The 230,686-nt window shown below is 41.3% G+C and carries 190 protein-coding genes and 7 tRNA genes (1 of these 197 cut by a window edge); 114 read left to right on the top strand and 83 right to left on the bottom strand.

Going from position 1 to position 230,686, the window contains the following annotated elements; all coding sequences use genetic code 11:
• Nucleotides 1-204: 204 nt before the first annotated feature.
• The 8 genes from K9E37_RS03090 to tgt all read right to left on the bottom strand — a co-directional run bounded on the left by K9E37_RS03090 (nucleotide 205) and on the right by tgt (nucleotide 8,626).
• Nucleotides 205-1,143 (bottom strand): D-ribose ABC transporter substrate-binding protein, encoded by a 939-nt coding sequence (locus K9E37_RS03090; protein ID WP_410310432.1) that lies wholly within the window; start codon nucleotides 1,141-1,143, stop codon nucleotides 205-207.
• A gap of 263 nt (nucleotides 1,144-1,406) precedes the next feature.
• The gene (locus tag K9E37_RS03095; RefSeq protein WP_004109423.1) at nucleotides 1,407-2,408 is read right to left on the bottom strand and encodes an ABC transporter permease; all 1,002 of its coding nucleotides are present in this window, start codon (nucleotides 2,406-2,408) and stop codon (nucleotides 1,407-1,409) included.
• A gap of 171 nt (nucleotides 2,409-2,579) precedes the next feature.
• Entirely contained in the window at nucleotides 2,580-4,073 is a 1,494-nt protein-coding gene (locus K9E37_RS03100; protein WP_033888531.1) for a sugar ABC transporter ATP-binding protein, read from the bottom strand.
• A 216-nt stretch (nucleotides 4,074-4,289) separates the two neighbouring features.
• On the bottom strand, nucleotides 4,290-5,300 hold the full coding sequence (locus tag K9E37_RS03105; protein ID WP_004109425.1) for a LacI family DNA-binding transcriptional regulator: 1,011 nt from the start codon (nucleotides 5,298-5,300) through the stop codon (nucleotides 4,290-4,292).
• A 389-nt stretch (nucleotides 5,301-5,689) separates the two neighbouring features.
• Nucleotides 5,690-6,151, bottom strand: a complete 462-nt coding sequence (locus K9E37_RS03110; RefSeq protein WP_064622043.1) for a nucleoside deaminase — start codon at nucleotides 6,149-6,151, stop codon at nucleotides 5,690-5,692.
• Nucleotides 6,152-6,225: 74 nt separating this feature from the next.
• Nucleotides 6,226-6,996, bottom strand: coding sequence for an alpha/beta hydrolase (locus tag K9E37_RS03115; RefSeq protein ID WP_004109429.1), 771 nt, complete (start codon nucleotides 6,994-6,996; stop codon nucleotides 6,226-6,228).
• A gap of 146 nt (nucleotides 6,997-7,142) precedes the next feature.
• Nucleotides 7,143-7,225: transfer RNA gene (locus tag K9E37_RS03120), tRNA-Leu, on the bottom strand.
• Nucleotides 7,226-7,300: 75 nt separating this feature from the next.
• Nucleotides 7,301-8,626 (bottom strand): tRNA guanosine(34) transglycosylase Tgt, encoded by a 1,326-nt coding sequence (tgt, locus tag K9E37_RS03125; RefSeq protein ID WP_004109431.1) that lies wholly within the window; start codon nucleotides 8,624-8,626, stop codon nucleotides 7,301-7,303.
• Between the two features lie 185 nt (nucleotides 8,627-8,811).
• Here tgt and K9E37_RS03130 point away from each other — a divergent pair, with 185 nt between their 5' ends.
• Nucleotides 8,812-10,605, top strand: a complete 1,794-nt coding sequence (locus K9E37_RS03130) for a S1C family serine protease (protein ID WP_004109433.1) — start codon at nucleotides 8,812-8,814, stop codon at nucleotides 10,603-10,605.
• Nucleotides 10,606-10,740: 135 nt separating this feature from the next.
• Here K9E37_RS03130 and K9E37_RS03135 read toward each other — a convergent pair whose 3' ends face one another.
• Both K9E37_RS03135 and rlmB read right to left on the bottom strand, forming a co-directional pair.
• Nucleotides 10,741-12,546 carry a hypothetical protein gene (locus K9E37_RS03135; RefSeq protein WP_102704531.1) on the bottom strand — a complete coding sequence of 602 codons (1,806 nt, stop codon included), beginning with the start codon at nucleotides 12,544-12,546 and terminating at the stop codon, nucleotides 10,741-10,743.
• Nucleotides 12,547-12,676: 130 nt separating this feature from the next.
• On the bottom strand, nucleotides 12,677-13,672 hold the full coding sequence (gene rlmB / locus K9E37_RS03140; protein WP_064621762.1) for a 23S rRNA (guanosine(2251)-2'-O)-methyltransferase RlmB: 996 nt from the start codon (nucleotides 13,670-13,672) through the stop codon (nucleotides 12,677-12,679).
• 226 nt (nucleotides 13,673-13,898) lie between these two features.
• Here rlmB and K9E37_RS03145 point away from each other — a divergent pair, with 226 nt between their 5' ends.
• The 3 genes from K9E37_RS03145 to trpB all read left to right on the top strand — a co-directional run bounded on the left by K9E37_RS03145 (nucleotide 13,899) and on the right by trpB (nucleotide 19,482).
• Nucleotides 13,899-16,889, top strand: a complete 2,991-nt coding sequence (locus K9E37_RS03145; RefSeq protein ID WP_248893026.1) for a cation-translocating P-type ATPase — start codon at nucleotides 13,899-13,901, stop codon at nucleotides 16,887-16,889.
• 242 nt (nucleotides 16,890-17,131) lie between these two features.
• Nucleotides 17,132-17,713, top strand: coding sequence for a dCTP deaminase (dcd, locus tag K9E37_RS03150; RefSeq protein ID WP_004109442.1), 582 nt, complete (start codon nucleotides 17,132-17,134; stop codon nucleotides 17,711-17,713).
• Between the two features lie 575 nt (nucleotides 17,714-18,288).
• On the top strand, nucleotides 18,289-19,482 hold the full coding sequence (gene trpB, locus K9E37_RS03155; protein WP_064621760.1) for a tryptophan synthase subunit beta: 1,194 nt from the start codon (nucleotides 18,289-18,291) through the stop codon (nucleotides 19,480-19,482).
• Between the two features lie 172 nt (nucleotides 19,483-19,654).
• On the opposite strand, the gene K9E37_RS03160 is transcribed toward trpB, so the two are convergent.
• The 3 genes from K9E37_RS03160 to ahpC all read right to left on the bottom strand — a co-directional run bounded on the left by K9E37_RS03160 (nucleotide 19,655) and on the right by ahpC (nucleotide 22,962).
• Complete coding sequence (locus K9E37_RS03160) at nucleotides 19,655-20,557, bottom strand: LysR substrate-binding domain-containing protein (RefSeq protein WP_004109449.1); 903 nt, start codon at nucleotides 20,555-20,557, stop codon at nucleotides 19,655-19,657.
• Between the two features lie 40 nt (nucleotides 20,558-20,597).
• Complete coding sequence (gene ahpF, locus K9E37_RS03165; protein ID WP_248893028.1) at nucleotides 20,598-22,271, bottom strand: alkyl hydroperoxide reductase subunit F; 1,674 nt, start codon at nucleotides 22,269-22,271, stop codon at nucleotides 20,598-20,600.
• Between the two features lie 127 nt (nucleotides 22,272-22,398).
• A complete protein-coding gene (gene ahpC / locus K9E37_RS03170; RefSeq protein ID WP_248893030.1) occupies nucleotides 22,399-22,962 on the bottom strand; it encodes an alkyl hydroperoxide reductase subunit C in 564 nt (187 codons plus the stop codon).
• A 353-nt stretch (nucleotides 22,963-23,315) separates the two neighbouring features.
• Between ahpC and K9E37_RS03175 the strand changes: the two genes are divergently transcribed.
• Both K9E37_RS03175 and K9E37_RS03180 read left to right on the top strand, forming a co-directional pair.
• On the top strand, nucleotides 23,316-24,494 hold the full coding sequence (locus K9E37_RS03175; RefSeq protein ID WP_248893031.1) for a lipase family protein: 1,179 nt from the start codon (nucleotides 23,316-23,318) through the stop codon (nucleotides 24,492-24,494).
• 346 nt (nucleotides 24,495-24,840) lie between these two features.
• Nucleotides 24,841-27,510 (top strand): Rib/alpha-like domain-containing protein, encoded by a 2,670-nt coding sequence (locus tag K9E37_RS03180; protein ID WP_004109457.1) that lies wholly within the window; start codon nucleotides 24,841-24,843, stop codon nucleotides 27,508-27,510.
• Between the two features lie 68 nt (nucleotides 27,511-27,578).
• On the opposite strand, the gene K9E37_RS03185 is transcribed toward K9E37_RS03180, so the two are convergent.
• The 13 genes from K9E37_RS03185 to K9E37_RS03245 form a co-directional block, all read right to left on the bottom strand.
• Nucleotides 27,579-27,652 (bottom strand) — tRNA-Gly (locus K9E37_RS03185).
• Between the two features lie 131 nt (nucleotides 27,653-27,783).
• The gene (locus K9E37_RS03190) at nucleotides 27,784-28,662 is read right to left on the bottom strand and encodes a M48 family metalloprotease (protein ID WP_174182708.1); all 879 of its coding nucleotides are present in this window, start codon (nucleotides 28,660-28,662) and stop codon (nucleotides 27,784-27,786) included.
• Nucleotides 28,663-28,767: 105 nt separating this feature from the next.
• Nucleotides 28,768-30,246, bottom strand: a complete 1,479-nt coding sequence (locus K9E37_RS03195; RefSeq protein ID WP_174182707.1) for an FAD-dependent oxidoreductase — start codon at nucleotides 30,244-30,246, stop codon at nucleotides 28,768-28,770.
• Nucleotides 30,247-30,554: 308 nt separating this feature from the next.
• Nucleotides 30,555-32,822 carry a heavy metal translocating P-type ATPase gene (locus tag K9E37_RS03200; RefSeq protein WP_248893033.1) on the bottom strand — a complete coding sequence of 756 codons (2,268 nt, stop codon included), beginning with the start codon at nucleotides 32,820-32,822 and terminating at the stop codon, nucleotides 30,555-30,557.
• A gap of 341 nt (nucleotides 32,823-33,163) precedes the next feature.
• Entirely contained in the window at nucleotides 33,164-33,367 is a 204-nt protein-coding gene (locus K9E37_RS03205; protein WP_012913681.1) for a hypothetical protein, read from the bottom strand.
• A 309-nt stretch (nucleotides 33,368-33,676) separates the two neighbouring features.
• A tRNA-Ala gene (locus tag K9E37_RS03210) sits at nucleotides 33,677-33,749 on the bottom strand.
• Between the two features lie 27 nt (nucleotides 33,750-33,776).
• A tRNA-Ile gene (locus K9E37_RS03215) sits at nucleotides 33,777-33,850 on the bottom strand.
• Between the two features lie 126 nt (nucleotides 33,851-33,976).
• The gene (locus K9E37_RS03220; RefSeq protein ID WP_012913682.1) at nucleotides 33,977-34,456 is read right to left on the bottom strand and encodes a Dps family protein; all 480 of its coding nucleotides are present in this window, start codon (nucleotides 34,454-34,456) and stop codon (nucleotides 33,977-33,979) included.
• Nucleotides 34,457-34,513: 57 nt separating this feature from the next.
• Entirely contained in the window at nucleotides 34,514-35,809 is a 1,296-nt protein-coding gene (locus K9E37_RS03225) for a hemolysin family protein (protein ID WP_012913683.1), read from the bottom strand.
• A 76-nt stretch (nucleotides 35,810-35,885) separates the two neighbouring features.
• On the bottom strand, nucleotides 35,886-36,656 hold the full coding sequence (locus K9E37_RS03230; protein ID WP_004109484.1) for a TIGR03943 family putative permease subunit: 771 nt from the start codon (nucleotides 36,654-36,656) through the stop codon (nucleotides 35,886-35,888).
• A complete protein-coding gene (locus K9E37_RS03235; protein WP_174182705.1) occupies nucleotides 36,653-37,765 on the bottom strand; it encodes a permease in 1,113 nt (370 codons plus the stop codon). Before K9E37_RS03235 ends, K9E37_RS03230 begins: the two co-directional genes overlap by 4 nt.
• Before the next feature lie 55 nt (nucleotides 37,766-37,820).
• Nucleotides 37,821-38,480, bottom strand: coding sequence for a carbonic anhydrase (locus K9E37_RS03240; RefSeq protein WP_174182704.1), 660 nt, complete (start codon nucleotides 38,478-38,480; stop codon nucleotides 37,821-37,823).
• Nucleotides 38,481-38,708: 228 nt separating this feature from the next.
• Nucleotides 38,709-41,465 carry a phosphoenolpyruvate carboxylase gene (locus K9E37_RS03245; protein WP_102703284.1) on the bottom strand — a complete coding sequence of 919 codons (2,757 nt, stop codon included), beginning with the start codon at nucleotides 41,463-41,465 and terminating at the stop codon, nucleotides 38,709-38,711.
• Nucleotides 41,466-41,671: 206 nt separating this feature from the next.
• Between K9E37_RS03245 and K9E37_RS03250 the strand changes: the two genes are divergently transcribed.
• A complete protein-coding gene (locus tag K9E37_RS03250) occupies nucleotides 41,672-43,393 on the top strand; it encodes a threonine/serine exporter family protein (protein ID WP_076002508.1) in 1,722 nt (573 codons plus the stop codon).
• A gap of 98 nt (nucleotides 43,394-43,491) precedes the next feature.
• On the opposite strand, the gene trpS is transcribed toward K9E37_RS03250, so the two are convergent.
• A complete protein-coding gene (trpS, locus tag K9E37_RS03255) occupies nucleotides 43,492-44,583 on the bottom strand; it encodes a tryptophan--tRNA ligase (protein ID WP_004109506.1) in 1,092 nt (363 codons plus the stop codon).
• Nucleotides 44,584-44,728: 145 nt separating this feature from the next.
• Between trpS and K9E37_RS03260 the strand changes: the two genes are divergently transcribed.
• Nucleotides 44,729-45,109 (top strand): DUF3073 domain-containing protein, encoded by a 381-nt coding sequence (locus tag K9E37_RS03260; RefSeq protein WP_004109509.1) that lies wholly within the window; start codon nucleotides 44,729-44,731, stop codon nucleotides 45,107-45,109.
• Between the two features lie 117 nt (nucleotides 45,110-45,226).
• Here K9E37_RS03260 and K9E37_RS03265 read toward each other — a convergent pair whose 3' ends face one another.
• The gene (locus tag K9E37_RS03265) at nucleotides 45,227-45,643 is read right to left on the bottom strand and encodes a sterol carrier family protein (protein ID WP_076002509.1); all 417 of its coding nucleotides are present in this window, start codon (nucleotides 45,641-45,643) and stop codon (nucleotides 45,227-45,229) included.
• 236 nt (nucleotides 45,644-45,879) lie between these two features.
• On the opposite strand from K9E37_RS03265, the gene K9E37_RS03270 reads away from it, so the two are divergent.
• Nucleotides 45,880-48,369, top strand: coding sequence for a glycogen/starch/alpha-glucan phosphorylase (locus K9E37_RS03270; RefSeq protein ID WP_076002510.1), 2,490 nt, complete (start codon nucleotides 45,880-45,882; stop codon nucleotides 48,367-48,369).
• Between the two features lie 200 nt (nucleotides 48,370-48,569).
• Here K9E37_RS03270 and K9E37_RS03275 read toward each other — a convergent pair whose 3' ends face one another.
• Nucleotides 48,570-48,779, bottom strand: a complete 210-nt coding sequence (locus tag K9E37_RS03275) for a hypothetical protein (RefSeq protein ID WP_004106126.1) — start codon at nucleotides 48,777-48,779, stop codon at nucleotides 48,570-48,572.
• Between the two features lie 161 nt (nucleotides 48,780-48,940).
• Between K9E37_RS03275 and K9E37_RS03280 the strand changes: the two genes are divergently transcribed.
• Nucleotides 48,941-49,645: a rhomboid family intramembrane serine protease gene (locus tag K9E37_RS03280; RefSeq protein ID WP_174182702.1), complete on the top strand. Its 705-nt coding sequence runs from the start codon at nucleotides 48,941-48,943 to the stop codon at nucleotides 49,643-49,645.
• 256 nt (nucleotides 49,646-49,901) lie between these two features.
• Nucleotides 49,902-51,215, top strand: a complete 1,314-nt coding sequence (locus tag K9E37_RS03285) for a THUMP-like domain-containing protein (protein ID WP_076002511.1) — start codon at nucleotides 49,902-49,904, stop codon at nucleotides 51,213-51,215.
• A gap of 63 nt (nucleotides 51,216-51,278) precedes the next feature.
• Here K9E37_RS03285 and crgA read toward each other — a convergent pair whose 3' ends face one another.
• Nucleotides 51,279-51,671, bottom strand: a complete 393-nt coding sequence (gene crgA / locus K9E37_RS03290; RefSeq protein WP_004109527.1) for a cell division protein CrgA — start codon at nucleotides 51,669-51,671, stop codon at nucleotides 51,279-51,281.
• 77 nt (nucleotides 51,672-51,748) lie between these two features.
• On the opposite strand from crgA, the gene K9E37_RS03295 reads away from it, so the two are divergent.
• Nucleotides 51,749-52,504 (top strand): DUF881 domain-containing protein, encoded by a 756-nt coding sequence (locus tag K9E37_RS03295; protein WP_004109529.1) that lies wholly within the window; start codon nucleotides 51,749-51,751, stop codon nucleotides 52,502-52,504.
• Nucleotides 52,505-52,549: 45 nt separating this feature from the next.
• Nucleotides 52,550-53,656 carry a class E sortase gene (locus tag K9E37_RS03300; RefSeq protein WP_004109532.1) on the top strand — a complete coding sequence of 369 codons (1,107 nt, stop codon included), beginning with the start codon at nucleotides 52,550-52,552 and terminating at the stop codon, nucleotides 53,654-53,656.
• 402 nt (nucleotides 53,657-54,058) lie between these two features.
• On the opposite strand, the gene pknB is transcribed toward K9E37_RS03300, so the two are convergent.
• Genes pknB through K9E37_RS03335 form a run of 7 tightly spaced genes read right to left on the bottom strand, consistent with a single transcriptional unit; the run spans nucleotide 54,059 to nucleotide 62,894 of the window.
• Nucleotides 54,059-56,062: a Stk1 family PASTA domain-containing Ser/Thr kinase gene (gene pknB, locus K9E37_RS03305; RefSeq protein WP_064621835.1), complete on the bottom strand. Its 2,004-nt coding sequence runs from the start codon at nucleotides 56,060-56,062 to the stop codon at nucleotides 54,059-54,061.
• Nucleotides 56,059-57,021 carry a serine/threonine-protein kinase gene (locus K9E37_RS03310; RefSeq protein ID WP_004109538.1) on the bottom strand — a complete coding sequence of 321 codons (963 nt, stop codon included), beginning with the start codon at nucleotides 57,019-57,021 and terminating at the stop codon, nucleotides 56,059-56,061. Before K9E37_RS03310 ends, pknB begins: the two co-directional genes overlap by 4 nt.
• The gene (locus tag K9E37_RS03315) at nucleotides 57,018-58,484 is read right to left on the bottom strand and encodes a peptidoglycan D,D-transpeptidase FtsI family protein (RefSeq protein WP_004109541.1); all 1,467 of its coding nucleotides are present in this window, start codon (nucleotides 58,482-58,484) and stop codon (nucleotides 57,018-57,020) included. Before K9E37_RS03315 ends, K9E37_RS03310 begins: the two co-directional genes overlap by 4 nt.
• A complete protein-coding gene (locus K9E37_RS03320; protein ID WP_076002515.1) occupies nucleotides 58,477-59,958 on the bottom strand; it encodes an FtsW/RodA/SpoVE family cell cycle protein in 1,482 nt (493 codons plus the stop codon). The genes K9E37_RS03315 and K9E37_RS03320 overlap by 8 nt, the downstream gene beginning before the upstream one ends.
• Nucleotides 59,955-61,619 (bottom strand): PP2C family protein-serine/threonine phosphatase, encoded by a 1,665-nt coding sequence (locus K9E37_RS03325; RefSeq protein ID WP_248893035.1) that lies wholly within the window; start codon nucleotides 61,617-61,619, stop codon nucleotides 59,955-59,957. The genes K9E37_RS03320 and K9E37_RS03325 overlap by 4 nt, the downstream gene beginning before the upstream one ends.
• A gap of 3 nt (nucleotides 61,620-61,622) precedes the next feature.
• Nucleotides 61,623-62,159, bottom strand: coding sequence for an FHA domain-containing protein FhaB/FipA (locus K9E37_RS03330; RefSeq protein ID WP_004109549.1), 537 nt, complete (start codon nucleotides 62,157-62,159; stop codon nucleotides 61,623-61,625).
• Between the two features lie 39 nt (nucleotides 62,160-62,198).
• Nucleotides 62,199-62,894 carry an FhaA domain-containing protein gene (locus K9E37_RS03335; RefSeq protein ID WP_248893037.1) on the bottom strand — a complete coding sequence of 232 codons (696 nt, stop codon included), beginning with the start codon at nucleotides 62,892-62,894 and terminating at the stop codon, nucleotides 62,199-62,201.
• A gap of 155 nt (nucleotides 62,895-63,049) precedes the next feature.
• On the opposite strand from K9E37_RS03335, the gene K9E37_RS03340 reads away from it, so the two are divergent.
• Both K9E37_RS03340 and mscL read left to right on the top strand, forming a co-directional pair.
• A complete protein-coding gene (locus K9E37_RS03340; RefSeq protein ID WP_103013748.1) occupies nucleotides 63,050-63,787 on the top strand; it encodes a phosphatase PAP2 family protein in 738 nt (245 codons plus the stop codon).
• A gap of 23 nt (nucleotides 63,788-63,810) precedes the next feature.
• Nucleotides 63,811-64,221 (top strand): large conductance mechanosensitive channel protein MscL, encoded by a 411-nt coding sequence (mscL, locus tag K9E37_RS03345; protein WP_012913695.1) that lies wholly within the window; start codon nucleotides 63,811-63,813, stop codon nucleotides 64,219-64,221.
• An 85-nt stretch (nucleotides 64,222-64,306) separates the two neighbouring features.
• Here the strand turns inward: mscL and K9E37_RS03350 are convergent, their stop codons facing one another.
• The 7 genes from K9E37_RS03350 to dnaA form a co-directional block, all read right to left on the bottom strand.
• Nucleotides 64,307-64,876 (bottom strand): DUF3566 domain-containing protein, encoded by a 570-nt coding sequence (locus tag K9E37_RS03350; protein WP_369827461.1) that lies wholly within the window; start codon nucleotides 64,874-64,876, stop codon nucleotides 64,307-64,309.
• 245 nt (nucleotides 64,877-65,121) lie between these two features.
• Nucleotides 65,122-67,752, bottom strand: coding sequence for a DNA gyrase subunit A (gyrA, locus tag K9E37_RS03355; protein ID WP_248893039.1), 2,631 nt, complete (start codon nucleotides 67,750-67,752; stop codon nucleotides 65,122-65,124).
• A gap of 69 nt (nucleotides 67,753-67,821) precedes the next feature.
• Nucleotides 67,822-69,897, bottom strand: coding sequence for a DNA topoisomerase (ATP-hydrolyzing) subunit B (gyrB, locus tag K9E37_RS03360; protein ID WP_004106076.1), 2,076 nt, complete (start codon nucleotides 69,895-69,897; stop codon nucleotides 67,822-67,824).
• Nucleotides 69,898-70,077: 180 nt separating this feature from the next.
• Nucleotides 70,078-70,545, bottom strand: a complete 468-nt coding sequence (locus K9E37_RS03365) for a DciA family protein (RefSeq protein WP_004109579.1) — start codon at nucleotides 70,543-70,545, stop codon at nucleotides 70,078-70,080.
• The gene (gene recF / locus K9E37_RS03370; RefSeq protein WP_103013750.1) at nucleotides 70,545-71,846 is read right to left on the bottom strand and encodes a DNA replication/repair protein RecF; all 1,302 of its coding nucleotides are present in this window, start codon (nucleotides 71,844-71,846) and stop codon (nucleotides 70,545-70,547) included. The genes K9E37_RS03365 and recF overlap by 1 nt, the downstream gene beginning before the upstream one ends.
• 97 nt (nucleotides 71,847-71,943) lie before the next feature.
• Nucleotides 71,944-73,068 (bottom strand): DNA polymerase III subunit beta, encoded by a 1,125-nt coding sequence (gene dnaN, locus K9E37_RS03375; protein WP_012913699.1) that lies wholly within the window; start codon nucleotides 73,066-73,068, stop codon nucleotides 71,944-71,946.
• A gap of 429 nt (nucleotides 73,069-73,497) precedes the next feature.
• Entirely contained in the window at nucleotides 73,498-75,117 is a 1,620-nt protein-coding gene (dnaA, locus tag K9E37_RS03380) for a chromosomal replication initiator protein DnaA (RefSeq protein ID WP_004109588.1), read from the bottom strand.
• A gap of 389 nt (nucleotides 75,118-75,506) precedes the next feature.
• On the opposite strand from dnaA, the gene rpmH reads away from it, so the two are divergent.
• From rpmH to K9E37_RS03420, 8 genes are all read left to right on the top strand, one after another.
• Nucleotides 75,507-75,641, top strand: coding sequence for a 50S ribosomal protein L34 (gene rpmH, locus K9E37_RS03385; protein WP_004106067.1), 135 nt, complete (start codon nucleotides 75,507-75,509; stop codon nucleotides 75,639-75,641).
• 21 nt (nucleotides 75,642-75,662) lie between these two features.
• Nucleotides 75,663-76,160 carry a ribonuclease P protein component gene (gene rnpA, locus K9E37_RS03390; RefSeq protein WP_033888537.1) on the top strand — a complete coding sequence of 166 codons (498 nt, stop codon included), beginning with the start codon at nucleotides 75,663-75,665 and terminating at the stop codon, nucleotides 76,158-76,160.
• A gap of 38 nt (nucleotides 76,161-76,198) precedes the next feature.
• Nucleotides 76,199-76,519, top strand: coding sequence for a membrane protein insertion efficiency factor YidD (gene yidD / locus K9E37_RS03395; protein ID WP_076003119.1), 321 nt, complete (start codon nucleotides 76,199-76,201; stop codon nucleotides 76,517-76,519).
• Nucleotides 76,519-77,532 carry a membrane protein insertase YidC gene (gene yidC, locus K9E37_RS03400; RefSeq protein ID WP_064621826.1) on the top strand — a complete coding sequence of 338 codons (1,014 nt, stop codon included), beginning with the start codon at nucleotides 76,519-76,521 and terminating at the stop codon, nucleotides 77,530-77,532. Before yidD ends, yidC begins: the two co-directional genes overlap by 1 nt.
• Before the next feature lie 136 nt (nucleotides 77,533-77,668).
• Nucleotides 77,669-78,223 carry a Jag family protein gene (locus K9E37_RS03405; RefSeq protein WP_004109601.1) on the top strand — a complete coding sequence of 185 codons (555 nt, stop codon included), beginning with the start codon at nucleotides 77,669-77,671 and terminating at the stop codon, nucleotides 78,221-78,223.
• A gap of 136 nt (nucleotides 78,224-78,359) precedes the next feature.
• A complete protein-coding gene (gene rsmG, locus K9E37_RS03410) occupies nucleotides 78,360-79,070 on the top strand; it encodes a 16S rRNA (guanine(527)-N(7))-methyltransferase RsmG (RefSeq protein WP_004109604.1) in 711 nt (236 codons plus the stop codon).
• 907 nt (nucleotides 79,071-79,977) lie between these two features.
• Nucleotides 79,978-80,946, top strand: a complete 969-nt coding sequence (locus tag K9E37_RS03415; protein WP_248893041.1) for a ParA family protein — start codon at nucleotides 79,978-79,980, stop codon at nucleotides 80,944-80,946.
• The gene (locus K9E37_RS03420) at nucleotides 80,946-82,298 is read left to right on the top strand and encodes a ParB/RepB/Spo0J family partition protein (protein WP_248893595.1); all 1,353 of its coding nucleotides are present in this window, start codon (nucleotides 80,946-80,948) and stop codon (nucleotides 82,296-82,298) included. The genes K9E37_RS03415 and K9E37_RS03420 overlap by 1 nt, the downstream gene beginning before the upstream one ends.
• A gap of 123 nt (nucleotides 82,299-82,421) precedes the next feature.
• Here K9E37_RS03420 and trxB read toward each other — a convergent pair whose 3' ends face one another.
• From trxB to K9E37_RS03445, 5 genes are all read right to left on the bottom strand, one after another.
• Nucleotides 82,422-83,363, bottom strand: a complete 942-nt coding sequence (gene trxB, locus K9E37_RS03425; protein ID WP_064621503.1) for a thioredoxin-disulfide reductase — start codon at nucleotides 83,361-83,363, stop codon at nucleotides 82,422-82,424.
• Nucleotides 83,364-83,397: 34 nt separating this feature from the next.
• Complete coding sequence (locus K9E37_RS03430; protein WP_116431995.1) at nucleotides 83,398-85,617, bottom strand: protein kinase family protein; 2,220 nt, start codon at nucleotides 85,615-85,617, stop codon at nucleotides 83,398-83,400.
• Nucleotides 85,618-85,783: 166 nt separating this feature from the next.
• Complete coding sequence (gene murJ / locus K9E37_RS03435) at nucleotides 85,784-87,580, bottom strand: murein biosynthesis integral membrane protein MurJ (RefSeq protein ID WP_064621505.1); 1,797 nt, start codon at nucleotides 87,578-87,580, stop codon at nucleotides 85,784-85,786.
• Nucleotides 87,577-90,000 (bottom strand): DUF6049 family protein, encoded by a 2,424-nt coding sequence (locus K9E37_RS03440; RefSeq protein WP_420842989.1) that lies wholly within the window; start codon nucleotides 89,998-90,000, stop codon nucleotides 87,577-87,579. The genes murJ and K9E37_RS03440 overlap by 4 nt, the downstream gene beginning before the upstream one ends.
• Nucleotides 89,951-90,727, bottom strand: a complete 777-nt coding sequence (locus K9E37_RS03445; protein ID WP_004110180.1) for an NUDIX hydrolase — start codon at nucleotides 90,725-90,727, stop codon at nucleotides 89,951-89,953. Before K9E37_RS03445 ends, K9E37_RS03440 begins: the two co-directional genes overlap by 50 nt.
• Before the next feature lie 42 nt (nucleotides 90,728-90,769).
• On the opposite strand from K9E37_RS03445, the gene K9E37_RS03450 reads away from it, so the two are divergent.
• Complete coding sequence (locus tag K9E37_RS03450) at nucleotides 90,770-92,242, top strand: CCA tRNA nucleotidyltransferase (protein ID WP_049762339.1); 1,473 nt, start codon at nucleotides 90,770-90,772, stop codon at nucleotides 92,240-92,242.
• A 57-nt stretch (nucleotides 92,243-92,299) separates the two neighbouring features.
• On the opposite strand, the gene K9E37_RS03455 is transcribed toward K9E37_RS03450, so the two are convergent.
• From K9E37_RS03455 to K9E37_RS03470, 4 genes are all read right to left on the bottom strand, one after another.
• Nucleotides 92,300-92,926: a LytR C-terminal domain-containing protein gene (locus K9E37_RS03455; RefSeq protein WP_004110176.1), complete on the bottom strand. Its 627-nt coding sequence runs from the start codon at nucleotides 92,924-92,926 to the stop codon at nucleotides 92,300-92,302.
• 129 nt (nucleotides 92,927-93,055) lie between these two features.
• Nucleotides 93,056-93,952, bottom strand: a complete 897-nt coding sequence (gene rsmA / locus K9E37_RS03460) for a 16S rRNA (adenine(1518)-N(6)/adenine(1519)-N(6))-dimethyltransferase RsmA (protein WP_248893598.1) — start codon at nucleotides 93,950-93,952, stop codon at nucleotides 93,056-93,058.
• Between the two features lie 55 nt (nucleotides 93,953-94,007).
• The gene (locus K9E37_RS03465; RefSeq protein WP_076002520.1) at nucleotides 94,008-95,390 is read right to left on the bottom strand and encodes an aggregation-promoting factor C-terminal-like domain-containing protein; all 1,383 of its coding nucleotides are present in this window, start codon (nucleotides 95,388-95,390) and stop codon (nucleotides 94,008-94,010) included.
• 448 nt (nucleotides 95,391-95,838) lie between these two features.
• A tRNA-Thr gene (locus tag K9E37_RS03470) sits at nucleotides 95,839-95,915 on the bottom strand.
• Nucleotides 95,916-96,079: 164 nt separating this feature from the next.
• Here K9E37_RS03470 and K9E37_RS03475 point away from each other — a divergent pair.
• Entirely contained in the window at nucleotides 96,080-97,921 is a 1,842-nt protein-coding gene (locus K9E37_RS03475) for a serine/threonine-protein kinase (RefSeq protein WP_103013754.1), read from the top strand.
• A 132-nt stretch (nucleotides 97,922-98,053) separates the two neighbouring features.
• Nucleotides 98,054-99,025 (top strand): DsbA family protein, encoded by a 972-nt coding sequence (locus K9E37_RS03480; RefSeq protein WP_004110161.1) that lies wholly within the window; start codon nucleotides 98,054-98,056, stop codon nucleotides 99,023-99,025.
• 95 nt (nucleotides 99,026-99,120) lie between these two features.
• Here K9E37_RS03480 and K9E37_RS03485 read toward each other — a convergent pair whose 3' ends face one another.
• The gene (locus K9E37_RS03485; RefSeq protein ID WP_103013756.1) at nucleotides 99,121-100,080 is read right to left on the bottom strand and encodes a DsbA family protein; all 960 of its coding nucleotides are present in this window, start codon (nucleotides 100,078-100,080) and stop codon (nucleotides 99,121-99,123) included.
• 240 nt (nucleotides 100,081-100,320) lie between these two features.
• Here K9E37_RS03485 and K9E37_RS03490 point away from each other — a divergent pair, with 240 nt between their 5' ends.
• Nucleotides 100,321-101,448 (top strand): ABC transporter ATP-binding protein, encoded by a 1,128-nt coding sequence (locus K9E37_RS03490; protein ID WP_004110155.1) that lies wholly within the window; start codon nucleotides 100,321-100,323, stop codon nucleotides 101,446-101,448.
• Between the two features lie 249 nt (nucleotides 101,449-101,697).
• Nucleotides 101,698-103,113: a DUF4032 domain-containing protein gene (locus K9E37_RS03495; protein WP_004110152.1), complete on the top strand. Its 1,416-nt coding sequence runs from the start codon at nucleotides 101,698-101,700 to the stop codon at nucleotides 103,111-103,113.
• Between the two features lie 153 nt (nucleotides 103,114-103,266).
• On the opposite strand, the gene K9E37_RS03500 is transcribed toward K9E37_RS03495, so the two are convergent.
• A tRNA-Lys gene (locus tag K9E37_RS03500) sits at nucleotides 103,267-103,339 on the bottom strand.
• A 71-nt stretch (nucleotides 103,340-103,410) separates the two neighbouring features.
• Nucleotides 103,411-103,671: a glutaredoxin domain-containing protein gene (locus K9E37_RS03505; RefSeq protein ID WP_004110149.1), complete on the bottom strand. Its 261-nt coding sequence runs from the start codon at nucleotides 103,669-103,671 to the stop codon at nucleotides 103,411-103,413.
• Between the two features lie 188 nt (nucleotides 103,672-103,859).
• Between K9E37_RS03505 and ftsY the strand changes: the two genes are divergently transcribed.
• The 6 genes from ftsY (at nucleotide 103,860) to K9E37_RS03535 (ending at nucleotide 112,523) form a co-directional block, all read left to right on the top strand.
• Complete coding sequence (ftsY, locus tag K9E37_RS03510; protein WP_102155559.1) at nucleotides 103,860-105,041, top strand: signal recognition particle-docking protein FtsY; 1,182 nt, start codon at nucleotides 103,860-103,862, stop codon at nucleotides 105,039-105,041.
• 162 nt (nucleotides 105,042-105,203) lie between these two features.
• Nucleotides 105,204-106,982: an ammonium transporter gene (locus K9E37_RS03515; protein ID WP_012913714.1), complete on the top strand. Its 1,779-nt coding sequence runs from the start codon at nucleotides 105,204-105,206 to the stop codon at nucleotides 106,980-106,982.
• Between the two features lie 419 nt (nucleotides 106,983-107,401).
• Nucleotides 107,402-108,763 carry an MATE family efflux transporter gene (locus K9E37_RS03520; RefSeq protein ID WP_102155557.1) on the top strand — a complete coding sequence of 454 codons (1,362 nt, stop codon included), beginning with the start codon at nucleotides 107,402-107,404 and terminating at the stop codon, nucleotides 108,761-108,763.
• A 65-nt stretch (nucleotides 108,764-108,828) separates the two neighbouring features.
• The gene (gene dnaB / locus K9E37_RS03525) at nucleotides 108,829-110,289 is read left to right on the top strand and encodes a replicative DNA helicase (RefSeq protein ID WP_032835455.1); all 1,461 of its coding nucleotides are present in this window, start codon (nucleotides 108,829-108,831) and stop codon (nucleotides 110,287-110,289) included.
• Between the two features lie 15 nt (nucleotides 110,290-110,304).
• On the top strand, nucleotides 110,305-111,723 hold the full coding sequence (locus K9E37_RS03530; protein WP_102155556.1) for a Mur ligase family protein: 1,419 nt from the start codon (nucleotides 110,305-110,307) through the stop codon (nucleotides 111,721-111,723).
• A gap of 5 nt (nucleotides 111,724-111,728) precedes the next feature.
• The gene (locus K9E37_RS03535) at nucleotides 111,729-112,523 is read left to right on the top strand and encodes a type 1 glutamine amidotransferase (RefSeq protein ID WP_102155554.1); all 795 of its coding nucleotides are present in this window, start codon (nucleotides 111,729-111,731) and stop codon (nucleotides 112,521-112,523) included.
• Nucleotides 112,524-112,661: 138 nt separating this feature from the next.
• Here the strand turns inward: K9E37_RS03535 and upp are convergent, their stop codons facing one another.
• The 4 genes from upp to K9E37_RS03555 form a co-directional block, all read right to left on the bottom strand.
• Nucleotides 112,662-113,300 (bottom strand): uracil phosphoribosyltransferase, encoded by a 639-nt coding sequence (upp, locus tag K9E37_RS03540; protein WP_102155552.1) that lies wholly within the window; start codon nucleotides 113,298-113,300, stop codon nucleotides 112,662-112,664.
• A 311-nt stretch (nucleotides 113,301-113,611) separates the two neighbouring features.
• Nucleotides 113,612-114,265 carry a thymidine phosphorylase gene (locus tag K9E37_RS03545; protein WP_102155550.1) on the bottom strand — a complete coding sequence of 218 codons (654 nt, stop codon included), beginning with the start codon at nucleotides 114,263-114,265 and terminating at the stop codon, nucleotides 113,612-113,614.
• A gap of 46 nt (nucleotides 114,266-114,311) precedes the next feature.
• Entirely contained in the window at nucleotides 114,312-115,526 is a 1,215-nt protein-coding gene (locus tag K9E37_RS03550) for an NUDIX hydrolase (protein ID WP_174182789.1), read from the bottom strand.
• Between the two features lie 570 nt (nucleotides 115,527-116,096).
• Complete coding sequence (locus tag K9E37_RS03555; RefSeq protein ID WP_004110091.1) at nucleotides 116,097-118,334, bottom strand: RNA degradosome polyphosphate kinase; 2,238 nt, start codon at nucleotides 118,332-118,334, stop codon at nucleotides 116,097-116,099.
• Nucleotides 118,335-118,996: 662 nt separating this feature from the next.
• On the opposite strand from K9E37_RS03555, the gene K9E37_RS03560 reads away from it, so the two are divergent.
• From K9E37_RS03560 to K9E37_RS03575, 4 genes are all read left to right on the top strand, one after another.
• Entirely contained in the window at nucleotides 118,997-119,728 is a 732-nt protein-coding gene (locus K9E37_RS03560) for an MIP/aquaporin family protein (protein ID WP_012913721.1), read from the top strand.
• A gap of 211 nt (nucleotides 119,729-119,939) precedes the next feature.
• The gene (locus K9E37_RS03565) at nucleotides 119,940-120,989 is read left to right on the top strand and encodes a glutamyl-Q tRNA(Asp) synthetase (RefSeq protein ID WP_248893600.1); all 1,050 of its coding nucleotides are present in this window, start codon (nucleotides 119,940-119,942) and stop codon (nucleotides 120,987-120,989) included.
• Between the two features lie 34 nt (nucleotides 120,990-121,023).
• Entirely contained in the window at nucleotides 121,024-121,824 is an 801-nt protein-coding gene (locus K9E37_RS03570; protein ID WP_004110083.1) for a YggS family pyridoxal phosphate-dependent enzyme, read from the top strand.
• Nucleotides 121,825-121,845: 21 nt separating this feature from the next.
• Complete coding sequence (locus tag K9E37_RS03575) at nucleotides 121,846-122,661, top strand: fumarylacetoacetate hydrolase family protein (protein ID WP_004110082.1); 816 nt, start codon at nucleotides 121,846-121,848, stop codon at nucleotides 122,659-122,661.
• A gap of 73 nt (nucleotides 122,662-122,734) precedes the next feature.
• Here K9E37_RS03575 and K9E37_RS03580 read toward each other — a convergent pair whose 3' ends face one another.
• Nucleotides 122,735-124,084 carry a hypothetical protein gene (locus K9E37_RS03580; protein ID WP_248893045.1) on the bottom strand — a complete coding sequence of 450 codons (1,350 nt, stop codon included), beginning with the start codon at nucleotides 124,082-124,084 and terminating at the stop codon, nucleotides 122,735-122,737.
• A gap of 243 nt (nucleotides 124,085-124,327) precedes the next feature.
• The gene (locus K9E37_RS03585; RefSeq protein ID WP_248893047.1) at nucleotides 124,328-124,717 is read right to left on the bottom strand and encodes a hypothetical protein; all 390 of its coding nucleotides are present in this window, start codon (nucleotides 124,715-124,717) and stop codon (nucleotides 124,328-124,330) included.
• 391 nt (nucleotides 124,718-125,108) lie between these two features.
• On the opposite strand from K9E37_RS03585, the gene clpB reads away from it, so the two are divergent.
• The 10 genes from clpB to K9E37_RS03635 all read left to right on the top strand — a co-directional run bounded on the left by clpB (nucleotide 125,109) and on the right by K9E37_RS03635 (nucleotide 136,573).
• Nucleotides 125,109-127,703 (top strand): ATP-dependent chaperone ClpB, encoded by a 2,595-nt coding sequence (gene clpB / locus K9E37_RS03590; protein WP_116994957.1) that lies wholly within the window; start codon nucleotides 125,109-125,111, stop codon nucleotides 127,701-127,703.
• A gap of 294 nt (nucleotides 127,704-127,997) precedes the next feature.
• Nucleotides 127,998-128,159 (top strand): hypothetical protein, encoded by a 162-nt coding sequence (locus K9E37_RS03595; RefSeq protein ID WP_004136515.1) that lies wholly within the window; start codon nucleotides 127,998-128,000, stop codon nucleotides 128,157-128,159.
• A gap of 26 nt (nucleotides 128,160-128,185) precedes the next feature.
• A complete protein-coding gene (locus K9E37_RS03600; RefSeq protein WP_004136514.1) occupies nucleotides 128,186-128,953 on the top strand; it encodes an ABC transporter ATP-binding protein in 768 nt (255 codons plus the stop codon).
• Nucleotides 128,954-129,611: 658 nt separating this feature from the next.
• Nucleotides 129,612-130,577, top strand: a complete 966-nt coding sequence (locus tag K9E37_RS03605; RefSeq protein WP_248893049.1) for a hypothetical protein — start codon at nucleotides 129,612-129,614, stop codon at nucleotides 130,575-130,577.
• Nucleotides 130,567-131,298 (top strand): hypothetical protein, encoded by a 732-nt coding sequence (locus K9E37_RS03610; protein ID WP_248893051.1) that lies wholly within the window; start codon nucleotides 130,567-130,569, stop codon nucleotides 131,296-131,298. Before K9E37_RS03605 ends, K9E37_RS03610 begins: the two co-directional genes overlap by 11 nt.
• Before the next feature lie 54 nt (nucleotides 131,299-131,352).
• Nucleotides 131,353-132,693, top strand: a complete 1,341-nt coding sequence (locus tag K9E37_RS03615; RefSeq protein WP_004105862.1) for a DNA recombination protein RmuC — start codon at nucleotides 131,353-131,355, stop codon at nucleotides 132,691-132,693.
• Between the two features lie 57 nt (nucleotides 132,694-132,750).
• Nucleotides 132,751-133,599, top strand: coding sequence for a type I phosphoribosyltransferase (locus K9E37_RS03620; protein ID WP_248893053.1), 849 nt, complete (start codon nucleotides 132,751-132,753; stop codon nucleotides 133,597-133,599).
• A gap of 43 nt (nucleotides 133,600-133,642) precedes the next feature.
• Nucleotides 133,643-134,449, top strand: a complete 807-nt coding sequence (locus tag K9E37_RS03625; protein WP_076002563.1) for a TrmH family RNA methyltransferase — start codon at nucleotides 133,643-133,645, stop codon at nucleotides 134,447-134,449.
• A 145-nt stretch (nucleotides 134,450-134,594) separates the two neighbouring features.
• On the top strand, nucleotides 134,595-135,587 hold the full coding sequence (locus K9E37_RS03630) for an ATP-binding cassette domain-containing protein (RefSeq protein WP_004110073.1): 993 nt from the start codon (nucleotides 134,595-134,597) through the stop codon (nucleotides 135,585-135,587).
• Complete coding sequence (locus tag K9E37_RS03635) at nucleotides 135,584-136,573, top strand: ABC transporter permease subunit (RefSeq protein WP_076002565.1); 990 nt, start codon at nucleotides 135,584-135,586, stop codon at nucleotides 136,571-136,573. Before K9E37_RS03630 ends, K9E37_RS03635 begins: the two co-directional genes overlap by 4 nt.
• An 848-nt stretch (nucleotides 136,574-137,421) precedes the next feature.
• On the opposite strand, the gene vly is transcribed toward K9E37_RS03635, so the two are convergent.
• Nucleotides 137,422-138,972 (bottom strand): cholesterol-dependent cytolysin vaginolysin, encoded by a 1,551-nt coding sequence (gene vly, locus K9E37_RS03640; protein ID WP_248893054.1) that lies wholly within the window; start codon nucleotides 138,970-138,972, stop codon nucleotides 137,422-137,424.
• Between the two features lie 498 nt (nucleotides 138,973-139,470).
• On the opposite strand from vly, the gene gatC reads away from it, so the two are divergent.
• The 7 genes from gatC (at nucleotide 139,471) to rho (ending at nucleotide 148,334) form a co-directional block, all read left to right on the top strand.
• A complete protein-coding gene (gatC, locus tag K9E37_RS03645) occupies nucleotides 139,471-139,767 on the top strand; it encodes an Asp-tRNA(Asn)/Glu-tRNA(Gln) amidotransferase subunit GatC (RefSeq protein WP_004105888.1) in 297 nt (98 codons plus the stop codon).
• A gap of 4 nt (nucleotides 139,768-139,771) precedes the next feature.
• Nucleotides 139,772-141,313, top strand: a complete 1,542-nt coding sequence (gene gatA, locus K9E37_RS03650) for an Asp-tRNA(Asn)/Glu-tRNA(Gln) amidotransferase subunit GatA (RefSeq protein ID WP_004110065.1) — start codon at nucleotides 139,772-139,774, stop codon at nucleotides 141,311-141,313.
• Nucleotides 141,314-141,345: 32 nt separating this feature from the next.
• Nucleotides 141,346-142,845 (top strand): Asp-tRNA(Asn)/Glu-tRNA(Gln) amidotransferase subunit GatB, encoded by a 1,500-nt coding sequence (gatB, locus tag K9E37_RS03655; RefSeq protein WP_076002567.1) that lies wholly within the window; start codon nucleotides 141,346-141,348, stop codon nucleotides 142,843-142,845.
• Between the two features lie 256 nt (nucleotides 142,846-143,101).
• Nucleotides 143,102-144,010 carry a GNAT family N-acetyltransferase gene (locus K9E37_RS03660; protein ID WP_076002568.1) on the top strand — a complete coding sequence of 303 codons (909 nt, stop codon included), beginning with the start codon at nucleotides 143,102-143,104 and terminating at the stop codon, nucleotides 144,008-144,010.
• Nucleotides 144,010-144,324 carry a DUF2469 domain-containing protein gene (locus K9E37_RS03665; protein ID WP_004105898.1) on the top strand — a complete coding sequence of 105 codons (315 nt, stop codon included), beginning with the start codon at nucleotides 144,010-144,012 and terminating at the stop codon, nucleotides 144,322-144,324. The genes K9E37_RS03660 and K9E37_RS03665 overlap by 1 nt, the downstream gene beginning before the upstream one ends.
• Nucleotides 144,325-144,415: 91 nt before the next feature.
• Nucleotides 144,416-146,035: an NAD(P)/FAD-dependent oxidoreductase gene (locus K9E37_RS03670; protein WP_012913735.1), complete on the top strand. Its 1,620-nt coding sequence runs from the start codon at nucleotides 144,416-144,418 to the stop codon at nucleotides 146,033-146,035.
• A gap of 337 nt (nucleotides 146,036-146,372) precedes the next feature.
• On the top strand, nucleotides 146,373-148,334 hold the full coding sequence (gene rho, locus K9E37_RS03675) for a transcription termination factor Rho (RefSeq protein ID WP_004110057.1): 1,962 nt from the start codon (nucleotides 146,373-146,375) through the stop codon (nucleotides 148,332-148,334).
• Nucleotides 148,335-148,430: 96 nt separating this feature from the next.
• On the opposite strand, the gene K9E37_RS03680 is transcribed toward rho, so the two are convergent.
• Nucleotides 148,431-149,636, bottom strand: coding sequence for a pyridoxal phosphate-dependent aminotransferase (locus tag K9E37_RS03680; RefSeq protein WP_004110055.1), 1,206 nt, complete (start codon nucleotides 149,634-149,636; stop codon nucleotides 148,431-148,433).
• A 282-nt stretch (nucleotides 149,637-149,918) separates the two neighbouring features.
• Between K9E37_RS03680 and K9E37_RS03685 the strand changes: the two genes are divergently transcribed.
• The 24 genes from K9E37_RS03685 to nucS all read left to right on the top strand — a co-directional run bounded on the left by K9E37_RS03685 (nucleotide 149,919) and on the right by nucS (nucleotide 173,078).
• Nucleotides 149,919-150,380: an Lrp/AsnC family transcriptional regulator gene (locus K9E37_RS03685; RefSeq protein ID WP_004105907.1), complete on the top strand. Its 462-nt coding sequence runs from the start codon at nucleotides 149,919-149,921 to the stop codon at nucleotides 150,378-150,380.
• Nucleotides 150,381-150,385: 5 nt separating this feature from the next.
• Entirely contained in the window at nucleotides 150,386-150,727 is a 342-nt protein-coding gene (locus K9E37_RS03690; protein WP_004110050.1) for a chorismate mutase, read from the top strand.
• 146 nt (nucleotides 150,728-150,873) lie between these two features.
• Nucleotides 150,874-151,929: a class II fructose-bisphosphate aldolase gene (fbaA, locus tag K9E37_RS03695; protein WP_004110047.1), complete on the top strand. Its 1,056-nt coding sequence runs from the start codon at nucleotides 150,874-150,876 to the stop codon at nucleotides 151,927-151,929.
• A 115-nt stretch (nucleotides 151,930-152,044) separates the two neighbouring features.
• The gene (locus K9E37_RS03700) at nucleotides 152,045-153,346 is read left to right on the top strand and encodes an adenylosuccinate synthase (protein ID WP_248893056.1); all 1,302 of its coding nucleotides are present in this window, start codon (nucleotides 152,045-152,047) and stop codon (nucleotides 153,344-153,346) included.
• 95 nt (nucleotides 153,347-153,441) lie between these two features.
• Nucleotides 153,442-153,945: a fluoride efflux transporter FluC gene (locus K9E37_RS03705; RefSeq protein WP_033888544.1), complete on the top strand. Its 504-nt coding sequence runs from the start codon at nucleotides 153,442-153,444 to the stop codon at nucleotides 153,943-153,945.
• A complete protein-coding gene (locus K9E37_RS03710; protein WP_004110041.1) occupies nucleotides 153,945-154,355 on the top strand; it encodes a fluoride efflux transporter FluC in 411 nt (136 codons plus the stop codon). The genes K9E37_RS03705 and K9E37_RS03710 overlap by 1 nt, the downstream gene beginning before the upstream one ends.
• Nucleotides 154,356-154,394: 39 nt before the next feature.
• Entirely contained in the window at nucleotides 154,395-155,762 is a 1,368-nt protein-coding gene (locus K9E37_RS03715; RefSeq protein WP_004110037.1) for a ClC family H(+)/Cl(-) exchange transporter, read from the top strand.
• Between the two features lie 123 nt (nucleotides 155,763-155,885).
• Nucleotides 155,886-157,061, top strand: a complete 1,176-nt coding sequence (locus tag K9E37_RS03720; RefSeq protein WP_102703308.1) for a CpaE/TadZ family protein — start codon at nucleotides 155,886-155,888, stop codon at nucleotides 157,059-157,061.
• Nucleotides 157,048-158,124 (top strand): TadA family conjugal transfer-associated ATPase, encoded by a 1,077-nt coding sequence (locus K9E37_RS03725; protein WP_004110032.1) that lies wholly within the window; start codon nucleotides 157,048-157,050, stop codon nucleotides 158,122-158,124. Before K9E37_RS03720 ends, K9E37_RS03725 begins: the two co-directional genes overlap by 14 nt.
• A 29-nt stretch (nucleotides 158,125-158,153) precedes the next feature.
• A complete protein-coding gene (locus K9E37_RS03730; RefSeq protein WP_004110029.1) occupies nucleotides 158,154-158,729 on the top strand; it encodes a type II secretion system F family protein in 576 nt (191 codons plus the stop codon).
• A gap of 3 nt (nucleotides 158,730-158,732) precedes the next feature.
• Nucleotides 158,733-159,380 (top strand): type II secretion system F family protein, encoded by a 648-nt coding sequence (locus K9E37_RS03735; protein WP_004110027.1) that lies wholly within the window; start codon nucleotides 158,733-158,735, stop codon nucleotides 159,378-159,380.
• Nucleotides 159,381-159,518: 138 nt separating this feature from the next.
• Nucleotides 159,519-159,794, top strand: a complete 276-nt coding sequence (locus K9E37_RS03740; RefSeq protein ID WP_033888546.1) for a DUF4244 domain-containing protein — start codon at nucleotides 159,519-159,521, stop codon at nucleotides 159,792-159,794.
• A 29-nt stretch (nucleotides 159,795-159,823) separates the two neighbouring features.
• Complete coding sequence (locus K9E37_RS03745) at nucleotides 159,824-160,204, top strand: TadE/TadG family type IV pilus assembly protein (RefSeq protein ID WP_102703309.1); 381 nt, start codon at nucleotides 159,824-159,826, stop codon at nucleotides 160,202-160,204.
• Nucleotides 160,201-160,605 (top strand): Rv3654c family TadE-like protein, encoded by a 405-nt coding sequence (locus K9E37_RS03750; RefSeq protein WP_116440311.1) that lies wholly within the window; start codon nucleotides 160,201-160,203, stop codon nucleotides 160,603-160,605. Before K9E37_RS03745 ends, K9E37_RS03750 begins: the two co-directional genes overlap by 4 nt.
• A gap of 105 nt (nucleotides 160,606-160,710) precedes the next feature.
• Entirely contained in the window at nucleotides 160,711-163,101 is a 2,391-nt protein-coding gene (locus K9E37_RS03755; protein WP_248893060.1) for a DNA polymerase III subunit gamma and tau, read from the top strand.
• A gap of 6 nt (nucleotides 163,102-163,107) precedes the next feature.
• Nucleotides 163,108-163,716, top strand: coding sequence for a recombination mediator RecR (recR, locus tag K9E37_RS03760; RefSeq protein WP_004105782.1), 609 nt, complete (start codon nucleotides 163,108-163,110; stop codon nucleotides 163,714-163,716).
• Between the two features lie 129 nt (nucleotides 163,717-163,845).
• The gene (locus K9E37_RS03765) at nucleotides 163,846-164,610 is read left to right on the top strand and encodes an aspartate kinase (protein ID WP_004109991.1); all 765 of its coding nucleotides are present in this window, start codon (nucleotides 163,846-163,848) and stop codon (nucleotides 164,608-164,610) included.
• A 63-nt stretch (nucleotides 164,611-164,673) separates the two neighbouring features.
• A complete protein-coding gene (locus tag K9E37_RS03770; protein ID WP_004105778.1) occupies nucleotides 164,674-165,243 on the top strand; it encodes an ACT domain-containing protein in 570 nt (189 codons plus the stop codon).
• A gap of 101 nt (nucleotides 165,244-165,344) precedes the next feature.
• The gene (locus K9E37_RS03775; RefSeq protein WP_004109990.1) at nucleotides 165,345-166,412 is read left to right on the top strand and encodes an aspartate-semialdehyde dehydrogenase; all 1,068 of its coding nucleotides are present in this window, start codon (nucleotides 165,345-165,347) and stop codon (nucleotides 166,410-166,412) included.
• Between the two features lie 52 nt (nucleotides 166,413-166,464).
• Complete coding sequence (locus K9E37_RS03780; protein ID WP_004109989.1) at nucleotides 166,465-167,085, top strand: DUF5701 family protein; 621 nt, start codon at nucleotides 166,465-166,467, stop codon at nucleotides 167,083-167,085.
• A 109-nt stretch (nucleotides 167,086-167,194) separates the two neighbouring features.
• Complete coding sequence (locus K9E37_RS03785; protein ID WP_004105770.1) at nucleotides 167,195-167,896, top strand: ABC transporter ATP-binding protein; 702 nt, start codon at nucleotides 167,195-167,197, stop codon at nucleotides 167,894-167,896.
• Between the two features lie 13 nt (nucleotides 167,897-167,909).
• Entirely contained in the window at nucleotides 167,910-170,663 is a 2,754-nt protein-coding gene (locus K9E37_RS03790) for an ABC transporter permease (RefSeq protein ID WP_410309354.1), read from the top strand.
• A 237-nt stretch (nucleotides 170,664-170,900) separates the two neighbouring features.
• The gene (locus K9E37_RS03795; RefSeq protein ID WP_100066729.1) at nucleotides 170,901-172,334 is read left to right on the top strand and encodes an amino acid permease; all 1,434 of its coding nucleotides are present in this window, start codon (nucleotides 170,901-170,903) and stop codon (nucleotides 172,332-172,334) included.
• A 36-nt stretch (nucleotides 172,335-172,370) separates the two neighbouring features.
• Nucleotides 172,371-173,078 (top strand): endonuclease NucS, encoded by a 708-nt coding sequence (gene nucS, locus K9E37_RS03800; protein WP_064621458.1) that lies wholly within the window; start codon nucleotides 172,371-172,373, stop codon nucleotides 173,076-173,078.
• Nucleotides 173,079-173,175: 97 nt separating this feature from the next.
• On the opposite strand, the gene K9E37_RS03805 is transcribed toward nucS, so the two are convergent.
• Complete coding sequence (locus K9E37_RS03805) at nucleotides 173,176-174,165, bottom strand: FKBP-type peptidyl-prolyl cis-trans isomerase (protein WP_248893062.1); 990 nt, start codon at nucleotides 174,163-174,165, stop codon at nucleotides 173,176-173,178.
• A 79-nt stretch (nucleotides 174,166-174,244) separates the two neighbouring features.
• Between K9E37_RS03805 and K9E37_RS03810 the strand changes: the two genes are divergently transcribed.
• From K9E37_RS03810 to K9E37_RS03825, 4 genes are all read left to right on the top strand, one after another.
• Nucleotides 174,245-176,041, top strand: a complete 1,797-nt coding sequence (locus tag K9E37_RS03810) for a hypothetical protein (RefSeq protein WP_004109974.1) — start codon at nucleotides 174,245-174,247, stop codon at nucleotides 176,039-176,041.
• Nucleotides 176,034-177,098, top strand: a complete 1,065-nt coding sequence (locus K9E37_RS03815) for a DUF8094 domain-containing protein (protein WP_004109972.1) — start codon at nucleotides 176,034-176,036, stop codon at nucleotides 177,096-177,098. Before K9E37_RS03810 ends, K9E37_RS03815 begins: the two co-directional genes overlap by 8 nt.
• Nucleotides 177,099-177,139: 41 nt before the next feature.
• The gene (locus K9E37_RS03820; RefSeq protein WP_102703311.1) at nucleotides 177,140-178,165 is read left to right on the top strand and encodes a tetratricopeptide repeat protein; all 1,026 of its coding nucleotides are present in this window, start codon (nucleotides 177,140-177,142) and stop codon (nucleotides 178,163-178,165) included.
• Between the two features lie 283 nt (nucleotides 178,166-178,448).
• Nucleotides 178,449-178,787, top strand: coding sequence for a hypothetical protein (locus K9E37_RS03825; protein ID WP_004109968.1), 339 nt, complete (start codon nucleotides 178,449-178,451; stop codon nucleotides 178,785-178,787).
• Between the two features lie 735 nt (nucleotides 178,788-179,522).
• Here the strand turns inward: K9E37_RS03825 and K9E37_RS03830 are convergent.
• The gene (locus tag K9E37_RS03830) at nucleotides 179,523-180,071 is read right to left on the bottom strand and encodes a hypothetical protein (protein WP_231130963.1); all 549 of its coding nucleotides are present in this window, start codon (nucleotides 180,069-180,071) and stop codon (nucleotides 179,523-179,525) included.
• A gap of 78 nt (nucleotides 180,072-180,149) precedes the next feature.
• Between K9E37_RS03830 and K9E37_RS06450 the strand changes: the two genes are divergently transcribed.
• Complete coding sequence (locus tag K9E37_RS06450) at nucleotides 180,150-180,272, top strand: hypothetical protein (protein ID WP_255358933.1); 123 nt, start codon at nucleotides 180,150-180,152, stop codon at nucleotides 180,270-180,272.
• A 408-nt stretch (nucleotides 180,273-180,680) separates the two neighbouring features.
• On the opposite strand, the gene K9E37_RS03835 is transcribed toward K9E37_RS06450, so the two are convergent.
• Both K9E37_RS03835 and K9E37_RS03840 read right to left on the bottom strand, forming a co-directional pair.
• Nucleotides 180,681-181,973 (bottom strand): MFS transporter, encoded by a 1,293-nt coding sequence (locus K9E37_RS03835; protein ID WP_076002578.1) that lies wholly within the window; start codon nucleotides 181,971-181,973, stop codon nucleotides 180,681-180,683.
• On the bottom strand, nucleotides 181,957-182,445 hold the full coding sequence (locus tag K9E37_RS03840) for a hypothetical protein (RefSeq protein ID WP_226988337.1): 489 nt from the start codon (nucleotides 182,443-182,445) through the stop codon (nucleotides 181,957-181,959). Before K9E37_RS03840 ends, K9E37_RS03835 begins: the two co-directional genes overlap by 17 nt.
• A 384-nt stretch (nucleotides 182,446-182,829) precedes the next feature.
• On the opposite strand from K9E37_RS03840, the gene K9E37_RS03845 reads away from it, so the two are divergent.
• Entirely contained in the window at nucleotides 182,830-183,195 is a 366-nt protein-coding gene (locus tag K9E37_RS03845) for a hypothetical protein (RefSeq protein WP_162861110.1), read from the top strand.
• 115 nt (nucleotides 183,196-183,310) lie between these two features.
• On the opposite strand, the gene K9E37_RS03850 is transcribed toward K9E37_RS03845, so the two are convergent.
• The 3 genes from K9E37_RS03850 to K9E37_RS03860 form a co-directional block, all read right to left on the bottom strand.
• Complete coding sequence (locus tag K9E37_RS03850; RefSeq protein WP_009993957.1) at nucleotides 183,311-186,712, bottom strand: LPXTG cell wall anchor domain-containing protein; 3,402 nt, start codon at nucleotides 186,710-186,712, stop codon at nucleotides 183,311-183,313.
• Between the two features lie 185 nt (nucleotides 186,713-186,897).
• On the bottom strand, nucleotides 186,898-187,956 hold the full coding sequence (locus tag K9E37_RS03855; protein WP_004109958.1) for a GumC domain-containing protein: 1,059 nt from the start codon (nucleotides 187,954-187,956) through the stop codon (nucleotides 186,898-186,900).
• A gap of 198 nt (nucleotides 187,957-188,154) precedes the next feature.
• Nucleotides 188,155-188,988: a tyrosine-type recombinase/integrase gene (locus K9E37_RS03860; RefSeq protein ID WP_033888551.1), complete on the bottom strand. Its 834-nt coding sequence runs from the start codon at nucleotides 188,986-188,988 to the stop codon at nucleotides 188,155-188,157.
• 166 nt (nucleotides 188,989-189,154) lie between these two features.
• On the opposite strand from K9E37_RS03860, the gene K9E37_RS06470 reads away from it, so the two are divergent.
• Nucleotides 189,155-189,400, top strand: coding sequence for a helix-turn-helix domain-containing protein (locus K9E37_RS06470; RefSeq protein ID WP_226988350.1), 246 nt, complete (start codon nucleotides 189,155-189,157; stop codon nucleotides 189,398-189,400).
• On the opposite strand, the gene K9E37_RS03865 is transcribed toward K9E37_RS06470, so the two are convergent.
• Nucleotides 189,360-189,433, bottom strand: a tRNA-Met gene (locus K9E37_RS03865). The genes K9E37_RS06470 and K9E37_RS03865 overlap by 41 nt on opposite strands.
• Nucleotides 189,434-189,588: 155 nt before the next feature.
• Here K9E37_RS03865 and K9E37_RS03870 point away from each other — a divergent pair.
• The 23 genes from K9E37_RS03870 to K9E37_RS03980 all read left to right on the top strand — a co-directional run bounded on the left by K9E37_RS03870 (nucleotide 189,589) and on the right by K9E37_RS03980 (nucleotide 216,798).
• Nucleotides 189,589-190,620, top strand: a complete 1,032-nt coding sequence (locus K9E37_RS03870) for a homoserine O-succinyltransferase (RefSeq protein ID WP_076002579.1) — start codon at nucleotides 189,589-189,591, stop codon at nucleotides 190,618-190,620.
• A 202-nt stretch (nucleotides 190,621-190,822) separates the two neighbouring features.
• A complete protein-coding gene (gene atpB / locus K9E37_RS03875) occupies nucleotides 190,823-191,677 on the top strand; it encodes a F0F1 ATP synthase subunit A (protein ID WP_102703312.1) in 855 nt (284 codons plus the stop codon).
• A 77-nt stretch (nucleotides 191,678-191,754) separates the two neighbouring features.
• A complete protein-coding gene (gene atpE, locus K9E37_RS03880) occupies nucleotides 191,755-191,988 on the top strand; it encodes an ATP synthase F0 subunit C (protein WP_004109950.1) in 234 nt (77 codons plus the stop codon).
• Between the two features lie 55 nt (nucleotides 191,989-192,043).
• Nucleotides 192,044-192,586, top strand: a complete 543-nt coding sequence (locus K9E37_RS03885) for a F0F1 ATP synthase subunit B (protein ID WP_004109948.1) — start codon at nucleotides 192,044-192,046, stop codon at nucleotides 192,584-192,586.
• Nucleotides 192,587-192,685: 99 nt separating this feature from the next.
• Entirely contained in the window at nucleotides 192,686-193,267 is a 582-nt protein-coding gene (locus tag K9E37_RS03890) for a F0F1 ATP synthase subunit delta (protein ID WP_248893065.1), read from the top strand.
• A gap of 16 nt (nucleotides 193,268-193,283) precedes the next feature.
• Nucleotides 193,284-194,945 (top strand): F0F1 ATP synthase subunit alpha, encoded by a 1,662-nt coding sequence (gene atpA, locus K9E37_RS03895; RefSeq protein ID WP_012913755.1) that lies wholly within the window; start codon nucleotides 193,284-193,286, stop codon nucleotides 194,943-194,945.
• Between the two features lie 3 nt (nucleotides 194,946-194,948).
• Nucleotides 194,949-195,953 (top strand): F0F1 ATP synthase subunit gamma, encoded by a 1,005-nt coding sequence (locus tag K9E37_RS03900; protein ID WP_004574170.1) that lies wholly within the window; start codon nucleotides 194,949-194,951, stop codon nucleotides 195,951-195,953.
• Between the two features lie 6 nt (nucleotides 195,954-195,959).
• Nucleotides 195,960-197,447, top strand: coding sequence for a F0F1 ATP synthase subunit beta (gene atpD / locus K9E37_RS03905; RefSeq protein ID WP_004109936.1), 1,488 nt, complete (start codon nucleotides 195,960-195,962; stop codon nucleotides 197,445-197,447).
• A 2-nt stretch (nucleotides 197,448-197,449) separates the two neighbouring features.
• The gene (locus K9E37_RS03910) at nucleotides 197,450-197,764 is read left to right on the top strand and encodes a F0F1 ATP synthase subunit epsilon (RefSeq protein ID WP_033888552.1); all 315 of its coding nucleotides are present in this window, start codon (nucleotides 197,450-197,452) and stop codon (nucleotides 197,762-197,764) included.
• A 739-nt stretch (nucleotides 197,765-198,503) separates the two neighbouring features.
• Nucleotides 198,504-198,689: an antitoxin VbhA family protein gene (locus K9E37_RS03915; RefSeq protein ID WP_012913757.1), complete on the top strand. Its 186-nt coding sequence runs from the start codon at nucleotides 198,504-198,506 to the stop codon at nucleotides 198,687-198,689.
• 18 nt (nucleotides 198,690-198,707) lie between these two features.
• Nucleotides 198,708-199,427, top strand: coding sequence for a Fic/DOC family protein (locus K9E37_RS03920; RefSeq protein WP_116994916.1), 720 nt, complete (start codon nucleotides 198,708-198,710; stop codon nucleotides 199,425-199,427).
• Nucleotides 199,428-199,786: 359 nt separating this feature from the next.
• Complete coding sequence (locus tag K9E37_RS03925) at nucleotides 199,787-201,097, top strand: Fic family protein (RefSeq protein ID WP_248893066.1); 1,311 nt, start codon at nucleotides 199,787-199,789, stop codon at nucleotides 201,095-201,097.
• Between the two features lie 45 nt (nucleotides 201,098-201,142).
• Nucleotides 201,143-202,171: an FAD:protein FMN transferase gene (locus tag K9E37_RS03930; RefSeq protein WP_248893605.1), complete on the top strand. Its 1,029-nt coding sequence runs from the start codon at nucleotides 201,143-201,145 to the stop codon at nucleotides 202,169-202,171.
• 208 nt (nucleotides 202,172-202,379) lie between these two features.
• Complete coding sequence (locus tag K9E37_RS03935; protein ID WP_248893068.1) at nucleotides 202,380-203,984, top strand: type I restriction-modification system subunit M; 1,605 nt, start codon at nucleotides 202,380-202,382, stop codon at nucleotides 203,982-203,984.
• Nucleotides 203,981-205,222, top strand: a complete 1,242-nt coding sequence (locus K9E37_RS03940; RefSeq protein WP_248893070.1) for a restriction endonuclease subunit S — start codon at nucleotides 203,981-203,983, stop codon at nucleotides 205,220-205,222. The genes K9E37_RS03935 and K9E37_RS03940 overlap by 4 nt, the downstream gene beginning before the upstream one ends.
• Nucleotides 205,223-205,261: 39 nt before the next feature.
• Entirely contained in the window at nucleotides 205,262-208,561 is a 3,300-nt protein-coding gene (locus K9E37_RS03945; RefSeq protein WP_248893071.1) for a type I restriction endonuclease subunit R, read from the top strand.
• A gap of 188 nt (nucleotides 208,562-208,749) precedes the next feature.
• The gene (locus K9E37_RS03950; protein ID WP_248893073.1) at nucleotides 208,750-210,480 is read left to right on the top strand and encodes an FTR1 family iron permease; all 1,731 of its coding nucleotides are present in this window, start codon (nucleotides 208,750-208,752) and stop codon (nucleotides 210,478-210,480) included.
• Between the two features lie 95 nt (nucleotides 210,481-210,575).
• The gene (locus K9E37_RS03955; protein WP_004109905.1) at nucleotides 210,576-211,220 is read left to right on the top strand and encodes an iron transporter; all 645 of its coding nucleotides are present in this window, start codon (nucleotides 210,576-210,578) and stop codon (nucleotides 211,218-211,220) included.
• Nucleotides 211,221-211,292: 72 nt separating this feature from the next.
• Nucleotides 211,293-212,564 carry a DUF2318 domain-containing protein gene (locus tag K9E37_RS03960; protein ID WP_012913769.1) on the top strand — a complete coding sequence of 424 codons (1,272 nt, stop codon included), beginning with the start codon at nucleotides 211,293-211,295 and terminating at the stop codon, nucleotides 212,562-212,564.
• Nucleotides 212,565-212,576: 12 nt separating this feature from the next.
• On the top strand, nucleotides 212,577-213,911 hold the full coding sequence (locus K9E37_RS03965) for an ABC transporter permease (RefSeq protein WP_102155493.1): 1,335 nt from the start codon (nucleotides 212,577-212,579) through the stop codon (nucleotides 213,909-213,911).
• Entirely contained in the window at nucleotides 213,901-215,268 is a 1,368-nt protein-coding gene (locus K9E37_RS03970; protein ID WP_012913771.1) for an ABC transporter permease, read from the top strand. Before K9E37_RS03965 ends, K9E37_RS03970 begins: the two co-directional genes overlap by 11 nt.
• Nucleotides 215,269-215,308: 40 nt before the next feature.
• Nucleotides 215,309-216,154: an ABC transporter ATP-binding protein gene (locus K9E37_RS03975; RefSeq protein ID WP_248893075.1), complete on the top strand. Its 846-nt coding sequence runs from the start codon at nucleotides 215,309-215,311 to the stop codon at nucleotides 216,152-216,154.
• A 44-nt stretch (nucleotides 216,155-216,198) separates the two neighbouring features.
• Entirely contained in the window at nucleotides 216,199-216,798 is a 600-nt protein-coding gene (locus K9E37_RS03980) for an FMN-binding protein (protein ID WP_103013773.1), read from the top strand.
• A gap of 12 nt (nucleotides 216,799-216,810) precedes the next feature.
• On the opposite strand, the gene K9E37_RS03985 is transcribed toward K9E37_RS03980, so the two are convergent.
• Both K9E37_RS03985 and K9E37_RS03990 read right to left on the bottom strand, forming a co-directional pair.
• A complete protein-coding gene (locus K9E37_RS03985; protein ID WP_162861111.1) occupies nucleotides 216,811-217,047 on the bottom strand; it encodes a hypothetical protein in 237 nt (78 codons plus the stop codon).
• Between the two features lie 182 nt (nucleotides 217,048-217,229).
• Nucleotides 217,230-217,733, bottom strand: a complete 504-nt coding sequence (locus K9E37_RS03990) for a hypothetical protein (RefSeq protein WP_248893077.1) — start codon at nucleotides 217,731-217,733, stop codon at nucleotides 217,230-217,232.
• 194 nt (nucleotides 217,734-217,927) lie between these two features.
• On the opposite strand from K9E37_RS03990, the gene K9E37_RS03995 reads away from it, so the two are divergent.
• Both K9E37_RS03995 and K9E37_RS04000 read left to right on the top strand, forming a co-directional pair.
• A complete protein-coding gene (locus K9E37_RS03995) occupies nucleotides 217,928-218,668 on the top strand; it encodes a response regulator transcription factor (RefSeq protein WP_248893079.1) in 741 nt (246 codons plus the stop codon).
• A complete protein-coding gene (locus K9E37_RS04000; protein ID WP_248893081.1) occupies nucleotides 218,662-219,879 on the top strand; it encodes a histidine kinase dimerization/phosphoacceptor domain-containing protein in 1,218 nt (405 codons plus the stop codon). Before K9E37_RS03995 ends, K9E37_RS04000 begins: the two co-directional genes overlap by 7 nt.
• A 38-nt stretch (nucleotides 219,880-219,917) precedes the next feature.
• Here the strand turns inward: K9E37_RS04000 and K9E37_RS04005 are convergent, their stop codons facing one another.
• Both K9E37_RS04005 and K9E37_RS04010 read right to left on the bottom strand, forming a co-directional pair.
• Nucleotides 219,918-220,178 carry a hypothetical protein gene (locus K9E37_RS04005; RefSeq protein ID WP_012913776.1) on the bottom strand — a complete coding sequence of 87 codons (261 nt, stop codon included), beginning with the start codon at nucleotides 220,176-220,178 and terminating at the stop codon, nucleotides 219,918-219,920.
• A gap of 189 nt (nucleotides 220,179-220,367) precedes the next feature.
• Entirely contained in the window at nucleotides 220,368-220,580 is a 213-nt protein-coding gene (locus K9E37_RS04010; protein WP_004109881.1) for a hypothetical protein, read from the bottom strand.
• 477 nt (nucleotides 220,581-221,057) lie between these two features.
• Between K9E37_RS04010 and K9E37_RS04015 the strand changes: the two genes are divergently transcribed.
• Complete coding sequence (locus K9E37_RS04015; RefSeq protein WP_240613512.1) at nucleotides 221,058-221,270, top strand: type II toxin-antitoxin system RelE/ParE family toxin; 213 nt, start codon at nucleotides 221,058-221,060, stop codon at nucleotides 221,268-221,270.
• The gene (locus tag K9E37_RS04020) at nucleotides 221,264-221,551 is read left to right on the top strand and encodes an addiction module antidote protein (protein ID WP_012913778.1); all 288 of its coding nucleotides are present in this window, start codon (nucleotides 221,264-221,266) and stop codon (nucleotides 221,549-221,551) included. The genes K9E37_RS04015 and K9E37_RS04020 overlap by 7 nt, the downstream gene beginning before the upstream one ends.
• Before the next feature lie 211 nt (nucleotides 221,552-221,762).
• Here K9E37_RS04020 and K9E37_RS04025 read toward each other — a convergent pair whose 3' ends face one another.
• The 5 genes from K9E37_RS04025 to nrdH all read right to left on the bottom strand — a co-directional run bounded on the left by K9E37_RS04025 (nucleotide 221,763) and on the right by nrdH (nucleotide 226,961).
• Nucleotides 221,763-222,356 (bottom strand): hypothetical protein, encoded by a 594-nt coding sequence (locus K9E37_RS04025; RefSeq protein ID WP_041160459.1) that lies wholly within the window; start codon nucleotides 222,354-222,356, stop codon nucleotides 221,763-221,765.
• 367 nt (nucleotides 222,357-222,723) lie between these two features.
• Nucleotides 222,724-223,803, bottom strand: a complete 1,080-nt coding sequence (nrdF, locus tag K9E37_RS04030; protein WP_012913780.1) for a class 1b ribonucleoside-diphosphate reductase subunit beta — start codon at nucleotides 223,801-223,803, stop codon at nucleotides 222,724-222,726.
• An 82-nt stretch (nucleotides 223,804-223,885) separates the two neighbouring features.
• On the bottom strand, nucleotides 223,886-226,111 hold the full coding sequence (gene nrdE / locus K9E37_RS04035; RefSeq protein ID WP_103013777.1) for a class 1b ribonucleoside-diphosphate reductase subunit alpha: 2,226 nt from the start codon (nucleotides 226,109-226,111) through the stop codon (nucleotides 223,886-223,888).
• Nucleotides 226,112-226,196: 85 nt separating this feature from the next.
• Nucleotides 226,197-226,697, bottom strand: a complete 501-nt coding sequence (gene nrdI / locus K9E37_RS04040) for a class Ib ribonucleoside-diphosphate reductase assembly flavoprotein NrdI (protein WP_004109846.1) — start codon at nucleotides 226,695-226,697, stop codon at nucleotides 226,197-226,199.
• 3 nt (nucleotides 226,698-226,700) lie between these two features.
• A complete protein-coding gene (gene nrdH / locus K9E37_RS04045; RefSeq protein ID WP_012913782.1) occupies nucleotides 226,701-226,961 on the bottom strand; it encodes a glutaredoxin-like protein NrdH in 261 nt (86 codons plus the stop codon).
• A gap of 425 nt (nucleotides 226,962-227,386) precedes the next feature.
• On the opposite strand from nrdH, the gene gndA reads away from it, so the two are divergent.
• Nucleotides 227,387-228,841, top strand: coding sequence for an NADP-dependent phosphogluconate dehydrogenase (gene gndA / locus K9E37_RS04050; RefSeq protein WP_248893083.1), 1,455 nt, complete (start codon nucleotides 227,387-227,389; stop codon nucleotides 228,839-228,841).
• 89 nt (nucleotides 228,842-228,930) lie between these two features.
• Here the strand turns inward: gndA and K9E37_RS04055 are convergent, their stop codons facing one another.
• The gene (locus K9E37_RS04055) at nucleotides 228,931-230,268 is read right to left on the bottom strand and encodes an ATP-binding protein (protein ID WP_248893085.1); all 1,338 of its coding nucleotides are present in this window, start codon (nucleotides 230,266-230,268) and stop codon (nucleotides 228,931-228,933) included.
• 280 nt (nucleotides 230,269-230,548) lie between these two features.
• Nucleotides 230,549-230,686 carry the 3' portion of a 6-phosphogluconolactonase gene (pgl, locus tag K9E37_RS04060; RefSeq protein ID WP_248893087.1) on the bottom strand. The gene runs 687 nt beyond the window's last position, so only the last 138 of its 825 coding nucleotides appear in the window; the start codon falls outside the window, past its right edge; its stop codon occupies nucleotides 230,549-230,551.

Consider the following 230,686-nt stretch of genomic DNA (forward strand, 5'->3'; position numbering starts at 1 on the left):
AAATCTTATTAAGAAAACAATGGCGTTGAGAACACTAAAGCATACGGTATTAATAAATTTTACTGTTGCGATTATTTTCACGAAAGCATCATGAATGCTCTCAACACCATATAAATTTTGCATTAGCTATATTAATCCATAAAACTACTCAACATAAACTTTAATGTTTATATACAGAATTACATAGTTTTATGCAAATATGTATTACTCAAAATCACCCACATTCTTTATTGTCACTGTTTTCACAGTAATTGGTTCAGTCTTTGGAACACTTTGCCCTTTAATAGCTTTTACAGCAGCAGCAACGGCGGAACGACCAAGTTCCTTTGGCTGCTGAGCAATTGTTCCAGCCATTGCGCCGGCCTTAATAGCTTTCATACCGTCAACAGTGCCATCGAAACCGACTACTTTAATTTCTTTACCAGCTTTAGCTCCTAATGCTTGAATGGCACCTAATGCCATCTCGTCATTTTCGGCGTAAATGCCGGTTGCATTCGGGTGCGATTGCAACAAATTAGTAGCCACATTTAATGCTTCAGCACGGTCAAAGTTAGCAGTTTGTTCTGCTACAACTTTAATATTTGAATATTTCTTAATACGATCTTTGAATCCTTTGCCACGGTCACGAGTAGAAGCCGCTCCAGGAATACCTTGCAAAATCAAAACTTCACCCTTTTCGCCCATACTATTAGCTAGCGTGTCAGCAGCCTGAGCACCACCAGCAACGTTATCGGAAGCAATATGCGAAGTAACTTTTTCACCAGTTACAGAACGGTCAACAGAAATCACAGGCAAGTTCGCGCTTAGCAACGGGGCAACTGCAGGACCAGCAGCATCAGAATCTACAGGGTTAATAATAACAGCTTTTGCACCTTGTGATTGAGCATTCTGCGCTTGATCCTGCTGCTTTGCAGAATCATTCTGAGCGTCGGAAACTTGCAAATCAACACCAAGTTTCTTTGCTTCAGCTTGAGCACCATCACGCAAATCCACAAAGAACGGATTGTTCAAAGTAGAAACTAGCAATGCGACTTTATCGCCACTATTAGTACTACCACATGCACTCATGCTGACAATAAGTGCAGATGCTGCTACAACCGCGCAAGCAATCTTTACGCCTCGACGCATAATTGGATAATTCATCATATCTCCTTTGATTATTGCCCTGTGCTACCGCAAGTTTTAGTTCGATAAATCCACAATGTTGCAGTGACATAAGGCTGATGTTTCACCATCTCTTTACCTTATTGTTACGTAGTTTTGAGTTATAAAGTTCAGTTATAATATTCCAAATCGTCTCAATTCTTGCTGAAAATATTGATTACTCGCCACTTACGAATCAACATTTGCAAGATTCACCTCCTTCCTACGAGAAGATCAAGTTTATAAAAAGTATTAATTTGCTGTCAGTGCGTATCTTCCTTGCGGCGCAAAGTGTCAAGGCTCACAGCAAAGGCAATAACCAAACCAATAACTACTTGCTGCCAGAAGGAGGAAACATTCAAAATATTCAAGCCATTACGAATTACAGCCAGCAAAATTGCTCCTACGAAAGTGCCAGAAATCTTACCTTTACCGCCCGAAAGCGAAGCACCACCGATAACAACAGAAGCAATAGCATCCATTTCATAGCCAGCGGCAGCCTGAGGCTGAGCGGAATGTAAACGACCGGCAATAACTAAACCAGCGATGGCAGCGAAAATACCGGAAAAAACAAACACCATAATTTGCGTTTTATGAATATTGATACCAGAAAGGCGAGAAGCCTCCATATTTCCACCAACAGCATACATAGAACGACCAGTAGTGGTGAAGTTCAGTATTACTGCAGCAATAACACCCATGATAATCATCATCACAATTGGCATTGGAATACCTAATATCTTGGCACCAAAGAAATTCACCATGCCAGAAGTGGAAATAGGACGACCGTCTGAAACAACAAGGGTAAGTCCACGCGCAACAGACATCATTGCCAATGTAGCAATAAACGACGGTAACTTAAGAAAAGCGTTTGCAACACCTGAAATAAGACCAAAAAGCGCACCGGTTACTATGCCTACAACAACAGTTAACACTGGTGGCAAACCCATAGAAACGCCTGTATACGCAACCAACATACTAGAAATTGCAGCCACCGCACCTACTGACAAATCAATACCAGCGGACACGATAACAAAGGTTTGACCGAATGCCAAAATAGCAACTGTCGCAGCTTGAATACCCACATTGAGAATATTCACACTTGTCAAAAATGCTGGCGTGGCGCACGAAAGCGCAGCACACAAGATAATCAAGCCGATAAGAGCGCCATTGCGTGATGCAAACTTTTTCGCTGCAGGCAAAAATCCTTTATCAACTGCACCGTATCCCAAATGCTCAGATTTTGCACTACTCGTAGCAGCCATAATTTATACTCCTTTAACAAATTTTGCTATAACTCACTGCACTGCTGTGTGCAATAAATTGTTGTATGCAAGTTTTACGTTTGATTGGTAACTTTAATTTTTAAGATTTCAATATGGCTCATGTATCAGTTTCATATTGAAAGCAGTAAGGTTTTACTCATTCCTGTATGCTCAAATACCAGATGTATTAAGGTGAGTCACTGCAAGTTCCATCACACTTTCCTGCGTAGCCTCGCTTGCAGCTAATTCACCGCTGATTCTGCCGTTCGACATCACCAATACGCGATCTGACATGCCAAGCACTTCAGGCAAATCTGAGGATGCCATCAGCACAGCACCTCCATTTTCTACGATACTGTTAATCAACTCGTAAATTTCTACACGAGCACCAACATCAACACCACGAGTAGGCTCATCCAGCAATAGCACTTTCACGTTCGCCATAGACCATTTGCCGAACACGATTTTTTGTTGATTACCGCCAGATAGCGAACCAGCGAGTTGATCAATGTTTGCCATACGAATACGCAATTTTTTTGCAGTTTCTTCCTCGCGAGTACGCTGCCCTTTCAAATCCGCAAATCCTGCATGTGCTGTAGGAACTAATGTAGAAATTCCCAAATTTTCTGCAACAGATGCTTCAAGAATCAACCCTTGTACTCGACGATCTTCTGGGACTAAACCAAGACCAGCTGCGATGCTTCCTGCAATATTCGCTTTTGCAATAGATTTACCATCAACAGTTATTGAACCTGAATCATAACTATCTGCACCAAATATTGCACGAAGAACTTCGGTACGACCAGCACCTACCAAACCTGCAAGACCCACAACTTCGCCAGCATGAACGCTGAAGGATACATTTTCTAACGTACCTTTTCGCGTTAAGCCTTCTACTTTTAGCAGCTCTTTGCCTTGACTACGTTTGCCATGAGGGAATTGATTTGTAATATCACGACCTACCATGAGTTTTACAAGTTCCTTCTCAGGAACTTGCGCATCAACAGTATCGACGTATTTGCCATCGCGAAGTACGGTTACAACATCACCAATACGCGCAATTTCATCTAAATGATGAGAAATAAACACCATTCCAACATTTTTGGATTTTAAATCTTCCATAATGTTAAATAACTGTTCACATTCTGGTTTTGTTAGAGCAGCTGTTGGTTCATCAAGAATAAGGATAGATGCATGCTGCATAAGTGCTTTGGCTATTTCTACCATCTGTTGACGAGCTACACCAAGTTGTCCCATTGGCTTATTGACATCTTCATCTAAACCGATAACTTGCAATGCAGATTCCGCACGAGCACGCATCGTCGCGCGACTAACAAAACCAGCTTTCGTAGGAAGCATACCAAGGAACAAATTTTCCATAATAGAAAGTTCTGGCACCAAATTTAACTCTTGGTGAATCACAGCAATGCCCAATTTGCGAGCAGTATCCACATTAGGAATTCGCGCTGTTTCACCATTGATCTCAATATGACCTTTATCTGGCTGATAAATGCCGCTCATCATCTTAATAACTGTTGACTTGCCCGCACCATTTTCACCAAGGAGAACATGCACTTCACCTGGTTTTACTGTTACAGACACATTGTCAACTACCGTAGAATTACCGAATATTTTCGATACTCCTACTAGCGATAGTTCCGTCATGTCTTACCTCTTTCTTCGCTACAGCACCACTGCTGCCACGAAAATGCAATAAATTACGCTACATTACGCTTGTACTTTGGATGAGAATTATGCCGCAATGTGCATGCAAAAACGTAACAACAACGGTACGCTCAGGTGATTGCTGCACACGCTTACAAAGTCACGGTACAAAAATCAATAACAATAGTGTCAAGCTATAGAATAACAGCCTTACAGCTACGCATTTCCTAACGATTCACGCGGAATATACATAGTTTCTACTCGCTGCGATTGAACATCAACATTATGTTCTAACATATCCAAAAAAAGTGCAGCACTAGTACGACCAATGCGCTGAACTTGTTGCGAAATAGTAGAAATACGCGGCGTTGCTAAGCGGAATATTTCAACATCATCAAACGAGATAAGTGAAATGTCACTGCCTATCACTAATCCTTCACGAGCCATTACATCCATCACTCGCAGCGCATCTGGCGAATAACCGACAATAAGTGCTTTTACACCAACGCTAATCATGCGATGCAACACGCTAGCGCATGAGGATTGTTCAAATCCCGTAGATTCTACAAATACATGTTCTTCGCCAAATATCTCCGAAGCCACTGTACGAAATACTTGTTCACGTTCTTGCAGTGACGGTGAAGCGATAATTGGACCCGACACGTAGCCAACTGAGCAAAAACCATGTTGTTTAACATCCAATAATGCTTCACGAATACCTTGCTCTGGATCCGAATCCACAACTGGCACATGCGTCAAATCGCCAGTCCGAGACTCCACATGTCGATCCATAAACATAAGTGGAAGATGCTGCTCCATCAACATTCTCATAGCATCAGTTTCCTCACCTTGAGGCACAATAATCGCACCATCAATGCGTTGAGAAAGAATACTTGTAATGAATGAATCTTGACGAGCTGCACTCTCAGAAGATGTTCCAATAAACGCACAATAGCCGGCATCAAACAACGAGTCTTGCACAGTATACGCAAGCTCAGCAAAATACGCATTGCGTATATCTGGCACAAGTAGCCCCACTGTCTTAGTACGAGATGACCGCATCGCCTGAGCGCGAGAATCTGGTATATAACCTAGTTCCGCAACTGCACGCTCAACTTTCGCCTTAGTGTTTGCCGATATACGACCCGTATTATTCAATGCGCGAGAAACAGTTGATACTGATATACCAGCACGTTGCGCAACATCGCGAATCGTAATGTACGACATGACACCTCCAGCTCATCTCTTATGCTCAACCAGTGTTAACAATTTTGCACTGTTATCGATATGTTTTGATTTTAGCTTGTACTCCATGTTTTATACTACGTTTTTCCATATACTCCTCTCGTTGGAGAAAAACAGCACTATGCAACCATGCATAAGAGCCTCTGTGCAATCTTATTCTCAATGAGCAGCTTCATCAGCGCTGAATAGAATCCGCAATTGAGATAACGTTCCCACAATTGTCGGTTTCTTCAACTTACCTCATGCGGTAACGTTACCGCAACTATAACATTTTGCTAGAATGAACACAAGGGGAACACGCTAAAAATTACTTTTCATGCACTGCGTTATCTTGAATTAAACGCAACATTAAAAAATAATGCAACACTTATCTAACGTTGATGCGCAAAAAAGTTTCGCAAGGGTTGAGCACACTCAGATTCGCATACTGAACCAATGACTTCCGGACGTGAGCCAACATGAGGATCTCGCAAAATATCCCATACAGAACCACACGCACCAAGTTTGGCATCCCACGCCCCGAAAATCACGCGTTTAAGGCGCGTTTGCAGCACAGCTCCAGCACACATAGGGCAAGGTTCAAGAGTTACTACCAGAGTACAGTCAGATAGATTCCAAGATTTACGCGAGGTAGCAGCATCTTTCATAGCAAGCACTTCAGCATGAGCCAAAGGATCAGCGCTCTGCTCTCGCATATTTGCGCCTTTGCCAATAATATTACCGCTACCATCAAGCACAACTGCTCCAACTGGGACTTCGCCTGCAGAAGCAGACTCTCGAGCCAAATTCAAGGCTTGATTCATTGCAAATACTATCTCATCGCGCATATTCATGAAATCACTTTACAAATTAATTTACAGATTAAGAAAAAACAAAATCGAATAAATTTACATAAATCTAAGTAAATTTACATAAGCCCAGAAGAAATATCGTGAGTTACGAACCACTTGCGAATATCGCCAATTTCGTTCATATCAACAGCGTGATCCAACCCGCGATAACGACGTTCTTCAAGCCAAGTGTGCTCCTCAAGCCACGCTGCAGCAGCCGAGAATTCGTAAGGAGGAATCACGCCATCCTCTAATCCGTAGCCGAAAAATACAGGAGTATTACGCTCAGCTAAATCGTTATCTTGTAATGCGATTTCTTCCGAGGAAGCAGGAACACTAGGCGCTATGAACCCGGAAAGCGAAACGGCCGCACGGTAGCGCGAAGGATTCAAACGCAAAACGTGCACCGCGAGCGCAGCGCCTTGCGAAAAACCAAATGGCACAATGTCGCGATTCGCTGGAATATTTTCATGCACCCATTCGTCAATTGCTACAGCAGCAGCATACATATCGTAATCTAAATCTTCTCGCTGCGGCACAGCATCGTGGAACCAACTGTAAGCGCCTTCTGCCAGCTTAAGTGGAGCACGTAAAGCGATTGCATCATTATATGGTGCAACTACTCGCAACAAATCCAATAAATCTTCCTCGTTAGAACCCCAACCGTGAAGGAGCAAAAGCAGCGGATGCGTTGGATGAGCTGAAGCATTCCCTTGCGAATACTGTGCATTCATAACTTTTAAAGGCTCACCAAAACGACCCGGCACAACGTGAGATTCGCGACCAATATGTGGATCGTAAGAATTGTCACCTACATTATTGATATTTAGTTCATCGTTAGTGTTCATTACATCACCGTCGCTTGTAATAAATAAAAGTTTGTACAATACTCGCACTTTTTTGCATTGCAGTTGCAATATAGTTGCCTTATATTTGCACAAAAGGCCAGAATAGTAAGAGGCAAAGCCCTTGCAATTCCAGCCTTTTTAACTAGTGCGAACGGCGGGACTTGAACCCGCACGAGCATACGCTCACTGCCACCTGAAGACAGCGCGTCTACCATTCCGCCACGTTCGCATACAAAGTGCAAGGCTATCATATTTAACATAAATTCGCAATATTTAACCTAGCATTTTGCGCTCAAAACTACTCTCAGCCTTTAGAACCGTTTTCGTAATAGTGTGCAAGAGTCTCATCGCGGAACTCTTCAAAATATCCGCCGTCAATAGAAGCTCGAATATCGTCGAGCAGCTTCACAAAGAAACGCTCATTATGAATGGTTGCAAGCGTAAATCCATTCATTTCACTAGCGCGCAACAAATGATCCACATACATTCTGGAATAATGCGTGCAAGTGTAGCAATCGCAGCCTTCTTCAAGCGGACGCTGATCATGCTTAAACTCTGCACGTTTTACGTTGTAGCGACCATGACGAGTAAAAATTGCTCCGTTTCTTCCGCAGCGAGCTGGAGCCACGCAGTCGAAAGTATCTCCGCCGTTTTCAACGCAAGCAAAAATATCATCCACGGCTGCAATACCAAGCACGTGGCGTGGGCGATTTTCCGGCATAGCATCGCAAATCCAAGCGCAAGTATCACCAATAATTCGCTTCTCAATAGCGCCACCAATGCCTACGCCATCAAAATCTAAAGAAGCAATCTGCTCGGCCGCATGCCTACGCAAATCCTCATAATTAGCACCCTGCACAACGCCATACAATGCTTGATACGGCTTGCCTACACGCTCCTCGGTTAAACGCTGATGCTCTGCAACACAACGCTTTGCCCAGCGGAAAGTGCGCTCTACAGATTCCTCTTGATATCGGCGAGTATTCATCAAAGTAGTAAGCTCGTCGAAAGAAAACATAATATCCGCGCCCAGCTTATGCTGGATTCCCATAGAAATTTCAGCACTAAAACGGTGCTTAGCTCCGTTAAGAGGAGACTTAAAAGTTACGCCATCCTCGTCAACAAAAGCCATACGCTCCTTACCGGCTGCAATAACATCATCCGACTTCATGCCAGTAACGTCCATTGCAAGGGTCTTCTTAAAACCAGCACCCAAAGAAAGAACCTGAAAACCGCCAGAATCCGTAAAGGTTGGCTTATCCCAGTTCATAAACTTTCCCAATCCGCCAGCTTCGTCAAGAACATCCGCGCCAGGACGTTCGTACAAATGAAAAGCGTTTGAAAGCATGCACTGAGCGCCCAAATCCTTAATGCTTTCTGGCAACACTGCCTTCATTGCAGCTTGCGTTGCAACAGGTACAAATGCTGGGGTCTGAATATCTCCGTGAGGCGTGTGAATTACGCCGGTGCGCCCATAGCGAGCACCGTCACGACCTTTACCTTCAGCAGTATTGGAAAGTCGCGTTTTAGTTGTAAACGAAAATTCTTTGCGGTCACCAGGCTTCCCAGGCTCAGCTCCGCGTGGATGTTCAAGAAGACTTGTCATAGCATTTACTTTATTAGAAGGCATGACGAGTATAAATAAAAAACACACACAATTTATATTTTTCTGTGACAATATCCAAATTAATTTGCAAAATTTATGAAATTTACAAGGCAAATTATTTAAAAAATTATAAAAAAACATACTATCTCTTACATAGATAATGGCATGGTTTATTATGGTGTGTTAAGAGTCTTTTGTAAGGAGGATGAATGGCTGACGATATGTATGGTGCAAATCAGCAGGAATCCAATGAAACTGCAAATAATGGATATTACGAGCAGCAGGAACAACCGACGCAACCAGCACAACCAACGCAAACAACGCAACCAGCACAAACATATAGCCCAGCTCCTGAATTCGGAGCTTACGGCCCAACAAATAACGAAAATGAAGTTGGTACAAACACTACACAGTATCCAGCTAACAATTACGCCGTAAACCAAAATAACGATGCGGATAATACAAATATCAACAATGCTCCTACGCAATACATTGGATCACAAAATTACTACGGAAATAATAATTTTAACGGCTTCGGAAATCCGTATAATTACGGCACAGACAATAATTCTTACCCAAATAATGAAGTTGGCAATCAAACACCAGCGCAACAGAATTTTAACAATAATGCAAGTAACGAAGAAAATGAAAATATAGCAAAAACAAGCATTATTAGCACAAATGCAGCAAATACAAACGACACAAACAAAAAAGGTAACAAAAGAAAAACAAAAAGCTCTTCGTCAACTGCTTTTGTTGCCATTTTATCCTCCGCAATTTCTGCAATAGTTTGCGTAGTTGTAGTTCTATTTGTAATCTCGCAAGGTCTTATTTCAATTCCACAAAGCGGCTCTTTCGCAAACATCGGCTCTCATTCTTCTGGCCCTGGTACCGCAGTAGTTAAAGGCGGACAATCTCCGGATTGGCAAGGAGTTGCAAAAAATGTTTCCGGAGCCGTTGTTTCTATACAAACTCGTTTAGAGAAAGGCATGGGGAAGGGTTCTGGAGCAATTATTGATTCAAAAGGTTATGTTGTAACAAACAATCACGTAATTGCTAATGCAAAAGAAATTCAAGTAACCCTTTCTAATGGTCAAATTTATTCAGCTACATTAGTCGGAGCAGATAAAACTACTGATTTGGCAGTACTTAAATTAGACAATTCACCAAATAATTTAAAGACAGTCCAATTTGCAGATTCTAATCTGCTTTCCGTTGGCGAACCGGTTATGGCAATCGGAAATCCGCTTGGATATGACGATACAGCTACCACAGGCATTGTTTCGGCTTTAAATCGTCCAGTATCAGTTATGGACGACCAAAGCCGCTCTGAAATTGTAACTAATGCAGTACAAATTGATGCAGCTATTAATCCAGGAAATTCAGGCGGCCCAACTTTTAACGCTGCCGGAAAGGTCATAGGTATTAATTCTTCTATTGCAGCGACATCAGCTCAAGGGGAGACTACAGGATCTATCGGCATCGGCTTTGCAATTCCAGCAAATCTGGTGAAACGAGTAGTTACAGAAATTATTAAGAATGGTTCTGTAAAGCACGTAGCACTAGGGATCATGATTAAAAGCACAGCAGTTGAGTCCGAAGGAATTACTCGCGGAGGAGCTCAAATTGTTTCTGTCAATCAAGGAAGCCCTGCTGAAAAAGCCGGACTCAAAGCCAATGACACTATTGTTGCCTTTGACGATAAGCCTGTATCCAATAATTACGCACTCCTCGGGTATGTGAGAGCAACAGCGTTCAATCAAAAAGCTACGCTCACAATAGTTCGTAACGGCAACACACTTAAGTTGCAAGTTACATTCAACCAAGAAGAAACTGCTGTTAATGGCACAAATAAGCAAGAAAAGAAATTAAAGAAAAACCAAAAGAAGCCTGGTAAAAAACGCGGAAGTAACTCGTACGATGGTGACGATGACGATTTACAACAACGTGGAGATGACGATGGTGACGATGGTGGAATATTTGATCCATTCGGTTTCTGGTAAATAAAACCGCATGTTCTACTATTAAAAAGTAAGACACTGTAATAAAAATGCCCCTAAATAAGTTAGTTAACTTACGCAGGGGCATTTTCATAATGTAATTAAATATATTTAAATATAATTATATAAATGCGCTAATTATTTTTTGCGCTCATATACAATAATTCTTCCTTCTGAGACTCCTGCTTTCCAAGATGATTTTGTTTTAGCAATAGTATGCTCAGTATAATGGTCGATATTGTAGTTTAAATACACAAAATAATACCAAGGCTTATCTGATTCTGTGACAAAGAATTTAGGTTCTTTCTTTGCTTTGCAAGCACCCATTTCATTTGATGCCTGTTCTTGAGATGGCTGCTCATTTGTAATAAACGAGCTATTCTTATAACTGCAATCAATAAGATTCTTCGAGAAATAAGGATTTGCTGTAATAAGCTGCCACGAATATTGATGAATATCTTCAAATTCAGGAACAATAACATTACCTTGTTTATCCGTTTTTTCATCTTGATGTAGCCAAGACGTTACGAATCGCATGTTTTCAGCATGATTTTGCTTAATAAATTGCGCAAGTGCGCGCGAACCTGAATAGTCGAATCGAATATCGTTAACGCAAGAATACCCGTTCCAAATCAAGCTTGGGGATAATAAAACAACAATAATAATGCCAGCAATAACTTTGCTTCCGGCAGATTTACTTGCAGATTTACTATTGCTATTTTCAGCTTTATTTGCAGCTTTGAACAACCTAAAAATAATCGCCGGAATATCTTTAGATTCCAGTGGCTTACGCGCAATACACATCCAAAGTTGAGATACGAAGAATGCAAAAACGATTCCTGCGTGATGCAAAGTGAAATATTGCGTGGCAATTGCCGCAAAAGTCAAGTAAGGAAGTATCAAAGAAACAAGCATGCCTCTTCGATAAGCGATTCTTACAGCGAAAGACCATATTAAAATCGAAATAATAACGCAAATAATCGCGGAAGGTACGCTTAGCATAAGTCTACGTAAAGAAACATCGCCAGCAAATTGAGTGAACATACTTTCTGATGGCATAACGAAAATAAATGACAAGAATTGTATAAGAGGAGAATTTCCGTCGAATGTTTCACGCGATGCGAAAGCGTTAGCAGCAGGCCAAATGCAAATAATGCTTGCAATTCCAACTAAAGCAAGGATTATCCAGCTTACTAATCTGTTAGTGTTAGAGACTATTTCAGCGAAAGCTTTTTTAATTCCTGCAGATTTTACAACTCTCCAAATCCACGCAAAAGCAAAACCTGCTGCTAAAGCAATGCCATAAGCACTGATTGCACATAAAAGTACAAGACTCAAAGCGAGTTTCCAAGTATCAGAAGGCTTAGAATCAGATCGTTTCCAATAATGTGCAACCATAAACAAAGCCGCGCAAAGAAGAGCATACGGGCGTGAAGTAACGCCATATTGGAAGCACAAAAAATACGTAAACGGAAGCAAAAACACAGCCAATTTACTAAAAGGCGCGCGGAAAATAAGCCAGCCACCCAAAAGCGCAGTGCATAGAAGTTGCACGCCTTTAAGACCAATTTCGTATGGAACTCCTGTTTTTGCAGGTATGGAAAGAAGCAAAGTCCAAAGCGGCGGATGGCCTTCATAATGTGGTCGAAGAGTTAACAAATCAGCAAACGAAGAATCGCGTGCAATAAGCCAACTTTGAGCTTCATCAAACCAAGGCTCGTGGAAGCACATAACTGCTACGACGACAGATAGGTATGCAATAAAAATAAGCGAACGAGCATTCTTTACGAACCATAATTTATTTGTTGTTTTTAAAGTTTTTGTCACATTTAAAGTTTTTTTTGTTTTTGACGTACTTGTGTTCGTATTTGTACCTGTATTTGTAACAGTATTTTCGTTCATAAGTGTTTTATTTTCTTCTATAGTATTTTCGCTAATATGCATATTTCTATTTAATTATTTCTTTCAAAATTGCGTAAGTACTAAACTTCAGCAAATCCAAAGCCCCAACCAAATAAAATCACGCTAACACCGTAACAATACAGTGCAAGCGTGATTTTAAAGTTTGAAAATTTCAGTTTTGATTCAATGCAGCCAAACGACGAGCGTTAGCAACAGCGTACAAACTGATGCCTGCTGCAACAGAAGCGTTAAGAGATTCAACCGCGCTAGAAATTGGGATTCCAGCAATAGCATCGCACGCTTCTCTCGTAAGGCGACTCATGCCCTTACCTTCAGAGCCGAGCACAACAACTAACGGATCAGTTTCAAAGCCAGTTTCTCCAACAAGCTTATCGCCGCCGCCATCAAGACCAATTGCATACCATCCGCGCTCTCGCAAACCTTGAATTGCCTTATTTAAATTAACAACTCTAGCAACTGGCAAATGAGCTGCAGCACCAGCAGAAACCTTCCAAGCAGCAGCAGTTACGGAAGCACTTCTGCGCTCAGGCAAAATCACACCATTAGCACCGAAAGCTGCTGCAGAACGAATAACAGCACCCAAATTTTGAGGATCCGTAACGCCATCCAAAGCAATAAACAATGGTCGAGCATTAATGCGAGCAGAATCTGAATCAGCAGCTTCCATTGCGCGCGCCTTCTTTTCCGCTCGTTCAACCAATTCTTGCAAAGAGTGATACTGGTAAGGCTGAACTTTCAAAATAATGCCCTGATGATTCGTACTATGCGCAATACGATCCATTTCAAGGCGATCCGCTTCAAGCAAACGCAAACCCTGCATGCCTGCTAACTTCACGATTTCGCGCGTGCGATCGTCATGCTCAATGCGATTAGCCACATACAATTGAGTGCTTGGAACTCCAACTCTTAACGCCTCTAAAGCAGCATTGCGACCAATTACCAACTCATCTGAATCGCTACCAAGCTTATCCACTCTGCGGCGCGCAGCCAAACGCGGATCTGCAAATGTGCGCTTAATAGCAGCTTTCTTAGCAAAATAAGCTTTGTGATACACGCGATCTTCAGCCTTCGGAGTAGGACCTTTTCCGCGCAAAGCATTGCGATGTTTTCCACCCGACCCCTTGGTCGGCCCTTTTTTCGTAGTCATACTCCTATTCTCACATGCCCCCAAGGCATTGTTTAATAGCTTTCTGAAGCTGGCAAAGTCTGCTGATTCTAAGCTCGGCGCGTTGTATGGCATAATAGAACGGTACTTAATTGTTGCAAACTATTGCAATATTCCACAACCGCGCAATAGTTACAATACGAAGCGCTAAAAATAGCGTTAGCATTGCGATTATTGACTACTCCGCGGCACTCCCAAGGGGGAAGATATGGTTGATCACGCTCTTGATCAATCCAATAAAACAGCTGACTCTTCAGCTAATAGCAAAGATCCATCATTGTGCGATGTTCAGCAAGTAGCTAAATCACTTAACGTAGATATTACATGCGGTTTAAGCTCTGAGGAAGCTGCAAAAAGACTTAATCAATTCGGCCCAAATGCACTTGCTGCTGCTCCTAAAATTCCAGCATGGAAACGGTTCCTTGATCAATTTAAAGATCCGCTCGTTTACTTGCTTATTGCAGCAACTATTATTTCTGCAATTGCGTGGTTTGTTGAGCGCGCACAACATAAAGGAAACAGCGGTGGAGAGATTCTGCCGTTTGATTCAATCGTAATTATCATTATTTTGATTGCAAACGCAGTGCTTGGCTACATTCAAGAGTCGCGAGCAGAAGAAGCAGTCGAAGCTTTAGCTAGAATGAGTGCTCCGCAAACTTCAGTTTTGCGCGATGGTAGCGTGGTGCGCATTAATACTGCAGAAGTTGTGCCAGGCGATATCTTAGTGCTTGGCGAAGGAGATGCCGTGTCTGCAGACGGTCGACTTATAGCAGCGGCTTCATTACGCGTAGCTGAGGCAAGTCTTACAGGCGAATCTGTTGCAGTAAGCAAACGTCCGAATACGCTTTCGTCTGCAAAAGCTTTAGGCGATCGCACAAATATGGTTTTCAACGGAACTGCTGTTACGCAAGGAACCGGTCGCGCTGTAGTCACCTCTACAGGTATGCGCACACAAGTTGGCAAAATCGCGGATATGCTTTCAAAATCAGATGACGAAGCAACACCTCTCGAGAAAGAAATGGTACACGTTTCTAAAGTTCTTGGAATTGCGGTGTGCATTATTGCAGCTGTTGTTCTTGCTTCCATGTGGCTGATTGAAGGCTTCCACAGTATTCAAGATATTATTGATTCTCTGCTGCTTTCTGTTTCCCTAGCTGTTGCTGCTGTTCCAGAAGGTTTAGCTGCGATTTTGACAGTAGTTCTTGCGCTTGGCGTGCAACGAATGGTGAAGCATCATGCTGTTGTAAAAAAGCTTTCATCCGTGGAAACACTTGGTTCTGCTTCTGTTATTTGCTCCGATAAAACAGGCACCTTAACTCGAAACGAGATGACTGTTGAACGCGTAGTAACACCTAGCGGCGAAGTTCAGCTTACAGGAAGCGGTTACAAGCCTGAAGGACGCATGATATTAATTGGTTCTGCGGACGCAGATTTAGCAGTACCGCAAAATCTTGCTACAGAAGTATTAGGCGCGTTAGGCTCCGGATGTTTGGCTAACGACGGCGATTTGCATTATGACGAAACTACTAAAAGTTGGCAGCCCGTGGGAGACCCTACAGAAGTTTCGCTAGTAGTAGCAGCTCGTAAAACAAAAGCGGACAAACGTTACGCTCATTTGACTCGAGTTGCGGAAGTACCTTTTACTTCTGAACGCAAACGTATGTCTGTTGTTGTTAAAGATGGTTCGGATTCTGGAAATCTGATTGTTTGCGCTAAGGGTGCTCCGGACGTGCTGCTTTCTTATTGCACGCGTATTGCAGTAGCTGGTGCCGTGCGTCCGCTTACTGACGGCGATCGCGAAGATATTTTAGCAACTGTTGAACGTCTTTCTGGAGAAGTCTACCGCACGCTTGGAATGGCTTATAGGCCGCTTGGAGTCGATAGTCTTTCAAAAGTTGATGGCATGGTTTCTAACGCTGCAGGTCAAATCGCGGACGTTGCGGAACAAAGTGACGTACTAGAATCTGATTTGATTTGGAATGGTATGGTTGGAATTATTGATCCTCCGCGAATTGAAGTTCGAGATAGTGTAGCTCAAGCTCATCGCGCTGGAATCCGCACTGTTATGATTACAGGCGACCATCCTCTTACGGCTACGCGTATTGCTCGAGATCTTGGAATTATTGGAAAAGATGAGCATGCACTTACAGGCGACGAACTTGACGAATTGCTTTCACGCAACGACGATAATATTGCTTTTGATGAAGCTATCAGTAAAACTAGCGTGTATGCGCGAGTAGCTCCTGAGCACAAGTTAGCTATCGTTTCTTCGCTTCAACGTCAAGGCAACATTGTTGCTATGACTGGTGACGGCGTGAACGATGCTCCTGCAGTAAAATCTGCCGATATTGGCGTTGCTATGGGCATTACTGGTACAGAAGTAACTAAAGAGTCTGCCAAGATGATTTTGGCTGACGATAATTTCTCGACAATTGTTGCAGCAGTGCGCGAAGGTCGCGGAATTTTCGACAATATTCGTAAATTCTTGCGATACTTGCTCAGTTCTAACGTTGGCGAAGTCTGTACTGTTTTCGGTGGCGTTGTTTTCGCTGGCGCGCTTGGAATTACGCAGCCAAACTCTGTTGGTGTAACTTTGCCTTTGCTTGCAACTCAGCTTTTGTGGATTAACTTGCTTACGGATGCAGCTCCTGCACTCGCGATGGGCGTTGATCCGCAAACTGACGACGTAATGGATAGGAAGCCTCGAAAGCTTACCGATAGCGTTATTGACCGACGAATGTGGGGAGATATTGTATTTATCGGCATAATCATGGCTGCTATTACGTTAATCGGTATGGATATGCATTTGGCAGGTGGATTCTTTACAGACCGTTCTGTTGGAATTATGGATCACGCTGCTCAGCTTACTCACGCTCGCACAATGGGCTTTACAATTCTTGTGTTTGCGCAAATGCTGAATGCGTTAGCATCTCGTTCAGACTCACAAAGCGTATTTGTAGGCTTATTTGCAAATCGTTGGCTTTGGGGTGCTATAGCAGTTTCTATTGTGCTTCAGTTGGCTGTAATTTACATACCGTTCTTGAATGAGCCATTTGGCACTGTTCCTTTGAGTGTAACGGAATGGTTCGAGTGCCTTGGTCTTTCAATGGTCGTGTTAATTGCTTCCGAATTGCGTAAATGCGTGCTTCGTTTCATTGCAAAACGTAAAGCAGCAAACGCCTTAACTATTGCCGCTTAATAAATACATTATTAAGCTATCTTGCAAATACGCGGTACAGTACGTAGTTTTCTTACATAACCTACGTTTCTGTGCCGCGTTTTGTGTTTTTATTTTCTATAAAATTTTTTGCAGTCAATCACAGACCGCGGCACGCGCTACAATTGTGCGTATTGTATTTTTCGCGCAAAATAGCAATAAATATTTCGTGCGAACAATGAAGTTACTGATGTATAAGCTTTATTGCAAGGAGATTTGACGTCATGCTGTTGTCTGATCACGACATTCTCAAAGCTCATGATGAGGGTCATATTGATTTGACCCCATGGACCCCGGAAATGGTACAGCCTGCGTCGATTGACGTGCGCCTCGACCGTTTTTTCCGCTTATTTAACAACCATGCTTACACGTATGTTGATCCTGCAGAAAATCAGGGTGAACTTACAGAACAGTTCGAGGTAGCTCCTGACGAGCCATGGATTCTTCATCCTGGAGAGTTCGCACTCGGCGCTACGTGGGAGTATGTAAAACTTGACGCTACTATTGCTGCACGTTTGGAAGGCAAAAGCTCGCTTGGTCGTCTTGGTATTTTGACACATTCCACAGCTGGCTTCATTGATCCAGGTTTTGAAGGTCATATTACTTTGGAGCTTTCAAACGTTAGCACTTTGCCAGTTAAACTTTGGCCTGGCATGAAGATTGGTCAAATGTGTTTCTTCCAGTTAAGCTCACCATGTGAAAACCCATACGGTTCAGCCGTTAACGGATCGCACTATCAAGGTCAGCGCGGTCCAACTCCGTCACGTTCGTATGAGCATTTCTATCGCGCTGATTTAAGCGAATAATATTTTTAGAAAAATGATTCCGTTTTTAGAAAAGTAATTCCTAAAATAGCAAGATTTAGAAGAAAAGTAGATAATTCTCAGGTAATTATCAGTTAGCGTTACTGTTCTGCTCAGAATAGTGTGATTATATAATATTGTCGACAAAAAGACAGGTGCAGAGCACCTAAAACTTATTCTTTTCTTCTCTCCTTTATTTCCCCGGCGCATAGACGCCGGGGTTAAATTTTTTCTGCACGAAACGCCGAATTAACACTAAAAGGTTGACATTGTCACAGCTAAGGCTAAACTTGTGCAACAAGATTGGAGGTTGATGAACATGAATACTCGTTTCTGGCGCAGCTGGCGTAGTTAAAAGCGAGTTCACATATCGGTGTGGGCTTGCTGATTTTAAACAATCAACGGGGCTATGCCGGATTCATCATCAACATTATTTGAGCTGAATGGCATATAAGCTGCCATCCAGCTTTTTTGTTATCTGAGCACACGCCCTTCAAATTTACAAAATAATCGACATAAAAATAATAAAGAACAAACTTAATGCCGATTTCCTCGGCACGCACAAGAAGGGCAAAATTATGGTAAACGCAGTTGAACAAAATATGTATTACGGTGAATTTGGCGGACAGTACGTACCAGATATGATTCGTCCAGCACTCGACGCAGTAGCAGCAGCTTACTTACAATACAAAGACGATTCAGAGTTCCGCAATGAATTAGCTGGATTATTAAAAGATTACGACGGTCGCGAAACACCTTTATACTATGCTGAATCTTTCACAAAATATTTAGGCGGCGCAAAAGTATATTTAAAGCGCGAAGATTTAAACCATCTCGGCGCTCACAAAATGAATAATGTTCTCGGACAAATTTTACTCGCTCAGCGCATGGGTAAAAAGCGCATTATCGCTGAAACCGGAGCCGGTCAGCATGGCGTTGCCACTGCTGCTGCAGCAGCACGATTCGGCATGGAATGCGAAATTTTTATGGGCGCACTTGATTGCGAACGCCAAAAACTTAACGTTTTTAGAATGACTTTGCTCGGTGCAAAAGTTCATGCTGTTCAAGAAGGCACAAAAACTTTAAAAGATGCTGTAACTGCAGCATTTATGGATTATGCACAGCACTTGGATGATACCTTCTACATCGTTGGTTCCGCAGTGGGACCTTACCCTTATCCACAAATGGTTCGCGATTTTCAAAGCGTTATTAGCAAAGAGTCGAGAAGGCAAATCCTAGAAAAGGAAGGCAGATTGCCGAATGCTGTAATTGCTTGCATTGGTGGCGGTTCTAATGCAATTGGTTCTTTTGCAGCATATATTGATGATCTGTCTGTACGATTGATTGGTGCTGAAGGCGCAGGTAAAGGCGCTGATACTCCTCAAAATGCTGCTACTATGACGAATGGAAAAGTTGGCATTACGGATGGCATGAAAACTTATGTTCTTATGGATGATGACGGTAACGAGCTTCCAGCCTACTCTATTTCTGCGGGATTGGATTACCCTGGAGTCGGCCCAGAACACTCATATTTAAAGGATTCTGGTCGCGCAGAATACTACGCAATCACTGATGATGAAGCAGTTCAAGCTTTTCGCGCACTTTCTAGAGTTGAAGGAATCATCCCAGCTTTGGAAAGCTCACATGCAATAGCACAAGCTATGAAGATGGTTCCAAAGATGAGTAAGGATGACATTGTTTTAGTAACAGTTTCCGGCCGTGGAGATAAGGATGTGAATCAAGTAGCACGCTATCTTGGAATTGAATTATAAATCATTAATTTAGCAACAAATAAAACACAGCAAATAAAACGAGGCAGATAATTCTCAAAATAAAGTGAGAATAAAAAGTAAGAGAAGAAGAACATGGCACTTCTGTAGCTAACATAGCATACAGAAGTGCCTATTTTTATTTTTATTTTTATTTTTAAGCAGAATATCCCACTTATTTTTTATGCAAATCAGAGCATGCTGAACTAATTATTGTGCACAATCCTTCCATAATTTTGTCTACTGGAGAAGCTGCGCGCCAATTCAAATATAACGATCGATAAGGTTTAGGATTCTTAAACTCACGCAACATCAAACCAACTGGTTGCACAATTGGAGGTACAGTTGCAAGACGCGGCAATAATGTCACATCTTTGCTACCTACAACCATATATCGCAAAGTTTCTAACGACGTTGCCCTAAATTCTGATTGCTTCGCCCCCACTTTTTGGCATACATCGAGCATGCTTCTACGCATACAATGCCCATCTTCTAGTAAAAGCACTTTCTGAGTAGACAAATCTGAAAGTTCAATTGGTTTACTCTCGTGTCCTAGCAAAGAATTTGTAGAAGTCGCAAGAAGAAAATCTTCGTCAAAAACATGACACACTTTTATTGAAGGCGCATTCAAACTTTCGCTTAATATAACTGCGTCGACTTGACCACTATCTAGCAAATCAATAAGTTTCGCTGATTTTTCTTCTATAAAACGAATAGTAAGTTTTGGTTTTAAACGCCTGAGTGCAGGCATAATTCTTGGAAGTAAGTATGGTCCTAACGTTGGGAACACACCCAAAACTACTGTAGATGACCATGGATCTTCTGAGCGTCTTGCAGCTTGTCGAATACGTGACATATCTGCCTGAATACGTTTAGCGTAATAAACCACTTCCCTCCCAGCAGGAGTTAAGATTTGTTTCCCGGGAGTGCGCTCAATAAGTTCTACGTCTAAAGTCTCTTCAAGTTTTTTAATTTGCGTTGAAAGAGTAGGCTGAGAGACGCGCATACGAACAGCCGCCTTGGTAAAGCTTCCTTCTTGTGCAAAAGCTATTAGATATTCTAACGCTCTAATATTCATAAGACGCCCCCATTGTTTATTGCATAATAAATTTTATAAATTATTTATTTTGCGGGCTGCGGATAAGATAGTCAAATGCAGATAACGCAGCATTGGCTCCAGAACCATACGCTGTAACAATCTGCTTATACGGTTCGTCTGAACAATCTCCAGCAGCAAAAACACCCGGAGTATCAGTGCATCCAGCGCGATTCGTAATAATTTCTCCTCGATTATTGAGAGAAATATTATTTACAAGCCAACGAGTATTCGGAGCTAAACCAATTTGCACAAAAACCCCATCAGTTTCAACAATATGTTCTCTGTTTTCATCATCGTCTGCTTTATTGCGATCTATGTAACGTATTGCAGTAACTTTACTACCATTACCTTCAATACTACTTACGGCAGCACTTGTAATAACTTCAGTGTTAGGTAATTTATGCAAAGCATTAAGCAATACTTGATCCGCTTTAAGTACATCCATGAACTCAACCACCGTCACATGTTTTGCAACTCCTGCTAAATCGATAGCAGCTTCAACGCCAGAATTTCCGCCGCCAACAACGACAACATTCTTATCTTTGAAAAGTGGACCGTCGCAATGAGGGCAGAATGATACGCCTCTATTCCTATACTCATCTTCTCCTGGAATACCCAACGTACGCCAAGTCGCACCAGTTGCAATAATCACTGCACGCGCTTTCAAAGATCCACCAGAACGCGCATGAATAGTATGCAACCCATATGGTTCCTTAGATAAATCGAGCGAGTCTGCCCAATCAGGAGTAAATACGTCAATATCGTATTGCGAAATATGCTTAGTTAAATCTGCTGCTAGTTGAGAACCAGTCGTATGCGTTTGGGAAATATGATTTTCAATACTTTCAGTTTCTACAACCTGTCCGCCACGATGATCCATAATCATAGCTGTACGCAAACCCTTACGAGCAGTGTAAATTGCGGCAGCAGAAGCAGCAGGACCGCCGCCAGCAATAACAATATCGTATGGATTTTGCGAATTCATTTTTTCTGCGAGCGCAACATTTGCCGAAGAAACGCTATTACCATTATTGCCATTCTCATTTTGCTCAACAGATTTTTCTTGTTCTGCGAGCACAGATACAAGTTCGTCAATTCCTGTCCGCCCGGAGGAAATAAGTTTGCCATTTTCAAAAACTGCTGGCACGCTCATTACACCGAGTTTATCTACTTCTTCACGGAAAGCGCTACCTTCAACTACAGTATGCTGAATTTTAGGGTTAATAATAGAAATGGTATTAAGCGATTGCACAACTTCTGGGCAATTTAGGCAAGTTACCGACATGTATGTTGTCACATTGTGTGAACCAAGCTTTAGTATTGCATTGCGTTGCTCATCACTAATTTTTGGCGCATAGCCACTTACTTGTAGAAGTGCTAGTACTAAAGAGCTGAATTCGTGCCCTAAAGGCAATCCCGCAAAACTAATCGATACAGTGGATTCTCCATTTACTGGATTATCTAGTTTTCTACGCAATTCAAAGCTTGGCTTACGTTTTACATTGCTAATTTCATTATTATTTACTTCAGAAATACTGATTTTGTCACTTTGCTGAGATACTTCTTCCAGTAAGGATTTAACTTTTTGAGATGTTTCAGAATTATCAACGTAAGAAATGATTTCTATTTTAGATACCATCTTTTTTAGTAATTCTGAAAGCTGAGCAGTTAATGATGCATTCAACAAAGACATAGTTTACTTCCTTCGGTAATTTTAGTCACAAGTAAAAATAAGCGAATGCGTAGGAAACTATGAACGTAGCTCCCTACGCATTGAGAATATTCTTTAAAAAAGATTCTTTAATATTTAATTGCAAAAATCAGATTTTGCCGACTAAATCGATAGAAGGTTCCAAGGTTTCTTCGCCCTGCTCCCATTTTGCTGGGCAAACTTCGCCTGGGTGCGCTGCAATATACTGTGCTGCTTTAACTTTACGAAGGAGCTCGTCGGCGTTACGACCAATTCCGTCTGCGGTCATCTCAAAGAACTGAATCATACCTTGCGGATCTACGAGGAACGTAGCACGGTGAGCTAAACCGGATTCTTGATTCCAAGCGTCAAAATTACGCGAAAGAGCTCCAGAAGGATCACCCAACATAGTGTACTTTACTTTTGCAATTGCTTCAGAATCGTCATGCCATGCTTTGTGTACAAAATGTGTATCCGTAGAAACTGAGTAAACTTCGACGCCTAGCTTTTGCAATTCCTCATAGTGGTTTGCAAGATCTTCCAATTCAGTTGGGCATACGAATGAAAAATCAGCTGGATAGAAGAAGAAAATTGCCCATTTGTCAAGAACATCAGTATCGCTTACTTCAACAAATTCGCCATTCTTATAACCATTTACTTTGAATGGAAGAATATGTGTGTTCATTAAACTCATATCATTCTCCTAAATAGGTCATTTGCGCCTTCGTTGCGCTTTTATTTTCATTATTAAGAATAGATTATGGCTATTGATAATTCTAGTTATATAGATGTTTTCTATGGCTCTTATACACATCGTCAATGATTTTAGTAAACAAAAAGGAGCAACAACATTTATTTAGAAGTATGGACTTTTGTTTATGTAGACTATACAATTGACGAATTGTGTAGAATAGCAATTGTGGCGGCAAAATAAATTTCGATTAATTTATATAACGCACGTAGTTAACAAAGAGGTGCTACAAATCGTAAACAGTCGTCCTATACATTTGTTGACTACAAAACTAAACAAAAATATAGGAGGATACTATGAAACGCAATGCAGTAACAGGGTTCTTAACTAGTCTATGCATGCTCTTGAGCCTATCTGCTTTCGCAACGCCAGCAATGGCAACAACCGCAGATAATTATGCAAAAACTCCACTTACTGCTGAAACAGCTAAACAAATCGCAAATGGAACTATAGGCTTAGATTTACCTGGGGCTTTGGATATGTCTTTATATCACAAGAAGCCTCTTGATCCGCAAGCTGATTTAGATGGTGACGGCTTAACTAATAGCCAGGAAATTTACACTTACACTAAAGACGGTAAGACTTATTATGGGTACAATTCTCACCCTATGATGAACGATGCCGATGGCGATGGTATTCCAGATAATCAAGACAGCAATCCTCGCAGGTGGGATATTAGTCCCCGAGACATGGCTTTATTCTCTGAACTTTCTTATCGAGATGATAATTACATAAATAAGGTACTCGATTACACTAAACCGCTTCACAACATTTACAAAAATCGCAATGAGTACCGCCTTATGCACAACGAGCTCGCGCCATTCTGGAAAGTCAAGGAAACATACCACAAAAGGGGAGGATTTGATGCTATTTTGTTTGAAAATGTAAGTCCATACCCATTCTTAGAACAAGGCACTGTTCAAGTACTAGCAATTCGTGGAACTTCCCAATTTAATGATTACGATGATGATTTTGCAATAGCTGTAGGTCATAACCCAGATCAAGCTAAAGATGTTGAGCAGTTGATTGAGCGTTATGGTCGCGAAAATACTGTTAGCAATTTGTATATTACCGGACATTCCCTCGGAGGATATCTTGCACAGCGTGCTTTAATTCGCGCTAAAGGCAAAGGCTACAACTGGATTAAGAAAATTTACACATTCAATTCACCACAAATTTGGGGAAATATTTTCAACCGTTGGTTACGTACCGCCGCCAATACTGGCAATAAGCTCACTCGAGAAGGTTACGCTGTTCATTACAAAGTAGACAACGACAAGGTTATTCGTTCTGTTGGCAATTTTGCTGGAGCTATAAGCGTCGGCAATTCTGCGCAAGGACATAGCTCTCGAAGCTATCTTGAGGCTCGTATGAACAATTTCCCAGGTTTCACCGTAGGTACTAGAGGAGATATTTCTGGCACTGGACGTTGGATGGAAGAACTTAACAACTTCTACGATGTTCGCACGTTCTAATTATTGCTAATTAATGATTATTAATTAGCACCAGCAATAGATAGCTATCTCGTGTAATTTATTAACAATAAGCTAAGCGCTGATTTACCAATGATTCATTAATATCACAAGTAGCTCAGCGCTTTTTCTATATCAATTAATCTAATGAAATTCTTTTCTATTACACCGCATAAGCTTAAGTATTAACTTTTGGTACTTATTAAAATTATCTGATTCAACTAGATACAATTTTATAAAGTTGTTAAAACTGATAGAATCAACAAGTTGAGCTAAATCTGTTGCGCTGCTCGCAAAAATATTTTCAAAATAAAGTAGAAGTCTGTACAAAAAAGTAAGGAATAGCAGTATGAGAAAAGTAAGTACCATTCACACAATTAGTGGAATTGTATTAACTTTTGGTTTGATCATTTCATCGCTGGTTTACATACCTTCGTTAGCAACAACCGCAGCGGCAGAAGAAACGTCACCAGTGCACATACCTCTTACCGCACAAACCGCTCACGACATTTCTACTGGTCGAATTCGTTTGGAAAATAATCAGATTGACTCATTGCTATATCACAAGCCCGAGCTAGATCCAAATGCAGATAGCGACGGCGACGGTCTGAAGAACAGCGAAGAACTTTACACTTACGTGAAAGACGGAAGAACATATTACGGATATAATTCACATCCGCTTATTAAGGACACCGACGGCGATGGCTTAGACGACAAAAACGATAACAATCCTCGCAGGTGGGATATTAGTCCCCGAGACATGGCGCTGTTTATGGAACTTGTGTACAGGGATGACGATTATGTCAAAAAAGTACTTGACTATTCAAAACCACTCACTGACATTTACAAAAATCGCAATGAGTACCGCCTTATGCACAACGAGCTCGCGCCATTCTGGAAAGTCAAGGAAACATACCATTATAGGGGTGGATTTGATGCCATATTGTTTGAAAATGTAAATCCTGCGTATCCATTTATTGAGCAAAACGGCGTGCAAGTTCTCGGAATCCGCGGAACTGAAGGCAGCGCTGACGTATGGAATGACGTATTGCTTGGAACTGGCTCAAACCCAGGCCAAGCTGCTGATATAGATAAATTAATTGATGAATATAAACAAAAGAACACTGTAAGCAATTTATATGTTACAGGTCACTCTTTAGGCGGATACTTAGCACAAAGAGCCTTAATTCGAGCTAAAAGCAGCGGTGCCATTTTTAACATTAAAGCTTATACTTTTAACGCCCCAAGGATTAAAGGAAATATATTCAACAAATGGCTTTGGGAAACATCTAATTTTGGCGATAAACTAACTAAAGAAGGTTATGCCGTTCACTACAAAGTGGATAACGATAAAGTAATAGGACCAATAGGAAACCTTAACGGCGCAATAAGCATAGGAAAATCTGGAGAAGGTCACGGATCTCGTAGTTACTTTGAGCCTAGAATGGATAGTTTCAAAGGATTCACAGTTGGCGAACGCAATAAAATTGAAGGAACCGGTCGCAAAATTGATGCACTCGACGGATTAGTTAACGAACCAGTTATTAAAACTGACGAACAAGCTTTCGAACCTAAAATTACGAATATTGACATTATGGAAAATGATCCATTGCCAAAAGGCACAACAATAAAGCATCTTCTTAATCCTAACGATATACCGCAAGGCTCTACCATTACAGACATTACAGAATACGACAAAATTGACACTTCTCAATGCGGCAACTACGAAGGAAAAATACTACTCGTACTATCTGGTAGAATATTAGAAACTATTATAGTTCCAATAACTATTCATAAACGATTGGCTAATATCGAGGAACTTCCAAATGTTACTGCTGAATCCGGCAAGAAAATAGAAGTCAAAAAAGACAATAAAATCCCCGATAATTTCGACTTCAAACCATATTTAAAAAACTTACCAGAAAACAGCACAGTACAAGTTGTAAAACAACCAAACACAACAAACACTGGAGAAACAACATTTATTGTAGAAATAACCTTTGCAAACAAAGCAAAACAGAAAGTAACTCTTAAAGCTCACGTTGTAGAAATCATTCCAGCAACACCACTAAACCCAGCTAAAAAGAGTATTACGTGGTTCGAGTTAATTCCTGCAAAGAAATCAACACCATGGGTCGAGCTAACACCAGCGACGCCAGTGACACCAACTCCAACACCAACTCCCGTACCTCCGACACCTGTACCACCAACACCGGAACCAACGCCTGCGCCTAAACCAGAGTCACAACCTGTTCCACCAACACCAGAATCTCATTCTGACAACAGTGAACACTCTAGCAATGGCGAACCTGATAAGTCTGCAAATAGCACAACCCCACAGACTAATAAGTTCGATCAAGACCATAAGGAAATTCCAAGCATGGGATTTCCCGAACCAACACATCCTTCCAAAACTCTACAAACTCCTGCAGTTAGTAACGATTCTATGCGCGAAAACCACATAGAGCTTAACGCAAACTCAGAATCACACACATTACAGCAACAGATTCCATCAGCACCAAAGAGTATTGCAGATTTACTTCCAGCGTTGTGCAACACTCTCACCGTCGGGAATAATAACATTGCTTATGCGGGAAAAAATAACCATATCACTGTTACAGTAAATGCAACATCAGAATTCATGCGCAGATTACAACTAGAAAAAGCAGTAAAAGCTTATGCCTACATATATTCCAACCCTAAACTTCTTTATAGCGCAAATGGAATGAAATATGTAACAGTTCACATTAATGAATATGGCAGAATTGTATTCGACGTAGTTATCCCAGAAGAATATAAAGGCAATCATACGATTGTCCTTATTGACGAAAACGGTAAACAAGTTGCGTGGACGAATACTTTAGTAAAGAAAGACCCTCATTTACACAAACAATCCACAATAGCCAATAATGCACTCCCTCGTACTGGAATACAAATAATTCCAATTGTACTTAGCGTTGCATTAATGCTGTTTGTTAGCACAATCGTGACAATTGCAAGAAAAAGAAAGTTTAACTAACGCGTAAGTTGTAGTTTTTATACATCCAATGTACAAAAACTACAACTTATACAATTTTACAATCTGAATGGAGCGGATGACGGGAGTCGAACCCGCCTCTGAAGCTTGGGAAGCTTCCATTCTACCGATGAACTACATCCGCATGCTGTAACTTAAAAGCAAACTAGTTTCAACAACCATCTAAGGGTATCATGCACAGCTTACCGCTTCAATATTTAGGAATCAGTTTATGAACTCAATAAACAAGACAAGCAAGTTCAACAAACAAAATATTCATGCAGCAATGCTCATTAAACGCCCAATCCTATCCTGAACAGTAGGACGCGCAGTACACAAACGCACAAGCGCAGGAGCGTTATTATCCCATGGACAAATAATCATCAAAGAAGCAACAGCCTGCAATCCAGCAGTAGATTTCATCTCGTGAAGCTGCATGCCGTAAGTAATTTTATTAAGTGCGGAAGCAAGCGCAGCAAAATCTCCAGTAATTTCACTACTTCCCTTATCTGCGTCAAATTCACGCGAACCAGGAATAATTGCATTGATAATAACAGAAGCAATAGGAGCGAATAAAATATTCAAAAACTTACCAATAAATTTGCAATACTTGCGAATATCACGACGATATGTATCACCGACATAAACAAGCCAAGAACCAACGTACGTTAATACTGTTGCTGTAGCAGTAGCCAGCGAAGAAGCGAGAATATCATGATTATAAATATGAGTTAATTCATGACCAATAACACTACGTAACTCGCGCTCGTTAAGAATATTAATCAAACCACGAGTACAACATATACTCGCATGACGCTCACTTCTACCAGTTGCAAAAGCATTAGGACTTTCGTAGGGAGAAACCATTACTCGCGGCATAGGTTTACCAATTCGAGCAGATAAATCTCTAACCATTGCGTAAAGCACAGGCTCTTCTTCTTCACTAACCTCTGTAGCATGCATAGCAATAATCGCAAGCTTACTTGAGCCCCAATAAGCAAAAACACTAAATGCAATACCAGGAATAATGAACCATATTAGTGAAGACAGATGCGAGCCAGTAAGAACCCAACATAAGGCAAGAAAAAGCCACACAACAACAAAAAATAGTGCGGCTTTTAAGCTGCCATAGTGTATTCTCAAGCCTTTCAACATATGAGCTATCTTAATAATGCGAACTTAAATTTTTCTGAATATATACTGCGTATTTACTAACTACAAACTTAAATACTAAGTAATATTTTCAGTTTATTTAGGGCATTATTTGCTACCTAAAGCAATATTTACAAGTTCAGAAGCTGAAACAACTTTCTTTCGAGTTCTCTGCTCATTGGCTCCAAGTTCACGCTCATAAGAGTCAACTCGCTTCCAACCGGCGTAATCAATTGGTTTAATGCCCTTTTCTGCCAATAATTTATCTATAGAATTTTCATCGCGATCAGGTGCGATTCGCCCAGCATTGCCAGCTTTAGATAAATCTTCAAGCATATTATTAACAATCAAAAGAGCATCAGATTTTGTAGAGCCGATTAATCCTACCGGCCCACGCTTAGCCCAGCCAGTTGCATACAATCGCTCACGAACTTCGCCATTTTCTACAGACTCCACTAAGCGCCCATCAATATTTGCAAGCAAAGTACGCTTTTCGTCGTAAGCAATACCTGCAACTTCTGCAGGATGGTAGCCAATGGCATGGTATACAGCTTGAACGGCGTATTCCTCGAACTCTCCAGTACGAGTCATTTTGCCATCGGCGCTTGTAGTCGTGCGCTCAACTCGTATTGCCTTCACATGTCCATCTTCACCAAGAATTTCTACCGGCGCACAGTTGAAGTGGATAATATAGCGTTTGTTGGCTGGCTTCCCCTCAAAATCAACGTTTCCGCCATCTTCCATATCTTCAGCCATATCGCGAATAGCGAAAAGCTCCTCAACCATTTGACGCGTGAGCTTATCGTTACCGGCTACTTCAATAGTCTCATCGTCAAGTTCAAAATCATCTTCGTTAATAATTATTTGCACACCCTGTAACTTTTCCATTTCACGCAATTCTTGCACTGAGAATTTCGCTTGAGCTACACCTCGTCGAATAAATAGATGTAAAGTTTGAGTGCGATTTTGTTTCAATCCTTCATACACATCGTCTGGAATATCCGTATGAGCGCGCAAATAATCAGGATCTCGTAAAAGCTCACGAGCAACATCCATTGCCACATTTCCGCCACCAATAACAGCTACTTCCTTGGCTTCAAGCGGCCATTCTCGATTGCTAGTTGGGTATCCATCGTACCATTCTACGAATTTTGCAGCTCCGTACACTCCGTCTAAATCGGCACCTGGAACTCCTCGAAGAGGCCTATCTTTCACAGCACCCGTTGCAAATAACACAGCATCATATCTATGAAGTAAATCTTCTAATGCAATATCTTTACCAAATTCAACATTTGCATAAAGATGAATATTTGGATTATCAAGCGTCTTTTCAAGCGCATCCGCAATAAATTTGATACTTGGATGGTCAGGAGCTACTCCGTAACGCACTAAGCCGAAAGGCACTGGCAATTTTTCAAAAAGATCAATGCGAGCGCTAGAGCCTAATCCCAATTCTTCTCCACGCTTTGCAATCTGACGTAAGAAGATATCGGAAGAGTACACTCCTGCAGGGCCTGCTCCTATTACAGCAATACGCAGTTGAGATGTTTCTCGTGAAATATTTTCGCTTAAATTATTTTTTTTCATTATTATCCCCATATTGAGCTGTATTATACGGCACTTTTCGCCGTTTTCGCGCTATTTAGCGCGGCCTACAAGCATAGGTTGCCTCAATCACTCAGCAGCGTAACTGTAAAGCGTTTATATGTAATTCTTCGCCAGAAATAAGTTACGTACAAGCTTGAGCCGTTACCGTTTGCAGCTAACTCGTATGCTTTCATAATTAGACTAGCGCATTACTTCGTCTTACAACATGCTCAAACGATAAAATACTCAAACGAATATTATTAAAGGTGTCGTAATGAATATCGTAAAAATATTGCCAAAAAATATTTTTATTTTCGTTCGCGCAATGCTGTTAAAGCCCACATAATAGCAACAACATCAATTGCTTCTTGCATCATTGCGCCAATAACTGCTGGAATAAAACCGAAAGCCGCAAAAATCATACTTATAATTGCTAATCCAATGCCCATCAATACTGACTGAACCATAACGCGTTTAGTATGTTTTGCTACTCTTATTGCGCTTGCAGCAGAAGAAATATCGTTGTTCATAATAACTACCTGTGCGCATTCAGATGCTGCCGTATCTGTGCCATCCGTTACTGCTACGCCAATATCGGCAGCTGCAAGCACTGGAGCATCGTTTACGCCATCTCCAACCATCATTGTTACAGTTGAATTTTGCTTATTTTTATACACATTGTAATTATGTTTTTTTACATGCGCTAATTTATCTTGCGGAAGTAAATCTGCATATATTGTTTCAATTCCAACACTTTTACCAATTGTTGTTGCAGCTTGCAAACTATCGCCAGTAAGAATAGATATTGAGCGCGCACCAAGTGTACGCAATGTGTCAATAGTTGATTTCGCATTATCGCGCGGCACGTCTTTTAATACGATTCTTCCTACCAGCACGCCGTCAAAAGACACGTAGGTTGCCATTTCGTCTGCTGCGAGAGATTTGCCTATAGTTTGATTTGTGTTTTGCTCTGTAACATACTTGTGTCTGCCTACACGTACTAAAATACCGTCTACAACGCCCTGAATACCCTGGCCTGCAGCTTCTTTAACACTGTGTACTACAGGGTATTCTCGCACGCTAGGAAGCTGCGGAACCGACGATGGGTGAGCATTTTCCCACAAGCTTGCTCCCGCTTTAGCAATACCACCTGCAAGTATGTGCTGAGAATACGTCTCTAGAACACCTGCGAGCATTACAATACGATCAGCCTTCTGCGTAGTATCGATTACGTCTACGTTTACAACTTGCGGCTGTTTTACAGTCAACGTGCCAGTTTTGTCAAAAAATACATCTGTTACACGACTTAATTGCTCAAGCACATCCTGACTTTTAACAACAATTCCAAGTTTCGCTAAACGCCCAGTACCAGCCATGCAAGCAACTGGAACTGCAATAAGCAGAGGACATGGGGTTGCTAAAACCAATACTTGCGCAAATCGCAATGCGTCGCCAGAAAAGCTCCAAGCAAAGCCAGCAATCGCAAAAGATAATACTGTAAACGGCACAGATAGCATGTCTGCAAATCTAACTACTGCAGCTTTAGAAGACCTAGCAGACTCAACAAGCTGCATGATTTTCTGATACTGCGAGTTTTTAGACAGCTTGGTTACGCGCATAATAAGCACAACGCCGCCGTTTACGCAGCCAGAAAGCACCGAAGCTCCCGCATAGACTTCTCTAGGAACAGATTCTCCGTTAATAGCACTTGTGTCTAAAATTGCAGAACCGCTTAGCAGCTCACCATCGACCGGCACAGTTTCGCCAGGAAGCACAATAATTACGTTTCCAATCTTTAATTCATCAACTGCAACTGTAGCGTAACGCTGCAAATTTGAGGTGATTTCGCCGTCTGCAGATGCTTGTAAAAATGGGCAATTATTTCGTTTACAGTTGCAATTTTGCAAGTTATTATTTTCGCAATTACTTTCGCAATTTTGCTCGCTACTATTAGATTGCTTAGAATTAGTGGCATCTACTTTTCTAAATTCAGCATGCTGGCACAGAACACACGAGCTAGGCTTGCACTGATTTTCACTCAAACATGGCAGTTCGCAGGATTCATCATTTGCTTGATTATTATTCATTCCATGCTCAATACCTGGCAAAGTCATAAGATGAGCAGTTTTTGGAGCTGCACTTACTAAAAGAGATAGATTGCGCTGAGCTTTCATATGCGCAAAATCTTCAATTGCCTCTCCCGTCCAAACCATTACAACAATCAAATAACTTGCCCAGAACTCACCAATAAAAAGCGTTGCAAGCAATGCAACAAAAGCTAGCAAATCAATACCTAAAGTTCCGCGCAATAAATTTTTAATCATGTTACGCAAAGAAACAAGGCTGGTATATAAAACGAGAATAACGATAATAGTTTTGCCAACACTAAGACTTATTGAAATATCGAAATCAAGATTTAAAAAATCAAAGATTTGTTGCGAAAAATTATAAATTTGCTCATTGAAAGTAGCCAATATAGGCAAATTGCATGAGTAAAAAGCCACAATAAAAGGAAAAGCGAGAATTACGACTGTTAATTGTGGTGCACGACGGCAATATGCTAAAAGTTTACGCATACACTTTCCTTACGCTGATCAGGTTAACTACGCTTAAAACGCTGCTAACACACGATTTCACGCCTTGTTAACCCATTGAGAGCAGATTTGATTTAGCTGCACTCAATACACGGCGTAAAGATATTCATGTTTATTTATATGTGATTAGTATACCAATAGGCCTTGATGAGAAGCATTCTCATGTAAATATTATGCTTCCAAAAAAGCACCATAATGAGTTCCAACAATTACTAATTGTACTATTTGAATTATTAAATTAATAAGTTTATGCTTCATATCTTTTTAAAATTTAGGTTATAGGCAAATTTATTTGCCATAGATTCGGCCTATAACCCTAAAATTTACTGTTCTTTAGTGAAAAGAGTTCTTACAATTTTGAAAAGCATAAATAATAGACGTAGTGTGATATATGTTGCTACGAATGTTGCAAGCCAAATCATAATATTTTGAATATTCCAACCTTGACCTTTAACAAATGAAGCTACTAATAAAGAAACTACGCCAGCAGAAATATCAGCAATATTTTGTTTTATCTTATAAATCATTTTTTACATCCTTCCGTCTAAAATGAAAACCTTTATGGTTTTCATCTCTCTTTAATACCTTTCAAGTTAACAATATATTGTGTATAGTTCCACAGCAAAATATATGCCGCAATCTCTGGGAAGAGATTCAACCATTTAAACATTTTTATATTTTTTACAACACTGACAAATATCAGGGTGTCACCCTAATTTTATTAGGGGTAATCAGTAAAAAATTGGGTTATTCCCCAAAAATTGAATGGGCACGCGACAAGAAATAAATTAATAAACAAAAAGTTCTGATTGAAAAATCAATCAGAACCCTGTTCGTGGAGCTAAGGAGACTCGAACTCCTGACCCTCTGCTTGCAAAGCAGATGCGCTACCAGCTGCGCCATAGCCCCATTTGAAAGAATGATGTCATTCTATCGTGGGCCCGGGAGGACTTGAACCTCCGACCTCATCCTTATCAGGGATGCGCTCTAACCACCTGAGCTACGGGCCCAACTCGTATGCCTAAAACATACAAGTAGTTACATTAGCACAGACACAGAAAATGTCAAACCGCAACACGCCATAAAAAGAAAACAGCGTGTTGCGGTTTGAATCAAAAAAATTAAACAGAGAATAATTAATCAAGATGGCTACGCATGAACCACTGGAACTTTTCCAACTGTTGAACATGATCTTGAATAATATTTGAGCTAACTAAATCAAGCTCATCAAGTTCCGCGATAGCCTTGCGATCGTCTGCAATCATATCGTTATAGTACTCAATAAGTGCTTGCAAATACTCCTTTGTAGACTTGCGACCAGTCAAAGCAAAACGCTTCCATGTGCGAGCTGCAACAACATCGTCTGCGCGGCCAAGTGGAGAGCCACCCAAAGTTGCAATTCGCTCAGCAGTTTCATCCGCCTGCGCCAAAACTTCAGCAACCTGTGGATCAAGCATTTCGTGCACTGCAATAAAATCTGGACCAGTAACATTCCAATGCGCATGCTTGAGCACCAAAGCAGCTTCCTGCTCGTGGCTTAAACGATTCTGTAAAATGGCAACAGCCTTTTCACTGGCCGCTTCGTCGAGACCTGGCAAAATATGCAACAAAGCCATGTTCTATCCTTCCTTAGGTTTGTTAATACCGTTATTATTCTACTGCTATGGCTTAAACTACGCGCGGCGACGCACTTCAATCGTCGCAATACGCCTACCATCAACCGCAGTCACAGTCATATCGTAACCATCCGCATCATGCAAAACAGCTCCAACACTTCCCATTGAACCAGTATGCGCTAAAAAGTAGCCTGCAACAGTCTCATACGGACCGTCCTCAAGCTCAATGCCGGTAATGTCAGCAAAATCTTCAATGGTCATACCGCCATCAATTTTTGCAACACCATTTACAAAAGCAGTTGTTTTATTCACATTATTTTGCTCAGTTTCACCAGGCAAATCATATTCATCGCGAATATCTCCAACTAGCTCTTCTGTCATGTCCTCAAGCGTAACAATACCGTCAGTTCCACCATATTCATCGATGACAACAGCCAAATGAATACCACGTTTACGAAGAAGTTCCAGGCTCGGCAATAGTTTGGAAGTTCCAGGAAGACTAATTCCTTCGCGAGTTACATCTGCAACAGTTTTTGCATTTGGATCACGCACATCTAGCAAATCACGAACATGCACAAAACCTATAACATCATCAAAATCTTTGCCAATAACAGGGTAGCGAGAATACGGAAGCTCACGAATTTTCGCGGCAGCTTCTTCAAGGCTCAATGAACCATCCAAAAACTCAACATCAGCACGAGGACGCATTACTTCAGCAACAATAGTTTCAGACGCATCAAACACATCATCCAAAATAGTACGCTCATCCTGACTTAAACGTTTATTGCTATTGACAAGAACACGCAATTCTTCGTCAGAAACTTCGCTTTCCTTCTCATTAGGATCAAAGCCAAGAATGCGCACAAAACCGTTAGTATTCTTTCCAATAAGCCAAATTAAAGGCTTGCAAATCTTTGAGAAAACATCAACCGCCGGCACAACCGCTCGCGCAATCTGCTCAGCACGCTGCATAGCAATACGTTTTGGAACTAATTCAGAAATAACAATAGAACAGTAAGAAATAACAAGAGTTAGAAAGATTGTTGTAAGTGGACCAGCAACGTGCGAAGAAACACCCCATGAACATACAACCGGCACAACATACGGAGCTAAAGCAGACTCACCAAACGATGCAGAAAGAAAGCCAGAAAGAGTTACTCCAATTTGTAGAGCAGATAGAAAAGTGTTAGGATCGCGGGCAATTTTTGCAACTCTAGCACCACGCGCATCCTGCAATTCCATGCGATCAATTTGCGAACTTCTCAAGCTCACTAAAGCTAATTCGGTTGCCGCAAATACGGAACCAAATAGCAAAAAAATCATAATGAGTAGAATATTAAAACCAATCGCCATACTTGTTATCTTAGTTTACTTCTATGCGATATCAACAATTCTAAAATAATTATCACCATTAACGAAGATAAATTATTTATGGGCGATAAAAATATCCAGTTGGAGCTTGAGCTGTTTGCATTGATATAACGTGCAGCACAACTCCAGGATGCTGATATCCAGGAATGCCAATATTGCCTCTAGAAACGCGTGCACGAACACGCACCCATTCATGATCTTGAATTTCGCCAATATTTGATTTTTCGGCAACTAATCCAAACGGAGACATGTCGAGAATACAGCATGACATAAGCTGACGAGATACCCTAAATTGATTTGCATTCAACGTAGAATCTCTGCTGACAAAACCTGTAAGAGTAATCGCGTATCCATCATATTTTGCAGCATTATGATCGATTTCGTCATACCAGGAGCCGAAATCATCATCATCAACTGTTATCTCATGAGATTTTTCATACAATCCTGGCAAAGGATAATTTTGGCTACGAATAGCAATAGCACGACCGCCAGCATACTGGTCGAATCCATCTACACTAATATTTTGAGCGTAACGCAAAGGAACAATAATAAGTAGCGCAGGAACAACGAAAGCTACAAACATACGCCAAACATCGCGCGAAGAAACAGAAAACCATCCAATCGCAGCACATATAGACAAAATAAATAGCAAAATAGCAGTAATTAACAAATAATAATATGCTCTAGGCGTAGTAAAAAGCGTATATCTACCGCTTAAAGTAACTTCCGCAATTATGACTGCAAAAAATAGCAATAAAATAGCTTCTACCAATTGAGCTAAAGTGATTTTTTTACAAGCATTATGCTCAACACATTTTTGCTTTTTCATGCGATGAACCCCCAAGCCCAGTGAGCTAATAATGACGCTAGGAAGCACGCAAAAGCAATAGTTAATGTTAAGCGCCACACAAATTTACCACGGCAATCCTCAACGAGCATAAGCGTATTCTTTAAATCAAGCATAGGACCAAACAGCAGAAATACTAGCACCGACGACATAGGCAATGATGTTGCTAAACTTCTTGCAATTACAGCATCTGAGCTGGAGCATAGAGAGCTTGCGTACGCAATAGCCATCATTACAGGAATAGCAATGAAAACATTACTCACTTGCACGCGAGAAGCAGGATCAGCTCCGAGCCATGCGCGAATTACAGAAGCAACTATAGTTCCACATACAATAATTGGAATTAATTTTATTAAATCCTGATGTATATGCTGCACATATTTGCGAATTTGCGCAGAAATACTATGCTTTTCAATATTACTTTTTGTGAGATCACTTTCGTTATTCAATTCGCAAGAACAATGTAAAGAAGATTCGCTTTCTACTAAAATTTTCTTACGCAAAATATTGGTTTTCGAAGGGAATATAACAAAACTTAATCCAACTAATAATGCAATACCAACACCTAGAGCAATACGCATAATAGCAACAGCTGGAGCGTCAGAAAACGCATAAAATGTTGCCAATACAGATACTGGATTTACAACAGGAACTGCACATAGAAAAGTTATGGCGCACGGCAATGGTAGTTTTCTTGCAACTAAACGAGAAAACGTTGGAACGACTACACAATCACAAACCGGCATACAGACGCCGGCTAATATGGCAGCCAAGAAACCATTTGCTGTAGATTTTGGAACATGTTTCTCAATAAAATCAGCAGTTACCCAAGTTTCTACTGCAGCAGAAACAAGCACACCTATGAGCGTAAAAGGTATAGCTTGTAGCAACAATCCGGAAACACCTCGAATTGTTGTATCAACGAGAAACCAAGGATGTTGCCCTTGTAAAGCAGGAGCAGCTGCAATAATAAAAGCTACTAAAGGAGCTCCGACAAGCAAGAAAAGATAGTTCGCAGAATTAGCGGAATTTGCAGAATTTGCAGAATTTGCAGAATTTGCATCAAGCGTATCTTTAGATGATTGATTCATATCTGTAACCTAACAACGTATTAATAATTCTGTTAAAAATGCGACTACATGCTACTTAGCATGAAAGAACCTCTACTAAACCATCACTCATTCTATACCTAGCGCCAACTAGCATAAGGTTATCGTTAAAAGCGGCTTCACGAATAATTTGAGATTTATCGCAAATTTCAGCCAACATATTAGACACGTGAATGCGCTCAATATCGTCCGTGCTCAAGTCTTCTTCAATACCTGCGAGCGCAGCCGGCCCTAAAGAACGAAGCAATATTGACCCGCTAGACTCAATTATTTCGCTTGTTTCATCTTCGCCGTATTTAGAAACCAGCTTTTGCACATTCGGCAAAACGGCTTGTACAGCACCGCAATGCTCGTGTCCAAGAACAACAAGCACTTTTACTCCCAAATCGCTTACAGCGTATTCTAAAGATGCAATTACAGCATCATCAAGCACTTCGCCTGCAGTGCGGACAGAAAAAATATCACCTAAACCAGCACCAAACACAAATTCTGGAGCCACGCGCGAGTCAGCACAGGAAAGAACAACAGCTCCAGGATGCTGACCTTCAATAAGAGATAATCTCGTTTCTTCACTAAGTCCATGGCAATTTAATGAGCCTTCTGCAAACTTACGATTACCAGCTAGCATCGCGCTCCACACAGCTGTAGCCAAAAGTGAATCTTCTTTTAAAAAATCTTCTTTGACTGTCTCGTGCATTATTACCTCCTTGTATTGATGCGCTTGCGCAAAGATGACAAATACAAGCTATCAACAAATTTTGAAAAACACTTCGACTTATAAAACATATTCTATCGTTACTGTGTTAAATAGAAAATATGCTATAAAAGCTAACAAAATTTATAAAATATGATTATAAAAAGAAAAGCCAACGCACAGCTAATAAAGCAGTACGAAGGCTTTTCTTAATCACATAAACTTATAAAATCATCCAGTATTCTGCAAGCCTGCAGCAACACCAGAAACAGTGCAAAGAATAAGGTAGATGAACTCTGCCTGTTGGCTTTCGCTAAGCTCTTCTTTGTCTACCTTGTTGCGAAGCTTGTGCAATGCAAGCGACTGGATTACAGACAGCGCGTCAACATAAGGCGAGCGCACGCGGATTGCCTGACCGAGCACGTGACGATGTTGCAAAGGCCACTTGTCGTCAACAATTTGCAAAACCCACTTGCGAGTAAGCTGCATTTCTGAAAGTACTTTATCACTCAAATCTTCGCGATCTCCAAGGCTTAAGTACATGCGAGCAATACGCTCATCCGTTTTAGCCAAAGACATCTCAATATTGTCAATAAAAGTACTAAACAGCGGCCACTCTTCGTAAGCGCGACGCAAAGTTTCCAAATCGCCAAACTTTTCGCAAGCAGTACCCAATCCGTACCATGCTGCTAAGTTAATGCGAGCCTGAGCCCAGGAGAACACCCACGGGATTGTGCGCAAATCATCCAACGACTTCGCACCCAAACCGCGCTTAGCTGGGCGAGAACCGATTGGAAGCAAACCAATCTCACTAAGCGGCGTAACCGTAGAGAACCATGGAGTAAAGTCATCCGTTTGCAGCAAATCAAGGAAACGCTCATGAGCTGCAACATCAAGTTTTGCAGCCATATCCGCATACTTCTTCGTCATATCAGTGTTAGTTTTCTCAACACTTGGCGAAGACTGAAGCAAAGTTGCAGAAGCAACGGATTCAACGTGACGAATAGCAAGAATTGGATTGCCATATCGTGCGAAAATAACTTCGCCCTGCTCAGTAAGCTTGAAGCGGCAGTTGACGGAACCAACTGGCTGAGCAAGCACTGCACGGTTTGCAGGACCGCCACCGCGACCAACAGCACCGCCGCGGCCGTGGAACAGTGTCAAATCAATATCGTGCTTCTTAGCCCACTTAGCAATGCGCTCCTGAGCAGAATGCAAAGCAAGCGTTGCGGAAGTAGGACCAGCATCCTTGGAAGAATCCGAGTAGCCAAGCATAACTTCCATCTTGCGGCCAGTAGCCTTAAGACGAGCTTGCACTTCAGGAATTTTAATAATCTCCTCAAGCACATTTACAGAGTTTTGCAAATCTTCCAACTGCTCAAACAGCGGAATGACGTCGATTGTTGGCGCATCCTGTGGGTGAGCGAAAGCAAGACGATTTAGCTCAAATACGTCACGTACATGCTGAGCAGATTTTGCGAAGGAAATAATATAACGTCGAGCAGCGCGCATACCGTTGCGCTTTTGAATTGCTCCTAAAGCGCGGAACGTATCGAGTACTTCACGAGTCATTGGCTGAAGCGGACCGCGTTCGCCATGCAATCCATGTTCGCGAATATCTTCCAAAGCGCGAGAATGCACGAGAGAATGCTGACGGAATTCCATTTCAACCATGTGGAATCCAAAGGTTTGCGCTTGCCAAATCAAATCCTGCAAAGGACCATATGCAGCACGAGGATCTCCGCCTTCTGCCAAAGAGCGTTGCACAATTTGCAAATCCTCAATGAAATCTTCGCAAGAATGATACATCAAATCCGTATCGCGGCTAATAGTGCGATGCAAACGGTCAGCCATTACCAACATTACTGCACGATGTGGCTCACTATTAGAAACGTCTGAAGCGTTTTCTGTAAGCTGTTCGCTCATTTCGCGCTGACGATTCCATAATTCAAGCAACTCCACGCTTGGAGGAGTTGTGCGAGTTTCCATAGTTAAGCACTTGCCAACTTCGCGCGTGCGATTCTCCAAAGCTGCAAGCACGTGATCGCTAAACTTTCGAGCGACTTGACGGCTCACTTTAGCTGTCACATTAGGATTGCCATCTCGATCTGAACCAATCCAGCTTCCTGGATGGAAGAATGCAGGGCAACGCGGAGGAACTAATCCAGCCTTCTTACCAAGCAGCCAATCGTCAAATCGACGATACACGACTGGAATCGTGTCAAACAAAGTGGCGTCAAAAATGTCAAGAATAGTATCCGCTTCTTCAACCGGAGTCGGCTTCTTTAAAGCAATCGGAGAAGTACGAAGAAGCGCATCAATTTCGTTATAGAGACGACGATAATTTTCGCGCTTATCAGATCCACCTAAACGATGATGTTCGCTTAATAATTGCGAAATTCTGCGAATCTTACCTGCAACGGCTTTACGACGAGCTTCGGTTGGGTGCGCGGTAAATACAGGATGAAACTCAAGCTTTGCAAGCAATTCTTTCGCTTCAGCAGGGCTCATTTCAGTGAGCAACTTGTGATAAGCACAAGTTAGTTCGTTAACTGGATCAACAGGCAATGAATCTTCAACTTCACATTCACGCTGATGAAGTACAGAAACACGATAATTTTCCTCGCACAAATTTGCCAAGTGGAAATATGTTGCGAAAGCACGAGCTAAAAGCTGCGTATCGTGCAAATTCATTCCGTTGAGCCTGCTAACAGCTTTACTTAAGCCATCATCTGCAGTTACTTTTGCGTCTACCATTTGCGCAAAATGAGCCGCACTAGCTTCTACAGCATTCAAACGCACATCGTCGAATACTGCTAATAATTTTTCATCGAATTCGCCAAGAACATCGCGAAGAATATGCAAGCACAAATCCATGTCTTGCTTAAGTGATGCTGGAAGGTCACGCTCCTCTGGGCCTTTTCGCCCTAAACCAGACGTAACAATAGTTGCGTCTGCCGGAGTAACCTGCTGATTTTCTGTTGCCATCAGACCTCCTTACGCCAGACTAAGGTTGCTTGGTCGTCTGACTTCCGCAGCTCCTCCGCGGTTATGTAGGTCAGAAGTTGCAAGCCCACAGCCTTGTTTCCAGCGAGATACCAAGTTAATTGTGAAACTACCACCGGACGTAGTAAAGAATGCTGATTTATCAACAAAATATAACTCGGCAACGGGGTTGCGTATACTAAAAAATTGTGAGTACAGCAGAGAATAATATTGAGAATAATGAATACGACAACAGCATCAACAACTGCGATTGCGATAAGCCTGAAATTCTTTCGACTGGTCATATAGTCGGAAAACCTTCTGGGCGTTTTCATACTCATGCTATTCCACTCGATATGGACGATGTTGAGCGAGATTGGGATAAGCCAGTTACACAAGCAGGAATTGCTGCAAAATCGAGTATTATTATTCGCGTCGGTGCGCTCGGCTTAGGAGCAGGCACAGGAAGCTACCGAGTTCGCGAGCTTATGCACAGAATCGGCGAACCAATGGGTGTACATGTGCGCGCGGACGTGAATCTCACAGATATTGAAGCAACTTGTACTGATAAGCATGAGCGAATTACTGAAGTTGTAGATCTTCCAACCACAGGTGTTAACACTGAGCGCATTTGGCTTCTAGAACATTTTGCAGATTGGTTTAACGTCAAGCTTGGAAACGATTCTTTATATCACTCTAAAGCTGCTGTTTCTAAGGAATTAGTTGACACATTGCAAGCGAGCGACGACGAACATACCATTGTACAAACAGCTAAGCAGTCTGAAGAAAATGCTACTAAAATTGCAAAAAAGAAAGCGTTGCAAGAAGCTATAAAAAAAGAAAAACCACGCGGCATTTTTGCATTACAGCCAGAAAGTGCTTATGCTGAACATTTTTCACACGTAAACACATCCAGTAGTAATGGCGAGCCTAAAAATAATCATCCTCTTACGGTTAGAGAAGTACATGACCGTCTTGATTTGATTAAAAATAGGAAACCGCTATACAAACCGTGGTTTGCTGGTCTTGCTTCGGCAGTTGCTTGCGCATCCTTTGCGTTCTTGCTTGGCGGCGGCATTTACGACATGATTGGTGCTTTTATTGGAGCAGGAATCGGTCACTATATTCGTCGCAGAATGTTTATGAAGCATCTAAACCAGTTTGTAGTTACATTCGTAGCTGTTGCAATAGGTGCACTATCATGCATTGGGGCTTTACGTCTTATTGGCTTCTTTGACCCTAGCGCGCTCAATCATACAACTGCATATATTGGCTCAGTGTTGTTTGTTATTCCTGGATTCCCTCTTATTACAGGCGGTTTAGATATTGCAAAAATTGATTTCCCTTCAGGAATTCAACGACTTTGTTACACAATGGCTATTATTTTGATGGGAACTCTTGCGGGATGGACAGTTGCAAGCCTTGTACATCTCAATCCTCAAGGCTTCCCTCCTCTCGGATTAAATCCTTGGCTTAACGCAGTTCTTCGACTTATTACAGCTTTTGCCGGAGTATGGGGCTTCTCAGTTCTATTTAATTCTCCACAACGAATGTGCTTAGTTGCTGGCGTTATTGGCGCTATTACTGACACATTGCGTTTAACTATGACAGATTTTGGAGTTGCTGCCGAAATTGCAGCTTTCAGCGGTGCTTTATTGGCAGGTTTGCTAGCTTCTGCTTGGAGAACTATCGTTCGTCACGGATTAGCGCCTCAATATTTGGGTTATCCACGAATAGGTCTTACGGTTCCATCTATCGTAATTATGGTTCCTGGACTTTATATGTATCGCGCAATGTTTTATCTTGGTCAATTTCACACGCTTCCAGCGTTAGACTGGACTTTCCGCGCTTTCATGGTAATTATTTGCTTACCTATTGGTCTTGCTGTAGCACGCGTTATTACAGATAAAAGCTGGCGTTACGACGTGTGATGTTCTAAGTTTCAGTTCGTTAATTTTTAACAAAAAGCCGCTTACAAGTTTTCTTGCGAGCGGCTTTATTTTTTATTAATTTACTTATTGAAATTTAATTAATACTTCATTCCCATAGCATCTCGCACTTGGGAAAGCGTTTCTTCTGCAATAGCATTTGCACGCTTATTGCCATCATGCAAAATGTCTCGAACAGTATCCATATCTTTTGCAAGTTCTGCACGACGCTCACGGTGAGGTGCCAAGAAATTATTTACATTTTCAATTACGTAAGCTTTCAACGCGCCAGCACCAGCGTTACCAATTTCTTCAGCAATCTCTTTAGGATCCCTACCTGTAACTAAACCTGCAGTAGTAAGAAGTGCAGAAACTTGCGGACGAGTTACTGGATCAAAAGTAATCATCCTCTCAGAATCAGTTGGACTCTTCTTAATTAATTTGGCAGTTTCTTCGGCAGTAGCCCCGAGCATAATCGAGTTACCGTAAGATTTGCTCATCTTTCGTCCGTCCAATCCTGGAATTTCAGGAGCATCAGACAAAATTGCTGCTGGCTCTGGGAACACTGGATTCTTTTTTGCGTATCTCTCATTAAAACGACGCGCAATTGTACGAGTGATTTCAACGTGCGGCAAATTATCTTTACCAATCGGCACAACATTAGCTTTGCAGAACAAAATATCGCAAGCTTGGTGCACTGGGTACGTAAGAAGCAATCCGGTTAAAGCATGTCCAGATGATTCCATTTCCGACTTTACAGTAGGATTCCTGTGTAATTCTGCTTCTGTAACAAGCGAAAGGAAAGGCAACATAAGCTGATTTGCTGCAGGAACTGCGGAATGAGTAAATATCATTGTTTTTTCAGGATCAATTCCGGCAGCCATATAATCCAGCACTAAATTCAAAACATTATCTTCAATATGCTCAGTGGTGTCACGATCAGTAATTACTTGATAATCTGCAATAATAATATTGGTTTTTACTCCGCGCTGCTGCATTGCAACACGCTCACGAATAGATCCAAAATAATGTCCTAAATGCAAACGACCAGTTGGGCGATCTCCAGTAAGCATAGTAAAAGACGAAGGGCTAGCTTGTAACTTTTCAAGCGTTGCATCTGAACGTTTACGCGCTGCAAGGAAGCTTGCGCTCATCTCATTACCAGCAGCTGTAACCTGTGCTTCTTCCGGCATTTTAGGCTCCTTAATTGTGCGTATTTTTACGCTGAAAATATGGCTTTTATGGTAAAAGTTTACACAGACAATATACTCGGTTGCGGTTAAGTGGTACGCTCTTGTGTGATGAACTGATTGTTACTTAATTTTTAGAGGGGGTCAGATGGGCCGCGGACGACAGAAGGCAAAGCAACAGAAAATTGCCCGTAAGCTCAAATACCTGACGACCGATACGGATTATGACGAGCTTGCTAAGGAACTTAATTCCAGCGAACCCGGACAAGGATCCTTCGATCCATTTGCGTCGAGCGAAAGCTATGAGGAAGATACATATCTTCCAGAAGAGAATGACACAGATCAAGAAAATGATGTCGTTGATGCTTCAAACGAAGATGATTTAGACGAGTATGCCAAGTGGGCTGCGGAAGCAGCTGCAAAAGCCGTTAGCAGCGAAAACTCTTCTACAAACTCGGGAGCGCACACGCCAGCGCATCATCATATCCCTATGCCAATTCCAAACTTCATACACAAACACGACAATTAAAAATTAAATTTATTAAAATTATTTTATTTACGTATCCTGGGCATTCGAAATACTGTTTGCCCAGGATATTTGTAAATACACGCTGTAAATACGCAATTAAGCTACAATAAAGTCAACTTACAGCGGCAAAATATCGCTTAAATCATCACGCTCGCCAATTGCACTTATGTTGCCAAAGTCCTGTTCCTGATGCCATTTAGTAACACCACTCGCTAATCTAAGCCATACTTTAGGCTCAAGTTCAATAACATCTGGCGGTGTGAGATTATGCGGATCCGAAGCTGGTCCTTCCAAAATTTTTACTGCACCAAAAGGCGCAACCCTTACTTCTACTGCGCACCCAGGCACTTTATTCTCAAGAAGATATAGCGAATATCTAACCGCTAAAGCTTCGTCGTTTAAAGAGATATTTAAAATATTACTATTTATTTGCATGGCTTCTATGCCATTGCCAAGTGCTTTAATAGCAGATTCACACCAGAATTGCCAAGCACATTGTCCTCGTTTTATATCTCGTTCAAGTATTACTGACATATTTTTATTATCTTCTAAACAACCTACTTTCAGCAATATATTTGTATTAAGACGTTATATACAAATATTTAAAGGGATTAGGTTGTGGTATTCTTGGGGTTATTGTGTGCATTCACATGCCTCTTGTAGTTATCTTCAAAAGTTATCTGCAAAATGGTGATGGTTTAATTGCCTAAACACAAAGTTTTAGGCTGCACACTTTTAGGAAATATATCAAACGGCACAAGGAGTCAAATATGACTAAACACGTCGCGCCGAAAGCCAAAACTACTGCGACGGCATTTGCCAAAGAACTTCAAGAGCACCTCAAGTACACCCAGGGTGTAACGCCAGAGCAGGCCACTACGGCAGATGTGTATGTTGCCGCTGCTACCGCAGTTCGTCGTCACTTGATGGACTCTTGGATGCAGACTCAGCATGACATGGTTAATGGCAACACCAAGGCTGTGGGCTATTTGAGCGCAGAGTTCTTGATGGGTAAGCAGCTTGAGAACGCTTTGTTGAACGCTGGTCTTACTGACCAATTCAATAAGGCTGTTACTAAGCTTGGCTTCGATCCAAAAGCTGTTATCGATGCCGAGTATGAACCAGGTTTAGGTAACGGCGGTTTGGGTCGTCTCGCAGCCTGCTTCATCGATTCACTCGCCTCTATTGGCGTTCCAGCATTTGGCTACGGCATCCAGTATCGTTACGGCATCTTCAAGCAGCGCTTTGATGAAGAAGGTAAGCAGGTTGAAACCCCTGATTACTGGCTTAGCAACGAAGAGCCATGGGGTCACATTGATTATGGTCGTGACCAGCGCGTCAACTTCGGTGGTGAAGTTGTAGAGGAAAACGGCAAGCGCGTTTGGAAGCCAGCTTGGTCTGTTCGCGCAGTACCAGTTGACTACATGGTTCCAGGTTATAATTCTGGTCGCGTAAATACTCTTCGTTTGTGGACCGCTAAGTCTTACGATGAGTTTGATTTGCTCACCTTCAACAAGTCCGAGTACTTGGATGCTGTAAAGCCACAGGTTGCAGCAGAAAACATTTCTAAGATTCTTTACCCAGAAGATTCCACTCCAGAAGGTAAGGCTTTGCGTCTTGAGCAGCAGTACTTCTTCGTAGCTGCTTCTATTCATGATGCAATCCGCGTATTCTACCCAGGTCAGGATAAGCCGGATCTCACTACCTTCCCAAGCAAGATTAACTTCCAGTTGAACGACACTCACCCAGTTATCGGCATTCCAGAGCTTATGCGCGTTCTTATGGACGAGTACGGCTACGATTGGAACACCGCTTGGGGTATCACCACCAAGACCTTCAACTACACTTGCCACACCTTGCTTCCAGAAGCTTTGGAAGTTTGGCCAGCCAAGCTTATTGGCGAACTGTTGCCACGCCACCTTGAAATCATTCAGGGCATTAGCGAGCAGTTCCGCAACGAGCTTCGCGGTAAGGGCGTTGCTGAGGATCAGGTTGAGCGCATGCGCATCGCTACCGACGCTGACGAAAATGGCGAAGGTGCTGTAGTTCGCATGGCTTACTTGGCTACCTACGGCGGTTCTTACGTTAACGGTGTTGCTGAACTTCACTCTGAGTTGTTGAAGGATGTCACTTTGAAGGACTTCTCCAGCGTTTACCCAGATAAGTTCAAGAACGTTACTAACGGCGTAACTCCTCGTCGTTTCGTGCGCTTGAGCAACCCACGCATGTCTGCTCTTATTACTGAGGGCTTGGGCACAGACGCATGGCAGGGTAATTTGGAGCTTCTCGAAGGCTTGAAGCCATTGGCTGACGACAAGGCGTTCGTTAAGAAGTTTGCTGAAGTTAAGAAGCAGAACAAGCTTGCCTTCGTTGATTTCGCAAAGCAGAAGTATGGCTTTGAGATCAACCCAGACACAATGTTCAACACCATTGTTAAGCGTTTGCACGAGTACAAGCGCCAGTCCATGAAGATCCTCCAGGTTATCTCCACATACGCTGGAATCAAGAATGGCACAATCGACGTAGACAAGATGCTTCCACGCACCGTGTTCTTCGGCGCTAAGTCTGCTCCAGGCTATGCTATGGCAAAGCTTACGATTCAGCTCATCAACAATGTTGCTCGCGTTGTGAACAACGACCCAGCTTGCAAGGGCAAGCTCGCAGTGTTCTTCCCACCAAACTACAACATTGAACTTGCTATGAACTTGATTCCTGCAACCGATTTGGATGAGCAGATTTCTCAAGCTGGTAAGGAAGCTTCTGGCACTGGTAACATGAAGTTCGCTTTGAACGGTGCTTTGACTGTTGGTACTCTCGATGGTGCAAATGTTGAGATTCGCGAGCGCGTTGGTGCTGAGAACTTCTTCCTCTTCGGCATGACCGTTGACGAGGTTGAGAAGCTCTACGCTGAAGGCTATGATCACGGCGGCTCCCGTAAGTACTATGAATCTGATCCTCGCTTGAAGACTGCTGTGGATATGGTTGCTGACGGCACCTTCTCCAACAGCGACAAGAGCGTGTATGAGCCACTCGTTAACGATTGGCTTACCCATGATTACTTCATGGCAATGGCTGACTTCAGCTCTTATATGGATATTCAGGCTCAGATTGAGGAAACTTACCGCGATCCAATGAAGTGGGCTCGCATGGCAGTCTTGAACGTAGCCAACTCTGGTTACTTCTCTTCTGACCGCTCTATCGAAGATTACCTCGATCGCATTTGGCACACTGGTGCTCTTCCAACACCTGTTGCTGAGTAATTGAGTATTCTCCAATAGCAATACATAGAAAATAAAAGGCGGAGGCTGTTAATCAGTTTCCGCCTTTTTGTGTAGATTTTAGTTAAATTGCATGTAAGACAAACGCTTTTGTTTGCAACAATTCTTTAGTAATTACAAATAAAGGCGACTACGAATATACGCAATCGCCTTTATTTTGGACTGTATAAAGCAAATGTCACTTATGCCTCAGCGGCAGGAGTATCGTTAGCTTCTTTCTCTTCTTTTTCTAACCCTAGGTCAATTGGCGAAGAACTGTTCTCCCATGGTTCCTCCCAAGGGTCATAATCAGGATTATGCTGCTTGTACACATACAACGCAGCAATACCTGCGAGCAGTGCTCCGAAGAGCAGTGCAAAGAACTTCCAACCGCCAGAGGATCTGTTCTCCATGATGGCTCCTTTCCGGTTAAGCTGACCTGCTCGTCCAAGTCAACAATCTATACCGCTTTTTGTCGCGTAATAACTATCATAGTTGCTTTTCTTCAGAGTTGCATCTTTTTTAAATAATGTTATTGATTAAATTTGTGAAGTAAAACCGATATCATAAGCATATGCACAACTTTGATATTAAAAATATTTTAAATAATATAAGACTTCGTTTTAACACAACCACAGCCATTTTAGTATATTCATGCATTTTTATTTGGATATTGGAAATGGTACTAAACTTTGCATATCCAAATTATTATTCGACTCTAATAAGCTATACTGCGTTTCTTCCAATTACTGCGTTACAAACACCTTGGACTTGGTTCACATCAATGTTTGTTCACGCACCAAATTTAACCCATATTTTCTTCAATATGCTATGTCTTTGGTCGCTCGGAGTTGAATTAGAACGATTCTTCGGTAAATGGAAGTTTTTTGGATTATATTTAATATCCGGCTTTGGTGGAAGCGTAGCTGATATTGTATGGTGCAAACTCACTAATAATTGGTTCGTCGCTTCATACGGTGCTTCGGGAGCTATTATGGGGCTTATAGGCGCACTTCTCGTAGCGCAATGGCGACTAGGAGAAAACATGCGAGGAACAATTATTTGGATTGCTATTACTCTCGCTATGCCAGTCATTGTGCCTAATATCGCTTGGCAAGCACACGTTGGAGGCTTAGTTTCTGGTACCGCAATTGCAGCATTGCTCGGCGTACAAAATCCGCTACTTAAAAAAGCTTCGTTTAATACGCGTTTCTTAGTATATTTTGTATCACTATTTGCTATTCTCACTGCTTGTGCAATGTTTTGTTTGAAGGCATAATTTGTTAAATTACACGTGTGTAGTTTTCCACCAATGTGCACAGGATTGTGTATAAGTTGTGCCTAAATTGGTGACAACTATATAAGTTATCCACATAGTTAATCACAAACGTTGATAACTTGCCTTTTTTGAACCTGTGCACAAGTGTATAAGAGTTATCCACAATTTAAGTTTTTTGTGGACTAAACTATCGACTACATAATTCTAACCTTTACTTGCTCTAAAATTTTCTACACCTCAACAAGGAATGAGATTCATGCCTACACTTCAAGTTCCAAAAACAATCGAACCAGCAAACGCTTCTACACTCACTTTTATTAAAGAAAACGCACAATTGTCACCAAGCAAAGCTGCTCTTAAAGCACCACGCAACGCAAATATCGACATACCTTTTGCAATTAACCAAATAGCAGGTAGGCAGATCGCGCAACAAAAACTGCCAAAATGGGCTTCATGCAACGAAGTTATATACCCTGCGCACATTTCTATGGAACAGTGTTCTTCTCAATCAACAGCACAATACAAGGCAAATGTTGCAAAAGAATTACTCAACAAATTAAATTCAGAAAATTTTAGTAGCACACTTGTGGATCTTACTGGCGGCTTTGGCGTTGATTGCACAATAATGTCTGAAGTTTTCGATTCTGCTATTTGCATTGAACAGCAAAACGAACTTTCTAGCATTGCACATCACAATATGAATGCACTTGGTATTACAAACGTAAAATGCTACAACAACAATAGTCTTGATGCACTCAAAAATATTCCTAAGTCAACGATAATATACGTCGATCCAGCTCGTCGTAACAAACAAGGATCTCGCACATACGCTATTGAAGATTGCACTCCAAACGTATTAGATCTTAAAAATCAATTGCTCACTAAAGCAGAAATAGTGATTATTAAACTTTCTCCAATGCTTGATTGGCACAAAACAGTTAGCGATTTTAGTGGCAATGTAGAAGCCGTACATATAGTCGCACATAGTAACGAGTGCAAGGAACTATTGATAATACTCAGCAACTCTCAGCACACAAAAGTACCAGTATATTGCGCAAACGATGATCAGATAACTGTTGTACAAGCAACTTACAATACTTCAACAAATCAGGTATCAATACAGCCTGAATCAAATGTTTTAAATAATAAAGAAGAAAATAATAAAAAATATGAAAATTTAGATATAAATAACTGGCAAGAATGGTCGCAATACGTTTATGAGCCAAATGCAGCAATCATGAAAGCTGGCTGTTTTTCATTGTTAGAAACTCAATACAATATACAACAAATCAGTGCGAATAGTCATGTTTACGTATCGGAAGAATACTACTCAGAATTTCCAGGAAAAATATGGAAAATTGAAAATATATGCAGCATGAATAAACGCGAAATAAAACAAACTTTTGATGATATCACTCATGCAAATATTGTTACTCGTAACTTTCCAATACCTGTAGAAGCATTACGCAAAAAATTAAACCTACAAGATGGCGGAAATACAAGAATTATTGCAACAACTGATAGCAATAAAAATCATATACTTATTCGAGCAGTAGCAGCACCAAAATAAAAAGTAGCTACGCAACATTTGCATAGCTACTTTTAAAACATATTAAGCAGTTTGTTTTACAGACTAACGCCACCACATTGTCATAATGAATCCAGTCATTACTATTACTAATGCAATAACTAAATTCCATGCACCAATTCCAGGAATTGGAAGCACAGGGTTCAAATAATAAACAACAGCCCAAATTAATCCAACGACCATTAATGTGCAGAACAGCGGCACAAACCATGCAGCATTAGCTTTTGTGCCTTTAATGCTTTCTTCGACACGTCGCCTATTTTCAGCTTGTCTCTGCATCATTTGCTGAATCTGTGGAGAAAGCGCTGCTTTATCCGCAGTAGCATTCAACACTGCTTCAACTTCGTCCATAGGAACGCCATAAGTATTCTCATTTGACGTATCGCTCTTCTTTGCAGCGTCGTCAGCTGCAGTCGTGTGCAATTCTTCATCAGCCATAACTGTAACTCTCCAATCAATCGGCTACACGCTATAATAGTGGTTACACTCGAACGCGTGAAGGATGAAGATAAAATATGGCTAAGAGAACTGGGAAACATCGTGCTCAACACTCGCTGTTAAGCAGTTTTGCTGTTGCCGTTGCAGTATTTCTTACCGGCTATTTATTCGTTCTTAACTTGCGCGTAAACCGCTCTGCTTTTGTGACTTCTAATACGAGTCAAATGGTTGAAAGAAATTCACAGCGCACAAAAAATTTACGAGAAGATATAAAATCTTTAGATTCTAAAATTAATTTACTTAATAAAACGCTTGGTAGCAGCACTAGTGAAGGAAAAGAATCTTCTGATACTGGAAGTAGTACCGTACTTCCAAAACTTGAAGGACCTGGAATTGTTGTAACTCTCAACGACTCTCCTCTATGGAAAGGCGCAGTTAATGGTTCCGGAACATCCGGAACCATTAATGATTACGTAATCCACCAGCAAGATATTGAAGCTGTAGTAAATGCTTTGTGGCGCGGCGGAGCAGAAGCAATAACTATTCAGGATCAGCGAGTATTATTTAACTCCGCAGTTGTTTGTATTGGTAACGTTCTTATGTTGCAAGGTCATCAGTACTCGCCACCGTATAAAATATCTGCTATTGGTCCAATGGATAGCATGGTTGATGCTCTAAACAATTCACCAGCCATACACACCTACAAGGAGTATGTAAGTTCGTTTGGATTAGGATGGAAAGTGGAGAAAAAGAATAATCTGCGATTCCCTGAAGCATCGGCTTTGTTGCAACCATTAAGGTACGCAACAGTTCCTAAAGTGCTAAACAAATAAAATATGTTGCAAAGTCTTCATACATCAATAAAGGAGTAGCACACTATGCAATCTGCTAATATGCAGGAAGGAAAAACGAAGCGTAGCAGCTCGAATTTCTGGTGGCAAGCCGCTGGAATTATTGGCGAACTGTTGATAGCTTTTGCAGTTATTTGCGCATTGTACATTGCATGGCAAATGTGGTGGACTGGAGAGCAGGCTGAGCACACTCAAGTAGAGGCACGTCAAGCAATATCTTGGCAAAACCCAAAAACTGGTGATAAAACGAAGATTGCTTTACCACAGAATACTGACCCACCTGCTTTAAGCAAACCAAAGTCTGAAGACCTTGTAGCTCGTTTATACATACCACGTTTTGGAAATCAGTGGGAACGAAATGTTGTAGAAGGCATTACGCCAGACATCTTAAGCAAGCGTGGTTTAGGTCATTATCCAACCACACAAATGCCTGGTGCAATAGGTAATTTTGCAGTAGCAGGTCACCGAAATGGTTATGGTCAGCCATTGGGAGATGTAGACTTACTGAAGCCTGGCGACGCAATAGTAGTTCGTACAAAGGATTATTGGTTCGTCTATAAGTACACTTCTTACAAGATTGTTACACCAGATCACGGTGAAGTTATTGATGCAAATCCTGATCATCCTGGTGAGAAACCAACAAAACGTATGCTTACTCTTACAACGTGCGAACCTAAGTATACTGCTGCAACTCATCGCTGGATTAGCTACGCAAAATTCGCTTATTGGGCAAAGATTAGCGATGGCATTCCAAAAGAACTTTCTACTATTGATGAGCAAGGAAAAGTGAAGTTTATTAACAATGAGCAACAATCTCTAGTTTCTCGTCTTTCTTCACTAGTGCCAGTTATGGTGGTTGTTTTATTAGTGTATATGATGATTTTCGTAGCAGGAGCAATTGCTTGGCAATGGCCAGAACTTCGCGCTATTCATTCTGGATTAAAGAAAAAGCCTGATGCAAGCATTTTTGGCGGTCTTTTGCGCATACAACCAGGTATTACAGCGATTCGTTGGATTCTTTCGATTCTGATTTATTTCTTCATTGTATTAGCATTATTCCAGTGGATTTTCCCTTGGGGCGCATCTACAATTCCATTCCTTCAGCAGATGTCTAATTACTCAACAACTGTATGATAACGGGTTAAGTAGTAAGTTTTAAATATTCTTACGATTGCTTTAAAACTTACAAAATAAAAACATTTAAGGCGATTGCGTATGAAGCGCAGTCGCCTTTTGTTTATATTAATAAAATAAAAGCCTATAGAAACACATAAAATAACGCATTGCTGTAAAACTATGTCTAAATAAACAAACATATCTTAAACAGCTATTTTTTCGTTTTATCACATACTTTGCAACCTAATATAAGTCTATTTATGCAGATCTATTTTCACGCATCAATTTTTATAAGTAATATACGAATTTTATTAGAGATACAAACATTAGAGATACAAAAATGCTGCTTGTTCTACTTTTCTTGTAGAACAAGCAGCATATACATTATTTTTTACAGACTTAATCTAATACAAATCTAAATCAGTCTGAATCAGATGAAGAACCAAGGCTTGGACGTGTAACTAATGTAATCGCTTTGCCCTTCTCAACCTTGCTTCCTGCTTCCTCAGACATGCTCATGACTATATCGTCATCTTTTGCCATTGAATCAGATACTACTCTCAAACCTTTTGCTTCAAGTATTTTCTTCGCTTGTTTGAAGGTAACAGTACCAAGATCTATACTAGGAACTTCAACTTTCGAAGCACCTTGAGAAACATACACAGTAATAGAGCTGTGTGGTTTAACAGAGGAACCAGACGACGGATTTAGTCGAGTTACAGAACCTTCAGGCACATTATCTGAATCTTCCTTAACTACATCCGTAGTAAAACCAAAATTCTCTAATTGGCTAACCACAATGTCTTTGCTTTGACCAACAAGACCGTCAGGAATTTTAGTTAAACCGGATGCAATATATAAAGTAATTAACGTACCCTTATCAGCAAACGAATCTGCGTCAGGATCTGTGCGAGTTACATGATCTTTCTTAATATCTGCACTATCTTCTACTCGAACATTAGCAATCTTAAACCCAGCACGCTCAAGCATTTTACGAGCAGCTTCTTGCGTTTTACCACTTACATCTGGCACGCGAGTTGATTGTGGTCCAACCGAGAACCATACAGTCACCTTGGATCCAGAAGCAACATGCTCACCTCCACGCGGTGATTGCTTAGTAAAAGTTCCCTCAGGTTGAGAAGAATGATCATCTTCACGAATATCTGGAACCAAACCAAGTGCACGCAACTTTTCACGAGCAGCATCCTGCGTTGTTGTCTCCATAAATGTTGGAACTACAACATCTCCAGTAGCACGACTTCGATTGAGCATAAACAGCACACCCAGAAGAACTAATACTGTTACTAATACTCCAACTATAGATCCGATTACTACTCGTTTACGACGTTGCGCTTGCATTGTTGCTCTTTGTGACGCGCGCGTGCTAGGAGAAAATGCAATATTTGCAGATTCAACTTGACCAGTAATAGGATTGAACGATTGAGTTGCAGCACCATCTGTCATGCCCATAGCCATAGTTGCAGCATTCTGTTCAGCCTGTTTACGCGCCTTCATATTAGCTAAATCAGTCAATGGGTTAAACGCTGCTGCAACAGGCACTCCACCGTTCATAAACGCTAGAATGTCATTCTTAAACTCTGATGCTGTGGCATATCTATTTTGTCTATCTTTTGCCATTGCTTTAGCACAAATCTTGTCCCACATAGCAGGCATGCCTGGAACAAGTGTGCTAAGAGGTGTCGCCACTTCTGAAACATGCTGATATGCGATGGCAACAGCTGAATCTCCAATAAAAGGAGGACGTCCAGTTAGCATTTCATACAGCACACATCCTGCAGAATACAAATCAGAGCGCATATCTACTTGTTCACCACGAGCCTGCTCTGGAGACAAATATTGTGCTGTTCCAACAACACCTTGAGACTGTGTCATAGTTGTTGCAGAATCGTCAAGAGCACGAGCAATGCCGAAGTCCATTACCTTCACCATGCCCTGCTCGGAAATCATAATATTTCCAGGCTTAATATCGCGGTGAATAATACCCATTCTGTGTGAGTACTCTAAAGCATTGAGCACGCCAAGCATAACTTGTTCAGCGTCTCTCTGACTTAAAGCTCCATTCATTTTTAGAATATCGCGTAATGTTTTACCTTTAATGTATTCCATTACAAGATACGGTAAACGCTCTTCTAAGCCATTTTCTGCTATAACAGATTCTTCTCCAGAATCATAAATATTCACAATATTAGGATTGTTCATCTGCGCAATGGCATGCGCTTCCCTGCGGAATCGCGAAAGGAAAATCTCATCGTTCGCTAAATCGGAACGCATGATTTTCACAGCAACTGTACGACCTAAGCGCTTATCAACAGCAACACGCACTTCCGCCATGCCGCCGCGGCCAATAAGCTCCCCTAATTCGTATCGACCATTCGCTAATGAGGTGGGCATTGTGGTATTCATTGCTGCTCCTTGCGATCATTGGTATTAAAAATATTAATAATATTTACTTGGTTTTGCGGCATACTTTTAATACATCTTCGTTGTCGCAAATTTGTAGAAAGTACTCCTGTTGTATTGTTGAAGGCTGTTTCTTGATCTAGCAGTCTGCGCTCAATACGAGATAATACTTTCGACACAACTAATGCATCTTTTGGACGATCTTTTGGATTCTTTGCAAGCATAGACATAATAAACTGTTGTAATTGCAAATCAACATTTTCTGGCAAAGGTGGTACAGGATCATTAACATGTGCAGCAGCAATATCTACCGGCGTTGCTCCAGTAAACGGACGATGTCCGCACAAACCTTCATATGCCACAACACCTAACGAATAAATATCAGATTGTGCAGTAGCTTGTTCACCTTGTGCTTGTTCTGGAGAAATATATTGAGCTGTTCCAACTACCATGCCATCTTGAGTGATCTGTTCTTGGTCACTGGAATATGACACACCAAAATCTGTGATTTTCACATTGCCAGTATCAGAAACCATAATATTTGCAGGTTTTACATCGCGATGAATTACGCCATGAGAATGAGCTACAAAAAGTCCTCGAGCTGTTTGAATAAGAATAGGAAGTAACTTGGTAGGATCAATTATTTTTTCTTTATGATACAAATCTGCCAATGATTTACTTGGCACATATTCCATAATTAGGAATCCAATACCATCGTGCTCATAATAGTCAAATAATGCTGCAATATTAGGATGCGCTAAATTTGCTGAATTATGCGCTTCAGCACGAAGACGACGTAATTTTGCTTCAACGTTTACGGTATCTGTACGTAACGCCTTAATGGCAACAATTCGCCCAAGTTGAATATCAAAGCCTTTCCAAACTTCTCCCATACCGCCTTGAGCAAGGCGGCGATCAAGTCTATAACGATGATGAACTAACTGTCCTTCAACGAGTTTCATTGTTTAAGCGCCTCCTCCATCACTTGTCGCATAATAGGTCCTGCCGCGTAACTACCAAATGTACTTGTGTTATGTACTATAACCGCTATAGCTATTCTAGGATTTTCAGCAGGAGCAAATCCAATAACCCAACCATTAGCAGCTTGATTATACATTCCAATCTGTGCAGTACCTGTTTTAGCCGCAACATGAATATTAGGTAAAGCAAGATTAGGATTTTCTTTTGTAACAACAGCCTGCATCATAGAAGTTAATTTAGATGCACTGTCACTACTCATTACTTGGTTCATAACGGTTGGTCTAGTTTGTGACAATACTGACAAATCGCTAGATCTTACACAATCAACAAGAGTAGGCTTCATCAATGTTCCATTATTTGCAATAGCTGCCGCAATCATAGCGTTTTGCAAAGGTGTAACCTTAGCATCACCTTGACCTATTGATTCCAGAGCTAGTCTATCTGGAGTTGGCTTAATAGAAAAAGTAGATTTCACGGATCGTATTGGGAATCCAGTAGAATCAGAACCATCAATAGGCAGCGAATCGAAGAATCCAAACTTTCTTGCCTGCTTTACAATTACGTCAGATCCTAAAGAATTACCCAATTGAGCAAAAGCAGTATTAGACGAATATGCTAAAGCATCCTCAAAAGATATTTTTCCATCAACGCCATTCGCTTGGTAAGTGACATTTGTAAGAGACGTCTTGGTTCCAGGCAAAACATAGCTCGCACCAGCAGGTATTTTCGTATCAGGCTTGTATTTTCCAGATTCTAATGCTGCTGCTGCAACAACAGTTTTGAACGTAGAGCCAGGAGCATAAAGCTCAGAAACAGCACGATTCAGCATAGGATTTGACACATCTGATGTTATTCTCTCATACGATTTATTTACTTCATTAATATTGTGAAGAGCAAGATCATTCGGATCATAACTTGGAGTGCTTACCATGGCGCGAATTCTTCCGGTTTTTGGCTCAATTGCAACTAAAGCTGCGTCTTTGCCTTTAAGAAGATTGTAAGCAAGATTTTGCAAACGTGAATCAATTGATGTTTCTATAGAAGCTCCGCGATTAGTTGCTCCAGTAAATAATGAACGGAATCTTTGCCAGAACAGAGCATCTGATTCTCCACTTAATAAACTATTACGAGAAGCTTCAATTCCTCTATCTGCACGCTGGCTAATAGAAAAATATCCAGTAACTGGAGCATATACTAATCCGTTAGAATACTGACGTTGATACACAAAAGCATCTTTAGATGGTTCAGATTTCACTATAACTGTGCCATCTGATGTAAGTATTGCTCCACGTGGAGCGCCAAACTCATGGTATAAAGCTCTGCGATTTCGAGGATCAGAATTTAGAGCATTCGCTTTAATAGAAGTAATAATTGTACTTGAAATACCAAGTATTACAAAAAGTACCAATACTGCAGTAAAAAGTTCTCTAAGACTTTTATTCATTGTTATCACCTCTTTCTGAAGAGGAAATAACAGCAGAAGCATCTATATTATTTTCATAATCTGTATTGTTATATTCACTATTATTTGTATTCGTATTAGCTCGCTCTTGCAATTCACGCTCGCGCAACGCTGCTAAGGCAGCGTATTGGAAAGTATCGGAAACAGGAGCAGGTTCAGGTTTATTTGCAGCGTGAGAAATAACAATAAGCAAAGATGCAAGCAAATAATTTGCTACTAAAGAAGAACCTCCAGCTGCCATATACGGCAAAGTTAAACCGGTTAATGGAATAACCAAAGTAATTCCACCAACAACAGTAAACACTTGGAAAGCCATAGTAAAAACAAGCCCTGAAGCTAATAATTTTCCAAAGCCATCTTTAATTTTCATTGCAGTAATCATTCCGGATGCAATAATAATTAAATACAAAACCAATACGGCTAGAAGCCCAGTAAGACCAAGCTCTTCACCAACAGAAGCATAAATAAAATCAGAATTAGCTAGCGGTGTTATAGAAGGATGACCTTGTCCTAAACCTGTTCCGGTTGTTCCTCCAGCAGCCAAACCAAACAATCCAGATACAATTTGCGCTGAGCCACCAGGAAAACGATTATAAACCGCATTATCAAATGGATGAAGCCACGAATCCACACGATATTGCACATGTGCGAATAACTTTACTGCCATCAAGCATCCAGCTACAAAAGCAATACCCCCAACAGCAATCCATCCTCTGCGACCTGTTGCCACATACAACATTGACACAAACATTGCGAAGAACATCAATGACGTTCCAAGATCATGCTGGATAACAAGCACACCCATTGATGCTGCCCATACTAAAGCAATAGGTCCCATGTCTTGTAAGCGAGGAAGGTGAACTCCCAAAACCTTATTTCCACCTACAGCAAGTCGATCACGATGATTAAACAGGTACGCAGCAAAGAAGAATGACAGGAAAAGCTTAGCAAACTCTCCTGGTTGCACTGTGTGATCTCCAAAACCTATCCAAATTCTCGCTCCACCAATTTCTTTACCTAATCCAGGAACCATAGGTGAAAGCAAAAGAATCAAGCCTATAACCATATTCACATAAGAAAAACGCCTTAAAATGCGATAATCTTTCAAAAAAATAACGAAAATAATTGATAATACTAATGCTGCACAAATCCACACCATTTGTTTTATTGCAACATTTGTATTATTTTGCCTATCGATTCTAGCTATAAGAACTGTTCCAATTGCAGTTAAAAGCATAATACAAGGTAAAATAGCTTGACTTGCATATGGCTGTTTAACAAGAAGAACACCCCAAAATACGAAAAACAGTGCCATAACGAGAATCAACATTGCTGCATAATTAGCAGAAATATAACCGTCAATACGGAAAAACATCTGTAAAAATGCCATGCCAGAAAGCAATGTTGCAAAAAGCAACAATGCTATCTGTCTGATACGCGTAGCAATCATATTCATGAGGTTTTACCCCCTTGCTTCGCGTTATCTTTATTTTTATTTATTTTATTTTCTAATTTCTTTTGATTCTGTTCATTAAGTTTTTCTTGTTCTCGCGCACGCATTTCTCGACGAATTAACGAAGCATGACCACGAGCCTCAACTAAGCTGCCAAAACTAATACCTTCTTTTAATTGATCCTGCCAAGATTTATCTAGTTTATTAACAGGGATGTCAGTAGATTCCACTTTGTGAGATAATGCAATACCAAAAATATTTGTTGGCACTCCTTGATAAATAACAACTTTGTTACTGTCTTTCCCAATATAATATTGCGTTTGAGTCCACGCATATACTCCGTAGCCTACTCCAGAAATAACAAATAATACTAGTAATATTCCCAAAGATATGCCTATGCGAGTCCATCTACGCCTCAAGGAATGAGCACGATGTGCCTCATCCTGCTCATGTTTAACAGCACGAGCAACATCTGGATCATGAGGATCTGTTGAAACTTTACCATTCTTTTTTTTGACTATAGGAATCTCATTAGTGTCAGGTGTATGTAATTCTCCAACTTCTTCACGAATGTGTGAAGGTTGCACAATTCTTGTAATAGATATTGTTCCTTCATCTGGATTTTTAGAATTATCATCATCTTGAGCTAGCGCGGCTGCTCTTTGAGCTGGTGAATTCTTATCTTCGCGCAATGCCGGTGCTGAAGCTACTGCTTTATTTACGATATCTGCAATTGACTCGAGATCCTTACTTGCAGCTCCTCCAATAAGTGGAGTTTGATGCGGAAGATCAAATGCATCAGCATCAAGTGCAAGCGTTGCATCTGCAATAACGGCTGTAACATTATCTGTACTACCAGCACGAAGTGCCATAGATACTAATTTTTGAGCGCATTCTTCTTGATTAGAAATACTACTCATCACATCTTGAATAGTTGAATCTTCAAGAACTCCACACAATCCATCAGAGCAAAGAAGCCAACGATCAGAAGGATGAGCTGAACGCAAAGCAATATCAGGACGAGGATCTATATCAAAATCACCTAGTACTCGCATAACAACATTTCGTTGAGGATGATTTCGCGCTTCTTCAGGCGTAATATGACCTGTATCAATCAAATGCTGAACATAACTATGATCAGTAGTCATGCGCATAAGATGATTATCTCTTAGTAGATACGCTCTAGAATCACCTAAATGAGCCAGAACCCAGTATCCTCTTACAAGAGTTACTGCAGTAACTGTCGTTCCCATTCCAGCAAGACGGCGCTCACGCTTAGCTTTACCAACAATCGCATCATGAGCAGCCATAATCGATGTTTCCATCATTGAAGAAACAGTTTTAACATCATGCGGTCTTGAATCTTGTTCAATATGTGCAAGAGAACGAATCGCTATAGTAGAAGCTGTATCTCCTCCAGCATGACCACCCATTCCGTCGCAAATTGCAGCTAAATGTTCACCAGCAAATGCAGAATCTTGATTATTACTACGAACAGTTCCAACATCACTGACAGCCGTAGCATACATAAAAAGTATTTTTTCTACAGAATTTGCGCGATTTTCTTTAATATCATTTTTATCTGTTATAGATGATATTTTTTCTATTTGCCCAGTAACTGCGGTCTGAATTTCTTCTTCGTTATTTGAATTGACTTGTTTCATTTGTTACCTCAATTCAAACATTGTTGCGCCGATTCGCACAGAAGTACGCGGAGCTAATATAACAGGCTCAGTAACACGATTATGACCAATCATGGTTCCATTTGTGCTACCTAAATCTTCAAGAACCCAAGAATTAACTGATTGATTAAAATAAACACGAGCATGGTGTGAAGATACAAATTCATCATTTAATACGACTGTATTAGAAGCAGCACGACCAAGAGTCACACCAGCAGCGTTCAATGGGAATGAAGATCCTGCCAAAGGTCCATCAATAACAACTAACAAAGTTGGAGAACCGGATGTATTTTCTTGATTTTCTGCTTTGGCAAATACTGGCGTCTCACGCACTTGCATAACTTGTGAAAACTTTGCTTCACGAGAATTACGACGAGAACTTTTCTTCCAAAAACGAGATTTTTTAGGACTAAATACTTCAATATCGCAGCGAAGCGAACGGATAGCGCACCATACAAAAATCCAAAGTAAGACTAAAAAGCCATACTTAAGTATTGCAAACGTTAATTCAGTAAACATCATGCGCGTTATCGTCTCCTAGCTCGGAAATACTTATTACTCCTAGTCTTGAGACGATGCCCAATAAAGAATACGCGTACGACCAATAGTAATAGTGTTGCCATCAACCAATGTTGCTGCAGGAACCTGATGACCTTCTACATATGTACCATTCGTAGATCCAAGATCACGAGCAATAACACCGTCAGGAGTTATATCAATACCAAGATGATGACGAGAAATACCTGGATCATCTATTACAATATCGCAACCAGACCCACGTCCTAAAATAGTACGATCCTTTGTAAGCAAGTACTGGTTACCATTAATTTCAAGCATCGGGTGATTCTGCGATTGATCCTCAGTAGTAACAGGAACAGCATTACCCTGAACAGATTCAGATGTCAAATGGAAATTACCTTTAGTTAATTCCAAATCCTCTTCAAAAATAACAACTACAGGTCCTACGAAAGCATAATGCTGACTCTTAGCATATTGAGTAAGATTATCTGCAAGCTCATTAGCTAATGCTTCACTACCCCATTGTTCAATATGATCAAAATCAGGCGTACTCAGCTTAAAACGGTACTCATTTGGAGCAACTATGTGATCTCTGCCAATAGGCATGGCTTCAGCGTCAATTTCACGTTCCAAAGCACTCGAAAAATCGACTGGCTGCAAATCTTTGGAGCCGAATTTTGCGAAGACGCTGTTCATTGCACCTTCCACGCTCTTCTCAAATCGGTCAAACACGCTCATGGTAAACCCTTTCTATCTGTTCATCATAGTACTCGTCACCGGGTACGGTGTTCAACTACCACACGCTTTTCTTCTAATATATTTTCTTTTTTATACATATTATTTCGTACTCTCCAACGTGCATTTACATCATTGTGCGTGTAATCTTAACAAGTATGATGCAGAAAAATAACAATAATCACAGCGGATTATCGGTTTTCACTAGAAATTCCGCTACTATTTTTACACTATTACTCGCAGTTGTTATTCCGTGCTTAGGAAAAGCACTACTAGTTACTAGTAAAGAGCGCACTTATGAATCATCCATAGTTTCTTGGTTCCACAAGAGTGTTCCCTCTGTAATTCTCAGTATTTCAAAAATATTAGCTTTAGTTTTTTCAACTAAGGGTTGCATAGCAATACTTGTTTTATTAGCAGCGCTTTCATTATTTATAAATAAAAATTGGAAGATGACAATAATTCAACTTTTAATTTCGCTTCTTCCTATGATTTACATTTTTGCAGTTAAATTTGCTGTAAATCGTCCGCGTCCGTACATTGGTTTGAATATTAAATTACCAACTGATCCAAGTTTCCCAAGTGGACACACTTCAGCAGCTGTAGCAGTTTGCGTTATGGCAATGTTGATTCTTTACATCAATAAACCATCATCAATTCAATTTGGATTACTTTTTAGCGCAATTCTTGTTGTTATAGTTGCTGTTTCACGTATTATTGTCGCTGCTCATTTCCCTACGGATGTATTAGCTGCAGCAATTATATATCCACTACTTTCTGTTACAATTTTGCGCTCGTTCCAGCGACATAATTTATATATTGACAACAGAAATAATGACAAATCTACTTACGAAGAACAAATATTAGATTCTAACTCACAATCTAATATTCAATAATATATAAAAGGAAGAAAATACTAATGATAAAAGGATTTAAAAAATTTATTTTACGAGGCAGCGTAATCGACATGGCTGTCGGTGTTGTTATGGGTAGTGCAGTAACTTCAGTAGTAACAACGATAGTTAATTATATTATTAATCCTCTTATTGCAATGATTTTTGGAAAGCCAGAACTTAATGGTGTTCTAACTATTAGTATGAATGGTGCAACAATTTCTTTTGGCGCAGTAATTGGAGCATTATTGAATTTCCTTATTGTTGCTACAGCAGTTTATTTCTGCATTGTTTTACCTATTAATAAATTGCGTGAAATTGGTGCAGATTTGTTGCAAATTGAACATGAAAAAACTGAAGAAGAAAAAAGAAAAGAGCGTGAAGAAAAAACTATTCAACTGTTACAAGATATTCGTGACGAACTAGTAAAACGTTAATTTCTTATTTTTCTTATAAAAAATTCCCACTGCTTCGTAGTAAACAGTGGGAATTTTATTATCCAAAGCTAAATTATTCACACTATCAGTCGTCACCTAAAGTAATGTGAATTCCTCCAACTAATGAACCAACAACGTTATATAGAAGAGCAATTATTGCAGATAATACGGTTATTATAATTATTTCTACAATTGAAAAAATAGTCACAGTACTTAATACTGTTGGGAGTGAGAACACATCTGCAAGATTAAAACCGTTACTATCCAAACCAGTAGAAGAAACAATCTGCGTTACTTGATCAAATACACCAATCATATTCAAGAACAACCACACTAAACCTGCAGCAATAACTTGAATAATTCCTCCTGCAACGCTTAAAAGGAATGTTACTTTTGCTACAGACCATGCATCTACTCTTACTAAAGAAAGACTCATACGACGAGCACGCGGAACACGTCCCGATTTTGTTGCATTTGATTTATTGGAAATAGATGAAGCAGCACCACCAATTGTACGACGATACGTATTGGAACTACCACTAACACGTCCAGAAGATGATGAATTTTTAACAATATTTCCTAAAGAAGAATTACCAGATATTTCATCAAAATTATTTTCTTCACTTGAATAATTAACTTCCTTAGAAGGAACCATTTTTTCTGCAGATAATTCTGTGTCATTAGACAAAAATCTTGCAGATTCCTCATTCATATTCATCGGATTTTGCGATGGCTCAAAATTTTCGCTCATCTCAGTGTTCCTTCTCTTATTAATTTGCCTATAATCAGTGTCATTATACCAATGAGAGTACCAATAAAAACAGACTAGAACAGTTTTTATTAGTACTCTCAAATTTTTGTGGAATAATATTATTAATATTATTCCACATAAGAAGTTTCTTAAGCTTCCTCATTTTCTGAAGTAGCTTCTTTTTCTTCTAATTGATTTTCTTCGTCATCCGTTTCTTCATTACGGGCAATAGAAATAATTTCATCGCCTTTATCCGGCTTAGCTAAGGTTACGCCTTGAGTTGTTCTACCAGTGCGCTTCACTTCATTAACGTCAGAACGAATTACCTTACCGGACTTCATAATTGCCATTACTTGATCTGTTTCTTCAACAATCAAAGCTCCAACTAATGAACCACGACCCTCTGCAAGTTGAACAGCTTTAACACCGTAGCCGTTTCTTCCTTGCAAACGATACTCTTCAATAGCAGTTCGCTTAGCAAAACCTTCATTAGTAACAACAAGAAGATCTTTACTAGTTTCTGCCGCAACAACGTCCATATCGAGTAATTCGTCACCTTCACGGAATCTCATACCCTGAACGCCGGCAGTCTGACGACCCATTGGTCGAAGTTGTTCATCATCTGCTCTAAACTTCAAACTCATTCCAAGCTTAGAAACAAGAATAATGTCATCTTCTGAATTGCACAAAGCTGCACCAATAAGCTCGTCGACAGGTTCACCTGTTTCTTCATTTGCCATCAAACGTACAGCAATCAAACCGCCTTGACGTGGAGAATCATACTCTTGCAATGCAGTTTTCTTAACTTTCCCGGAACGAGTTGCCAATACCAAGTATTTAGCAACATCATAATTTGGAATTGATAACACTGCTTGAATTGTTTCTCCAGGAGTAAATTGCAACAAATTAGCAACATGCTGACCTTTAGAATCGCGAGATCCTTCTGGAAGTTCGTAGGCTTTCAGACGATAAACTCGACCACGATTAGTAAAGAAGAGCAACCAATTGTGTGTAGAAGTTAAGAAGAAGTGATCAACTACATCATCTTCACGAAGCTTTGCACCCTTAATGCCTTTACCACCGCGGTGTTGAGCACGATACTCGTCTGCCTTAGTACGCTTAATATAACCTGCGCGAGTTACTGTTACAACAACGTTTTCTTCAGCAATAAGATCTTCAACATTCATTTCACCAGAGAATGGAAGAATCTTAGTTCTGCGATCATCACCATATTTTGCAACAATTTCATCAAGTTCATCGCCAACAATTTTGCGCTGACGTTCTGGGCTTGCCAAAATATCGTTGTAATCAGCAATTTTAATCATCAAATCTTCATGCTCGTCGAGAATCTTCTGACGTTCCAAAGCTGCAAGTCTACGAAGTTGCATTGCAAGAATGGCATCCGCTTGAACTTCATCAACATCAAGCAAATTCATTAAACCAGTACGAGCAGTTTCAACATCTTTAGATGAACGAATTAAAGCCACAACTTCATCAATCATATCCAAAGCTTTCAAATAGCCTTGCAAAATATGATCTCGCTCTTCAGCTTCACGCTTTAAGTAACGTGTACGCCTATCAATTACTTCAAGCTGATGAGTTACCCAATGACGAATAAACGCATCCAAACTCAAAGTTCTAGGAACGCCATCAACCAAAGCAAGCATATTTGCGCCGAAAGTTTGCTGCAATTGCGAATGCTTATACAAATTATTTAAAACAACTTTTGGAACAGCATCACGCTTAAGAACAAGAACCAAACGCTGACCAGTACGACCAGACGTTTCGTCGCGCATATCTGCAATACCTTGAATTTTGCCATCTCGTACAGCTTCACGAATAGAAGCAGCTAAGCGATCAGGATTAACTTGGTATGGAAGCTCGGTAACAACCAAGCACATGCGTCCCTTAATTTCCTCAGTATTAACTACTGCTCGCATTGTAATTAAGCCGCGACCTGTGCGGTACGCTTGCTCAATTCCCTTGTGACCTAAGATTGTTGCTCCAGTAGGGAAATCAGGTCCTTTAATTCGCTGAATTAAAGCTTCAAGAAGTTCTTCTTTGCTTGCATCAGGATGATCCAACGCCCAGTGCACACCATCAGCCACTTCACGCATATTATGAGGTGGAATATTGGTTGCCATACCAACAGCAATACCAGCAGAACCATTAACTAAAAGATTCGGGAAACGAGCTGGCAAAACCGTAGGCTCTTGAGTTTTACCATCATAATTTGGCAGGAAATCAACGGTATCTTTATCGATATCTCGTACCATTTCCATAGCCAACGGTGCCATACGACATTCCGTATAACGCATTGCTGCTGCAGGATCATCACCAGGAGAACCAAAGTTTCCTTGACCATCAACAAGCATATAGCGCATTGACCAAGACTGAGCCATACGCACTAAAGTGTCATAGATAGCAAAATCACCATGAGGGTGATACTTACCCATAACATCACCGACAACGCGAGAACACTTGTTATATCCGCGATCAGGCCTGTATCCTCCATCATACATTGCATAAATAACACGACGGTGAACAGGTTTTAAACCATCACGAACATCTGGTAAAGCACGCTCAACAATAACAGATAATGCGTAAGCTAAATAAGATTCGCGCATTTCCTGCTGCAAATCCATGTTCTTTACGCGAGCACCCTTCATTAAGCCATAATCAGTATTATCTGCTTCCTGAGGGCTCTGTGGTTCCATAGAACCATCTGGAAGCTGATCTCGCTCAGCACCATCACGAGCGGAATTTATTTCGTCTACCACTTCAATTCCTTCTTAATCTTATAAAAATTAAAGTTTTTTCTTTTTATCTTTTCGAATAAATTAATACTTTTAAGCGTCAATAAACCTTGCATCATGAGCATTTCTTTGAATAAAGAGTCTACGAGGCTCTACTTCATCGCCCATAAGCATGGAGAATGTTTCATCAGCTCGAGCAGCATCTTCAATATGAATTTGCTTCAAAATACGATGCTCAGGATCCATTGTTGTTTCCCACAACTCCTGATAACTCATTTCACCCAAGCCCTTGTATCGCTGAATACCTTCACCTTTAGGAAGTTGACGACCAGCAGCTTTACCTTCTGCCAAAACTCTGTCTCGCTCAGCATCCGTATAAACAAAATCATGTGCTCCCTTGCTCCACTTCAAACGGTACAAAGGTGGCATAGCAACATAAACGTATCCTGCAGTAATCATAGGACGCATATAGCGGAAAAATAATGTCAAATTCAAAGTAGCAATATGAGCACCGTCGACATCAGCATCAGCCATAATAATGACTTTGTGATATCGAACCTTGCTTAAATCGAAGTCTTCTCCATAACCACCACCAACAGCAGTAATTAAGGATTCAATAGTTTCAGACTTCATCATTCTGTCGATTGAAGCGCGTTCAGTATTCAAAATCTTACCACGCAAAGGCAAAATTGCTTGCGTAATAGGATCGCGACCTTGAATTGCTGAGCCACCTGCAGAATCACCCTCGACTATGAATAATTCACATTCTTCAGGATTACTTGACTGGCAATCCTTCAACTTATCTGGCATTCCAGCAGTTTCAAAAATAGACTTGCGACGAGTATTTTCGCGAGCTTTTTTAGCAGCAAGTCGAGCACGAGAAGCTTCTATAGCTTTTTGAATAATATTTTTTGCTTCATTTGGATGAGCATCAAACCAATCTCCAAGCTTTTCAGTCATGACTCTTTGCACAAAAGTCTTAGCTTCAGAATTGCCAAGCTTTGTTTTAGTCTGACCTTCAAACTGTGGAGTTGTAAGCTTTACTGAAACAACTGCTGTTAAGCCTTCGCGAACGTCATCACCAGAAAGATTAGTATCTTTCTCTTTCAAAATATTCTTTTCGCGAGCATAACGATTAACTAAAGTAGTAAGCGCTGCACGGAATCCTTCTTCGTGAGTACCGCCTTCAGTAGTCGAAATAGTATTAGCAAAAGTGTGAACTGCTTCAGAATAAGCAACAGTCCATTGCATAGCAATTTCCGCAGAAATACCAATTTCAAGATCTTCAGCCTCAAAGTCAATAACATCTGGCTCTACTGGAACAGCTTTTCGAGATTTAACTAAGTAATCAACATAGTCTTTAATACCATGCTCATACTGGTAGCTTACGCTTCTATGCTTTTCTTCACTAGAAGATTCGGAATCACCTGCAACTTCATCTCCAGCTTCATCTGGCTTACGTAAATCAGTTAAAGAAATCTTCAAACCCTTATTTAAGAAAGCCATCTGCTGGAAGCGAGAACGCAAGGTTTCAAAATCATAAACTGTTGTTTCAAAAATTGTTCCGTCTGGCCAGAAAGTCACAGAAGTTCCAGTAGATTCTCCTTCTGCCATTGGCTCACCTTTTGCCAAAGGAGCAGTTGGATGCTGATCAACATAAGTTTGAGTCCAGTGGAATCCTTGACGACGAACTTCAATTTCTACACGAGTAGAAAGTGCATTAACAACAGAAATACCTACACCATGTAAACCACCAGAAACAGCATAACCACCGCCGCCAAACTTACCGCCAGCGTGAAGCTTAGTCATAACTGTTTCAACACCAGAAACACCTTCGCCTGGCACTTCATCTACTGGAATACCTCGACCATCATCGACAACACGAATAGCATTATCAGGCAAAATTGTTACTTCAATATGCGAAGCATATCCTGCCAAAGCTTCATCAACAGAATTATCAACAATCTCATAAACCAAATGATGCAATCCACGAGGACCAGTAGAACCAATATACATACCTGGTCTAATACGAACTGCCTCTAATCCTTCTAGAACACGAAGGTCACTCGCATCATAATGTTCAGGAGCAAGTGAATCATCGAGTTGAGCATCATCGAGTTTATGCTCTTCGACGGCATTATCCATCGAATTATCTTCCGTGTTTGCCACTTTAGGTCCCTTCACAAATTGCCTCATATTAAAAGGCATTTATAGAGCCAACATATGCCAGAAAGCACATAAAAGGGGATTCTAGCGTTTTAGCCATAATACATGACATTCTACACACATACTATGACCTCTCTTCAGAAATAGGCATTTTTACTATTTTTAAAAAATATAATAATATTATTAAAATTTATTTCTTAAAAATCCCAATCCACTCGTTGTTGGACCAATAACTTTAATTTCTTTTATTTCAATATTTTCAAGGTTATTATTAATTTTTTCTTTTAATTGTGGAATTAAATAAGAAAGTTGAGTTGCCCAAACTGTTGATTGAGCACGAACAATAAGCACGCCATTTACAACTTGACTTATTTCACAATGTTTTGCAATACTTTCCCCTACTACTTTATGCCAAGAAGAACGTAATTTTGCTATAGAAAGTTGACTATTCCAATTACTTTCAGAAGCAAAATTTTTTAAAATACCACAGAATGATTTAGGATCTCTACCAGGTTTTCCAAAATTTTCCCAAGCTTGTTCTGCATTTTTTTCACGATTATTTTCGCGTTCAGCTTTTCTATTAATAGGATCAAAAATAATTGCAGGTAATTTTCGAGTATCAATTTTTAAAAGAATATTAACAGGAATCATTATTTTTTCTCCTGCTTATTTTTTCTTTGTTCTATTACATCAAGCAAAATATTATTATGCTCTTCACTGAAATTATTAATTTCATTATTTTTTTCTAATAGTTTTCCAATATTTATAAGATTTGTTTTTTTAATATATTCTTTATTAGGAATGTCGCTAAGAGAAGAAGTAGTAATAAAAACTTGACCTTGATTAAGTGCAAAATTTAATATTCTTATACGCCTGTTTTCATCAAGTTGTGCAAATACATCATCGAGAATAACAATAGGTTTATCATTATTTTTTTCTTCTAATGCTTTGCATAATGCCATTTTTGAAGCTATTGCAATTGTCCAAGATTCACCATTCGAAGCAAAATCTTTAGCAGAAATATTATTAATAGCAAAGTCAATATCATCACGATGAGGGCCAATAAGATTGCATCCTCTAGCTAGCTCTCCATCATAAATACGTTGAAAATGCTCACTTATTTTAGAAAAAAGCTCGTTTTTATTTTCAATATTTTCATCACTCTTTTTTTCAAATAGTACTTCTTCAAAAGAAGGAACATATATTATTTCCGTATTTTCTTCATTAGTAAAAGATTTAATTATATTTTTGAAATATTTATTAATAATTTGCACAGTTTCTTGGCGTGCTTTTGTTAAGTTAATACCACTTTCAATAAATTTACCAGTCCAAATTTCTAATCCGGATAATGAAACTGTCTGATTTTTGTATGAAAAATCTCTAATATTTTTTAGTAATGCAGCACGCTGTTTAGAAATATGTTTAAATTCTTGCAATAATTGCACATAATTTGGTATTAACAAAGATCCAGCTTGATCGATAAAAGTACGTCTAACATTAGGATCACCAATTATAAGAAATTGGTCTCTTGGAGTAAAAGAAACTATTGGCAATAATCCAACAATGTCTTTAACATATAATGCTTTACCAGAATTTATATGTGCTCTATTAGAACCTTTTACGTAAAGATCTATTTCATAAGTTGTTTGATTTAAATTACTTTCTAAAGATGCAATATTACTTAAGCCAGTATTTGTTTCATCTTTTTTATAATTTATATCATTATTAATGGTATTTATTCTTATTATTGATTTTTCATAGCCTTTTTTAATAAGAGGCAATGTTGAAGATGTTCTGTGACTTATTCCAGTACCAGTAACTTCTAATGCTTCTACAATATTGGTTTTTCCTAAACCATTATTGCCATATATAACATTTATTCCAGGGTTGAAATCACAAATTATATGGTTCCAAGAACGAAATGTATCAAGGGCAATTCGCGAAATATACATTGCTTAATTACCCTTTCTTAATAGTTTTAAAAGAAAATGCGATATTACATTGTACATCAAAAAATAATCTAAAATACAATGCAATATCGCAACAATATTAATTATTAAAACGCATAGGAACAAGCAAATAGCGATAATCTGTTGACTCATCACCATCTGATTCCTGTTGACCATTAAATTCAACAGGTTTTACAGCTGTTGCCATTTTCATATGCACGAATGGCTCTGGAATAGCTCCTAAACCTTCAAGTAAGTAGTTCGGATTAAAGGCAACAGTTATGTCTTCTCCATCCATATCGATATCAAGTACTTCTTTTGCTTGTGATTCGTCAGCAGTACCAGCACTCAAAGTTAACTCCTGATTTGAAAAAATCATTCGAATAGGAGCATTTCTTTCGGCGACTAAAGATACTCGCTTAATTGCATTTATCAATAATTGTTTATTAATAATTGCGTGAATAGGATATTCATCTACGAATAGTCGATCTACAGAAGGGAATTCTCCATCAATTATTTGTGAAGTACTTGTACGACCGGAATTTTCAAAACCTAAAAGTGACTTATCTTCCTCATTAAAATGGATAATAACATTTTGATGATCGTCGAGAGAATGAGCAATATCTCTTAGTAATGACCCACGAGTAAGAGTGGTCGAATGAATGTCATTATGTTCTGGTGTCCACTTAAAAGTAGATCTAGATAGACGGAATCTATCAGTAGAAGTCATAGTAACGGTGTCATCTTCAAATTGGATCCTAATTCCAGTTAGAACCGGTCTATTTTCTTCTCTAGATGTAGAAACAGATGCTTGATTTACAGCTTGAATAAATGTTGGTGCATCAACCTGACCTAATTTATGAGGCAGTTCAGGCAAGTCAGGATACTCTCCAAGAGGCATAAGTTGTAGAGTAAATGTTGATTTTCCGGAAGTAATAGTCAAAGTATTATTTTCAGATTTTAGATAAGTTTTTTCTGCAGGAAGAGACTTAGTAATATCTGCCATCAATTTGCCTAGAATAAGTATGCTTCCCTCTTCGTCAACACCAGCTTCAATGTGATGGCAGCTAGAAATTTGATAGTTGAATGCAGAAAGCTGCAATGTGCCATTTGCTGCTTCAATTTTTAAGCCTGCAAGAATAGGGTTTGCAGGGCGTGAGTCAATTACGCGTGTAGTCCAAGCTACAGCATCAGCAAATGATGCAGAGTTGACTTCTACTTTCATGCTTCCTCTTTTCTGTAAAGTCTGCATTTATTCTACAGTATGAGGGTGTCTACAAAAAATATTTTTCAATGTTTGCACTGCTTTTGCAATTGTTATTTTTCTTATTAACTAAGTAGTAAATAAAAGTAGTAATAAAGACTGTGTATATGTGGAAAAGTGCTTAAAAACCGCTTTTAAAAAGACTTATTAACAATTAAAAGATGTGGATAACAAAAGAACAACAATGTGTATAAGTGGGGAACTTATCCACAGCTTTTTCTATTTTTTAGAGTTTCCACATTTTTAAATGCCTTATAAACAACTTAATAACATTTTTAAGCGGCGTTTTCCACGAGTTATGCTCAGCTTTTACCCACATTTGTTATTAAGTATGTGGATAACTTTTTATAAACTTTTAAACATTTATTCATGAATATGTGGAAAATAAGTTTAATTTCTACGCTCAACAGGATTTTGTTTTAAACGAACAGTTAATTCCATAACGTAGTTATAAATTTCTTGCTTTTCTTGCATCTCGCCACTTACTCGAGTATAAGCATGCATAACTGTAGTATGATCCCTACCGCCAAAAACTTCGCCAATATCAACCAAACTCATGCTTGTCATTTCTCTTGCAAGATACATTGCAATTTGACGAGCGAGTGCAACATTCTTTGTGCGCTGACGACCAACAAGTTCATCAAAAGTCATGTGGAAATACTGAGCTACTTGACTAATGATGTCAGTTGGCCTTACTTCAATATCTGTAGCAAAGAAATCTTGTAATGCTTGTTCAGCTAAAGCTTTACTAACAGGCTGATTACTTAAAGATGCTACAGCAGTAACGCGTGTCAATGCACCTTCAAGTTCACGAATATTTTCTGTAAAACGTTCAGCAATTAAATCAAGTACGTCACTTGGAACATTACAGTGATTCATTGATGCCATCATTCTCAGAATTGCAATACGCGTCTCCAAATCTGGCGGTTTAATATCAACCGTAAGACCTGATTCAAATCTGGAAATTAAGCGTGCTTCAAATCCCTTAAGATTTTTTGGCGCAACATCTGAAGCTATAACTATTCGCTTATTTGCTTGATATAAAGAATTAAAAGTATGGAAGAATTGTTCAAGTGTTGCTTCTTTTCCACCAAGGAACTGAATATCGTCAATAAGAAGAACATCTACTTCACGATATCGCCTATTAAAATCAGCGATTTGACCTTGACTTTGATTTGGTGTTTGAAGAGCTTCAATAAATTCATTAGTGAATTCCTCACTTGTTACATAACGCACTTTAAGTGAAGAATCTTTTACTAAAGCATAATTGCCAATTGCATTAAGCAAGTGAGTTTTGCCAAGACCGGAGCCACCATAAATACATAAAGGATTAAAATCTCTGCCGGAACCCTCTGCGACTGCCAAAGCTACAGTTCTTGCAAAACGATTTGAATCGCCAGGCACAAAAGTATCAAAAGTTGCGCACGTATTTAAATGTGTAATTGCATCGCGTTGAACAGAGACAGGCATTTTTTGCTGTGCAGCCTGTTCAGTAGAAATATCAGTTTGTTGAAGAGTAGATATTCCAGTTGCATGATCAAAATCTGGTTGTACAGGAGATGAATTATTTGCTGTAACCGATGACAAATTATTAGATGATGAAACTGAAATATTATCAACAGGCAAAACTGTATTATCAGTTACTATTTTATTTTTATTTAAATTCGCATTGTTCTGTGCTTGATGAGATAAAGAATTTGAAGAATTTTGTGCAGCTTTTTCCTGATATTCAGATTGAGGGACGATCCTAAAAGCAGGAAACATATCTTTACCAGTGCAAATTTTTAATGCTGTAAGTAGAGGAGAATTTAATTCATTTTGCAAAGCTTGTTGCGTTTCAGCATTAGATACGCACAAAACAATGGTCGTTCCAAAGATTGCTTCTGGTTTAACACCTTCAAACCAACCTTTATCGCGCGCAGTTAAAAGGGCATTATGCTGTAAAACAGTAAGCGTATTAGACCATACCAAAGCAGCTTGCGATGTAGAATCGCCTAATGTATCAGCCATTTCACCCCCCAAACTTGCATTTAGCACATGTAATAATGCTGATTCTGTTTACGCGCGCACGTGTGTAATAAGTATCAGTAAGATATGTTTACTCTGACCCTACGAAGTTATCCACAGTCTAGCGTGTTGAAATTGTTTAATTGTGAATAACATGTGTGTAATTTGTGGATAAGTTTAAAGCTGAGATTTGGCTATTTTTCAACGATTTTGCGTGTACAATAAATTGTAATAGAAATGTGAATAAATCATTTTTATTTATATCTGACTATGTTGATTCTTTAATAAGAAAATGTGGAGTTTTGAGCATTGGTGAGGGGTAATAGTATTTTGGTATAGCTTGACTCATACGGGGCCATGCTTTTGCATGGCTGAATACAGGAGCATTAGTTATGAAGAGGACATTTCAGCCGAATAATCGTCGTCGTCACATGAAGCACGGCTTCCGCGTTCGCATGCGTACGCGTGCAGGTCGCGCAGTAATTAATCGTCGTCGTGCCAAGGGCCGCAAGTCACTGTCTGCCTGAGTTAAGGTAGCGTCGTAAGGCATGGAAAGGCTGAAAAGCCACCGTGATTTTGTTGCGGTGCTAAAAAAACGGCGCAAGGTGAGTTCTCGGGATATCGTCGCGCATTACATTATGCGTGACGATATAGCCGTGCAGAGCACACTTAACGAAGATAGAAGTGCAAGTTTAGATTATATTGCCACGGGTTTTGAAAGTGATACTCCCGCGGCATTTTCTGATACCTTCTTACATGATCAAAAATTTGAACATGTAAAGAGGCTAGGTCTTGCTGTATCTAAATCAGTGGGGAAAGCTGTAGTTCGCAATAAGGTAAAAAGACGTCTGCGAGTAATCGCAAAAAATTATGAATCTTTATTACCTGCAGGTTGTGATGTGGTGCTAAGAGCAAAACCTTCTGCAGCTCAATCTTCATTTGATTCGTTACAATGCCAGATACAAAAGCTTTTTGGCAAAATTAGTGCAGATTTATGTTCTACACAAAATTGCAAAATGCATGAGAATAATCAGAATCAAGGATAATTGAAATATATTATTTTGAGTAAATGGTGGTTATTGTTATGCGTAGTAAAAAAAGTTTAAGTTCTAAGTTTGTAATTAGTGCAATTAGATGGTATCAGCGCACGATTTCTGCAAATAGACCAGCTTGCTGTAGATACTATCCTACGTGTTCGCGTTATGCTATTGAAGCAATTGCTAGGTATGGCACGTTTAAAGGTGGTATTCTTGCATTATTACGCCTTCTACGCTGTAGACCTTGGACAAGCTGCAGTATTGATGATGTACCCCGCAAATATTCGATTTTTTACAGATGTGCTTGGTCTAAAGCACATGAAGAGCCACGGCTAACTCCCTTGGCTGAAGAAGACAAGGAAAACTAATGTTTAATCAAGATAACTTCATACTTGATAATGGATTCTTGGGATGGTTTTATAAAATCTTGACGCCAGTTGAGTGGCTCATGACTCAAATTATGTCATTATTCCATAAGTTATTAACTCTTCTGGGAATGAATGAAGTTGGCTTCTCTTGGGTTTTTTCCATCGTATTCTTGGTATTAGTTGTGCATGCGTGCATTTTCCCTGCATTTATTAAAAGCATTAAAGGCATGCGCAAAATGCAAGCTATTGCGCCTAAGATTAAGAAAATACAGCAAAAATATAAAGGCAAAAATGATCCTGCAAGTAAAGAAGCTATGCAGCGTGAAATGATGAAGCTTTATCAAGATAACAAAGCCAATCCTGCTGGTTCGTGCCTACCTATGATGATTCAGGGTCCTGCATTTATGAGTATTTGGTATACGCTTTCCGTTATTCCTTTTATTGCTCGTGGTAAGCATGCAGCTCTTGGTGCCTTTGATATTGCAACAGCACAGCAATTCATTAAAACTCGCGTATTTGGGGTTGGTGTTGCAGATACTTTTATGACAACTGCTGGCGCAGGTAAAATTGTCATAGTTATATTTGTTGTACTTATGTGTGCTGCAATGTGGTACATGCAATTCAATAATATTCGTAAGAATCTTCCGCCTGAGTCTAAGCAGGGTAGCCAATATACTGTACAAAAGCTCATGATGTGGGGATTCCCGTTGATTTACGTTTTCTCTGCGTTTGCTATGCCATTTGCAATGTTGGTTTACTGGTTAGTAAACAATGTTATAAATATGTTGCGTTCAATTTGGCAGGTTTACGCATTCCCAACTCCTGGATCTCCTGCAGCTGAAGAAAAAGAAAAGCGTGACTATCAAAAAGAAACTGCTCGTCGTGAGCGCGAAGGGTTGCCTTCTATTGAAGAAGAGAATCTTCAAAAAGCTCGTGAAGAAGCTGAGCGTAGAGAGATTGAGGGATTCCAGCGCAAACAGCCACAACGTAAACGTAAGGTGGCAAAGCGCTAATATTTAGATACATTTTGCGGATATATAAAGTCATTTTTATGACTTGAAAATAAGTTAGTAACTTGGCTTTATTATCCGCTAAACTAGACTTCAGGAATTTGTAAAACGTGAATTTTCTCACGATAAGGAGTAATTAATGGTACAAGATGAGAAGAGGACGGTTGATCAACTCAATGAAGAAGCTGATATTGCCGCAGATTATTTAGAAGGCTTACTCGATATTGCTGATTATGAGGGTGATATTGAGATGGGTGTGCGCAATAATCGCCCAATGATTCAGATTGTTGCAGATGATGACACTGATATTAAGAATTTAATTGGTCGCAATGGTGAGGTTGTCGATGCCTTGCAGCAATTGAGTCGTCTTGCTGTTCAACAAAAAACTGGTGATCGTTCGCATCTTATAGTTGATGTAGATGGATTCTTAAAGCGTAAGCGCCAGCATTTGCGCGATATTGCGTTAGATGCTGTTGATGAGGTGCGTGAAACTGGTGAACCTGTGAATTTGAAGCCAATGAATTCTTTTGAGCGTAAAGTTGTGCATGATACTGTACGTGATGAAGGTTTGCGCTCCCGTTCACATGGGGAAGAACCACGCCGCTATGTAACTGTTTACATGCCTTCAGTTGCTTCTGAAGATGAGAATATTGATGAAATTGACGATGTAGAAGGCGAATATTCTGAAGAATAATTAATTTTTATTTAATTGTTTCTTTTCGAAGGAAAAGAGAAATAAAATGAAAAGTAACACAATGGAACAAAAAATGTTTTGTTGTGTTACTTTTCATTTTATTTTTTATATTGCTTTTATTTGTTTTGGGGAAAATATGGAAGCTAATTTAGATAAAAAATACGAGGAAAATACACAAAAAATAGCGGACGAATTGGAAGGATCCCCGTTGCTGAACGAGGTTTTAGGTGAAGCATTAGAAAAGTGTAAGCTGTTTCACGTGAAACTTCAGCAAGAAGGATTAATAAGAGGTCTTATCGGTCCTAGAGATATGAATATTCTCTGGGAAAGGCATATATTAAATTCTGCAGCAGTTGTTCCTTTTATTAAAGAAGCAATAGTTGGTAGAAAAAATAAAAGAGTTGCAGATGTAGGTAGCGGCGGAGGTTTTCCTGGTCTAGTTTTAGCTGCGTGCTTACCTGATTATGACGTTACTTTGATTGAACCTATGGAGCGTCGTGTTGATTGGTTGCGTGAGTGCGTTGCTCTTATGAAATTAAAAAATGTTACTATATTTCACGGCAGATCAGATGAAGTTATTGACAAAGTTAAGTCACATGAAATTCCAGCGTTTGATGTAGTAACATGCAGGGCTGTAGCTCCTATGACGAAATTAGCTGGATGGACTATTCCTCTATTGAATAAGCACGGGAAATTAATAGCATTAAAGGGTAAATCTGCTCAAGCAGAAGTAGAAAAAGCTGTAAAAATGATTCGAAAAGCCGGTGGAATAGATACTCATGTTTTTGAGGCACCTGTTGCATCTGGCTTACAACCAACTACAGTTGTAATAGTAAATAAAGCCTAATTTTTTTAATTAAAATTTGTGTTTTCTATGGCGCGAGTTTATTTTCGATGTTCTTGCGTATCGTCTATGAGTTTTGACTGGTGTTTTCTGAAAACGGTCTGATGAGCCTCGAAAGTTCTTGTTTGGCGTGGCGTGAGTTTTAGCTGGTGTTTGGCTGGCGGGTTTCTTTGTGTGGCTGTGTGAGATAGGAATTACTTGTCTCGCAGCGCTCCGCTCTTATACCTTATTTGGACTTAGCGGTTGTGTAGTTAAGTTTAGTTTTTTACTTACTTTTTCTGCAAAAATAGTATTCATCAACAAGATTATTACTATCGTTCCGCTTTTATATTGCTCGACCAAGCAATTCCTATCTCCCACTATTAGTAAAACCGCTAGTGTTTTTGGTGTGGTAGGAGTGCCTGGTGTGACGTGCGCAGCAGCACGGATGCTAGTGTTCTCTATGCGATAAATATTCAACGTCCGCAGAGCAATACTGTTAAAGTTTGCTAATCAATAAATAATCGCCGTTTGCAAAGCATTACTGCAAAGCTACATAATCGACGTTTGCAAAGCATTACTGCAAAGCTTCATGTGCAACGTTTGCAAAGCACTGGTGCAAAGCTACAGAAACATACAAGCACATCCAATCAATGCGAAAAATCGAAGAATCTCACCACATGAATATAAATTGTTCAATTAGGTTTTGGGGAGAGCGAGGCATTGATTGTTTCTATTTTGTAGTGTGCAGCAGCATTAACATTAGTGTTTTATGATTAGAAAAATATGTAGTTAGTTATGGAATAAGGTGTTGATGTTTCATGTGAAACATCAAAAAATTTGTGCTTTTTATGTCCATGGAAACGACGAAACTTAAAACACGATATTTTTATTTTAAGAGTTTCGCATATTTAATTGGGGGTGATACGTCGTGGAATCAGCTGCTGAAACGATTCAACGAATTTTTGGAGATTCAAAATCCTCCCTAGGTGTTGAATTGGCAGATTTGACATCTCGTTTTCATTCCATTGAACAAGCGAAATATCCTAAGCCTAAGCAAACGCGTTTTATTGCTGTTGCTAATCAAAAAGGTGGAGTAGGAAAAACAAGTTCTGCTGTAAATCTTGCTGCAGCTATGGCAGTAAGTGGATCAAAAGTACTTCTTATTGATATGGATCCACAAGGGAATGCGTCAACTGCATTAAATACTCCTCATGCTTCTGGTAATTTGTCGGTTTACGATGTTCTTGAAGGGCGAAAAAGTATCGCTGAAGTAAAACATGCTTGCCCAGATATTGAAGGACTTGATGTTGTGCCAGCATCCATTGATTTGAGTGGTGCTGAATTAGAGCTTGCAGATATGGATAATCGTAATAATCTGTTAAAGGATGCCTTGCAAGAATATCTTGATAATAGCAGCGAACATTACGATTATGTTTTTATTGATTGTCCTCCGTCGCTTGGCTTGTTAGTGATTAATGCCATGTGTGCAGCACGTGAAATGCTTATACCAATTCAAGCTGAGTATTATGCTCTTGAAGGTTTAGGACAGCTTATAAGAACTATTGGTTTAGTCCAGCAACATTACAATCCAATTTTAGTTGTTTCTACAATGCTTGTTACTATGTTTGACAAGCGAACTTTATTAGGCAGAGAAGTTTTCCAAGAAGTTAAAAAACATTATCCAAATATTGTGCTTGAGACTACGATTCCTCGTACTGTGAAAATACCTGAAGCGCCAAGTTTTAACCAAAGTGTTATTACTTATGATCCTCATGGATCAGGAGCGATTTCTTATCGCGAAGCTGCGTTAGAAATAGCGAAAAGGTCTAAGACAGTATTATCTGTTATTGCAGCAAAGCAAGATGCTAATCGACAAGAACAACAGGAGAATCAATGATGAGTGGAAATAAGTCTCGCCTGGGTAAAGGTTTAGGCGCTTTGTTCCCAGCTTTGCCTGGCGAGGATGCGCTTGCCGATGCATCTAATAATTTGCAATTTAATGTTTCACATGAAACAAAAAAATCCGAATCTGTGGATAGTCAATTAGAAGAACAAGCAAAAGTTTCACGTGAAACGTTACATAAAGATAATAATCAATCAAAAAATGTTTCACATGAAACAAAGGTCCCTAGTATGAGCAATTCAATTGCTCCTCACGCGGATAAGAATAATAACAAAATAAAGAATGTTTCACGTGAAACCGTGCCGTCAATTCATACTAACAAGCATTCTCATAAACGTTCAACTATGCCATCTCTTGGAGATGTCACTAGACCTATGGATTTCTTTTTTGGAGATTCAGCATCAACGACATTTATGTCGTCTAAGGCAAAAAATAGTGAAGAAACCGTTATTGGTGAAAAAAATAACGCTGCTGAAAAATCGAATAAAACCGCAAAAAATGAGCCTTTGAAGCCAGTAAAAGGTGGATATTTAGCTTATCTTAAGCCGTTAGATATTGTTCCTAATGCGCATCAACCTCGAACAATTTTTGATGAAGATGAGCTGCGAGAACTTGCGTCATCTATTAAAGAAGTCGGCGTTTTACAGCCTATAGTTGTGCGACCTATTGTTGATGCAGATAAAAATGATGAACAAATTGCACATTATGAACTTATTATGGGCGAGAGAAGATGGCGTGCTTCTCAGCTAGCTGAACTTGATACAGTTCCAGCGATTGTGCGCACAACTGCTGATGAAAATATGTTAAGAGATGCATTGCTTGAAAATCTTCATCGCGTTGCTCTTAATCCTCTTGAAGAAGCGGCAGCATATTCTCAGATGATAGATGATTTTGGTTTAACACAGATTCAGCTTTCTCAGTCTGTATCAAAATCACGTCCACAAATTGCTAATACTTTAAGACTTCTCAATCTTCCTGCTAGCGTGCAAAAACATGTCGCCTCAGGCGTGCTTTCTGCAGGTCACGCACGAGCACTACTTGGCTTGGAAAATCCAGAAGATATGGAAAGTCTAGCCAATCGTATTATTGCAGAAGGATTGTCAGTTCGTAGTACTGAAGAGATTGTTTCGTTGAAGAATGAAGATACATCTCATGGAGCAGTACGTACGCGTGTGCGTCGCAATAATCAGTGGTCTTCTTCGCCTGTGCGCAAGCAGCTTGAGGAGTATTTTGCTACCAAAGTTTCTATTAAGGGCACAGAAAATCATGGAAGAATCGAGATTGTCTTTTCTTCTCCTGAAGAAATGCAACGAATTATTGGTTTACTTGTTTCTAAAAAAGAATAGTAGTTTTAATAAAATACGTGTGACATTTGTCTACAATATAATAGCTTAGACTGTAATGTCACACGTAAATTTAATTGTATTTATGCTTTTACTTTTAGTAAGCCTTTGTGTAATGAGTAAGATTTAAGCGTATTTTTCGTTAAGATAAGTTTGAGCATCAAGAGCTGCTCTGCATCCCATTCCTGCTGCAGAAATTGCTTGACGATACATGTTGTCGACAACATCTCCCGCAGCAAAAACGCCTTCAACAGAAGTGCGAGTAGTTGCACCATCAACAACAATTGTTCCATCTTCATTAAGTTTTAATTGGTCGTTTAAGAACTTTGTTGCAGGAGTGTGACCAATTGCCACAAACAATCCAGCTGACTCAACTTCTTGAGTTTCTCCTGTAATAACATTGCGAACAGTAAGTGAAGTAGCTTCTACATCGTTGCCGTGCACTTCATCTACAACGCTATTTGTAATAAATTTGATTTTTTCGTTTTCTTTTGCTCTATCAACCATAATCTTTGAAGCGCGGAATTCATCTCTGCGGTGAATTAAAGTAACAGAAGAACCAAATCGTGTGAGGAACAATGCTTCTTCAAAAGCAGAATCTCCTCCACCAACTACAGTAATTGGTTTTCCTCGGAAGAAGAAGCCGTCGCAAGTTGCACAATAAGATACACCTCTGCCGGAGTACTCGAGTTCTCCCGGAACGCCCAATTTGCGCACTTGCGAGCCCGTAGAGACAATAACTGCGTCGAACTCATAAGTTATACCGTCATCGGTAGTAACGAGCTTTATAGCGCTTTTAAAGTCTACAGAAGTGACATCGTTCAGCAATATTTCTGCACCAAATTTTTCAGCTTGTTTTTGCATAGACTCCATTAAGTCAGGGCCTAAAATACCTTCTGGGAATCCTGGATAATTCTCTACTTCCGTTGTGTTCATCAATTGACCGCCTGGAGTAAGAGCTCCAGCAATAACAAGTGGTTTGTACCCAGCGCGACCCAAATATATTGCAGCAGTGTATCCTGCAGGTCCGGATCCAATTATGATAACTTTTCGAAGTTTATTTTCCATTACTTATTTCCTTAAAAGCACTTATTTAAGAGATTCAATACAGTTTTACAGAATTGATGTACAAACTGTTCTTAGGCATGCTATCTTTTGGAACCCATAGCATGAAATCTTGAGATTTTACAATCTTCTTAAGTTTTACATCTGTTGTTCCGCTTTCATCGAATGTAAATTCTGCTACTTGAGTTCCCTTAGTTGGATCATCCTTAGTATCTGCTAACAAATATGCGTGACCTCCAGAGGAACGTATCGAAACAACGAAGCGATACACAGTTTGTGGTTCGGTTAAGTGAATATAGTAACCATATCCAGCTTGATTAGCTGGGAAGCTTAAGAATTGATAACGATCAGCTTCGTAAGCAACGTTATTAATAGGAATTTTAGGCTTAGGCACAGGTTTTACTTGCTTACGACCCATATTTTTCTTAGCAGGTTGTTTTTCTTGAGGAAGAATACCTTGGCTACCAAACGGAACATTTTCTAGACTAGTGCTATCCCATGAGCCGTTGTTTCCGAAGCTATCTGTACTTTCATGATTTCCAAATAAACCATGTAATGCCAAAGCTAATCCAGCTACAAGGAGTAACGAAACAGCCCCGATGACAATAACTTTGGTTGAAAGACCCCACCAAATCTTAGCATCTGCAATAGTGTTGTTATTTTGTGTATTCTGCTTTTGTTTGTGCAAAGTAGCAGTTTGTTCCAGAGGCTGGAAGCTTGGCGGCAAAGAAAGTGCTCCATTTTCTTGGATATCGTCGTTTTGGTCATTGTTTATTTCGTCTCTAAGTGCTCTTGCTGATTCCTCTCCAGGAGCTACAAATCTTCCGTGAGAATCAACAACAGGAACGCGACCAGTAGCTTCGCCTTCTGAAGTTAAGTTTTGTGGTCTTGACATTAATTCTGTGTGTTGATTATTTTCAGTAAGAAGATGCCCAAAATCAAAACTACTAACTACGCCTGTTTCGCTAATAGTATTTTTGGAAGTTTGATTTCTTGTATTTTCAACGTGATCAAAAATATTTTTAGACGTAGCAGTATCGGGAAAATGTTTATATGAAGCAGACAATGTTGGGAAAAGAGCATCGTCTGTATCAAGTTCTGTAGGAGCAAGAATGCTAGCCATTTCTGCTGCTGCAATATCATGAAAATCTATATCTGTATTAGTGTTAGTTTCGTCACTAAAACTATTGTTACCAATGCCTTCAGAATCTGAGTTAGTATTGCTTCTTTTAAGAAGAGATCCCAATGTTCTTCCAGCATTTTTGAAGCTATCACTTAACTTAGCGGATCCATTTGTATTATTTGAAATAGTGCTGGCTGAATTAGTTGAAGAAAAATCGTTAGAATCCTGATTATTTCTTTGCATTAATTGTGCATCAAATTCTTCTTCACTTTGTGAAAGACCTTCAGGCAAAGGTAGTATACAATCATCTTTTGCTTCGCGAAGTCGAACATTGCTAATAGAAGCAACACTTGTTTTACCATCAAGCACAATATCTCTTGTTGTGAGCTTCGATAAAGGCGTGTATGAACCTAATAATGCTACTAATTCTGCAATAGACGCCATAGGTATTACGTTGTTATTTTTATTTGAAGCTAGGCTTCTTGTGCAAATCATCCTAAATTCTGAAGGAGTATTATCTGGCAAAAGAGACGCATCAAAACGAGCTTGTATTCGAGAAGAAGTTCTAGTAATCAAAGTGTATAACAATGATGCAAGTTGCTTAGTTGCAATATGTTCAACATTTTGCCTTGGAATTTGATCATCATCTTTTTGAGTCACATCTTCCAAAAGAGGACTTACTGGAGTATCTGCTAACTCAATTCCTGAAGAACTTATGCGAACAGTGTCACTAGAAACAGCGTGGTGAGTAATATTGCTAGCAAGTAATCTGCTTAAAGCTTGTGCAGTTTCTGCAACAATAGTTCTTATTGCTTCGTAGCTTAAAGGTGCTTTTTTAAGAGCCAAATAATCATTGATAGTAATACCGCGATCTAAAGCTGTAACAATAATTGCAACAGAATCATGATGCCGTAATTGAAGTACTTGCGTAAACTTGCGGCTATGCGATAAAGCCAAGGTTGATGCAATTGTATTTACTTGCGGCAAAAAACGTGAATCTCGTACAATAAAAAGCTGGCAATCCTGCGTAAGTATGCGGTCATTGGCTTGCCATACTTGCAAGCCTGCTTCGTTGCGCAAAAGCGATACTAGTACGTATCGATTTAGTACAATATCTCCTAACCGAGGTTCCATTTGTTCCTCATCTTCCTACGCATGTGCAATAAGTAACTTAACATTTTTTACTAACACATAATTGTACTGGTGAGCCGTCATGTTATGTACAGCATTTTGCTGTTATTGAAATAATTTCCCAAATAATCACATATTTTAAGGAAAAGCTCAATATGAAACTACGCTCTTAGAAGTTTTTGCTGTTAGAAGAATCATGATATTTTGCATCGGATTGTATTCTACGCGGAATTCTAAGATTTTTCTGTTCGTGCTGTGATTGACTTTTTGCAGTTTCTTCAAAAATTTTAGCAAGAGGAGCAAGAGCAGGAATCTTTTGGGCAAGCTTACTAATTATTGGGGCAGACAAATCTACAAGTTCTCTGGTCTTCAAAAGTAAGAGTGCTGACAGATAAACAACAGCAATAATAATTGTTGTTATTGCGCAAATAAGTATTGCGTATACCCACCTTAATATTCCATGCATATGTGGGGAATTGAAGTTTAAAACATGCAATAGCGGTTTACTCACTAAGAGACCAACAACAATAGATACTATTGAAGCAATAGTAATTTTTATATGCGTAATTGCAAGATTTCGATCATCTAAGTCATTGTTGAAACGATTTCGAAGCATATGAACAAGTGATGGGAAAGTCAAGAAGTAGCTTATTGAAACTGATGAGCCTAAAGCTGTAACCCAATAAGTAGGTGGCAGTACATTAATGCAACATACAAAGGCAAAAAGCTCAGTAAGAAGTTGCGCTGCTGCGAAAATAAAAGGACTTTTACCGTCTTCAAAAGCAAAGAATGTGCGTTGAATAATCAAATAGCTACTAGTTAAAGGCAAGCCAAAAGCTAGCATCATTAGAGGTGCAGACATAAGGTTTGCTTCTTGAACACTTATTGATGGTATTAAAGCTAACGAAATAGGTGTCGGAATAACAATAAAAATGACTGTAAAGAAGCACATAATTATGCTTACATGCCTGAGTGCTTCACTTAAATCATTGCGCGCGCTATGTAAATCGTGAGATGCAATGGAGCGTGAAATTTTAGGGAAAATTGCTGTTGCAACAGATACTGCAACTAAAGAGTAGGGCAATAGGAACATTGTGTAAGCGTTTTGATAAGTAGCATTACCTGCTACTTCAAACTGATCTAATCCTAAACGTTTTTCGGCAACAAATGGGACGCTTGTTGTTATATGCGTAGTAATCATTACAACTATTTGTGTAACAATAACAATGCCCATGCTCCATGCAGCAACAGGGCCCATTGATCTTAAACCGATATCTCGTATACCAAAACTTGGCTTGTAGTGTATTCCGCATTTTATAAGAGGTAGGAATAACACTAAGGCTTGTGCTGCTACGCCAATAGTCCAGAATCCTGCAGTGAGCAAAAGAGTATTGCCATTCCAAAAACTTAGTGGCATCCTATTTGCTTTACCAAAGATGATGATAAAAACGCCAAAGCCTAGGCAACTAATAATATTTGCTGCAACTGAACTCCACGCGTACATGGCAAAATGCTCTTTTGCTGCCAAAACTTGCCCAAGTACTGTATAAATACCGTAAAAGAAAATTTGAGGCATGCACCATAAAGTAAATGAACATGTTAATGTTTGCATTTCGGCGCTTCCGCCGGCGTATAGCATAGTGAGCACAGGCGTTGCTATAGACATAAGAACTGTTAGCGCGAGAAGCAGAAGAATTGCAAATGTAATAAGTTTATTTAAGCGTTCCTCGGCATTTTTCTTTTCGAGAGTGCGAACAATTTGCGGTACTAATACAGCGTTGAAAATTCCACCTGAAACAAGCGTATATATTAGCTGTGGAATCATAGATCCAGCTTGATATGCGTTTGCTGCTAAACCTGTTGTTCCAAGGGCTGCTGCTAATAAGATAGTACGTATTTGACCTGTAATGCGTGATGCGGCTGTTCCGCTAGCCATAATTACAGAATTTCGACCTACTGAACTCATTCGTCTGGATCCTTCTTACGGTGGAATTGCCTCCAAAGGCCAAGAAGACCAAGAATGAAAGCAAATACTATAATAATCGTACCGCTTTTATCACTAATTTGCAGTGTACTAGTAATAAGTGTGCTTTGTTCTTTTGCAAATACGCGATGCTGATTGTCTTCAAGCACAAAAGTAGCTTTTGTGTGAATTGATGTAGTGATTCTCAGTGGTAAAGTTACTTGAGTTTCGCTATTAGCTGGAATTTTTACTAAAGTTTTACGGCGTGTAACAATTTCCATAGCATGAGTATTTGCAGATAAATACACTTGCACAGGGTAAGAGTATGTGTTGCTTATCGTAATAGGCATGCTTGCTGTTTCGCTTACGGCAGTAATATCATGCGGTGGGATTATGTGAATGCCATTCATCAGTGTATTTGCAAAAGTCTTAGCAGTATTTTTACTTATACAAGACTTGTTATTTTTCTTGCTGTGTGCAGTAGTTTTGGCTGAATCTTGCTGCTCGATCGTATTATTGGTAAATTCGTGCAAAGAAATATCGTCGTATAAGCGTAATAAATACTTTTCTAAGTCTTTTATGTTAATAAGTTTTTTTGTTTTGGCTGTTTGTTTTGCAAGTGCTTGAGCGTCACCCTCAGTATTATGAGGATGCTTAGCGGAACTATAGTCGAGAATATTCTTAGTAAAACGTAAAACGTCTTTCCTTGAATGTGACAAATCGTTTAGGCAAGAGCGTCGTTTTTCAGTAATATTCTCGCTTATAGAGCTGTTGCGAGATATTTCACGCATTATGGAATTTTTCTTCCAGTCAGGCAAGGCATTTTGCTTCGTATTTGCCATTGTTTGCAAGTCGCTTAACGACAGCCAAGGAGATTGTTCTAATGCGTTCATAACAGCATCAATATTTGAATTAGATGCATTATTCGAAAAAGTAATGAGAATATGTCTATCAACATACGGCTGTTCCATTTGGTAGAACGCGCTTTGTGCCACTAAACGATTAATGCGCCCAGCCTGAGTTCGTTCGCTTGTTGCGTTATCGCTTGTAGGCTTTCCGTTTGCCAGAAGAGTAAGCACTGATTGAGGTGACAAAACTCGCACATTCCCTGCAGGCGTATCTATATCGTATATGCCATTTCTAACAGCAAACTGTGAAGCATTATTGTCAAATTCGTCTGTTGCAATAACAGTTTCATATCCATTACGTTTTGCTTGCTCTAGTGCATGAATAGTCCATTTGCCGTATGTTTGCCATGCATAAGCTTTATTTAAATTATGATTAGTTGAGTCTGTTTGTTTTGAATTATTTGCTTTAGTAATATTTTTCTGCGATTGCGAATTTTTTGCAGACCATTTTTCTTTAGTAATTCCTGCCGATTTATACAAATCGTCATTATTGTCATCTGCATAAGCACTGATATCAAAACCAGATTGTTGCATATAAGCGCTTGGTTTGAGTGTTAAATGCGATGCTTGTATTGTGCTTAAATCTGCGATTGTTTGTAATTTTGAGTGTTTATTTGCTAAATCAGCTTTCCCAATAATGTTGTGAATACTATCTTTGTCTGCTCTAAGTAACGTTTCTAAATGATCGCTAGGTTGAATGTTATTAGCTTTAAAATTGCGTAAATCGTTTTGTGTACGAATTAATATTGGCATGAGCGCAGTAAGTTTCATCGCTGGTAAGTTAGCTGAGTGCATGCCAATATTTGCTCTTGTCAAAAAAGAATGTATCGATTTGTATTTTGAATAATCTTGTGAGAAATACGTAATTTTTAATGGTTTGGGACCCCAATTCAGGATGGAACGTAATTCTTGTTTATCTGCAGGTATGTTAAAGCTAAGAGTGCACGTGTGACCGGAAGCTAAACTTGGAGTTTTTACGGAATCTAAAATTTGAGGAGTTGGTATAAGAGATTCCTCTTGCGACCAATTTTGCACGTCCGTGCGCGAAACAAAAGTGTAATTGGAATTTATAGAAAGTTGTAAAGTGCCTTCTGGAAGTGCCGTTTTTACGGCTTTTAGTGTTGCAGTAAGGTGGTATCCGCTTTTATCTGTTACTACAGGCGTTGCTTGAGTTATATCTATTTCAATGCCCTTGCTATGCGGATTTTCATACGTAGATTGTTTTTTATTTTGTCTTGTAGAAGTTTTGTCAGATAAATCTGCTTTTTTCGTGTTTGCATATGCGTAATTTGCTAATCCTGCATATTTTGCTGTTGGAAAAGCAAAAATTGTTGCAAATACTACGAATAATATAAAAATAAAACGTGCAGAAATTAAGCAAGTATGTAACGTAACTCGTAATAAAGAAAATACGTATGAAAGTGCCTTCTGCTTTAGAACAGTAGACGCATTTGTGGTCTGATGTTTACGCGTGAGTTTCTTCACTGTTAGACCGCCTATGTGCTTTTTTGGCATAAAGCCATGCAATTTTACGTTCATTTGGATAGCTTAGTATTGCATTAAGTTCTTTAAAATTCACCCATATTGCGTCTTCTGCTTCGTGATCAGGATCTCCTAATACAGATAAGTCGCCACTTACGTAACGTAACGCAAAATGGTGTACTAGCTTGTGTACTCTATGCGTTGTGCCTGTAAACCAATAGTCGATTGTGGCAATCGAATCTACTACTTCGCCAACTATACCCGTTTCCTCATGAATTTCGCGAACTGCTGTTTCTTGAGGTGTTTCACCTTTTTCTATATGTCCTTTTGGTAGACACCATTCAAGGTGTCCGCTTCTTGAATGACGAGCAATAATTGCGACACGCCCGAGAGAGTCAAATACTAAACCGCCTGCGGAATATTCTCGAATAATTGGCAAGTCTTGCGCATCTAAAGAAGCAAAAGTTGTAGGAGTATCTGCCTGTCTGCGTGGTGGCATAAGTGCTGGAGATACGCCTGAGAAAGAAGATGTTTTTTGAAGATTATCTTCCGGCGATCCTGAGTCTTGCGCAGTGCTGTCATCCTTAGAAAACAGCGGAATATCAACAACATTTTGTTCTTCACAACTGTCTTGCTGGCAAGACTTTTTTCTATGCATTTTAGCTAAATCAAGTGGCGTAATAACAGGAGCAGCTTGATTTTGGGCATGATTATCCGCAAGCTTGGCGAGCGTACGTCGTAAGTCTGCAGGAGTGATCATATAGTCAACATTACTCAATCCGCTGTGCATTGGGGTAACGGTATGCTGGAATATAGATTGATTTTTGCTGAAAGGGTGTCGGTAAGGGTGACTGAGAACTTCGAAGTTTGGCCTGAAGCTATAGAGTTGGGGCGACTTTTTGCTGAGCGTCATTATGAACTTGCATTAGTTGGTGGTCCTGTGAGAGATATGCTACTGCATCGCGTGTCGCATGATCTTGATTTTTGTACATCAGCTCGACCCGAAGAGTTTGAACCTATTTTGCGTCGTTGGGGACATGATGGTTTTTGGGATATGGGTCGCAAATTTGGCACGTTGGGAGCTATGCGTCGACGTGCTGATGGTACAGAAGTAAAAGTTGAAATTACTACATACCGTTCTGATGTGTACGATCCAGATTCTCGTAAACCTGAAGTGCAATACGGTGATACTTTAGAAGGTGATCTTTCTAGGCGTGATTTTACTGTCAACGCAATGGCGTTGCGCGTGCCAGATTTACAGTTTGTAGATCCTTTTGGCGGTGCTAGTGATTTAGCTAAAGGCGTGTTGCGAACCCCGGTTGATCCTCGTCAATCTTTTGATGACGATCCTTTGCGTATGATGCGTGCAGTTCGTTTTGTTGCGCAACTTGGGTTTAGTATCGAAGCAAATACTGCTGAAGCGATTGTGGACATGGCAGATAGGTTAGATATTGTTTCTGCTGAAAGAATTCGCGACGAAATTACTAAAATGTTACTTTCGGACAGACCTCGTAAAGGATTAGAAGCTCTTGTTGAATCTGGTATAGCTCAGCGTGTTCTTCCGGAGATTCCAGCTTTACAGCTTGAAATTGACGAGCATCATCGTCATAAGGACGTTTTTGAACACACAATGATGGTTCTTGAGCGCGCTATAGCTTTGGAAACAGATCAGGAAGGTCCAGTGCCGTCTCCAGATTTAACGTTGCGTCTAGCTGCTTTATTGCATGACATTGGGAAGCCAAAAACTCGAAAATTTGAAGATGGAGGGAAAGTTAGTTTCCACCACCATGATGTTGTTGGCGCAAAAATGACTCGTAAACGTTTGAAAGCACTGCATTTTGATCATCATCTTATCGAAGATGTTACTGAATTAGTGAATTTGCATTTGCGTTTTCATGGGTATGTTGATGAACCGTGGACTGATTCTGCAGTTCGTCGTTACGTAAAAGATTCAGGACATCTGTATGAGCGGTTGAACCGACTTACTAGAGCAGATGCAACCACTCAGAATCGTCGCAAATCGTTAATGTTTGAGCATGCGATGGACGAGATGGAAGAGCGCGTAAAGGAGCTTAAAAAGCAGGAAGATTTTAACGCTATTAGACCTGATGTAGACGGTAATGAAATAATGCAATTATTGCATTTGCAACCAGGTCCAACAGTTGGTGAGGCTTATAAGCATATGCTTGATTACCGTCTCGATAATGGTCCGGTAGACCATGATATTGCTGTAGAAGAATTACAGCGATGGTATGAGGAAACGTACAAAAAGTAAAAGTTTCTTCACTTAAATAAAGAGTAGCAGTATAAAATATTTTACTGCTACTCTTTTTTATTTAACTTCCTTATGCTGATCTGCCTTAGGAATGTTTTTCATAAGATCAGCTCTTATACATCCTTGCACTTCATGTATTGTTGCGCCTGCTGCTGGAACATCTACTTTAGGGCGAAGATTATTAAAAGTAGAGCCAAGCACAATATCGACGAGCTTATCTTTTCTATCATCCATTCGCATAATTGCATCGGTAAAATTAGCGTTTACTGTATAAGCTTCATTAATAGCGTTTTTTCCAAAGTAAATGATTGTTCGTTTAATGTTACTGGATTTGTTATTGTTAACTTCTGTTAAGTTAAATCCGCGAGCGTTTAAAGCTTCGCCAACCGCGCGAGCAAGACCGCGGAACTTTGTGCCGTTGAGAACTCTGATTGCTACAGCTCTATTATCTACGTAAGGGGCTTTGGCTCCTTCTTTTCCTATTATTGCGCATGGAGCTGGAACGCCGTAATTTGGGTTATCTTTTGGAGCACGCACAGAATTTATGCCAAAAGCGTGGAATTGCACAAGTAAAGCAAATATAAAAGTGACGCCCAAGCCTACGCCCACTGTAGTGAGTACAGATCTTTTTCTTTGATACATGAAAGCTTTACGAGCAATACGTTCGTCGTATTCTTGCGTCATGTTCACTTCCGATCTGTGGTTTGTAACTTTGTTAGCAGCAAGTTTACACAAGCTGCAGAATATACGTAATATTTCATTGCGTAATATTTTATTTTGCATATTTATTCAACGAATAAATATGCGTTTTATTTATAATTTACAATCTTTGCATGCGCGATATAAAGCAATAAATTCATCGCAAGTAAGCGTCTCGCCGCGTCTAGTTGGGTCAATTCCAGAATTTTTATATGCTTCTTCTGGAACTTGATTTTTAAGAGCTGCGTGCAATGTCTTACGTCGTTGCTGGAAGGCGGCATCAATGAAAGCGAATACTCCCTCACGTTCATTATTGTCACCTTTGCCTGTGCAATTGCGAGTAAAAGAAACTAATGCTGAATCAACGTTTGGCGATGGCCAAAATACATTACGACCGATAAGCCCTGCGCGTTGGGCTTTGCCGTACCACGCCAACTTAACACTTGGTGTGCCATATACTTTATTCCCAGGTTGTGCGCATAAACGATCTGCTACCTCTTTTTGAACCATAACTAGAAAATTCTGTAAGTTACTAAATTTTTCTAGCAAAGTAAGAATAATAGGCGTCGCAACATTGTATGGCAGGTTTGCAACAAGAGTAAATTGTTTAGCCTGCGTAATCTGTGGAACATCATCGGCATTTACTGCCAAAGCGTCTTTTAGAATGACGTTAAATTTTCGCATTGATTGAGGCATAAATTCTTCTACAGTATGCGGCAATCGTCGAGCTAGCGGAGGGTCTATTTCTACTGCAGTAAGCTGTGCTCCTGTTTGCAATATTGCAAGAGTAAGAGAACCAAGACCAGGCCCTACTTCCATAACGATATCGCCAGATTTAACTTCAGCTGCCGCTACTATTTTTCGCACTGTACCAGGATCAATAACGAAATTTTGACCAAACTTTTTGGTAGGAGTAATGCCTTCCTCGGCAGCAATACGTCTAATATCTGCTGCACCTAAAAGCTGACCTTCATTTTCAATGCTGATTTCTGTCAAAGTTTTACCGTCCAAATTTCGTAACAATTAATCCGTTGCGCCAAAGTGCGTTAAAACACGCTGCTGCCTTTTAATACCAGCCAATTTCGCGCGAATGCTTTACTGCTCCACTAGGTGTTTTATATTTGCTCTTAATGTAACTTAGACCCCAGCTAATTTGTATTGCGGCATCTTCATGCCAATTCGCTCCTGCGCTGCTCATTTTATTTGCAGGAAGAGCTTGAGGAATGCCATAAGCGTGTGAGCTAGGATTTTCTGCGTTCCATCTCCATCCAGATTCCCTATTCCATAACCATAAAAGATCTTCCCATTCTTTACCGGTCCAACCCATTTGCGCAGCTGCGCCCTGAGCGAATAGTTTAGCTTGTTCTGGAGTAGCATGTACAAGGCTATCGGGATTAGAGCTTGGAGCGGGTGCAGGTGGATTAGCTGCAGGTGCGGGAGCTGCAGATGCGGTTTGTTGTTGAGTTTGCTGTTGGCTGTTTTTCTTCTCCTGTTTTGCAGGCTGCTCAGTATTCTGCTTTTTGGGTTGAGCGTTTGTTTGTTGTTTGGATTGTTTTGACTTTTGCGTATTTGTATTATTTTTGTGAATTGGTGCAGGAGCAGCCTTACCTACAGCAATAACTTGATTAACTGCAGGCTTTACCAAATTTTGCGAAACTAAAGTTGCGCTTTCTGCTTTGCCATCTACGTATGTAACGTTATAAACATCTTCGCGCTCACCATTCACGCCAACTTGTTGTACAACGCGAGAATTCGCTGGAAGTTTAGGATCTACTACAGTTTGTGTGGCAAAAGGTAATGAAACTGTACGACTTTCTTTGCCATGAGTAACTCGAGAAACACGTAAAACAGTATTTCCATCATCTTCTTCTACGCTTACGCGATCTTCCTTGCCGAGCACTATACCTTGAGAATCAAGAATTGCGCTCGCAGGTAAGTCTCCATTTTGCACAATGCGTGTTTTCCTGTCAGCGATAACGCTAATTGGACCTTTTTTATTAATTGATAAGCCGCAAGTGAGTTTATCGTAAATATTTTGCAAATTTACTGTAATTCGTGAAGCGTTCTTAGCATTAGCTTTAAAAAAGCCGATTAATTGATCGACACTAGTTGCAACAGTCCAGAACGGTATAGTTACTCCATCTACAGTGATAGAAGTTTGATAAGCACTGCGAACTGTTACAGTAGAATGATTTGTGAGAATATCTCCAGAAGAAGAAATAATTTGATCGTGAGTTTTTACTGGCACGTGTTGTTCTTCCAATAAACGTATTGGATTTGTTGAATAAGTGCTTACAATATGCGTTTTTCCATTTATAATCATTGCAACAGATTTTTTAGCTGTAAATATAAACAAGCTTGTTGCTGTGAGTGATATAGATAAAACGCAGGCGATTATTCTTGCACGACGCATCACTATTAATCGTCTAGGCGTCCATCGACGTGCCATACAATCACTCCCTTTGCAATAATGCTAACTTCTCTATTATACCTTCAGTATTGCATTCAAAATTGAGTGCAAAACAAAATAAAAGTGGGGGCGGGAGAGAAGGGGATATTCCCGCCCCCTATGAGGTGGAGCTGGTTGGGGGACGCTCCACTCTCACCTCGGAAACCCTGAGTTGGGGGAAGGTTCCCGAGTTCTTACTCGCGAAAAGTTTTGTTATAAAGATAATCATGCGCACAGATATAGATTTGTTATTTTCATAATACGCCATAATTTGGCACTGTATATGAAAAATAAAAATCTTTTCTATTTTTGAATAGTTAATTAGCCACTATCCCCTCTGCTTTAATCATTTCACGTCATTATATGTGATACGAAAGATAACAAAACTATAGTTCTGGAATATGTGAATGGAAAATAAGAAATACTCGCGAAACGAGTGGAATAAAAATGGAGCCTCCTGCCGGGATCGAACCGGCGACCTGCCGCTTACAAGGCGGCCGCTCTGGCCATCTGAGCTAAGGAGGCGAAGTTTCTCGTTAGCATGACGAATCATGCTAAGTAGAACAATTGATTAGTGTACCATATGCCACGTCATTACAAAATTACGGCGATGTTGAATATAGAAACGGCGTGTTTTTTGTTGTTTATATTTGCGTATTTGGCAATATAAGGCATTAACATAATGCAGTATGGAAGATACAAGCATGTTCGATTTGCAACCAGGGACTAATGTAGGCGGATACACGCTTATTTCTAGGCTTGGTGGCGGCGCAATGGGGTCAGTTTGGCGCGTTAATGACGATGGCGGCAATCAATATGCTATGAAAATATTACGTGCGTCTGTTCATGCAAAACAGAGTGAAGATGAAGATTCTGAGCAGGAACGCGCTCGAATACGTTTAAAACGTGAAGCTTTGGCTTTGCAGAGGATTCATCATCCAGGTGTTTGCGCGATAGTGGATATGGAATTAGATGCTTCAATCGCTTTTATTGTGACAGAGTTGATTGAAGGACATAATTTGCGCGAAGACGTGGATGAGAATGGACCTTATATTGCAGATGATTTGGAGCGTCTTGCGCATAAGCTTATTGAAGCTGTTAAAGCAGTTCATGAAGCCGGTATTGTTCATCGCGATATTAAACCAACTAATGTAATGATTTCTGCTACTGGACCTGTATTGGTAGATTTTGGGATTGCGATGGGCGAAGGTGAAAGCCATGTTACTCGCACGGGATTAGTGATGGGCACTCCTGGTTTTATTGCTCCAGAAATTATTGAAGGCGGAGATTCAGATGAACTTACAGATTGGTGGTCTGTTGCTGCTGTGCTTGCATTTGCGGCTACCGGTAAGCCTGTTTTTGGCACAAAGCCTATGATGGCGGTTTTGGAGCGTGCTGCCTCAGGCAATGCAGATTTAACTGGGTTACCTCCTAGAACAATGGCTGCTTTTCGTAAGGCTTTGAATCCGATTCGAGAGCAGCGTTGCATGCCATCTGATTTAGAAAATGCAATTAGTCAAGATGCTATGGATCCTTTAGCCTGGCCGGAGGCGAACCGCCCTTTTGACCGTAATGCCACTAACATAACTATGCGTAAAATGTGGTGTGAAACAAGTCGTGAAACAAAAGAAAAAACTGCTATACTAACAAATTCTCGTACCTGCGATGCAGCTGGTACAGCTGGCATAACAAATCTTAATTCTGATGGAGAAATGCCAACCGTAACTGTTCGTTCTACTACTGTTATGCCACATTCATTAGATAATAGTGAAGACGATAAAACATTTTGTGTGGATGAAAAAACACGAATTAATGCGTTAAACGATGTAGATTTTCAGAATATACAGGACGACAATTCAAACAATTCACGCATTGCACAATCTTCAAAACTTATTCGTTCTTCTGATAACACTTTTGATAATGGCAATATTGAAAATGAAGCAGGTGATTCTCTACACGTTAAAAGTGATGAAGTGTCTTCTGTTGATCCTGCTCTTAATAAACATGATTATGCGCGTAGAGGAACATGGATACTGCTGATTTGTATAATTCTTCATTTAGCCATTGCTTGCTTAAGCATTCTCGATTCTATTGGTTTTGCGATGGTTTTTATGTGGATTAGTGCAACATCCGGCTACAGTATTTCATCAAGCTTGCGAAGATGGCAACTTAACGATGGAATAATTCCTCGCCATGATTCTGTAGTGCTTATTGCAACTTTACCGTGGCATATTATTCGAGGATTTGTTTACATGCTTCCACGAGTTATAGCTATTGTTGTTTCTGGAGGTATTGGAGCTGTTATATATCCATTTTTCTGCGGTAATAATCCTGAATTACTTTCTATAGATGTTGGATCCTTGCGTATTCTTTTACCAACTTACTCACCTAATATTTTTTCAAGTACTGCAGTTGGATATGCTCTAGGATTTATTGTTGCATGGGTTGTTTTTGCTGCAGTTAAGTGGACTACAAAATTCCGTTTAGGATTAGGTGCGTTATTTTATTCTGGAAAATCATTTGAAAAATAAAAATAGTATGATACGTAATGTGTATTTTCCGTTGATGCCATCTACTAAACTGTGGTGAAGTTATTATTTCATTAGCAAGAATGCTGCTAGGAACGAGTCTTAGTGTGCGAAATAAATGGTTGAAGGATAACAATGCCTAAAATTCAGATGCGTGATAATAAGCAGGGAGATTCATCTGCTACTCGCCTACAAAGAACTATAGAAAATCGCGAACGTGCAGCGCGTGAGGCGCGTGAGCGTCGTCAGCAAGCAATTATCGGCGTTATTGTAGTAATTATTGTTGCGGCTATGTTGGCTGCTGTAGGCATTACTGCGTATCAGGCAGCTTACGTTCAGCCTCAGAAAAAAATAGAGCAATCTGCAAAATCTAATCATAATTTGGATAATATTGATCCAAGTATTCGTCCAAGCGGTGTTAATTCTAAGAATGGCATTCTTTTTAGCAAGGATGGGTACGGCAAGCAAGCTGCTGGTGCTCCTACAGTTGCCACTTATTTTGATCCTTTGTGCCCTGGTTGCGGATCCTTTAATCGTACTGTTGATGAAACTTTAATTAAAATGGTTGAAGCAGGTCAAATTAACCTAGAACTTCACCCAATGTCATTCTTGGATGGACTTTCTACTGACCATTACTCGACTCGTGTTTCTAGTGCTATTGCTTATATCGCTTCATATGATAACAATCCAAAGCATTTGCTTCAGTTTATCAATGGCATTTTTAACGAAAAATTCCAGCCGGAAGAAAGCGAGGGATATAAGCCTGTAAGCAATAAAGAGTTGATTAAACTGGCTAAGAAATCTGGAATTCCAAACGAAATTGCAAGTAAAGCTTTTAACCGCCAATATTTGAAGTGGCAGCTGCTAGTTAATAAATACACTCCTGATCGTAAGGAATTGTGGAATGTCAGCGGTCCAAATAAAGGATCTATGACAACGCCGACTGTAACTATTAACGATAAATTGCTTGATATGAATGCCATTAATGAGAAAAAAATGAAGGTGCTTGATGCTCTGCTTCATTGCATCGGCCTGGATAAAAAACAAGTTGGAGTTGCAGGTCAGATGCCTAAAGTGTCTGACACTAGTTCCCCTATTGCATTGTAAATAAGCTAAATTATAGAAATCTAAATTATTAAATAAAAACGGACGTTAAGTGTATTCTTAACGTCCGTTTTAGTATAGAGATTACTTAATTTTATTTATAATTCAAGCGGCTTACTCTTATACGTAACTTTCGGCATATGACCAGATTTGCCAACATATTTTTTATCGATTCCCAAAGACTTTAATATAGCTTCCAAAGGATCCATTTGCTTTTCAGAAGCTGCATTGAGATCTACTAGCTTACCGTTAATTGTTACTGTTGGAGTTGTCATAGCGCCTTTATTAGAGCCAGAAACATTCCATAAAGCTTTTTCTTCTGGAGTATTCTCATTAATAACTTCTTGCCACTTAACATAGTGTAAGTTAAATGCTTCATTCGCAATCTTATCTGCAACTCCAGCATCTTCAGCTAAATCAATAAGAGCTTTATTTGGTGTTGCTTGGTATCCGTCGCCTTCTTCCGGCTGGAATCTTTCGCTAAAAATACTATTGATGAACTTAAGCAAATGCTTTGGATCGTTGTCGTGCGAAGCGATATAGGCAATACCGCCTGAGACGCGATAAGAATATTGATCTGAGCTAAAACGATTTAAGAATGACATTGGGTGAAGTTCTAGGTTAATTTGACCTGCTTCAACCATTTTAATTAAAGTTTCATCAACAGTACGATTAAAGGATCCGCAACCAGGGCACAAAGGATCAAAATAAGTGGCAACTGTAGGAGCACCAGCAGCTTGCTTGCCGTACCCATCCTTGCTAAGAAGAATTCCGCCTTGTAAATTAGATGCTGGTGGGATGTCAGAAGAAGGCAATTTTTTAATCTCTTTGGTTATTTGGGAGTCTGCTGTATCCTCAGTTTGTGTATCTGGCTTATTGGTTGTTGGATTTTCAATTTTTACTTGTGGTTTATTGATTGAATTGTAATAAGTCATAAACCCAGCTCCTGCAGCGAATGCAAGAATAATTAGTGCTATTACGATGCCAATTAAGCTTTTACTATAAGGGGTATTTGATTTTTGCATTTCATTATTTGTTGTTTCTTGTTGTTGATCCATAGTTATTCTCCTTTTGTGCACCTTACTCGACACGCCGAGTTTATGCAAAATACTGATTTTTTACTGTTTTTCTAAGATAAACATGATATATTAAGGCATGGCTCAACGAAGAGAACCTTCAATGGACCAGGTAAGTAAACTGTGGACGATTGATACCCGCCGATGTAGGAATTGGGGTCATGAGTGCACACCCTTCACTACGGATCGTTCGGCACGTACCTGCCGATGAAAGGACATATCATGGCAGAAGTTGTATTTGATCATGTGACTCGTATATACCCGGGCAACGATAAGCCTTCGGTTGATGACTTGAACATGACTATTAAAGATGGTGAGTTCCTCGTACTCGTTGGTCCATCTGGTTGCGGTAAGTCAACTACTTTGCGTATGTTGGCAGGTCTTGAAGAGGTTAACAAAGGACGTATCCTCATCGGTGGTCAGGATGTTACTACAATGCAGCCAAAGGATCGCGATATTGCAATGGTCTTCCAGAATTATGCACTGTATCCGCATATGACAGTTGCTGATAACATGGGCTTTGCTTTGAAGATTGCTGGTGTTCCTAAGGAAGAAATCCGCAAGCGTGTTGAAAAAGCTGCAGAAGTGTTGGATTTGACAGAGTATTTGGATCGTAAGCCGAAGGCTTTGTCTGGTGGTCAGCGTCAGCGTGTTGCTATGGGTCGCGCAATTGTTCGTGAACCAAAAGTCTTCCTCATGGATGAGCCTCTTTCCAACCTCGACGCTAAGCTCCGCGTTCAGACTCGTACTCAGATTGCTGCTTTGCAGCGTCAGCTTGGTGTTACTACTCTGTACGTTACCCACGATCAGACCGAAGCTTTGACCATGGGCGATCGCATTGCAGTGATTAAGCTTGGCGTATTGCAGCAGGTTGGAGCTCCTACTGAGCTTTATGACCGCCCTGCAAATGTATTCGTTGCAGGCTTCATTGGTTCACCATCTATGAATATCAATCAGCATCCAGTTGTAAACGGTCGAGCTCAGATTGGTGAGGATTCTATACTTCTTCCAGCTGAGGCTGTTGACAAGCTCACTGCAGAAGATAACGGACAGATTATTGTTGGCTTCCGTCCAGAAGATGCAAGCTTGGCAACATCCGATGATCCAAATGCGTTCTCCTTGAAGGTAATGAACGTGGAAGATCTCGGTTCTGATGGCTATATCTATGGCAATATCATCACCGATGGTTCTCCTGAGGAAGCATCTACTATGATGTCTGATCAAAATAAGCTCACGACTATTCGCGTGAACCCACGTGCTCTTCCAAAGGTTGGCGACACCGTGAAGATCAAGATTGATCCATCTAAGATGCATCTGTTCGCACCTTCTACGGAGTTGCGTTTGAACTAAAACGTTGGTTTGCCTGCTTATATAAGCTAATGGGCAAACTTTTGGTATAAGGTATAGAGCGGGGTTCGCAATATGACGCGAACCCCGTTTTTGGCACAAAAAAGCAGCATAATAAGTGTACAATAATACATCATTACAATGCATCGCTTATTATATATAGTTGTTATCAATAATTCGTCGGTGGTTGAGCTGTGTTTATCTGGAATGCAGTGATATCGTTGGCATGAGCTTGATTGGTAAATAAACTTTATGGAATGGAATGACGCTCCTCAATTAGACCCGCGTGCTGTGCAAGCAACTTCGGTATCTGCACAGGACGAGAATGCGTCTTCTCAAGAGCCGCAGGCACTGAAGATTACTGCGGCTAGTTCAAATCCAAAAATGTTTACACTGCCTTGGGAATTACCACTTTCTCAATGGCCTGCTGATTTATTCGTGAATTTGCCGCGTGGTATTTCTCGCCACGTTGTGCGATTTGTTCACGTTGGCGATGAAGTGTATGCAATGAAGGAAATTACTCGTCAAGTTGCAGAACGTGAGTATGAGCTTTTGCGTAGGCTTCGTAAACTTGAGTTGCCTACAGTTACTCCTATAGCTGTTGTTGCAGGACGCCATGACGCTAATGGTGAAAAGCTTGAGGCAATGTTAGTTACGAAACATTTGAAGTTCTCACTACCATATCGTGCATTATTTGCTCGTACGTTGCGTCCGGATACTGCAGAGCGCCTTATCGATGCGCTTGCTGTTCTTATGGTGCGCTTGCATCTTTCTGGCTTCTATTGGGGCGATGTATCGCTTTCCAACGTGCTGTTTTTGCGAGATGCAGATGCTTTTTCTGCATTCCTAGTTGACGCAGAAACTGGTGATTTGCATGGAAGTTTAACAGAAGGTCAACGAGAATACGATATCGATTTAGCTCGGACCAACATTATTGGTGAGCTTATGGATTTGAGCTCCGGTCAGCTTTTACCGACAGAAGTAGATGAAATCAGTATAGGCAATCGTCTAGTAGATCGCTATCATTCGCTTTGGAGTACGCTTACTGACGTTGATAAGTTCAGTCCTGATGAGATGTGGCGAATTGAACGTCGTGTTAATCGTCTAAATGAGCTTGGTTTCGATGTTGATGAGTTGGAGATGAAGACTTCAGAAGATGGTCGAAGGGTTTTGGTTCGACCTCGAGTTGTGGATGCTGGCTATGCTTCCCGCAAGCTTCTTCGTCTTACTGGATTGGATGTTCAAGAGAATCAGGCTCGAAGGCTGCTAAACGATTTGGATGCATATCGCACTTCTACATGGCGTCAAGGTGAAGAGCTGGAAATCGTCGCAACTGATTGGATGCGTGAAATTTTCGAGCCAACAGTTCGTATGATACCTCCTGAATTCCGTTCGCAAATTGAACCAGCTCAGTTCTTCCATGAAGTGTTGGATCATCGTTGGTTTATGGCAGAAAAAGTTGGCCATGACGTTGCTATGCAAGATGCTGTGACAAGCTATATTAAAAATGTGCTTCCTCAGTACAAAATGGATAAGCATGTTCTTGCTGCTATTAATGCAGATGCTGATTCTGGCGTTGTGGATGATGAATACACGTATTCTTCTCCAGCACCTGTAGGTCACGATATAGATGAAGATGATCAAGATGCTAGTGTTTGGGCAAGTTGAGTATTGTGTTATATAAGTAATTAGCTAATTCTCAATAAGTACGGCATTGATTGCCGTCTTTGATTTTAAGTGAATTTTTCGTCGGGGAGCTTCAACTCCCCGTTTTTTTTTATTGCAGTTTACTCGCTTACCCTAAATTTGGGTATAAAAAAGTGCCCCCTGTGGGACTCGAACCCACAACCCAAGACTTAAAAGGACTCTGCTCTGCCAATTGAGCTAAAGGGGCAACAAATGCTAAGTATACTACATTCAATCGACGAAGTGAATATCGTGTTAACTTATGCGTGTTACATATATTTATTGCAGTATTCCGAGTGACTCAAGTTTTGCTTTTATTTGTGTTGCTGATGGCTCAACCATAAAAGTATTATCTGCAAAAGTAACAACTGGAATATGCTTTTGATTGCTAATTTCAATCGCTTTTTCTTCAGCACCCTCTTCTGTTTCAATATCGTGCCAAACGAATGCCACACCATACTGGATTAGCGCAGCTTTCGCACGTTTGCAATCTCCACACCAATCTGCACCGTATACATTTACGGTAGGCTGATCTGACATAAAATCCTCCTCAATGATTTTGTGAATTCAAATTTTGCGTAATAAATAGCTCGTGCTATTTATTACTACTTTTACTAGTGTAATAGATGCAGGTGTACCTAAGCATATTGACGTTGAAGTGTAACAAAGATGAGAAAAAATAGTGAAATATATTGCTAGTGTCCCTTGACTTTCATAGTCTTGATGTCATGAATATGGTTATGGATATGAACATGCTAATTTGGTTTGCGGCTGCGGCTGTTGTTATTGTCATCTTATTAGTAACAGTTGCAGTGATTTTGCGCATTCACAGCAATAGTCATGGACCAGTAATTCCTGAAAGCGTTGATAGTGCAATCGATACAAGCAAAACTAAAGCGCGTGGAACAAAAAAATCTGAAAAACAGATAGAAAGTAACGTCGCTGTTGTACCTAATGAAGAAGTAAAGTCTGAATTATTGCCAGAAAGTACTTCTTCGCGTATTAAACGTCTTCGCGAACGTTTGGCTCATAGTGCAAATCCATTTGGTCGTGCATTGTTTAATATCATAAGCAAGGACCATCTTTCGGAAGAAGATTGGGAAGATGTAGAAGATACTCTTCTTATGGCCGATGTTGGTTCTCGAGCTAGTGAAGAATTAGTAGAAGATCTACGCAAAGATGCACGCATTGCTGGTACCTCTAATTCAGAAGATGTGCATTCAGCATTGCGTACAAAACTATTGAAAATAGTAGATGAAGACGCTGATCGACGCTTAAATGTAGATAAATCAAATGCGCATCATCCTAGCGTTATTATGATGGTCGGCGTTAATGGCACCGGTAAAACCACTACTGCTGGTAAATTAGCGCGATTGTTTATTGCCAAAAAACGTTCAGTAATGTTTGCTGCAGCAGATACTTTTCGTGCGGCTGCAGCTGATCAACTTGAAACTTGGGCGTCTGCAGTAAGCGTGCCAGTTGTTCGTGCAAATAAAGATGGTGCTGATCCTGCTTCTGTTGCTTTTATTGCTGCGAATAAGGCAAAAGAAGAGCAAACTGATTTATTGATTGTAGATACTGCTGGTCGTTTGCAGAATAAAGCAAATTTAATGGAAGAGCTTGGCAAAATTCGTAGGGTTATAGAAAAAACTATGCCTGTTGATGAAGTATTGCTGGTATTGGATGCTACTACTGGTCAAAATGGCATGTCTCAAGCAAAAGTATTTGCTGAAGCTATTGGCATTACGGGCGTAGTCCTTACTAAGCTTGATGGTTCCGCTAAAGGTGGAATTGTTATAGCTGTACAGCGTGAACTTGGTGTACCGGTTAAGCTAGTAGGTCTTGGCGAAGGACCAGATGATTTAGTGCCGTTTGATGCTCAAAGCTTCGTAGACGGTTTGCTCGCTTAATGCTGAGCATTGATGTAGTTGCATGAGTGGTAGTTTTTAATGTTCCACTAAAGTCTTTATGAGTTTTGGCTATAAGAGTTTCTCGGTACAATAGTTATATAAAGTAATACTTAAGCTGCAATGATGTTATTGTTGCGCTGTTTCAAATAATTGAGGTGAAAAATGACCACAATGGATCCGCAATGGGCATTGTTGGCTGGCGCGTTGGTGTTTATTATTACGCCGGGTATTGCCCTGTTCTATGGAGGCCGTGAACGCGCTACTTCCATGGTGAATATGATGATGCTTTCAGCTGGCGCTATTGCTGTAACCACACTGGTTTGGACGCTGTGGGGATGGTCGTTAGCTTTTGCTGGCAAAGATATGGCTGGTGGTGTTATAGGTGATCCATTGAGTGGTTTGCTATTCCGTGATTCGATGGTGGCAGATCATGGTGTGTTTACGTCTATGGACGCAAATTCCGGATTATCTGGCGGCATTCCTGCAGCTTTTCGTTTAGCATGTGCTGTTGTTGCAGTAGCGCTTATTACTGGAGCTCTAGCCGGTCGAGTGCGTTACGCTATTTGGCTTATTTTCGTAGCTGTGTGGATTACTTTAGTATTCGCTCCATTAGCACATATGGTGTGCGGTGGTGGATTGCTTTCGCCTAATGGTGCTATTTCACAGGCGTTAGGTATTTCAGTGCATGACTTCGCGGGTGGCTCTATATTGCATATTGCTGCGGCTGTTTCGGCTTTTGCAATTGTTATGATTATTGGCGGACATGCTCACTTCCCTCTTAAGCGTTTTGTTTTGCATATTAAGAATGTTGCGCATACGAGTGGCAATGCTAATTCTGGAGCTACTAATTCGCGTAATCCTAAAAGTCGTTTATCGCGCGCATTGTGGGCTGATGTTGAGCATGCTAAAAATGCTGCTAGTGAGACTGTTGTCTCTCCAGTTGCTACAGTGACTGAGGTTGCTGCTGAATCCACTGCAACGCAGTCGGCCGTTGAAAATGGTGTTGCTGCTCGCCATCCGCATAATGTTCCTTTCGTTATGCTTGGCGTTTTCTTGATTTGGTTCGGTTGGCTTGGGTTAATGATTGGTTCTTCTGCAGGCGTTCCTGGAGTTGCAGGTTATGCTTGGGTGAGTTCCACAATAACTGCTTCTGCTTCAATGCTTGCCTGGGGTGTGACTGAACGTTTACACTCTGGATGCTTTACTGCTTTGGGAGCTGCGTCTGGTGTTATGGCTGGATTGGCTGCAAGTGCTGCAGCCGCGGATGTTATTGCTCCATTGTGGGCTTTAGTTTTGGGTGTTCTTTCTGGTGTTATTACTTCTCTAGTGACTCACTCTCGTACTTTTGTGCGCTACGATGGTGCCTTGCATGTAGTTAGCGTGAATGGTGTTGCTGCGCTTATTGGTGTGCTTGCAGTAGGCTTATTTGCTGATGGTTCTGGATTACTTGCTGTTGGTGATTGGCATCAGTTAGTTGCACAACTGTGCTTAATTGGGATTACGGTGCTTTATGCAGGTGCTGTAACTGCAGTATTAGCTTTTGTTCTTGAAAAGCTTTTTGGATGGCGTATTTCGGAAGCTAAGGAACGTAAGGGCGTTGATTTGGTTGATCAAGGAGAGCGTGCTTACGATTTTTCTTCTATTGCACAAAGTCATGATGGCGCTGTAGTTGCTGTTGCAGATGATGATGCAAATAAAACTCAAATGGCTGTTCTTACTTCTGTTGATATTGATATGGGTGAAAACGAGGTTGAACAATCTGATTTTATGGTTAATCAATCTGAGGCAAATCCTGAGCAAGGCGATTCTGAGGTTGATTCTAAATCTGAAGTTGAGCAAAAAGAGTCTTCTTCTGAAGAAGAGTTTGAAACTGTAAAAAAAGATGAATCATCGCAAAAGAATAAAAAAACAGAAAAACGAAATAATAGTGCTAAAGAATAGACGCATGTGCGTAAGCGTTATGATTTAGCAGCAAGTTCGAATTATGTTGGTATAAACCGCATGTCTTATCTAAGATATGCGGTTTTGCTATTTTTGCTAATTTAAAATCAAGTTTTCAATTAATAAGTTATTTTTAGTGAATAAGTTATTCATATGACACGCACGAATTGCTTGATGTGGATAAAAAAGATAAGTTATCCACATTTTAGGCGTGTCTACGTGGATATCACACAAATTTATCCACATAGTGGGGATAACATTGTGGATATCCTGCGGATAACTTTTTAAAATAATATTTTTATTTGCGATTTACGCATATTTGTGTTACTTCACTCGCAATTGCTTTTGCATAAAATTTGTTAGCATATTGCAATTTTCTTTTATGCAAGCGTGACAAAGTAGCAGTAGAATGAAGCATTATGACAAATCAAAAGTTGGACAACCAGAACAAAAAAGACGTACTGCGCAATATTTGGCTACTAGCTGTACCGACTTTTGGACAGCTCATATCTGAGCCGGCATTTGTACTCATTGACACTGCTATTATTGGTCATATTGGCAAAAGTGCTCTAGCGGGTCTTTCTATTGGATCAACGGTACTTCTTACTACTACAGGTCTTTGCTTATTTTTGGCTTACAACACAACTTCACAGGTTGCGCGTCTTTTAGGCGCAGGTAAGCGTCAAGAAGGTTTTAGCATTGGAATGGATGGATTGTGGCTTGCATTATTGCTTGGCATAATTCTTACAGTCATACTTATTTTTGCCGCTGAACCGTTATGCTACGCAATAGGCGCGCGTGGCTCTACGTTGCAAAATGCTATTGTGTACACACAAATGGTTATGCCTGGATTGCCTGCGATGCTACTCGTATATGCAGCAAATGGCATATTTCGCGGTCTTTGCAACGTGCGCATAACATTATTTGCTGCTGTAAGTGGAGCTGTTCTAAATACTATTCTCGATATAATCGCAGTATTTGGTCTCAACATGGGAATTGCTGGTTCTGGTATTGCAACAATGATTGCGCAATGGTATATGGGACTTGTTCTCACTATTCCTGCAATTATTTGGGCTACTCAAAGTGGTGCGCGTCTCAAACCACATTTCCAGCATATTCTACATTCTGCTGGAACTGGTATGCCTTTGTTTGTTCGTACACTTGCATTGCGCGTGTGCATGGTAGCTACGGTTGTTACTGCGACCCATCTCGGCACCAATACTCTCGCTGCGTATCAGGTTGCTAATTCCTGTTGGAATTTTGTTATGAATATTTTGGATGCAATTGGTATTGCTGCGCAGACTATTGTTGCTGCAGCGCTAGGTGCAGGCTGTCGTAAGCGCGCAGGAATGATTACGCGTATTTGTGCTCAAGTGGGAGCTGTAAGCAGCGTAGGAGTCGGTTTATTCATGATTTTCGTGGGTTGGAGTTGCGCGCCACTATTTAGTCAGCATACAGATATTCAGTTTTTAATTTCTGTAGGCATGACAATATTAGGATTGTTCTTGCCTCTTGCTGGATGGATGTGGGCACTAGATGGCGTATTAATTGGCGCAGGTGATCACCGTTACTTAGCAAAAGCTTGCTCAGTAATGGCTGCTGTGTATTTAACATTTTTGGCGCTCACAAGCGTTTTTGATGTCGTCGTCGATGCTAATGACGTGGTAAGAACTATTACTTTATGGGTTGTTTTAAATGCTGTTTATATTGGGGGGCGTGCAATAGGCAATAGTTTGCGCATAAGAAATGATACGTGGATGGATTCTGCGCTAAAAATGTAAATAAAGTTTTGTGTTAATGCATTTACGTTTTTTCATAATACGTGCGCGCGTTTATACTCGTTTTTATGGCAGATAATGATATGTGGCAATCTACTAAAGGCAATGTTATCCGCGCAGGGAGCAATCGTGGTGGCAATGGTGACGCCTCTGCATATGGTTCTGGCGTTGCAAATCGTGGTGCTGAAGTAGGTGCTACGTTGTTTGATCGTGTGCCTCCTCACGATGTTGATGCAGAAATGGCTGTGCTTGGCGGAATGCTTATGAGCAAAGATGCTATTGGCGAAGTGTCTCAATTGCTTGAAACATCAGATTTTTATTTACCGCAGCACCAAACAATTTATGATGCTATTCTTACGCTTTTTGCAGGATCCCAGCCTGTTGATGTTGTGCTTGTAGCTAACGAATTAATGAAAGATGGAAATCTCGATAAAGTTGGCGGAGCTGACTATTTGCACAGCCTAGTAGCTTCTGTGCCAACAGCCGCAAACGCAATGTACTACGCAGATATTGTGCACCAAAATGCTGTTCTTCGTAACGTTATTACTGCTGGCACAAAAATTGCGCAAATGGGCTATTCTGCTTCCGGAGCGCAAGCAGAAGATATTGTAAATCTTGCGCAATCAGAAGTGTATGAGATGAGTGCCGGCAAAGTGCGTCAAGATTACGTTGCTATTGGCCCAGTTTTGCAAAATACACTTGATCAGCTAGATAAAATGCAAAATCACGAACTTGAACAAGGTGTACCGACTGGATTTAGAGATATTGACGAAGTTACTCAAGGTTTGCAACCTGGCCAAATGATTGTTGTTGCTGGTCGTCCAGCTATGGGTAAGTCAACACTTGGTATTGATTTTGCGCGCTCGGCGGCGCTACACCACAATATGACGTCTATTGTATTCTCTCTAGAAATGAGCAAAGTGGAATTGGCTCAGCGCATTATTGCTGCAGAAACTAATATTCCGCTTGCTGCTATGCGAAGAGCGGAAGATATTACTCCAGATCGTTGGAATACTCTTAATACTTTTTGGACAAAAATGCAAAACGCTCCGCTTTTTATTGATGACAGTCCAAATATGAGCTTGATGGAAATTCGCGCAAAATGCCGTCGTTTGAAGCAAACTAATGATCTGAAACTGGTAGTTATTGATTACCTTCAGCTGATGAGTTCCGGCAAGCGCGTGGAAAGTCGTCAGCAGGAAGTTTCAGAATTCTCGCGTGCGCTGAAGCTTCTTGCTAAAGAGCTTGAAGTGCCAGTTGTGGCTTTGAGCCAGCTTAACCGCGGACCGGAAATGCGAAACGACAAGAAGCCACAGCTTTCAGATTTGCGCGAATCTGGTTCTATTGAGCAGGATGCTGACGTGGTGTTCCTTGTGCATCGCCCTGATTTTTACAATAAGGAAGATCGCCCAGGCGAAGCCGATATCATTATGGCAAAGCATCGTAACGGCCCTACTGACACGTTTAATCTTGCCTTCTTGGGTGCAACTTCCAAGTTCATGGATATGCCGCAAGACTACCAGCAATAAGGGGTGTGATTTAGTATGTCAAGCCGCGACCATAAATCGCATAAAAAGTTGCGCCGAAATTTGCATAAGCATTGGTACAGTTTTGCAATGCCTGCTGTTGGTAAACTTGTTTGCGCTCTTTCTAGGGTGCTACATCATGGCGGAAGCGCATTGCCGGGTAAAGTTATTGAAAGCCTCGATTCTGGCTTTCTAGCGCGCACTCTTGCATCATTGCCGTACGGAATAGTTCTTATTTCCGGAACTAATGGCAAAACTACCACAACGCGTATGGTAACTTCTATGCTGCGCGACGCAGGGCTTAATGTATTTACTAATCCAACCGGTTCAAACTTTACTAGAGGAGTAGTTGCGGCTCTTGCTAAAACAATGCCTGCTTTTGGCACAAAACTAAATGCGGATATTGCAGTTTTAGAGCTCGACGAAGCGTACGCAGTGCATTTTGTAAATCAAATCAAGCCTCGCTACTCTTTATTGCTAAACGTTATGCGAGATCAGCTCGACCGATTCGGCGAAATTGATACAACTGCAAAACTATTAAGCAACGTAGCTGCTGCAACTGAAGGAACAGTAGTGCTAAATCGCGAAGATCCACGTATTTGCGGGCTTGCAAAAGTTGTTCCTTCCGGGACTTGTGTGCGGTATTTTGGTTTGGATGACGCAGTAAAAAGCATGTTCCCAACGGATGATGATTTGCACAATACTGCCGAAAAAAGCGAAAATTGCGAAGATACTGCAGAAAGCAAGGCTAACAATCTTCCTAAAGCAGACGTTGTGCTTTCAAAAGTCGGAGACCATGAGGCCGAGTTTATACTTGATGGCAAGAGTAAAACCACATCTGTAAAACTCGACGGCGCTTACAACATTTTCAACGCTGCTGCAGCAGCAACAGTAGTTCGCGCTATCTTGGCGGACGCTAAAAAACAAAATTCTACGCTGCAAAAATTCGACGACGACGCGCTTATGGAAGCGATTTCGCACGTAACTCCTGCTTTTGGTAGAGGAGAAGTAATTGAAGTTAATGGCGCTCCTGTTGAGCTTGTTTTAGTGAAGAATCCTATTGGTTTTAGACTTGCGATTGCTTCGGACCATCCGCAAAATCACGATACCATGATTGCAATTTGTGACGAATACGCTGACGGTAGAGATATGAGCTGGCTGTGGGACGTTGATTTTGCAAGCTTTAGTGGCACTGGAGTTGCGTGTGTTTCGGGCACTCGCGCATGGGATATGGCTTTGCGGTTGCAATACGATAAGGTTGAGGCTCGCAATGTGAATACGGATTTGGAAGAAGATGCTAAAGCTTTTGTAAATGGCGATTTTAGTGGCAATACTAAAAATGCTAAGCGCATATATTGCACGTATACTGCTATGCTTCGCGTGCGCGCTGCTTTAGCACAACTTGCAGAAGTTAAAGACGTTGGAGTTGGGAAGTAATTGTCATGAATGGTTCCAGTGATATTAGTAAAGCAAATGCTACTTGTGAAGAAAATCGCGTGCTAGATATTGTGTCGTTGTACCCGAAAGACATGAATATTTACGGGGACTACGGGAATGTGCTTACGATTATGCGCCGAGCGGAATTGTATGGCTACGAGCCTGTGCTACACGAGTACAATGTTGGCGATTTATGGCCAGAACACGTGGATATGATTCTTGGCGGCGGCGGTCAAGATCATGGTCAAAGCAGAGTCACTGAAGATTTATTTGCGCGAGCAGACGCGATTCGTGGGCTTGCAAAAGATGGCGTTCCAATGCTTATGATTTGTGGGCTTTACCAGCTTTTTGGAAAGTATTTTGAAACCGTTGAAGGTCAAAAGCTTAAAGGAATTGGAATACTTGGCGAGCATACGGTTGGTCAAGATGTGCGCATGATTGGAAATCTTGTGGAACATAGCGACGATTTTGGCGATATTGTGGGCTACGAGAATCATTCTGGGCGCACAAGCTTGGAGGGTGATACTCATCCACTTGGCTCGGTTGATAGTGAAAATTGCGGTAATAATGGCAAGGATCACACGGAAGGAGCGCGCAAATACAATGTTATTGGAACGTATATGCACGGCTCAGTTTTGCCGAAAAATCCGCGTCTGGCTGACTTTTTAATCCGTACTGCTGCGCAAAATCGTTACGGCGAATTTTCGCCAAAGCAAACTGATGCTCAACGCGCGGAGCTTGCGAAACTAGACGAATTAGCAGAGCGCGCTCGCGAAGTGGCCGTAACTCGTCCTCGGTAAGAGATTTATCTGCGCTAAAATTTGTTAACGCTAAACACAAAAGCCTGCTGAAGTTGCAAAGTGTTGCAAATCAGCAGGCTTTTTGTAGTTTTGATTTTAGCTTTTATATTCTAGCTTTCGCTTGATTTGGTGAGTGTATTAGTCAATCAAACCATACAAGCGATCGCCAGCGTCGCCAAGACCTGGAACGATATAAGATTTGTCGTTCAAATGCTCGTCAACAGCGCAAACAACAACCTTAAAATCAATGGAAGGATCAAGTTCCTTCTCCAAGCGCTCTAAGCCTTCTGGGGCTGCCAAAATGTTAATAGCAGTAACATCCTTAGCGCCGCGCTCAGCCAAATAGTGCGTAGCGGCAATAAGAGTACCACCAGTGGCAAGCATTGGGTCAAGAAGGAAGCATTGACGACCGGTCAAATCTTCTGGCAAACGGTTGGCATAAGTGATGATATCGAGCGTCTGCTCGTCGCGCTTCATGCCAAGGAATCCAACCTCAGCGGTTGGAAGAAGGCGAGTCATGCCGTCGAGCATGCCAAGACCAGCGCGCAAAACCGGCACAACCATTGGGCGTGGGCGGTTCAAATGCTTGCCAGTCATCTTGCAAATAGGAGTTTCAATCTCGCGATCGCTAACTTCCAAATTGCGGGTTGCTTCGTATGCTTCGAGGGTTACCAATTCGGAAACCAACTCGCGGAAAATATTAGAAGGTGTATTCTTATCACGCAAAACGGTGAGCTTGTGGTCCACCAGCGGATGATGTAAAACATGAAGATCCATACCTTCTAGGGTAATGCAAGCATGGCATGTTAAGCTATCGGCGTGCCGTTATTTTTGCGCAAAATATAAACAAATGTGAGTAAAAATATATTTTATCTAAAATTAGCTAGCAAAATCTAAAATCTAAAATATAAAATCTAAAATTCGAGATTCAGAGCAGAAACGATACTGACTTGCGAAAGCGCCTGTCGGCGCAAACGCCGCTCGCAGCGGCAAAAAATGGAGCCCGGGGCTTAAACACAAGCCAGCATCATTTTGAGTATACCTTGTTTTCTATTTTCACGCGCCGCACAATTTTAATCGCAAATAATTTATTCCAACTTTCCTGCGCGCCATAATTTCGCTCCATGAGCAAAAGATAACGAAAGTGCGTGCATATTTGCGGAGATATGCAAAACTTTTGCAATTTTCTGCGTGTGCATTGTATTTGCTTGCTCATCTAACTTTTTTGCGTAAACTCGCATTCCGCGCGCAATAATCGAAGTAAAAGCTGAAGCGCGGTAAAGAGCTACGGCAAAATCGCCTGTAAAAGCACCAGAAAGAATAGAGTCTGCAAGTTGCGCAATATCTTCTCCGGTAGGAGCGTCGTCAATTCCTGTAATAGCCGAAGCGCTTGTTGTTTCAGGCTCGCCAAGACTCCAGTACTCGGCGTAAGCTTCGCGCTGCTTTCGTAGAGACATGCGCAGTAAGTACAGTCGCCACAACATTCCAGGAAGAGACTCAGCCTCCGCGTGACTCCACAAATCTGCAATAACTTCAATGCCTTCATTTTCAACTAAATTCAGCACGCGTTCAACGATTTCCGGCGACTGCGTTTTATGAACGCGGTTAAGCAAAACTGCAGCGGAAGTGTGGCTAATTTCGTTTACAACCTGCGGATCCGTGCCGCCTTCAATCTGCGCGAGCATTGCAGGATCCATTTGTGCAGGTCGGCTTGGGCGTGAAGCTCCTGTAGGGCTTGGCATAAAAGCAGATCTGCTTGAATGAATAGAACTCGATTGAGAATTTAAACTAGTAGACACTTGGCAGAACCTTTTCAATATCAATAATGCGAGCACCCTTAGGAGTACTAATTATGTGCAAAACTATTGCGCTTCCTGTAGGCATGTATGGAGATTTTTGGCTGAGTATGCGCTTGTGTGCTCTAGGTTTTGTTATTTCGCGCAAATAATCGAAGAAAGTGCCAATCACTGGGCGGTGCAAGCACATGACGGTTGCGTTGTTGGATGCGATTGCGCTGTTGGCTGTGCTTACATTGCTAGTTTTACTTGTATTTTGTGCGTTGCACTCAAGATTTTGTATTTCGTTTATAAGCACAGACAATGTAGATTTTGGTTGTTTCTCGTGATGGTCTTCAGTAAGTTCCGCAACCTGTTCTATTTGAAGTGAAGAGTCGTGCGCAAAAGCCGCAACCGTTTCAACGCAACGTTTCCAAGGTGACGATATGATTTTATTCGGCGCGTAGCAGGCAAGCTCGCGTCCTAGAGCGTATGATGCGGCTGCTCCAAGAGGTGTGATTGGTCGAGTCGCTTCGCTTCCTTGCCAAGTTTTTCGAGACTCAGCTTTTCCGTGACGCACTAGAAGCAACGTGCTGTATTCTGCTTTACCTGCGTGGAGCTTTTCTAAGAAAGCGTCTAGCACTTCACGGTCGCTATCGTGCGTAAGCTTTTTTCGCGCTTGAGAAGGAGTAAGCCATAAAACATTGCCAATTTCAGTAGGTTTTGCTGGCTTAATTGGTCCGAAAGCAGGGAGACGCTTTGCTGCAGTTGGCTTGTCGATTAAGCGCATCATCCAGTAGTGGATTCGCTTTATTACTTCCGGCTGAGAATTGCGATTTTGGCTGCTATTTGATGAGCTGTTCTTGGAAGATTTTTTGCCTTCGCGCTCAAGCGGATACTCTATTTTGGCAATGTGTGGGCCTAGTGTGACTGAATATCCTGTTTCTTCTCCAACTTCGCGCACGGCTGTGTGGCGATGCGATTCGTTTGGCTCATTCTTTCCTTTTGGCCAGCTCCAATCGTCATATTTAGGACGGTAGACTAGGCAAAGCTCAAAATCGTCGTCGCTAGACTTTATTGCGCTGATTGGCTTATTCGCATGGTTTGGATTTATTGCATTGCTGCCTGTTTTTGTCTCTTCATCTGCATTTGAGCTGTTTGTAGTATTGCGCTTGCGATAAATAATTCCGCCAGCTGCTTCAACGTATTGCGTCGTTACTGCACTCATATTCACTATTTTAGCGGTTTTCTTTCGCAATTTTTAGTTGTGCTTGGTTATTTATTGCAATTCGATTATTTGCTCATTTGGTTAGAATCAATTTAGTTGCTGATTTTTGTATATTTGCGCTGCTTACGTTTATCACAGTCATGACTGTGATATAAGTGTTGTTACAGTCATTTTTCTCGTTCGTAACAGTGATTTTCGTATACATGACTGTCATTTTTTGATTTTGAACGTGATTGGCTATATTTTGACAGTGATCTTATGTATTTTGACCGAGATGCGTAGATCTATGACAGTCATTCTGGCTTCCGCGACTGTGATACCACAAGTTATGACTGTGATACAGATGTGCTGAGTAAGTCAGATATTTTGTTATATAACCCAAAATTCCTAAAACTGGCAAATTATGGCGTAAAAAACTTCCTAAAACTGGCAAATGGTGCTGTAGAAATTTCGGCTATTGCCGGGAATACTTGAGATTTAGCCAGATTATAAAGGGTTAATAAACACAACAAGAGCCAGAAACATGTTACTGAATCTGGCTCTTGCTTATTGTTTATTAGTTATTTGCGATTAATTCGCGCCGCGAGGCTTGCGCGTGTGAGTATGAATCAAGTAAGCCTGGCTGTCAACGAGCGGACGGCCTTCCTTATCACGAGAATGCAAGGTATACGTGCCGTCGCCATCCATCCACCACGAAACAGTTGAATCAGCCATTTGCAAATCAATATACTGAATTAATGCTTCAACTTGATCAGGCGCAGTAATGCGAACTAGGGTTTCAACTCGACGATCAAGATTGCGGTGCATTAAATCAGCCGAGCCAATCCACACTTCTGGACCACTTGCAGGACCGTCACCAATCTGCGGGCCACAAGAATTAGCGAACGCGTAAATACGGCTGTGCTCAAGGAATCGACCAAGAATAGAACGAACGCGAATATTCTCACTCAATCCCTCAATGCCAGGCTTCAGTGAGCAAATTCCACGCTCAACAATATCAATCTTCACGCCAGCTTGAGAAGCACGGTATAAAGCGTCGATAGTTTGCTCATCAACTACGGAATTGACCTTAATCTTAATCCACGCTTCCTTGCCAGCAAGAGCTGCGGCTTCCTCGCGGCGAATACGCTGAATAATGCCAGTGCGAACGGTTCGTGGAGCTACAAGTAAGCGATGGAAGCTTGACTTTGGGGCATAACCGGAAAGCTGGTTAAACAAGCGAGTCAAATCCTGTCCGACTACAGGATCGCAAGTAAGCAACCCCAAATCAGTGTAAAGGCGAGCAGTCTTAGGATTGTAATTACCTGTGCCAACGTGGCAGTAGCGACGCAACCCTTCTGCTTCTTGGCGTACCACGAGTGAAAGCTTGCAGTGAGTCTTCAAACCAACAATGCCGTACACAACGTGAACGCCTGCGCGCTCAAGCTTACGAGCCCAAGCAATATTTGCGTCTTCGTCAAATCGTGCCTTAATCTCAACCAGCGCAAGTACCTGTTTGCCAGCGTGAGCTGCGTCAACAAGAGCGTCAATAATTGGCGAATTGCTAGACGTTCGATACAAAGTTTGCTTAATTGCAAGCACTTTTGGATCTGCAGCAGCCTGCGCGAGGAATGCCTGTACAGAAGTAGAGAACGAATCGTAAGGATGATGCAGCAAAATGTCATGCTCGCGAATAGAAGCGAAAATATCTTGAGCGTGGCTAGTTTCAACTTCCGCAATCTGACGGTTCGTAGTAGGAATAAACGGACGATACTTCAAATCTGGGCGGTCAAGCGCCTGCAATTCAAACAATACCGTCATATCAAGCGGCGAAGGCAAGCGATAGACTTCCTCAGGGCTTACGCGAAGTTGATTTGCAAGAAGCTGAGAAAGGAATGGGCTGGCCTCGTTAGAAATTTCCAAACGAATTGGCGGTCCAAAGCGGCGGCGAAGAAGTTCCTTCTCCATAGCGTTAAGCAAGTTTTCTGCATCGTCTTCCTCAACGTCAATATCTTCGTTACGCGTAACGCGGAAAGAGCGAGCTTCCTTAATAATCATTCCTGGGAAAAGTGATTCCAAGTGTGCTGCAATCAGCTTTTCCATAGTGATGAAGCCGTAGCGCTCTTCGCGACCTTCTTCGTCTGTTAAATCGTCAACTGGTACAAGGCGATTCAAATTATCTGGAATTTTTACGCGCGCAAAATGCGACTTTCCAGAATTTGGATTTTCGACGATAACAGCCAAGTTAATAGACTTGCCGGAAATGTATGGGAATGGGTGAGCAGGATCCACTGCAAGAGGCGTAAGAACAGGGAATACTTGCTTTTTGTAGTAATCAGACAAACGTGCTTTTTCTGATTCTGTAAGCTTATCCCAGCTGAGCAACACAATGCGCTGTTTGGCAAGCTCAGGAAGAATGTGCTCAATAACATAGTGAGCGTGCTCATCTTGACGGCGGTGAGTTACTTCACTAATAGCGCGCAATTGCTGACGAGGGCTTAAGCCGGATGCTGCAGTTACTGCTATTCCAGAATCTATTCTGCGCTTTAATCCTGCAACTCGAACCATAAAGAATTCGTCGAGATTTGACGCAAAGATAGCAGCAAAATTAGCGCGTTCAAGAAGTGGCAAATCTGTATTCTGAGCCAACTCGAGCACGCGACGATTGAACTTCAACCAGCTTAATTCTCGGTCGAAGAAACGATCTTTTGGCAACGGTAGCTCACCCTCACGAGCTTCACGCTTTTCTGCCTTTTCATCTTCGGCGATGTGTTCGGCAATTTGACCGCGCAGTATCGCCTTTGAGGGAGCGTCAAAAATTTGTACCATATTCTGTAATTGTATGCGTTGCAAGGGAAGTGCGCGACTGAGTGTCGATTTTATTGCTTGCTTTGCGCTCTAAAAATATCTTGCGACACGCCGGAGTGTGTCTCATGCGAACGTAATTTAACATGATAACCTTTGCATGTTCACAAAATGCCGCAAGAGTTGCGATTTTTCGTGTGCAATTGAACAGTAGTGACAATATGTTAACAAAGGCTAATTTGCTCTTTACTATTAGGCAAAAAACGATGATAATAATAATTACAAAAACAAAAAAGAGATAGCGGTAACCCACAAAAGTGTATGGATATGAAATCCGTGGACGTTGGACGGGATATTTAAGACTTTAACCGTTGCAACGAGGATGTTGTGAAGATGAAACCGCAGATATTGTTTTTGTAGATAAGAGGCTCGCCAAGGTGGCGGGCCTCTTTTGGTGTGAGGGCGATTTTACTATTTACGCAGACTGTCGCGCGTATAAGGGAAACTATCAAAGAATAAATGTTGGAATTCATTTTCTTAGCTTCTTTGAAAATGAGAATATATTGTGTTCCATGCTGTGCTAATCGCAATTGCGAGTTGTTGGACGATTGTTAAGCGACGAGTCGTTATTTATACGCGTGATTACGTGTGTGGAGTTTGAAACAAGTAAGAAGGATCGAAGGACCATGCAACATTCGTTTATGGCAATGTTGGCTGCAGAATTTATTGGCACTGCTATTCTCATGATTTTCGGAAACGGTGCTGTAGCAAACGTTGAATTAAAAAATACTAAAGGACACCATGCTGGCTGGCTAAATATTGCTATGGGCTACGGTTTTGGCGTGATGTTCCCAGTGCTCATGTTTGGCGGAATCTCAGGTGCGCATATCAATCCTGCTATGACAATTGCGCAAGCTGTAAACGGCATGTTCCCGTGGGCTAACGTTGCGCCTTATATTGTAGCTCAGCTTTTAGGCGCGCTGGTTGGTCAGCTTATTGTGTACGTAACTTATTTGCCGCATTACAACGAAACTGAGGAGTCAGAAGCAATTCTTGGCACTTTCTGCACTACGGATGCGTATAACAACAAAATTAACTACTTCCTTAACGAGTTCTTCGGCACGCTTGTGCTTGTTTTAGCTGCACTTTGCTGCCTTACTTCTCCTTGGGGTGAGAAGAATTTGGCTGGCGCTTCAATCGTCGTTGGCTTCGTTGTTTGGGGCTTGGTGACTTCTATGGGTGGTCCAACTGGTCCTGCTTTGAATCCTGCTCGTGATCTTATGCCGCGTTTGCTTCACGCAATTTTGCCAATTCCGCACAAGGGATCTTCTCGCTGGGGTGAAGCGTGGATTCCAGTTATTGCTCCTATTGCCGGCGCAATCTTGGGTGTGGTTATGTATAAGTCGTTATTTGCATAAAACATTTGCTTTTAACTGTGATTGATTGCGGTTTATTGCGATTGTAAGAAGCGCGTAATGCTAGTATGAATGCGTTACGCGTTTTTTATTTTGCAAGCTTATGCTTTGCAAGCTTGTGCTTATTAAGAAAAATATTGGAAAAGATTTTAAGAAAGATTTTAAGAAAGATTTTAAGAAAGATTTTAAGAAAGATTTTAAGAAAGACGAAATCATGTTTTCGAAGTCAACTATTGCAATTGGTCGTTTTGCGCCGACTCCTTCCGGGCGTATGCATATTGGAAACATGGTAGCAATGTTGGCTGCGTGGCTTTCTGCAAAATCGCAGGGTGGCCACATGCTTTTGCGTTTGGAAGATCTTGATATTGCGCGAATGCCGAAAGATGCTAGCGCGCGAGTTATTGACGATTTGAAGTGGGCTGGTCTTGATTGGGTTGGTGAGCCTACTTATCAGCATAAGCGCACTGCAATCTACCAAGAAGCTCTTGATGCGTTAGAATCTTTGCAAGATGCTGACGGAAATTCGTTGATTTACCCGTGTTTTTGCTCGCGTTCCGATATTCGTGCAATCGCAGCTCCGCAAGAAGGCGACGGTTTTATACGCTACCCGGGTACGTGCAGAAATCTGTGCAAAACTGCGGAAGGCTTGGCGCAAATCGAAAGGCGTTTGCAAAATAACCAGCAACATTCTTTGCGACTTGCAGTGCCGTCTGCTGATTCGCTGCAAGCAAATGTGAGTTTTGAAGACGCGATTTTTGGCGCGCAATCGTTTAACATTAATCGCGATTTGGGAGATATGGTGATTCGCCGCGCGGATGGCGTTTTTTCTTATCAGCTTGCGGTTGTTGTTGACGATGTTTTGAGCGGAGTAAATGATATTGTGCGCGGCCGCGATTTGCTTCGTTCGGCAGCGCTTCAAATTTGGATTGGTGAGCTGCTTGAAAAATCGGGATTTTTTGCGGCTTATGGCGTGCACTATGTGCGTCCGCAATTTGCGCATTTACCGCTGATTGATAACGCACAAGGCGAGCGACTTGCAAAAAGTAAGCACTCGCTAGACGTCGGTGCTCTTCGTGAATCTGGCTGGAGTGCCGAGCGCATGATTGGCTATTGCATGTATCTTTTGGGATACAAAAAGCTTGGTCAAAATCAGCCTGTAGATATGAGTGCCGACGATGCGCTTGCGTTATTTAAAAGCCTTGACACGCCGTGGGGTTCTGTTCGCGCAAACCTAGCCGACAAATCCGTGCCCTTCCTCGACTAAACTATGTATTTAGATTGATAGATTGGGGCAATAAATGGCATATATGGCGCAAAAAGATTTAGCGAATACTGAGGTTGATTGTGTTCGTGCGCGTCAAATTGCCGACGGCGTGCACAGCGTGCAAGACGCCATTGCTCAAGCCGAATCGCATTATGGTCGCAAAGCTGAGTCGGTTACGCTACTTGCCGCAACTAAAACGCGAGATGTTGGCGAAATTATGGCAGCGCTTAAAGCTGGGGTGAGAGTAATTGGGGAAAATCGCCCACAAGAAATCGTTGCAAAAGCCGAAATTTTACGCGCGGAAGCTGCTAGAGAAGGTTTAAGCGTTGGTGTAAACGGCGAAATTCCGCTCTACTTAATCGGTCAACTGCAAAGCAATAAAATAAACAAAGTTTTACCACTTGCAAATGGTATTCAGTCGGTTGACGGCATTGAACTTGCGCAAAAGATATCTGCTCGCGCGCAAAATTTGGGACTTTGTGTAGACGTTATGTTGGAAGTGAACGTTTCGGGAGAAGCTACGAAATCGGGGTGCGCGCCAGAACGCGCGATTGACGAAGCGTTCGCTATATCTAGTCTTCCGGCACTTAATTTGCACGGATTTATGACGCTTGGAGCGCGCGTGGATGATGAAACAATAGTGAGAAGCGGTTTCGCAAAATTGCGAGAAATTAGAGATTGTGTGAGTAAACAACTCGTGCAAGATTATGATGGAAGCTCTGTAAAATTAGAGCTTTCGATGGGAATGTCTGGTGATTTTGCGTGGGCGATTGCCGAAGGTTCAACAATGGTCAGAATCGGTTCGGCAATCTTTGGCCCACGCGCATTTGTGTAGTGTGCTGCGTAATCTTGAACTATGAGAATTGCACGTTTTTCATATAATGAAGTTCCGCAATACGCTTTCGTTCAAAAAGACAAAGCCGACGGTAAAGATTATTTAGTAGCGCTTGAAGGTCATCCTTTAAGCTCGCAAGGAGTTAAACCAACTGGTAAACGTTACGCGTTGGATGCGGATGGCGTGCGCTTGCTTGTACCTGTAATTCCTTCGAAAGTTTACGGCTTGGCAAAAAATTACGATACACGTTCCGACGATGAGCGCGCTACTTCTTCTGCGGCTTCTTCACATACTGCTGCAGATATGGTGATTTTTACAAAGCCGAGCACTTCTGTAATAGGACCTGACGATCCGATTGTTATTCCTACTTGCTCAAACGACATGAATTTTGAGCCAGAAGTGGCAGTTGTTATGGGCAAAATCGCCAAAAATGTGACGGCAGATACTGCAATGAATTACGTTTTTGGCTTTACATGCGTAAACGACGTAACTTTACGAGATTGCGCAGGAAGCGACCCAATGTGGACGCGCGCAAAAGGTTTCGACACTTCTTGCCCGCTTGGACCTTGGATTACAACCGAGCTAAATTGGCGCGATGCACATATTTCATTTACGCTTAATGGTGAAAATGTGCCAGAAGCGAGTGGCACCACAGCTCGACTTATTCACAGTATTCCTGAGCAAATTGCTGCGATTTCAAGCTTCTCAACGCTTCTTCCGGGAGATGTGATTTTGACAGGAACTCCATACCCGGCTGGGACTTTACGCGCGGGTGACGAAGCTATCGTGCACGTAGATGGCATTGGCTCTTTGCGAAACGTTGTTGTAAGTGAATAAGAGTTAAAGGAAAGGGTGTCTTATTTGTAAGACACCCCTAAGTTTTTCCATAAACTGTAATTTAGCAAATCGTCTACATTTGTGGATTAATTGCAAAATCGCTGAAATGACATCCATCTACTTTCCCAGCAAGAAGATTACTTGTTGTGTTATCAAAATGCACGGTTTGTTGTAGTTTAAAATTCTTTTTGTTAAGAAAATACAATGTAGATTGTGGTGTCTTTTCTCCATTTGCGTTATCTAAAATTGCTATAGCATTTTTAGTGGTTTGCATCCAATATCTTTTTGGATTGAACTTGCTTGAAGTATTTACTGGGATGGTAAATGTAATTTGCGTTTTCCCAGTAATTGTATTAATTTTATACAGCACGCCTGTGCCTTGGTCGAGTGCTAAGAGCTCGCGATCATTTAGCATTGTCCTATTCCCATATGAAATATTTTCAAAATCGTGTTTTTCCCCATAGTTATAGGCTATGCGCTTATTTTGCAAGGTTAGCGGTATAAAATCGAATTTTCCTGATTGCGTATTCCACCGATTAATACCGTACGTGGTGAAAGTGAATTCAGGATTGTCTTTTTTATATTCCGTTGTGTCTCCAATCGAAATGATGGTGTTGCGAATGCAAGGAGCTGTGTCGTTTCCTATCGTAGAAAAACTATGTACCGTCGTTTCAGAATTTTTGAGTATATGTTTTATGGGTATTGAATCTTGGAGTTTTTTTATTACGAATCCATTTGTTCCATTAAAACTATTAGTTCCATTGTCGCTGGGGCTAATGGTGTACGTGCCACTCTCGCAAGCGCTCGATACATCATATATACGTGATTGCATAATATCTGTATGTCGCGGTTTGCCAAGGGTAATACTATTGAATTCGAGTTGATTTTTCCTAGTGCGAGTAAAACCGTGGTCAAGAACACTAATAACTTCGTGCTGATTATTTTCAAAAATTCCAGCTTGTGCAGCAGGTAATTTTTTGTGATGTTTAATTGCAATACGCATGTTACTTTTTTGGGCAAGGAAATAATCAAATTTAGCGTCTACGAAATACAAACCATCAGTGTTCCATAATATGCTAGGAGATTCAATGGCATAAGTGGTAATAGTTTGAGAAGTTCCATCGTTGTTGAGTAATACGATGAATCCATCTCGCTTCTTCTCTTTGCCGGCAGTCATGTCACCTATTGCCACAGCGCCAACGGCATGTGAAAGATTTGCTTGTTTATAACTAATTTGTGTAGGCATCTGCTGCCAAAACAGTAGAAACAATATAGCTGATGCGATGACGGCGGCAGAAAAGCATAGTAAAACAATAATTATCTTCTTGCTTAATTGTTTCATCTTGTCATCAAAGCTTTCTGTATGTTGTGGCTTTTGTTGTTTTTTCAAGATCCCAAGGCCAGACGAGTTCATCGTTGCCATCGTCAATGTCTATTCCAGCGCCATATTTATAAGAAGCCCAGACTAATTGCGCGCAATGTAGTCCTCCCCAGTCGTTTTTATTCGGTTGCCAGAAAGCATCATTATATCCACGACCGATATAAGTTCGAGCTCGATCTGTAGCTTTTGCTCTATTGGCATTAGATGTATTAACAGAACGTATTATTGCTCCTGGAGCTACAAGAGTCTTGAAAGCTAGTTTTTCTCTAGCTACTTCTCCTGATCCTACTGCCTCAACAATTTTATTTTTTGCGAGTAAATGCCTGTGTGACCATGTAGTCCTGCAGGAGTGAAATAAAAATCACCACGATGTTGAGCGTTTGGTAGCGCTATAGTTGTTTGGCTGGAAGATTTATCTTGTTGGTATTTATTGATATTTGGATTTTGCAATAATTCCATTTCTGCATCGAGCGCTTTTTCTTTGCTCCAATGATGATATTGAGCTATTTCTTGCACGCTTTTATCTAGCTTTTCTTTATTTACGTAATAGGGTAACGCATTTGCAAAATCTGATAATTTATCATCATATGATTCTTTGGCAAAAGCGGAAGATGTAGGCCATAGTACGCATAAAACAGCTGCAATTGTAATTGTTTTAAAAAGTTTCTTATTCATAATAGCCTCATTGTTATTGTGGATAATTTTACCTGTAATATGTCGCCGACGATATATTTATATTGTAGATTATTTGCAGAAGTCAGTCTATAAAATATTCGTAAAACATTGCAATTTCACCTTAAATATGCAACATGTGATTGATTTTAGGAAATAGCCCTTAATCTTGATTTCAAAACTTGAGTCTAGTACACTCAAGTTTTAGGAATAAAGTTATAGGAAAATCTGTTATACGTATCAGATACATGAAAGTGAAAGCTCGTTAGAACTCGAAAGTATTGTCAAAAAGCTTGAAGTTGCAACGAAAGTTGCAATAAAAATTGCAATAAAAGTTGCAGCGATTTGACTTAACTGAAATGGTTTCTACAGCTTTCGTGGAAATGAGGTAGATATGGAACAAAAGTTTACAACCTTAGCGCAAGACGCATTAAGTGATGCTGTGCAAAGTGCAGCGGCTGCTGGCAATGCGCAAGTTGACACTTTGCATTTGGCGGATGCTTTACTTCGCCAAGAGCAGGGCGTCGTTCGCGCGCTTATTGCTCAGGCGGGGGCGGATGCGCAACAAATCGGTGCTGAAATTCGTAATGCATTAGTGGCATTGCCTTCATCTACTGGTTCAACTACAACTAAGCCAGATGCAAGTCGTCAGCTTTTGGCTGCGCTAAGCCAGGCAGAAAAAGAGATGCGCGCAATGGGAGACGAATACGTTTCTACGGAGCACATGCTTATTGGCATGGTTGCTAGCGAACCAAACGCTGTTGCGGATATTTTCAAAAAGCACAACGTTTCCGCAGACGTGTTGCGTAAGGCTGTGCCAACTGTGCGCGGTGGCGCAAAAGTGACAAGTCCGGATGCTGAAGGCAACTACAAAGCGCTCGAAAAGTATTCTGTTGATATGACTGCGCGCGCTCGCGAAGGAAAGCTCGACCCAGTAATTGGACGAGACCAGGAAATTCGCCGCGTGATTCAGATTCTTTCTCGCCGCACGAAGAACAATCCTGTGCTAATTGGAGAGCCGGGCGTTGGTAAAACGGCAGTTGTAGAAGGATTAGCTCAGCGAATCGTTGCAGGGGATGTGCCTATGACTTTGCAAAACAAGCGTCTTATCAGTCTTGACTTGGCTTCGATGGTTGCAGGTTCGAAGTATCGCGGCGAGTTTGAGGAACGCTTGAAGGCAGTGTTGAAGGAAATTCAACAATCAGACGGTCAAATTATTACGTTTATTGACGAAATTCACACTGTTGTTGGCGCGGGATCTGCAGAAGGTTCAATGGATGCTGGCAATATGCTTAAGCCAATGCTTGCGCGCGGTGAGCTGCGCTTGGTTGGCGCGACTACGCTTAACGAGTATCGTGAGCATATTGAAAAGGATTCTGCGCTTGAACGCAGATTCCAGCAAGTGTTTGTTGGCGAGCCGTCTGTTGAAGATACTGTGACGATTTTGCGCGGACTTAAGCAACGTTACGAAGCACACCACAAGGTGACGATTAGTGACGATGCAATCGTAGCTGCAGCAACGCTTTCAAACCGCTATATTACCGGTCGTCAGCTTCCAGATAAGGCGATTGATTTGGTGGATGAAGCGGCAGCTCACTTGCGTATGGAGCTTGATTCTCAGCCAGAAGAAATCGACGAATTGCAGCGCAAAGTTACGCGTCTTGAAATGGAGGAAATGCAATTAAAGAAAGCGGAAGATGCTGCTGCTAAAGAACGCTTAGAAAAGTTGCAAGAAGAATTAGCTAACTCGCGTGAAAAGCTTACTGGATTGAAAGCGCGTTGGGATGCTGAAAAGGCTGGTCATAACAAGGTTGGTGATTTGCGAGCGCAACTCGACGCTAAGCGCGTAGAGGCCGACAAATTCACGCGTGAAGGCAATTTGGAACAAGCAAGCCGTATTTTGTATGGCGAAATTCCAAGCATTCAAAAAGCTTTGGAAGAAGCGGAGTCCGAGGCTGCTAATGCTAAGAGTGAAGCGAAAGAGCCGATGGTTCCAGACCAGGTTGATGCTGATTCTATTGCAGGAGTCGTTAGCGAATGGACGGGCATTCCTGTTGGTCGCTTGATGCAAGGCGAAAATGAGAAGCTGCTCAACATGGAAAAGGAGCTTTCTAAGCGTGTGGTTGGTCAAAGTGAAGCAATTCAGGCTATAGCGGATGCTGTGCGCAGAAGCCGCGCTGGAATTGCAGACCCTAATCGCCCAACTGGTTCCTTCTTGTTCTTGGGTCCTACTGGCGTTGGTAAGACGGAGCTTGCGAAGGCTCTTGCTGACTTTTTGTTTGACGACGAGCGTGCAATGGTTCGCATTGATATGAGCGAGTACATGGAAAAGGCTTCCGTTTCGCGTCTAATCGGTGCTGCTCCTGGTTACATTGGCTACGAGGAAGGCGGCCAACTTACTGAAGCCGTGCGTAGGCGCCCGTATTCTGTAGTGCTTTTTGACGAAGTTGAGAAGGCACATCCAGAAGTATTCGACGTTTTGTTGCAGGTTTTGGACGATGGTCGTTTGACTGACGGACAAGGTAGAACAGTTGATTTTACGAATACGATTTTGATTATGACATCAAACTTGGGTTCGCAATTCCTTGTGCAAGAAGGCTTGGACGATGCTGCTAAGCGCAAGGCTGTTATGAACGCTGTTCACGCTGAGTTTAAGCCAGAGTTCATCAACCGTTTGGATGAACTTGTTATGTTCCATCCGTTGAGCCGCGAAGAGCTTGGCGGAATTGTGGATATTCAAGTTCGTCAAGTGGCTGCGCGCTTGAGCGACCGCCGTATTAGCTTGGATGTGAGTGACTCTGCTCGCGCTTGGCTTGCAGAGCATGGCTACGATCCAGTTTATGGTGCTCGTCCTTTGCGCAGATTGGTTCAAACGGAAATTGGCGACCAGCTTGCGCGATTGTTGCTTTCTGGAAAGGTGCATGATGGCGCTCGCGTAGTTGCAGATTGTGAGAATACTAGCGACCATGTGACCCTAAAGATTGCGTAGTGCCTGCATTCTTTAATGTAGTCAAATAATGTAGTCAAATAAAACAAAGCGTGCTGTTTGTTGGATTATTCCCCAGTAGACAGCACGCTATTTTTTTATCTAAATAAAAAATATTTGTAGAATGAACTTGAAATAAAAAGGTGGAATTCCCCCTTAATTTTTCGAGTTATTGCTGATAATTGGCATTATCGAATATGCGTATCTTTTAAAATTTTAATTGGTTTTTGTAAAAATCTATTTTTTTTATATTGAATTATTATAAAATGCGTGTATGTATTCAAGGCTGAATACGTTATGAAGCAGATTGAAAATGGAGATACGAATATGTTCGCAAAGGAAGGATTTGCAATAGTTGCGCGTTCTACTATTGCTTATGCTATGCCAATGTCAGCTTATGCTCAGATGAGTGGTTCTGTAGTTGGAATAGACAGAGAAAATATACGAAGTTGTAGGTAAGTAGTCTAGTTATTAAGTGGTGAGATATGCAAGAATCATATACGTGCTCAGATGTGCAACTTGTTAATGTGAATTTTTCGTATGGGAAAAAACAAATTTTGCATAATCTTTCTATAGATTTATCTTTTGGCATATGTGGTCTTTTGGGGCCAAATGGTGCTGGGAAAACTACTCTGCTTAACGTTATAGCGACGATTTATGCTCCCTCTAGTGGGAAACTTTTTGTTCATGGCTTTGACGTAACTGATCGTGCGGAAAGGGCTAAAGCTCGGTCAAATATTGGTTATTTGCCACAATCATTTGAACTTATGAATGCATCGAGTGTGTTAAAAAATGTTCAATATGCCGCATGGGCGCGAGGTCTATCGTGGAGTGCTGCGTATCAAGCTGCTTGGAATGCTCTCAAACAGGTTGGCTTGGAAAAACAAGCACATCGCATAGTTGCAAAAATATCAGGAGGTCAGCGTCAGCGTGCTGGTATTGCTTGTGTGATTGCTAGTCAGCCTGCAGTACTAATACTTGATGAGCCTACTGTTGGTTTAGATCCTGAGCAGCGTATTGATATTCGTAATTTTCTTAAGTCTTATTCGCAAAAGCATACTGTTATTGTCAGTACACATTTAGTAGAAGATTTAGCAGTAATTGCGGATCGGGTTATAGTTCTTAATGAAGGAATTATATTGCTTGATGGGAAAATGGATAATCTTCTTCAATATGCTAATCGTGAAGATCTTATGGTAACTCCATGGGAATCAGGGTATAGGCATTTGCTATCTAAATTTCATAAAAATTAGTAGTAGCAGTAACTAGATATGTATAGTTTCTTATTTCGTTAATGTGGTAGCAAGTAGGGATGTGATTAAATATGCGTCAATATTCTAACTTTTTAACTGAATTCAGATTTTTTACGAAAAGTCATAAGAAGTGCACAATTATTTCACGTATTATGTACCCATTATCTCTAATAAGCAGTTGTATTTTTAGCTTATTTTTGATTGCATATCCTATTTTTTTGGGTGTGGCAAATTTTTTAGCGCATAATAATAATTATGCGCTTTGGTTAAGAATTGATGTCACGTGGATGCATTGTTTGTCTGATATTGTTGCTTGCATTTTTGGCGCATGGTGTTCATGTAAAGCTTGCTCGCCTAGATGTTTGGTTAATTCTGCGTGGTGTGCAGGAAAATCAGCCAGTCGTTACGCTATTCCTATACTAAAAGGCGCTATACTGTGCAGTTTGTTATATTGCGTAAGTATATTGCCAACAGTAATTCAGAGTGATGTAAATATTACAAATTTTCCGTATTTTCCACTATTATGTGGAGGACGCCAAGTGCATTTTTTGCAATTGGTTTTGCTTTAGGAGTAATTATTGGCAATCGTTGGGCAATTGTATTCTCAGCTTTATTATCTTTTGCAATAATTTGGTGCTGTATTTATGGTGTCATTATAATGCATAATGGCACCATACCTCAGGGAGATATTTTTCCTAGATATTGGGGTAGTAGTTTATATGCAATACTTCCAGTGTCGGATGCTGGTATTGGTGCTGAGCCTGGTTTGCGTATGAACCCATGGTTGGTGACTTTGCGCATATTCTTTGTGTGTGTTGTTATCGTTTCATGCATTCTTTGTTGCGCGCATATTAGATATTTTTGGCAAAAGGGATCTTATTGGTGCATAAAAGCAATAAGTATTTCTTTAATTATGCCAATAGTATGTGCTTGTTGTATAGCTATGTGGGGTCCAAAACCTTGGATTCGCTCTGGACCTTTTGTGCCTCAGTGTACGACGTTTAAAGATACTGCTTTTTCTGTTTGTGTACATCCTGAAGAAGCTTATATTCGTAAACTTCGTGCTGTTAAACATTTGAAAACTGTTGCTTCTTGGTTTCCTAAGAATCAGAGAGATTCGCAAGGCAAAGGAATTGTGCTTGTGCTTGGAAATGCATTTACTCCAACAAATACTGAAAAATCTTGGAATCTTACTAATAGTGGTTTAATAAAGTTACGTAATCTTAAAGCTACTGTTATTCAACAACAAACAGATACATTTGTTAGGCGTTCTGAGAAATATGGTGATATGACTGGTATCGCTCAAGAAGTGTTACAAAGATTTGTGCCTGCAAAATGTGCATCAAGTGCTATGAAAGAAGTATATGTAAAAAAGAATCTTGATTCAAACGCTTCTGTTACAGCATTTTTGCTTGCTCAGCTTCCTTCTCGTATAAGTAATGATGTGTATGGGTCATATGGATTTATTACAGGTGAAGCAAACGATAAAGTGGCTATGAGTATTAATAATGCTGATGATGCTAAGCTGAAACAATTTGTAAAAAATCATGTTAAAGAACTTAATCAATGTCTCATAACTCCACAACAAGTCTTATCGGAACTTGGTGATAAGCATGAAAAATAATTTTCGCGCTTGGCTTGAAGGTAGGCATTATATTGTTGCAATCGTTGCAATTTTATTGTCCGTAGTCCTTCCCTCTTTAATGCTTGTTATATTCAGATCATTTGTAACGCAGTTGCCAGTTTATGTTGGTTATATTTGTTTGCCGGATTCTGCTAATGTGCATAATGCGGTAGAAGGTATAACGTTTCAATGTCAATCTGGTAGTAGTGTTGTTAATTTTGTTGTTCCTCTGTATGAAGTTATTGTAGTTGGGTTTATTGCCGCGGCATTCGTTTGTCTTGCTCCGATTATGGTATCGTGGGAACGTTTCGTGATGAAAAGGTTGCGAATATATGCATTGAGTGCTGCTTTATTGTGTTTGTTTGTTTCATTTGGCGCTTCAGTGTTAATTGTTCGTATAATTGATTTGCAGTTATTGAGTACATTGCAGATGATTTTAGGTAATGCTTGGATTGATATTGTGCTCATAATGATTGGATTAGCCTGTTTTGGAAGGTTTTACGGCCTTGCATTTGGTGTCTTTTTAGCGGTGATGAATATTGCCACACAAGGTTTGCAAAGTAAAATTGGATTGATTTTGCGATGGTATCCTTCTGGAACTTTGCCTGTAATTCCTGGACAATCCATATTGTTATACGTCATTGTTGTTCTTACTGTAATTGCAGTTTGCCTATGGAGCGGCACGTGTGGACGTGGATTGCTTTATTTTGAACGTACTTAAAAGACGTGTTTAATTATATTTCAAAAGTCAACTCAATAGTGTTTAATAGAACGTATGTTCGATAATATTGTGATGTTTGTTTTAATGGTGGTTGCTGTTGTAATAACCGCCATTGTTGTGCTGGCTATTGTTAAGCACAATTCTGGAACGCAAGGCGCTAATGGCGTAAACCAGCGCGAATTTAACGAATTGCGCTCGCAGTATGAACAAGCGCGCGCTCAAGCTCAAGAAAATGGCAATCAGGCTATACGCTATCGCACGCAAGCAGAGCAGCTTGCTGAGCGATTAAAGTTTGTTGAAGCAGAACTTGCTAAGGCGCAGCAGGCAGAGCAATTGCGAGTGAATCGCGAAGAACAATTGCGCGCAGAGCGAGAAGAACGCGAACGGTTAAATCGTGAAAAAACTTTGAAAGAGCAAGGTAAAGTTTTGGAAGCGCTTGCTCCAGTAAAAGACAATCTCGAAGCATTGAAGAATAAAGTTTCGCAGATTGAAGAAGGGCGTAAGCAAGAAATGGGTGTGCTAAGCACTCAGCTTAAAGGCCTAAGTGAGCAGCAAACAAGGCTTGACCGCGAAACAAGTTCGCTTTCTGCAGCATTGCGAAATAATAAGGTTCGCGGAGCTTGGGGCGAGGCTCAACTAAAGAATATTGTTGAATCTGCAGGCTTGCTTGAGCATGTTGATTTTGATACGCAGGTTGTTGTAACTGGAGTAAATGGCGAACAGCAGAGGCCAGATATGGTTGTGCATCTGCCAGGAGGCAAAACAATTCCAGTTGATGCAAAAGTTCCGTATGCGGATTATCAGCGCGCTTGCGAAATCCCAGATAACGCAAGTGACGAAGAATTAGCTAGAAGGAGCGAGCTTCTAAAAGCGCATGCTAAGGCTTTGCGAGAGCATGTTAGAGTATTAGGGGCTAAAGCGTATTGGCAGGCTTTTGAAACAGCACCAGATTTTGTAGTTGCATTTATTCCAAACGAAGCATTGCTTCAGGCGGCTCTTGAAGCGGATCCAACGCTTATGGATGATGCTTTTGCGCAAAAAGTAGCACTCACTTCACCAGTTACTTTGTGGGCCGTGCTTAAGTCTGTTGCGTACGCATGGCAGCAGCAAAGTCTTACAGATGATGCAAAAGAACTTTTCGATTTATCTCGAGAATTATATGATCGCTTTGCGGTTCTTGGGGAAAATGCTTCAAAACTTGGCGTATCTTTGGCAAGAACAGTTGCAGCTTACAATAAGTTTGCTTCTTCGCTTGAGTCGCGAGTGTTGGTAACAGCGCGTAAACTTCAGAAGTTAGATCAAAGTAAAGTTATTGCTTCAATAGATCTTATAGATTCCGATAAAGCTGATGTTAAAGAGCTGAGCGCTCCGGAAGTATCAGTAGAAGATCGTTAAGCATAAAAACATTAAAGCATCAAAAATTGAAGAACTCTAACGCTAAGGAGTGCAAAAATGGCAGAATTACAAGAGGAACGCGCTGAGCTTAAACGCATGCTTTGTGCAGATATGATTGCGAAACCATTTAGTGAACTGTTTTCTGTTACATTTGCTCAGCGTGGCTCTAAGCTGGTTGGAGATGTTCTTTTTGACGCAATTGAGAAAGCTGGGTATTCGTTAGAACGCGATGTTGACGCTGTTGGCGCGTTAACTGCTGCTGCGGTGCCGATGGTTTTTGCGCTTATTCATGCTGCAGAACGTAAAGGAATTGCACTCGACGGCTTTGTTATGGATTTTGTTTTTCCTGCAACAAAAGGCCCGTCAGTTAAAGGCAAGCGAGTGCTGTTGCTTGACTCTTGGCTTTCTGAAAAATCGTATGTTCAAACTTCTTCGCTTGTGACTTTACGACACGGAAATGAATTAAGTCTTGATTTTGGCATTGTTCATCAGCAAGGCGCGCAAATTCTTGCTATAGTTGCATTAATTGGTGGTGTTGACGCCGACGAACAAGGCACAAGGCATCTTCAATTAGTAAATCCAATAAGTGAGGAGAGTACTAAAATGGCATTTGTTCAAGCTTTCGATGAAGAAGAATTACGTGCAGATGCAGATCACGACGATTGCTGCAACGACAATTGCTGTGGCGGTCATTGCAAGGTAGAGTGCACTGGTGATTGTGCTCATGATGGTTGCACTGAGCCTTGCTGTGAAGATAACTGCTGTGGCGGTCATTGCAAGGTAGAGTGCACTGGTGATTGTGCTCATGATGGTTGCACTGAGCCTTGCTGCGAGGATAACTGCTGTGGTGGCCATTGCAAGTCAAGTTGCACAGGTGATTGCGCAACTGACGGCTGCCAAGACTAGCTGCAATACTAAGCAAAAGTATTAAACGGAGCAAAACTCACGCATGCACGAACCGAATCCAATTACTTTGGCTGCAAAAGCTTCCGATGAGCCAGAATTCCGACCTATAGGAGTTGGCCCATGGGAAGAAGAACATCCAGGTGAGCCTCGTCCAGATAATCCAGAATCGCCAAATTATGATGCGCGGTTTAGCACTGAATTACTAGACGAAGGCGACCAGCGTAACGTCTTAGATCGCTACAGATACTGGAAAGTAGAAGCCATAAAAGCGGATCTCGATTCTAAAGGCCGTCATGAGTTTGAAGTAGCTGTAGAAAATTGGACTCACGATTTCAACATAGGCTCTATGGTTCGCACTGCGAACGCGTTTACTGCGAAAAAAGTGTATATCGTAGGGCCTCATAAATGGAATCGTAAAGGCTCATTAATGACTGAGCTATACCAATACGTTGAGTGCTGCCCAACTATTGAAACTCTAGTAACTAATTGGCGCGAAAATATGCTTAAAGAAGCAGAAGAAGCGCATCAATTTTTGCTTAAAGCACAAGCAGAAGGCAATAAAGAAGCCGAAAAAATCGCAAATATTAAGGAACAAGACGCTAAAAACGCTCGCGTTATAGCGCTAGATATTATTCCAGGTGCTGTTGCTATGGAAAACTACAAGTTCCCTAAACGTTGTCTTATGCTTTTTGGTGCAGAAGGTCCAGGTCTTTCTAAAAAAGCACTAGAGATGGCGGATGACGTTGTTTATATTTCGCAATTCGGCTCTGTTCGCTCACTAAATGCAGGAGCTGCTGCAGCTGTTTCTATGCACGCGTGGATTGCTCAGCATGCAGTACCAAATTGCTGAATCTTAATAAAATATTAATTAGAATTTCGGTAGCAGAATTTTGTCAGCAGAATCTCATCAGCAATATTAGTTAAAACGTAGCAGCTTGTACTTATAAACGCTTACATTTAATGTGTATTTTTTTTATTTGTGATATTGTTAATTTATGTTAGAATTTCAACATATTACAAAGCGTTTCGGCGCAAAAACAGTGCTTAACGACGTTTCTTTCGTCGCCGAAGACGGTAAAGTCACGGGCTTTTTAGGTCCTAATGGCGCTGGTAAATCTACCACCATGCGTTGCGCGTTAAATCTTATTCACGCCAATAGTGGCACTTCTCTTATTGACGGAAAACCTTACGCAAAAATCACATCCCCAATGACGGAAGTTGGCGCGGTTCTTGATGCAAAGTCTGCTCACAGAGGTCGAACGGCTTACAATCACCTGTATTCATTGGCTTTAACTCACGGAATATCAAAGAAACGTGTCGATGAAGTCATTGATATTACTGGTTTGACTAGTGTAAAAAATCGCAAGGCAGGTTCATTCTCGCTTGGCATGGGTCAGCGTCTTTCCATTGCTGCGGCTCTTTTAGCAGATCCGCACAATCTCATACTTGACGAACCGGTTAACGGCTTGGATCCGGAAGGTGTTAAGTGGGTTCGCGAATTATGCAAGTATTATGCAAGCGAAGGCCGTGCAATTTTACTTAGTTCCCACTTAATGAGCGAAGTTGCTCTTACTGCAGATAATCTTGTGATTATTGCGCACGGAGAAATTTTGGAGCGCACAACAGTACAAGATTTTGTTAATGCACATTCTCAGCACGCTGTGCGACTTGTAACTCCAGAAGGTGAAAAACTAAAGCAAGTGCTTACACAAAATCATCCCGAATGCAAGATTTTGCCTGATAAGCGCACGCCTCAAGACGCTCAAGAAGGCGAACTTTTTAAGGTAACAGGTTGCGAGCTTAATCAACTTGCTCGCGAAATTGCAGATAATCAAATTATGGTTTACCAGCTAAATCAAGAGCACGCATCGCTTGAGGAAGCATATTTGGCTCTTACGCACGGTCAAGAGCAGTACGTAACAAAAGCATTGCCAAATGCTACTGCTGCGACTGGAACGCAATATGCAGATGGAGGAAGCGCAAAATGAGTGAGCAAATTAATCAATCTGTTAATCAATCTGTTGATCAAGCAACAAGCAACTCTTACAAAACCGGCAGAAGCATGAACGCTCAGCACCTACGTCTTACATTTATGCACTCTCTTAAATCTGAGATGGTTAAGTTGCGTGGGCTTGCATCCACTTGGTGGTGCATGGCATTGGCCATTGTTTTGCCTGTAGTTTTCAGCTTTATTATCGCGATTGTGCAAAAAGCAATATCTAAAGTTGACTTTACTAAACAGGGTGCGTCTGCTAGCAAATCAAGCGGTGCAGTCACCATGGGGCCGAGCGATAAAAGCAGCCTTATTTCTTCTCAAGAAGGTATTTTCAACTTAGTTATTAGTTTTGCCTCTATATCTTTGATTGTTATTGCGATTTTTGCAGTGCTTGCTATAACAGCTGAGCATTCCACAACTTCAATTCAAGCTTCGCTTACTTCTGTACCTCGAAGGGGTATGTTCTTTACCGCTAAGTTTGTTGCAATCGCAATCTACGTTTTTGTGGTACAACTTATTGCAATGGCAGTTTCATTAGTTGCTGCAGAATTAGCATTTATGGGTGAGAATATCTCAGGCTTGTCTGGAAGTAGAACATGGCAATTACCTCTTATGCTGTTCCTTGGATCTCCTGTAATTATGGTTGTTGTGGCAGCAATGGCGTACGGCTTCGGCATGATTTGCAAGTCAACTGCTGGCGGAATTATGTGCGTTATTGGAGCTGTGATGATTTTGCCTACTGTTCTTAGCATTATTGTGATTTCAAGTGGTTTTGCAAAATGGACTTTAGTGCTTACTCAGCTTTTGCCAGCCACAGCTGTAAGTCAGTTCTTGGGTGATTCTTCTAGCTCTAACGGAAAATTCGCATCAAATGTAAATGTTGCTTTCGAATGGTGGCAGTCCGGTTTGGTAGTTCTCGCTTGGGCTGTAGTCATGTACGCAATTGGCTACGTTATTGAAAAGCATCGCGATATTTAAACATAGTAAGTATAAATAAAATAAGCCCTGTTCAATTGCAATCATTACTGAGCAAGTGAGCGGGGCTTATTTGTTGCAACTATTTGCCGATACTAATTTCTAATTCTTCTTCTTGCTAGAAATAGAGCACCCAGCTGCAAATAACGCGATAGCCCAAGCAGCCATAGTAATAATAGATGGCACTAATTCTGGCACTAAGCTCATTGTGTATTTTCTTGAGAATCCTAATCATCTTGTTTCTTTTTAGCAAATTGAGGATGAGCCAATATATGAAGTATCAGGCAATGGTAGCTCGGTAGTAGGCTTAGCATGTTGTGGTTGCGCATGCCGGTTGATATTTCTTTGATTTTCATATTTTGCATAGAGCTGATTCCGGCAATATCCATAATCTCTGATACGCGACTTTTTGGAATTTTACAATATTTTGCAACGAATGTGAGCTTTTTATAGAACTAGTATTTCTATAATTAGCTTTTAAATCTAATACTTTGCCGACTGTTTTTATTGGGGAATTAAGCTTTTTGTATGGGACGCCGTCGAATAATACTTCACCTTCATTGGCTTTTATGAGTCCCAATGCGCAATATAGCGCAGTTGATTGAACCGTTAGGGCCAACAAATCCCGTAACTTTGCTATCTTCTGCTACAAAAGAAATATCATTGAGTACTTGCTGTTTTATAGTACTTGGATATATTTTGTATCTCTAACATAACTAAATCCTACTGCGAAAAATGTAATAGAAACCCTATTTGTGTAAAAAATTAAGGACTTTATCTCGTAACTGGCTACAAGATAAAGTCCTTAATTTTTTCAGTTTTATTTATTTATGCTCAATTGCAATATGAGTTCAGTCATTCTTTACAGTTTCAGCAACGTGAGGCCACAAGGTTGTGCCCCAGTTCTTGATTGTGCGCTGACGAACCAACGGCAAATCAGTACGGTTGTACACTGTACGCCATGGTTCCCATACCAAGCCGGTCTTTTCTTCCAACTTAATGCGAAGATTGCGCACATTGCCCTTGAACTGAATCGTTGTGCTGAAGTGAGCGGTACGATACTTGCCGTTTCCTTCCCAAGCGCGAGAACGTACGTATGGAGTTCCGTCGATATCAGTGCCGTACTCATCCCAGTAGACGTAGTAGCGAGCTACATAAGCTCCACGGTGATCCAAGGTCAAATAACCGTCACGGTAAGCAGAAACCTTAGTCTCAACATAATCGCTGTTGCTCTGGAGAGTTGCTACTTCGTTATCTTTTACGAAGGAAGTAGTGTAAGCGATTGGAACAGCTGGGCTAGAGGTGCTCAAATTTGCACCTTCCTGAATCAAAGCCTTCAGCGTATCGATATTGCCGGTAATAACCTTTGCTGCGCCGTTAGCGCTGCCGCCGAGAATCACTGCAGTAACAGAAGTATTCTGGAGAATGCGATGGAATTCGGTGTTTGGCTTAATTTCTACGCCCTTAATTGCCGCTTCTACTGCAGCCTGGAAATCAGTGCTCTTGCTGGTGGTATCGAACTTTACGTACATTGAGCGACCATAAGCTACGTTTGACACGTAAACTGGTGGGCGTTTGCTGTCAACGCCACGGTTCTTCAAGCTTTCTGGCGTAGTGCATGGAGCAAAGAAATCTGCTGGGCTATCTGGAGCGTCGACGCTTACTGTGTAGTAAGTTTGCTTGAAGTTCACAATTTGAGTCTGCTTCTCACCCTTGTGTACTGCATCGAAATCAATCTTCAGCGGTACGCCAATCTTTGCAAAATCAGCACCAAACTTAGCCTTGAGCTGGTTCATGCTCTGTGCGCTTGCGGAATCATACTGCATACGAGCTGCCACATGATGGCTTGCTGCATATTGTGCATTCCACTTAGAAACTAAACCGTTAACTGCTGAAGTAACGGAGCTCTTGGTTGGATGTTGCACAGTTACAGCACTCTCGCCGCCGTGGAAGCCTGGCAAATCAATGCTCAAAGTTAATGGTGCGCGATTTGCTGAAATCAAGCTTGGCATGTTATCCATCAAATTCTGGTCAGCGCGGAATAATGCACCAGGATACACGCGATCATTGTTGGCCGAAGTTACCGACAAGTTTGACGTTGTATTGGTGATGTTCTTCTTCTGATGCTCAACAACAACGAATTCGCCGTTCTTGTTGAAGCTGTCGCTGGAGAATTTATTGTTAATTGTTTCGCCGTGACGTGCGAGAATATTCGTTTTATCGTAATGCAAATCCCACAAGTAGTTGTTCAGCGAGTCCTTGCTGGCTGCGCAAGATGCAGCTGGTGCAGAAGGCTTTGCAGAAGAATCTGCCATTGCTGGAACTGCTAAGCATTGTGGAATAATAGTCGCGCCCGCGAGCAACAACATTGCTGCATTACGGTAGAACTTTGTGCTCTTCATATGTATCCTTCGATTTTTATTAGATTTTATTTCAAATTATTTTTTCAGTGAGATGCTGCAAATACGTGCTTCAGTGCATATATATGCTTCAGTGCATCAGCTTCAGCTTCTCACATCACACGATTATTACACACTTTTTATTTATGCGATAATTGTTTAAAATAATTTTTTAAGTTTCAAACAAAAGTTTAAATAATGCTGAAATACCAACACTTTTTTGTTACGTCAGTTTTGTCGTTTCGGCGTGTTGACAGATAAAATGAACGGATTTTACGTATTTTGATTCGTGATAATTTTGTGAAAATATATGCAAAATATTTGTGCAAGTATTATTTAGTGTTACACATGCGCAATTTTTAATTGCTTCAGTCTTAAAGAATTAATTTGTAGTACTTTCTCAATAAAACAAAATAATCAACAAATAATTCTCATAAAGCTTTTATCCACATTGCTTTTTTCTACTAACGAAGGTCACGTATCACACATATAGTTGAGGTTATGCCTACATTCACACGCGAAGAAATTGAGCATTTGGGCGTTTTATCCCAGATTGCTTTAAGCGACGAAGAAATCAGTCGCTTGCAAGGCGAATTGAACGTCATTGCAGAATCTATTAATAAAGTGCAGGAAGTTGCTGGCGAAGATGTGCCACCTACTGCAAATCCAGTGCCTTTGGAAGCTTATTTGCGTCCAGATGAGCCTGCTACACCTTTGACTCAAGAAGAAGCTCTTTCGGATGCTCCTAGAAGTGAGTCTGGCATGTTTGTAGCGCCTCGAATTTTGGGGGAGGAATAAAAACATGACTAATACTCAAGATTTGGTAAAACTTTCTGCTGCCGATATGGCAAAGGCTGTAAAAGCTAAAGAAGTTTCTAGCCGTGAACTTGTTGAAGCTCACTTGGCAGTCATTGAATCTGCAGAGCCAGAAATTAAGGCATTCTTGCATGTTTCTGCAGATATTGCTCTCGAGCAGGCAGATGCTTTTGATGCTAAGAACGCTAATGGTGAGACTGAAGGCTTGCCTGAGCTTGCAGGCGTTCCAATTGCAATTAAAGACATGATTGTCACTAAAGGCATTCCAACCACTGCAGCATCGAAGATCCTCGAAGGCTGGGTTCCACCTTACGATGCTACTGTTATTGAAAAGCTCAAAGCAGCTGGCATGCCAATTCTCGGCAAGACTAATTTGGATGAGTTTGCTCAAGGTTCTTCTACAGAACATTCTGCTTATCAAACTACTTGCAATCCTTGGGATACTGAGCGTGTTCCTGGTGGTTCCGGCGGCGGTTCAGCTGCAGCTGTTGCTGCATTCGAGGCTCCTATTGCTTTGGGTACAGATACAGGTGGCTCTATTCGTCAGCCAGGTGCTTTAACTGGTACAGTCGGCGCAAAGCCAACTTATGGCGGTGTTAGCCGTTTTGGTGCAATTGCTATGGCAAGCTCTCTCGACCAGATTGGACCTGTTTCTCGTACCGTTCTTGATTCTGCGCTTTTGCAGGAAATTATTGGCGGTAACGATAGGCGCGATTCTACTTCTATTCCAGCTCCTGTTCCTCCAATGGCTCAAGCTGCTCGTGAGGGCGCTCGCCGTGATTTGAAGGGCTTGAAGGTTGGTTTAGTTAAAGAGCTTAGTGGCGACGGATTCCAGCCGGGAGTTGAAGCACGCTTTAATGAAGCTGTGCAATTGCTTAAGGATATGGGTGCAGAAGTAACAGAAGTCTCTTGCCCTCATTTCCCTTACTCTTTGGCTGCTTACTACATTATTATGCCTTCAGAAGTTAGCTCTAATTTGGCTCGTTACGACGGCATGCGCTACGGTTTGCGCGTAATGCCGCCAGCAGACAAGCCTCAGACTGCTGCAAATATGATGGCTGCAACTCGTGAAGCTGGTTTCGGTGACGAAGTAAAGCGCCGTATTATTCTCGGTACTTACGCGCTTTCCGCTGGCTATTACGATGCTTGGTATGGTTCTGCACAGAAAGTTCGTACGCTTATTATTCGCGATTTCGAAGAAGCGTTTAAGAAAGTAGATGTTCTTATTTCTCCAACAAGCCCTACAACGGCATTTAAGTTTGGTGAGAAGATGGACGATCCGCTTTCTATGTATATGAACGATATTGCTACGATTCCTGCAAACATGGCTGGAGTTCCTGCTTTGAGTCTCCCAGCTGGCTTAAGCGACGACGGTTTGCCTGTTGGCATTCAGATTATTGCTCCGCAATGCCATGATGAAAAGATGTACAAGCCTGCAGCAGCGTTGGAAGCTGCTCTCGAAGAGCAGTGGGGCGGCTCAATCTGGAAGTCGCTTAAGGCTGGCTGGCTCGATTCATTGGCTAAGTAAAGTTAAGCAAAGCTTAAGTAAGAAGGATTCTCATGGCTGAAAAACTTATGAAATACGCCGATGCTGTGGAGCAATTTGACCCAGTTTTCGGTTTGGAAACTCACGTTGAGCTTAGCACGCGCACAAAGCTGTTTTGCCCAGCGGAAGTGTCTTTTGGTGGCGAGCCAAACACTCAGCTAACTCCTGTAAGCCTTGGTTTGCCAGGCTCTTTGCCAGTTGTAAACAAGACTGCAGTTGATTATGCAATTAAGCTTGGTTTGGCATTGCATTGCGAAATTGCTGAGTGGAGCCAGTTCGCTCGTAAGAACTACTTCTACCCAGATATGCCTCGCGATTATCAGATCTCCCAGTACGATAAGCCTACTAATGGCAACGGTTACTTGGATGTTGAGCTTGAAGATGGAACCGTGTTCCGCGTTCCGATTGAGCGCGCTCACATTGAAGATGATGCTGGTAAGAATACGCACGTTGGTGGTGCTGACGGCCGTATTGAAGGCGCAAATCATTCTTTGGTTGATTACAATCGCGCAGGTGTGCCTTTAATCGAGATTGTAACTAAGCCAATCGAAGGCGCTGGCAGCCGCGCTCCAGAAATCGCAGGCGCATACATGCGTGCTATTCGCGATATTGTTCGCGCTCTCAACATTTCTCACGCTCGCATGGAGCAGGGCAATATGCGTGCTGACGTGAACGTTTCGCTCCGTCGCAAGCCAACCGATCCATTTGGTACGCGTTCAGAAACTAAGAATGTGAACACATTCCGCGGAATCGAAAAGACGCTCCAATATGAGATTCGTCGTCAAGCTGCTATTTTGAGTGAAGGCGGCGAGATTTTGCAGGAAACTCGTCACTGGGATGAGGCAACTCAGACTACTGCTGGCGGTCGTGTGAAGTCGGATGCTGACGATTATCGCTACTTCCCAGATCCTGATTTGGTTATGCTTCACATCACTAAAGAGCATATTGAGCGCATGAAGGCGCAAATGCCTGAAATGCCTCGCGAGCGTCGTAACCGTTTGCAAAGCGAATGGGGTATTAGCGATCTTGAAATGCGAGATATTCTTAACGCGGATGCTCTTGATTTGGTTGAAGAAACCGTTAAAGCTGGTGCAACTGCAGCAGGTGCTAAGAAGTGGTGGCTTGGTGAGCTTGCTCGCGAAGCAAACACTCGTGGCGTGACTTTGGAAGAATTGCCTATTACTCCGCAAGATGTGGCTGAAGTTGAAAAGTTAATTGCAGACGGCAATCTTAACGATAAGCTCGCTAAGCAAACTGTTGCATGCGTTTTGGCTGGCGAGGGTAAACCTGATGAAGTTGTTAAGAAGCACGGATTTAAGGTTATGAACGACGACGGTGCTTTGGAAGCTGCTGTTGACGCTGCTCTTGCAGCCGATCCTGAAGTTGCCGAAAAGCTTAAGTCTGGAAACATGAAGCCGATGGGTGCAATTATTGGCGCTGTCATGCGTGCGACTAAAGGTCAGGCTGATGCTAAGGCTGTTACTAAGATTGTGATGGCAAAAATCAAAGGCTGAAAAGTGCCGTAAAGGCTGAAAAATTTAATATTTGATAACGCTAATGTATAAACGTAAAAGCGTAATCAATATTCAAAAGTAAGTGCTGCGTACTTGCTGCATGCTCAAATCAGATTTGTTTGTGTAGCAGGTGCGCAGAATTTACTATTTATCAACATTGCGAGGCATTTTTCGTCTTCGGGATTATCATATATTATGCGACATGAGAATTATGCGAAGGGCTTAATTCTCAAAGGCACAATACAAGTAGGTGACTATGCAACAAACCAATGATGGTGTTATTAACTCTCGCGAGTTACCAAAATCTATAGTAATTCCTCAAATTCGTGGAGAGATGGCGCACCTTCGTCCAGCTACGTGCGATGATTTTCAAAGAATGGATGATTTGTGCGCATTTGATGGTGCTGCAGTTATTACTGGAAAGGATGCTAATTCAGAGCGTTCTATGGTTCATTCGTGGGTTGAAAGCTCTATGCAATGGACTAAAGATAGTCTTATTGGCGAAAATCCTTCTGAATCTTGTCGTTTTGCTGGCGATGTTCAATTGCGTCACACTATTGCGTGGGCGATTGTTCCTGATGTTTTGGATGATTCAAATAACGCTTCCGGCGACATTATTGGCATGATTTTCCTTATAGATATTGACGGATGGTCTCGCAGTGCTCGAATTCAAGTTGTTTTAGGCAAAAATTATCGAGGAAGAGGCTATTCGCGCGATGCGATGCCTAGAGTTATGACTTATGCTTTTGCATCAGAGCCGACTGGTCTAGGGTTGCATAGAATTTGGGTGGGAGTTCCGGCAACTAATACTCGTTCGCTTTCGGTGTATCAATCGCTTGGCTTTGTAAAAACAGGCACTGCGCGCGATGCATTATGGGATGCCCAGAATCAAAAATATCAAGATTTTGTTGTAATGGACACTCTTGTAGATGAATATGATGCTATTCGCTCGCTAGATGCTTTTGGGTTACACGTTATTGAAGAAAATCCTGGTGTAATTGAAGCTTTGAGTGCGCATGAACATTCTGTGGCTATACCTGTGCATCGTGATAATCTTGATGAAGCATGGCCGTACAATGTAAACGTCTCTGAAGGAAGTTCATCAAAAAAAGCTTGGTGGCGCATTATAGGTCGTGGACGCAAACGTAATACGGAAGGTAAGTAATGAGCGCCGAAGATCTCGACAACTATGAAACCGATGCAGAACTTGCGTTATACAAAGAATACCGTGATGTTATTAAGCTTTTTACTTATGTTGTAGAAACAGAGCGACGATTTTATTTAGCCAATAAAGTCGATTTTAATGTGCGTTCAGCAGGTCAGGATGTTTATTTTGATGTTCAACTTACGGACGCTTGGGTATGGGATGTTTACCGCCCTTCGCGTTTTGTTAAAAATGTACGAATAGTAACTTTTAAAGATGTAAATGTTGAAGAAGTACAAAAAACAGACATTGACATTCCTGAATCTATCGCGTGATGCGCGTATGCTCAATAAGGATGTATAGGAATTGCTTACCTAGCACGCAAAGTGTTTTCGTAAAAATTTGATGTATTAAGATGGAGGACAAGTGACGGATACACAATCCCCAAAGGAATCTGTGGTAATTATTGGTGGTGGTCCGGCAGGGTTGACGGCAGCCTGGGAACTCGTTAAGGATGGCGGATCCAGCCGCTACGACGTAACAGTACTCGAAGCCACGCGTGAATTTGGCGGCATTTCGCGTACTGTGAAGTATAACGGCAATCGTATGGATATTGGCGGTCATCGTTTCTTCTCAAAAGATGACCGTATTATGCAGTGGTGGCGTGAAATGCTACCTCTCCAGGGTGCGCCTTCATATGATGATAAAAAGCTTGGTCGTCATCATGATTTGGAAGCAGGTGGACCTGATCCTGAAGTTGAAGATGAAGTGATGTTGAAGCGTCATCGCGTTTCTCGTATTTTCTGGAATCATCATTTCTTTGATTATCCAATTTCTCTTTCTGCAGCAACCTTGCGTTCTATGGGCTTTATCTTGACTATGAAGGTTGGCTTCAGCTATTTGTGGTCTATGATTCACAAGTTGCCAGAAACTAATCTTGAGAATTTCTACATTAATCGTTTCGGCAAGAAACTTTATTCCATGTTCTTTGAGGGCTATACAGAGAAGCTTTGGGGTAGGCATCCAAGCCAAATTTCTGCCGATTGGGGTGCTCAGCGCGTTAAGGGCTTGAGCATTGTGGAAGTGTTGAAGAACGCTTTTTCCAAGCTTTTCCCTAAGAAAAAAGGCAAGGAAAAGGAAGTAGAAACCTCATTAATTGAGGAATTCTGGTATCCAAAGCTTGGTCCTGGTCAGTTGTGGGAAACGGTTGAGCGTCGTTGCCGCGAAAACGGTGCTACTGTGCGCACAGACGCAAAGGTAGTTGCTATTAAGCAAGCAGACGGAAAGATTTCCAGTGTTGTAGTTGAAGATGCAAATGGAGAGCGTTCAGAATTGCACGCCGACCAGTTTATATCTTCTATGCCAATTAAGGATTTGGTAGCTGCTCTTGAGCAGGGTGCAAATGGTGACGAAAAGGCTGAAGTTCCAGCAGAAATGCAACGCGTTGCCAAAGGTTTACCTTATCGCGATTTTGTGACTGTAGGCTTGCTTGTTAAGCGCGTGCGTCTGCGTAATACTACCACTATTCCAACGCTTGGTAATCCTCCTATTGTTCCTGATTGCTGGATTTACGTGCAGGATCCTGGATATAAAGTCGGACGTTTGCAAATCTTCAACAACTGGAGCCCATATCTCGTTAAGGATGTTGATAACACTGTTTGGATTGGTCTTGAGTACTTCTGCGACGAAGGTGACGACTTCTGGAATATGAGTGATGATGATGCTCGCAAGATGGCTATTGACGAGTTGACTCGTATGCAGGTTATCAATGGTGAGGAAGACGTTCTTGATTCTCACCGTGAGCGAGTTCCAAAGGCATATCCTGCTTACTTTGACACATACGCTCAGATGCCTGAATTGATTGATTATCTTGATGGCTTTGGTAATTTGTATTGCGTTGGTCGTAATGGACAGCATCGTTATAATAACCAAGATCATTCAATGGCAACTGCTATTGAGGCTGTAGAAGATATCCGAACTGGAGAAACTTCTAAGAAGAACGTGTGGTCTGTTAATACTGAAAAGTCGTATCACGAAAAGAAGTAGTAATTAATTCTCGTATAAATTTGAGCGTTTGATTTTAAAGCGCAAATAATTTAGCGATATAGCGTCAATAATACTGGGTGTTACCCAAGTTATTGGCGCTTTTTGTTTATGTGAGTAGCTCTTTAAAAACTTTATAGAAATTGCAATAAAATACTAAATACTATGGCGCGTCGCATTGTACAGCGTCGTATAGCTGTAGTAGCATACATAATGTTCGTTGTTATGTACATATGAATTGTTATGAAATAGCAGCGAGTTCGTGACGGATTTTTCCGTAATCTTCCATGTAAAGACTTGCCGGGTCTCTATTCCGTGCGAGTTAAGGAAAGGTAAAATTGTGGCAACAGGCCAGAATCTTGAAAAAATGAAGCTTTCAGAATTGAAAGATCTTGCGAAACAAATGGGTTTGCGCGGTACATCTACAATGCGTAAGCCTGAGTTGGTGGCTACACTGACGGCTGCTCGTAATGGGGGAGAAGCGCCTGCAGGTGTAAGTGTTCGTGTTCCTCGTGATGTTGTGAATGCTAATAAAACTGCAGATACTAGTACAGATATAGAAGATGTTAGGTCATCGAAAGACAATAGTGATTTAGAAGCGTTAGAAGTTTTGGTTCCCAATGCTGCTTCAGATCGTCGCTATAGAGACGAAGAAGATTTTGGGAATAAAAATTATCGACGCGATGCGAATCGTAATAATACATTCCAGCGTCGTCGTTCCTCAGAAGATCGTAATGATAATCGCGATCGTAGAGAAGATGGTATGGATTCGCATGAGTTGGATCAAATTTTGGCAACATTGCCTGGTGAAGATTCTCATGCAGAGGGTGAACCGCGTCGTCAGCGTGTAGCTTCTCGTGACTTTGATAGAGAAGAACAACAAAATCGTGCTGATCGTTTCCAGCGTCGTATGCGCGGTCGTGCACGTGATTACGATGAGTCTCGTTCAGATTATTCAGATCGACAGAATCATTCAGAACGCATGAATCGAGTAGAACGTGAAGATCGTGATGAACGTCGTGCTGAGCGTGGAGAACGTCAAGATTGTAACGATCGCAATGTTCGTCTTGATCGCGATGCACGCGATGCTCGCGAAGAGCATGATTTACGTGAGTCTCGTCGTGAAGAGTCTCAGGAAGAGCTCGTGCCAGTAGCTGGAATTGTTGATGTCTTAGAATCTTACGCATTCGTGCGCACTTCTGGTTATTTGCCTGGTCCTAACGATGTTTATGTTTCAATGAGCCAAATTAAAAAATATGGCTTACGCAAGGGTGATGCAGTTCAAGGCTCCATTCGTGCTCCTCGCGAAGGCGATCGTCGAAATCAGCGCCAAAAGTTTGTTCCTTTGCAAACAATCGATAGCATTAATGGAATGAGCGTTGAAGAAGCTCAGTCTCGACCGCAATTTGCTAAGTTGACGCCGTTATACCCACAAGAGCGTTTGAAGCAAGAAACTACTCCGAATCGCATGTTGGGACGTGTTATTGATTTAGTTGCCCCAATTGGTAAAGGTCAGCGCGGTTTGATTGTGTCGCCACCAAAGGCTGGTAAAACCATTACTCTTCAGAATATTGCAAATGCAATTACTACAAATAATCCTGAAGTGCATCTTATGGTTGTGCTTGTCGATGAGCGTCCAGAAGAAGTTACCGATATGGAACGCACTGTGCAAGGCGAAGTGATTTCTTCTACATTCGATCGTCCTGCAACGGATCACACTACTGTTGCTGAGCTTGCTATTGAGCGCGCTAAGCGTTTGGTTGAGCTTGGCCAGGATGTTGTGGTTTTGCTTGATTCTATGACTCGTTTGGCTAGAGCCTACAATATTGCTGCTCCTACTTCTGGTCGTATTCTTTCCGGTGGTGTTGATGCTCAGGCGTTGTACCCACCAAAGAAGTTCTTCGGTGCTGCTCGAAATATTGAAGACGGCGGCTCTTTGACGATTATTTCTTCTGCATTGGTTGAAACCGGCTCTAAGATGGATGAAGTAATCTTCGAAGAGTTTAAGGGCACTGGAAATATGGAATTGCGTTTGAGTAGAGATTTGGCTGATAAGCGTCTCTTCCCAGCAGTAGATATTAATGCTTCTGGAACTCGTCGCGAGGAGTTAATTACTCCAGCTGCAGATTTGCCAGTTATTTATCGTTTGCGCCGTCTCTTTGGTGGTCTTGAGGCAGAGCAAGCGTATCAGACTTTGATTCCTCGATTGAAGAAAACTGCTTCAAACCGTGATTTCTTGGCTGCCATAACTCAACAAACTGGCACTGCTACGAATAATTCTTCTTCTACGACTATTGCGTAGTTCTTATTTCGTAAGGAATTAAAATTATTGCCCTTTGGATTATCTACCAAGGGGCAATAATTTTATTTATATTTATATTCGTTAATAACTAATATTTTATGCAGCATGTAAAGCTTGTTGCGCAAGTGCAAATTTGCTTATGCGCGCTACGCCTTCTTTAAGTTCTTCTGCTTTCCCAGCGTAAGATAGTCGCACGAATCCGCTTCCTTCTGCGCCAAAGGCTTCTCCTGGCACAACAGCAACTTTTTCTTCATCTAAAAGTTTTTTGCTAAATTCTTCTGAACTTAAACCAGTTGGTCGAACGTCAACAAAAACGTAGAATGCACCTTGAGGCTCTATAAGACGCAATGCATTGCAATTTGCCAATCCGTCTATAACAAGCTGACGTTTTGCACGATATTCTTCTCTCATTTCGCGCACGTGATCTTGCGGACCTGTTAATGCAGCTACGCCGCCATATTGTGCGGTAGAATTTACAGAAGAATGCATCATTTCTGCAATTTTGCTGGTTTGCTCAATAACTTGACTTGGTGCAAGAATATATCCAATTCTCCATCCTGTCATTGCATAAGTTTTCGATAAACTTTCTACAATAATGGTTCGTTCGTGCATTCCTTCAGCTGCTGCAATAGATGGTGCTACAGCATTTCCGCAAGGTTCAGTTTCTGGATTGCTTGCGAATACGAATGGATGGTAGACTTCGTCAGAAATTACCCAAAGATTAAATTCTTGGCATAATTTTGCAACTTCTTCGAGTTCTTCTGCGGTTGTTACAGCACCGGTTGGGTTGCATGGAGAATTGATAATGATGGCTTTAGTGCGTGGCGATATAGCTTTGCGTATTTCTGCTGCATTAATATGCATTCCATGTTCTGGCTTAAGGGCTACAGTTACTGGAATTCCTTCGCACATTAGCACTTCTGCATCGTATGATGTGAAGTATGGAGATGGAATAATAACCTCATCTCCCGGATCTATTACTGATTTAATAGCTAAATATAATCCAATAGTAGCGCCGTCAACGGCTTGAATTTCTGTGTCTGCGTTGTAGTTTAAACCTTTTACTCTATTCGTATAATTTGCAGCTGCCTCGCGGAATTCTGGTATGCCTAAAACGTCTGTGTATTTTGTTTTTCCCTCTCGTAATGAGTTGCACGCGGCTTCAACAATGTGTGAGGAAGCAGTTTCGCCTGGTTCTCCTAGGCATAGTGAAATAGCGTCTGGTATTTGTTCTACACGGTCAAATACATCTCTAATACCTGAACGAGGTATTGAAATTGCATGTTTCGCTACTTTTGCCATGCTGTGCTCCTTTTTGATTGTTGGTTTTGATTTTATAAGAATAATCTTTAAAGGTTATAGGCTTCGTTTATACGCTTATTATGCGAATTGTACAACACTATTACGGCTGATGTTAAAAGAAAAAATTATTTTTAACGTAATAATTTGTATTTTTTATTATTTTTTGAATAAATTTGTTCTTTTTCTGTAAAAAATACTGTACCATGAAAGAGACTGCAATGTGGCGCTACATAGATTCGTTTTAGATTCTCAATTCAGCGTCGACTGGAGAATGGAGGACGTATGGCTGGAAATCCTCATAAAGCTGAAACTAGTATAGCTATGGATTCAACTGATGCAATCATTGTTGATATTCTCGAACATGATGGTCGAGCGACGTTAACTCGTTTGGCGAAGGCTTCGGGTTTGTCTGTTTCTGCAGTTCAATCTCGAGTGCAAAAGCTTGAGCGTAAAGGTGTTATTACTGGTTATCGCGCGTTAATTGATTATGAGCGTCGTGGTTTACCTGTAAGCGCATTTGTGTCTGTTACGCCACTTGATTTTGGACAGGAAGCTACAATACCTAACAAATTGCGTGATATTTCTGGTATTGAAGCTTGCTATTCGATTACTGGTAGTCCAAGTTTTATGCTGGTAGTGCGTGTTGCTACGCCAAGCAAATTGGAAGAACTTATTAATACCATTCATCGCATAGTCCCTGTCAGTACAGAAACAACTATGGTTCTGCAAACATATTTCGATTAAATAATATGTGTGATTTTTCTGAAACAACGGTTGACGCGCGCGATACATCTCTTACGACATGTTGCAAAGTTGCTGCCGAAGAGATTATTGTGTTGCGTCAATCTGTTGATAATTTTGATAATGCAATAATTGCGCTGCTTGCTGAGCGGTTTAAAACTACGAAACGAATTGGTGAGTTGAAGGCTGAAGCTGGATTTGCTCCTGAGGATTCTAAAAGAGAGCAGCAGCAAATAGAAAGTTTGCTAAATATTGCGGAAAATGCCGGATTAGATTCTTCGATTGCGTTGAAATATCACGAGTTTGTTGTTACTGAGGCTAAGAAACGTCATCAGCAAATGCAGTCTTGAGATTAGATATTTCTGTTATTTTAATTGCGTTGAACTATGAATCACAATCAGTTTGTAGATTTTGAAAATAGATTTTCGCATATCGGTATGTAATGTTTTTGTGCATATGCGTGGCTATCTGAGTAATAAAGGCGGATAATACAAGTATGACTATTGCAACTGTTGAACGTTATGCGCATATGCTTGATGCTGCAAGTCGAGGTGGCTACGCATACCCTGCTATCAATGTTACTAGTACGCAAACTCTTAATGCAGCTTTGCAGGGATTTGCTCAAGCTGAATCTGATGGCATTATCCAAGTTTCTGTCGGTGGCTCTGCTTATTTTTCGGGTCAATCTCTCAATAATCGTGTTGTTGGTTCAATAGCATTTGCAAAATTTGCGCACGAAGTAGCAGCTCAATATCCTAATATCACTATTGCGCTTCATACAGATCATTGTGCTGAGCAATATTTAGATGATTGGATTCAACCACTAATTTCTTATGAAACAGAACGAGTCAAAAAAGGCGAAGAACCATTATTTCAGTCGCATATGTGGGATGGCTCAACGGTGCCTTTGCAACATAATCTAGACGTTGCAGAACAGTTGCTGGATGCTTCGCAAAAATCTCGCACAATTCTTGAAATTGAGATTGGTGCTGTTGGTGGAGAAGAAGATGGGCATCGTGCTGATATTGACGAGAGATTGTATTCTACGCCTGAAGATGCTTTGCGTGTTGTAGATAAACTTGGCTTGGGTGAACGTGGCAGGTATATGGCAGCGTTTACTTTTGGCAACGTTCATGGAGCCTATAAGCCTGGCGTTGTAAAACTGCATCCTAAATTATTGCAAGAAATCCAAAAAACTGTATATCAGAACTATCAAAATATTTGTGATACTCGCACCTTTGGCGCTTCTAAAAAGCCGTTCCTGCTGGTATTTCATGGCGGATCTGGCTCTACTGCTCAAGAGATTGCTGAAGCTGTGCGTTACGGCGTAATTAAAATGAATATAGATACCGACACTCAATACGCTTTTACTCGTGCAATCGCTGGTCACATGTTCAGCAATTATGACTCTGTTCTTAAAATAGACGGAGAAGTTGGCGAAAAGAAGTTGTATGATCCTCGATCTTGGGGTCGTGAAGCCGAAAAAGCCATGGCTCAGCGTGTAGCAGAAGCTTGTGTGCAGTTAGGTTCTGCTGGTAAAGCACTGAAATAGTAAATTTTTAATTTTATATATTTCATTTTCTTATTCGGTAGGGGCATAGAGATAGTCTTAACAGGTAAGGATTGTGCTTATTTGAGCAGCGTTAGCTCAAAAATGGAGGTGCGGCATGCCTGGTATTGTGCTTATTGGAGCTCAATGGGGTGACGAAGGTAAAGGCAAAGCAACAGATTTAATTGGTTCAAAGGTTGATATTGTCGCACGTTTTAATGGCGGTAATAATGCTGGGCACACTGTCGTTGTTGGTGATAAATCTTATGCATTACATTTACTTCCAAGCGGAATTATCAGCCCTAATGTTACGCCTGTAATTGGTAATGGTGTTGTTGTTGATCCAGAGGTATTGCTTGAAGAAATTGACGCTTTGGAATCTCGCGGTGTAGATTGTTCGCGCTTGCTTGTGAGCGAAGCTGCGCATGTTATTACTCCGTATCATCGAGTTATTGATAAAGTAACTGAGCGTTTTCTTGGCAAACACAAGATCGGCACGACTGGTCGTGGTATTGGACCTACTTACGCAGATAAAATTAATCGTGTTGGTATTCGAGTGCATGATTTATTTAATGCTGATCACTTGCGCGACAAAGTTGAAGCAAGTTTGCATCAAAAGAATCAAATGCTTGTAAAACTTTATAATCAACATCCTATTGATATTGATGCAGTTACTGCTCAACTTGTGGAGCTTGGCAAACGCTTGAAGAAATATGTTGCTGATACTTCATTAGTATTGAATGAAGCAATGGATGAAGGCAAAACTGTGCTGTTTGAAGGTGGACAAGCCACAATGCTTGACGTCGATCATGGCACTTATCCGTTTGTAACTTCTTCAAACCCTACTGCTGGTGGCGCTTGCACGGGTACTGGTGTTGGTCCTACTCGTATTACGCGCGTAATTGGAGTAGCGAAAGCGTATATTACTCGTGTTGGTGAAGGTCCATTCCCAACTGAACTTTTGGATGAGCAGGGTGACTGGTTGCGTGAGCAAGGCCATGAATATGGTGTTACAACTGGTCGTCCTCGTCGTTGTGGATGGTTTGATTCTGTAGTAAGCCGTTATGCAACTCGCGTAAATGGTTTGACGGATATTGTTCTTACTAAGCTTGACGTTTTGACTGGTTTGAAGGAAATCCCAGTTTGCGTAGCTTATGATGTGACTTTGTCTGATGGAACAGTTCAGCGTACGGAAGAAATGCCTGTAGATCAATCACTGTTTGCTTCTGCGAAACCAGTATACGAGATGCTTCCAGGCTGGAATGAGGATATTTCTCAAATTCATAAGTTTGAAGATTTGCCTCAAAATACGCAAAGTTATGTAAAGCGTTTGGAAGAGCTTTCTCATTGCCGTATTTCTGCTATTGGAACTGGTCCGCAGCGTGATCATATCATTAGTGTTCACTCACTAACTGACTGAAATTGTTTATTATTTTATGATCAACTTAGCAAAACGGCACTTCTCGGTTGGGAGTGTCGTTTTGGTTTATGACGATAATTTCAAAAAGAGTGAAAATGAGTAAAATAAGCGGAAAAAATAAAAAAAATAATTGTCGATTATACTTTTTAGTTTTTATTGGTGGTACATGTGGAGCTTTCGTGCGCGCAGTAATTTCTTCTTATGCGCACACGATTCACCAAGTAGACGGACAATCATTTATATTTGGTCAGCTTACTTTAGGAACTTTTTTGTCGAATATGATTGCATGCTTTATTTTTGCTCTTGTTACTGCAATATCTGTTAAAGCTTTAACGCAAGAAAAGCAAACTTTGTATAAATATGCGCTAGGAACAGGCTTTTGTGGCGGATTGTCGACTATGTCTACTTTCGCGTTTGAAAGTGCAATGTCTTTTATGTCTCCACGCATAACGCTTGTTGTTTTGGGCATGCTTTTTTCGCTGCTTTTTGGCGTTTTTATGGCTTTTGTTGGTAATTGGGTTGGAACAGGAATTGCGAATTGCATGAACAAAAAGCAAACTCGATCTGTTGCAGAAGCTAATACTAAGGTGATGAAGTGATGAATTCTTTATACGTTTTTATTATGTTTATTTTGCCTTGCTTTTTTGGCGGTTTAGGTGCTGTTTTAAGATGCGCAATGACTAAAAAAATTTCAGCTGCTCATAAAAGCGAAGTTCCAGTTGCAACGCTATTTATCAATTGCGTTGCTTCATTTGCTATAGGTGTTATGTCTAATGTTTTCATGGTTGCAGCTGCAATATGTGGAGTACGTTTTGCTTATTTGATGATTTTGGGATTTTTGGGTGGATTTTCCACGTTTTCTACTGCAATTTTTGAAGGTGTGGATCTTATTCAAAGAAAGCGCATAAAAGATGGAGTGTTCTTGCTTTTTGCAGAACTTATTGTTCCATTCTTTGCTGCTTCTGTTGGGTATATTGTTTCGCAAATATTGTTACTGTACGTAATTTAGTATTTAGAAGTTAAGTGTTGTGCGCAGAATCGAGTTGTAGTGAAGTTTAAGAATGCATTGAGCTTTTTGAGTAATAACTTAAAGCAAATATCAAAAACTTTTTGCCAGCTTCGTTGGAAAGTAATATTAGCTGGGATATTTGTCGGCGTTGTTTCTGGTTCATTAGTAGCTTCTTACAGGCTTGGTATTGAATACGGTACAGATTTTGCGCGTTGGATGTATTTACAAATCCGGCATAACGCATGGTGGATTTTGCCATGCTTAATTTTTGCTGTAATTGCAGGTTTAATTATTGGCTGGATGAGTCGTAAAGAAAGTATGGCTTCTGGAAGTGGTATTCCTCAAGTCGTGGGATATGTTAATCGCGGTTTGAATATGCGATGGCACACGATTCTGCCAGTGCGTTTTGTTGGCGGTTTACTTGGTTCTTTATTTGGATTGTCTCTTGGACGTGAAGGTCCATCTATTCAAATAGGTGCATGTGGTGCTCAGATGTTGTCTCGAATTTTTCGTAAAGGTAGGCGTGACGATATTAAAGAGCATTATGTGGTAACTGCTGGAGCTGCAGCCGGTTTATCTGCTGCGTTTTCTGCGCCACTTTCTGGAGTTATGTTTGCTATGGAGGAGATTCAGCACGGCTTAACTTCAATTGTTCTTATAGGAGCTGCTGCAGCTGCTTTATGTGCTGATTTTGTTTCGCAAACTTGTTTCGGGTTGCGTCCAGTTCTTGATTTTGGTCAGATTCCAGATTTGCCAATGAACTTGCATATTTGGATTATTCCTCTTGGTATTTTTGCAGGTTTTGTAGGCTCGATAATGAATCGTTCGTTACTTGGTTTGCAAACATTATACGGATATTTGCCAAAGTGGATGCCTGTTGCTATTGCTTGCTTAATTGCAATACCAGTTGGCTTGTTCCTGCCTGAAGTTCTTGGTGGCGGATCTAATTTAGTGCGACTTTCTGAATATGGAAAAGCAAGTCTTGCAATGCTTTGTTTGCTATTTGTGGCAAAAATGTTGTTTACTTCTACGAGTTTTGGTTGTGGCGCTCCCGGTGGTATTTTTATGCCTATTCTTGCAGTAGGTGCGCTCGCAGGTGGTGTTGCTGCGCGCTGGATTACTAGCGTTTCAGCATTTGGCATTGATACAAAATTTGTATCTGTGTTTGCAGTTTGCGTTATGGCTGGTACGTTGTCTGCATCTGTAAAAGCTCCACTCACTTCGATTTTGCTTACTGTTGAAATGTCTGGAACTATGATTCATACGCTTCCAGTTGCAGCTTCTGCATTTATCGCATTGCTTATTTCGGATATTCTAAAAACTAAGCCAATTTATGGTGAGTTACTTGAACGCTATATGAAAGTTAATAAAGATTTAGTATTGCCATCTGTAAATTCTGTAAAATAGATGTTTTTATAGATAATTTTTGTGCAATATTTGCTTATTCTTAATATTTCCTGAGCTTTTAACCACATTGCATGAATATTGTTGAAAACTCATTGCTGTATGCGTTTCAATAGACGCATGAGTATGAATATGAGTGTAAGCAACAAATCAATTGGCGTTAAGCAGATTGATAAAAATTATAACAATGGCGAAGCTGTAGGCGCATTTAGAGATGTTAAACGTTATGTTTATCCTCCTCAAGTTGCAGATAAATCTATATACGAATCTGCGTCTAATGGTGTAAAAAGCACGCCTTGTATAGCTGACGATCATACTGTTATGACTCTTTTGCCTAAGAGTTCTCAAGATGTGGAGAGTTTTCAACACACTGAACGCTCACAAGATATTTCTATTAAGCATAAGTCTTGCATGTTTAATAATTCTGAAGAAGATAATCTTATTGCGCGTGATTCTTTAGATCCGTTGCCTAAAAATATTTTAGTTGGAATGTCTGCTGCAGATGGCATTGGGCTAAGCACTTCGCTATCTATTCTTTCGCGCTATATAAGTGAACAAGGTCATAGTGTTGCTCTTGTAGATGCTGATTTGACTCATGGTGGTTTAGACGTTCTGCTTGGTTTGGAATCAGATGAAGGCCGCAGGTTGCAAGAAGTTGATGCTTCTTTAGGTAAATGCGATGGCTATGTGTTACGCAATGAGCTATTGCATTGGGACAATGTGGATGTTTTAGCATTTTCTCCATGGCATGGTAAGTATCCTGAACCTTGGGTTTTAGAGGCTGCTATTAGAGGTTTAGCTGATGCTGTTGATGTAGTTATTGTAGATATAGGTTCTGGCGAGACTGCTATGAAGTCTTACCATAATATTCCGCAATTTATTGACAGTGCGACTCTTGCTGCTGTTGAGCTATCTGTGCTTGATTTAGCAAGGTTTAGAGCGTTGCTACAAAAATTAGATACTTTGTGTGATTCTGAAGTAAAGTTTAATAAATTTGCTGTTGTTGGATTGTCTCCTCGTGGTTTAACGCAAAAATCTTATGTTTTAAGTATCGATGAAGCTTCTGAATATCTATCAACTACATTTCTTGGTTCTTTGCAACACGATGCTCGCATGTACACCGACATTATAGGGGGATATGGTATTCGAAATGTGCCATCTTCAATGAAGGAAACCATGAAACGCATAAATAATTGGCTTATCGGAGATGTTATATCAAATACAAAAAATGCTGTAACTAAATATCGTCGTTCGCAATATCGTCGTTCGAAATACTCAAGAGGTAAATATGATCGTAAATAATATTCGTGATATCGATTTTGGAATTCTGCAGGAATTTGCCAATGATGTAAGAGTTACAGACATGGTTGTAAGTGAGTCCGGTCGTGTGTGGGTAGATTGTGGGCAAGGTCTCAAGGAACGCGCAACTCGAGTTCCGCTTAACAACCCTGCTTTGTTAAGAGAATATGCTGTATGGCTTTGTGCACAATTAGGCAAAAGACTGGATGATGCGTGTCCTATTGCTGATGCTTCAAGTACTTCTGGCATTCGCATACATGCTGTTTTAGCACCACTTGTATCTCAAGGAGCAGCATTGTCAATTCGTTTTCCTTCAGTTAATCGTTATGATCTTGTTTCTTTAAGCGATCAAGGCATGTTTCCAAAAGAATTGTCTTGTATTCTAAGCGTTTTAGTTAAAAAGCGAGCAAATATAATGATCACTGGAAGTACTGGATCTGGGAAAACCACACTTATGAAGGCTTTGTTGGCTGCTGCTGATTGCGAAGATCGTATTGTATCTGTTGAAGAAATTAGAGAGCTCGGCGAGTTGACACAAAATCATGTTTCGTTAAGTGCGCGAGAAGCTAATGTAGAAGGTGTAGGAGAAATTGGCTTATCTCAATTAGTAAAAGCAACATTAAGAATGCGCCCGGATCGCATTATTCTTGGTGAATGTCGTGGGGAAGAAATTGCTGATTTGTTGAGAGTGTTTACTTCCGGGCATAAGGGTGGAATGACAACTCTTCATGCAGATGAAATAGAAAAAGTTCCCGCTCGTCTTATGGCATTAGGGTTATTGGCTGGGTTGGAGCCTGCAGCTTTATGTGCTTTAGCTGCTGGAGCATTCGATGTTGTTATTCATGTAGAGAGATCCTCTAACGGGCGTCGAATGATCAAAGAACTCGGTATTTTGCAATACGCTTCTAGCGCTTCGTTGCTGTGTGGCATTCCAGTTTTGCAATTATCTTGTGGAATTGACGGCAGTATTGTCATGAAATTTTTGCCTGCATGGGTTAAGTTTTCAAATTATTGGAATCTTCCCGAAAATATGGCCAACATATGTGTTGACAGTTCAAATAATTAGTAGTCGATTGTGTTGCTTGGAGCGTAAAAATGGATATTGAAGAAGTTCTTGCTGGAATGATTGCTGCATTACGTTCTGGTTCTACTTTTGCAATGATTGTTCACAGTGACTCTAAGTCTCAACAATGTATTTGCAGTAGTGCAGTTAATACAAAAATTATTTATAAATGGCTTTATGAACGTTGTTTTCCAAAGAACCGCAATATGAATAAGAATCAACGTCGTCAGCTTGAAAAACATATGCATACTGTTTCTGAAAGTCTTATGGCTTCATATGAATTGAGTAATACTCTTGGTTGTGCTATGGCAGAATGTGTGGAAGCTACGGCAGCGTCATATCATGCTCAGAAGCGTGCAGAAGATTTACGTGCTGACGTAGCTGCAATGCCAAAAGCAACAATAAAACTACTTACTGCTCTACCTATTTTGGCTCTTTTTGCTGGTGAATTATTAGGTGGGCACCCTATTTTGATGTTAATTACAACAGTAAATGGATGGATTTTATTAACAATAGGTGGAATATGTTATGGATTGGGTTTGGCATGGGTTAGTTCTATGTTGCAAATATCTCAGCATGCAATGGATGCTGCCTCGCTGGAAGGATGATTTATGGAATCCACAAAGCAGCTTTTGTTTATCATCCCATTGTTTGTTGTAATTGTTTGGCAATGGGTGAGTTTGAAATTAGAGTGCGATTCATTAGATAATCGTATGCGTTTTAATAGTAAAATTATGCTAGTTAAATACGAATGGCGTAACTCCAAAGTTTCATATGTAGATCCTCTTCTTGGTTTACATATGATTATTGTTTCACTTCGTAGTGGTGTTGCTATTACTAGGGCTCTTAGTGCTGTTGGAGAAGTGTTTCCTTGTGGTCAAGGCATGTGGCTTTGCTCTGTTTCCAATGCTTTACTTGCAGGAGATACGTGGCATGAAGCATGGTCTTCTACTTATACTAAACAAGATAATTTTGAATTAGAAAATAAATCAAAATTTACTAATCGTAAAAACTTAGATTCTTCAGAAATATTAGCTAGATGGTTAATGACATCTTTAAAAGAATCATGGTGTTATGGTTCATCTCCAGTTCCTGTATTGTCTGCACTTGCTCAACATTATGAGATAAATATGGCCAATATTGCTAGACAAGAAAGTTCTAAGTTGTCTGTGCGATTGCTGCTTCCTGTTGGATTATGTTTTTTGCCGTCTTTTATATGCATAGGAATTTTGCCAACAGTTATGTCGCTTATGCGCTAGCTTTTTAAAAATAAATTTTTAGAAAAATAAATTAGCTTTTATCCACAATGCAATTTTTTTATTTTCATTCGCAAAACAAGTTGTAATAATATTTCTATCCGAAAATTTCGGATAGTTTGAAGTGAAAGGTACAAGATGATGGTTGGGATAATGCAAAAACTTGTTGCACGATACGCTGTGTCTATGCTTCAAGTAAATGAACAATTAGTGAATATTGAGTCACGTTTGTGTCAAAAAAGAAAACTGTACGCTGAAGGTCTTAAAAATAAGGATTCTGGAGCTGTAACAGCTGAGTATGCAGTAGTTATTATTGCTGCTACTGGTTTTGCTGCACTGCTAGTTGCTATTTTGAAATCAGATACGGTTCGCACAACGTTGACAGATTTAGTGAAAAAAGCATTGAAAATCGGCTAACGGCATGTTTTAGCAGATGAAATGAGCTTATGATGCGGAAAGTTATTGTGTGCAAAAGATTGTTGCGCAAAATTAGTGATTATGACAGAGGGACGGTAACTGCTGAATTTTCTATTGTTTTGCCTTGTGCATTAATACTGTTATTTGTATTAATTGGCATAGGTAGAGCAGTTGTATGTACTATGAATTGTCATGATGCTGCTGCGCAAGTTGCGTATTATCTTGTGACTCATAAGGACGATAAAGCTGCCGCAAGTATTGTGCAGTTGGTCGCAGGTCAAGGAGCGTCGGTGAAAATAAGTCGTAGCAATAATATGGCGAATATTGTTGTTAAATGTCCTCTTATTCCCGATCCTCTTCATATTTTGCCGCCTCTAGTGGAAAGTCATGTAAGCCAGGTTTTAGTATGAGTAGGCGCAAGAATTTTGTGAAGCATTCAATAAATTTCATTCATAAGCGATGTAAGGGCATTGACTGCGGTTCTGGCACTATGCTTGGCATTATGCTAGTGATCGCAGTCTGCTCAATAGTAGTGCTTTCTGCTATTTTATGTAATGTTCTCGGAGCTAAACATCAAGCTTATGCTGTTGCAACTTCTGCTGCTTTATCTGGTGCTTCTGCGTTGCAAAGGATGGAGGATAATGCGTGTGAGGTTGTTGCGCGTACTGTTGCTTCAAGCAATGTTTTTTTGAAATCTTGCAACTCTACTAGTAATGATGTAACTGTTCGTGTTTCTGTTGGGCTAAATATTCCATTTGCTTCTAACGTGGAAGTTTCTGCTAGAGCAGGACTAGAAGATTGCAATAAGTAGTAAGTAGCAAAAACGAATATAAATATCAGCAGTCGGGTGGCGGCTGCTGATAGTCTTAACTAAGATATATCGGGGAAATAGTTAGGTCGCGGTAGGTTAGGAAACATGGCACTTGCACTGTATCGTAGATATCGTCCTGACACGTTTGATGGTGTTATTGGGCAGGATCAGGTTACCATACCTTTGTCTAGAGCATTAGACCAAGGAAAAATAACGCATGCATATTTATTTTCTGGGCCGCGTGGATGCGGTAAAACAAGTTCTGCGCGAATTTTAGCTCGCTGCATTAATTGCGAAAAAGGACCAACTTCGCACCCATGTGGAGAGTGCCAAAGCTGTAAAGATTTAGCTACTGGCGGTGCCGGTTCTATCGACGTTGTAGAGATTGATGCTGCAAGCCATAACGGTGTCGATGATGCTAGAGAGTTGCGTGAGCGTGCTGGCTTCGCTCCTGCTCGTGACCGTTATAAGATTTTCATTCTCGATGAAGCTCATATGGTTACGCAGCAAGGTTTTAACGCTTTGCTTAAGATTGTAGAAGAGCCGCCTGAGCATGTAATGTTTATTTTTGCTACCACTGAGCCGGATAAAGTTATTGGCACTATTCGCTCGCGTACACACCATTATCCTTTCAGACTTGTGCCTCCAGAGGTAATGTCTCCATATCTTGAAGATATTTGCAAAAAGGAAGGTATTCTGCCACAGCCGGGAGTTCTTCGTCTTGTTATGCGCGCTGGTGCAGGATCAATGCGAGATACGTTATCTGTGCTCGATCAGCTTATGGTGGGTGCTGTTGATGGTTCAATTTCTTTGGATTCTGCGGTTGCTTTATTAGGTTTTACGCCTAATTCATTGATTAGCGAATTCATTGACGATCTTATTAATCATGATGGTGCTTCGATATACGATGTAGTTCGTCGCGTTATTGTTGGAGGCTACGATACTCGTAAGTTTGTAGAAGATTTATTAGGTAGAGTTCGTGATTTGTTGCTTATGGTATCTGCAGGTCCTAAAGCGGCTTCAAGCTTACTTAATGATGTTTCTCCAGAAGATTTGGAAATATTGAATAAGCAATCTGCAAGCATGACATTGCATGATTTAGCACGTATGGCTCAAACAATTAATGATGCTTTAAGTGCAATGGCTAGTGCAATTTCTCCTCGAATGAATTTGGAAATTTTAGTTGCTCGTTTGCTTGCAGACAGCGAAACTTCAAATACTGTTGCAACTAATTTGCGCATCAATAACGTGCAGCAACAAAATATTTCAACTTCTAAGCAGAATATTCAAAATAAAGTATCTTCTGGTGCTCATTTCGTAGGTTCTACAAGCAATAAAAAATATGTTTCTGCAAATAGTGAGAATAATAGTACTTCAAATTCTTCGCTACCTTCTGAAACTACGGCATCTCCTATTGCTAAAGCAGAAACGCAATCTGCTCCACGCACAAAAGAAATGGAATCTAAAAAAGCGTTTTTGAACGATGCACATAATGCTAATGCAAAGAATGATTCCATGGATACTGATGCAATGTGGGATAAAGTAGTTTCAAAATTGCCTGATGACGTACGTGAATATGTAACTCGTGAGTATGTTCCTACAGTGCAACTTACTCCAGTACAATCAGGTCGGCAGCGTCTTATTTTGACTTTTAATGAGCCTATGAGTCAACATGCATTTGCGCTCGCAGTATGCACTACTTCTCCATATGATGGGCAAAAAGTGCCAAAAGTAGTAATGAATGAAGTGCATGAAGTATTTGGTGCGCAAGTAATGATTGCTCCTGCACCAGTTGCTGCTAATGGTGAACAAGTAGAATCTGTTGCTCGAATGGATCCGCAAAATCTTGCCAAAGTTAAGCGAGATATTTTATTACGCAAAACTGGCCTATCTGCTGGATTTAGTAATAAAACTGATTCTGATGGCAGCGGAATAAATAAAAATCCTACTAAAAAAGAATCTTCGGGTTTTAGTGGCGCTGATGGCTCCGCAGCATCAGTAGCTTCTGAAAATACTGCGGATGAGTTAAGTGATGTTGCGAATGCGGATGATGATGTTTGGGCAGATATGTCGTCTATGCCCATGTCGGATGTGATTGCAATGCCGGAAGATTCTTCTACTAAAGACTCTTCTATTGAAGATGAGCTCATGAATCATGATGACGAGATTGCAATACAGAAGAGTTCGCATTCTCATAACCAATCTGAAGCTATTTCTGGTGTCTTGGATCAAGCTAAACTACACTCTCAAGTTCAGAATGCAACTAATACTTCAGAATTGTCTACTGAATCAATTCAGACTACTGTTTCTCCTACGAATGGAGCTACTGCTGACGAATGTTCGATGGATGATGCTTCATTAGAATCCGCAACGTCTGTAAGCACTGATGAGCTTAAACAAATTTTTGAAGTTAAATCTGTTGAAGAATTTGCTTCTACTGATCCTAAAAATCCTAAAAATGCGATTATGAGCGTTAAGAAAAAGCAAGAGGAGTAGTTTACAGTGCATAATTCATCGTCATATGATGGAGCAATTGGTCGCTTAATTGAAGCATTTTCAAAGCTTCCAGGGATTGGACCTAAAGGCGCTCAGCGTATTGCGTTTTACTTACTTTCTTCCTCGGATAAAGATGTTCAAGAGCTAATAGACGCAATTAATAACATGAAAGAAAGTGTGCGTTTTTGTGATGTATGCGGAAACGTATGTGAGCAGAGCCCTTGCATAGTATGCGCAGATCCTCGGCGTGATCATAGCAAAATTTGTGTAGTTGAAGAACCTAAAGACATTATGAGTATTGAGCGAACTCATGAATATTCAGGTGTTTATCATGTTCTTGGTGGTGCAATTAACCCAATGGCAAATGTTGGGCCTGGGGACTTAGCAATTACGCAATTACTTGAACGTCTTAAAGATGCAAAAGTTCAAGAAATTATTCTTGCGCTTGATCCTGATATAGAAGGTGAAGCGACTGTTACGTATTTGGCTCGGTTGCTCGATCCTCTAGGAATTAAAGTTACTCGCTTGGCAAGTGGATTGCCTGTTGGTGGAGATTTAGAGTATGCGGATGAGATCACTTTAGGTCGTGCATTTTCTGGTCGTCAATCTGTGTAATTTTGAATATTGTTTTTATGAGCACAAATCATTATTAGTAAATAGGGCATAATTGGTAGTCTGATATTGAAGCCATTATTTGGCATATCCTGTGCGTTTATCAATATTGACATGAGCAAGGGGTAAAAATTGTCGCTTATCGTACAGAAATACGGTGGTTCTTCTGTAGCGGATACGGATTCCATACAACGTGTTGCCAAACGCATTCTTTCTACAAAAGCAGCAGGCAATGATGTTGCTGTTGTAGTTTCAGCGATGGGAGATACGACTGACGATTTAATTGATCAAGCAATGAGTGTAAACACTCATCCTCCTGCTCGCGAAATGGATATGCTTATGACAGCAGGCGAACGAATTTCTATGAGTTTGCTTGCAATGGCTATTCATGCTCAAGGATCTCATGCTTATTCTTTTACTGGTTCTCAAGCTGGATTTATGACAGATACTCAGTTTGGAGCTGCGCATATTCGTGCGGTTAAGCCTGATCGTGTCAGAAGAGCTCTTAGCAAAGGCAGTGTTGCAATTGTTGCCGGGTTCCAAGGAATTAACGAAGTTGGAGATGACACGACTCTCGGTAGAGGCGGTTCGGATACTTCCGCTGTAGCGCTTGCGGTTGCTTTAGGTGCTGATGTATGTGAGATTTACACGGATGTAGATGGAGTATTTACTGCGGACCCACGTATTGTGCCAACTGCAAAACGTATTCCTGTAATTGATTATGATTCAATGCTTGAAATGTCATCTTGCGGCTCGCGCGTGCTTGCGTTGCGTTGTGTTGAGTACGCTCAGCGTTTTGGTATGCCTCTTCATGTTAGAAGTTCATTCTCACATAGGAACGGAACGCTTATAGTTCCAAATAATATTAATCCGAACGATTTGCCTAATCTGAGTTAGAAAATACAAAACTAAATATTAATAGATAATGTCAAATAATCTTCGAGCTTAAAGGCGGTAACAATGGTAAACCACGATATTCTTTCGACTATGGGCGATTTATTTCCTGATTTAGGTCCGGAAACTCCTGTTATCTCTGGCGTTGCTCATGATCGCAGTGAGGCAATGATTACGGTTCGCGGTATTCCAGATATTCCTGGTATGGCTGCGAAAGTATTTACAACTCTTGCAAAAGCAAATGTAAATATTGACATGATTGCGCAAGCAAGTGCTTCTACTGGTACAGCAGATATTTCTATTACTGCTCCAGGAGCATCAATGGAAGCAGTCCGTAAAGTTCTAGAAGAAGCGCATGATGAATTGAAATTTACTTCTATGGATGTCGTTCCAGTAGTAGGAAAAGTAGCTGTTGTTGGCGTTGGTATGAAAACACATTCAGGCCTAGCTGCTACCTTCTTCACTGCGCTAAGTGAACATGGTATAAATACTTTGATGATTTCTACTTCGGAAATTCGTATTGCTGCCATGGTTCCTGTTGAACAAATTGATGAAGCTGTTCGCGCTTTGCATACTGCTTACGGTTTGGACGCAAGTCAGGTTGAAGCAGTAGTGTACGGCGGAAGCGGGCGCTGAAGCAATTTAAATTATTAAATTATTAAATTAACTAAATTATTTAAATTGTAGAATTGTAAAAACTGTAGAAATTATACGTGCTTACTTTTAAGGGAGTCTCGATGACAATTATCAACGAAAAAGGCGTGAACGTGGCAGTACTTGGCGCAACTGGCCAAGTTGGTATGGTAATGCGTCGAGTGCTTGACGAGCGTGATTTCCCAATAAAAGATTTACGTTTTATGGCTTCTGCTCATTCTGCTGGCACAGTTTTGCAATATCGTGGCAAAGACGTAGTTGTAGAAGATGTAGAAAAAGCAGATTTGCACGGAATTGATATAGCTATTTTTTCTGCAGGCGGCGGAACTTCAAAAATTTGGGCTCCGGAATTCGCTGAAGCTGGCGCAATTGTAGTAGATAATTCTTCGCAATGGCGTATGCATAACGATGTGCCTTTGGTAGTTGCGGAAGTAAATCCTGAAGATTTAGATACTATTCCAAGAGGAATAGTAGCAAATCCAAATTGCACAACTATGGCTTGCATGCCTGTATTAAAGCCGCTTGCTGATGCTTTTGGATTAAAACGTTTAATAGTTTCGTCTTATCAAGCTGTTTCTGGTGCCGGTCGAGCCGGTGCTTTGCAACTCATGAATGAGGCTCAAGCTGCATTAAACCAAGGAGCAGATAAACTCGTTTTCGACGGTAGTGCAATAGATTTCCCTGAGCCTACAAAAGTTGCTCGTACTATTGCTTTTAATGTAGTGCCTTTTATTGGTTCAATAGTTGATGACGGATCTGAAGAAACTGACGAAGAACAAAAATTGCGCAATGAAAGCCGTAAGATTTTGCATTTGCCAAATCTTGCAGCCTCATGTACTTGTGTGCGAGTAGGTGTTTTCACTGGTCACGGCATGAGTGTAAACGCTGAGTTTGAGCATGATGTAACTCCAGACATGGCTCGCGAAGTATTGAGCAATGCTGAAGGAGTTGAACTTAACGATATTCCTACTCCTCAGCTAGCAGCCGGAAAATCTGCAAGTTATGTTGGCAGAATTAGGAAAGATCAAGCAGTAGATGGAAATAAGGGATTGGCACTTTTTATCACTAACGATAATTTGCGAAAAGGTGCTGCATTAAATGCTGTGCAATTGGCGGAAATTATTGCTAAAAAGCGTAATTTCCTAAACTAATTATGGTTATATTGCGCTCGCGATTATGTAAGATTTTGCGTAAACTGGAATTATGTCAATAGCATCTGAAGAAATACAGCAGCAACTCGATCGTATAGTGGCACTTGGGTATCCAGATGTGGCTGATATGAGTGCCAATGCTTTTCGTAAGTTGGCAAATCCTATATTATGTGCGCTTGAAAATAGTAGTTTAGGTGCGAATATTTTATTGATTCCTACGCGTGAATTAGTTTCGCCTGAATCGTTGATTTCTCGGACGAGTATTAATCGCATGGCTGGATTCACTACTATGCCTCCGCGAGATATCATAAGTTTTCTTCCTAAAGACGGGTATGAGTTTCCTGAAGGTCCGTTCTATATAGTTGTCGATCCGCATACTGGCTCATCGTATTTGAATCGAGAGCCTGATGTTGCTCGTAAGCTTATTGATTCTGATGAGCGTTTGCCTCTTACGCTGGAAGAAGGGCTTGCTATTGCAACACAACATCCAGATTGGCTTGAAAGCAAGAATGGATTTAATTTGCTTGGTTCGCAAAGCGCAGATGGGCGTGTGCCAAGTATATGGATGAGTCAATGTGCTCCGCGTTTAGGTGCTGTCTGGCCAAATTCTCGTCATACTTGGCTTGGTAATGCGTATTGCATGGAAAGATGTGGAGTGTCATCGCTGAAGTAAGTTAGCGAATTTTGCGCTCATTTAGTAAAATAGTACGAAATATAACGGTAGATAATACAAATAAATAGAAGTTGAATTTTTATAGTTTCTCATATTGTGAAGGTGTGTTGTGGCATATATAACTTTTGATCATGTAGTGAAAGAATACCCATCAGGTTCTGGTGCTGTGCGAGCTTTAGATGATGCCAGTTTTACTGCACAGAGCGGTGAGCTTACAGTAATTTTAGGTGCATCTGGCGCGGGAAAAACTACAGCATTAAATATTTTGGGTGGTATGGATACTGCAACAAGCGGTCGTGTTGTTGTTGGCGATTGCGATGTTACTAAGCTAAAAGGTCGTAATTTGGTTCGCTACCGCAGAGAAGACATTGGTTTTGTTTTTCAATTTTATAATTTAGTTCCAAATTTAACTGCTCTTGAAAATGTAGAGTTAGCTTCGCAAATTTGTGCAGATCATTTTGACCCTGCTCAAACGCTTATTGATGTTGGCTTGAAAGAAAGGCTACATAATTTCCCAGCTCAACTTTCTGGCGGTGAGCAGCAACGCGTATCTATTGCGCGAGCTCTTGCTAAAAAACCTAAATTATTGTTATGTGACGAGCCTACTGGTGCCTTGGATTATGAAACAGGTAAGGCAGTATTGCAATTATTGCAAGATATTTGCCGAACTGAAGGCATGACAGTGCTGATTATTACTCATAATGCTGCCATTGCTCCGATGGCTCACAAAGTTGTTCGTTTCCGTTCTGGAAAAGTTGTAGACGAAACTGTGCAAGAACATCCTATGGCTATAGCCGATATTGAGTGGTGATTAGGTGGTTGTTATGCGGAAAGTAACAGCAGTTTCAAAGCAATCTGATAATAAAAACGCCAATAATGGCAGTGAAGGTAAGCGCACGCACTCATTGCTGCCAATAGTATTTATTAGCGCAATTAGAATGTGGGTTCGCGAATGGCGTCGCTTCTGTGTTCTTGCGGTTATTGCAATGCTTGGCGTTGCTGTTATGACTGGTATTTATGCAGGCTGCAACGACATGTTTCTCGCTACTAACGATATGTATGCGAAATTGCATGCTTATGATTTGCAAATCGTATCTACTCTTGGTTTAACTAAAGACGATGTTGCAGCATTACGCGCGTTGCCAAGTGTGAGTGAAGTTGAAGCAGAGCGTTCTTGGAAAGCAACAGCACACGCGACAGATGATGCAAAGTCTTCATACGCAATGAATTTCGTGCATTATGTAGAATCGCAAAAAAATCTTAATCGTTTGCATTTGCTTAAGGGCAATATGTCTAAAAATAATAGTGAAGCTGTTGTAACTCAGCGATTTTTACACGATAGTGGCTTGAGCATTGGCAATGTGATAGTAGTCAACATGCAGCAAAATGTGGACGTTGGAAATCTTGATTCTTCTAATTCAAAGTCTAAAACTTATCGTTTGCGCATAACTGGTAGCGTGCTAGATAGCAACGATTTAAACAATCCTGATGGCTATCAATCTAAAGCATTTCGTAACTCTGTGACGTCTAGATATCCAATATTTACTTCTGCTGCTCCTGATAACGTGACCGGCTTGCCGTATACAGCAATATCGGTACGTTTGAATGATACTCAACATGTCAATGTTTTTTCTAAAGATTATCGGGGCATTGTCGACGATGCATCTGAACAGATTCAAGAACGCGTGCAATCTAAGCGAGAAACAGCTCGACGTAATCAAATTATCGACAACCAAGTTAACTCAGAATTAAAAAACATTATTGCAAACGATCCTAGACTTCAGCGCGCTCCAAATTTTGTTAAAGAGCAAGCAAAAAAGCAAATTCGTAAACAAATTAAGTCAGAGATTCAAAAACGTGTTCCTCAAGCTCAATGGCATATATCTACTCGTATAGCTAACGATAGTTATGCTAGTTTGCGTTCTGACGTTGCTTCAATACAGTCACTTGGATACGCTTTCCCGGCAGTATTTCTTGTTGTAGCAATGATGATGAGTTTAACTGCTATGGCTCGTATGGTTGAAGAAGAGCGAGGGCTTATTGGCACATACTTAAGTTTGGGATACGGTCGTTCTACTGCAGTAACAAGACATGCTTTCTTCGCAATATTTGCGTGCTTTGTTGGCGGCGGAATTGGCGATATTATGGGTTTTCTTGCAATCCCTTCACTTTTACTAAAAATCTTGCGTGGTTTATACGCCGTTCCAGACGTTAGGTTGAAGTATGACTGGCTATATGGCTCTTTGTGTGTGCTAGCATTTGTGATTCCTGTTGCAATATGCACAATCGTTGTTAGTTGGCGAGAAACAAAGCAAGTTCCTGCAGCTTTGTTAAGACCAAAAGCTCCAAAAGCTGGTTCTCGCGTTCTTCTTGAAAGGTTGCCTTGGATTTGGAAGCGAATGAGTTTCTTAAATAAGGTTACTGTTCGCAATTTGGCGCGATTCAAAGGCAGATTGTGCATGACTATTGGTGGAGTTGCCGGTTGCACAGCGCTTATTGTTTGCGGTCTTGCTTTGAACGATACTGTTGCGACCTTGGGTATTCGCCAATACGAGGGAATTTATCGATACGATATGATTTCTATCTCGGCTCCAGGATCTTTCCAAAATATGAAGAAAAGCGTTGAGCAAGACAAGTCAAATAATAAAGTAGAAACTATACTTCCGGCTTATGTGGGCTCTGGAGAAATAGCTAAAAATCAATCAAATAAGTCGAATAGTCGTCATGTTGAGGATGCGGAAAGCGTGCAGTTGATTGTTGTAAAAGACACAAAAGCTTTGTCTCATCTTGTAAATTTGCAGGATGTGAACAATAATTTGCAAACTGTTAAACTTACGGATGAAGGTCCGTTGCTTTCTCAAAGCGCTGCTGCATCTCTGGACATTACTCGTGGTAGCGAAATTAATGTGACGAATACTAGTTTTAAACGTGCGAAGGTTAAAGTTAAAGCTATTGTTCGTAATCTTATCGGTTCTAATATTTACATGACTGAACATTGCTACGAACGCTTATTTAATGGAGAAAACAGTAAGCTTTTGAAACATAATGCGTTAATTTTGCGTTTGCGAGGTAGCGATAATAATAAAATTAAATATGCCGACAAGGTTTCTGAACGTGACGGTGTGCTTGCTGTTATGAATATTACGCGTATGAAGCATGCTTTTAGTTTTGATCTTATGAATGCTGTTGTTGCTTTAATCGTAACTTTGGCTGCTGGCTTAGCTTTAGCTGTGCTTTTTACTCTTGCAAGTACTAATATTTCGGAACGTACTCGCGAAATGGCTACGCTGAAAGTTCTTGGTTTTTATCGTAGAGAAGTTCATTCCTATGTGCATAAAGAAATGCTTACTTTAACTGTTATCGGCATTGCAGTTGGATTGCCATTAGGAAGGCTTATTGCAGGATTGTTGACTAGCGCGCTTCGTATGCCGTCTTTGTATTTTGAAGTTGAAGTAGCTCCTTTAAGCTATTGCATTGCTGGCGTTGCAACACTAATTTTTGCGTTAATTGTGCAATGGGCTACCAACCCAGCTTTGGATCGCATAGATCCAGTAAGCTCACTTAAAAGTGTGGAATAGTTGCGCGAATTGTGGAATGCGTAATGAATAGTTAAGGGTTCCTATAAAATTAGAAATTCGTGGCTATTAAGGAACGGAGTTGTAATAATGAGTGAGACTGTGAATAGTGACATTAATGTAGGTTCTAAACAAACAGAATCTGCAGAGACGCACAATAGCACATCTTCTCATAATCAATCTTCAAACCAATCTTCTCGCGTATCTGCGCAAGAAAATGCAAGTAGCAATGCAAACCAAATGGAGCGTAGTCTTACCAAGCGTCACGTGCAATTTATTGCTATTGGTGGCACTATTGGCACAGGCTTATTCCTTGGTTCCGGAAAATCTATTAGCTTAACAGGTCCTAGTATCGTATTCGTTTACATTATTGTGGGCTTGATTATGTTCCTGCTGATGCGTGGCATTGGCGAACTTATGTATAAGGATCCGAACCAGCATACTTTTATTAGTTTTATTACACGTTATCTTGGCAGAGGTTGGGGTAATTTTGCCGGATGGTCGTATTGGTTTGTGCTTGTACTTATTGGTATGAGCGAAATTACGGCAGTTAGTACGTATTGTGTCACATTCTTCCAAACTTTCGATATTGACGTAAGTCATTGGAAATGGCTGATAGAAGTAGTATTTTTAGCGGCTTTAGTGTGCATAAATTTGGTAGCTGTAAAGCTATTTGGGGAAACTGAGTTTTGGTTCTCAATGATTAAAATTACGCTAATTGTTGCTCTTATTGTCACAGCCGTAGTTATGGCTTTAATTGGTTACCATTACTCTGCAACTCCTTTGCATGGTGGTGTAATGAGTCCTGCTGGTCACGCTGGATTAGATAATATTTTCAACAATTTCTCGCTTATGCCAAATGGCTGGCTTTCCTTCTTAATGAGCTTCCAAATGGTGTTTTACGCGTACCAGCTTATTGAGTTTGTTGGTGTGACTGTTTCGGAAACTAAGAATCCTCGCCAGGTTTTGCCAAAGGCTGTTAACGAGATTATTGTACGCGTTCTGGTTTTCTATGTTGGTGCTCTCATAGCGATTATGCTTATTGTGCCGTGGCAACAGTTTAGGGCTACGAATGCGGAAGGCGTATTTATGTCACCATTCATTATGGTGTTCCAATACGCGGGATTGCATTGGGCTTCTGCGCTTGTGTTCTTTGTGGTTATTACAGCTGCTTCTTCTGCGCTTAATTCTTTGCTGTATTCTGCTGGTCGCCACATGTATCAAATCGCGCTTGAGTCACCTTCGCCTCTTTTGGGTAAGTTGCGTAAGGTTTCACGCACGAAGGTTCCTGCTCGCGCGATTTTGTTCTCGTCTGCTTTGATTCTTCTTTCACCAATTATTAATTCGATCCCTGGTATTCATGGTGCGTTTATTTTGTTTGCTTCGGCTTCTTCGGCAGTGATAATCATGATTTATATTTTGATTATGGTTACGCATCGTAAATACCGTGAATCTGCTGATTTTATGCCAGACGGCTTCGTTATGCCGCATTATAAGCTTTTGAATTCTCTTACTATAGCGTTCTTTGCTTTTGTGTATGTGACTTTGTTTATTAGCGACGATACGCGAGCTTCTGCAATTGGCGGACTAGTGTGGCTCGTATTGTTCGGCGGATACTGCGCCTTACATCAACATTGGCAGAATCGCGATTTAGCTGAAGCTTTGGGGAAGTAAGGTACTTCTTTACTTGATTTCTGTTATGCTTGCTGTGTGCGAATTATTGTTGCAGATTGCAGTGCAGAGTATACAGGTAGGTTAAATGCCACGCTTCCTTTAGCTAAGCGAGTGTTGCTTATTAAAGCAGATGGCAGCGTACTTATTTTTTCTGAGCTTGGTGCATATAAACCTCTTAATTGGATGGTAGCTCCTTGTAGTATGCGTGTTTTACGTAAAGAAGATAGCGGCGAATCCGATGCTGGCGTTGTTGTAGATGGCTGTATTTTGCGTGTTGCTGCCGCTAAAAGCGATGATTTGCTTATGGTTTCGCTCGAGCATGTTTATAGCGATAATACTTACGATTTGGGTGAGGATCCTGGCTTAATTAAAGATGGTGTTGAGGATCATTTGCAACGTTACTTGGCTGAGCAGATTGAACGAATCGGCGATGGTGCAACGTTGGTGCGCCGTGAGTATCCTACGGCTATCGGCCCAGTGGATATTATGGCTCAGGACGCGGATGGTGTACATGTCGCTATTGAGATTAAGCGGCATGGCGGTATCGACGGCGTTGAGCAACTTACGCGTTATTGTGAGTTGCTGAATAGAGATCCGTTACTTAAGCCGGTTAGAGGTATTTTTGCTGCGCAAACTATTAGTCCGCAAGCTCGCGTTTTGGCTGAGGATCGTGGATTTACTTGCTTAATATTGGATTACGATGAAATGCGTGGAGTCGAGTCCAACGATCTTCGTCTGTTCTAAATATGTGTTCTAAATATGTAAAAACCCCTCGGGAAGGAGGGGTTTATTATTTATGAATCGCTAGTTAATTCTGCAACAGTTTGCAAAATTACAAATCTCACGAAGCATAGAGAATATCGACTACAAAGTACAGCGTGGCATTTGCAGGAATAGTTACGTTTCCGCGCGCGTCCTTCTTTTCTTCTTTACCGTAGCCATCTTCTGGTGGGATTACCAAAAGAACTTGGGAGCCAACTTTCTTTCCAGTTAAGCCTTTAGTCCAACCAGGGATTACTCCTCCAGCAAGTTGGAAGTCTGCAGGTATGCCACGAAGCCAAGAAGAATCAAATTGATGCAATTTGCCGTCTTTATCAGTAGTCCAGCCAGTGTAATGAGCAGAAACTGTGTCTTTTGCAGTTACTTTTTTGCCGGTTCCTTCAATCAAAGTCTGAGAAACAAGCTTTCCGTCTGGAACGTAGTTATTTTTATCTAAGGTTGGTGCTCCAGATTTATCAAGAGTTACCTTCGGCAAATTTGCGGGAATATTCGTAACAGCCTTGCCCGTTGCTCTAGTTATAGCCTTTGATCGCGAAACCATTGTAAGAACCATAACATATGAAGGATTTTTATATCCTTCACTTACGCCAAAAGCAATAGTTGTATTAATTTTCTTACCTTTAATCAAAGCGTAATATGAGCGGCTTGTAGAATTTTTATTAATGTAAATCGAGCAATCAGCTTTGCCTTTTTCCCAAGTATTCATAAGCTCTTTGCCGGTTTTGGAGTCGAACACAATGCCCTGAGAGCATACGCGATCGCCTTCTTTAATTGTTTCTCCGTTGCCTCGTTGCAAAACAGCATAAGTATTTTGCTTTACTTTTACAGGCGTTTTCAGCGTTATTTTAGGCTTTTTCCCAAGTGCTCCAGATGCGCTTACGCCTTCCAGCAACTGCATTCCAGCTTTTTGAGCGTTCTCATCAGTTAAATTGTTTTTGTTGTTGGAACTTTCTCCGCATGAAGCGAGTACTACACACATTGCCACTGCACTAATAGTTGCAAAAGTGCGAAGCAAAAAGGATTTTTGTTCTAATGTTTTGATTTTTTTCATAGCCTCACATTACCGCTTGACGCTGATTTTTACATCAAAACATGCAAGTAATATTAAAAGACTGTAGAATGGTATCGTTATGACAAATATAGAAGATGCTTCTGATACAGAAGGACGACCAATGCGACGACCAATGCGACGGCTCACTTTGCGCAGTAAAATCATGCGCGGCGTTGTAGCTCCATTTTTTGCTTTGCTTGCAGTATTAAGCGTTGTTCTTGGAGTTGCTAACGCAACATTTTGGAAGCCTAGCAACGTTGTTATTGCGTACGCTAACGTATCTGGAACTCGTTATATTGTCACTGATCCTGGTGTTTTGAATCTTGTAGATAACAGGGTTCGTATTAGTGTTGCTGCTTTGCATACGCGTAAGCCTATTTGTGTTGCTGTAGGTTTAACGAAAGACGTAAGAGGCTGGGTGGCAGGTTCTCCAGTACAAAGAATTACTGGTTTGCGTGATTGGAATAATCTTTCAGTTTCTGAAGTGTCTGGTAAAACCTCTGTGCAAGCGGGTGACTCTGTGGACATTAAGGATCCTGACGTAAAATTCCAAGAATCTAATTTATGGCCTATAGTTACATGCCAGCTTGGTTTAGCGAAATTGGCAATAAATACTGCAGATTATGTTCAATCTTCTGGTTCTGCGTCGTATGACCATGCTGTTGCAAGCGGCACAATGCCTAAATCGGGCACTCGCGCTAGTAAGTCAAATAGTCATGATGCGTCTTCTTCTTCACTGCGCTCGCAGGCTGCTAGACGTGTTTTGCTAATTGATTTGGGGGATAATGTGCCGGAAGCTTCCGTAGAATTGCGGTGGCGTCGTAATCAAATTCCAGATTTTGCAACGCCTTTATATTTTGTAGGAGTGCTTTTTGCAGTATTAGCTATACTTTCTGCAACTATTTTTGCAATGGCTCCGCATCGTCGTCGTAATAAGCAATTAATAGCTAGCCGTTCAGGAGTGTTGGCAGTAAAGTCTGCACAGCGTGACGAAGTCACCTTTGCTGAGGCGATTTCTGGAACCATGTCTGGTATTTTTGGTCACAAACGACACAAGAAGGATTCTGGAAGCCACGCAAGGCATGGAGATCATGCGCGTCGTCGCAAAGATTCAATGCAAAGCGGCGACTCAAATGGTATGCAAACTCGAATTGCGTCTGCTTCTACAGCGGTTGCATCTACTGATTCTTTGGCTGAAACTACTGTTATTGCGCAAGATGAAATGCTTGCGTTTGCCACGCGCTTTATGCAGCAACATGACGATAATTCTTATTTAGATGATTTAGACAATGCTGATGATGAATTTAATGATTTGCACAATCAGGATGCTGCGGCAAACGGAGAAGATTTAGCAAATGCGGAAGATATAGGAAATGCGAAATATTCTGGAAATTCAGCAGAATCAGCAAATTCAGAAAATAAGCAATATAAGCGGAATTCTCAGAATATTAAGACTCCGCGAAATAAGAAAAAATCTTACGCAAGCGCGTCGGATGGCAATAGTCTGAACGATTATAAGAATAAGCGTCAGCAGCAAAATAAGTATGCACAGCAGAATAACAAGAGGCGTAATCGTCAGAACGATAGAAATAATGCTAATAATTCTGAAAAGTTTGCAAAGAAACGTTTAGAAACGGTCAAGCCTTCAGATAGTAATAGCAAGATTTCACATGAATCTAGTAAGAAAAAGCTTAATGAGCACGAAAACTATCGCAACTCAGAATCAAACAAACGTCAAAATTCGTCTAAAAATAGCAACGATAAGCAATCTCGCATAAAACGAAATGGGTTTAGAGGAGACGGCGGTAACGGTCGCTACAGAAAAAATGGGAAAGGCTACCGCGGTAATTCTTCAAGTGAGCGAGGAAATGAGTAAAATGCGTAATAGTAATGTCGATATTCACCGAGTAAAAAGTAAAAATAGAGGCGTATTGCGCAACAACGTAGTCACATTAATAGCATGTGTTGTATCAACGGTTATGGTAACCGGATTATCTGCTTGCGATGGGCAGGTGCCGAAACCTGCTGAAGCGCGTAGTAATCAAGAGTTACCTAATGTGACTATGCTGCAAGAAAAAGATATCCGCTTGGGGTTGCTTCGCACTCTAGAAAAGGCAAACGACGAAAAAGATGTGGATTCATTATCTCAAGCAGTTTCTGGACCTGCTCTCGATATTCGTACGAGCGAGCTTACGATTGCAAACAAAACTGGAAACTTAGATCCTAAGGCCACTATTCCGCGTGAAGCCGCGCAAACTATTGTGCCAACTAATTCTGGTTGGCCAAGAGATTTAATGACTATTACAACTACTACTAAAGATCAGCAGTCAAAACGTTTGCTGGTTTTACGTCAACAGAGAGCGCGTTCGAATTATAAACTTTGGGCTGTTGCGCGCTTATTCCCTGGAGTGCATCTTCCTAAATTTGCTGTGCCAAGTATTGGTTCTTCAATGGGTAAATCTAACGATACTGGTTTGGTGATGACTCCAGATGAAGCGGTAGCTGCGTACGCTGACGTTTTACAAAATGGTGAAAACAGCAAGTACGCAAAGCATTTTGCTGACGATTATTTGCGTAAAAAGTTAGTTGAACTTTCTAAAGCAGTGCAAGCTGGAATGGAGCGAAATAAAGGCTCTCAAGAACAAGTCTTTACACCAAATCTCAAACAAATAAGCATTATGCGTTCAAGCGATGGAAGTGATTTGGTTGTTGCGCGCATAGATTCTGTGTGGACTCGTAAAGCTGGTGAAGGGCGTGAATCTCGTCCTGCTTCTGATGAAGAAAAAGCATTATTTGGCGACGGTAAAGCAAAAGGTACTATGCGAGTAACTTACGTAAATGTTATTGCTCTAGTAGTTCCTCCAGCTAGTTCTCATATGAAGATTATTCCTGTTGGTGCTGAGCGTCAGCCTATTAAGGTAGAAGCTTTATAAATTTTGTAAGTGCAATGTAGTGTGCTTGGAAAAGAGGAAAAATGGTGAGTAGCAAAGCGCAAGGCATGAATCCTGGCGGATTTTCGCTTGCTGGGGCTGTAGATTTAGAAGGCGTAAAGCGTCGTGTAGAAGCTCAAGCTAAGCAAGCTGCTAAAGCTGCGTCGGGTTCTACTGGTTCTTCTGCTCCAAAAGCTGGCGGCTATGTAATCGATGTTAATGAGCAGTCTTTTCAGGCGATGGTGCAAACGTCTGTAAGTTTCCCAATTGTTATTTTGCTTTGGCAAGCTAATGACGAGGCCTATTATGATGTGGCGCAGAAATTAGCGGATGCTGTTAACGCGCTTGACGGTCGTATGCAGTTAGCTCGTATCGACTCTGATGAAAGCCCAAGTATTGCTCAAGCATTGCAAGCGCAGCAGCTTCCTGCAATTTACGGTTTAATTGGCGGACGCCCTATGCCTATTGCGCAAGGTTTACCTAGCGATGAGGAATTACAGCAGATTTGTGGCACTATTTTGCCGCAATTGGTTCAGGTTGCTGAACGCTCTGGTGTTGCTGGAACTGCTCCTTTTGTGGAATCCTCGGTTGAGAAAAAGTCTGAAACGTCTAAAGATGCAGATCAAGATAGTTCCGAGAATAATTCTGTTGAGAGTGTTCCACCTGCTCATGAGCAAGCTCATTCGCTTGCTATGAAGGGTGATTATGAAGGTGCTGCACGTGAGTATGCAAAAGTAATGGAAGCGGATCCTCATGATGTGCTCGCATCGCGTGAACATGCAAAAGCTTTGTTGCTTTCGCGTAATACTAATACTGATGTTGCTGCGGTTAGAAAGGCTGCTGGCGATAATAAGGATGATTTAGATTCGCAGCTTGCAGTAGCAGATGTAGATATGATTGACGGTCATATTGATGACGCTTTTGGGCGACTGCTTGACTTCCTTGCATCTGGTCATAAGAGTGATGCGGATGCTATTCGTTCTCGTATGCTTGAGTATTTTGCCATACTTCCTGCAGATGATGCTCGATTAGCGCGCGCTCGCCGTCGCCTTGCAATACTTCTTTATTGATTCTTATGAAGATGACTTGTATTTTGGCGATTGCAGATTGACTGACTTATGCGTTATTAAATAAAAAAGCCAAGAACCACAACAATCGTGAGAAATTCGTGTGATTCTTGGCTTCAGTAGCGGGGCATGGATTTGAACCATGGACCTCTGGGTTTCCTAACTAATCTCTTACAAAGCCACAAATTTTAATATCTTTCCTTTCCTAAAAATTAAGATAGCTCAGAGCAATACCTCTGAGCTATCGAATAAGCCTTTTCATCAAGAAACAATGCGGAGTCTTTTGATGAAAGTACTTAATATTTTAACCAACCCAGATGATAACGTCAACGATCTTGTAACGTTTAATGCTCCTTCCGCAGCTCTCCAGTTTGACGAGGAAAAACGGGAAGAGATTCGCTCTCTTAATCCTGATGCTCAAATGAATTGGGCACATACTACTACGCAACAGTTGCGCGAAAAACTTGTCACAACGATTGATAGCGTAGAGCTTGCTAACAATAATGTTGCAGACTTCTGCATTGCATTAAATACGGCGCTTTCTGGTGAAGCATGGGCTATTCTTGGAATAAGGCGGGCTCTAGTTGGGAGACATAGTCTTTATCGAGTGTCCAGTTGTGGATGAAGCGTAGGTCGCACGAGTTTTCGTATGTGTTTTCAAGCTCGCTTATGGGGTGGATGGTGTATCCGGTTTTTTGCGCGTCTTGCTCATCTTGTGTGTTTTCGCAGATGTAGATTTTGTGGCATCCGTCGTATGCGAAGCTTGTGCCGGTGACTGGCTTGCTGTTAATTTTCATTCTTGTTTTCCTTTCTACTTGTATATGATTTTTCTTATGGTTTGGTTTTATATAAAAACCCTGGTGTGATTATTTTTCGTTCGTGTTGTTGAACACTGGAAGGGACAAAAACGGAATGCGCTGGAGCCAACCCCTTGCGGGCCCTAGCTTCGCGCGTGTCCGTAACGCGAGTGGAGGACGCGGGGAAGTTGGCGGAAGTGACCCGTTTTTTAGAGTGGGAAGTGTCAAGAACACGTCATAAAAAGCAAAAAATGAGAGTACACCGCAGGTGTTCCATGCGATGATAATGGGTCTGCCGCCATGATAGTGGTGGCAGATTCTTTGTTCTGCTGGTGGCGGCTGGTTCACACATCTTTGTGTGAACTTATGGAAGCATAGTAGCCACCCTTCTCGCGTGGTAATAGCGCGGCTTGCTCCTGGGGGTAATGCCCTAAAATTTATGGAATTTTGTTCAGGGCATGCCCTAGGGGTAAGACGCGCCCCGCGCGGGAGGGTGGCTGCGATAAGCCACCAGGGGCTGGCAGAAAAAGTTGCGCTTCTTTTTCTGCCAGCAAACCCTCTGCTTACTTCTGGCACCAGTGGGGTGTGATGTGGTGAAGGAGCGCTGTAGTAGTGATGCGTGCAAGCCAGTACTTCTCGTCTATCGTGAGTGCTTTCTGGGCTGTGATACGAGCGTTTGTCGTGTCATTTTTCAGCCAATACAAGTATGACAGTGTGCCATAGACTGTGACAGTTTCCCTCTGACTTAATCCTTTAAGTTCCAGCATGGTGGTCAGCAGTGCTATTGCACGATGGATGCGCCGTGTGTCGAGGGTGAAATTGTCATCTCTAAAAACCAGGTCGAGGCTTGAACGCACATAGTGGACAGTTTTCTCAGCGAATGGGTGCTCAACGTTATCGAGGAAGTCTTGCATGGTGCAGCCATGGAAACTATCAATAAGGAACATGTCACGCACGATGAGGAGACTGCTTAATGCTTGGATACCGTAGCGTAGTGTGTTCTCGTCCAATCCTTTCGTGGTAAAGCCTGCTAGGTAGTTGTGGAATGCTACGAGAGCTTCTACCTCTCCTATTAGGAGTGTGACCGTGTGGTCGCTGTTGATGGTAACCATTTTTTTTATCCTTTCCTTGTGTGTTGGTAGTTCCAGGGCAGGCACACCCGTAAACCCACAAGAACACTCCCAGTCCTTGTGCGACGCTCCAGGCTCGACTCCGGTCAGCCCGTGGAACATGTTGTGGAATGGGCTGGCAGGGGTGAGCTTGTTGGGTGGCGTGACAAGGCTGGCGTGTGGTCTTTGGACTGGGTGTGCTAGCCTCTGGGCTACCAACACGAGAAAGTGGGGGCGGCGACCGGTGGCAGCATTCTTGCTGCGCCACAACAGTACAGTCTCCACGAGTGAAACTCGTGGAGACAATAGCCGCCCAGACTTTTTAGTGGATCCGGGTATGGTGCTGATATTTCTTTTAATTCTCATGATGTTAGTCAAAAGAATTTACAGACGGGACATCAGTTATAAATATCCTAGATATAGATGTTGGTGCTATTTGCTCACGGCACAAATGAACACTCTATGACAGATAAAGTATGGTTCACTCGGTTAACTTAGATGTCTGAATTGAAAGCGTTCTAATTTAAAAATAAGCTGCGCTGTGAAACTTCTGTAGTGAACTTTCACAGCGCAGCTTGTAGTTGTGCTCGTATTTACAATATTTATTGCATCTTATTCTGCTTTAATTGAACGCAATCGCTTATCGAATATGCAGATAAGCACCAGTATAAAGTGGATAAGAGCAGCTATGACAATTATTCCTGACTCTGCATGTAGAGATGGAATGGTCATGTGGGAATAAGCGTAATCCCATAGCGGATAGCTTACTGCTCCTATAGCGGCAACAACTGAGATGAATACAGACATTACCTGTCCAACGAGATTATCATCTACTGCATGAATAAATACTGTTTGGAATGGTGGATTTACTACTCCTTGGAAGAAAGCAAAAAGGAAACCAAACACGGCTGCTGCTATAGCGTTAGGCGCTAATGCCAGTCCTATTATAGAAAGAGTCACTAGTATATGTGAAAGAGTGAGTAGCATAGAGAAGGACATTTTGCTGGACACTTTTGGCGCGATGAGATAGCTGAGGGCATACCCAAGTGACATTGCGCTTAAATACCAGCCATATCCTTCTGCACTATGTAGAACCATTGAGAATAAGAGGACTCCAGCAAAGCTTATGCCAGTAGATGCGATAGCTTCGAGTATTGCAAATGGAGCTAAAGTCCTGTACGTTTGGTTTTTTACAAATGTTGCCATTCCCCTAGCCCAAGTTGCCAAAAAGCCTTGAGAATATTCTGGATTTTCATCTGCGACGTCTGAAGTATAAATTCCGGTTCTAACTGCATGCTTGTAAATAAAATAAATAAAAATTATTATTCCTGCTAATGCGATAGTTTCTGTAAATAGAATTGGAATGTATAAATATTTACTACTCGCAAAACCTGCAACTGCTGGTCCTACTAATGTACCCATGAGGCTTGTAAAGCGAAGAAGTGAAAGAACATTAATAAGATCATCATTTTTTGTTACACGATTAACAAAGGAAGTAATAGCAGGAAAATAGAAAGTATCACATGCTGTCGTAACCATTACAAGTATACAAACACACCAAAATAGGAGCAACTTGTTAGCAGATGGGGTTGAGAAGGATACCGATACAATTGCGATAATACATAATCCCGCAATCATTCTTGCTAAGCATGCAGCAACTGTTGTCCTGAAAATTCCTACATGCTCAGCTAGTGCTCCTGAGAAAAGGCCTGCTACTAATTCACTTATTGCAGTGAGGGTGAGGTAAAGCGATAAATAATGGCTTGACTGCTGAAAACCGATAAAAAGTGAGTTCAATAGCCATAATTGAATAGTAGTTGAGGCTAGTGTAGTTGCATAGTTAGAAAGAAAATCACTAGCTGCTAAACGCAGATATCCGCGGTAAGGTTTAAATAGATTCGTCAAGGTTTGCTCGTTTCGCGAAATTACATTGCCAAATTATTGCTTGAGAGATGCTATCGGCACTAGTAGTGAAGTATGTTGTAAAGTCGTCGTTATCCCAAATCTGTTGCTGTAGGTTCTTGTCATCACGCACTGTGCTAAAGAGTTGAATAATCTGCTCGACGCAAGATAATGTTTTCTTTATATAGAAGTATTGTTGTGCGAAATCGACTTCTACTTGCTCTCCAGGGATAGTCGTATGTATTTCTTGGAATGTCCGTAGCAAATCAATTGTTTTAATAAGCGATATTTTACATGTTTCGAAATATTCTTGTATTGAATGGATGGTGGATGTTTTCGCTGTGTTTGTACTGACGATAGTGGCTTCAAGTGCAGCATTTGCTTTGAAAAAATATTCTGTTGCTTCAAATAGAGAAGCGCAATATGCTGCACTTGATTTCACATACTCATCAAACATTTCTTCGTACGAAGTCATGTTCATTATTAACCTTTGGTGTGAATATGTGCGGATAAACTATGCCTAAATCATATGAGGATATGGTCGAGGTCGTGGGTTGATTCCGCCGCGCTTGCTATTCTTGTTCATCTTTGCCTCCTTTCATAAGAACAATGCTGTATCTTATTTGCATATTCATCTATGAAGATACAAATAATCCTAATACAGGATTCGCATTCTTTCCAAGTGTGTCTCTTATTGTGGAATAATTTTATATAAAAATTAGTAGTACATTATTAGACCTTAACTATTTACCAGTCTCAGCTCGTAGTACGTGTTTTCTGATATCCCTACTGTTTGGCAGAGTCCGGCTATTCGTATGTCAGGATTCTTTCTGTGGAATTGGTGGATAAGGTGTAACGCTTGGCTTCAATCAAAACCCTCAACTCTGCTCGCCATCTGGTCGAGGAATATGCTGACTTGCTTGTGTACTTGTTCTGGCATGCCGGACTGTGTGTAGTCGGTGTTTTCCCGCCTGTTGATGCAGCGTTCAATCCTTTTGCTCCCGATGAGGGTGGACGGCATTCCAGCCTGTGCAAAAATAACAGACGGTCTGACACCGTTATCGTATTGCTGGACAGCGTCTTTGTGGAATTGGCTTGTGTAGTAGATTCGTGTGGCTGTCGCGTGTTTGATAGCTGGAAGACTGTTGAGATAAGCACGTTGACTAGGGGTAAAGGCTGTGTCTTTTCTACTCATGAGTATGAACCGTTACGTGTGAAAGATTAATAAGAAATCAATAGAGGAAGAAGAGAATATAGAGTGAGGGGCCACACCATTGCACGGAGATAGTCCCGTGTGCATGTGCGACCCCTCGCCAGTTAATACTAAGCGTGTTTACGGGTTAATGCTTACGAGCATTTTCCTTGTTACGCTTAGTGATCATGATGCTTGCTCCTGCGCCCAGGGCTGCAAGAGCAGCGATAGCGATAGACACGACCGCGCTACCAGTCTGAGCCAATGGTGCAGCAGTAACACCGTTCCAATCATCAGAATCTTCGACTGGAGTGTCATAGCACACACCCGTATTACCACCATTACCATTATCTCCACCGTTTGGGTCGAATGGGTGATCGTTATGGGATGCGCATGGCACGATAGGTGTACCAGTCGTGTGACCACGGTCGGTATGATTCATCGTGTTCATACCAGTCAACGTGCCCTTGACTTCTACGTATTCGCCAGGCTTTAATACCAGGTTAGACCAGTTTGCTGGATACTCCAGATTAGTTACCGTACCGGAGCCTGCGATAGTCTTATCATCTAACGTGATCTTGGTCAGGTTGACTTTACCGGTGTTGATGATACGGAACACAATCTTGGTGCCGTTCTTGGTAGACTTCAAGGCTTCGCTTGGTGTGTTACGGTCTCCCGCTTCAAGACCAGATGCTGCGTCGTACTTGATGAGTTTAATAGCAGGAGTCTGGTCTGGGGTCTTGGTCCACACCATATTGGATTCGCGTTCAACATCATTCATGGTTTCCACGAACGTGTTTTCTACGCGATCGCTTACGCCCAAACGGGTCATTTGCACGTACGCTGTCCAGGACAAGTCACTATCCATAGCAGATGCAATATCAAGGAACTGTTGTGTTGCCTCTACAGTAAACGCACCATTAGCCTCGGTGAAAGTGAAATATCCGGCATCAACACCGCTACCGTCGATACGGCTACCCTTGGAGATCACAGTGCCGTCAGCGAGCTTAATGTCGTTGTTGACATAGACTGCCCACTGGCCGGTTAGCTTGTCAAACTTTTCATCATAATCATCCACGATGCGCCAATTCTTGATCTGCTTGTAGGCACGGTTACCAGCGATCTTGGAGCTATCGAGACGATACAAGAACTGATGATCCTTATAAATACTCTTACCATTCGCACTTTCGCCATTAACCTTAACAGTCACATCCTTCTTCGGGTTAATAACCTTTAACGGGTTAGTTACCGTGTTCGTTACATCCTTGCGATCGTTTGTAATCTGGGTGGCAGTGTTCTTCACTACATACCCGTCCTTGACCTGCTTGACTGTCATAGGAAGCACGATGGTGTAATCCTGACCAAGGAGAGACTGGTCGATTGCAGGATCCTTTGTCACATCCAATACCTTGCCAGCGTAGGCCTTTAAATCTGTTGGTTGTGGATCCCCTGGAAGAATATCTCCGAGATACTCCGTGTCTACGGTCTTAGCGAACACGTAGACGACACCATCCTTAACCTGGATATTGAACTTGTTGGTGACGTCCTTACCGGCTGCGTCTAGGATTTCGATATTCTTGTCATTGAGCTGCAAGTACTCATCATCATAGTCATCGATCATGCCGAGACGGTGAACCTTATACGCAGTGTCCTTCAACGTGGCTGCGCTTAAAGTGAGACGGTAGTAAATATCGTCTCCTACGTATGCGGTCTTGCCATCAATATTGATACCAGTCTTGGTTTCATCCTTCTTTTCAGGCTTTGGCTCTACCGGCTTATTCGATACCACGTTAGACGAGGTCAAACTATTGTTGAGTTTCAAACCCCACTGATTATCCACACTATGGTCTGTTGGAGCGTTCTTGGATACCGTGCCTTCGAAACGAACCTGGAAACGATGCTTAGATCCCGCGGTCATATTCGCTGTCACGTAATCCTTGTTGAGTTCGATAGTAAACTCATGCTTCTCGGTATCTGCAGTAAGCGTGTAGTTCTTCTTACTGATGGTGCGACCGGTTTCAAGGTCACGCAGCTCGATAGTCTGCTTGTCAAGCTCAAGATACTGGTCATACGTGTCAGTGAATGCAACAGACTCGATAGCATAACTCAGGTTGTTTGGAATGGTTGGTTCGCTAGTGAGTTCGTATTCCAGCTTCTGTCCTGGCATGACACTCTTACCATTAATATCGTCCTGGTCACCACCCTGAGAGGCCTCAGATATGACTGCCTTTGCTACTGGTGGAACGTAACCACACACGTATGGTTCGTTCGTAGTCTTTGTCTTGCCCGCGGCAGACTCTGAGCCTTTATTCTTCAAACCATGAGAATTGAGGGCTGCGCCTGTGGTTGGATCAGCACAAAACTCGACTTCATCCGTAGCTTTTTTGCCTGCGTCAGCGCGTACCTGGGCTGCACCCTTACCATTTGCATAATTCGCCTTGCCTCCGATAAGCAGCGTGTATTGCATAGGGGTAGCAAGACTACGTGCAGCAGCAAGAGCTTGACTGGTCATGGTAGCAGTAATGGTCGTGCCAGCCTGTTGGATAGTGAACTGGCTTGTCACGTCAGTACCCTTAGTGATGATGTCATCGACTGAGGAGACGGTAGTTGATGCCTCAGGGATTGGAGCAGCATACACATGCACATCACTCATATCTGGATCCCACAAATAGTCAGCAGCCGTGTAATCATCAGACAGGGTGAATGTGTCGAGGCTATCTCCCAGGTTCTCGCCCAAGCTACCGTTAACCACAGAGCCGAGCTTGTCACCATCAAGGATGGTTTGGGTGTCTGCACCGGTGGTGTTGGTATGCTTCGCATCAATAACGGTTGCCCATTTGCCGTTAGAGTATTTTACCCAGGACTTATCAGGGGTAAAGTCCCACAGTTTAGGCTGGTCTTTTGCAAGAACGATAACAATCAAATCAGTATTTGGCGTACTCATACCCTGAGCAGCGAATGAAGCGAGTGTATTAGCTGAATCAATATCATCAAACACTGTGTATTCGCTACCGCCGTGATTATATTTTCTGGTACCGTTCTGTGTTTCGTTGTTCCATGCTGATAACCATTGAGCGCCAGTTGCTTGCGCGCTAGAAGTATTGTTATATTCCGGTTTTGTGATTCCTGGTCCTGCTGTTGTTGCGGTGAAGCCTACACCCCAGATGCGGCAGTCTGCCGAACCAGTGCCACCTCGCGCAGTATACTCTGTTTCACAATCACCGCGAGCCTTGGATAATGCAGCGTTAATTTGCGCTCTAGCTGCTGCTTCGCGGGTAGCAGAGCTACCGATGGCTACACCTTCTGATTGGATAGCGCGCACCACTGCTTCATTATCTGATGCGGAACCTAGGTTATCATCGGTAACCCAGAATGTATTCGATTTATATGTGCCAGATCCGCCAGTGTTTCCACCTGTCCATCCGGCACCGCCAGCGGCAAATGCGGATCCTGTCAACATTGTTGATGCGACAACGATACCAGCAAGAGCGCGATGTGAACCTTGTCGGATCTTGTCTCTCATACTTTTATGCTTAGCGAAAAGCGACATAAAAGTCTCCCTTTTTCAAATTGCTTATTATGAAATGCGAAACCAAAAAGTTTCACATTCAGTAATGAGAAAATGAAAAAATTTTATTTTATATCAATAAAAATTTGGTATTGATAAAAATGGTTGGTTTTAGAAGTCGTCTAAAACCAACCACTATGTAAAGGGAAAATGAGTAAAGATGGAAACTATTTGCTATTAGTTACATCACCGTCACCATCTGGTGTTCCATCGGTATTCCATCCAGTGCCACAGCGATAGATATATCGACATTGATTAGGTGTTCTATGTAATTCATTATATGCTTTCCCGTCAGCAAGGTATTTATCCCAGTCGACCGCACCCGAATTCTTATTCTGTGCTGGCGCACTATAAGAAGACCCACCACGAGTACTTGAACGAGGAGCTCCCGAGCTAGTACGAGCCGCAGACTGGGAACGAGCCTGCGGAGCTGCTTGCGCCGCAGCCGCTGCGGCAGCGTCTGCCTGCTGCTTCGCTTGTATACTTGCGTTTACACTGTCGATTGCGCCTTGGACTGGCTCAAGAGCCTTAGTCAAAGACTCGACGGTTGCTTTCTTATCATTCAACGCTGCGGTAAGCGTGTTTATCTGGTTTTGCAGGTTATCACGAGTAGCATTATCAGCCACTTGACCGTCTGATGAGGAGAGCAGATTATTCATCTCATCAAGCTTCGCCTTCACCATATTCTTAGCATTTTCAAGATCCTTCACATTCTTCGACTTTGTGACCTGAACGACTGAGTTTTTCAGAGCCTTAGTGGTCTTATTAAGCTGTGCTGTAGTCTTATCAAGACTAGACATGGTCGCGTTGAAAGCCTGAGTGTAGGAGATAGCACAATTCAAAGACTGCGCCTTACTTACCTTTTTACTCTTAGCATGCTGGGCTGTGAATGTGGTGTAGGTTTTAGCGTTTGCAACCTGCTCCACACTAGTCACAGTCTTAGCAGTTTCATCAGCATCCTGGCGTGTCTTCTCGTACTGTGCCCACGCTTTGGCGTACGCACTGTTTGCCTGGATGCACGCTTGAGTCTTGGAATCTCTTAAAGACTTCACACCCAGCATACTCGCAACCAGCAAAGCTATAACTACAACAACCGCAGTAGCAATGATGATAAGCTTACGCTTCTTCTTGCTCCCTGGCTTCTGGTCACCGCGACCAGAAATAGCATCTAGTCTCGTAATCTCGGTTTCTTGTTTAATAATCTGATTTTTATCCATATTAGCCATAATTATCCTTCGTCTTTCTATCTATGTTTTTACTATACGTAAATATTCAGGTGAAAGATATATACATACTTAGTGTCGTTCTAATTTTTCTTTCCTAATCTCGATAACTTTTGCTTTATACATAGTAGTGAGAATACGATTGGCAACTTTTTGATATAAAGTCAATATGCTCGTGTGCTCCCCTCATATTGTCTTGTTTTAGAGGCGAACAGCTTCTGTAATGGCACTGCTATCAGGGAATGTGAGACTGATATATATTTGAGTGGTTTCTACACTAGCGTGGCCAAGGAGTTTAGATACTAAGAGAAGGTCGTGTGTACTTTCATATGCCTTAGTGTCATATCGATGTCTGAGACTATGTGTGGAGTATCCGTTACCAAGAAGCTGAGAGATGTGATGCGCAATATAGGATGCTTCGACGTGACCGGTCCATCTGCCAGGAAACATGTATCCATGCTTGTTGGCGATGATTTGTGCGAGATCTGGCGCGATGGGGACAGTGCGTTCTTTGCGTCCTTTACCGTGTACAAGAAGCTGGGGATGAGTATTAAGCATCATAATATCGGATGAAGATACTTGTGCTATCTCACTACGTCGTAATCCACATTCTGCCCCGAGCCTGAGCATGGCTTCATACTCCTTGTTACCTCTAACTCGGGCTAAAGCACCACGAATGATGTAATCAGGACATGGATGAGGTATTGCGTATTCTTTACGAATTTTAGGTAACTTTACTGTTGGATTGACATCAATAATTTCTTCTTCAATCATGTATGAGTAAAACGAGCGTATTGTTGAAGAATAACCTTTGCGCGTTTCTCGTTTCCAGTCTTGGTGTGCAAAAAGCTCAACAAGTTGTTGTCCTGTAATATCTTCTGGTGGCTGATTAAGTAGGCGTGCAAGCCGACTGATTTTGTAGTAGCGGCATCTAATCGTATCTTCTGTATATCCACTTGCTTCAAGATATTCCAGCCAATGTGTAACATATGTTTCCCAACTATTAGGGAGTAGTTTTCTTTTGATTTTTAACATAAAAACATAGACTAGAATACGTAGAGAAAAGATTTTACGTATTGTTTCGTTACACGGTTTCAAGTCCGTTTTTTTTTACAAATACATAATATGTGATATACTATATATGTAACTAACCGATAGGATGAAAAGGCTAGTTGGTTTTAGGAAAGAAAGATGAATGATAATGGATTTGACATTGAATCAGATTGTGACAATGAATATTCGTATGCTTTTGGCGGGTCAAAGACGTACGCAAAATGAATTGGCGGAAGTATTAGATATGACACGACCGTCGGTCAATATGAGATTAAATGAAGCCACTCCATGGCGTGTTCCGGAAATAGAAAAGGCCGCAGAATTCTTAAAAGTAGAACCTACGACCTTATTCGTAGCGGGGCATGGATTTGAACCATGGACCTCTGGGTTATGAGCCCAGCGAGCTACCGAGCTGCTCCACCCCGCGTCGGCTACTTTTAGCAGCTCTATCTACGATAGGTGCAAATTTAAATTTGTCAACTTTCGGGCGTGTCTCGCTGTATTTGGTTAGAATTTTACGATTCGTGCACATGCGTGACATAGGCACAATAAACATAAACAAGTGTGGAGTATAATAAACATATGCCTATTAAGATTCCTGAAGGATTGCCAGCGCGAAGCATATTAGATGCTGAGCGAATTTTTGCATTGGAACGCCCAGAAGCAGAACAGCAGGATGTTCGACCACTTCGTTTGTTGATTTTGAATCTTATGCCCAAAAAAATCGAGACAGAAACTCAGCTTTTGAGACTCATTTCTAAGTCTCCTTTGCAAGTCGACGTCGATTTTATGAAAACTTCTACGCATGTATCAACGCATGTTAGCACTGATCATTTAGTAAAATTCTATGAAAATCTTGACGCACTTCGTAACAACTATTATGACGGATTTGTTGTGACGGGCGCTCCTGTTGAGCATATGGAATTTGAAGATGTCGACTACTGGCACGAATTTACGCAAATTCTTGACTGGGCATCAACACACGTTTTCTCAACAATGTATTTGTGCTGGGGTGCAATGGGTGCGCTTTACTATCGATATGGCGTAAAAAAGCATGTTCTCAGCAAAAAAGTTTTTGGTGTGTTCCCGCAATATTTGCAGGATGAGTACTGTTTCCTTACAAATGGTTTTGATGAAATCGCTTTACAACCGCATTCTAGAATAGCGAGTGTTGATGTTGACAGCATTTCTGCAGATCAGCGTTTGCAGATTCTTACGTATGGTCCCGAATCTGGTCCGGGCTTAGTTGCTACGCGTGATTTTTCTGAAGTTTTTGCCCTAGGGCATTGGGAATACGGCAAAATGACTCTTGCGCAGGAATATGAGCGTGACATGTTAAAAGGTTTGAGCAACGTTCCATTTCCTTACAACTATTTCCCTCATGACGATCCAAAATTAGAGCCATTATTTTCTTGGCGCGCGCACGCGAATTTGCTTTGGCGCAACTGGCTTAATTGGGTGTACGAAACTACGCCTTACAATCTTTCTGATATTCCTCATTTAAGAACTGCTGGAAGGCTTGGAACTGAACGTTCTATAAGACATGAGCCAGCTTCTCCGCGCTCCGATAATTTTTATCCATTTGACGGAGTTAAGTACGGTATGAATAAATAAATTTTGACGTTGCGTAATTTTATGTACAAGCAAAGAGTACAATCAGCAATTAGATATATTTTTCGTTTCGTGCCCCGCGCCTTACGAAATATGAAACATATGATCTAGTTTGATATATATGCCGCGAGAATGAATGAATTGAGTATGTGAGTGAGCGGCACTGAATTGAGGCGTGTGAACGAATTGCTATAAGGAGGCACTTATGGATGTAATGGTTGATGTTTTACAGAAGACCACAACTGTAGCTTCTACTGTAGCTTCGAATAAACCAGAGCTACCTAATATTAGTGAGTTTTTGCCTCCAGAAATTTTGTTCCAAGGCACTCCATTTGCCATGAATCGCATTATTTTGGTGCGCTTACTTATGGTAGTAGTAGTAATGATTATTTTTGGAATTGGTGCTATGCGAGCAAAGGTGGTTCCTGGCAGATTCCAAAGCGTGCTTGAAATTTTGATGGATTTTGTGCGCTACAACATTGTTTACGAAATGATTGGCGAGGAACGCGGCAAGCGCTATGTGCCAATGATGTCCACATTATTCCTCACTATTTTCTTCTTTAATCTTTGTTCTGTGATTCCAGGATTAAATATGGCTGCAACCGCAACCATTGCTTGTCCGTTGGTATTTGCTTTGTGGGTTGTTTGCCAATATCTTATTGCTGGCATTCGCGAAAAAGGTTTTTTGCGATTCTTCCGCGAAGCATTGTTCCCAGCGGGTGTGCCATGGCCGATTTACTTTATTCTTTCGCCATTGCAGCTCATAGAATTAATAATTGTGCGACCACTTTCGCTTACAATTCGTTTGTTTGCGAATATGATTGCTGGCCATTTGCTGGTGGCCACTTGTTTAGTATTCACCAATTTCTTCGTGGTGGATTCCAGCAATAAACTCCTTGCCTTAGGCGGTGCTTTGTGGCTGCTTGGTGGCATTCTGTTTACCCTATTCGAAATTATGGTAGCTGGCTTGCAGGCATTTATTTTTACAGTGCTTGCTTCAGTCTACATTTCGGAAAGTTATCCGGAAGAGGAAGAAAAGTCTGCTGTTGTAGCTGCTTAATAAAAGTAGTTTAGATTTTCAGATTTTACATATCTTACGGGTTTATACTGGTTACTGTTTCAACAGAAAGGAAACCAATGAATAGTATCATCGCTCTTGCAGGTTTGACCGGCAACCTGAGCATTCTTGGCTTTGCTGTAGCAACTATTTCCCCTGCACTCGGCATGGCAATAGTAGTGTCTAAGGCTATGGAATCTACTGCACGTCAGCCAGAGGTTGGCAACCGCATTCAGCTGTTTATGTTCGTCGGCTTGGCATTTATTGAGGTTTTGGGCTTGCTTGGCTTCGTTTCCTACATTATGGGAGCCTGAACAAAACTTACAATGCACAACACGAATAGTGTTGAAAGAATAGAAAGGACAAGCCATGGCATATGCAGCCGGAAGTAATAAGTTGGCGTTGTTCTTGCCTGAGCCTTATGACGTACTGTGGTCATTAGTAGTTTTGGTAGTTCTTGCAGCGTTTTTCTACAAGTTTGTTATGCCTAAATTCCAGGCAATTCTCGACGAGCGTGCAGAAAAAATTGAAGGCGGAATGGCTAAGGCTGCTAATGTGCAGCGTGAAGCAGACGAGTTGAAGAGCCAGATTGAAAACGAACTTTCTCAAGCTCAAACTGATGCTGCAAAGACTCGTGAAGAGGCTCGATCGGAAGCTTCAAAAATTATTGGCGAAGCTAGACAACGCGCTGAAAAGGATGCTGCGAAGATTATCAGTGAAGCGCAGCATTCCATTGAGGCTCAGCATAAGCATGCCATGTCCAGCCTCCAAGGAGAGGTGTCGGTTCTTGCAGCAGCTTTAGCTGGCAAGATTCTTGCATCCAAATTGGATGACGATACCGTCAGCTCCAAGATTATTGATCATGTGATCGATGAAGTTGGAGACACTAAAAATTCGGATCAAAGCAAGTAAAGTAATGTACAAAACTGAATGATCGCAAAATAAAATTACGGTTATTTCATTTTGTATTATTTGCATTACTTCGTTTTTTACAGAAACGAGGAGGTAAGAATGCCAGAAAAGGCATCGCGAGTAAACGATAGTTTGTCGCGTTCTTCGCTTGCTCAGGCCATCTCAGATGCGCACGATGAAGCGCAGCGCATTTCAGACGAGCTTTCGTCAATGATGGACATGATTGATAAGTATCCTGAGCTTTCTGATGCGATTACTGATCCGAATAGGTCTTCGGGAGATAAGTCTCGCCTTATTGACGAGCTTATTGGAGGTAAGGCGCACCCTGTTGTATTGCGCATTATGCATTATCTAGTAGGAACTTGGCACGGAGGTGCCGAAAGCGGTAAAACCGGTAGCTTCGGTGGTGCTTGGTCAGGATTTGAGCGTGAAGCTGGCGAAACATTGGTTACAGTCACTACTGCTCAGCCGCTTACAGATAAGCAAATTAAGCGTTTGATTGAAATCTACAGCAATAAGTTGGGTCATCGTGCATACATTAACCCAATTGTGGATCCAAACGTACTTGGTGGTATGCGTATACAAATCGGTGATCAAATAACCGATCGCACCATGTTGATGCAGCTTAAGCAGTTGCAGCGTTCTGCGCGAAATGGTGCTTGGACACAGGCAGTGAAGTAGTAAATTAAGGAGAATTATGGCGGAACTATCTATTGATCCCGCCCTGATACGCAAGGCGCTCGACGGGTTTGTTGACTCGTATAAGCCTACCGACATGCCAACGCAAGAAGTTGGCTATGTTGTTACGGCTGGTGACGGCATTGCGCACGTAGCTGGATTGTCCGGCTGCATGGCAAACGAGCTGCTCACATTCGAGAACGATACCTTGGGTCTTGCGTTCAACCTTGATGCACACGAAATCGGCGTCGTTATTCTCGGCGATTTTACAGGTATTGAGGAAGGGCAGGAAGTATACCGCACAGGCGAGGTGTTGTCTGTGCCGGTTGGTGACGCTTATCTTGGTCGTACTGTGGATCCGTTGGGTAATCCAATCGATGGTTTGGGTGCGATTGAGTGCAGTGAGCGTCGTATTCTTGAAGCCCAGGCTCCAGACGTTATTCACCGTCATCCAGTCGATGAACCATTGTCTACTGGTTTGAAGGCTATTGACGCAATGACGCCAATAGGTCGTGGTCAGCGCCAGTTGATTATTGGTGACCGTCAAACAGGTAAGACTGCAATCGCAATAGATACGATTATTAACCAGCGTGCTAACTGGGAAACTGGAGATCCAAAGAAACAGGTTCGCTGCATTTATGTAGCAATCGGTCAAAAGGGTTCTACTATTGCTTCAGTGCGTCAAAGCCTTGAAGAAGCAGGAGCTATGAAGTACACCACAATCGTGGCAAGTCCAGCTTCTGATTCTGCAGGTTTTAAATACATTGCACCTTACACTGGTTCTGCAATCGGTCAGCACTGGATGTATAACGGCAAGCACGTTTTGATTGTTTTCGATGATTTGTCGAAGCAAGCAGAAGCATACCGTTCAATTTCCTTGCTTTTGCGTCGTCCACCTGGGCGTGAAGCTTACCCAGGCGACGTGTTCTACTTGCACTCTCGTCTGCTTGAACGTTGTGCTAAGCTTTCTGACGATTTGGGTGGCGGTTCTATGACCGGTCTTCCAATTATCGAAACCAAGGCAAACGATGTTTCTGCATACATTCCAACCAACGTGATTTCTATCACCGATGGTCAGATCTTCTTGCAGTCTGATTTGTTCAACGCCGGTCAGCGTCCAGCAGTAGACGTTGGTATTTCCGTGTCTCGTGTTGGTGGTGCAGCTCAGGCTAAGGCTTTGAAGAAAGTCTCCGGCATGTTGAAGATTTCTTTGGCTCGTTACAAGTCTTTGGAATCCTTCGCAATGTTCGCTTCTGATTTGGATGCAGCCTCAAAGGCGCAGCTTACTCGTGGTGCTCGTTTGACTGAGCTACTTAAGCAGAAGCAGTTCTCTCCTCGAGCAATGGAGCAAGAAGTTGTTTCTGTGTGGGCTGGTACTCATGGCAAGCTTGACGATATTCCTGTGAAGGATGTGTTGCGTTTCGAAAGCGAATTGTTGGATTACTTGGATAAGGGAACCGACATTTTGCAAGTAATTCGCGATACTGAAGACTTCACTAAGGAAACTGAAGCTAAGCTTGATGCAGCCATTGATGATTTCCGTAGGACGTTTAAGACATCTGCTGGCAAGCCTTTGATTGTAAAGGATTCTTTGCCGCCGGCTGAAAACCCTGCTCCTGTTGAGAAGGAACAGCTCGTAGCTAAGCCGAAAGCAGACAGTCGCGAGCCTGAGGGGAAGTAGCGTATGTCCTCCCAACTTGCATTGAAATCGAGAATTATTTCCACACAGTCTTTGGGTAAAATCTTTAAGGCTCAGGAAATGATTGCGTCTTCTCATATCGCTAAAGCGCGAGATATTGCGCTTAATGCTAAGCCTTATAGTGACGCAATTTTCGATGCCGTGCAGGCGTTGGTAGCTCATCACGAAGCAAATATTAAGCATCCTATTTTTGGTAAAGAGCATGCTGGCAATCGTGTAGCAGTTTTAGCTCTTACTTCTGATCGTGGTATGGCAGGTGCGTTTACGTCTTCGATTATTCGTGAGACTGAAGCACTTCTTGCAAAACTCGATGCAGAAGGTAAGCATGCAGAACTGTACGTGTACGGTCGACGCGGTGCAACTTACTACAAGTATCGCAATCGCGATGTGGCAGGTACTTGGGAAGGTTCTACTGACCACCCAGACGTTACTATTGCTGAAAAGATTTCCGATACTTTAATGGACGCTTATATGACGCCGGAAGCAGAAGGCGGAGTTTCGGAACTGTATATTGTGTTCACTGAATTTATAAATATGGTGAGGCAAAAAGTTCGTACGTTACGCATGCTGCCAGTTGAGTTGGTTCCTTTGAAGGACGGTGAAGAGTTTTCTATGCATCGTCCTGACTATGAAGCAGCTTCTGGTCCTTCAGCAGCATTGTCGTCTACGAGCGCAGTTTCGGCTCGTGAAGAAGCAGTGAGCCGCAGCAATCCAGAAGCTGTGGAGTATTGCTTCGAACCAAGCCCGGATGAAGTATTGGATGCTGTTTTGCCGAAGTATATTCAGTCTCGTATTCACGAGTGCTTACTTACTTCTGCTGCTTCCGAAACGGCAAGCAGACAGAACGCTATGCATACGGCTACAGATAACGCCCGCAATTTGGTGGATGATTTGACAAGAAAGCTTAATGCTTCTCGTCAGGCATCCATTACTCAAGAACTTACCGAAATTATCGGCAGCGCTGATGCGCTGAATAATGAGGAGGATTAGGAGCATATGGCTGAAAATCAGACCACAGCGCCTCCAGAAGCTGAGCAGGAGGTCGATCCAACAGCTGGTCGCGTAACCCGCGTTCAGGGTTCCGTGATTGACGTTGAATTCCCGGTCGGCTATCTGCCGGATATTTACAATGCTCTCAAAGTCGATATCAACACCGTTGGAAACACCGAGGGAGATACCGTCCACGAGATTACGCTGGAAGTTGAGCAGCACCTTGGTGATTCGACTGTGCGTGCAGTTGCTTTAAAGCCTACTGACGGTTTGGTTCGTGGTGCTTTAGTGCGAGATACTGGCGGCCCAATCTCTGTACCTGTTGGTGATGTTACTAAGGGTCACGTGTTCGATGTTACAGGCAACATTTTGAATGCTAAGCCTGGCGAACACATTGAAGTAACTGAGCGTTGGCCAATTCACCGTAACCCACCTGCTTTTGATCAGCTTGAGTCTAAGACTCAGATGTTCGAAACTGGTATTAAGGTTATCGATTTGCTTACCCCTTACGTTCAGGGCGGTAAAATTGGTCTGTTCGGTGGTGCAGGCGTTGGTAAAACTGTGTTGATTCAGGAAATGATTCAGCGCGTTGCACAGAATCACGGTGGTGTGTCTGTGTTTGCTGGCGTTGGCGAACGTACCCGTGAAGGTAACGATTTGATTGGCGAAATGGCTGATGCTGGCGTTTTGGAGAAAACAGCGCTTGTCTTTGGTCAGATGGATGAGCCTCCTGGGACTCGTCTTCGCGTGCCTCTTACCGCTTTGACTATGGCTGAGTACTTCCGCGATGTGCAGAATCAGGATGTGTTGCTGTTCATCGATAACATATTCCGCTTTACTCAGGCTGGTTCTGAGGTTTCCACGCTGCTTGGTCGTATGCCTTCCGCAGTTGGTTACCAGCCAAACTTGGCAGATGAAATGGGTGCATTACAGGAGCGTATTACTTCTACGCGCGGCCATTCCATTACGTCACTTCAGGCTATTTACGTTCCTGCAGATGATTACACTGATCCTGCACCTGCAACAACCTTTACGCACTTGGATGCAACTACTGAGCTTTCGCGTGATATTGCAGCTAAGGGTATTTACCCAGCTGTGGATCCTTTGACTTCTACTTCTAGAATTTTGGATCCGCGTTACGTTGGTCAGGCTCATTATGATTGCGCGAACCGCGTTAAGGCTATTTTGCAGCGTAACAAGGAGCTTCAGGACATCATCGCTTTGATTGGTATCGATGAGCTTGGTGAGGAAGATAAGACTACTGTCAGCCGCGCTCGTAAGATTGAGCAGTTCCTTGGTCAGAACTTCTATGTGGCTGAAAAGTTCACTGGTCGTCCAGGTTCTTATGTGCCAGCAGACGAAACCATTGAGGCATTCACTCGCATTTGCGATGGTGTTTACGATGAGATTCCTGAGCAGGCATTCTCTGGTATCGGTGGCATTGATGATCTTGAGCGTCGTTGGCACGATATGCAGCAAGAGTTTGGTGCGTGATTATGTCGGAGAAGCAAGTAAAATCGCTGCACGTTAGTGTGGTGGCAGCCAGGCATCCTGTTTGGGAAGGTGACGCCAAGTTTGTGGTTATTCCTTCTGTGAATGGCGCAATGGGCGTGCTTCCTGGACATGAGGCTGTGCTTGCGTTGATTGATCACGGTTTTGTGAAGGTTGACGATTTGAAAGGCGTGCGTCACGTTTTTAAGGTGACGGATGGCTTCTACTCGGTTGACTCTGACAATATTACGATTGCTGTTGAGCATAGTTGTAACGTTGATAAAGACGGCAACGTGCTGCCTAACGCTAAGGTGATTTAAGGTTGCTTTTGTTGCTTATGTAAGTTTGTTGCTTTTGTAAGTTTATGAACTTGTGTAAGCAAGGTAATCTCTTCTAAGGCAGGAGTTTGGGATATTCTCAGGCTCCTGCCTTTTTGTTTTTATAGCGCGTTTGTAAAGAAAATAGATCTCAGAGGCGAAGCACTGTTACTAAATCAGCTAACGAACTGAGAAAGTAACGGTGATTGGCAAAACACTGTTAAAAACTCAGTTAGCCGACTGAGAAAGTAACGCTCACAAACGAAACGACGTGTTTGTTTCGAGCAGCCATTGCGCTATGTCTATTACGCGGATTCCTTCAATGTCGTAAGAATCGTGGCGAGTGTTTGCAAGCAGATTCGCACTTTCACTTTCAAAACTGTAAAATTTTTTCACTTTTGAAAGTGAGTGCCTATTTGCGTTCGTGTGCGAAGGCTCTTTCTTTTTGCTTAAGTTTTGCGAATCTTTACTTTTCAATATGCAAGATTGCAATTATCTTTACTTTTTATTGTTGTTATGTGCAAATAAGTAAAGATTTAGCTATAACATGGCGCTTATCTTTGGAATAATCTACGCCGAAACGAGCGGCGTTATGTTGCCGATGCTAGATTCGTCAAATCGCAGAATGTGCTGTAAGTAAAATGTGTTGTAATTGAATATGTTGTAATCAAAATGTATCGTGCATAGTAAAATAGTTAATAGTTGTTTTTGATTTGGGTGCGTGTGTTGGCAGGGAGAAGAAATGATTGATAAAGAAACGCAACGTAGGCGTCAAGAAAATTTGGGTCTTGCAATAGCTTCAGGCAAACTTGAAGGCAATTCGCCTTCAAAAGAGTTTCTTTATGACGCAAATCAATATGCTAATGGTCTTATAAGTAGCAATGAATTTGTTGCTAGAATGCGTTCTAGATATGGCGTGATGGATTAAGTTATTGGGTTGTGTGTCGTGGAAACAGTTTTTGACCCTTATCTTATTCCTCACACAAGGGTATTGAAGAACAAATCTAATATAAATAATCAGATTGAATTAGATAAATATGAGAACGATGCTGTTCTCACAAGATGTTCTATTTTGTACGAAAACTTGCCACATGCTGAAGGAACTGTTAAGCAATTGCAGTGGATTCATCATTATCTTTTTCAAGATGTTTACGATTGGGCTGGCCAGATTCGCACTATAGATATGACTAAAGGCGGCGGCGAACCGTTTCATCCGCTTGAATACATGGGCGTTGGGATTCGTTACTGTGAGCAAACGCTTAAAAATGATAATTTATTGCAAGGTTTATCTATTGACGAGTTTATTAGTAAGCTAAGTGTAAATTACAATAATTTTAATGTTTTACACCCATTTCGTGAGGGCAATGGTAGAACGCAACGCGTTTTTTGGGATATAGTTGCGCGAGATGCTGGATACCATTTCGATTGGGGATTAATAACGCAGCGTGTTAACGACGAAGCTTCAATCCAGGCTAAAGATGCTAACGATACGAAGCTTCTTGAGGATATGTTCCACATTATTACAAAGCCTTTGAATGTTGAGCTTTTAGCTCAGCAGCAGTTTGCGCATCTTGTTGAAGAAGAATACGAATACGCTCCGAATGTGGCTAGTGTTTTGCAAGATAAGGATTACGCGGCGTATAAAACGCGTTACGGCATAGATTGAATTTAGCGTTTGAGTATTGCGAACGCCGAAACGAGTGGCGTTATGTCGCCAGTGCTGCCGATGTTTCTATAGTGCGTTTTTGCAAAAATGTCGGTATAGATGAATATATTTTGCGTGCTATACTGCTGTTTTGTGAAAATGTCGGTATAGACGAATGTTTTTTGCTTTCTATGCCTTCATTTTGGCAAAATGTCGGTATAGAATAGATTTTTACGTTAGTTAAGCAATCATTTTGTGATAAATGCGTTATTTGCGTATAAGCAAAATATCGCAAGCAAAATATTGCAAGACATCACTACAAAATCCTCAATAACGTAGACGCAATAATGTAAATGCAATAACGTAAACGGAGTCGCATTATGGATTGCAAAACAATACGCGCAATAGTTGCAATGTCTAAAAGTAATGCAAAACCTTGTGATATTGCGGAAGAAGAGTATCGTTTGCGCATCGATAATCCAGTGACGTATCGTTCTGGAATCGTATTTGATGCGCATGAAATTTTTGCAATGTGCGTAACGGATCTTGTGACGCACATGAATGATATTGCGTATGCTGAAAAAGCGGTTGAAAAAGCGTGGAGCAGGTTGCCGCGGTTTGCTCAGCGCGAGTATTTAATGCAACTTATTGCAAAAGAAGTGCAAAATACCAACATTATTGAAGGTGTTCACAGTACTAGAAAAGAGCTTTCCAAAGCGCTTGCTGCTGCGAGTGAGCAGAATAAGCATACGCGTTTTAGTGAATTTACTAAGCTTTTTCTTGAGCTTGCAGATTCTAAAGAAAAGTCGGTTGCGGAATCTGTTGCGGATTTGAATGTAAAGTCAGTTGCAGACTCCAATAAGAATGGCACTTCAATTCCGCAAACATTGCAAGATATACGAAAAATCTACAACAGCATTATGCAAGGTGAATTAGAAGCAAATAATATTCCAGATGGTGAGATTTTTAGGAGTGGAAAAGTAAGTATTCGTGATGCTGCAAATAATGTAGTGCATGATGGCGATGCAACGGAAGCGGAAATTCAAGATCATTTAACGCAGATGTTGAGTTTGATGAATAGTAACAAAGTTCCAACGCTTATTAAGGCGTGCATGTGCCATTATGCTTTTGAGAGCGTGCACCCGTTTTATGATGGGAACGGCAGAACTGGGCGGTTTTTACTTGCTTTGCAATTGCACGAGCAGCTTTCGATGCCAACAATTTTGAGCTTAAGCTCTGTAATTTACGCAGAGAAATCTGGATACTATGCTGCTTTTTCTAAAGCTCAGGAGCTGTTTAATTGCAATGATTTAACTATGTTTTGTTGCACAATGTTGGAATATATTGTAAAAGCACAGGGCGAAGTGTTTGAGAATATTAGTGTGCAATTAAAGCACATTATTTACTGTATGGGTAAGCTGCGTGAGCTTTTCTCAGAGGAAGAAATTTCTAAAGTGCAGCGTGAAGTTCTGTCTATTTTGTTGCAAAATAAGCTTTTTTCGTATAATCCAACTCCGATGACTCGCAAGCAATTAAGCGAATATGTTGGCAATGCAATTGCTGAGCAGGTTGGTGAGAGAAAGATTGTGAGTGCGCTTAACGGTTTGATTGAGCTTGGAATGGTTGATTCTATTGGCGAACGCCCTATTCGGTATGAGCTTTCTAAAAAAGCGAATGAAATGTTTGCGTGAGGCAAGCGATGTTTTTGTGTGAGGAAAGTGATGTTTGGGAATGTAATGGCGATTGAGCGCGCGCTTGGCACGGGGATTATTATCTCTAGCAGCGTGCCGATTTCGCAGCGCGTGCAGAATCGGATTCGCGATTTTATTGAAGAGTATGAATCGGTGCTTTCGCGCTTTCGTGCGGATTCGCTTGTTTCGCGCATGGCTTGTGCGGAGCATGGCGGCGAGTTTGAGTTTCCAACGTGGGCTCAGCCGCTTTTTGCGATCTATAGCGAGTTTTACGATGCCACGCACGGTGCTTTTGACGCTTGTATTGGTGCGGATCTGCTTGCGCTTGGCTGCAACAATTCTGTGCAATTCGTTCCGGAGTCGGCAGCTAGCGCGAGTTCTAATATAGGCAGTTGGGCTAATTATCGTCGCTCTTTGCCGATTACGTGGGCAGATATTTCGCAAGATAGCGGAAGTGCAACGCTTCGCACAAATCAGCCAGTGCAGCTTGATTTTGGTGCAGCTGGAAAGGGCTATTTTGTAGATCTTGTAACACAGATTATTAAAGAAGAGCTTGGTGGCGAGATGCCTTCGGATAGCGATTCGCTTTCGGATTTTGATTTTTTGGTAAACGCTGGCGGCGATATGCGCGCTTGCTTTAGCAAAGAGAATAGTCAAATAAAAGTGGCTCTGGAAAATCCGTTTGACACAACTCAAGCAGTTGGAGTGACATCAATCGCAAGCGGAGCGTTGTGTGCATCGTCTAGTGCAAGAAAGCGTTGGAAAGTAAAAGAAGCAAGTTGCTTAGGTAAAGATGCAAGTGGCTTTGAGTCTAATTTAATTGCGACTCACTTGATTAATGCGCTTGATGGCATTCCTGCTTGCGATTTATGCGCAAGCTGGGCGTATGTGCCTAGCAGAACTTGCGATTTTCCAACAGCTTACGCCGATGCGCTCGCAACTGCGTTGTTTGTATCGCAAGAAAGCGATTTGCAAAAAATCGTGCAAACTACCAGTGCTGAGTTTGCTGTAATCTCGCCAAATCATGCGCTTCGCAAAACGCGCGCATTCCCAGCGCACTTTTTTGCCGAATGATGCTGAATAATGCTGAATAATGCCAACTAATGCCCAATAATGACTATGCGAGCTAACTTGCTTGCAAGAATCGAAGCTAGGCTAAGCGATGCGAGTAGCGTTGCTGCTGATTGTGCGCTCTTACAGTAGAATATTAAAGAACGCTTGTTTAATTAGCTTATATATTGCGCATACGCGTGCAGAAATTGCACAAATAGGGAGCAGCAGAATGGACACTCGCAAAGAAGAAGAACGCGCGGAATTGCATCGCACGATTTGGAAGATTGCCGACGATTTGCGAGGTTCCGTTGATGGTTGGGACTTCAAAGCATACGTATTGTGCACAATGTTTTATCGCTATATTTCCGAGAATTTATGCGATTACATCAATAAAAACGAGCATGAATCTGAAGGCGGCGATCCAGACTTTGATTATGCAAAAATAAGCGATGAAGATGCAGAGCCTCTTCGCAGTGAGATGATTTCAGCTAAAGGCTTCTTTATACTTCCTAGCGAGCTGTTTTGCAATGTGCTTAAGAACGCTCCTCAAGATAGCAATCTGAACGAAACATTAAGCCGCGTGTTCCGCAATATTGAAGCTTCTTCTCAAGGCACTGATTCCTCTGACGATTTTAAGGGATTATTCTCCGATTACGATGTGAATAATATTAAGCTTGCAGACACTGTTGAAGGCAGAAATAAGCGTTTTGTTAAGTTATTACAAGTGATTAGTGAGATGAAGCTTGGCAGTGTAAACAACAATGTTATTGAGGCTTTTGGCGATGCTTACGAATATTTGATGGGCTTGTACGCTTCTAATGCTGGAAAATCTGGCGGCGAATACTTTACGCCTGCAGAAGTCTCAATGCTGCTCACGCGCCTTGGGACCACTGGAAAATCAAGCATTTCAGACGTATACGACCCAGCATGCGGATCCGGGTCGCTTCTGCTAAAAGCCAAAAAAGTGCTAGGCATTGAAAACATTAATGGCGGTTTTTACGGTCAAGAAAAGAACGTTACTAGCTACAACTTGTGCCGCATGAATATGTTTTTGCACGATGTGAATTTTAACAAGTTTGAGATTACGTGCGGCGATACTCTTATAAATCCGCAAATCGATGCTAATAAAAAGTTTGAGCTAGTTGTTTCTAATCCGCCTTATTCCACGAGTTGGGAGGGGGATTCTAATCCGTTGATGATTAACGATCCTCGTTTTGCTCCAGCTGGAGTTCTTGCTCCAAAAAGCAAGGCAGATATGGCGTTTGTGTTGCACTGTTTGGCGCATCTGGCGGAAGATGGTGCTGCTGCTATTGTTTGCTTCCCTGGAATCATGTACCGCGGCGGAGCCGAGCAAAAGATTCGCCAATATTTAGTTGAGCATAATGCTGTTGATTGCGTGATTCAACTTCCGAGCAACTTGTTCTTTGGTACTTCGATTGCTACATGCATTATGGTTTTGCGCAAAAATAAGCGGAATGATACTTCTATATTGTTTGTTGACGCAAGTAAAGAGTTTGTAAAGTCAACGAATAGCAACAAGCTTTCGTACGAGAACATTGAGCAGATTGTTAAGTGGTACACTTCTAGGCAAGATGCGGAGCATATTGCGCACGTAGCGTCTTTGGAAGAAGTGGAATCAAATAAATACAATCTTTCCGTTTCCACATACGTTGAAGCAGAAGATACTCGCGAGAAGATTAATATTACGGAGCTTAACGCGCAAATTGCGTCGGTTTGCGCTCGCGAGCAAGAGTTGCGCGAACAGATTGAGAAGATTGTAAGCGAGATTGAAGCTGGCAGCGTTAACTTTGATAATAGCGAGGTGGCTCAATGACTAGCAAGCTTGAGGAGTTAATCGCTGAATTGTGCCCGAATGGCGTGGAGTATAAAACTATCCAAGAAGTCTGCGTTAATATTTGTTCTGGGGGAACGCCAAAAACATCTATATCTGAATATTATGGTGGAGATATTCCTTGGGTAAGAACTCAAGAGGTTGATTGGAATTATATTTATGATACCGATGTAAAAATTACGGAAGAGGGTTTAGCCAATTCTTCTGCAAAATGGATTTCGGCGAATTGCATTATTGTCGCAATGTATGGTGCAACTGCGGCTAAAGTGGCAATTAATAAGATACCCGTTACAACCAATCAAGCTTGCTGTAATTTGGAAATCAATGAAAATATAGTGTTGATTAGATATGTATATCATTTCCTTTGCAATGAATATGAGAACCTGAAAGGTATGGGGCAAGGATCACAATCAAACATTAATGCTCAAATGATAAAGAACTACAAGCTACCCGTCCCTCCTCTGGAGGTACAACGTGAAATTGTCCGCGTATTGGACACATTCACAGAGCTTACAGCAGAGCTTACAGCAGAGCTTACAGCAGAGCTTACAGTTCGTAAAAAGCAATACGAATACTATCGAGATACACTGCTTACATTTGACGACAATAATCCTCTTCGCTTGCTTATATCACGCTACTGCCCGAATGGTGTGGATTATAAGGCTTTAGAGGAAGTTGCGTCGTATTCTAAAGATCGCATTGATTCGCAAAATCTTGATGAAAATAATTATGTTGGTGTTGAAAATCTATTACAAAACAAGCAAGGGAAGACGCGAGCTAATTCTATACCTAAAGAAAGTAAAGTTATTTGTTTTTCTATAGGTGATGTACTTATTGGCAATATAAGACCATATCTTAAGAAAATATGGTTTGCTGATTGTGTTGGTGGAACTAACGGTGATGTTTTAGTTATTCATATTTACGATAAAAACGTTATTAGTCCTAGATTCTTATACCATATTTTAAGTTCTGAGCGGTTTTTCTTATATGATGTTCGCAATTCAAAAGGTGCGAAGATGCCTAGAGGTGATAAGAAAGCTGTAATGCAATTTGAAATCCCCGTTCCGCCTCTAGAAGTGCAGCGCCAAATCGTACAAATTCTGGATCGCTTTGACGCATTGTGTAATGATCTAACTCAAGGATTGCCTGCAGAAATCGAAGCTAGACGCAAGCAATACGAGTACTATCGCGATCAACTCCTAACCTTCAAGCGTGCGTAATCGAAAAATGTGAGTAAGAGTAAGAAAGAAGGAAGCAAAATGAAAATCGTGTTAGAAAATCAAGATAGCACTGTAATGTCTACGTTTACGCCAAGCGCGCGCAACGATGGCAACTATCAAAGCGAAGCGCAACTCGAAGAAGAGTTCATTAACATTTTGCAATCCCAAGGCTACGAGTATGCTCACATTCACAACGAGAAAGATCTTATAGCAAACCTTCGCGTGCAAATCGAAAAGCTCAACGACTATCATTTTTCAGATGGCGAGTGGGAAAGATTTTTCAAAGAAAATATTGCAAACAGCACTGACGATATAGTTAAGAAAACAGATGCTATTCAGCGAGATAACGTTAAAATACTCAAAAAAGATGACGGCACAGATAAGAACATAACTATTATTGACAAAGAAAATATTCACAAGAATATTGTGCAAGTAATCAACCAATATGCTGTTAACGCAAACGATAATGCAAACAATAATGATGCAAATGGCCCTGCGCGTAGCAATCGTTACGATGTGACTGTTCTAGTAAACGGCTTGCCGATGGTTCATATTGAGCTAAAGCGCAGAGGTGTGCCTATTAGAGAAGCGTTCAATCAGATTAACCGTTATGCTCGCGACTCATTTTGGGCTGGAAGCGGACTATTTGGATACGTGCAAATTTTCGTAATCTCAAACGGCACTGAAACAAAGTATTACTCCAACTCAACTCGCAATAATGCGTACAACGAGCAGAAAAGTAAAGGATCTAGCAAAAGCACAACAAGTAACAGTTTTGAATTTACAAACTATTGGTCCGATGCTCAAAACACTATAATCTCCGACTTATGCGATTTTGCTAAAACCTTCTTTGCAAAGCACGTAATTCTTAACATTCTCACAAAATATTGCGTTTTTAATGCAGAAGATTGCTTGATGGTTATGCGTCCATACCAGATTACTGCAGCAGAAAACATAGTGAATCGCGTAAAATACATGTTTGCTAATGCGAGCAAAATGCCGGCAGCAGAGCGTCAAAAGGGCGGATATATTTGGCATACTACTGGATCTGGTAAAACGCTAACTAGCTTCAAAACATCGCAGCTAGTAAAAGCTTTGAAAGACGCAGAAGGCAATAATCTTGTTGACAAAGTTTTGTTTGTTGTAGACCGTAAAGATCTTGACTATCAAACAATGAGAGAATACGACAGGTTTGAAAAAGGAGCCGCAAATAGTAACACTTCAACAGCTGTGCTTACAAAACAGCTAGAAGACAATACGGAAGAATGCAGGCTTATTATAACCACTATTCAAAAGCTTAGTAAATTTATAAGCAACAACCCAAGTCATGAAATTTACAAAAAGCGCATAGTGTTTATTTTTGACGAATGCCACAGAAGCCAGTTTGGAGGCATGCATGCAGATATTGTAAAACACTTTAAAAATGCTCTGCTTTTTGGGTTTACTGGCACGCCAATTTTTGAAGCGAACGCTGCTGGCTCCGACGCTGCGCATCTTTCCACAACCGAGCAAACCTTTGGACCGTGCTTGCATACGTACACAATCATTAACGCGATTAACGATAAAAACGTGTTGCCATTCCGCGTGGAATACGTTGCTACTGTAAAAACGTCGAGCGAGCTGGAAAAAGCAACCGACGAATTGGTTAAAGATATTAATCGACCAGATGTAATTAGGCATAAAGATCGCGTGCATAATGTTGTTCAATACATTATTGAGCATTTTACTCAAAAAACGTATCGCAACGAGAAGACTTACAAATACAAGCGCATTATTAACGTTAAAGAACTTGCTGCAGATAAGCATAATACTTTAGAGACTAAAAAATCTTCTGAAGAAGTTGACATAAACGGCTTTAATTCAATCTTTGCTGTTGCAGACATTCCTCTTGCAAAAGCGTATTACAACGAGTTCAAAAAGCAGCAGCAAAATCTGCCTCCAAGCGAACGCTTAAAAGTAGCAACTATTTTCAGCTATGCAGTAAACGAGGGTGAGTCAGATTCTTCGGCGTACGCCAACGGCATGGGTTCTCTTGGAGAAGAAAATTCAGAAAGCACGGCAAAGCTAGACGCAAATTCGCAAGAATTTTTGGAAAGCGCAATAAAAGACTATAACGAAATGTTTAATACTGCGTATGATGCGTCAAATAACAAATTCCAAAACTATTACAAAGACGTTTCAATTCGCATGAAAAATAAGGAAATTGACATTTTGATTGTAGTCAACATGTTTCTAACTGGTTTTGATGCAACAACTTTGAACACGCTTTGGGTAGATAAAAATCTTCGCATGCATGGGCTTATTCAAGCGTTTTCGCGCACAAATCGAATCTTAAATTCCGTTAAAACATTTGGAAACATTGTGTGCTTTAGGGATTTGAGCTATCAAGTTGACGAAGCGGTAGCTCTTTTTGGAGATAAAGATGCGCAAGGTATTGTGCTTTGCCCTACGTTTGAGCAGATTTACAACGGTTACGTTGACGCTAAAGGAATTGAGCGTTGTGGATACAGTGATTTAGTAAATGAGCTTATGGAAAAGTATCCACTGCAAGGCTTCAACATTGTTGGAGAAGAGAATCAGAAAAAGTTTATATCGCTTTTTGGTAATATTCTGCGATTGCGTAACATGCTGAAAGCTTTCGATCAATTTGAAGGCAACGAGATAATCAAAGAGCGCGATATGCAAGATTACTTGGGGCATTACCAGGATTTGCATGAAGAATGGAAGCGCAAAGAGCAAAAAGGCGATATTGCAAACATTACGGACGATGTTGTGTTTGAGATGGAGCTTGTGCGCCAAGTAGAAGTAAATATTGACTACATTTTGATGTTAGTAGAACATTACCATAGCAAGCATTGTAAGGATAAAAATGTTCTTGCCTCTATTAGGGTGGCGGTTGACTCTAGCCCGCAGTTGCGTAGTAAAAAGAAGCTTATTGAAGGGTTTATTGCGCAGCTTAACGAGAATGAGCTTGGGAAGCTTGTGGATTCTGAAGGTAACATTACCGTTTACGATTCTAACGGCAACAAGTTGAGCATTGTTGATTGCTGGAGCGAGTATGTTGAGAAAAAGTATAATCATGATTTGGCGCAACTCGTGCAAAGCGAAGGATTAAACGATGCTTTGACTCGCAAGTTTATGGAGAAATCTTTTAGTGCTGGCGAAGTGAGTGAGCTTGGTACAGACATTAATGATTTAATGCCTAGAATGAGCAGATTTGGCGCTGCGGCGATTGCGCGCGCTGAGAAGAAAAGTCGCATTGTAGAAAGTATGAGAAACATGTTTAATGAGTTTGTTGGGCTTATTGGCTTTTCTCAATACGATTCGCAAAAAGATTGATAATTATCATTATCAATATCATTTTTGTAATATTTGCGTGTTTTTTGCGTCTAACTATATCAATCTACTTGATATATCGATATTATGTACCTGTGGGGCCTTTGTAATGGCAAGTTTTAGTTGGGTGCGCTCAATCGGGGTAGAGCGCGTTGAGAAGCAGGAAGTGTAATAAGACACGAGGAGATGTTATGCGCGCGTGTAAAAGTGTGCGCCGAGTTGTTTCCGGTGCTACCGCGCTCATGCTGGCTATGTGCATGGTTATGTGCGCATTTGCGAGTTTTGTTATAAGCTCGTTTGCTGTAACTACGCCAGCTTTTGCAACAGACGCAGATCGTTCGTATGCTAGTTGGTCGGAAGTTTCTAAGGCGATTGATAGCCAATTGCAGCAGGGTCAAAGCGAATATAAAAGCGGCAATAATTCGGGAGCTGCCACTAGATTCCAAGCAGCTTATAATTCCGTTTATGTTGCTTCGAATATGATTACTGTTGTTCGAGATACTTTTGGTCAGAATAAAGTTCAAGAGCAAGGCGATCAATTCCAACAGTTGCAAACGCTTGTGTATCAGCAAAATCAAGGTTCACAAATAAGTGCTGTTTCAACGGCTCTTGCAGCGGATGTTGCACAAACTGCATCTAGTCTCGATGCCAACTTAAAAGTGGATAAGCCAAATGTTTATGCACAAAAGTTGCGTGCGCAAATTAAAGCAGAGCGCAAAAAGCTAGATGCTGCAAAAAAGAAAAACCTTGGACGCAATGGTCGTACGTGGGGTCAAGTTGCTCGAGAAATGAATGTTATTCTCGACAAATCCGTTGCAAAATACAAGTCTGCAAAAGGTAATAAAACTCAAGTAGCATCTGCAGTTGATTTAATTAACGAAGCCTATTACCAGTATTACGAAAAGCTCGGTTTCGAGAAGAACGTGATGAATGCAATAAGCGGAAGTCGCGTTTCGACTGTCGAATATCAATTCAAAGAGTGCCGCCAAACAATGAACAACGGTGCAACTGTTGAGCAAGCTAAAAAGTTCGTAACGGATCTTAAAGCGATGCTTATTGAAGACGCAGCAAAATTAGACAAAGGCGCATCTTCAAGCGCAAATCCATTTATGCAATTCATAACTAGCTCATTTGGTCAAGCTTTCGTGATTTTGCTTCGTGAAGGTTTGGAAGCGTTGCTAGTTGTTGCAGCAATTATTGCTTACCTTGTTAAATCCGGTCACAAGAATATGGTGAAGTATATTTACCTAGGTATTGCGGCTGGAATTGTGGCATCTCTTGCTGTAGCTGCACTATTCGGCTTGCTATTTAATGGCTCTGGTCCGCAGCAGGAGATTACAGAAGGCGTTGTTGCATTGTTCGCAATGCTTATGCTGCTTTACACGAGTAACTGGATGATTTCTAAATCTTCAGTGCAAGCATGGAATAAGTATATTAGTGAGCAAACAACGGCAGCAGTTTCTAAGGGAAGCTTGGTTTCTTTAACGTTATTGAGTTTCCTTGCTGTGTTCCGCGAAGGTGCTGAAACTGTAATCTTCTATCAAGCAATCTTTGCAGTTTCAAACGGAGCTGACTCTATGATTTGGGGAGGCTTCATTTCCGCTGCTGCAGTTCTTGTAGTGATATTCTTGCTGATTCGTTTCGCATCTGTGCACATACCAATTCGCCCATTCTTTACTGGAACAAGTGCTCTTATGTCTGTTCTCGTAGTGATTTTTGCAGGCGGTGGTGTGCACGCGTTAATCGAGGGCGATGCTCTCGAAGGAATGTATATTCAAGGCTTGCCAACTAACGATTGGCTTGGGTTCTATCCGTATGTTGAGACGATTGTTGCTCAAATTGTGGCAGCAATTGTTGTGATTTCACTGCTTTGCGTATCTATTGCGCGAAGTCGTGTGAAACGCGCGGTAGAAAATAAATAAGCAAAACAACAAATAACCAACTAATAAATAATTAATAAACAACCAATAACAATAATTAAATAAAAATAACTAACAACAAACACAGAAGGTTAGATATGAAGAATAATAAAATGATGGCAATTGCAGCTTTGGCTCTTGCTGGACTGCTTGCGCTCGCTGGATGCGGTTCTAATGGCAATTCCGCTAAAACTGGTGCTAAGTCACAAGCAACCGAGCAGAAGGCTGACGACAAGGCTGACGACAAGGGCGGTGATAAGGGCTTTGAGGAGGTTCCAGTTGGTCCTCACCAAGATCAGAACATTGGACCTCTTACTATTGGCGCTGTGTACTTCCAGCCAGTGGACATGGTTCCAGCTGGTATGGGCTTGAAGGCAAGCGAAGCAAGCTTCCACCTTGAAGCCGATATCCACGCTAACCAAAAAGGTACAAAGCTTGGCTACGGTAAGGGCGAGTTCATTCCAGATTTGACTGTGAACTATGAGATTGTCGATAAGGCAAGCGGCGAATCCGTTGGCAAGGGTACTTTTATGCAGATGAACGCTTCCGATGGTCCTCACTACGGTGCAAACGTTAAGCTTGACAAGGCTGGAAATTATAAGCTCGTGCTTTCTATTGAATCCCCAGAAAAGAAGGGTTGGATGCTTCACGTCGATCCTGCTACCGGCGTAACCGGTCGCTTCTGGACTGAGCCAATTAAGGCAACCTTCGACGATTGGAAGTACACTCCTCGTCAGTGGTAGTGGTAGCTAGTTAATAATTAGCGATTAATTAATAATTTTAGTAAATAATAAGTAATAGCAAAGGAGGGAGTTATGCTCAGACTGTTTGTGGCAGTTATGCCTGGGCTGCTCCCTCTTGCGCTACTCACAATGGGATTAAGCACATCGCTTACTGTTGGCGAGGGGCGAGATAAGCCTCTGAGTGCACGTTGGAGATTGTATGGGCTGTCTGCAGGCACAGTCGCAGCTCTTATTTTTGCTATACTCCGCGCATCTGTGGTAATTAATCAGCGAAACTTTATTAATATGCCGGCGTTGTGTATTGCGGTTCCGCTTGATATTGCTGCAATTATTGTGGTTATTTTTTCACACAAAATAATAAAAAATTGGCGTAATTGCCCGCTTTTAATGCACATAAGTAACGCGATTGGTGCATGTTGCTTAGCGTTTACTGTGTTTTATGCTTTACCAGATGTTATTTTGCAACTTACTATTTTCGTAGATTCAAGCACTCCGCCTTTTACATCAGACATGTTACTTCGCGCGCTTGGTTTTGTGCTTGGCGTTATTGCTGCTATCTGCTTAAGTCTTATGGTGCGTTCTTTGCGCACTACGTCTAACGCTATTTGCTTCAAAATTGCTGTAGTTTTAAGCATGATTATTTTGCTAGTGCAGCACATAACTTCACTTTTGCAGATTATGCAAGGAAGCATTCTGCTTTATATGGATGACTTTTCTTTCAGCGTGCTTGTTTGGCTAATTAATAACGCTCCATTAATGATTATGGCGCAAATTAGCGTGTTCATGATTCCTGCTGCTGCGTCTGTAATAATCGGCTTTAAAACGGCTGTAGTTGGTGAAAATGCAGCAGAAATTCGCACGAAGCGAGCGTTTAAAAGGAAATCTCGAAAGTCTGCGCTCGCAGCTCTTTTGGCTGCTATCACAGTAATACTTACGCTTACTGTAGGCGTATCTATTATGAATATTAAACCAACTCTTACGCCTCCAGAACCGTATGAATTGCACGATGGTGTTGCAACTATTAATTACGTTCAAGTTTCAGATGGTCATTTGCATCGTTTCCAATACAAAGCAAAAGACGGCACTATTATGCGTTTTATAATCATTAAAAAGAATGGTGGAGCGTATGGCGTTGGATTGGATGCTTGCGAAAACTGCGGCGATGCAGGCTACTATGAAAAAGACGGTAAGATTATTTGCCGTAAGTGCGACGTAGCAATTAATTTGGCAACTATCGGTTTTAAAGGTGGTTGCAATCCGATTCCGTTCCCGTATAAGGCTGGGCATGGCAAAATCACAATTCATACTGCTGATTTAGACGTGCTCAGTTCGCATTTTAAGTAAGGGAGAGTTGCTATGTTTATGATGCGCATGGTTGCTCGATCTCTTGTGCGGCAATTGAAAAAGCGTGTGTTAATTGCGCTCGTAGTGTGCTTAAGCGCGTGCGTTAGCGTGTCAATGCTTAGCGTTGTGTATGACGTTGGAGACAAAATTAACGCAGAGCTGAGTTCATATGGTTCAAATATTGTGGTTCAGCCAAAATCTAGCGCTGTTGTAAATGATTTGTATGCTTCTCGAGAGCAGATTGATACTAATGGTTCTGAGAGTTTAAAGGCTGCGGAAAGCCACGAGTCTACTGCTTCGCTAAAAGAATCTGATGCTGCAAAAATAAAAATGATTTTCTGGGCGTTTAATATCACTAATTTTGCGCCGAAAATAATTGTTCATGCAAATCTTGAAGCGAAATCTTCTGGCGATTTGGTAGTGCCTATTATTGGAACTTGGTTTAATCGTAAGCTTGCGCTCGCTTCCGGGGAAACAACAGTTGTTGGTGTTAGAGGTTTGCGCTCTTGGTGGAAGATTAATGCAGGTCGTTGGGCAAAAGATAATAAATCTGAAGCAATGGTAGGTGCGCAGCTAGCTGAGCGTTTGCACTTAAAACTTGGCCAGCGTTTGCGTTTGATTCGTGACGAACGCGAGGTTTCGTTGCGCTTGGTTGGCGTATACGATTCTGGCGACGACGACAATAACGCAATCTACGCAGGTTCTAGCGATGCTCAAAGCCTTGCAAATAAGCCGAATAAGGTTGATTCGATTGAAGTAAAGGCGCTTACTACTCCTGAAAATGATTTAGCGCGAAAGGCTGCTAAAAATCCGGCAGTGCTAAGCCAGGAAGAGTGGGAAACTTGGTATTGCACGGCTTACCCGAGTTCGATTACTTACCAAATTGAGGAGGTAATTCCTGGAGCTGTTGCAAAGCAGGTTCGTCAAGTTGCGGCGTTGCAGGGTAACGTATTAAATAAGACGCGTGCTGTTATGGTTTTGATGACTGCGTTGAGTTTAATTGCTGCTGCTGTTGCTGTGGCGAATCTTATGGCTGCTTCAATTTCTGAGCGTTCTGGCGAGCTTGCATTGCTTAAGGCTTTGGGTGCACGTGATGGTGCTGTTGCTCGTCTTATGCTTATGGAAACTGCGGTTATTGCGTTTGGTGGAACGTTACTCGGCATGGCTTTGGGATTTGCGGTGGCGCAGATTATTGGTTTCACAGTGTTTGGCTCTTCGATTTTGTTCCGACCAATGGTATTTGTTCTAGTGTTCGTGCTGCTTGCGTTGACTGTGCTTGCGGCTGCAGGCTCGTCGATTCGTTCGATTTTGAGTGTGCGTCCTGCGGAGGTGCTTCATGGCAGGTAAATCTTATATGACTTCCAACAATTCTATGTTTATTACCATGCTATTTAGCGCGGTATTTCGTAGAAAATCGCGTGCTTTGATGGCTGTTATTGCAACGCTTGTTGGTGCTGCTACGCTGTTTTGTTTAGCTGCAATCTGCCTGGTTGTGCCTCAGCAAATGAGCGATGAAATGCGTGCTTATGGAGCGAATATTATCGTAACTCCAATTGAGGGTGAGTGGAAAAACGGTATTGATCGCGCGATGGTTTTGCACACAAACGATATGGTTCTTGCAAAAGGTGCTATGCGATCTGCTACATATCGTTACGAAAACGTGCGTATTAACGCAGCTCCGTATGTTTTAGCAGGAATAGACGTTCGTTCAGTAAAGTCGCTTAATAAGCATTGGAATGTAGACGGCTCTTGGCCTAGCAGTGGAAATGTTATGGTTGGGCGAGATGTAGCTCTTGCGATGGGCTTAAAAATAGGTTCTCGAATTGCGATTGCATATAGATCTTCGGATAATACTGCCGGCTCGCATAAGCCAGCAGAGAAGTCTGCAAATAAGTCTGCAAATAAGTCTACAAGTGAATCTGCAAATAAGTCTACAAATCAGTCTGCAGATAAGCCAGCAGAGAATCAAGCGCAAAATTCTTCTGCAAATTCTTCAGATCAGTCTGCGCAAAATTCATCTCAACAAAAGCTCGTTGAAGGCAGAGTCTCAACGGATATTATGGATACTCACGGCACAACTTTCCGCGTTTGTGGCATTTTGGATACAGGCGGTGCAGAGGATTCTATGCTATATGCGCTAAACGCAGATGTAAATTCTCTTACGGGAGTTAAGCGTGGAGCAGATGTAATTGCTTACTCGTCTTCTTCACCTAGCGTTGATGCGGTTGTGAGAAGTATTAACGACATGACTTCTATGCGCGTGCGCGCTCAGCAAGTTACTAAAGTTACTGCTGCTGACACTGGTATTATCACTATGCTTCGCAGCCTGTTCTGCATTGTATCGCTAGTTGTTCTAGTATTGATGATGGTTGGCGTGAGCACTACGATTTCTTCGATTGTGCAGCAGCGTCGAAATGAAATTGGTTTGCGCAAAGCTTTGGGTGCGAGCGCACGGAGTATTGGCGTGGAGTTTACTGCTGAAGCTGGAGTATATGGCTTCGTTGGCAGTATTGCTGGTACTGCGGTAGGGTATGTGTTTGCCCGTTTGCTTGCTGCAATGGTGTTCTCGAGAGATTTGGGCGTGAATTGGTGGCTAGTCGTGTTCTCTATTGTATTTAGCGTTGCTGCGTCTTGCGTTGCTGCTTTGCCGCCTGTTTTGCGTGCTTCAAAGATCGACCCTGCGATTGTGCTTCGAGAAGAATAGCTTTTAGAGTGATTTTAGAGTGATTAGTTAAGGATTTAATATGACAGAGAATATAGAACATAAGTTAGATAGCGCGGAGTCTAAGCCAAAAATGCTGTTGACGTTGGATCATATTTCCAAGATTTACGGATCTCTTCGAGCTGTTGACGATTTGTCGCTTACTGTGCCAGAAGGCGAGTGGCTTTCTATTGTTGGCTCCAGTGGTTCTGGCAAAACAACGTTAATGAACATTATTGGCTGCATGGATTCACCATCCAAAGGTTCCGTGTCTTTGCAAGGTCGCAAACTTGAGGATTTGAATGCCGGTCAACTCGCTGACGTTCGTAAAAACGTAATCGGTTTAGTTTTTCAAAAGTTTTATCTTGTTCCGCATTTAACAGCTGTTGAAAATGTGATGGTTGCGCAATACTATCATTCTGTTGTTGACGAAGCTCAAGCAATGGACGCTTTGGATCGCGTGGGCTTGAAGGATCGCGCTCACCATCTGCCAAGCCAGCTTTCTGGCGGCGAGCAGCAGCGTGTTTGCGTTGCTCGTGCACTTATCAACTGCCCTAAGTTGCTTCTTGCGGATGAGCCGACTGGTAATTTGGATGAAAAAAATGAGCAGATTGTGCTCGACTTGTTTAAGCAGCTGCACAATCAAGGTACGACGATTATTGTTGTAACTCACGATTCTTTGGTTGCTCAATGTGCAGATCGAGAAATTATGCTCAACCACGGTGTGCTTGTTGGTGAGCGTTGGAATAACGAGGATGCTCGCAAAGCGTATGAGGCGATTGGTGGCAAGCCTGCGTTTACGAGTGCTCACCTTGATGAAAGTGTTGTGGAAGCTTTGCAAGACCATGAGCCTACTAAGTCGCCTAAATTAGCGAATTTAGATGATTAGTTGCGTGGGTTTTAAAATATACAAGATTTGAAGGCGATGATTTTATGGTTTCAGATAATATGTTTCACGATGTTTCACGCGACGATTTGAAATCCAAAAAAGTTGCAAAAACTGTTGCTACGCTTGCAATTGTAGCTGCATCGTCTGCTATGTTGTCTGCTTGCGGTGAGCCGAGTGCTGTACCAATGAACGATGAGTTCGCTGGTAATTCTGGTCAAAGCGCGGATGATGGCGGTAATCCTTCTGGAAAGTACGATGCTGGTGCTCAGCAATCTAAATCTTCTGCGCAAAGTGAGGATTCTCAGAACCAGCAGAATCAGCCTAAAACAGACACTGGCAATTACAAAGATGGCGACTATAAAGTCAAAGCTACGTATGGTCCGGTTGCAGAAGACAGTTTCGATGTGCGCTTAAGCGTTGCAAATGGGAATGTTAGCGATGTGCAAATGACGCCTCATCCGTTTACGCCGATTTCAAGAGGCCATATGGATGCATTCTCAAAGGCTATTCCAGGAAAAATCGTTGGAAAGCCGTTGAAAGATTTGCATATTTCAGTTGTTGCTGGAGCAAGTTGGACTAGCGATGCCTTCAACAAAGCACTTGACGTTGCTCGCCAAGAGGCTTCAATCGCATCCGCAAAATAATCTACAACCACCTTAATCTTTGACTTCAAGAATAGTGCCTTCGTCGCGAATCATTGTTGCTGCCATGGCTCCGGTTGCTGCCATAAATGGAATAATAGCATCACTGTATTCGTCCATGAACTGTGCAAAATCATGATTCCAAGAAATAATTGCAACATACAAAAGAAGGAACTCAACTGCTGTAAATAATGCCCACTTAAGAATCCAAATAAGCGTTTTTTTAATAACTTTTATAGAGTTCTTGCTCATGAGTTGCCTTCTTTCCAATTTGCTGTTTTGTTTGTGAGCATTGTAGCTAATTCATGTACATTGCTTCTCGTTCGTATGTATTTTGTATTTCTAGTATAAATATTGCAATTCTTTGCAGCAATATGATGTACTCAAAACTTAATACTCAACGTAATGGTAGATTGCCAATAAGTCTTAAATCTTTACAAATCGCTTTCATCAATAGGGTGACCTTGTGGACGCTTTATTACTCGCCACAAAATCACCAATGTTAAGACGCCATTTGCAATTCCGTAGTAATAAATCCAAGGAACGTGAATAAGCCCACAAATAAAGCATGAAATAATATTTGTTAAATTATTTAGATAATTGCTAAGTATTTGCTTATTTTGTGATTCGACTTTTTTGCGTTTTTGCTCAAGAGTTGTTATGTAATTTTTGTTGTTTCCTATATTCTCAACATCACTACTTATGCTGTTAGCGCCTGCGCCGTTAAGATTAGATATATTATTTTCTATATACGCATTTTTTGCTTTAATAACGCTTTTGCGCAAGAAAAAATATGCATAAGAATACAATGCAACAGAAAGAAGTCCTAAAACAAGCCACAAAACGAAAAAGCCAAAGCTACGCATAAAAGCAGCTGTTGAGGCAAGTGCCATCGCAGCTACTTCTGCGGAGTGCAATACTACTAATCGTTTTGTCATATAATCCTGCTGCAATCATTATTGAAACTGCATTTTCAAACGCAACTAAAAGTCACATATTGTTACTTATTATAAGCACATATGATTTACGCGCAGTACTTGTAATCATTTTTTACTACACGATTTGCCCTACTTTGCGCATGCTTATAAAGTAGAATATAAGGAAAGTAGCATAAGATTGCAAGAAAGCCATTATGCAAAAAACGTATGCAATAGTAGATAACGACCCGCTAGTTTTAGCGGTTATGCGAAACGTGCTCAGCAAGCTTTTGCCAAGCGAGTACGTGTGCAAATGGTGCGTAAAATCAGGCGTGCAAGCTTTGAAATATTGCCAAGTAACAAAAACTACTCCGGATTATATTCTGATAGATATGTCAATGAAAGACATGTCTGGAGTAGAGGTAATACGCGCAATTCGTGAACAAAACAGCAATATTGTTTTAATTGGCATGACTTCGTACGATTGTAGATCCTACGCTTCGATGGTTGCGCAAGTTGGTGGGCAGGCAATGGTTGCTAAAGACAATTTCAAAGGGTTAGCAGAAGCTTTGCAATATTGCGATAATCAGAAGGTGTATGGCTGCCGATGTGTTAAAGATGTTGCTTACGATTTTGCTACTCCGCAAGAATCTTTTATTAGGCTTTCTAAATCAAGGTCGCGTAGCGTTTTGCCGCCTCAAGAACTAAAAATCATGGATCTGCTCTCTAAAGGTTGCACAACAAATCAGGTTGCGGCTCAACTTGGTCTTATGTCAAACACTATTAACACGCATATTCATAGGATTTACAAAAAATTGCATGTTTCTAACCGAGTGCAAGCAATATCCGCGTTTGCTGCAATGCAAAATCGTGAGCAAACTAGCAATCTGCAATATTTTAATAATTCGCTTCAGAATCATCCGAATCCTTCTCAAGAAACGGATAACGCATGTTAATGAAAACATTTTCGCGCGTTATTGAGTTGGTTAAAAGCTGGAAAATTCAGCGAACTTTATTCATAATATTGGCGATTCTTGTAGTGTCAATGGATGTGCAATCGTGCAATACAGCTGGGCTGTGGCATAACCCGCAGCAATCTGCGTGTCAATACGTTTGGATGTTTGCAATATTTCTTTTGATTGCTTTTCCGCGTCAAGTATCACTCGTAACTCCGATTTTGTATTGCGTAACGTTAGCAGTACCAGGTGTAAATGCAACTTGCGTGCTTTTTGCGCTGATTGCTAGCATGTTTGTTGCAGGCTTTTATGATTCGTGGAAGTATTTGCTTTGTGCGTACATAGTTTCGCTGAATATTATGTACTTTGCAAAAATGGCGTACATTCCGTTTACTTTTCCTTGTTTTATTCTTATTTCCATGATTTGTGGTTACGTTTTGCGCAAATATTTGAACATGTTGGAAGAAAATAATCGCGCAAAAATGGATATTGTACGGAGTAAGTTCCAGTCTTATATTGCGTCGGTTGCGTTGCAATTGCATGACGATGTGAACAATGAGATTACGGATATTACACTGCTTGCAACGGATGCTTTATATGCTGAGAACAATGAACATACAAAAGAATCGTTAGAGCAGATTATTGAACATTCGCGTAATGCACTTTCCAAAGCGAGACTTGTTATCAGCCTGCTTGAGCAAACTGAACAAAAGTATGATGATTCTTTAGATTCAAATATTGCTAGTACGCAGTTTGTTTATAGTTCTAATAGCAATGATTGCATGAATTTGGCTGATTTCTTATGCAATATTCGTGCGCGTTTACAGGCTGAACGGCAAATTTGTGAGCAGCTTGGGTACTATGGTTCTCTAACAGTGGTTGATAAAAGTTCGGGGAGTGGTGATTTTGCTGCATCTGCAACTGTTAGTACTGAAAAAGCTCAATGTGCTATTCGCATGTGCAGTGAGTTGCTTACTAATATTCGTAAGCATTGCAGTACTAGCGTTGACTTTTCTATGAACGTTACTGTTGATGAGCGAGAATGCAAAATAATGTGTATGAATTCGTTGTCGAATAAGTTTGGTGGAAGACTTGTTTTTGGCAAAGGACTACTATTCCACAAAAAATCCGTGGAACGTTTAGGTGGATCTTTAAACGCGCAAAAAGATGATGATGCATGGTTGGTCAATGTTGTTATTCCGCTAAACTAGTATCAATCAGACTCTCGCTTTATCGTGGTTAATTTACGCTACCTGTCCTCTTCAAGACCAGCAGTGAATTTTTCTGCTAAGATGTGAAAGCCTTCTAAATATTCTTCATAACCATCGGCAATAATCGCATCGTCATGAACTACAAACTTATTATTTTCTAACACTACATACTTGGTAAAGAATTGCTCAAGCTCTGCAGCCAATTTATCAAAATCTTCTTCAGAAAGATTATCGTCATCGTTACTAATATTTGCTGCAGCAGATGGATTCCAATTTTTTACTCCAAAATCTTGACTCATGACATTCCTTCTTCTTAATGTAATCTATGAATATTGCATATTAGCATCTTAGACAGTAACCGAAAAGTTACTGATAAATAAAAACAACCAAATAGGATTAAAATCTACCGTAATATAACTTAGAAAATATGAAATAGAAGATTAGCGAAGTGCTGTGTGCATTTCGCTAATCTTCATGAAATAAATTGTTCAATAACGATTATCAGGTATAAAGGCACGTGCAAAAGCAACAATAAGTGTAAAAACAAATGTTTCAATCCACCTATTTGGAGATGAAATGTAAGCAATTGTATTGCCACTAAATATTGCAAAAATTCCAAGCAAGCCAATAAATGTTAACGGCATATAAGTAGCTTCTCGTTTGATAAGTCGCTTAAAATAAGCCAAGATTTGCTTTTTCATAATGATTTACCTACCACTGGTTGCGACACATTGTCACTGTTGTAACTACTGCAGCTACTGTCTTTGCTAAGCACTTCACCGCATAACTCCTTTACTTAAAACGCTATTTTGCTGCACAAATAAATTGTGCAATGGGTCTCAGTGTAATAAAAAAATACTGTCATGTAATCAGCTGTAACTATTTTTAGCGACACAGTAAAATTGGCAATACTTGTAATTGTTATTTTTGGCTCAGTAGAAATTTTATGCTGCAAAAATCAACCCAAACACATACGTTATAGTGGCAGAAATTGCAAAATTAGCAAAAACTGTCACGATAACTGATATGATTGTTTACTTATATTGCAAAACTGTATCCTACAGGATAAAATACTTTTATGGAGATACTTAAAACAGATGAGTATCGCAATTGGATGAAAAAACTTTCGCGGTACTCAATCTAAAGCTCGAATTAACGCGAGGCTGAGATTATGTGAAATTGCAGGTAAGCCAGTAGGTGATTTACATCCAGTTTGCAATGGTATTAGTGAACTGCGTTTCACTTTTGGACCAGGGTATCGTGTGTATTTTGCACAAAAAGGCTTAAAACTAATGCTATTACTTGCTGGTGGAGATAAAAGTAGTCAAAGTAAAGATATTAAGCAAGCGAAGATACTTCTCGCACAATTAATTGAGGAGAAAAAATGGTAAATATAAGTAAATGGGATGCGAGTGAGTATCTTGAGGACGATGATGATGTTATTGCGTATCTCAATGCTGCAGCAGAACTTAACGATCCTCGCTTGTTGCAAGCTGCTATAGGCGATATTGCAAAAGCTCGAGGCATGAAAGAGATTGCTCAAAAAGCTGAGGTTGGAAGGGAAAGCCTTTACAAAAGCCTAAGACGAGATGGCAATCCTAGCTTTCAAACTATTGCGAAAGTTGTTCGAGCGTTAGGTGGACGCATTGCAATAGAACCAGCAAATGCGTGACATACCAAGTTATCGTGGCAGTTTTGCTAATTTTGCAATTTTTGCCACGATAACTCGTATAGCATAGCGACTGTGCAATTAAAGTTATGCGATACAGTCGCGTAATCAGTTAAAAAATATTGCCTGTTCATCAACGATATTGATGAACAGGCAATATTTTCAAGACAACAAAATTTGGAAACTAATCTAAGTTATATTGCTAAATCGTTTACTATTTTGCTACGTCAAGAACTACTAAACGTTGTCCGCCATAAGTTCTGGCATCGAGACAAGTTTGAATAAAGTAAGCAGATTTAGGGAATTGCTCAACGTACTCTTTGAATACTTTTAGCAACTTATCCGAGCTTCCGCCACCCTCAAAGTCTTTATAATCCGCCACTTTGTAATCTTTGCCGTTTAATTTAACTGGCATGCCTTTTTGGAGTTTCTTTAATAAGATGCCTGAACTGTTCAAACGGTCTACAACCATATAATGGCCAGTGTTAACCTGGAACCAGTCGTCTTGAAGAGTCCAGTGATAGAAAGCATCTTTAACGTAAGCCAACTGATCAGGATAAGCGTCCCAAATAACGCGTTTAGTTTCACCTAGGGCTTCCAAAGTCCCTTCTTGTCCCTTTACAAAAGCTTCGGCGATTTTCTTTTTTGAGGCTTTTTTGATTGGTTTTGAATGTTTTTTGGTAGAATGACGGCTTATTTTTGTTGGTACTGGTTTGTTTGCTTCGGAGTTACCGCAGGCTGCTAGCCCCACTAGCGAGCTGAAGAGCACTACAACACAAAGTAATTTTTTATAAGTCATTTTCCCCATAAATGGATTTCTTTCTTCTTGTAGATGCGTCTAACGGATGTTAGTCATCTTTATAAACTTGAACTCCAACTTTAGTGCCTGCTCAGTTCAGTTCAAAAATCTTGGTTTGAACGTGAGTAGGAAGTGATAATCGCTGCCGATTTTTGCATAAACGAATCAACAAGACCAGTTCCTTTTCACATAGTGTACCATAAAGGCTGAGTGACCTGTGTTGCTTTCTGACTTTTTAGCTTTTTATATAGACTCTATTTAGCTGCAATAATTAACCTAACTAAATTAAAATTGGTTAACTAATTAAATTAATTAGTTAACCAATCAGTTAGTTATTCAGTTATTCAGCAAATCAGTTAGTAAATCAACTATTTGATTAGAAGTCCCAATCATCGTCGTCGGTTTCAACTGATTTGCCCATAATGTAGCTGGAACCAGAGCCGGAGAAGAAGTCGTGATTTTCGTCGGCTGCAGGAGAAAGAGCAGCGAGAATTTCTGGGCTTACGTGAGTTTCTTCTTCGCTGTACTTAGCAGGGTAGCCAAGGTTCATTAAAGCTTTGTTAGCGTTGTAACGCACGAAGTCAAAAACGTCATCGTGGAAGTCAAATCCTTCATAAATCTGACCAGAATACTCAACTTCCAGATCATACAAAGTGTCGAGCAAGTTCATAGTGAACTTTTCAAGATTCTTCTTATCGTTCTCGCTTCTAAGCTCCAAACCGCGCTGGAACTTGTAGCCCGAATAATAGCCGTGAATTGCCTTATCGCGCAAAATCAAGCGAATCATATCGGCAGTGTTCATCATCTTGCCGCGAGAGGCAAAGTAAAGCGGAAGATAGAATCCCGCGTAAAGAAGCAACGAAGAAAGCATAGTTGCAGCAATCTTGCGCTTAAGTGGATCTTCGCTCTCGTACTCGCAAAGCACAGTGGTGACGCGCTGCTGCAAAACGTCGTTGCCAACAGCCCAACGGTAAGCTTCGTCAATCTCTTCGCTAGAGCAAAGAGTAGAGAAAATAGAGGAGTAGGAGCGAGCGTGAATCGACTGCATAAAAGCAATATTCGTGTAAATAGCCTGCTCGTGCTCCGTGCGAGCGTGCTCAATCTGGCAAAGCTCGCCAATAGTTGCCTGGCTGGTATCAAGCAAAGTCAAGCCTGTAAAAACGCGAGTAGTGGTCTTGCGCTCAAGATCGGTGAGGGAACGCCAAGAAGGAATATCGTTGCTCAGCGGAACCTTTTCTGGAAGCCAGAAGTTAGCAATAAGGCGATTCCAAACGTCCAAATCCTTGTCGTCAACAATATTATTCCAATTAACTGGGCGTACGCGCGATCCGTGATGGTAGCGGTACTGAGATGGTGTGATAGAAGCTGCCATCATAGCGTCATCTGCGATTACGCGATTTGTGCCGAAAGGCTTATCGAGGCTACTTCTAAGCTCGGTTGGGCTGAGTTCTGTCATTATTACTCCTAATTCTGTGTTTACGTTTTATAAAATTTTTAAGTTTTTGATTTGGCGTGCGAAAAATTCACAGCGTTACGACTTACAGCGTGCAGCTTACGCAACCTTCGATTTCCGTACCTTCCAAAGCCTTCTGGCGAATACGAATGTAGTAAAGAGTCTTAATGCCCTTACGCCATGCGTAAATCTGAGCCTTGTTCAAATCGCGAGTAGTCGTAGTGTCTGGGAAGAACAAAGTAAGCGACAATCCTTGATCCACATGCTGAGTTGCTTCGGCATAAGTGTCAATAATTGCCTTCCAGCCAATCTCATAGGCGTCCTTAAAGTACTGCATATTGTCGTTCGTCATGTATGCAGCAGGGTAGTAGACGCGTCCAACCTTGCCTTCTTTGCGAATCTCAATGCGAGAAGCAATCGGGTGGATTGAACTTGTGGAATGGTTGATGTACGAGATTGAGCCAGTTGGAGGAACAGCTTGCAAATACTCGTTGTAAATGCCATCGCTCAAAATCTCGTCGCGCAACTGCTCCCAATCGCTGACGGTTGGAATCGCAACGTTAAAACGGGCAAACAAATCGCGAACTTTTTGAGTTTTAGGCTCAAGCGAGCGGCTGCCATCTGTGTACTTATCGAAGTAGTTGCCTTTTCCTGCAGGCTTAGCGTAAGCGCTCGTCTTAAAGTTTGCAAAAGCGTGGCCGCGCTCTACAGCCAAAGCGTGAGAAGCCTTATAAGCGTGGTAAGCAACCGTCATAAAGTACATGTCTGTAAAGTCAAGAGCTTCCTCGCTTCCGTACTGCATGTGTTCACGCGCAAGGAAACCGTGCAAATTCATTTGACCCAAGCCAATAGCGTGACCTTCCGCGTTACCGCGACGAATCGAAGGCACAGAATCAATAGAAGTATGCTCCGAAACAGAAGTGAGCGCACGCACAGCCAAATCAACGCTTGTGCCCAAGTCGCCATCCATTGTCTTAGCAATATTAAGAGAGCCAAGATTGCAAGAAATATCGCGACCGACGTGGCTATAAGACAAGTCGGCGTTATAAGTGCTTGCTTCCTGAGTTTGCAAAATCTCTGAGCACAAGTTGCTCATAGTAATGCGACCCTCAATAGGATTCGTGCGATTCACAGTATCCTCAAACAAAATGTAAGGATAGCCAGACTCGAACTGAATTTCTGCAATCGTCATAAAGAATTCGCGAGCGTCGATGTACTTCTTGTGAATACGAGGATTTGCAACCATCTCATCGTAATGCTCGGTAACAGAAATATCTGCAAAAGGCTTGCCATATTCGCGCTCAACATCGTAAGGACTAAACAAAGCCATCTTTTCCTTACGCTTAGCAAGCTCGAAAGTAATATCTGGAATCACAACACCCAAAGAAAGCGACTTAATGCGAATCTTCTCGTCTGCGTTCTCGCGCTTAGTATCGAGGAAACGCATAATATCTGGGTGATGCGCGCTAATATACACTGCACCTGCACCCTGTCGAGCGCCAAGCTGATTAGCGTAAGAGAATGAATCTTCCAAAAGCTTCATAACAGGCACAACGCCACTCGACTGATTCTCGATTCGCTTAATAGGAGCGCCAAGTTCGCGCAAATTCGTAAGAAGCAGAGCCACGCCGCCGCCGCGCTTAGAAAGCTGCAAAGCAGAATTAATTCCGCGCGCAATAGACTCCATGTTATCTTCCAAACGCACGAGGAAGCAGCTCACAGCTTCGCCGCGCTGAGCTTTACCAAGATTCAAGAACGTTGGGGTGGCTGGCTGGAAGCGGCCTGCAAGCATTTCGTCTAAGTAGTTGGTCGCTGCTTTTTCGTCACCATCTGCAAGTTCCAATGCAACAGCAGCTGCGCGCTGAGCGAAGTTTTCCAAATACTGCTTGCCGTCGAAAGTCTTCAAAGCGTAAGAAGTGTAGAACTTAAAAGCACCCAAGAATGTGCCAAAAGTGTGGTGTGCGGCTTCCGCATGCTCGTAGAATTTATCGAGAAATTCATCGCTGTATTTGTTGAATACGTTACCGTTGTAGTAATAGTTGTCAATCAAATAGTTCAAGCGCTCGCGAGTTGAAGCAAACTTCATGCTATGTTCTTGCACGTAACCCGAAACGTAAAGCTTTTCTGCTTCTTGATCTTTATCAAACTGAATGCCTTTTTCTGGGTCAAAAAGACCGAGCATAGCGTTAAGAACGTGGTAGTCGCGGCTGTTGCGGATGCGCTCTGCTGTTGTACTGGCAGTTGCGCTTGCAGAATCAGTGTGATCAAGATTAAGCGAAGTAGATTCGCTCATCGGATCCGTGCTATTCATGGGGTTTGTTCCTTTCTTCATGCGTTATTTTTGCTTTTTTAAACGCTTTTTGTTTTGTTTCTTTTACTTATTTCGTTTGTTTTGTTTATTTTGTTTCTTCTGTTTCTTTGAGTTGTTTTAAAAATCTCGGTATGCCCTGCGCTACTTTTTCTATATCTTCTGCAGTTCCCGTAAGTTCAAACGAGTACATATTTGGGATTCCACACTTTCCTGCAATTTGATCACCTGCAGCGCAATATGCTTCTCCAAAATTCGTATTTCCGGAAGAAATTACTCCGCGAATAAACGAACGATTTTCGCGATTATTTAAGAATTTGCGAACTTGCATCGGTATTGCTTTCGCAATATTTCCACCGCCGTAAGTTGGAACAATCAAAACATACGGTTCGCGCACGTTTAATTCCGGTTCTTTAGGACGAAGCGGTATGCGATATACGTTCACGTTATTGCTTGGAAAATCGCAATTTTGCACAAATCTTAACGTATTTTCGGAAACTGAGGAAAAGTAGACTACAGCTCCGATTGATTCACCTTGTGCGCTAGATTCTGGTTCGCTTTGTTGTGTTATATTTTCTTGCTCACACATTTCTTATGCTTCTTTTGCTGCCTCTGCGGAAGTTCCAAGTTTATCCGCAATTTGCGCAATTAAATCTGGACGGTACCCACTCCAGGATGCGTCGGGAGCAATGACTACTGGAGCTTGACGGTATCCTGCATTTTTTAACTGTTCGAGTGATTCGGGGCTTTTTGACAAGTCTACAGTTTCGAAGTTCACGCCAAGTTTTGTGAACTGTCGCTTAGTTGCATCACACTGTGGGCAATGAGGTTTAGTAAACACTGTGATAGTCATTTCAATCTCCTCTGGTGATGGGGAATTTTGCAATTCCGTGTTGTATCGACAAAAGCCAAGTAGTTAGCTTACTCTGAATAAGCACTATTTATAGTGGTGTGTCGACTGTGTAAACACTATATATAGTTATTATTAAAATAGCTAAAAATAGCGTGTTTGTAAGCGTGTCGTGTTTTATGAAGTAAATATGAGCTTAGTTTTAACGATTAAAAATGTAATTTATTTCACAAAATTTATATTTAAAACTACTTAACTTGCACATTGTTAAGCCTTGTGCATATCCGCCTATAAAATTATTAAGTGCGTTTCTTGAAGGGGCGTAACGCAAAATAAAAAATTGTGTATTTTGTAGATAATGCAGATTGCTTGGGTGCGCAAAGCATGCGTGCAAATAACAAAACAAGTACAAGATAAGAGGTGTCATTATGACTCAAGCTCAGGCAAATATTGGTGTTGTTGGTTTGGCTGCCATGGGTTCGAATTTAGCGCGTAATCTTGCGCATCATGGAAATACAGTAGCTGTTTACAATCGTCATTATTCGCGCACTGAAACTTTAATGAATGAGCATGGCAGTGAAGGTGCTTTTGTGCCTTCAAAAACTGTTGAAGAATTTGTGGCTTCTCTCAAGCGTCCGCGCACCGCAATCATTATGGTAAAAGCTGGTGCTCCTACGGATGCTGTTATTGAAGAACTTGCAAATGCTATGGAGCCTGGAGATATTATCGTCGACGGCGGAAACTCTTATTTTGAAGATACGATTCGCAGAGAGCGTGACATTCGCGCGCGTGGTCTTCATTACGTTGGTTGCGGTGTTTCTGGTGGCGAAGAAGGTGCTTTGCGTGGTCCTTCGATGATGCCTGGTGGCACTGAGGAATCTTGGAAGACTCTTGGTCCTATTTTGAAGTCTATTGCTGCTGTTGCTGAAGGTGAGCCTTGCGTAACGCATATTGGTACCGATGGTGCTGGTCATTTTGTGAAGATGGTTCACAATGGCATCGAGTACTCGGATATGCAGCTTATTGCCGAAAGCTACGATTTAATGCTTCGCGGTTTGGGCATGAAGTCCGACGAAATCGCGGATGTGTTTAGCGAGTGGAATAAGGGCGAGCTTGATTCTTATTTGATTGAGATTACTGCGGATGTGCTTCGCCAGAAGGATGCTAAGACTGGTAAGCCTTTGGTTGAGATGATGGTGGATCATGCTGGCATGAAGGGCACTGGTACTTGGACTGTACAATCTGCGCTTTCGCTTGGCATACCAGTTACGGGTATCGCTGAAGCCGTGTTTGCTCGCGGACTTTCCAGTCAGGTTGCTTTGCGAGAAGCTGCCGAAAGTCAAGGTTTGACTGGTCCGGATGTGTATTTTGATTTGAACGATGCTGAGCGTAAGGCGTTTATTGAGGATATTCGCCAAGCTTTGTACGCTTCTAAGATTGTTTCTTATGCTCAGGGCTTCGATGAGATTGCGGCTGCTGCAATTGAGCATGATTGGAAGATTGATCAGGCTGCAGTTGCTCGCATTTGGCGAGGCGGCTGCATTATTCGCGCTCAGTTCTTGAACCGCGTTTCCGAGGCTTTTGAGTCCGGTGAAGCAAGCGTTTCTTTGCTTTTTGCACCGTACTTTAAGGCTGCTATTGAGAAGTCTCAGGCTGCTTGGCGTCGTGTTATTGCGCGTGCGGTGGAGCATGGTGTGCCTGTGCCAGCATTCTCTAGCTTGCTTGCATACTACGATGGTTTGCGTTCTAAGCGTTTGCCGGCTTCGCTTATTCAGGCTCAGCGTGATTTCTTCGGTGCTCATACTTACGGTCGTATTGACGAGCCAGGCGTATTCCACACTTTGTGGGCAGATCCTAATCGCCCAGAAGTAAAGCAAGATTAGTGCATGTAAAAGTGTATATATAAAATTTAAAATGTCAATTATGTAAAAAGCGTCACATGCGTTGTTATTCTGCATGCGACGCTTTCTTTTTACAATACAGAAGCCATGTAGTACGGTAGGTAAAGCAGTTTGCCTTCGCGCTTAATTTCTCCGTGGTGAAGCACGATTCCTTCGCTGCTGGTTTTACTAAAAGCTTCCATAAAGTTTGTAATTGACTTTACATTTTTACTGCTGCCAGATTTTACTTCTATCGGAATAATCTTGTTATTTTTTCTTAAGAGAAAATCTATTTCCATTACTGTCTTTTTGGTATTGGTATTTGTTTTTTTGTAAAAATACGCGTTGTGTCCATTTGCTTTTAGGCACTGTGAGACAATATTTTCTATTATCATTCCTTCATTAATGTGTAATTTGTCTAGCAGAATTGCCTTATAAAGTTCGTTTTCTAGGTAAGGCTTATCTTTGTATGCTAACGAAGTTAAGAGTCCTGTATCCATCATGTAGCATTTGAAAGAAGGATTGATAGTAGATAGATTCAAAGCTACACTCGGATCTTCAACGCTGTTTGCAATGTTTACTATCATCGCTTCTTCAAGCCAGCGTATTGGATCCCTATACTCTTTAATGCGCGCGTTGGAATCTACGTGAGATAGCATGTAACGTTTGTCATGTTTGGAAAGCTCTGCTGGAATTCTATCGAAAAAATTAGTTACGTAACTAGGGTTTTCTTCTTCCTGGTCTTGCATATCTTGCTTATAAAGATTGATTATTTGTTGTTTAGCAAAGTCAACCTTCGCAAAATCTTTTGTATCAACATATGCTTGAACAGCTTGTGGCATTCCTCCAACCAACATGTACTCTCTAAAAGACTTCATTATGCTCTGGTGCATACTGCCCATAGGTTTAAGTGATTCAAAGTGATCTTTAATAGTAGGGAAAATCATGTTGTTATTGTTCGCTAATAAATACTCTTCATAGTCAAGTGGAAGTACTTCTAGCGTGTACTCTTCTGAGGGTATGAGAATATCCTTGCTTTTCTTTGTAATAGAAGCAAGTGAGCCTGTTTCAATGTAATCATAGCGAGCGTCTTCAAGCAGAGTTTTTATTGCTTGCCGAGCTTGCGGAAATAGTTGTATTTCGTCAAGTATTATAAGAGATTCTCGCTTATAAAGTCTGGTATTATAAGCTAACTGTATTGTGTTAAATAGAGTATCTAAATCTCTTAGACTGTTTATAAAAAGTTGCTTAATGTCTTCTTCGGTTTGATCGAAACGAAGAAGAATATAAGACTTATACTCTTCTTTGCCAAGTTTTTCAGCTAATGTTGTTTTGCCAACTCGTCTTGCTCCTTTAAGAAAAAGCGCATAATTTGGCGCATATTCATGCTTCCATTTCAGCATTTCTTTGTATATTTTTCTATCAAACATGCGATTTTTGTGCTCTTTCTTTTATTACAAATTTGTGCTTGATTTGTTCAAGTGTTGCCGAGTGCGGTTTTCCTTGTAATTTCAACGGTTTTATAAAGATTTTCCCAAATGCGACATATTTTGTCAAGCAGATTTTCCCAAATGCGCCATGTTTTTAGGGGTCGATTTTCCCAAATGCGCCATGTTTTGAACACGCTATTTTCGCATTTGCGCCAATTTGTGTAGCGCATTTAATCTTTGACTTGCTGAATATTATGCATATTGCTAGAAAACTATGCAGTTATTCAATAGCAGCTTGCAAAGTTTCTGCGGTGGTTAGCCAAGAGATTTCGTCTGTTCCGTTTGCAAAAGACGCAGGATATTCAGGATTATTAGCTCCCGAAAGTGAATTCATTAAAGCAGCGCCCTTTTCTGCTCC

This window comes from Gardnerella swidsinskii (genome assembly GCF_023277705.1).
GTDB lineage: Bacteria > Actinomycetota > Actinomycetes > Actinomycetales > Bifidobacteriaceae > Bifidobacterium > Bifidobacterium swidsinskii.

What these genes read in the sequence shown, in the direction of transcription:
- K9E37_RS03090 (WP_410310432.1), bottom strand. Translation starts at nt 1,143, where the DNA reads ATGAATTATCCAATTATGCGTCGAGGCGTAAAGATTGCTTGCGCGGTT.
- K9E37_RS03095 (WP_004109423.1), bottom strand. Translation starts at nt 2,408, where the DNA reads ATGGCTGCTACGAGTAGTGCAAAATCTGAGCATTTGGGATACGGTGCA.
- K9E37_RS03100 (WP_033888531.1), bottom strand. Translation starts at nt 4,073, where the DNA reads ATGACGGAACTATCGCTAGTAGGAGTATCGAAAATATTCGGTAATTCT.
- K9E37_RS03105 (WP_004109425.1), bottom strand. Translation starts at nt 5,300, where the DNA reads ATGTCGTACATTACGATTCGCGATGTTGCGCAACGTGCTGGTATATCA.
- K9E37_RS03110 (WP_064622043.1), bottom strand. Translation starts at nt 6,151, where the DNA reads ATGAATATGCGCGATGAGATAGTATTTGCAATGAATCAAGCCTTGAAT.
- K9E37_RS03115 (WP_004109429.1), bottom strand. Translation starts at nt 6,996, where the DNA reads ATGAACACTAACGATGAACTAAATATCAATAATGTAGGTGACAATTCT.
- tgt (WP_004109431.1), bottom strand. Translation starts at nt 8,626, where the DNA reads ATGCCTTCTAATAAAGTAAATGCTATGACAAGTCTTCTTGAACATCCA.
- K9E37_RS03130 (WP_004109433.1), top strand. Translation starts at nt 8,812, where the DNA reads ATGGCTGACGATATGTATGGTGCAAATCAGCAGGAATCCAATGAAACT.
- K9E37_RS03135 (WP_102704531.1), bottom strand. Translation starts at nt 12,546, where the DNA reads ATGCATATTAGCGAAAATACTATAGAAGAAAATAAAACACTTATGAAC.
- rlmB (WP_064621762.1), bottom strand. Translation starts at nt 13,672, where the DNA reads ATGACTACGAAAAAAGGGCCGACCAAGGGGTCGGGTGGAAAACATCGC.
- K9E37_RS03145 (WP_248893026.1), top strand. Translation starts at nt 13,899, where the DNA reads ATGGTTGATCACGCTCTTGATCAATCCAATAAAACAGCTGACTCTTCA.
- dcd (WP_004109442.1), top strand. Translation starts at nt 17,132, where the DNA reads ATGCTGTTGTCTGATCACGACATTCTCAAAGCTCATGATGAGGGTCAT.
- trpB (WP_064621760.1), top strand. Translation starts at nt 18,289, where the DNA reads ATGGTAAACGCAGTTGAACAAAATATGTATTACGGTGAATTTGGCGGA.
- K9E37_RS03160 (WP_004109449.1), bottom strand. Translation starts at nt 20,557, where the DNA reads ATGAATATTAGAGCGTTAGAATATCTAATAGCTTTTGCACAAGAAGGA.
- ahpF (WP_248893028.1), bottom strand. Translation starts at nt 22,271, where the DNA reads ATGTCTTTGTTGAATGCATCATTAACTGCTCAGCTTTCAGAATTACTA.
- ahpC (WP_248893030.1), bottom strand. Translation starts at nt 22,962, where the DNA reads ATGAGTTTAATGAACACACATATTCTTCCATTCAAAGTAAATGGTTAT.
- K9E37_RS03175 (WP_248893031.1), top strand. Translation starts at nt 23,316, where the DNA reads ATGAAACGCAATGCAGTAACAGGGTTCTTAACTAGTCTATGCATGCTC.
- K9E37_RS03180 (WP_004109457.1), top strand. Translation starts at nt 24,841, where the DNA reads ATGAGAAAAGTAAGTACCATTCACACAATTAGTGGAATTGTATTAACT.
- K9E37_RS03190 (WP_174182708.1), bottom strand. Translation starts at nt 28,662, where the DNA reads ATGTTGAAAGGCTTGAGAATACACTATGGCAGCTTAAAAGCCGCACTA.
- K9E37_RS03195 (WP_174182707.1), bottom strand. Translation starts at nt 30,246, where the DNA reads ATGAAAAAAAATAATTTAAGCGAAAATATTTCACGAGAAACATCTCAA.
- K9E37_RS03200 (WP_248893033.1), bottom strand. Translation starts at nt 32,822, where the DNA reads ATGCGTAAACTTTTAGCATATTGCCGTCGTGCACCACAATTAACAGTC.
- K9E37_RS03205 (WP_012913681.1), bottom strand. Translation starts at nt 33,367, where the DNA reads ATGATTTATAAGATAAAACAAAATATTGCTGATATTTCTGCTGGCGTA.
- K9E37_RS03220 (WP_012913682.1), bottom strand. Translation starts at nt 34,456, where the DNA reads ATGGCTTTGTTGCATATTTTGCCAGGTCTCGACGAAGCGGCCAGTGAA.
- K9E37_RS03225 (WP_012913683.1), bottom strand. Translation starts at nt 35,809, where the DNA reads ATGGCGATTGGTTTTAATATTCTACTCATTATGATTTTTTTGCTATTT.
- K9E37_RS03230 (WP_004109484.1), bottom strand. Translation starts at nt 36,656, where the DNA reads ATGAAAAAGCAAAAATGTGTTGAGCATAATGCTTGTAAAAAAATCACT.
- K9E37_RS03235 (WP_174182705.1), bottom strand. Translation starts at nt 37,765, where the DNA reads ATGAATCAATCATCTAAAGATACGCTTGATGCAAATTCTGCAAATTCT.
- K9E37_RS03240 (WP_174182704.1), bottom strand. Translation starts at nt 38,480, where the DNA reads ATGCACGAGACAGTCAAAGAAGATTTTTTAAAAGAAGATTCACTTTTG.
- K9E37_RS03245 (WP_102703284.1), bottom strand. Translation starts at nt 41,465, where the DNA reads ATGGCAACAGAAAATCAGCAGGTTACTCCGGCAGACGCAACTATTGTT.
- trpS (WP_004109506.1), bottom strand. Translation starts at nt 44,583, where the DNA reads ATGCCGGAAGAAGCACAGGTTACAGCTGCTGGTAATGAGATGAGCGCA.
- K9E37_RS03260 (WP_004109509.1), top strand. Translation starts at nt 44,729, where the DNA reads ATGGGCCGCGGACGACAGAAGGCAAAGCAACAGAAAATTGCCCGTAAG.
- K9E37_RS03265 (WP_076002509.1), bottom strand. Translation starts at nt 45,643, where the DNA reads ATGTCAGTAATACTTGAACGAGATATAAAACGAGGACAATGTGCTTGG.
- K9E37_RS03270 (WP_076002510.1), top strand. Translation starts at nt 45,880, where the DNA reads ATGACTAAACACGTCGCGCCGAAAGCCAAAACTACTGCGACGGCATTT.
- K9E37_RS03275 (WP_004106126.1), bottom strand. Translation starts at nt 48,779, where the DNA reads ATGGAGAACAGATCCTCTGGCGGTTGGAAGTTCTTTGCACTGCTCTTC.
- K9E37_RS03280 (WP_174182702.1), top strand. Translation starts at nt 48,941, where the DNA reads ATGCACAACTTTGATATTAAAAATATTTTAAATAATATAAGACTTCGT.
- K9E37_RS03285 (WP_076002511.1), top strand. Translation starts at nt 49,902, where the DNA reads ATGCCTACACTTCAAGTTCCAAAAACAATCGAACCAGCAAACGCTTCT.
- crgA (WP_004109527.1), bottom strand. Translation starts at nt 51,671, where the DNA reads ATGGCTGATGAAGAATTGCACACGACTGCAGCTGACGACGCTGCAAAG.
- K9E37_RS03295 (WP_004109529.1), top strand. Translation starts at nt 51,749, where the DNA reads ATGGCTAAGAGAACTGGGAAACATCGTGCTCAACACTCGCTGTTAAGC.
- K9E37_RS03300 (WP_004109532.1), top strand. Translation starts at nt 52,550, where the DNA reads ATGCAATCTGCTAATATGCAGGAAGGAAAAACGAAGCGTAGCAGCTCG.
- pknB (WP_064621835.1), bottom strand. Translation starts at nt 56,062, where the DNA reads ATGAATACCACAATGCCCACCTCATTAGCGAATGGTCGATACGAATTA.
- K9E37_RS03310 (WP_004109538.1), bottom strand. Translation starts at nt 57,021, where the DNA reads ATGAAACTCGTTGAAGGACAGTTAGTTCATCATCGTTATAGACTTGAT.
- K9E37_RS03315 (WP_004109541.1), bottom strand. Translation starts at nt 58,484, where the DNA reads ATGAATAAAAGTCTTAGAGAACTTTTTACTGCAGTATTGGTACTTTTT.
- K9E37_RS03320 (WP_076002515.1), bottom strand. Translation starts at nt 59,958, where the DNA reads ATGAATATGATTGCTACGCGTATCAGACAGATAGCATTGTTGCTTTTT.
- K9E37_RS03325 (WP_248893035.1), bottom strand. Translation starts at nt 61,619, where the DNA reads ATGAAACAAGTCAATTCAAATAACGAAGAAGAAATTCAGACCGCAGTT.
- K9E37_RS03330 (WP_004109549.1), bottom strand. Translation starts at nt 62,159, where the DNA reads ATGATGTTTACTGAATTAACGTTTGCAATACTTAAGTATGGCTTTTTA.
- K9E37_RS03335 (WP_248893037.1), bottom strand. Translation starts at nt 62,894, where the DNA reads ATGAGCGTGTTTGACCGATTTGAGAAGAGCGTGGAAGGTGCAATGAAC.
- K9E37_RS03340 (WP_103013748.1), top strand. Translation starts at nt 63,050, where the DNA reads ATGATGCAGAAAAATAACAATAATCACAGCGGATTATCGGTTTTCACT.
- mscL (WP_012913695.1), top strand. Translation starts at nt 63,811, where the DNA reads ATGATAAAAGGATTTAAAAAATTTATTTTACGAGGCAGCGTAATCGAC.
- K9E37_RS03350 (WP_369827461.1), bottom strand. Translation starts at nt 64,876, where the DNA reads ATGGTTCCTTCTAAGGAAGTTAATTATTCAAGTGAAGAAAATAATTTT.
- K9E37_RS03365 (WP_004109579.1), bottom strand. Translation starts at nt 70,545, where the DNA reads ATGATTCCTGTTAATATTCTTTTAAAAATTGATACTCGAAAATTACCT.
- recF (WP_103013750.1), bottom strand. Translation starts at nt 71,846, where the DNA reads ATGTATATTTCGCGAATTGCCCTTGATACATTTCGTTCTTGGAACCAT.
- dnaN (WP_012913699.1), bottom strand. Translation starts at nt 73,068, where the DNA reads ATGAAAGTAGAAGTCAACTCTGCATCATTTGCTGATGCTGTAGCTTGG.
- dnaA (WP_004109588.1), bottom strand. Translation starts at nt 75,117, where the DNA reads ATGGCTGATACATTAGGCGATTCTACATCGCAAGCTGCTTTGGTATGG.
- rpmH (WP_004106067.1), top strand. Translation starts at nt 75,507, where the DNA reads ATGAAGAGGACATTTCAGCCGAATAATCGTCGTCGTCACATGAAGCAC.
- rnpA (WP_033888537.1), top strand. Translation starts at nt 75,663, where the DNA reads ATGGAAAGGCTGAAAAGCCACCGTGATTTTGTTGCGGTGCTAAAAAAA.
- yidD (WP_076003119.1), top strand. Translation starts at nt 76,199, where the DNA reads ATGCGTAGTAAAAAAAGTTTAAGTTCTAAGTTTGTAATTAGTGCAATT.
- yidC (WP_064621826.1), top strand. Translation starts at nt 76,519, where the DNA reads ATGTTTAATCAAGATAACTTCATACTTGATAATGGATTCTTGGGATGG.
- K9E37_RS03405 (WP_004109601.1), top strand. Translation starts at nt 77,669, where the DNA reads ATGGTACAAGATGAGAAGAGGACGGTTGATCAACTCAATGAAGAAGCT.
- rsmG (WP_004109604.1), top strand. Translation starts at nt 78,360, where the DNA reads ATGGAAGCTAATTTAGATAAAAAATACGAGGAAAATACACAAAAAATA.
- K9E37_RS03420 (WP_248893595.1), top strand. Translation starts at nt 80,946, where the DNA reads ATGAGTGGAAATAAGTCTCGCCTGGGTAAAGGTTTAGGCGCTTTGTTC.
- trxB (WP_064621503.1), bottom strand. Translation starts at nt 83,363, where the DNA reads ATGGAAAATAAACTTCGAAAAGTTATCATAATTGGATCCGGACCTGCA.
- K9E37_RS03430 (WP_116431995.1), bottom strand. Translation starts at nt 85,617, where the DNA reads ATGGAACCTCGGTTAGGAGATATTGTACTAAATCGATACGTACTAGTA.
- murJ (WP_064621505.1), bottom strand. Translation starts at nt 87,580, where the DNA reads ATGAGTTCAGTAGGTCGAAATTCTGTAATTATGGCTAGCGGAACAGCC.
- K9E37_RS03440 (WP_420842989.1), bottom strand. Translation starts at nt 90,000, where the DNA reads ATGCCAAAAAAGCACATAGGCGGTCTAACAGTGAAGAAACTCACGCGT.
- K9E37_RS03445 (WP_004110180.1), bottom strand. Translation starts at nt 90,727, where the DNA reads ATGATCACTCCTGCAGACTTACGACGTACGCTCGCCAAGCTTGCGGAT.
- K9E37_RS03450 (WP_049762339.1), top strand. Translation starts at nt 90,770, where the DNA reads ATGCTGGAATATAGATTGATTTTTGCTGAAAGGGTGTCGGTAAGGGTG.
- K9E37_RS03455 (WP_004110176.1), bottom strand. Translation starts at nt 92,926, where the DNA reads ATGACGCAAGAATACGACGAACGTATTGCTCGTAAAGCTTTCATGTAT.
- K9E37_RS03465 (WP_076002520.1), bottom strand. Translation starts at nt 95,390, where the DNA reads ATGGCACGTCGATGGACGCCTAGACGATTAATAGTGATGCGTCGTGCA.
- K9E37_RS03475 (WP_103013754.1), top strand. Translation starts at nt 96,080, where the DNA reads ATGGAAGATACAAGCATGTTCGATTTGCAACCAGGGACTAATGTAGGC.
- K9E37_RS03480 (WP_004110161.1), top strand. Translation starts at nt 98,054, where the DNA reads ATGCCTAAAATTCAGATGCGTGATAATAAGCAGGGAGATTCATCTGCT.
- K9E37_RS03485 (WP_103013756.1), bottom strand. Translation starts at nt 100,080, where the DNA reads ATGGATCAACAACAAGAAACAACAAATAATGAAATGCAAAAATCAAAT.
- K9E37_RS03490 (WP_004110155.1), top strand. Translation starts at nt 100,321, where the DNA reads ATGGCAGAAGTTGTATTTGATCATGTGACTCGTATATACCCGGGCAAC.
- K9E37_RS03495 (WP_004110152.1), top strand. Translation starts at nt 101,698, where the DNA reads ATGGAATGGAATGACGCTCCTCAATTAGACCCGCGTGCTGTGCAAGCA.
- K9E37_RS03505 (WP_004110149.1), bottom strand. Translation starts at nt 103,671, where the DNA reads ATGTCAGATCAGCCTACCGTAAATGTATACGGTGCAGATTGGTGTGGA.
- ftsY (WP_102155559.1), top strand. Translation starts at nt 103,860, where the DNA reads ATGAATATGGTTATGGATATGAACATGCTAATTTGGTTTGCGGCTGCG.
- K9E37_RS03515 (WP_012913714.1), top strand. Translation starts at nt 105,204, where the DNA reads ATGACCACAATGGATCCGCAATGGGCATTGTTGGCTGGCGCGTTGGTG.
- K9E37_RS03520 (WP_102155557.1), top strand. Translation starts at nt 107,402, where the DNA reads ATGACAAATCAAAAGTTGGACAACCAGAACAAAAAAGACGTACTGCGC.
- dnaB (WP_032835455.1), top strand. Translation starts at nt 108,829, where the DNA reads ATGGCAGATAATGATATGTGGCAATCTACTAAAGGCAATGTTATCCGC.
- K9E37_RS03530 (WP_102155556.1), top strand. Translation starts at nt 110,305, where the DNA reads ATGTCAAGCCGCGACCATAAATCGCATAAAAAGTTGCGCCGAAATTTG.
- K9E37_RS03535 (WP_102155554.1), top strand. Translation starts at nt 111,729, where the DNA reads ATGAATGGTTCCAGTGATATTAGTAAAGCAAATGCTACTTGTGAAGAA.
- upp (WP_102155552.1), bottom strand. Translation starts at nt 113,300, where the DNA reads ATGGATCTTCATGTTTTACATCATCCGCTGGTGGACCACAAGCTCACC.
- K9E37_RS03545 (WP_102155550.1), bottom strand. Translation starts at nt 114,265, where the DNA reads ATGCCAAGCCCTACAGGAGCTTCACGCCCAAGCCGACCTGCACAAATG.
- K9E37_RS03550 (WP_174182789.1), bottom strand. Translation starts at nt 115,526, where the DNA reads ATGAGTGCAGTAACGACGCAATACGTTGAAGCAGCTGGCGGAATTATT.
- K9E37_RS03555 (WP_004110091.1), bottom strand. Translation starts at nt 118,334, where the DNA reads ATGGTACAAATTTTTGACGCTCCCTCAAAGGCGATACTGCGCGGTCAA.
- K9E37_RS03560 (WP_012913721.1), top strand. Translation starts at nt 118,997, where the DNA reads ATGCAACATTCGTTTATGGCAATGTTGGCTGCAGAATTTATTGGCACT.
- K9E37_RS03565 (WP_248893600.1), top strand. Translation starts at nt 119,940, where the DNA reads ATGTTTTCGAAGTCAACTATTGCAATTGGTCGTTTTGCGCCGACTCCT.
- K9E37_RS03570 (WP_004110083.1), top strand. Translation starts at nt 121,024, where the DNA reads ATGGCATATATGGCGCAAAAAGATTTAGCGAATACTGAGGTTGATTGT.
- K9E37_RS03575 (WP_004110082.1), top strand. Translation starts at nt 121,846, where the DNA reads ATGAGAATTGCACGTTTTTCATATAATGAAGTTCCGCAATACGCTTTC.
- K9E37_RS03580 (WP_248893045.1), bottom strand. Translation starts at nt 124,084, where the DNA reads ATGGCAACGATGAACTCGTCTGGCCTTGGGATCTTGAAAAAACAACAA.
- K9E37_RS03585 (WP_248893047.1), bottom strand. Translation starts at nt 124,717, where the DNA reads ATGAATAAGAAACTTTTTAAAACAATTACAATTGCAGCTGTTTTATGC.
- clpB (WP_116994957.1), top strand. Translation starts at nt 125,109, where the DNA reads ATGGAACAAAAGTTTACAACCTTAGCGCAAGACGCATTAAGTGATGCT.
- K9E37_RS03595 (WP_004136515.1), top strand. Translation starts at nt 127,998, where the DNA reads ATGAAGCAGATTGAAAATGGAGATACGAATATGTTCGCAAAGGAAGGA.
- K9E37_RS03600 (WP_004136514.1), top strand. Translation starts at nt 128,186, where the DNA reads ATGCAAGAATCATATACGTGCTCAGATGTGCAACTTGTTAATGTGAAT.
- K9E37_RS03605 (WP_248893049.1), top strand. Translation starts at nt 129,612, where the DNA reads ATGCATAATGGCACCATACCTCAGGGAGATATTTTTCCTAGATATTGG.
- K9E37_RS03610 (WP_248893051.1), top strand. Translation starts at nt 130,567, where the DNA reads ATGAAAAATAATTTTCGCGCTTGGCTTGAAGGTAGGCATTATATTGTT.
- K9E37_RS03615 (WP_004105862.1), top strand. Translation starts at nt 131,353, where the DNA reads ATGTTCGATAATATTGTGATGTTTGTTTTAATGGTGGTTGCTGTTGTA.
- K9E37_RS03620 (WP_248893053.1), top strand. Translation starts at nt 132,751, where the DNA reads ATGGCAGAATTACAAGAGGAACGCGCTGAGCTTAAACGCATGCTTTGT.
- K9E37_RS03625 (WP_076002563.1), top strand. Translation starts at nt 133,643, where the DNA reads ATGCACGAACCGAATCCAATTACTTTGGCTGCAAAAGCTTCCGATGAG.
- K9E37_RS03630 (WP_004110073.1), top strand. Translation starts at nt 134,595, where the DNA reads ATGTTAGAATTTCAACATATTACAAAGCGTTTCGGCGCAAAAACAGTG.
- K9E37_RS03635 (WP_076002565.1), top strand. Translation starts at nt 135,584, where the DNA reads ATGAGTGAGCAAATTAATCAATCTGTTAATCAATCTGTTGATCAAGCA.
- vly (WP_248893054.1), bottom strand. Translation starts at nt 138,972, where the DNA reads ATGAAGAGCACAAAGTTCTACCGTAATGCAGCAATGTTGTTGCTCGCG.
- gatC (WP_004105888.1), top strand. Translation starts at nt 139,471, where the DNA reads ATGCCTACATTCACACGCGAAGAAATTGAGCATTTGGGCGTTTTATCC.
- gatA (WP_004110065.1), top strand. Translation starts at nt 139,772, where the DNA reads ATGACTAATACTCAAGATTTGGTAAAACTTTCTGCTGCCGATATGGCA.
- gatB (WP_076002567.1), top strand. Translation starts at nt 141,346, where the DNA reads ATGGCTGAAAAACTTATGAAATACGCCGATGCTGTGGAGCAATTTGAC.
- K9E37_RS03660 (WP_076002568.1), top strand. Translation starts at nt 143,102, where the DNA reads ATGCAACAAACCAATGATGGTGTTATTAACTCTCGCGAGTTACCAAAA.
- K9E37_RS03665 (WP_004105898.1), top strand. Translation starts at nt 144,010, where the DNA reads ATGAGCGCCGAAGATCTCGACAACTATGAAACCGATGCAGAACTTGCG.
- K9E37_RS03680 (WP_004110055.1), bottom strand. Translation starts at nt 149,636, where the DNA reads ATGGCAAAAGTAGCGAAACATGCAATTTCAATACCTCGTTCAGGTATT.
- K9E37_RS03685 (WP_004105907.1), top strand. Translation starts at nt 149,919, where the DNA reads ATGGCTGGAAATCCTCATAAAGCTGAAACTAGTATAGCTATGGATTCA.
- K9E37_RS03690 (WP_004110050.1), top strand. Translation starts at nt 150,386, where the DNA reads ATGTGTGATTTTTCTGAAACAACGGTTGACGCGCGCGATACATCTCTT.
- fbaA (WP_004110047.1), top strand. Translation starts at nt 150,874, where the DNA reads ATGACTATTGCAACTGTTGAACGTTATGCGCATATGCTTGATGCTGCA.
- K9E37_RS03700 (WP_248893056.1), top strand. Translation starts at nt 152,045, where the DNA reads ATGCCTGGTATTGTGCTTATTGGAGCTCAATGGGGTGACGAAGGTAAA.
- K9E37_RS03705 (WP_033888544.1), top strand. Translation starts at nt 153,442, where the DNA reads ATGAGTAAAATAAGCGGAAAAAATAAAAAAAATAATTGTCGATTATAC.
- K9E37_RS03710 (WP_004110041.1), top strand. Translation starts at nt 153,945, where the DNA reads ATGAATTCTTTATACGTTTTTATTATGTTTATTTTGCCTTGCTTTTTT.
- K9E37_RS03720 (WP_102703308.1), top strand. Translation starts at nt 155,886, where the DNA reads ATGAATATGAGTGTAAGCAACAAATCAATTGGCGTTAAGCAGATTGAT.
- K9E37_RS03725 (WP_004110032.1), top strand. Translation starts at nt 157,048, where the DNA reads ATGATCGTAAATAATATTCGTGATATCGATTTTGGAATTCTGCAGGAA.
- K9E37_RS03730 (WP_004110029.1), top strand. Translation starts at nt 158,154, where the DNA reads ATGGATATTGAAGAAGTTCTTGCTGGAATGATTGCTGCATTACGTTCT.
- K9E37_RS03735 (WP_004110027.1), top strand. Translation starts at nt 158,733, where the DNA reads ATGGAATCCACAAAGCAGCTTTTGTTTATCATCCCATTGTTTGTTGTA.
- K9E37_RS03740 (WP_033888546.1), top strand. Translation starts at nt 159,519, where the DNA reads ATGGTTGGGATAATGCAAAAACTTGTTGCACGATACGCTGTGTCTATG.
- K9E37_RS03745 (WP_102703309.1), top strand. Translation starts at nt 159,824, where the DNA reads ATGATGCGGAAAGTTATTGTGTGCAAAAGATTGTTGCGCAAAATTAGT.
- K9E37_RS03750 (WP_116440311.1), top strand. Translation starts at nt 160,201, where the DNA reads ATGAGTAGGCGCAAGAATTTTGTGAAGCATTCAATAAATTTCATTCAT.
- K9E37_RS03755 (WP_248893060.1), top strand. Translation starts at nt 160,711, where the DNA reads ATGGCACTTGCACTGTATCGTAGATATCGTCCTGACACGTTTGATGGT.
- K9E37_RS03770 (WP_004105778.1), top strand. Translation starts at nt 164,674, where the DNA reads ATGGTAAACCACGATATTCTTTCGACTATGGGCGATTTATTTCCTGAT.
- K9E37_RS03775 (WP_004109990.1), top strand. Translation starts at nt 165,345, where the DNA reads ATGACAATTATCAACGAAAAAGGCGTGAACGTGGCAGTACTTGGCGCA.
- K9E37_RS03780 (WP_004109989.1), top strand. Translation starts at nt 166,465, where the DNA reads ATGTCAATAGCATCTGAAGAAATACAGCAGCAACTCGATCGTATAGTG.
- K9E37_RS03790 (WP_410309354.1), top strand. Translation starts at nt 167,910, where the DNA reads ATGCGGAAAGTAACAGCAGTTTCAAAGCAATCTGATAATAAAAACGCC.
- K9E37_RS03795 (WP_100066729.1), top strand. Translation starts at nt 170,901, where the DNA reads ATGGAGCGTAGTCTTACCAAGCGTCACGTGCAATTTATTGCTATTGGT.
- K9E37_RS03805 (WP_248893062.1), bottom strand. Translation starts at nt 174,165, where the DNA reads ATGAAAAAAATCAAAACATTAGAACAAAAATCCTTTTTGCTTCGCACT.
- K9E37_RS03810 (WP_004109974.1), top strand. Translation starts at nt 174,245, where the DNA reads ATGACAAATATAGAAGATGCTTCTGATACAGAAGGACGACCAATGCGA.
- K9E37_RS03815 (WP_004109972.1), top strand. Translation starts at nt 176,034, where the DNA reads ATGAGTAAAATGCGTAATAGTAATGTCGATATTCACCGAGTAAAAAGT.
- K9E37_RS03820 (WP_102703311.1), top strand. Translation starts at nt 177,140, where the DNA reads ATGGTGAGTAGCAAAGCGCAAGGCATGAATCCTGGCGGATTTTCGCTT.
- K9E37_RS03825 (WP_004109968.1), top strand. Translation starts at nt 178,449, where the DNA reads ATGAAAGTACTTAATATTTTAACCAACCCAGATGATAACGTCAACGAT.
- K9E37_RS03830 (WP_231130963.1), bottom strand. Translation starts at nt 180,071, where the DNA reads ATGGTTACCATCAACAGCGACCACACGGTCACACTCCTAATAGGAGAG.
- K9E37_RS03840 (WP_226988337.1), bottom strand. Translation starts at nt 182,445, where the DNA reads ATGACTTCGTACGAAGAAATGTTTGATGAGTATGTGAAATCAAGTGCA.
- K9E37_RS03850 (WP_009993957.1), bottom strand. Translation starts at nt 186,712, where the DNA reads ATGTCGCTTTTCGCTAAGCATAAAAGTATGAGAGACAAGATCCGACAA.
- K9E37_RS03855 (WP_004109958.1), bottom strand. Translation starts at nt 187,956, where the DNA reads ATGGCTAATATGGATAAAAATCAGATTATTAAACAAGAAACCGAGATT.
- K9E37_RS03860 (WP_033888551.1), bottom strand. Translation starts at nt 188,988, where the DNA reads ATGTTAAAAATCAAAAGAAAACTACTCCCTAATAGTTGGGAAACATAT.
- K9E37_RS06470 (WP_226988350.1), top strand. Translation starts at nt 189,155, where the DNA reads ATGGATTTGACATTGAATCAGATTGTGACAATGAATATTCGTATGCTT.
- K9E37_RS03870 (WP_076002579.1), top strand. Translation starts at nt 189,589, where the DNA reads ATGCCTATTAAGATTCCTGAAGGATTGCCAGCGCGAAGCATATTAGAT.
- atpB (WP_102703312.1), top strand. Translation starts at nt 190,823, where the DNA reads ATGGATGTAATGGTTGATGTTTTACAGAAGACCACAACTGTAGCTTCT.
- atpE (WP_004109950.1), top strand. Translation starts at nt 191,755, where the DNA reads ATGAATAGTATCATCGCTCTTGCAGGTTTGACCGGCAACCTGAGCATT.
- K9E37_RS03885 (WP_004109948.1), top strand. Translation starts at nt 192,044, where the DNA reads ATGGCATATGCAGCCGGAAGTAATAAGTTGGCGTTGTTCTTGCCTGAG.
- K9E37_RS03890 (WP_248893065.1), top strand. Translation starts at nt 192,686, where the DNA reads ATGCCAGAAAAGGCATCGCGAGTAAACGATAGTTTGTCGCGTTCTTCG.
- atpA (WP_012913755.1), top strand. Translation starts at nt 193,284, where the DNA reads ATGGCGGAACTATCTATTGATCCCGCCCTGATACGCAAGGCGCTCGAC.
- K9E37_RS03900 (WP_004574170.1), top strand. Translation starts at nt 194,949, where the DNA reads ATGTCCTCCCAACTTGCATTGAAATCGAGAATTATTTCCACACAGTCT.
- atpD (WP_004109936.1), top strand. Translation starts at nt 195,960, where the DNA reads ATGGCTGAAAATCAGACCACAGCGCCTCCAGAAGCTGAGCAGGAGGTC.
- K9E37_RS03910 (WP_033888552.1), top strand. Translation starts at nt 197,450, where the DNA reads ATGTCGGAGAAGCAAGTAAAATCGCTGCACGTTAGTGTGGTGGCAGCC.
- K9E37_RS03915 (WP_012913757.1), top strand. Translation starts at nt 198,504, where the DNA reads ATGATTGATAAAGAAACGCAACGTAGGCGTCAAGAAAATTTGGGTCTT.
- K9E37_RS03925 (WP_248893066.1), top strand. Translation starts at nt 199,787, where the DNA reads ATGGATTGCAAAACAATACGCGCAATAGTTGCAATGTCTAAAAGTAAT.
- K9E37_RS03930 (WP_248893605.1), top strand. Translation starts at nt 201,143, where the DNA reads ATGGCGATTGAGCGCGCGCTTGGCACGGGGATTATTATCTCTAGCAGC.
- K9E37_RS03935 (WP_248893068.1), top strand. Translation starts at nt 202,380, where the DNA reads ATGGACACTCGCAAAGAAGAAGAACGCGCGGAATTGCATCGCACGATT.
- K9E37_RS03940 (WP_248893070.1), top strand. Translation starts at nt 203,981, where the DNA reads ATGACTAGCAAGCTTGAGGAGTTAATCGCTGAATTGTGCCCGAATGGC.
- K9E37_RS03945 (WP_248893071.1), top strand. Translation starts at nt 205,262, where the DNA reads ATGAAAATCGTGTTAGAAAATCAAGATAGCACTGTAATGTCTACGTTT.
- K9E37_RS03950 (WP_248893073.1), top strand. Translation starts at nt 208,750, where the DNA reads ATGCGCGCGTGTAAAAGTGTGCGCCGAGTTGTTTCCGGTGCTACCGCG.
- K9E37_RS03955 (WP_004109905.1), top strand. Translation starts at nt 210,576, where the DNA reads ATGAAGAATAATAAAATGATGGCAATTGCAGCTTTGGCTCTTGCTGGA.
- K9E37_RS03960 (WP_012913769.1), top strand. Translation starts at nt 211,293, where the DNA reads ATGCTCAGACTGTTTGTGGCAGTTATGCCTGGGCTGCTCCCTCTTGCG.
- K9E37_RS03965 (WP_102155493.1), top strand. Translation starts at nt 212,577, where the DNA reads ATGTTTATGATGCGCATGGTTGCTCGATCTCTTGTGCGGCAATTGAAA.
- K9E37_RS03970 (WP_012913771.1), top strand. Translation starts at nt 213,901, where the DNA reads ATGGCAGGTAAATCTTATATGACTTCCAACAATTCTATGTTTATTACC.
- K9E37_RS03975 (WP_248893075.1), top strand. Translation starts at nt 215,309, where the DNA reads ATGACAGAGAATATAGAACATAAGTTAGATAGCGCGGAGTCTAAGCCA.
- K9E37_RS03980 (WP_103013773.1), top strand. Translation starts at nt 216,199, where the DNA reads ATGGTTTCAGATAATATGTTTCACGATGTTTCACGCGACGATTTGAAA.
- K9E37_RS03985 (WP_162861111.1), bottom strand. Translation starts at nt 217,047, where the DNA reads ATGAGCAAGAACTCTATAAAAGTTATTAAAAAAACGCTTATTTGGATT.
- K9E37_RS03990 (WP_248893077.1), bottom strand. Translation starts at nt 217,733, where the DNA reads ATGACAAAACGATTAGTAGTATTGCACTCCGCAGAAGTAGCTGCGATG.
- K9E37_RS03995 (WP_248893079.1), top strand. Translation starts at nt 217,928, where the DNA reads ATGCAAAAAACGTATGCAATAGTAGATAACGACCCGCTAGTTTTAGCG.
- K9E37_RS04000 (WP_248893081.1), top strand. Translation starts at nt 218,662, where the DNA reads ATGTTAATGAAAACATTTTCGCGCGTTATTGAGTTGGTTAAAAGCTGG.
- K9E37_RS04005 (WP_012913776.1), bottom strand. Translation starts at nt 220,178, where the DNA reads ATGAGTCAAGATTTTGGAGTAAAAAATTGGAATCCATCTGCTGCAGCA.
- K9E37_RS04010 (WP_004109881.1), bottom strand. Translation starts at nt 220,580, where the DNA reads ATGAAAAAGCAAATCTTGGCTTATTTTAAGCGACTTATCAAACGAGAA.
- K9E37_RS04020 (WP_012913778.1), top strand. Translation starts at nt 221,264, where the DNA reads ATGGTAAATATAAGTAAATGGGATGCGAGTGAGTATCTTGAGGACGAT.
- K9E37_RS04025 (WP_041160459.1), bottom strand. Translation starts at nt 222,356, where the DNA reads ATGGGGAAAATGACTTATAAAAAATTACTTTGTGTTGTAGTGCTCTTC.
- nrdF (WP_012913780.1), bottom strand. Translation starts at nt 223,803, where the DNA reads ATGACAGAACTCAGCCCAACCGAGCTTAGAAGTAGCCTCGATAAGCCT.
- nrdE (WP_103013777.1), bottom strand. Translation starts at nt 226,111, where the DNA reads ATGAATAGCACGGATCCGATGAGCGAATCTACTTCGCTTAATCTTGAT.
- nrdI (WP_004109846.1), bottom strand. Translation starts at nt 226,697, where the DNA reads ATGTGTGAGCAAGAAAATATAACACAACAAAGCGAACCAGAATCTAGC.
- nrdH (WP_012913782.1), bottom strand. Translation starts at nt 226,961, where the DNA reads ATGACTATCACAGTGTTTACTAAACCTCATTGCCCACAGTGTGATGCA.
- gndA (WP_248893083.1), top strand. Translation starts at nt 227,387, where the DNA reads ATGACTCAAGCTCAGGCAAATATTGGTGTTGTTGGTTTGGCTGCCATG.
- K9E37_RS04055 (WP_248893085.1), bottom strand. Translation starts at nt 230,268, where the DNA reads ATGTTTGATAGAAAAATATACAAAGAAATGCTGAAATGGAAGCATGAA.